The organism is Rossellomorea arthrocnemi (assembly GCF_904424705.1).
GTDB lineage: Bacteria > Bacillota > Bacilli > Bacillales > Bacillaceae_B > Rossellomorea > Rossellomorea arthrocnemi.
Window position 1 is genome coordinate 344551 of record NZ_CAJGBF010000002.1, and the last position, 183168, is coordinate 527718.

Annotated in this window: 179 protein-coding genes, 1 other RNA gene and 4 other annotated features (1 of these 184 only partly in view); of the genes, 21 read left to right on the forward strand and 159 right to left on the reverse strand. The window is 42.8% G+C overall.

What is annotated here, in order from left to right:
• The 7 genes from BAA9072_RS04715 to BAA9072_RS04745 form a co-directional block, all read right to left on the reverse strand.
• Positions 1-411 carry the 5' end (the start) of an acyl-CoA dehydrogenase gene (locus BAA9072_RS04715; protein ID WP_201713524.1) on the reverse strand. It extends 732 nt beyond the left edge of the window, so the window shows 411 of its 1143 coding nt (coding positions 1-411); the start codon lies at positions 409-411; the stop codon falls past the left edge of the window.
• A gap of 166 nt (positions 412-577) precedes the next feature.
• The gene (locus BAA9072_RS04720; RefSeq protein WP_201713525.1) at positions 578-1195 is read right to left on the reverse strand and encodes a hypothetical protein; all 618 of its coding nucleotides are present in this window, start codon (positions 1193-1195) and stop codon (positions 578-580) included.
• 53 nt (positions 1196-1248) lie between these two features.
• On the reverse strand, positions 1249-2379 hold the full coding sequence (gene rpoD / locus BAA9072_RS04725; protein WP_201713526.1) for an RNA polymerase sigma factor RpoD: 1131 nt from the start codon (positions 2377-2379) through the stop codon (positions 1249-1251).
• 33 nt (positions 2380-2412) lie between these two features.
• Positions 2413-4221, reverse strand: a complete 1809-nt coding sequence (gene dnaG, locus BAA9072_RS04730) for a DNA primase (RefSeq protein WP_201713527.1) — start codon at positions 4219-4221, stop codon at positions 2413-2415.
• A 47-nt stretch (positions 4222-4268) separates the two neighbouring features.
• Positions 4269-4733 carry a YaiI/YqxD family protein gene (locus tag BAA9072_RS04735; protein WP_201713703.1) on the reverse strand — a complete coding sequence of 155 codons (465 nt, stop codon included), beginning with the start codon at positions 4731-4733 and terminating at the stop codon, positions 4269-4271.
• Positions 4734-5333: 600 nt separating this feature from the next.
• Complete coding sequence (locus BAA9072_RS04740) at positions 5334-6146, reverse strand: pyruvate, water dikinase regulatory protein (protein WP_201713704.1); 813 nt, start codon at positions 6144-6146, stop codon at positions 5334-5336.
• Between the two features lie 13 nt (positions 6147-6159).
• Positions 6160-6786: a helix-turn-helix transcriptional regulator gene (locus BAA9072_RS04745; protein ID WP_201713705.1), complete on the reverse strand. Its 627-nt coding sequence runs from the start codon at positions 6784-6786 to the stop codon at positions 6160-6162.
• Positions 6787-7249: 463 nt separating this feature from the next.
• Here BAA9072_RS04745 and BAA9072_RS04750 point away from each other — a divergent pair, with 463 nt between their 5' ends.
• Positions 7250-8623: a glycine--tRNA ligase gene (locus BAA9072_RS04750; protein ID WP_201713528.1), complete on the forward strand. Its 1374-nt coding sequence runs from the start codon at positions 7250-7252 to the stop codon at positions 8621-8623.
• Between the two features lie 441 nt (positions 8624-9064).
• Here the strand turns inward: BAA9072_RS04750 and recO are convergent, their stop codons facing one another.
• The 15 genes from recO to rpsU all read right to left on the reverse strand — a co-directional run bounded on the left by recO (position 9065) and on the right by rpsU (position 21002).
• Positions 9065-9817, reverse strand: a complete 753-nt coding sequence (gene recO, locus BAA9072_RS04755; protein WP_201713529.1) for a DNA repair protein RecO — start codon at positions 9815-9817, stop codon at positions 9065-9067.
• 45 nt (positions 9818-9862) lie between these two features.
• Complete coding sequence (locus BAA9072_RS04760; RefSeq protein ID WP_082386398.1) at positions 9863-10006, reverse strand: YqzL family protein; 144 nt, start codon at positions 10004-10006, stop codon at positions 9863-9865.
• A gap of 111 nt (positions 10007-10117) precedes the next feature.
• Positions 10118-11038 (reverse strand): GTPase Era, encoded by a 921-nt coding sequence (gene era / locus BAA9072_RS04765; RefSeq protein WP_201713530.1) that lies wholly within the window; start codon positions 11036-11038, stop codon positions 10118-10120.
• The gene (locus BAA9072_RS04770; RefSeq protein ID WP_201713531.1) at positions 11031-11429 is read right to left on the reverse strand and encodes a cytidine deaminase; all 399 of its coding nucleotides are present in this window, start codon (positions 11427-11429) and stop codon (positions 11031-11033) included. Before BAA9072_RS04770 ends, era begins: the two co-directional genes overlap by 8 nt.
• Before the next feature lie 246 nt (positions 11430-11675).
• Positions 11676-12068, reverse strand: coding sequence for a diacylglycerol kinase (locus tag BAA9072_RS04775; RefSeq protein WP_201713532.1), 393 nt, complete (start codon positions 12066-12068; stop codon positions 11676-11678).
• Positions 12043-12516 carry an rRNA maturation RNase YbeY gene (gene ybeY, locus BAA9072_RS04780; protein WP_201713533.1) on the reverse strand — a complete coding sequence of 158 codons (474 nt, stop codon included), beginning with the start codon at positions 12514-12516 and terminating at the stop codon, positions 12043-12045. The genes BAA9072_RS04775 and ybeY overlap by 26 nt, the downstream gene beginning before the upstream one ends.
• Positions 12513-14678 carry an HD family phosphohydrolase gene (locus BAA9072_RS04785; protein ID WP_201713534.1) on the reverse strand — a complete coding sequence of 722 codons (2166 nt, stop codon included), beginning with the start codon at positions 14676-14678 and terminating at the stop codon, positions 12513-12515. Before BAA9072_RS04785 ends, ybeY begins: the two co-directional genes overlap by 4 nt.
• A 184-nt stretch (positions 14679-14862) precedes the next feature.
• The gene (locus tag BAA9072_RS04790) at positions 14863-15822 is read right to left on the reverse strand and encodes a PhoH family protein (protein ID WP_201713535.1); all 960 of its coding nucleotides are present in this window, start codon (positions 15820-15822) and stop codon (positions 14863-14865) included.
• Between the two features lie 3 nt (positions 15823-15825).
• Entirely contained in the window at positions 15826-17013 is a 1188-nt protein-coding gene (gene yqfD, locus BAA9072_RS04795) for a sporulation protein YqfD (protein ID WP_201713536.1), read from the reverse strand.
• Positions 17014-17024: 11 nt separating this feature from the next.
• Positions 17025-17309, reverse strand: coding sequence for a sporulation protein YqfC (yqfC, locus tag BAA9072_RS04800; RefSeq protein WP_201713537.1), 285 nt, complete (start codon positions 17307-17309; stop codon positions 17025-17027).
• 56 nt (positions 17310-17365) lie between these two features.
• A complete protein-coding gene (locus BAA9072_RS04805) occupies positions 17366-17830 on the reverse strand; it encodes a hypothetical protein (protein WP_201713538.1) in 465 nt (154 codons plus the stop codon).
• 30 nt (positions 17831-17860) lie between these two features.
• Entirely contained in the window at positions 17861-18856 is a 996-nt protein-coding gene (gene floA, locus BAA9072_RS04810; RefSeq protein WP_201713706.1) for a flotillin-like protein FloA, read from the reverse strand.
• Positions 18857-18883: 27 nt separating this feature from the next.
• Positions 18884-20167: an NfeD family protein gene (locus BAA9072_RS04815; RefSeq protein WP_201713707.1), complete on the reverse strand. Its 1284-nt coding sequence runs from the start codon at positions 20165-20167 to the stop codon at positions 18884-18886.
• Between the two features lie 200 nt (positions 20168-20367).
• Positions 20368-20814: a GatB/YqeY domain-containing protein gene (locus BAA9072_RS04820; RefSeq protein WP_201713539.1), complete on the reverse strand. Its 447-nt coding sequence runs from the start codon at positions 20812-20814 to the stop codon at positions 20368-20370.
• A gap of 14 nt (positions 20815-20828) precedes the next feature.
• Positions 20829-21002 (reverse strand): 30S ribosomal protein S21, encoded by a 174-nt coding sequence (gene rpsU, locus BAA9072_RS04825; RefSeq protein ID WP_032087602.1) that lies wholly within the window; start codon positions 21000-21002, stop codon positions 20829-20831.
• A gap of 334 nt (positions 21003-21336) precedes the next feature.
• Here rpsU and BAA9072_RS04830 point away from each other — a divergent pair, with 334 nt between their 5' ends.
• Positions 21337-22269 carry a Na/Pi symporter gene (locus BAA9072_RS04830; protein WP_201713540.1) on the forward strand — a complete coding sequence of 311 codons (933 nt, stop codon included), beginning with the start codon at positions 21337-21339 and terminating at the stop codon, positions 22267-22269.
• Between the two features lie 36 nt (positions 22270-22305).
• On the opposite strand, the gene deoC is transcribed toward BAA9072_RS04830, so the two are convergent.
• The 14 genes from deoC to gpr form a co-directional block, all read right to left on the reverse strand.
• Positions 22306-22977 carry a deoxyribose-phosphate aldolase gene (gene deoC, locus BAA9072_RS04835; RefSeq protein WP_201713541.1) on the reverse strand — a complete coding sequence of 224 codons (672 nt, stop codon included), beginning with the start codon at positions 22975-22977 and terminating at the stop codon, positions 22306-22308.
• 381 nt (positions 22978-23358) lie between these two features.
• Positions 23359-25023 (reverse strand): glycoside hydrolase family 13 protein, encoded by a 1665-nt coding sequence (locus tag BAA9072_RS04840; protein WP_201713542.1) that lies wholly within the window; start codon positions 25021-25023, stop codon positions 23359-23361.
• 511 nt (positions 25024-25534) lie between these two features.
• Positions 25535-26869 (reverse strand): tRNA (N(6)-L-threonylcarbamoyladenosine(37)-C(2))-methylthiotransferase MtaB, encoded by a 1335-nt coding sequence (gene mtaB, locus BAA9072_RS04845; RefSeq protein WP_201713543.1) that lies wholly within the window; start codon positions 26867-26869, stop codon positions 25535-25537.
• Between the two features lie 5 nt (positions 26870-26874).
• Complete coding sequence (locus tag BAA9072_RS04850; protein ID WP_201713544.1) at positions 26875-27621, reverse strand: 16S rRNA (uracil(1498)-N(3))-methyltransferase; 747 nt, start codon at positions 27619-27621, stop codon at positions 26875-26877.
• Positions 27622-27652: 31 nt separating this feature from the next.
• On the reverse strand, positions 27653-28594 hold the full coding sequence (gene prmA, locus BAA9072_RS04855) for a 50S ribosomal protein L11 methyltransferase (RefSeq protein ID WP_201713545.1): 942 nt from the start codon (positions 28592-28594) through the stop codon (positions 27653-27655).
• A 24-nt stretch (positions 28595-28618) separates the two neighbouring features.
• Positions 28619-29749, reverse strand: a complete 1131-nt coding sequence (dnaJ, locus tag BAA9072_RS04860; protein ID WP_201713546.1) for a molecular chaperone DnaJ — start codon at positions 29747-29749, stop codon at positions 28619-28621.
• Between the two features lie 192 nt (positions 29750-29941).
• Positions 29942-31771 (reverse strand): molecular chaperone DnaK, encoded by a 1830-nt coding sequence (gene dnaK, locus BAA9072_RS04865; RefSeq protein WP_201713547.1) that lies wholly within the window; start codon positions 31769-31771, stop codon positions 29942-29944.
• Positions 31772-31810: 39 nt separating this feature from the next.
• On the reverse strand, positions 31811-32371 hold the full coding sequence (gene grpE, locus BAA9072_RS04870; RefSeq protein ID WP_201713548.1) for a nucleotide exchange factor GrpE: 561 nt from the start codon (positions 32369-32371) through the stop codon (positions 31811-31813).
• Positions 32372-32486: 115 nt separating this feature from the next.
• On the reverse strand, positions 32487-33521 hold the full coding sequence (hrcA, locus tag BAA9072_RS04875; RefSeq protein ID WP_201713708.1) for a heat-inducible transcriptional repressor HrcA: 1035 nt from the start codon (positions 33519-33521) through the stop codon (positions 32487-32489).
• 460 nt (positions 33522-33981) lie between these two features.
• Positions 33982-35139, reverse strand: coding sequence for a radical SAM family heme chaperone HemW (gene hemW, locus BAA9072_RS04880; RefSeq protein WP_201713709.1), 1158 nt, complete (start codon positions 35137-35139; stop codon positions 33982-33984).
• Positions 35140-35202: 63 nt separating this feature from the next.
• A complete protein-coding gene (gene lepA, locus BAA9072_RS04885) occupies positions 35203-37035 on the reverse strand; it encodes a translation elongation factor 4 (protein ID WP_408015203.1) in 1833 nt (610 codons plus the stop codon).
• A gap of 184 nt (positions 37036-37219) precedes the next feature.
• Positions 37220-37555 (reverse strand): DUF3679 domain-containing protein, encoded by a 336-nt coding sequence (locus BAA9072_RS04890; protein ID WP_201713549.1) that lies wholly within the window; start codon positions 37553-37555, stop codon positions 37220-37222.
• 19 nt (positions 37556-37574) lie between these two features.
• Positions 37575-38783, reverse strand: a complete 1209-nt coding sequence (gene spoIIP, locus BAA9072_RS04895) for a stage II sporulation protein P (protein ID WP_201713550.1) — start codon at positions 38781-38783, stop codon at positions 37575-37577.
• A 420-nt stretch (positions 38784-39203) separates the two neighbouring features.
• The gene (gene gpr / locus BAA9072_RS04900; protein ID WP_201713551.1) at positions 39204-40313 is read right to left on the reverse strand and encodes a GPR endopeptidase; all 1110 of its coding nucleotides are present in this window, start codon (positions 40311-40313) and stop codon (positions 39204-39206) included.
• Between the two features lie 202 nt (positions 40314-40515).
• Between gpr and rpsT the strand changes: the two genes are divergently transcribed.
• Positions 40516-40767 carry a 30S ribosomal protein S20 gene (gene rpsT, locus BAA9072_RS04905; protein WP_034757447.1) on the forward strand — a complete coding sequence of 84 codons (252 nt, stop codon included), beginning with the start codon at positions 40516-40518 and terminating at the stop codon, positions 40765-40767.
• Between the two features lie 40 nt (positions 40768-40807).
• On the opposite strand, the gene holA is transcribed toward rpsT, so the two are convergent.
• Positions 40808-41836 carry a DNA polymerase III subunit delta gene (gene holA / locus BAA9072_RS04910; protein ID WP_201713552.1) on the reverse strand — a complete coding sequence of 343 codons (1029 nt, stop codon included), beginning with the start codon at positions 41834-41836 and terminating at the stop codon, positions 40808-40810.
• Between the two features lie 293 nt (positions 41837-42129).
• Here holA and BAA9072_RS04915 point away from each other — a divergent pair, with 293 nt between their 5' ends.
• Entirely contained in the window at positions 42130-42264 is a 135-nt protein-coding gene (locus BAA9072_RS04915; protein WP_082386400.1) for a YqzM family protein, read from the forward strand.
• Positions 42265-42415: 151 nt separating this feature from the next.
• Here the strand turns inward: BAA9072_RS04915 and BAA9072_RS04920 are convergent, their stop codons facing one another.
• From BAA9072_RS04920 to BAA9072_RS04930, 3 genes are all read right to left on the reverse strand, one after another.
• Positions 42416-44668 carry a DNA internalization-related competence protein ComEC/Rec2 gene (locus tag BAA9072_RS04920; protein WP_201713553.1) on the reverse strand — a complete coding sequence of 751 codons (2253 nt, stop codon included), beginning with the start codon at positions 44666-44668 and terminating at the stop codon, positions 42416-42418.
• Between the two features lie 16 nt (positions 44669-44684).
• Complete coding sequence (locus BAA9072_RS04925; protein WP_201713554.1) at positions 44685-45248, reverse strand: ComE operon protein 2; 564 nt, start codon at positions 45246-45248, stop codon at positions 44685-44687.
• Positions 45249-45326: 78 nt separating this feature from the next.
• Positions 45327-45938, reverse strand: a complete 612-nt coding sequence (locus BAA9072_RS04930; RefSeq protein ID WP_201713555.1) for a helix-hairpin-helix domain-containing protein — start codon at positions 45936-45938, stop codon at positions 45327-45329.
• An 80-nt stretch (positions 45939-46018) separates the two neighbouring features.
• Here BAA9072_RS04930 and comER point away from each other — a divergent pair, with 80 nt between their 5' ends.
• A complete protein-coding gene (comER, locus tag BAA9072_RS04935) occupies positions 46019-46840 on the forward strand; it encodes a late competence protein ComER (protein WP_201713556.1) in 822 nt (273 codons plus the stop codon).
• Positions 46841-47115: 275 nt separating this feature from the next.
• Here comER and BAA9072_RS04940 read toward each other — a convergent pair whose 3' ends face one another.
• Genes BAA9072_RS04940 through BAA9072_RS04975 form a run of 8 tightly spaced genes read right to left on the reverse strand, consistent with a single transcriptional unit; the run spans position 47116 to position 52118 of the window.
• A complete protein-coding gene (locus BAA9072_RS04940) occupies positions 47116-47862 on the reverse strand; it encodes a class I SAM-dependent DNA methyltransferase (RefSeq protein ID WP_201713557.1) in 747 nt (248 codons plus the stop codon).
• Positions 47863-48216, reverse strand: a complete 354-nt coding sequence (rsfS, locus tag BAA9072_RS04945) for a ribosome silencing factor (RefSeq protein ID WP_201713558.1) — start codon at positions 48214-48216, stop codon at positions 47863-47865.
• A gap of 4 nt (positions 48217-48220) precedes the next feature.
• Positions 48221-48787 (reverse strand): bis(5'-nucleosyl)-tetraphosphatase (symmetrical) YqeK, encoded by a 567-nt coding sequence (yqeK, locus tag BAA9072_RS04950; protein ID WP_201713559.1) that lies wholly within the window; start codon positions 48785-48787, stop codon positions 48221-48223.
• Complete coding sequence (locus BAA9072_RS04955) at positions 48780-49349, reverse strand: nicotinate-nucleotide adenylyltransferase (protein WP_201713711.1); 570 nt, start codon at positions 49347-49349, stop codon at positions 48780-48782. The genes yqeK and BAA9072_RS04955 overlap by 8 nt, the downstream gene beginning before the upstream one ends.
• Positions 49350-49363: 14 nt before the next feature.
• Positions 49364-49657, reverse strand: a complete 294-nt coding sequence (gene yhbY, locus BAA9072_RS04960; RefSeq protein ID WP_201713560.1) for a ribosome assembly RNA-binding protein YhbY — start codon at positions 49655-49657, stop codon at positions 49364-49366.
• A gap of 1 nt (position 49658) precedes the next feature.
• Positions 49659-50489: a shikimate dehydrogenase gene (gene aroE / locus BAA9072_RS04965; protein WP_269139899.1), complete on the reverse strand. Its 831-nt coding sequence runs from the start codon at positions 50487-50489 to the stop codon at positions 49659-49661.
• A gap of 10 nt (positions 50490-50499) precedes the next feature.
• Entirely contained in the window at positions 50500-51600 is a 1101-nt protein-coding gene (yqeH, locus tag BAA9072_RS04970) for a ribosome biogenesis GTPase YqeH (protein WP_201713561.1), read from the reverse strand.
• Complete coding sequence (locus BAA9072_RS04975) at positions 51597-52118, reverse strand: YqeG family HAD IIIA-type phosphatase (protein WP_201713562.1); 522 nt, start codon at positions 52116-52118, stop codon at positions 51597-51599. The genes yqeH and BAA9072_RS04975 overlap by 4 nt, the downstream gene beginning before the upstream one ends.
• A 445-nt stretch (positions 52119-52563) precedes the next feature.
• Between BAA9072_RS04975 and sda the strand changes: the two genes are divergently transcribed.
• Both sda and pssA read left to right on the forward strand, forming a co-directional pair.
• Entirely contained in the window at positions 52564-52704 is a 141-nt protein-coding gene (gene sda / locus BAA9072_RS04980; RefSeq protein WP_044339579.1) for a sporulation histidine kinase inhibitor Sda, read from the forward strand.
• Between the two features lie 359 nt (positions 52705-53063).
• On the forward strand, positions 53064-53603 hold the full coding sequence (pssA, locus tag BAA9072_RS04985) for a CDP-diacylglycerol--serine O-phosphatidyltransferase (protein WP_201713563.1): 540 nt from the start codon (positions 53064-53066) through the stop codon (positions 53601-53603).
• 68 nt (positions 53604-53671) lie between these two features.
• Here pssA and BAA9072_RS04990 read toward each other — a convergent pair whose 3' ends face one another.
• Complete coding sequence (locus BAA9072_RS04990) at positions 53672-53809, reverse strand: hypothetical protein (RefSeq protein ID WP_201713564.1); 138 nt, start codon at positions 53807-53809, stop codon at positions 53672-53674.
• A 190-nt stretch (positions 53810-53999) separates the two neighbouring features.
• Here BAA9072_RS04990 and sigK point away from each other — a divergent pair, with 190 nt between their 5' ends.
• A complete protein-coding gene (gene sigK / locus BAA9072_RS04995; RefSeq protein WP_201713565.1) occupies positions 54000-54716 on the forward strand; it encodes an RNA polymerase sporulation sigma factor SigK in 717 nt (238 codons plus the stop codon).
• Positions 54717-55193: 477 nt separating this feature from the next.
• Here the strand turns inward: sigK and BAA9072_RS05000 are convergent, their stop codons facing one another.
• From BAA9072_RS05000 to BAA9072_RS05030, 7 genes are all read right to left on the reverse strand, one after another.
• Positions 55194-55334 (reverse strand): YrzI family small protein, encoded by a 141-nt coding sequence (locus BAA9072_RS05000; protein ID WP_201713566.1) that lies wholly within the window; start codon positions 55332-55334, stop codon positions 55194-55196.
• A 417-nt stretch (positions 55335-55751) separates the two neighbouring features.
• Positions 55752-56126 carry a hypothetical protein gene (locus tag BAA9072_RS05005; RefSeq protein WP_201713567.1) on the reverse strand — a complete coding sequence of 125 codons (375 nt, stop codon included), beginning with the start codon at positions 56124-56126 and terminating at the stop codon, positions 55752-55754.
• Between the two features lie 74 nt (positions 56127-56200).
• Positions 56201-56434, reverse strand: coding sequence for a YrhC family protein (locus tag BAA9072_RS05010; protein ID WP_201713568.1), 234 nt, complete (start codon positions 56432-56434; stop codon positions 56201-56203).
• A gap of 102 nt (positions 56435-56536) precedes the next feature.
• Complete coding sequence (locus BAA9072_RS05015; protein ID WP_201713569.1) at positions 56537-57673, reverse strand: bifunctional cystathionine gamma-lyase/homocysteine desulfhydrase; 1137 nt, start codon at positions 57671-57673, stop codon at positions 56537-56539.
• 2 nt (positions 57674-57675) lie between these two features.
• The gene (locus BAA9072_RS05020) at positions 57676-58599 is read right to left on the reverse strand and encodes a PLP-dependent cysteine synthase family protein (protein WP_201713570.1); all 924 of its coding nucleotides are present in this window, start codon (positions 58597-58599) and stop codon (positions 57676-57678) included.
• 137 nt (positions 58600-58736) lie between these two features.
• Positions 58737-59429, reverse strand: coding sequence for a 5'-methylthioadenosine/S-adenosylhomocysteine nucleosidase (mtnN, locus tag BAA9072_RS05025; RefSeq protein ID WP_201713571.1), 693 nt, complete (start codon positions 59427-59429; stop codon positions 58737-58739).
• A 15-nt stretch (positions 59430-59444) separates the two neighbouring features.
• Positions 59445-60083, reverse strand: a complete 639-nt coding sequence (locus tag BAA9072_RS05030; RefSeq protein ID WP_201713572.1) for a class I SAM-dependent DNA methyltransferase — start codon at positions 60081-60083, stop codon at positions 59445-59447.
• A gap of 187 nt (positions 60084-60270) precedes the next feature.
• Here BAA9072_RS05030 and BAA9072_RS05035 point away from each other — a divergent pair, with 187 nt between their 5' ends.
• The gene (locus BAA9072_RS05035) at positions 60271-60477 is read left to right on the forward strand and encodes a DUF2536 family protein (RefSeq protein ID WP_201713573.1); all 207 of its coding nucleotides are present in this window, start codon (positions 60271-60273) and stop codon (positions 60475-60477) included.
• Positions 60478-60525: 48 nt separating this feature from the next.
• On the opposite strand, the gene BAA9072_RS05040 is transcribed toward BAA9072_RS05035, so the two are convergent.
• From BAA9072_RS05040 to cymR, 22 genes are all read right to left on the reverse strand, one after another.
• Positions 60526-61236: a YrrS family protein gene (locus BAA9072_RS05040; protein ID WP_201713574.1), complete on the reverse strand. Its 711-nt coding sequence runs from the start codon at positions 61234-61236 to the stop codon at positions 60526-60528.
• Positions 61237-61524: 288 nt separating this feature from the next.
• Positions 61525-63270 carry a peptidoglycan D,D-transpeptidase FtsI family protein gene (locus tag BAA9072_RS05045; protein ID WP_201713575.1) on the reverse strand — a complete coding sequence of 582 codons (1746 nt, stop codon included), beginning with the start codon at positions 63268-63270 and terminating at the stop codon, positions 61525-61527.
• 89 nt (positions 63271-63359) lie between these two features.
• Positions 63360-63836: a transcription elongation factor GreA gene (greA, locus tag BAA9072_RS05050; protein ID WP_201713576.1), complete on the reverse strand. Its 477-nt coding sequence runs from the start codon at positions 63834-63836 to the stop codon at positions 63360-63362.
• 171 nt (positions 63837-64007) lie between these two features.
• Positions 64008-64643: a uridine kinase gene (gene udk / locus BAA9072_RS05055; protein WP_138778042.1), complete on the reverse strand. Its 636-nt coding sequence runs from the start codon at positions 64641-64643 to the stop codon at positions 64008-64010.
• Between the two features lie 5 nt (positions 64644-64648).
• On the reverse strand, positions 64649-65926 hold the full coding sequence (locus BAA9072_RS05060; RefSeq protein WP_201713713.1) for a peptidase U32 family protein: 1278 nt from the start codon (positions 65924-65926) through the stop codon (positions 64649-64651).
• A 37-nt stretch (positions 65927-65963) separates the two neighbouring features.
• Positions 65964-66893, reverse strand: a complete 930-nt coding sequence (locus tag BAA9072_RS05065) for a peptidase U32 family protein (RefSeq protein ID WP_201713577.1) — start codon at positions 66891-66893, stop codon at positions 65964-65966.
• Entirely contained in the window at positions 66890-67537 is a 648-nt protein-coding gene (locus tag BAA9072_RS05070; RefSeq protein WP_201713578.1) for an O-methyltransferase, read from the reverse strand. The genes BAA9072_RS05065 and BAA9072_RS05070 overlap by 4 nt, the downstream gene beginning before the upstream one ends.
• Positions 67538-67728: 191 nt before the next feature.
• Positions 67729-68871: an endolytic transglycosylase MltG gene (gene mltG / locus BAA9072_RS05075; RefSeq protein ID WP_201713579.1), complete on the reverse strand. Its 1143-nt coding sequence runs from the start codon at positions 68869-68871 to the stop codon at positions 67729-67731.
• A gap of 163 nt (positions 68872-69034) precedes the next feature.
• Complete coding sequence (locus BAA9072_RS05080) at positions 69035-69325, reverse strand: DUF1292 domain-containing protein (protein WP_201713580.1); 291 nt, start codon at positions 69323-69325, stop codon at positions 69035-69037.
• A gap of 14 nt (positions 69326-69339) precedes the next feature.
• The gene (ruvX, locus tag BAA9072_RS05085; RefSeq protein WP_201713581.1) at positions 69340-69756 is read right to left on the reverse strand and encodes a Holliday junction resolvase RuvX; all 417 of its coding nucleotides are present in this window, start codon (positions 69754-69756) and stop codon (positions 69340-69342) included.
• A 3-nt stretch (positions 69757-69759) separates the two neighbouring features.
• Positions 69760-70026 (reverse strand): IreB family regulatory phosphoprotein, encoded by a 267-nt coding sequence (locus tag BAA9072_RS05090; protein WP_034757362.1) that lies wholly within the window; start codon positions 70024-70026, stop codon positions 69760-69762.
• 83 nt (positions 70027-70109) lie between these two features.
• On the reverse strand, positions 70110-72743 hold the full coding sequence (alaS, locus tag BAA9072_RS05095; RefSeq protein ID WP_201713582.1) for an alanine--tRNA ligase: 2634 nt from the start codon (positions 72741-72743) through the stop codon (positions 70110-70112).
• Between the two features lie 61 nt (positions 72744-72804).
• Positions 72805-73024 (reverse strand) — a binding site (T-box leader).
• Positions 73025-73075: 51 nt separating this feature from the next.
• The gene (locus BAA9072_RS05100; protein ID WP_330999266.1) at positions 73076-74179 is read right to left on the reverse strand and encodes an AI-2E family transporter; all 1104 of its coding nucleotides are present in this window, start codon (positions 74177-74179) and stop codon (positions 73076-73078) included.
• A 256-nt stretch (positions 74180-74435) separates the two neighbouring features.
• Complete coding sequence (locus tag BAA9072_RS05105) at positions 74436-74567, reverse strand: YrzQ family protein (RefSeq protein ID WP_201713583.1); 132 nt, start codon at positions 74565-74567, stop codon at positions 74436-74438.
• Positions 74568-74582: 15 nt separating this feature from the next.
• A complete protein-coding gene (locus tag BAA9072_RS05110; RefSeq protein WP_201713584.1) occupies positions 74583-74768 on the reverse strand; it encodes a hypothetical protein in 186 nt (61 codons plus the stop codon).
• 196 nt (positions 74769-74964) lie between these two features.
• Entirely contained in the window at positions 74965-75972 is a 1008-nt protein-coding gene (bioB, locus tag BAA9072_RS05115) for a biotin synthase BioB (RefSeq protein WP_201713585.1), read from the reverse strand.
• Positions 75973-75987: 15 nt separating this feature from the next.
• Positions 75988-76584, reverse strand: a complete 597-nt coding sequence (locus BAA9072_RS05120; RefSeq protein ID WP_201713586.1) for a biotin transporter BioY — start codon at positions 76582-76584, stop codon at positions 75988-75990.
• Positions 76585-76743: 159 nt separating this feature from the next.
• Entirely contained in the window at positions 76744-79143 is a 2400-nt protein-coding gene (gene recD2, locus BAA9072_RS05125) for an SF1B family DNA helicase RecD2 (RefSeq protein WP_201713587.1), read from the reverse strand.
• A 17-nt stretch (positions 79144-79160) separates the two neighbouring features.
• On the reverse strand, positions 79161-79832 hold the full coding sequence (locus BAA9072_RS05130; RefSeq protein WP_201713588.1) for a tetratricopeptide repeat protein: 672 nt from the start codon (positions 79830-79832) through the stop codon (positions 79161-79163).
• Between the two features lie 166 nt (positions 79833-79998).
• On the reverse strand, positions 79999-81114 hold the full coding sequence (mnmA, locus tag BAA9072_RS05135) for a tRNA 2-thiouridine(34) synthase MnmA (protein WP_201713589.1): 1116 nt from the start codon (positions 81112-81114) through the stop codon (positions 79999-80001).
• 48 nt (positions 81115-81162) lie between these two features.
• Positions 81163-82305, reverse strand: a complete 1143-nt coding sequence (locus BAA9072_RS05140) for a cysteine desulfurase family protein (RefSeq protein WP_201713590.1) — start codon at positions 82303-82305, stop codon at positions 81163-81165.
• 13 nt (positions 82306-82318) lie between these two features.
• Positions 82319-82738 carry a cysteine metabolism transcriptional regulator CymR gene (gene cymR / locus BAA9072_RS05145; RefSeq protein WP_044339554.1) on the reverse strand — a complete coding sequence of 140 codons (420 nt, stop codon included), beginning with the start codon at positions 82736-82738 and terminating at the stop codon, positions 82319-82321.
• Positions 82739-82945: 207 nt separating this feature from the next.
• On the opposite strand from cymR, the gene BAA9072_RS05150 reads away from it, so the two are divergent.
• Both BAA9072_RS05150 and BAA9072_RS05155 read left to right on the forward strand, forming a co-directional pair.
• The gene (locus BAA9072_RS05150) at positions 82946-84223 is read left to right on the forward strand and encodes a replication-associated recombination protein A (protein WP_230980756.1); all 1278 of its coding nucleotides are present in this window, start codon (positions 82946-82948) and stop codon (positions 84221-84223) included.
• Positions 84224-84943: 720 nt separating this feature from the next.
• Complete coding sequence (locus BAA9072_RS05155) at positions 84944-85663, forward strand: protein-glutamine gamma-glutamyltransferase (protein WP_201713591.1); 720 nt, start codon at positions 84944-84946, stop codon at positions 85661-85663.
• A gap of 168 nt (positions 85664-85831) precedes the next feature.
• Here BAA9072_RS05155 and BAA9072_RS05160 read toward each other — a convergent pair whose 3' ends face one another.
• From BAA9072_RS05160 to BAA9072_RS05205, 10 genes are all read right to left on the reverse strand, one after another.
• Positions 85832-86782: an ABC transporter permease gene (locus BAA9072_RS05160; protein WP_201713592.1), complete on the reverse strand. Its 951-nt coding sequence runs from the start codon at positions 86780-86782 to the stop codon at positions 85832-85834.
• Complete coding sequence (locus tag BAA9072_RS05165; protein WP_201713716.1) at positions 86775-87701, reverse strand: ABC transporter ATP-binding protein; 927 nt, start codon at positions 87699-87701, stop codon at positions 86775-86777. The genes BAA9072_RS05160 and BAA9072_RS05165 overlap by 8 nt, the downstream gene beginning before the upstream one ends.
• Complete coding sequence (locus BAA9072_RS05170) at positions 87701-88411, reverse strand: ABC transporter ATP-binding protein (RefSeq protein ID WP_201713593.1); 711 nt, start codon at positions 88409-88411, stop codon at positions 87701-87703. Before BAA9072_RS05170 ends, BAA9072_RS05165 begins: the two co-directional genes overlap by 1 nt.
• Positions 88412-88413: 2 nt before the next feature.
• Entirely contained in the window at positions 88414-88788 is a 375-nt protein-coding gene (locus BAA9072_RS05175) for a GntR family transcriptional regulator (RefSeq protein ID WP_201713594.1), read from the reverse strand.
• 2 nt (positions 88789-88790) lie between these two features.
• Complete coding sequence (locus tag BAA9072_RS05180) at positions 88791-89570, reverse strand: hypothetical protein (protein WP_201713595.1); 780 nt, start codon at positions 89568-89570, stop codon at positions 88791-88793.
• Positions 89571-89756: 186 nt separating this feature from the next.
• Positions 89757-90521, reverse strand: a complete 765-nt coding sequence (locus tag BAA9072_RS05185; RefSeq protein WP_201713596.1) for a tRNA threonylcarbamoyladenosine dehydratase — start codon at positions 90519-90521, stop codon at positions 89757-89759.
• A gap of 200 nt (positions 90522-90721) precedes the next feature.
• Positions 90722-90910, reverse strand: a non-coding RNA gene (gene ssrS / locus BAA9072_RS05190) — 6S RNA.
• A 70-nt stretch (positions 90911-90980) separates the two neighbouring features.
• Positions 90981-92747 (reverse strand): aspartate--tRNA ligase, encoded by a 1767-nt coding sequence (gene aspS / locus BAA9072_RS05195; protein WP_201713717.1) that lies wholly within the window; start codon positions 92745-92747, stop codon positions 90981-90983.
• A 31-nt stretch (positions 92748-92778) separates the two neighbouring features.
• Entirely contained in the window at positions 92779-94053 is a 1275-nt protein-coding gene (gene hisS / locus BAA9072_RS05200; protein WP_201713597.1) for a histidine--tRNA ligase, read from the reverse strand.
• A gap of 75 nt (positions 94054-94128) precedes the next feature.
• Positions 94129-94359, reverse strand: a binding site (T-box leader).
• Positions 94360-94429: 70 nt separating this feature from the next.
• Positions 94430-94606: an RNA polymerase subunit sigma-70 gene (locus BAA9072_RS05205; protein WP_201713598.1), complete on the reverse strand. Its 177-nt coding sequence runs from the start codon at positions 94604-94606 to the stop codon at positions 94430-94432.
• A 188-nt stretch (positions 94607-94794) separates the two neighbouring features.
• On the opposite strand from BAA9072_RS05205, the gene BAA9072_RS05210 reads away from it, so the two are divergent.
• Entirely contained in the window at positions 94795-96567 is a 1773-nt protein-coding gene (locus BAA9072_RS05210) for an SH3 domain-containing protein (RefSeq protein WP_201713599.1), read from the forward strand.
• Between the two features lie 56 nt (positions 96568-96623).
• Here BAA9072_RS05210 and dtd read toward each other — a convergent pair whose 3' ends face one another.
• From dtd to BAA9072_RS05250, 8 genes are all read right to left on the reverse strand, one after another.
• Complete coding sequence (dtd, locus tag BAA9072_RS05215) at positions 96624-97067, reverse strand: D-aminoacyl-tRNA deacylase (protein WP_201713600.1); 444 nt, start codon at positions 97065-97067, stop codon at positions 96624-96626.
• 13 nt (positions 97068-97080) lie between these two features.
• Positions 97081-99270, reverse strand: a complete 2190-nt coding sequence (locus tag BAA9072_RS05220; RefSeq protein ID WP_201713601.1) for a RelA/SpoT family protein — start codon at positions 99268-99270, stop codon at positions 97081-97083.
• 415 nt (positions 99271-99685) lie between these two features.
• Positions 99686-100198, reverse strand: coding sequence for an adenine phosphoribosyltransferase (locus BAA9072_RS05225; protein WP_060670793.1), 513 nt, complete (start codon positions 100196-100198; stop codon positions 99686-99688).
• Entirely contained in the window at positions 100189-102552 is a 2364-nt protein-coding gene (gene recJ, locus BAA9072_RS05230; RefSeq protein WP_201713602.1) for a single-stranded-DNA-specific exonuclease RecJ, read from the reverse strand. Before recJ ends, BAA9072_RS05225 begins: the two co-directional genes overlap by 10 nt.
• A 338-nt stretch (positions 102553-102890) precedes the next feature.
• Positions 102891-103226 carry a LapA family protein gene (locus BAA9072_RS05235; RefSeq protein WP_201713603.1) on the reverse strand — a complete coding sequence of 112 codons (336 nt, stop codon included), beginning with the start codon at positions 103224-103226 and terminating at the stop codon, positions 102891-102893.
• 14 nt (positions 103227-103240) lie between these two features.
• Positions 103241-104167: a cation diffusion facilitator family transporter gene (locus BAA9072_RS05240; RefSeq protein WP_201713604.1), complete on the reverse strand. Its 927-nt coding sequence runs from the start codon at positions 104165-104167 to the stop codon at positions 103241-103243.
• A 100-nt stretch (positions 104168-104267) separates the two neighbouring features.
• The gene (gene secDF, locus BAA9072_RS05245; RefSeq protein ID WP_201713605.1) at positions 104268-106532 is read right to left on the reverse strand and encodes a protein translocase subunit SecDF; all 2265 of its coding nucleotides are present in this window, start codon (positions 106530-106532) and stop codon (positions 104268-104270) included.
• Positions 106533-106662: 130 nt separating this feature from the next.
• A complete protein-coding gene (locus tag BAA9072_RS05250) occupies positions 106663-106983 on the reverse strand; it encodes a post-transcriptional regulator (RefSeq protein WP_201713606.1) in 321 nt (106 codons plus the stop codon).
• 125 nt (positions 106984-107108) lie between these two features.
• On the opposite strand from BAA9072_RS05250, the gene spoVB reads away from it, so the two are divergent.
• Entirely contained in the window at positions 107109-108659 is a 1551-nt protein-coding gene (gene spoVB / locus BAA9072_RS05255; RefSeq protein WP_201713607.1) for a stage V sporulation protein B, read from the forward strand.
• Positions 108660-108708: 49 nt separating this feature from the next.
• Here spoVB and BAA9072_RS05260 read toward each other — a convergent pair whose 3' ends face one another.
• Entirely contained in the window at positions 108709-109380 is a 672-nt protein-coding gene (locus tag BAA9072_RS05260; RefSeq protein ID WP_201713608.1) for a DUF421 domain-containing protein, read from the reverse strand.
• A gap of 42 nt (positions 109381-109422) precedes the next feature.
• Complete coding sequence (locus tag BAA9072_RS05265; protein WP_201713609.1) at positions 109423-110718, reverse strand: ArsB/NhaD family transporter; 1296 nt, start codon at positions 110716-110718, stop codon at positions 109423-109425.
• 161 nt (positions 110719-110879) lie between these two features.
• Here BAA9072_RS05265 and BAA9072_RS05270 point away from each other — a divergent pair, with 161 nt between their 5' ends.
• The gene (locus BAA9072_RS05270) at positions 110880-111251 is read left to right on the forward strand and encodes a TIGR04086 family membrane protein (RefSeq protein ID WP_201713610.1); all 372 of its coding nucleotides are present in this window, start codon (positions 110880-110882) and stop codon (positions 111249-111251) included.
• A 71-nt stretch (positions 111252-111322) separates the two neighbouring features.
• Here the strand turns inward: BAA9072_RS05270 and yajC are convergent, their stop codons facing one another.
• From yajC to nadB, 13 genes are all read right to left on the reverse strand, one after another.
• On the reverse strand, positions 111323-111592 hold the full coding sequence (gene yajC / locus BAA9072_RS05275) for a preprotein translocase subunit YajC (RefSeq protein ID WP_201713611.1): 270 nt from the start codon (positions 111590-111592) through the stop codon (positions 111323-111325).
• A 42-nt stretch (positions 111593-111634) separates the two neighbouring features.
• A complete protein-coding gene (tgt, locus tag BAA9072_RS05280) occupies positions 111635-112774 on the reverse strand; it encodes a tRNA guanosine(34) transglycosylase Tgt (protein ID WP_230980757.1) in 1140 nt (379 codons plus the stop codon).
• Positions 112775-112814: 40 nt separating this feature from the next.
• Positions 112815-113840, reverse strand: coding sequence for a tRNA preQ1(34) S-adenosylmethionine ribosyltransferase-isomerase QueA (queA, locus tag BAA9072_RS05285; protein ID WP_201713613.1), 1026 nt, complete (start codon positions 113838-113840; stop codon positions 112815-112817).
• A 39-nt stretch (positions 113841-113879) separates the two neighbouring features.
• Positions 113880-114086, reverse strand: coding sequence for a DUF2905 domain-containing protein (locus tag BAA9072_RS05290; protein ID WP_201713614.1), 207 nt, complete (start codon positions 114084-114086; stop codon positions 113880-113882).
• Positions 114083-115084, reverse strand: a complete 1002-nt coding sequence (gene ruvB / locus BAA9072_RS05295) for a Holliday junction branch migration DNA helicase RuvB (protein ID WP_201713615.1) — start codon at positions 115082-115084, stop codon at positions 114083-114085. The genes BAA9072_RS05290 and ruvB overlap by 4 nt, the downstream gene beginning before the upstream one ends.
• A gap of 24 nt (positions 115085-115108) precedes the next feature.
• Positions 115109-115720 carry a Holliday junction branch migration protein RuvA gene (gene ruvA, locus BAA9072_RS05300; RefSeq protein ID WP_201713616.1) on the reverse strand — a complete coding sequence of 204 codons (612 nt, stop codon included), beginning with the start codon at positions 115718-115720 and terminating at the stop codon, positions 115109-115111.
• Positions 115721-116278: 558 nt separating this feature from the next.
• Entirely contained in the window at positions 116279-116827 is a 549-nt protein-coding gene (locus BAA9072_RS05305) for an intercompartmental signaling factor BofC (protein WP_201713617.1), read from the reverse strand.
• 174 nt (positions 116828-117001) lie between these two features.
• Complete coding sequence (locus BAA9072_RS05310; protein WP_201713618.1) at positions 117002-117739, reverse strand: YhcN/YlaJ family sporulation lipoprotein; 738 nt, start codon at positions 117737-117739, stop codon at positions 117002-117004.
• A gap of 103 nt (positions 117740-117842) precedes the next feature.
• On the reverse strand, positions 117843-118820 hold the full coding sequence (locus BAA9072_RS05315; RefSeq protein ID WP_201713619.1) for a phosphotransferase: 978 nt from the start codon (positions 118818-118820) through the stop codon (positions 117843-117845).
• A gap of 1 nt (position 118821) precedes the next feature.
• Positions 118822-120348: a SafA/ExsA family spore coat assembly protein gene (gene safA, locus BAA9072_RS05320; RefSeq protein ID WP_230980758.1), complete on the reverse strand. Its 1527-nt coding sequence runs from the start codon at positions 120346-120348 to the stop codon at positions 118822-118824.
• 158 nt (positions 120349-120506) lie between these two features.
• Entirely contained in the window at positions 120507-121613 is a 1107-nt protein-coding gene (nadA, locus tag BAA9072_RS05325; protein ID WP_201713621.1) for a quinolinate synthase NadA, read from the reverse strand.
• 2 nt (positions 121614-121615) lie between these two features.
• A complete protein-coding gene (gene nadC, locus BAA9072_RS05330; protein WP_201713622.1) occupies positions 121616-122461 on the reverse strand; it encodes a carboxylating nicotinate-nucleotide diphosphorylase in 846 nt (281 codons plus the stop codon).
• Positions 122430-124019 carry an L-aspartate oxidase gene (gene nadB, locus BAA9072_RS05335; RefSeq protein WP_201713623.1) on the reverse strand — a complete coding sequence of 530 codons (1590 nt, stop codon included), beginning with the start codon at positions 124017-124019 and terminating at the stop codon, positions 122430-122432. Before nadB ends, nadC begins: the two co-directional genes overlap by 32 nt.
• A gap of 124 nt (positions 124020-124143) precedes the next feature.
• Between nadB and BAA9072_RS05340 the strand changes: the two genes are divergently transcribed.
• Together BAA9072_RS05340 and BAA9072_RS05345 are read left to right on the forward strand one after the other, a co-directional pair.
• Positions 124144-125280 (forward strand): IscS subfamily cysteine desulfurase, encoded by a 1137-nt coding sequence (locus BAA9072_RS05340; protein WP_201713624.1) that lies wholly within the window; start codon positions 124144-124146, stop codon positions 125278-125280.
• A gap of 58 nt (positions 125281-125338) precedes the next feature.
• The gene (locus BAA9072_RS05345; RefSeq protein ID WP_201713625.1) at positions 125339-125881 is read left to right on the forward strand and encodes a transcription repressor NadR; all 543 of its coding nucleotides are present in this window, start codon (positions 125339-125341) and stop codon (positions 125879-125881) included.
• A gap of 64 nt (positions 125882-125945) precedes the next feature.
• Here the strand turns inward: BAA9072_RS05345 and pheA are convergent, their stop codons facing one another.
• The 30 genes from pheA to BAA9072_RS05495 form a co-directional block, all read right to left on the reverse strand.
• Positions 125946-126818, reverse strand: coding sequence for a prephenate dehydratase (pheA, locus tag BAA9072_RS05350; protein ID WP_201713718.1), 873 nt, complete (start codon positions 126816-126818; stop codon positions 125946-125948).
• 70 nt (positions 126819-126888) lie between these two features.
• On the reverse strand, positions 126889-127344 hold the full coding sequence (locus BAA9072_RS05355; RefSeq protein WP_201713626.1) for an ACT domain-containing protein: 456 nt from the start codon (positions 127342-127344) through the stop codon (positions 126889-126891).
• A 142-nt stretch (positions 127345-127486) separates the two neighbouring features.
• Positions 127487-128773, reverse strand: coding sequence for a GTPase ObgE (gene obgE / locus BAA9072_RS05360; RefSeq protein ID WP_201713627.1), 1287 nt, complete (start codon positions 128771-128773; stop codon positions 127487-127489).
• Positions 128774-128805: 32 nt separating this feature from the next.
• Positions 128806-129339, reverse strand: coding sequence for a Spo0B C-terminal domain-containing protein (locus tag BAA9072_RS05365; RefSeq protein WP_201713628.1), 534 nt, complete (start codon positions 129337-129339; stop codon positions 128806-128808).
• A 367-nt stretch (positions 129340-129706) separates the two neighbouring features.
• Positions 129707-129997 (reverse strand): 50S ribosomal protein L27, encoded by a 291-nt coding sequence (gene rpmA, locus BAA9072_RS05370; protein WP_044339518.1) that lies wholly within the window; start codon positions 129995-129997, stop codon positions 129707-129709.
• Positions 129998-130009: 12 nt separating this feature from the next.
• Positions 130010-130345: a ribosomal-processing cysteine protease Prp gene (locus BAA9072_RS05375; RefSeq protein WP_201713629.1), complete on the reverse strand. Its 336-nt coding sequence runs from the start codon at positions 130343-130345 to the stop codon at positions 130010-130012.
• 11 nt (positions 130346-130356) lie between these two features.
• On the reverse strand, positions 130357-130665 hold the full coding sequence (gene rplU, locus BAA9072_RS05380; protein WP_034757222.1) for a 50S ribosomal protein L21: 309 nt from the start codon (positions 130663-130665) through the stop codon (positions 130357-130359).
• A gap of 12 nt (positions 130666-130677) precedes the next feature.
• Positions 130678-130756, reverse strand: a sequence feature (ribosomal protein L21 leader region).
• Positions 130757-130823: 67 nt separating this feature from the next.
• Positions 130824-132260 carry an Rne/Rng family ribonuclease gene (locus BAA9072_RS05385; RefSeq protein WP_230980773.1) on the reverse strand — a complete coding sequence of 479 codons (1437 nt, stop codon included), beginning with the start codon at positions 132258-132260 and terminating at the stop codon, positions 130824-130826.
• A 117-nt stretch (positions 132261-132377) separates the two neighbouring features.
• Positions 132378-133244 carry a M50 family metallopeptidase gene (locus BAA9072_RS05390; RefSeq protein WP_201713631.1) on the reverse strand — a complete coding sequence of 289 codons (867 nt, stop codon included), beginning with the start codon at positions 133242-133244 and terminating at the stop codon, positions 132378-132380.
• Complete coding sequence (locus tag BAA9072_RS05395; protein WP_201713632.1) at positions 133237-134013, reverse strand: M23 family metallopeptidase; 777 nt, start codon at positions 134011-134013, stop codon at positions 133237-133239. The genes BAA9072_RS05390 and BAA9072_RS05395 overlap by 8 nt, the downstream gene beginning before the upstream one ends.
• A 235-nt stretch (positions 134014-134248) precedes the next feature.
• The gene (gene minD / locus BAA9072_RS05400) at positions 134249-135052 is read right to left on the reverse strand and encodes a septum site-determining protein MinD (protein ID WP_201713633.1); all 804 of its coding nucleotides are present in this window, start codon (positions 135050-135052) and stop codon (positions 134249-134251) included.
• A gap of 1 nt (position 135053) precedes the next feature.
• Positions 135054-135734, reverse strand: a complete 681-nt coding sequence (gene minC / locus BAA9072_RS05405) for a septum site-determining protein MinC (protein ID WP_201713634.1) — start codon at positions 135732-135734, stop codon at positions 135054-135056.
• An 84-nt stretch (positions 135735-135818) separates the two neighbouring features.
• The gene (gene mreD / locus BAA9072_RS05410; RefSeq protein WP_201713635.1) at positions 135819-136340 is read right to left on the reverse strand and encodes a rod shape-determining protein MreD; all 522 of its coding nucleotides are present in this window, start codon (positions 136338-136340) and stop codon (positions 135819-135821) included.
• Positions 136337-137215 (reverse strand): rod shape-determining protein MreC, encoded by an 879-nt coding sequence (mreC, locus tag BAA9072_RS05415; protein ID WP_201713636.1) that lies wholly within the window; start codon positions 137213-137215, stop codon positions 136337-136339. Before mreC ends, mreD begins: the two co-directional genes overlap by 4 nt.
• Before the next feature lie 163 nt (positions 137216-137378).
• A complete protein-coding gene (locus BAA9072_RS05420) occupies positions 137379-138386 on the reverse strand; it encodes a rod shape-determining protein (RefSeq protein ID WP_201713637.1) in 1008 nt (335 codons plus the stop codon).
• A gap of 256 nt (positions 138387-138642) precedes the next feature.
• Positions 138643-139353 carry a RadC family protein gene (gene radC, locus BAA9072_RS05425; protein ID WP_330999267.1) on the reverse strand — a complete coding sequence of 237 codons (711 nt, stop codon included), beginning with the start codon at positions 139351-139353 and terminating at the stop codon, positions 138643-138645.
• 28 nt (positions 139354-139381) lie between these two features.
• Complete coding sequence (locus tag BAA9072_RS05430) at positions 139382-139954, reverse strand: Maf family protein (RefSeq protein ID WP_201713638.1); 573 nt, start codon at positions 139952-139954, stop codon at positions 139382-139384.
• Positions 139955-140131: 177 nt separating this feature from the next.
• Entirely contained in the window at positions 140132-141112 is a 981-nt protein-coding gene (locus tag BAA9072_RS05435) for a hypothetical protein (protein WP_201713639.1), read from the reverse strand.
• Between the two features lie 100 nt (positions 141113-141212).
• Positions 141213-141653 (reverse strand): type II secretion system protein, encoded by a 441-nt coding sequence (locus BAA9072_RS05440; protein WP_201713640.1) that lies wholly within the window; start codon positions 141651-141653, stop codon positions 141213-141215.
• A gap of 11 nt (positions 141654-141664) precedes the next feature.
• On the reverse strand, positions 141665-142441 hold the full coding sequence (locus BAA9072_RS05445; protein WP_201713641.1) for a hypothetical protein: 777 nt from the start codon (positions 142439-142441) through the stop codon (positions 141665-141667).
• On the reverse strand, positions 142438-143064 hold the full coding sequence (locus tag BAA9072_RS05450) for a PilN domain-containing protein (protein ID WP_201713642.1): 627 nt from the start codon (positions 143062-143064) through the stop codon (positions 142438-142440). The genes BAA9072_RS05445 and BAA9072_RS05450 overlap by 4 nt, the downstream gene beginning before the upstream one ends.
• Positions 143064-144026, reverse strand: a complete 963-nt coding sequence (gene pilM, locus BAA9072_RS05455; protein WP_201713643.1) for a type IV pilus biogenesis protein PilM — start codon at positions 144024-144026, stop codon at positions 143064-143066. Before pilM ends, BAA9072_RS05450 begins: the two co-directional genes overlap by 1 nt.
• A 14-nt stretch (positions 144027-144040) precedes the next feature.
• Positions 144041-144784, reverse strand: a complete 744-nt coding sequence (locus BAA9072_RS05460) for a prepilin peptidase (RefSeq protein ID WP_201713644.1) — start codon at positions 144782-144784, stop codon at positions 144041-144043.
• 5 nt (positions 144785-144789) lie between these two features.
• Entirely contained in the window at positions 144790-145254 is a 465-nt protein-coding gene (locus BAA9072_RS05465) for a type II secretion system protein (protein WP_201713645.1), read from the reverse strand.
• Positions 145255-145364: 110 nt separating this feature from the next.
• Complete coding sequence (locus tag BAA9072_RS05470) at positions 145365-146576, reverse strand: type II secretion system F family protein (protein WP_201713646.1); 1212 nt, start codon at positions 146574-146576, stop codon at positions 145365-145367.
• Complete coding sequence (locus BAA9072_RS05475; protein ID WP_201713647.1) at positions 146577-147620, reverse strand: type IV pilus twitching motility protein PilT; 1044 nt, start codon at positions 147618-147620, stop codon at positions 146577-146579.
• Positions 147621-147629: 9 nt separating this feature from the next.
• Complete coding sequence (locus BAA9072_RS05480) at positions 147630-149291, reverse strand: GspE/PulE family protein (protein ID WP_201713648.1); 1662 nt, start codon at positions 149289-149291, stop codon at positions 147630-147632.
• 21 nt (positions 149292-149312) lie between these two features.
• Positions 149313-150668 (reverse strand): VanW family protein, encoded by a 1356-nt coding sequence (locus BAA9072_RS05485; RefSeq protein ID WP_201713649.1) that lies wholly within the window; start codon positions 150666-150668, stop codon positions 149313-149315.
• A 22-nt stretch (positions 150669-150690) separates the two neighbouring features.
• Positions 150691-151428 carry a PRC-barrel domain-containing protein gene (locus BAA9072_RS05490; RefSeq protein ID WP_201713650.1) on the reverse strand — a complete coding sequence of 246 codons (738 nt, stop codon included), beginning with the start codon at positions 151426-151428 and terminating at the stop codon, positions 150691-150693.
• 15 nt (positions 151429-151443) lie between these two features.
• Positions 151444-152652 carry a hypothetical protein gene (locus tag BAA9072_RS05495; RefSeq protein ID WP_201713651.1) on the reverse strand — a complete coding sequence of 403 codons (1209 nt, stop codon included), beginning with the start codon at positions 152650-152652 and terminating at the stop codon, positions 151444-151446.
• A 114-nt stretch (positions 152653-152766) separates the two neighbouring features.
• Between BAA9072_RS05495 and BAA9072_RS05500 the strand changes: the two genes are divergently transcribed.
• Genes BAA9072_RS05500 through BAA9072_RS05510 form a run of 3 tightly spaced genes read left to right on the forward strand, consistent with a single transcriptional unit; the run spans position 152767 to position 155722 of the window.
• Positions 152767-153297 (forward strand): type IV pilus modification PilV family protein, encoded by a 531-nt coding sequence (locus tag BAA9072_RS05500; RefSeq protein ID WP_269139900.1) that lies wholly within the window; start codon positions 152767-152769, stop codon positions 153295-153297.
• Positions 153239-153826, forward strand: coding sequence for a PilW family protein (locus BAA9072_RS05505; protein ID WP_201713653.1), 588 nt, complete (start codon positions 153239-153241; stop codon positions 153824-153826). The genes BAA9072_RS05500 and BAA9072_RS05505 overlap by 59 nt, the downstream gene beginning before the upstream one ends.
• Before the next feature lie 15 nt (positions 153827-153841).
• Entirely contained in the window at positions 153842-155722 is a 1881-nt protein-coding gene (locus tag BAA9072_RS05510; RefSeq protein WP_201713654.1) for a hypothetical protein, read from the forward strand.
• A gap of 40 nt (positions 155723-155762) precedes the next feature.
• Here the strand turns inward: BAA9072_RS05510 and BAA9072_RS05515 are convergent, their stop codons facing one another.
• The 4 genes from BAA9072_RS05515 to BAA9072_RS05530 form a co-directional block, all read right to left on the reverse strand.
• A complete protein-coding gene (locus tag BAA9072_RS05515) occupies positions 155763-158642 on the reverse strand; it encodes a vWA domain-containing protein (RefSeq protein WP_201713655.1) in 2880 nt (959 codons plus the stop codon).
• 125 nt (positions 158643-158767) lie between these two features.
• Positions 158768-160480 (reverse strand): sensor domain-containing diguanylate cyclase, encoded by a 1713-nt coding sequence (locus BAA9072_RS05520; RefSeq protein ID WP_201713656.1) that lies wholly within the window; start codon positions 160478-160480, stop codon positions 158768-158770.
• Positions 160481-160590: 110 nt separating this feature from the next.
• Positions 160591-161904, reverse strand: coding sequence for a bifunctional folylpolyglutamate synthase/dihydrofolate synthase (locus BAA9072_RS05525; RefSeq protein WP_230980759.1), 1314 nt, complete (start codon positions 161902-161904; stop codon positions 160591-160593).
• A 130-nt stretch (positions 161905-162034) separates the two neighbouring features.
• Complete coding sequence (locus tag BAA9072_RS05530) at positions 162035-164686, reverse strand: valine--tRNA ligase (protein WP_201713657.1); 2652 nt, start codon at positions 164684-164686, stop codon at positions 162035-162037.
• Positions 164687-164756: 70 nt separating this feature from the next.
• Positions 164757-164985: a binding site (T-box leader), on the reverse strand.
• Between the two features lie 164 nt (positions 164986-165149).
• On the opposite strand from BAA9072_RS05530, the gene BAA9072_RS05535 reads away from it, so the two are divergent.
• Positions 165150-165338 (forward strand): hypothetical protein, encoded by a 189-nt coding sequence (locus tag BAA9072_RS05535; protein ID WP_034760497.1) that lies wholly within the window; start codon positions 165150-165152, stop codon positions 165336-165338.
• Positions 165339-165437: 99 nt separating this feature from the next.
• Here BAA9072_RS05535 and ysxE read toward each other — a convergent pair whose 3' ends face one another.
• The 8 genes from ysxE to hemA form a co-directional block, all read right to left on the reverse strand.
• On the reverse strand, positions 165438-166466 hold the full coding sequence (ysxE, locus tag BAA9072_RS05540; protein ID WP_201713658.1) for a spore coat protein YsxE: 1029 nt from the start codon (positions 166464-166466) through the stop codon (positions 165438-165440).
• 140 nt (positions 166467-166606) lie between these two features.
• Positions 166607-167830: a stage VI sporulation protein D gene (spoVID, locus tag BAA9072_RS05545; protein ID WP_201713659.1), complete on the reverse strand. Its 1224-nt coding sequence runs from the start codon at positions 167828-167830 to the stop codon at positions 166607-166609.
• 297 nt (positions 167831-168127) lie between these two features.
• Positions 168128-169420 carry a glutamate-1-semialdehyde 2,1-aminomutase gene (gene hemL / locus BAA9072_RS05550; RefSeq protein ID WP_201713660.1) on the reverse strand — a complete coding sequence of 431 codons (1293 nt, stop codon included), beginning with the start codon at positions 169418-169420 and terminating at the stop codon, positions 168128-168130.
• A gap of 55 nt (positions 169421-169475) precedes the next feature.
• The gene (gene hemB / locus BAA9072_RS05555) at positions 169476-170450 is read right to left on the reverse strand and encodes a porphobilinogen synthase (RefSeq protein ID WP_201713661.1); all 975 of its coding nucleotides are present in this window, start codon (positions 170448-170450) and stop codon (positions 169476-169478) included.
• 26 nt (positions 170451-170476) lie between these two features.
• Positions 170477-171259 carry a uroporphyrinogen-III synthase gene (locus BAA9072_RS05560; protein ID WP_201713662.1) on the reverse strand — a complete coding sequence of 261 codons (783 nt, stop codon included), beginning with the start codon at positions 171257-171259 and terminating at the stop codon, positions 170477-170479.
• Positions 171259-172191, reverse strand: a complete 933-nt coding sequence (hemC, locus tag BAA9072_RS05565; RefSeq protein WP_201713663.1) for a hydroxymethylbilane synthase — start codon at positions 172189-172191, stop codon at positions 171259-171261. The genes BAA9072_RS05560 and hemC overlap by 1 nt, the downstream gene beginning before the upstream one ends.
• 17 nt (positions 172192-172208) lie before the next feature.
• Positions 172209-173042, reverse strand: a complete 834-nt coding sequence (ccsA, locus tag BAA9072_RS05570) for a cytochrome c biogenesis protein (protein ID WP_201713664.1) — start codon at positions 173040-173042, stop codon at positions 172209-172211.
• A 15-nt stretch (positions 173043-173057) separates the two neighbouring features.
• The gene (gene hemA / locus BAA9072_RS05575; protein WP_201713721.1) at positions 173058-174410 is read right to left on the reverse strand and encodes a glutamyl-tRNA reductase; all 1353 of its coding nucleotides are present in this window, start codon (positions 174408-174410) and stop codon (positions 173058-173060) included.
• A gap of 395 nt (positions 174411-174805) precedes the next feature.
• Between hemA and BAA9072_RS05580 the strand changes: the two genes are divergently transcribed.
• A complete protein-coding gene (locus BAA9072_RS05580) occupies positions 174806-175291 on the forward strand; it encodes a LiaI-LiaF-like domain-containing protein (RefSeq protein ID WP_201713665.1) in 486 nt (161 codons plus the stop codon).
• A gap of 46 nt (positions 175292-175337) precedes the next feature.
• On the opposite strand, the gene BAA9072_RS05585 is transcribed toward BAA9072_RS05580, so the two are convergent.
• The 6 genes from BAA9072_RS05585 to lonB form a co-directional block, all read right to left on the reverse strand.
• On the reverse strand, positions 175338-176060 hold the full coding sequence (locus tag BAA9072_RS05585) for an amino acid ABC transporter ATP-binding protein (RefSeq protein ID WP_201713722.1): 723 nt from the start codon (positions 176058-176060) through the stop codon (positions 175338-175340).
• 34 nt (positions 176061-176094) lie between these two features.
• A complete protein-coding gene (locus tag BAA9072_RS05590) occupies positions 176095-176742 on the reverse strand; it encodes an amino acid ABC transporter permease (protein WP_201713666.1) in 648 nt (215 codons plus the stop codon).
• Positions 176743-176827: 85 nt separating this feature from the next.
• The gene (locus BAA9072_RS05595) at positions 176828-177610 is read right to left on the reverse strand and encodes a transporter substrate-binding domain-containing protein (protein WP_201713667.1); all 783 of its coding nucleotides are present in this window, start codon (positions 177608-177610) and stop codon (positions 176828-176830) included.
• Between the two features lie 457 nt (positions 177611-178067).
• Positions 178068-178652 (reverse strand): ribosome biogenesis GTP-binding protein YihA/YsxC, encoded by a 585-nt coding sequence (yihA, locus tag BAA9072_RS05600; RefSeq protein ID WP_098354662.1) that lies wholly within the window; start codon positions 178650-178652, stop codon positions 178068-178070.
• Positions 178649-180973: an endopeptidase La gene (gene lon / locus BAA9072_RS05605; protein WP_201713668.1), complete on the reverse strand. Its 2325-nt coding sequence runs from the start codon at positions 180971-180973 to the stop codon at positions 178649-178651. The genes yihA and lon overlap by 4 nt, the downstream gene beginning before the upstream one ends.
• A gap of 172 nt (positions 180974-181145) precedes the next feature.
• Entirely contained in the window at positions 181146-182804 is a 1659-nt protein-coding gene (gene lonB, locus BAA9072_RS05610) for an ATP-dependent protease LonB (protein WP_201713669.1), read from the reverse strand.
• Between the last annotated feature and the right edge of the window lie 364 nt (positions 182805-183168).

The following is a 183168-nucleotide window of genomic DNA, read 5'->3' on the forward strand; positions in this document are numbered from 1 at the left end:
GGTTCCGCCTGCATCTGAACCAGCGTTAGGTTCAGTCAGGCCGAATGCTCCAAATGATTCCCCTGTACATATCGGCGTTAGGTATTCCTGTTTCTGTTCGTGTGTACCAAATAAATTTATCGGGGCCCCTCCCAATGAAATATGGGCAGAATACGTGATCCCCGTAGAGGCACATGCACGGCTAAGCTCTTCTGTTACAATGGCGAAACTTACAGTATCCGCCCCGGCCCCACCATATTCTTCCGGAAAGGGAAGCCCCATCATTCCCAGGTCAGAAAGCTTTTTGAAAATTTCTTTAGGAAATTCCTTTGTGCGGTCCCGGTCCAACGCACCAGGTGCCACCTCTTCTTCAGCGAACTCCCTAATCGTCTTTTTAATCATTGCTTGCTCTTGTGTTAAGTCGAAATTCATCCTTATCCCCCTTGTCTAACTTTGATGACTGAAAGCCCTAGACATCTCGAGTAAATAATAGCGCTTTCAAGCATAGTCACACGACTCTATGAATACGCTCTCATTCCTATTATAAGAGGGAATAGTTAATTTTCTCAACTTTAAAAAACTTTTAAATTTTCAGAAGTTATAGCAGTATACAAATAATAATAAGCATCGCTCCAACCGATCCAGCCAGGGAGAAATAGATCAGCCTCCACTTCAACCCAACACCGACCCAAAGAAAACAGTTCAGAAATAGGGTTATGTATAATTCCAAAGAACTCCCTTTAAATACCTTTTCTGTTATATCTATGGATGAAAGAAGCAGGATGCATGCTGCCGAAGTGTAGTGAAGAAGAGGAGAAAATTGTTTCTTAGTATAATAAATTCCTACACCCAATAATAATCCGACAAAACTTGCCAAAATCGCTGTTTGCAAAACGATTGACAATTCAGTAAAATAAATGACAAATAATGAAATTACCAATATGAATATCACAATAAAAAAGTCTTTAAACAGGATTTTCCTGTGCGAATTCACCGGCTTTCTGTCATCGATTGCTGCTCCACCTGTATATAATGCAAGAAGGTAGTCACAATATTGTTCCGGTAGCAACTTGTTCTTCTTCCAGAATTGAATTTCACTGATGATCATTTCTGTTTTTGAATCCTTTATAAACCTGGTCATTTTTGTCACACCTTCTATAGTTGAATCTTTAGCTGTATTCGGCAGGGCTATTGAAAAACCCTTTAAATTGAACAAAAAAAACCACCCCTATGCACAATAGAGGCAGTTTAAGGCAGTTTAAGGCAGTTCTATTCCAAAAAGTCTTTTAAGCGTTTGCTTCTGCTTGGATGGCGTAGTTTTCTAAGAGCTTTCGCTTCTATCTGACGGATACGTTCCCGGGTAACACCGAACACCTTACCCACTTCTTCAAGTGTACGGGTTCTGCCGTCATCCAGACCAAAGCGTAACCTGAGGACATTCTCTTCACGATCTGTAAGAGTATCCAAAACATCTTCAAGCTGTTCCTTCAACAGTTCATAAGCTGCATGTTCCGAAGGGGATTGAGCTTCTGCATCCTCAATAAAGTCTCCAAGATGAGAATCATCTTCTTCGCCAATTGGCGTTTCAAGAGATACAGGTTCTTGAGCGATCTTGAGTATTTCCCGGACCTTTTCAGGTGTCAAATCCATTTCTTCAGCAATTTCTTCCGGTGCTGGTTCTCGACCCAAATCCTGAAGTAATTGTCTTTGTACCCTAATCAGTTTATTAATGGTTTCAACCATATGAACCGGGATACGAATCGTTCTTGCCTGGTCGGCAATGGCACGGGTGATGGCTTGACGAATCCACCAAGTAGCATACGTACTGAATTTATATCCTTTACGATAATCAAATTTTTCCACTGCTTTAATGAGACCCATGTTTCCTTCTTGAATAAGGTCTAAAAACAGCATACCGCGACCGACATATCGTTTTGCGATACTGACAACAAGTCTCAGGTTCGCTTCGGCAAGACGACGCTTCGCTTCCTCATCGCCATCTTCAATTCGCTTGGCAAGATTAATCTCTTCCTCGGCAGATAAAAGATCGACTCTCCCGATTTCTTTCAAATACATACGAACCGGATCATTTATTTTAACGCCGGGAGGAACGCTTAAATCATTCAGATTAAACTCTTCTTCCTCTTCTTTCTCTAACTCAGTTGCATTTGGATCATCATCTTCATCATTTTCATTCACGATTTCTACACCTTGCTCACCTAAGTGTTCGTAAAATTCATCCATTTGATCGGAATCCAATTCGAACCCTGATAACTTGTCGGCAATATCTTCGTATGTGAGGACTCCTCTTTTCTTACCTTGGTTAACTAAAAATTCTTTCACCTGATCAACTGTTAATTCTGAAGCTATTTGTTTGGAACGCGCTGACTTTTCAGCCATTTGTTCCCCTCCTTCCAACATCCTTACAAAACTTTATAGAGACTTACGCAGCTGTAAGATTTCCATTGCTATTTGTGCTTCTTGTCGATAATCCTTTAATCTTTCCGCTTCTTTTCTTTCCACTTCTTTTTCCTTTATTCTCAACATCTTTTGATGTTTTAACACCTGATTAACATAATCCGCCAATTCCTGATCCGTACTTTCTTCGCTAATAGACATCATTTCGATGTCCGTCACGATCCTTCTAAGCCTTTCATCAGGAAGGTATCCGAGAAACGTACTGGCACTTGGAGGCATACCCTCTTCATAATAACCCAATAAATAAGTAATAATAGCCTGGTGCTCATCAATATTAAGGTTCGTGCCTGCAAGCCATTCCTGAACTTTATAAGCGATATTTGGATCTTTCAGCATGTATGCAATCAATCTTCGTTCAGCGGTTTGGTATGCCGGCAATAATTTTGACTGGGAGTGCCGCTTAAAATTCCCTTGCATGCCGACCTGTTTAGGATTAGATACGCGTTTTTCAGGACCTCCTAATTCAGATAACTGCTGTTGAAGTGCCTCTAAGGATAAATCGAACTCGTCAGCTAAATACCGTAAATAATAGTCCTTTTCAACCGCATTACTCAATTGAGTAATTTCCTTAAGTATGTCTTCTATATACTTAAGCCGATTTCCTTCATCATTTAAATTTTTATTTAGCTTATAGTACCGAAGCTTAAACGCCATGAACGTCAAGCTTGCCCCTATTACATCCTGTTGAAACCTGTCTGCACCAAATTTGGTGATGTAGTCATCAGGGTCTAATTGTTCTGGTATTGTAGCTACGCGGATATCCAACTGATGTTTATGAAGAAGCTTACCGGCCCTGAATGCCGCTTCCACTCCGGCAGAATCACCGTCATAACATATGATAATGGATTCAGTCAGTCGTTTTAACAGGCCAATTTGCTGTTCAGTCAACGAGGTACCCATGGTGGCTACTCCGTTTTCCACACCGGCTCCGCTTGCTGAGATTACGTCGGCAAATCCTTCAAATAATATCGCCTGTTGTTTTCTTCTTATCATTGATCGTGCATCGTGATAATGATATAGAATGCTGCTTTTATTAAAAATCTTTGTTTCAGGACTGTTTAAGTATTTAGGTTCGTCATTCGCATCAATGGTCCTGCCTGAGAAAGCAACGGTGTGACCCTTTGCATCCACTATCGGAAACATGATTCGTCCCCTGAAACGATCGAGGAAGGAATCGTCCCTTTCCCTTCTTACGAGCAGACCTGCTGCCTCCATCAGTTCCAGGGAGTAGCCACGCTTCTCGAGAAACTTAACCGTGAAATCCCAACTTGGGAGCGACCATCCGATCTGGAACTTTGTGATACTCTCAGTTGTAAAGCCCCTTGCTAATAAGTATTCCAGTGCTTCCTGGCCTTCCTTTGTATTTAAAAGGAGATGATGGTAAAATTTACTTAATAGGGAATGGGCTTCCATCATTTGCTTCTCATCCTCTTGAGGAGGAAGCGATTGATCTGATGAAGGAGATTGAATGGAAATTTCCTCGCCTACTTTTGCTCCAAGCTTTTGAGCCGCTTCGAGGAAACTCAGACCATCTACATCCATGAGAAACGTATATGCATTTCCTCCCGCCCCGCATCCAAAGCAGTGAAATATCTGTTTGTCTGGGGAAACAGAAAAAGATGGAGTATTTTCTCCATGGAACGGACACAAACCGAAATAATTTCGTCCCTGCTTTTTCAGCTGTACATAGTCACTGACAACATCCACGATATCGGTTGATGACAAAATTTTGTTTAACGTATCTTCAGGGATTCTTTCAGACATATTTTATCACCTGTTTTTATTAACCCTCTTAATCCATTCTGTACTTATTACGATTCTCCTGCAATTTCCGACAAGATTTTATCGAAGGACGTACAGAATGCTTCTCTGTCTTCATTTGTAAAAGGTTTAGGACCTTTACCATAATTACCTTTCTTGCGTTCTTTTGCTGCAAGATACCGATAATCCAGTGCGGTGACAATACTCTCTTCCCTGTAGGCTTTTCCCCTGGGAGAGATGGCATAAACTTTTTTCGGTAATACCAGACTTGCAAGTCCTATGTCCTGCGTCACCAGTACATCCTTTGCCTTTACGTGGTTCATGATGTACAAATCTGCCGCTTCTTTCGAACTATCCACATATACCCATTCACCTTCGTCAGGCGTATTCTTTCTGTGGGCATTGGATGCAACAAAAATGACCCGGAAACCATAACCTCTTATTATTTTAATGATTTCCTGTTTCACCGGGCAGGCATCTGCATCTACATATACGGTATGGTTATGTTCGCTAATACTAACTATTCTACATCACTCCGTATTATCCTTCTCTCTTTCTTAACTTTCCTAGAGATTTGATTAAAATTGTCGAATTTTAATTCAGACGAGACTTGACATATCACAATAATTAGTTTATTCCTTAAGAGTTTAGTCTAAACCTATTTTAAATATTTTTATCACAATTTTTTATTATAGTATAATCGGACAAGTTTGACCACTATAAAAACTTAATTCCTTCAAGGTTTTTGTTCATGGTGTGAAATTCATGAAACTTTGTTGGAAGATGTAGCGAGTGGTGGTTGATTTCCGCTCCAGGTGCTCGCTTTCCGCGGGGCTGGAAGTGAGCTCCTCGGGCTTTTGCCCTGTGGGGTCTCACCTGTCCAGCGTTTCCCGCAGGAGTCGAGCACCTTCCGCTCCAATCAACTTTCGAAGGATAAGTTTTCACTAAAACTAAAGAGATTGTCAAAACCAACCCATCATTCTCCAGAGGCAGATGATATCGATTTTAAATTTTGCTAAAAGTTCTGGTGTGTGAAAACGGCCTAAATAAAAGATGATTCCTCCGTTTTTCAGGGGGAATCATCTTTTTATGTACACGGTCATTCAATTGACCGATCAATCATTGGATTTTTGGTAAATATTTGTAATAACATTGGCTGTTTCTTCGACGGCTTTGTTGGTTACGTCGATGACGTGACATCCGATGCGGTCCGTGATTTTTTCAAAATACTTCAGTTCATCTTCTATACGTTTTATATTCGCGTAGCTCGCCTGATCATTCAGTCCGAGAGACTTTAATCTTTCCCTACGAATCGTATTCAGCTTTTCAGGGCTGATTTTTAACCCGAAGCATTTCTTGGGTGAAACCATAAATAATTCCTCCGGGGGGTCTACTTCCGGTACAAGTGGTACATTCGCCACTTTGATCCTTTTCAGTGCCAGGTATTGCGACAGAGGCGTTTTTGATGTTCTGGACACTCCGACAAGTACAATATCCGCCCTGAGGATGCCCCGCGGATCACGCCCATCATCATATTTGACGGCAAATTCAATGGCTTCTACTTTCTTGAAGTAGTCGTCATCAAGCTTTCTGACCGTCCCGGGTTCAAACAACGGTTCCCTTTGGTAGGAAGATTGAAATTTGTCCATTAATGGACCGATGATATCAAATGCATAGAGCTCTTCCTTTTCAGATTGTTCTTTAATATACGCGCGCATATCCGGTTTTACAAGGGTGTATACAATCAAACCCTGGTTCAGTTTCGCTAAGGAGATCACTTCATCGATATGTTCAAGATCCTCAACATACGGAAAGCGTTTAATGACCGTATTGGAACCATTGAATTGGCTTATCGCAGCTTTTGTGACTAATTCAGCAGTTTCACCCACCGAGTCGGATACAACATAGATGATCGGTTCTTTCACGATCGTTCACCACCTTCTAATATTCATCTGCCAACGCAACAAATGCCTTTGTGATATTGGTCTTTGTAATTCTGCCTATGACTTCTAAATCGCCGTTTTCAGTCTTTTTGATGACGGGGACAGAGTCAATTTGCTTATGAATCAGGTCTTTCGCTACTCCAATCAACTGGTCATCTTTTTCACAGACTGTAATATTCGGCATTCTCGTCATAATGATATTCACAGGCAACGTACTGAGTTCCTGCTTCCCAATACTTGCTCTAAGAAGATCCTTACGGGAGAGGACCCCCACTAAGTATGTATTGGCATCCACTACAAACAACGTTCCCACATCTTCCAGAAACATCGTCACAATGGCATCATACACAGAAACATTTTCATTTACTACAACGGGAATCGATTGATAATCTTTGACGAATATTTTGTTCAGGTTTTCAGTCAGCAGCTGCGTCCCTGTTTTCCCTGTATAGAAATACCCTACCCTTGGACGTGCATCTAGATATCCTGCCATGGTCAAGATAGCCAGGTCCGGCCTTAGAGTCGCTCTAGTTAAGTTTAATCGATCAGCTATCTGTTCTCCAGTGATAGGTCCATTATCTTTTACAATTTGCAAAATATGTTCTTGACGCTTATTAAGTTCGATTGTTACTCACCACCTAACGGTCAGACAATTTATGTTATACTTTATATTAAATATTATATACTATTTAACCAAAATGAAAAGAGCATATTATCATCCATTTGTGACAACCTATAGTTAAAATTTCACTTTACAAAGAGTATCTTTTTTTTAGCCAAACTTCAAATTTTTCCCCTTACCTTCACCAGTAGTTGTTTTTTATTCTTTATCATGATAAAATGTCTTCATTCTTATAACCAACATTGCTATGAAGGATCAATAAGTACTTGCTGCACGAAAAGCGACTGGGGACAGTGAAAGCCCAGATAGCAGGGAAACGGCAATCCTGAGCTATTAACCGTTAAAAGTGGGTATGCATTTAAGTATACCAACTAGGGTGGAACCGCGAGTATCAAGCTCGTCCCTAGGCCTTTCGCGCCTAAGGACGAGCTTTTTTATTTACATAAAACGAAAAGGAGTGACTGAAATGTCAATGGAACAAGTAGTCAATTTAGCAAAGCACCGGGGGTTTGTCTTTCCTGGTTCTGAAATCTACGGAGGACTTGCCAACACATGGGATTATGGCCCCCTTGGTGTAGAGTTGAAAAACAATATTAAAAAAGCATGGTGGAAAAAATTCGTTCAGGAATCCCCTTATAATGTTGGCCTTGATGCAAGTATTCTGATGAATCCCCAAACATGGGTAGCTTCTGGTCACGTAGGAAATTTCAATGACCCAATGATCGACTGTAAACAATGTAAAACACGCCACCGGGCAGATAAAATCATTGAAAATGCCCTTGAAGAAAAAGGCATTGAAATGATCGTCGACGGTCTTTCATTCGAGAAGATGGAAGAAATTATCAAAGAGCATGATATCGCTTGTCCTGATTGTGGAAGCCATGATTTCACCGATATACGCCAATTTGATCTAATGTTCAAAACCCATCAAGGTGTTACGGAATCTTCTACCAATGAAATTTATTTACGTCCTGAAACAGCTCAAGGAATTTTTGTTAACTTCAAAAATGTACAACGCTCTATGCGTAAAAAAATGCCATTTGGTATTGCTCAAGTCGGAAAAAGCTTTCGAAATGAAATCACCCCTGGTAACTTTACATTCCGCACACGTGAATTCGAACAAATGGAACTGGAATTCTTCTGTAAACCTGGAGAAGACCTGGAGTGGTTCTCTTACTGGCGTGAATTCTGTAAGAATTGGTTATTGAACCTTGGGATGAGCGAAGACAACATGAGATTACGCGATCATGATGAGGATGAATTATCACACTACAGCAATGCAACAACGGATATCGAATACAAATTCCCGTTCGGATGGGGAGAGCTTTGGGGTGTGGCCGATCGTACAGACTTTGACCTGAAGCGTCATATGGAACATTCGAATGAGGACTTCCACTACATGGATCCTCAAACGAACGAAAAATATGTTCCATACTGTATCGAGCCTTCCCTGGGAGCAGACCGTGTAACCCTTGCGTTCCTTTGTGATGCTTTCGAAGAAGAGGAACTTGAAAATGATTCACGCACAGTGTTACGTTTTCACCCGGCTCTTGCTCCGTTTAAAGCGGCCGTTCTTCCACTTTCGAAGAAACTTTCTGACGATGCATTTAAAGTGTATGAAGAGCTTTCTCAAGATCTTATGATCGATTTCGACGAAACGGCATCCATCGGTAAACGTTACCGCCGTCAAGACGAAATCGGGACACCATACTGTATCACATTCGATTTTGATTCTGTAGAAGATGGTCAAGTAACCGTTCGAGACCGTGACACAATGGATCAAGTCAGAATGCCAATCAGTGAAGTTAAAGCGTTCTTGCAAGAGAAAATTAAATTTTAATCACCTAAAGCGCAGGCGGCTCGCCAAGTGGCGACAAGCATAAGACGGCCCTGCCGGAAAGGCGTTCTTTGCCTTTTTGGCAGGGTTGACTTATGACCTCGAGCCTCTAGCTGCCGGAGCTAGCAGACACCTAAAGCGCAGGCGGCTCGCCCAGAGGCGACAAGCATAAGACGGCCCTGCCGGAAAGGCGTTCTTTGCCTTTTTGGCAGGGTTGACTTATGACCTCGAGCCTCTAGCCGCCGGAGCTAGCAGACACCTAAAGCGCAGGCGGCTTGCCAAGTGGCGGCAGTATAAATAGAAATCCCTGAAGGAGTTTTTTATCTTTGGGAATTTTTCACAAAAAAAACTAAACCAATTACCCATCACACAATAGCAGACAAAAAAATGGCCCATTCACACACGTGAATGGGCCATTCTATATCACAAGCAGCATATATAATACTAGAATAAGTCCTTAAGGTTATCCATTTGGTCTAAAAACCGTCTGGATTTTAATGTAAGACCTGAGTTTTCATCGTAATAAGTCCTGATTACCCGCTTTAATTGATGTTTTGTTTCATCTTTTACCGATATATTCCCCAATCGATTGAGATCAAAATAGTAAAATACCCTGAGAAGCTTCACGGTACCTTGCGATATCGGTAAATGATGAGGATCTTCACTTAGACAGCGATGACAGATAAATCCATTTTCTTTAAATGAAAAGGCAAATTCACCATCGGACTCCCCGCAAACCGCACATCCATTCAAAGTAGGATACAACCCTAATACAGGGAGCATCTTCATTTCAAAAATGTGCATAAGAATTTCCGGATCATAGTCTTCATTGAGGTAGTGAAGAGTCTTGTATAGCAATTCGAACAGGAAGGGGTTCGGCTTGCGGTCCTCAGTCGCTTTATCAAGGAGGTCTACGATATATGTGGCATAAGCTGTCTTAAACAAATCTTCCCTCACATGTCTCAGGGACTCAGCCATCTCTCCCTGTTGAAGAGTACCCAGTCCGCTTCCTTTAATAAAAAGGAAATAACCATATGTAAACAATTGTGAAATGGCGGATAGACGGCTATTAGGTTTCTTTGCCCCTCTAGCCATCAATCCAATCTTTCCGAATTCCCTTGAATATATGGTAACAATTTTGTTTGACTCACCGTAATGATTGGTTCGAATGACAATCCCTTCACACTTCTGTAGCATATAGCCACCTCCCGATATCAATCCTTCCGGGTGATGACAAACTTATCACGTTAAAGGAAAATCTACTTCCGCAGTTTCTTCTTCGAAACTGTAAGGATCTTCAAACGTCTCCTTTTCAAGCTCTTTAAAAAGGAGATAGGTGTCTATACTTCCTGTCTGCGAAAAAAATTTCCATGTTAAGTCTAACATAAAAAACCCACCTTTCTGGATTTAAACTAGCAAGACTTCATAAGCTTTCTTGTGATTAGAATGAGCATTTTCTCTCTAAAACATGTGGCCTAAATATTGTTAATTACAGTATCAATATTCGTCGTCGCTGAAGCCGAAGTCTCGAAGGTTGGAAGATCGGTTTCGCCAATCCTTCTGAACCTTCACCCATAGTTCAAGATAAACCTTTGATCCCAATAGGTTCTCGATGTCTACACGGGAGCGCTTTCCAACTTCCTTGAGCATGGATCCCTTCTTACCGATCACAATTCCCTTTTGGGAATCCCTCTCCACAATGATGGTGGCGATTACGTCAATAAGGTCCTTCTCTTCTTTTCTCTCCATCTTATCGATCATGACAGCAATACTGTGCGGAATCTCTTCCCTGGTCAAATGCAGGACCTTTTCACGGATCAGTTCTGAAACGATGAAGCGTTCAGGATGATCGGTAATCTGATCAGCAGGATAAAATTGAGGTCCTTCAGGTAGTTGATCCTTCAGTAACTGCAAGAGTTGGTCCACGTTATTTCCTTCCAGTGCTGAAATCGGAACAGTGGCCGCGAATGGAAAAAGGTCATTATATTGTTGAATCATCGGGAGGAGGGCATCAGGATGGATCTGGTCAATCTTATTTAGAATAAGGTAGACCGGTGTTTTAACACCTTTCAATTTCTCTATGATGAAGTGATCCCCTTTTCCCAATCCTTCTTCGACATTCACCATGAACAATATGACGTCCACTTCTTTTAAAGTGTTCTGAGCAATCTTCATCATGAAGTCTCCCAGTTTATGTTTCGGTTTGTGAATTCCAGGAGTATCGATGAATATCATTTGGGCATCATCTGTTGTGTAAACTCCCTGAACTTTGTTTCGTGTTGTTTGAGGCTTATCACTCATGATGGCGATCTTTTGACCGATGACCCTGTTCAAGAAAGTGGATTTCCCGACGTTCGGTCGTCCGATTATGGAGATAAAGCCTGATTTGTATTCTGTATTACTGCCTATATTACTCATTTAAATCCTCCGGTGAAAAAGCTCCTGGTAACAGTTCTGCTACGGTTAACTCTTCTACATCGCCTTGAAGATTCGTCAGGACGACTTTCATTTCTTTCGGACATAATTCTGAAATGACTTGTCGGCAAGCTCCACATGGTGGAACAGGTCTTGCTGTGTCCGCAACAACCGCAATCATCGAATAGTCTGTATCGCCTTCAGAATAAGCCTTAAATAAAGCGGTCCGTTCAGCACAGTTACACATGCTGTAGGCTGCATTTTCAATGTTACAACCGTGATAAACTTTACCGTCCTTTGACAGAAGAGCCGCTCCCACCTTGAACTTACTATAGGGTACGTATGCTTTTTCTCTCGCTAGTTTGGCCTCTTGTATCAATTGTTCTGCATTCATTAATTGAACTCTCCTTTTAACCCTTACATATTCATTTTACTACAGTTTTCATAAAAGAAAATGGGCTGTTATCATTTTGTAATAAAATAGTTAGATAATTCAAACTATTTATCCATTTTGTTCTTTGCTCCACTTATTCTATACAAGTATAAGAACGTTTTCAAATGAATTAAAGGCTGCAGGAAAGAAATCACTTAATTTCTCCTCTGCAGCCTTAATTTTACTGTATCATAATATCTTTTTAGATCAGAGGATCAAATCCAAAAGCTTTGGAAAAAAGATGATAGTTCCTACTATCGCAGTACAAATTGCGAAGAGGAGCACTGAAGCTGAAGCCAGATCCTTCGCAGCCTTCGCAAGGGGATGATAGTCTTCAGCTGAAAGATCGACTGTCTTTTCAATTGCTGTATTCATCGTTTCAAGAGCAAGGACAGAAAAGACAAGAATGATCAGTATGATCCATTCCATGGCCGATACACTAAGCACACCGGCAAGGAAGAATACGACTATTCCAACACATGAATGAATTCTGAAATTCTGTTCCGTTGCCCAAACAGACTTCATCCCTTCCGTTGCATATCCAAAGGATTTTAAGAACCGGAATAAGCCGAACTTAGTCCCTTTTGAGTCCATATTCATCTAAAATGTCCTTTTGTCTCTTGAACATCCTCTTTTCTTCTTCTTCCTCCATATGGTCATATCCCAATAAATGAAGGAATCCGTGAAGGGCAAGAAATCCAAGCTCACGTGCGATGGAATGATTATATTCTTCCGCCTGTTCTTTCGTCCGATCAATGGAAATGATGATATCTCCAAGGACGCGGGGAATCTCTCCCCCGATTATTTCTATCTCGTCTTCACCAAGTTCTTCAAGGGCAAATGAGATTACATCTGTCGGCTGATCCTTATCACGATATTCCCGGTTAATTTCCCGGATTCGATCATCTGTCACAAAGGTAACGGACACTTCGCTTTCATCCTCTACCCCTTCTTTTTCTGCTGCAAAGTTCAGGATCTTATGAACCAGACTTTTTTGTTCATCGGATAATGTTTCTGTTTCGTCAATAAAGTCGATCAATAATGTCATGCTTCTTCTCCTTTTGCTTGAAGTTCCGGATACTCGATTCTCGGATGGAAGATTCCATTCAACGTCTCACATAGAGATCTTTTCACTGTCTCTAATTGTTTCAAAGATATTTCACATTCGTTGAACTGACCATCCTGCAGGCGGTCCTGTACAATCGAATGGACAAGCTGCTTAATTTCTGTCTGAGTGGGAGATTTCTTCGACCTGACTGCCGCTTCTACGCTATCCGCAATGCTGATAACGGCCGCTTCCCTCGTCTGTGGTTTAGGTCCCGGATAACGATATTCTTCTTCTTTAACATCTTTCCCTTGTTCCTTCGCCTTATAATAGAAAAATTTCAGCAAAGTCGTTCCGTGATGCTGCTCGGCGATGTCTACAATTTCTTTTGGCAGTTTATGTTTCCTGAGCATCTCTGCACCATCTGAAGCATGACTTATAATAACATCCCTGCTTGTTTCAGGCGAGACCCGGTCATGGGGATTTCCCATATTAAGCTGATTTTCGATAAAAAAGTGCGGGCGTCTTGACTTTCCAACATCATGATAATAGCATCCGACCCTTGCCAATAATCCATTTGCCCCTATGGATTCACACGCTGCTTCTGCAAGGTTCGCTACCATTACGCTATGATAGTACGTCCCCGGGGCGTCGGTCAGCAATTTCTTCAACAAGGGCTGTGTAGGACTTGAAAGCTCCACCAGCCTCATAGAGGACAGGATACCGAAACCTGCTTCAAAGAACGGCAGGAAACCAATTGTCAGTATGGAGGAACTAATCCCTGATACGAGGGCAAAAACAATATAATACACATATTCACTATTTGAATATGACGTACCGCTTAATAAAATCAAAAATCCAAGAATCAGGATATTAACGAGTGCAACGTAAATTCCCGCCCTTAAAATATTCGAGCGTTGATTACGGCTCACCAGGAATAGAATCCCTGAAACGCCGCTGAATAATGTGTAAATCGCAATTTCGATATCAATGGATCCAGAGAACCGTTGATGAAATATGATACTCGAACAGGCAGAAAGGATAAATACCATCATCATCGCAATCCGTTCATTCAAGAGGATCCTCAATATCATCCCGGTGAACGCTGCCGGGAATATAAAGGCGATATCATTGATTTCCAGTTGTTCTATCAGCCCTACAATCTTCATGATCAAGAGTGATATCACAAATACAATACTAGTCAAAATCAAATAATTTTGCTTACGTTCCTCTGTTACTTCAAGTGAGTAGAAGAAATAATACAATGAACTGATCACAACAAGAACAAAGAGACCAAGTCCCACATAAGGCCTGAAGGAAAACGTATTTTCCACCATTCCCAAAGACTTCAGGATACTGTATTTTTTAGGGGTGATCAGCTCTCCGTCTTCAACAATGACCCCCCCTTCGATGATTTCTACCTTTTCAACGTTTGCTTCGGCTAGCTTCTTTAACTCATCCGTCTTTTCAGCATCGTAGAATAGTGTAGGCTCTAAGGCCACTTTTCCTAATTTGACGGCAGCAGTGGATAAATCACCTTTAAATGAATAGTTAGTGATCCGTTGTTCTAAATTTAATTTCGCTTCATTTATATCTTCTTCTTTCACACCATTTTCCATGATGATTTTCAACTGTGTGGAAACGATGGTCTCTACCCGTGACAAGTCATCCTCATTCGCCTCCAGAAGCGTCTTTAATATGTCATCACTCAAGCTGTTGGTGACATTATTATTTTTATCCTTTGGCAATTTGGCTTTCAAGAGCTTCAACTGCTCATTACTATCTGGGATTGATGGCGGTTTTAGATCTTCTTCTTCCCCAGGCTGCTGTTTCGACTCATTTTTCACTTCATTTACACTTTCCATCAGAGAGTGCAGCAGTGAATTGGAGTTGTCGATTGCTCCTTCCTTCGGGGTATATACGTTCGCCACTTCTGCCTTTGCTTCTTCCTTCTTCTTGGCAGTGGCCTCCTCATCGACAAATTTCTTTGGAGCCCTTATCGTTGTGGGGGCATCTTCATATAAATTTATATCAAGGGTCTTCGGTTTCACATTTCCATAAAGTACACCGAAAACAATGATGCCAAGCAGCACAAATAAGAGATTGGTAAATAATCGGTAGCTGAGAAAGCTCCTTATCTTGAGTAGAAATGGGTGAGTTTGCATAAAGAACCCCCTGTTATGTATAGACAATTTCAAATGGCATATTCAAAACCTTTTTGTAATTATGTAAAATGATAACAGTTTTTGACTTATTTATCTATGTATAGCCCAATAAAAAAAGATTGATCCAGGCACATGCCGGGTCATGAAATGGCAGCATGTAACGATAGGATCAATCTCTTTTTGTCTATTTTTCAATTGTTTCATAGGCATCGATAATTTTCGCGACCAACGGATGACGGACTACATCAGCCTGGTCGAGATAAATGAATGATACTCCTTTAACATCTTTTAATATACGTTCAGAAGAAATCAATCCCGACTCACTTCCCCTTGGCAAATCCACTTGAGAGCGGTCTCCTGTGATGATCATCTTTGAATCGAAGCCAAGTCTGGTTAAGAACATTTTCATTTGGGCTTTGGTTGTATTTTGAGCCTCATCCAGAATAACAAACGCATCATCCAGTGTACGGCCCCTCATATACGCAAGGGGAGCTATTTCAATGGTACCCCTCTCTATGAGGCGGGCTGTATGCTCAGCTCCCAATACATCATGCAGGGCGTCATAAAGGGGTCGGAGATAAGGATCCACCTTCTCCTTTAAGTCACCAGGCAAAAAACCCAGACTCTCACCTGCTTCAACGGCGGGTCTAGTTAGGATGATCTTCTTGACCTGTCCATTCTTGAGGGCGTGCACCGCCATGACGACGGCTAAATAGGTCTTACCGGTACCCGCTGGTCCAATCCCGAATACCATGTCCTGCTTCTTGATGGATTGGATGTACTGACGCTGTCCAAGGGTTTTCACACGGATCGATTTACCCTTCGCGTTCTTTGTAATTTCTTCATTGTACAACTCTGTAAAATATTCAAGCGTCCCTTGTCTGCCCATTTCAATGGCATAATGGACGTCACGCTGGCCAATGTTGACTCCTTTACGGATTACGGCCACCAGTCGATCAGAAATATCAAGAGCGAGACTTACATCTTCTTCCTTACCTGAAACCAGCAACTCTTCGCCTCTTGTTACAATTGAAACGTGTAATTCCTGTTCTATTAATTTAAGGTGAGAATCTGAAACGCCAAACAAAGCAATGGCCTCATTCGGGTTTTCAAGTTGTAATTTCATTAAGATTTCATCTGACATTCGTTAGTCTCCTTGAATAATTGGTTGTCCCACTGCAATATTTTCTAATACTTTGAAGTGAATGGTTACCCTAACTTTACCATTCTCAACCTTTTCTTGCAAAATTTTTTCCCCTCTAATTTCAGCATCTTCCGGGATGGAGGACTCCAGGTTACTTCTGGCAAGCTTTTTCGCAGCAGTGATAGCTTCGGATTTCGTATAGGTTCTCTCCACGTCTTCTTTTTCTTTCATGCTTCGATCAATATAATAGATTGGCAGTTCCCACTTTAGAAAACGCAGGGGCTTTTTATTTTCCTCCACAACAACATCCTTAAACTCCGATTTACCGAATCCCCAGACCGGTATATCAAATGAACCGATACCCAGATAATGTTTTCTTTTTTCATTTCCACTAAACACTATAAAACGGGACTTTAACGGTATTTCAACTGACGTCTTATACCATGTTTCACCCATTATCTTTGCTTTAGCTGAGACACCTTTAGGCTCTTTCTCGTTTCCGATCAGACCGGATACTAACAGCTGCCCTTTATTGACGTAGTCATTGATGTTCACCTGGGGGTCTCCTTCTTCTACAAACATTTCCGTGATGATGGCTTTCTTTTTGGCGACAATATGCTGCAGGCCGGTGGATTCAGGAGGCACCGGAGCGTTTTTTTCCACCACTTGAAAGTGAAAGGTTGTCCCTTGTAATTCCACTCCTACCCACGTGATGTTATTCATCCTGTAGGATAACTCACGCTGAATGTTTTCTACATCGGGGAGGGAGAACTGCATTTTCCCCTTGGAAACCCCCATCTCCTCCAGTTCCTTCCTTATACTGTGTTCTGTTTGAGGCGTCGCACCCTTAATCTCTATATTCCACACCATATTGGAAAGAAGGAATACGATGACGAAGAAAGCCAGCCCACCAATCATGAACCCGGAATTCTTTAAGGATCTCTTGAACAGGAATGGAACCCCCTGCCCTCTTAGAAATGTCACTTTACACTCTGATGCCCGCACCGCTCTTCTGAAGTTATGTACATCGTCTAAGGATAAGTAAAAGGTGAGGGTCTCCGTGCCCGCTCTCTTTACATTCCAGATCGCGATACCCGCCCGCAGCAATTGATTGATAACACGCTCAACTGATTTTCCTTCTATTTTCACAAATACCTTTCCCCTCAGAAAGGTGAACCATTGATTCTTCAAATCCGTCCCTCCTATTGTTCTAAATAGATCACTTCTACGATCTTCCCCTGCAGGAGAATTTCTTCCGGAAGAATCATCTTGATGACGAATTGTTCTCCTTTTATTAGCAATTGACCCTGCTTTAACAGAAGGCGTACCTCCCGATCTGTGAAGGTCAACAAACCCCGGTGGTTTTCTATATAGATATGAATTTGTCCAATCATTGTGACGCGAGGAAGGTCCATCATGACATCTTCGGGTAAATCCATTTTCTGTGTCATCCATTTACGCATCTCTTGCAAAAAGCTTTTCGCCATAAAAAAGAACCCCCTTTCATCTCATATTTATGAAATGAAAAGGGGTTTCATCACTCTTATTTTTGATGATGGCGTTTTTTTGATCTAGGAGGCCCAAATACCTCTGAAAAAATAAATCCTTTTACGATATCATCTTCATTTTTGAAATCAATAGTGAGGGGATGGCTAGCCTCCCGAATCTTCCTCGCCCGATTGTGATTGGCTTCAACCTTCCTTGAATAACGCTCTTCTTGTTTCTGAAGACTGGAATAGGCTGATTCCGGCTCCCTCTTGTTATCTCCTATCCGGGTTTGAATGGAGAGGGCAGACTCTTTCACAGGATCTTTGTTTGACCTTGGTTCCCTGCGTCTCGTTCTTTCCCTCCCTCCTGCTTCCCTTCCTCTTCTATCAGGTTGGGGAGAAGCCGGAGTGGCCGTTTGAATAGGTTTTTGCCTGACCGGTTTATTGGAAGGAGACTCTTTTACTTTATTGAATATGGTAGTGATGAGTCCGATCAATATGGCAATGATCAATGGTTCCATGGAGAAAACTCCTTTCTAAACAAAGGGAGATTACTTATCACTCTTCGGATCTTTTTTATCCCCTGTCAGCTTTCCGATCGAGTCTCTCATTTCTGTATCTGCATCGATATTCTTCAGGTTCATATAGTCCATCACACCGATGTTTCCTGACCTGAGTGCTTCTGCCATGGCAAGTGGTACTTCTGCTTCCGCTTCCACAACCTTCGCTCTCATTTCCTCTACTCTTGCTTTCATTTCCTGCTCATTTGCAACGGCCATTGCTCTTCTTTCTTCCGCTTTCGCCTGGGCAATGTTTTTGTCAGCTTCTGCCTGTTCTGTTTGCAGTTCAGCTCCGATATTCTTGCCGATATCAACGTCCGCGATATCAATCGAGAGAATTTCAAATGCAGTACCTGCATCCAGACCTTTTGAAAGGACTGTTTGAGAAATCAGATCAGGATTTTCCAGTACCTTCTTGTGATTGTCGGATGAACCGATCGTAGATACAATCCCTTCCCCTACACGGGCAACGATCGTCTCTTCACCGGCACCCCCGACAAGGCGGTCGATATTTGCACGAACCGTAATACGCGCTTTGGCCTTCACTTCAATTCCATCCATTGCAACACCTGCAATAAATGGTGTTTCGATTACTTTTGGGTTAACACTCATTTGAACCGCTTCCAGTACGTCACGACCTGCAAGATCAATGGCGGCACAGCGCTCAAACGTCAATTCAATATTTGCGCGATGAGCAGCAATCAATGCATTAACCACTCTGTCAACGTTACCACCGGCTAAATAGTGACTCTCCAGCTGATTGATCGTGACTGTGATTCCAGCTTTATGAGCTTTAATCAACGGATTGATCACACGACTCGGGATAACACGTCTTAATCTCATCCCCACTAGTGTAAAAATACTTATTCTTACCCCAGCTGCGATCGCTGAAATCCACAGCATGACTGGGACAAATGTAAATAAAACAGCTAAAACGATAATACCCACAACGATTGCAACGAGTAATAAAATTGTACTTGGTCCTATAACCATATTTTCTTACCTCCTGTGTATTTATGAAATGTCTCTTACTACAATTCTTGATCCTTCTACCTTCACAATCTTAACCTTTTCACCTGCTTTGATAAAGCCGCCTTCTGTCACGGCATCGATTCTTTCATCCTCCACGATCACGGTACCGGATGGCCTTAAAGGTGTTTTGGTCACACCTTCTTTACCAATCAAATCCAATCGATTGGCATTTGATACATATCCGCTTTCTGTGCTGGTGGAATCGTTTAAAATGATTTTGTTAAAAAATTTCATTTTTTTACCAAACACCTTTACAAAGATAGTCACTGTCGCAACGGCAATCAATAAAGCAATCATAAGAGATATCCCCATTTGCATCATATCGCCCCCTGCCAACATAATACTTGCAAGGATCGCCCCTATACCAAGTCCTCCTGCTATTCCCCCCGGAAGGAAGAACTCAGCCACTATAAGAATAATACCAATTATGAAAAGAATAATGGTTTCATATCCGGCAAGCCCTGCAACCAAGTGCCCGTAAAAGAATAATACAAGAGAAATCAAGCCGATAGAACCAGCGATTCCAAAACCCGGTGAATACAGTTCCACAATCAATCCCAGGCTCGCAAGGGAAAGAAGAATCGGTACGACGACTGGATTTGTGATGAAACGTGCAAGTTTTTCCGCAAAGGTCTCCTCCACTTGTTTGACCGAGGATTTCTCCACTCCAAGCGTTCCATATAATTCATCCAGGTTCTGAACAGTCCCTTCAGAATATCCGATTTCCTTTGCCTCCTTTGATCCCAGGGTTAATAATTCACCTTTTTCAATCCCAAGCTCTTCTACTACAAGAGATTCATCTGCCATTGCTAATGCATATTGAGGATCTCTACCATTTGATTCAGCAGCACTTTTCATGGCGGAAAGCCAGTAGCTTTGAGCTTTCTTATCCGCCGCATTTCCAGCCTGGTCAATCACAGCCGCAGCACCCATTTGTCCATTCGGGACCATATAAATTTCATCAGCATGAAGGGAAATAAATGCACCCGCCGACAGCGCATGGTTGTTCACAAACGCAATCGTCTTCGCATCGATACCATCCAGGAGCTGACCGATATCGCCGGCTGCATCCACCAATCCACCAGGTGTATCAATATCAAAGATAATCAGTTCAGCGTTGTGATCTTCCGCATCTTTGATTGCTCTTTCCAAAAATGCATGCAGGCCTCTTTCTACCTCTTTTTGAATGGGAATCACGTATACTTTATCCGAATCCCCAGCAGAACTGACAGGCAGTTGCAATAAACTGCCCCCAAGGATCAGCATCAATAATACAAGTATACCTCTTCTCAACTTAACCCCCTCATTTCAGGTAATATTCCTTGATATTCTATGTACGTATGACCTATTAAAAAAGTTTCACTTTTTTCGAAAAATATGCGAGTGAGGGTAGCTTGATCGCAGCATCATTTAAATCCGGTTTTAAAAAAACCGGAAAGCATCGATGCTTTCCGGTTTTTTTAATCTTATGATAGATGTTGAAGAACAAGTTTGTTGACGAGAGCTCCATCGGCTTTCCCTTTTAATTTAGGCATGATTGCTCCCATCACTTTGCCCATGTCGGCTTTAGAAGTAGCACCTACCTCCGCTACCGTTTGTTGGACAATAGCAGAGACTTCTTCCTCTGAAAGCTGTGTAGGCATATATATTTCGACGTAAGTCAGTTCTGTTTGAATTTTTTCAACGAGGTCTTGTCGACCGGCGTTTTGAAATTCCTGGAGGGAGTCTTTCCGTTGCTTCACTTCTCGAGAAAGGACAGTCAACTCTTCGTCTTCAGAGAGATCCTGTTTCCCGTGTTTTATGGCTTCATTTTGAAGTGAAGCCTTTAACATGCGGATAACAGAAAGCTTCTCTTTTTCTTTATTCTTCATCGCTTGTTTCATATCATCATTTAAACGATTGAGAAGACTCATACTTACACCCTCTCTTAGAACTTACGCTTTCTTGCAGCTTCTGATTTCTTTTTGCGTTTTACGCTTGGCTTTTCATAAAATTCGCGCTTTCTAAACTCTTGTAAAGTTCCTGTTTTAGAAACTGAGCGTTTGAAGCGACGAAGAGCATCTTCAAGCGATTCGTTTTTACGAACAACTGTTTTTGACATCTCTCTTTCCCTCCCTCCGAACACACTACACTTACATGTTCAAGTCAAGAAATGGTTTGTACCAATTTCTTAAGACGCAGAGTTACCTGACGCCCTTTACTTCACCAATAGGTTATGGCTTTGCCCTTGCCTTATTGTCACAAGGGGACAGAAAGTGTATGTCTTTCTTGGATGAATTTCTTCATATTATAAAGAAATCCATGTACTTTGCCATTATAATATATGATATGTGTTAGGTCAACAATTTATAATAAAACACTCATATAAATAGGCATGTCTCATTGATTTTCTCCATACATTTGTATTAATCGTGGTGGTTTACAGGAGGAATTCAATGATTTTACAAGTGGTTGCCTTTATTTTTTTCATCTTATGTTTTTTATTCGGTATGACCTGGCTTAGAACGGGTCTATTTAATATTGCGAATCAGAAGATTAAGACATGGCTTCATTATCTCACTAGCACGCCATTTAAGGGTGTTATGACAGGAACGGTTGTCACCGCATTTATTCATAGCAGTTCTGCTGTTATGGTCCTCACGGTAGGACTTGCTTCCTCCGGGTTGATCCCTTTCCGTCAAACCATCGGCATCATGCTTGGATCGAATATCGGTACCACTTTCACTCTTGAGATGTTCACACTGGATATGAATTATCTCATTGTTCCATCCATCATCATCGGGTGTGTTTTATATTTTTTCCGGTCACCTCAAATCAGGAGCACCGGTATGATTTTTGTCGGGTTCGGATTGATTTTCACATCCATCCGGGCCATCCAATGGCTCGCAACACCCTTGACGACACACGAATCATTGCGCGCTTACATGATTCAGGTGAATGAACATATCATCCTTTCATTACTGATTGGATGCGTGTTAACTGCCATCATTCAATCCAGTACAGTCGTTACCGGTGTGACGATGGGGTTTCTCGCTGCAGGTTCCATTGATCTTCATGCAGGGATAGCCATTATGCTCGGTGCAAATGTCGGCACATGCATCACTGCTTTTATCGCAAGCATCGGGGGTGGGACACAGGCAAAGCTGACAGCTTACGCTCATATCTGGCTGAATGTGATTGGCGTTGCTCTTTTCATACCTTGTATCCCTTTACTGGGTATGGCCGTACGAACGCTTGCAGGTTCCCCGGATTTACAATTGGCCCACGCCAGTGTCATATTTAACCTTTTATGTTCCATCCTTGTTCTTCCATTCGCCAACCGCTTTGCCCTCTTGATCGAAAACCTTCATCTTCCAAAAAAAAGCTGAACAGGTACAATGTACTCCGTTCAGCTTTTTTCTTTATTAATAATCTGAATCGCTTGTTAAACCTTGTACAATTTTCACACCTGAGCTTGCTCCTAACCGAGTAGCTCCTGCTTCGATCAATGCTTGTGCATCTTCAAGAGAGCGCACACCACCGGAAGCCTTCACGCCGATATCAGGTCCAACCGTTTTTCTCATCAGGGCGATATCCGCAACTGTTGCGCCACCTGTCGAGAAGCCGGTAGATGTTTTCACATAGTCAGCTCCTGCTTCTACAGCAAGTTGACACGCTTTTACTTTTTCTTCTTCAGTCAGAAGACACGTTTCAATGATGACTTTAGATAGTGCTTTTCCTTTTGAAGCTGCCACAACAGCTTCAATGTCACGCTTCACAAGATCAAGGTCCCCGCTTTTTAAGGCACCGATATTGATAACAATATCGACTTCTGTTGCTCCTTTTACGATTGCATCTTTCGTCTCGAATGCTTTCGTTTCAGGTGTAGATGCTCCGAGTGGAAACCCGATTACCGTACATACTTTCACTTCGGTACCGCTTAATAATTCACTTGAATAGTGTACCCAAGTCGGGTTTACGCACACGGAAGCAAATTTGAATTCTTTAGCTTCCTGGCAAAGCACTTCCACTTGGTCTTTGGTTGATTCTGGTTTAAGTAAAGTATGATCGATCATACTTGCAATGTTCATAGTCATTGATTATCTCTCCTTTAACAGTTGTCCGTACCTCTCTTATCATATCAAAACAAAGAGAAAAAGACGAGTACTTTATAGTATCTCCCAAAATAAAGAAAACCTTTTCATTTCATTAGTAAATTTGGTGTTTCTGAATAAGCCTGTACTAGTTGATTCCAAGCGGAATTGCCTGTGGGGTCTTAAAGCTTTCCCGCAGTAGTCGAGAATCTGACGTTCCAATCAACGGATTTAAGATGTATTCTTAAATGATCATACACAAAAATAGTGGGTTTATAGTGAAAGTTGCATGATTAATCCTTAGATGACCCAAACTATGCATTCATGCTGAGATAAATATAGCTGAAACACCCCCGGCCAATTTTGACCGGGGGTGTTTTGGGATTAATTTAATCGATATACTCTTGCCTCGTATGGTTTGAGGGTCAGCTTGTTCGATTCATCATGACTGTCTACTTCATAGTTGTTCAAGAGAAGGTTTGATGAGGATACTTCTAATTCACCAAGGTCACAAACGGCATTCTTCGTGGAAAGGTTTGTAATGACAACCATGGATCGATCTTCTCCAGTACGGGTATACGCATAAATTTGTTTATCATTTTCAAGTAATAGATCATAGATGCCGTACGTAAAGACAGTTTCCTCTTTCTTTAATTGAATCATTTTTTTGTAGAAGTTCAGAATTGAATTTTCATCCCTCTCCTGTGACTCTACGTTAATTGTTTTATAGTTTGGATTCACTTTCATCCATGGAGTTCCATTCGTAAACCCACTATTTCTTTCGTCTGACCATTGCATCGGTGTTCTGCTGTTATCACGGGAGGAAGCCCAGATGATTTCCATGATGTCTTGATGAGGTACCCCTTCTTCCCGTTTAAGACGGTATAGATTTTTAACGGCTACATCATCATAATCTTCAATGGAAGGAAATTGAACATTGGTCATGCCGATTTCCTGTCCCTGGTAGATGAATGGGGTTCCCTGCATTAAGAAGTACATGGCTGCCATCGCTGTAGCACTTTCTTTCCAGTATTCTTTGTCGTTCCCCCAAGTGGATACAACGCGGGGCTTATCATGATTTTCGATGAATAGAGCGTTCCAGCCGTTACCTTCAAGACCTTTTTGCCAACGAGAAAGAACTTTCTTTAGTTCCACGATGTCAAGGTCCGGGTTCGTTTCCGCATCCCATAACCCAAGATGTTCGAACTGAAAGATCATATCCATCTTTCCATTTTCTTTTCCGACCCATAACTCAGCTTCATCGGCTTTCACACCGTTTGCTTCTCCAACCGACATCACATCATAGTTGGCATACGTTCGATCCTTGAATTCCTGCAGGAACGTATGGATTCCTTTTTGATTCATATGCATGTCAAAAGATGAAACGTATTTTTCATTCTTCGGATTCGGCATATCAGGTAGACCCGGACGCTTCTTTATATGACTGATGGCATCGATTCTAAAGCCATCAATTCCTTTATCAAGCCACCAATTGACCGTGTCATACAGCGCATCACGGACTTTCACATTTTCCCAATTAAGATCAGGCTGTTTCGTCGAGAAAACATGGAGGAAATATTGATCTGTTGCTTTGTCATACTCCCACGCGGATCCCCCGAAGATACTTTCCCAGTTATTCGGCTCCCGGCCATTTACACCATCCCGCCAAATATACCAATCCCGCTTGGAGCTTTCTTTTGAACTTTTTGACTCAATGAACCAAGGATGCTCATCACTGGTATGATTCAGTACAAGATCAATGATCAATTTCATATCCCGTCTATGAACTTCTTTCAGTAATTGATCGAAATCTTCCATCGTTCCGAAGTCTTCCATGATATCCTGATAATCTGAAATATCATACCCATTATCATCATTAGGGGATTTGTACATGGGACAAATCCAAATCACATCGATTCCCAATTTTTTAATATAATCCAACCGCTGAATGACTCCCTGAAGATCCCCGATTCCGTCACCGTTGGAATCCTGGAAACTCCTCGGATAGATTTGGTATCCCACTGCCTCTTTACGCCATGCCTTTTTCATTGTAACACCTCGTCTAAGTATAGTAAGATACAAACGCTTACATTTAATGCAATCGTTTGCATTGAAAGTTTTAAAAAAAGACCCTTTTCTTATATTTGATTAACAATAATAGTTTACAACCTTATTCTGCACTAATCAATAGATAATTTGATTCTAAAAAAAAGAAAGTGGTTAAAAAGTATTATTCTGCAAAAACAAATGACGCTTTTGAAAAGGATCACGAAAGAGCCTGGACATAACTAAATCGATCCAATCTAAAGACGAACCATTCATATAAAATAGTCTATAGAACTACTTGTTACACCGCTGCCCGATTCTGCGGGGTCTCACCTATTCCGAGGAGTCTTCGTCTTGCACTCCAATCAACAGCTAGAACCGGCTGTATACACTAAGCATGCTTTATTAAAAAGATAAAAAAATCCGAACGATTTCGATATTCGTAAAAGAATTTAGAGTGATCGTTCGGATTTTTTCTTTGACTAAAACACTTTTGTCTCAGCCACTTCATTTATTAAATTGCTGCTTTCTCCTCTTCCTCTTCAAGTACACGTACGAATTGGCCTTCGTTTAGAGGATAACCTGCTTTTGTGAGTTTCACTTTCACAAGCTTCCCAACCATGTCTTCCGTTGCAGGGAAGACGACTTTCAAGTAATTATCCGTGTATCCTACATAGAGATCATCCTGGTAGATCTCTTCAGGGATGACTTCCAGCACTTCGTTCTCAAACTGAGAAGAGTATTCCTTTGCTAATTGATTCGAAAGCTCAATTAGGCGGTGAACACGTTCGTTCTTGATATCTTCATCGATCTGATCATCCATTCTGGCTGCAGGCGTACCTGTCCGTTTGGAGTATGGGAAGACATGAAGTTCAGAAAATTTATGCTCATTAATGAAGTTATAGGTTTCCATAAATTCATCTTCTGTCTCACCGGGAAAACCGACAATGACATCTGATGTAACCGCAAGTCCTGGTAAAGCTTTCTTAAGCTTTTCCAAACGTTCGGCAAAGAATTCCATCGTATACTTTCTACGCATTCTCTTAAGGACCGTGTTGGACCCTGATTGAAGTGGAATATGCAAATGCCTTACTACGATCTTGGATTGATCAATCACTTCAATGACTTCGTCCGTCAATTGACTCGCTTCGATGGATGAGATACGAATTCTCTTCAACCCCTTCACTTTTTGCTCTAAATCTTTAAGGAGCATGGCAAGGTTGTAGTCTTTCATATCTTCACCGTATCCGCCGGTATGGATTCCTGTCAAAACGATCTCTTTGTATCCAGCATCAACGAGCTGCTGCGCCTGATGAATGACTTCTTCGGGATCACGGGATCTCATCAGTCCCCGTGCCCAAGGAATGATACAGAACGTACAGAAATTGTTGCAGCCTTCCTGGATTTTAAGAGAGGCACGAGTACGATCCGTGAATGCAGGGACATCCAACTCTTCATAGACCCGGTTCTTCATGATGTTCGTGACACCATTGATTGGTTGACGTTCTTGTTTGTATTCTTCAATATACGTGAGCATTTTCCTACGATCCTGCGTACCTACCACGACATCGACGCCGGGGATGGCCATGATTTCTGCAGGGGAAGTTTGAGCGTAGCATCCTGTTACACAGATGACCCCATCAGGATTCTTTCGGATGGCACGGCGAATGACCTGCCTGCTCTTCTTGTCTCCTGTATTAGTTACGGTACATGTGTTGATGACATACACATCTGCGATGGAATCATATTCTACACGTTCATATCCTTCTTCTTTAAATAGTTGCCAGATGGCTTCTGTTTCGTAGTGGTTCACTTTACACCCTAGAGTGTGAAACGCTACTGATGGCATTGCAATCACCTCATAAGTTCTAATTGATAGCTGATGGCTGAAAGAACATATAATGGGGCCGTCTCCGTCCGCAGGATCCTTGGACCAAGGCCGCATGTTAGAAAGCCCTCGTTCTTCAGCAGTTCTATTTCTTTTTCCGATAATCCACCCTCAGGACCGAATACGACCAGGACACTTTGTCCCTGACGAATCGAGGATAACACCTTTGAAAGATTCCCTTTTTCCCCGGCCCTTGCTTCTTCTTCATATGCGACCAGTTTGTAATCGAATTGTGCCTGAATCAATTGTTTTATTGAAACGGGGGCAGATACATCCGGGACTAGAAGTCGATGCGACTGTTCAGCCGCTTCCTTTACAATCTTCTCCCAACGATCTACTTTCTTCTTTGCTTTCTTATCGTCCCACTTCACAATGGAGCGATCCGCATTAAAAGGGATAAATTGAGTGGCTCCAAGCTCTGTACCCTTTTGGAAAATCAACTCCAATTTATCCCCTTTCGGCAGTCCGCTCGCAATGGTTACTTTAATTGGTAATTCTTTCGTCGATGTTTCCCATTGTACTATTGATAGCTCGACTGCGTCACTGGAAATCGTTTCAATACGGGTGATCGCTGATGCTTGATCCTTGAAGACAGCAAAGACTTCATCCTGTTCCTTCATTCTCATGACACGAACGATATGATGATAGTCGTCCCCTGTAATCAAAATCGGATCGTTTTCTCGATATAGGTCATTAATAAAATATCGCTGCATACAGTTTCAACTCCACCGTTTTTACTTTTCCTTACACAGGCTTATATGCGATGATCGCAACCCAGTCTTCCATTACCATGATTTCTTCTATCTTAAATCCGGCTGCTTCCAATGAGTCACGAACCTCTTGTTTCTTAGGCTGAATGATCCCCGAGGTGATAAAATATCCACCCGGTTTCACTAGCTCGTAGGCATCCTCAGTAAATCGCAGGATGATCTCAGCAAGGATATTCGCCACAATCACATCTGACTGTCCGGAAACACCATTCAACAGGTTATTAGCATCCACCGACACCGTTTTCTGGACTTTGTTTAGCTTTACATTCAGTCTTGCTGATCGAACAGCCACTTCATCCAGATCATACGCCCTTACATTATCTGCAGCTAATAGTGCTGACGCAATGGATAATACTCCTGAACCTGTCCCAACATCAATGACCGAATCGTTTTCTTTTACGATTCGCTCAAGAGCTTGTATGCACATAACGGTTGTAGGATGAGTTCCTGTTCCAAACGCCATGCCTGGATCCAGCTCAATGATGAGTTCGTCACTATGAACCGGTGTATAGTCTTCCCAGGTAGGAACAATCGTGAACTTATCCGAAATTTTCACAGGATGGTAGTATTTCTTCCAGGCCGTGGCCCATTCTTCTTCATTTACCTCAGAAATCTCCACTTTGTTTTCACCAATGTCGATATCATAGGTAACAAGATTCGTTATCCCCTGCTTGATTTCGTCAACGGTTTCCCCAAGGAAACTATTGACGGGCAAATAGGCTTTGACCAGGACGCCATCTGCAGGGTAATCATCAGGGTTGAGTTGGTAGATCTCTCCAAACATATCTTCTCTTTCCTTAAGTAATTCGGCAGGGTCCTCAATGACCACACCGCTTGCCCCTGATTCATGAAGAATGTTTGAAATCGGCTCAATCGCTTCATTCGTTGTAAGAATACTGATTTCTGACCATTTCATTGATCTACCAACTCCGCTCTTTAGTTATTCGCCTTTAAAGGCCTTTTTTACTTTATCAAAGAAACTTTCATGCTGTTCATCAGGAATCTGACCGCTAATGTCAGCAAATTCTCTCAATAATTGCTTCTGCTTATCCGTCAGCTTGGATGGAGTGACTACCTTTACCTGTACATGCTGATCTCCAGTTCCGAATCCCCGCACGTTCGGTACACCTTTGCCTTTCAAACGGAATCTTGTACTCGTTTGTGTTCCCGCAGGCACTTTCAGCTTAACTTTACCGTGTAAGGTAGGTACTTCAATCTCATCCCCTAATGCCGCTTGGGCAAATGTTACAGGCATTTCACAATAAATGTCGTCTCCGTTACGTTCGAAGAAATCATGTGAGCGGACGTGGAAGACAACATATAAGTCACCGGCAGGTCCGCCATTTATTCCCGGCTCCCCTTGACCTGTCACACGCAACTGCTGCCCATCATCGATGCCGGCAGGGATCTTAACAGCAATCTTACGGCGTTTCTGTACTTTACCCGCACCGCCACATGTTGAACATTTTTCCTTGATTTGTTTCCCTGTACCGTTACAGTAGTGACAAACCCTTCTGTTCACAATGCGGCCAAATGGTGTATTCTGCTCGACATTCAATTGACCGGATCCATTACAGTGAGAGCATGTATTGACCTTTGTCCCAGGCTTTGCACCTGAACCATGGCAGGTGTCACATTCTTCTTCTCTCGGAATCTCGATTTCTGTTTCTTTTCCGAATACCGCTTCTTCAAATGTCAAAGACATCGTGTACTGAAGATCGGCGCCTTGTCTAGGGGCATTCGGGTCTCGTCTGCGACCACCACCGCCTCCTCCGAAGAATGTATTGAAGATGTCTTCGAAACCACCGAAACCGCCGCCGCCAAAGTCTCCGCCGCCGCCGAATCCCTGGTTAGGGTCTGTGTGACCGAAACGATCATATTGAGCACGCTTCTGATCATCACTCAATACTTCGTAGGCTTCCGATATTTCTTTGAACTTCTCATCCGCATCCGCTTCTTTATTAATATCCGGATGATATTTTTTGGAGAGCTTGCGGTAAGCTTTTTTCATTTCATCTTTTGAGGCATCTTTTCCAACCCCAAGAACCTCATAATAGTCCCGTTTACTCATTAAAACACCACTCCCGAATCCTTTGCATAAAGGTTATTTTAACATTGAGCTTCGACTATTATCAATAAAAACTCAACATTCCTTACAATAGTTTGTGTCTGTTGATTGAATGAAGCATCTCTCTTTCTTTCAATCATAGAAAAAGTCAAAGCCAAGAACCGCCCTGACTTTGACTTTTTCGTTCATACCTGATTATTTCTTGTCATCGTTAACTTCTTCATATTCAGCATCCACTACATCATCATCTTTTGAAGCTTCGCCTTCTGCGCCTTGAGCAGCTTGTGCTTCCGCTTGAGCCTGCTCATAAAGCTTCATCGTTAAGCTTTGAACGATTTCCTGCAATGCATCTTTCTTTTCGCGGATAAGGTCCAGATCATCTTTCTCGATCGCTTCTTTTAGCTCAGCTTTCGCATCTTCCGCTTTTTTCACTTCATCTTCTTCTACTTTGCCTTCAAGATCTTTTAACGTTTTTTCTGTTTGGAATACAAGTTGGTCGGCTTCGTTACGAAGTTCGACTTCCTCTTTACGTTGTTTATCTGCTTCGGCATTTTCTTCTGCTTCTTTCACCATGCGTTCTACTTCATCATCTGATAAGCCCGTAGAAGACTTGATTGTGATGTTTTGCTCTTTACCTGTTCCAAGGTCCTTCGCACTTACATTTACGATACCGTTCTTATCAATATCGAATTTCACTTCGATCTGTGGCACTCCACGCGGTGCCGGCGGAATATCCGACAGTTGGAAGCGTCCAAGTGTTTTGTTATCAGCAGCCATTGGGCGCTCACCTTGTAACACATGGATATCAACAGCAGTTTGATTATCAGCTGCAGTTGAGAACGTCTGTGATTTAGACGTTGGAATCGTTGTATTACGTTCAATCAGCTTTGTTGATACTCCACCCATTGTTTCAATTCCAAGAGATAGTGGTGTAACGTCAAGTAATACGACATCCTTCACGTCTCCAGTAAGGACTCCACCTTGAATCGCTGCACCCATTGCTACAACTTCGTCAGGGTTAACGCCTTTAGATGGCTCTTTGCCTGTTTCTTTTCTGATCGCTTCTTGTACAGCAGGAATACGAGTTGATCCACCAACAAGGATGATCTTATCGATTTCACTTGCAGAAAGACCAGCATCTTTCATTGCTTGTCGAGTTGGTCCCATTGTACGCTCTACAAGGTCTGAAGAGATTTCATCGAATTTCGCTCTTGAAAGTGTCACTTCTAAGTGAAGAGGACCTGCTTCTCCAGCCGTGATAAAAGGAAGTGAGATTTGAGTTGAAGTCACTCCTGAAAGATCTTTTTTCGCTTTCTCTGCTGCGTCTTTTAGACGTTGAAGAGCCATTTTATCTTTGGAAAGGTCAATTCCGTTTTCTTTTTTGAATTCAGCTACAAGGTAATCTATGATTACTTGGTCAAAATCGTCTCCACCAAGACGGTTGTCACCGGCAGTTGAACGTACTTCGAAAACACCGTCACCAAGTTCAAGGATCGATACGTCGAACGTACCGCCACCAAGGTCGTAAACAAGGATCGTTTGGTCTTGATCCATCTTATCTAACCCGTAGGCAAGTGCAGCAGCCGTTGGTTCGTTGATGATACGCTCAACTTCAAGACCGGCGATTTTACCAGCGTCCTTTGTTGCTTGACGTTCTGCATCATTGAAGTAAGCAGGTACTGTGATAACAGCTTTTTCAACTTTTTCCCCAAGATAGTCTTCTGCATATGATTTTAGGTGTTGAAGAATCATAGCTGAAATTTCTTGTGGAGTGTATTCTTTTCCTTCAGCTTCAACTTTGTGGTCAGTCCCCATGTGACGTTTGACTGAAATGATTGTATTAGGGTTAGTAATTGCTTGACGCTTTGCTACTTCCCCTACTTGTTTTTCTCCATTTTTGAACGCAACAACCGAAGGAGTTGTGCGGTTTCCTTCTGCATTTGCAATGACCTTTGGTTCTCCACCTTCAAGTACTGATACACATGAGTTTGTTGTACCTAAGTCAATACCGATAATTTTACTCATAGTAAGAAACCTCCCTATATTGTATATGTAATGTCTTTATTATTGACTGACCTTCACCATAGAAGGACGGATTACTCTATCTTTCAGCTTGTATCCCTTTTGGAATTCCTCGACAACGACATTGCTCTCGAAGTTTTCGTCTTCCACTTGCATGACAGCTTGATGCAGATGAGGGTCAAACTCCTGACCTACCGCTTCAATTGGTTCAACCCCCTCTTTTTTCAGGGCTTCAACAAGACTTCTGTGAACCATTTCCATTCCTTGAAGCAATTGTTTGGTTTGCTCATTATCAGCTTCTATATTCAAAGCACGCTCGAAATTATCAAGTGCCGGCAATAGTTCAGTGATCAGTCCTTGAGCACGGTATTTTTCTTTTGATTCATTTTCCACGTTAACCCGACGGCGGAAATTATCAAAATCGGCTCTTAAACGAAGATAACGATTTTCAGACTCGTTCAGCTTTTCCTCTAATTGTGAAAGCTCATCTGATTCTTGCTCTGCTAGTTCTTCAGCTTGAGGTTCTTCAGCAAACACTTCTTCCACAGTTTCGCCGTTTTCCTCTTTCGCTTCCTGCTGCTCTTGTTTTGTTTCTTCAGACATACCATTCACCTCCTTAAAAATGTGATTCTGTCACTTCATTACGTTCATATGAAGGCGCCGAAATCTCGGTAAAAACAGTTTCCGGAGCCTTATTTTCCTTTATACAATATGTCCACTAATCCCCACTTTGATACAGCTTTGTCAGAACCTTGGACATATCGTTTGAAAAGAAATTAAGTAAACTGACGACACGGGAATACTCCATCCGGGTTGGCCCAATAATCGCAATGGATCCTAATTGTTCTTTCCCAATAGAATAAGTAGCGGTTATGAGACTGCAATTCTCCATAGCGAGGTGATCATTCTCTTTCCCAATCTTGATGTTCACCCCTGTAGCGGATGGACGGATCAGGTTATAGATGCTTTCTTCCTGCTCTATCATTTCAAGAAGCATACGAACCTTTTGTACATCATTGAACTCGGGTTGATTAAGGATATTGGTCTTTCCTCCAAAGAACAGCTTATCCGTGACCGATGGATTAAAGGAATCCGTAATGGAGTGAAGGATAAAATCATAATTCTGAATATGCTCTTTAAGTAAAAGAGCGACTTCTTTAAAGATTTTATCGTTCAACTCACTGATCGGCACCCCGGTCAAGCGGTCATTCAAAATGTGTACGAGCTTTTCAAGCTCAGCTGCATCCATTGTCGGTGGTATATGGAACAGTTTATTTTCCACATGTCCGTTATCCGTAACGATAATGGCGATGGCCGTATCTTTGTTAAGAGGAATGAGTTGGATTTTTTTCAACTTGTTTTCCTTTAAATCTGGTCCTAGTACAATTGTTGTATAATTGGTCAGCTCTGAAAGAATCTTAGCCGATTTCTGAACCACTTTCTCCAATTCATACATGCGCTCTGTAAAAATGGAGCGGAGTGCATGGACATCATTCTTTTTTAGTTTTTGTGGAGAAAGCAAATGATCCACATAGTATCGATACCCTTTTTCTGACGGAACGCGTCCTGAGGATGTATGAGTTTTTTCAATGAAACCCAAATCCTCCAGATCAGCCATTTCATTTCGGATTGTAGCTGAACTGAAAGAAATCTCGTCTTTTTTTGACAGACTTCTGGAGCCGACAGGCTGGGCAGAAAGAATAAAATCATCAATGATTACTTGAAGAATTAGAAGTTGTCGATCTGTTAACAACATTCATCACCCCTGTTAGCACTCTACTAAGATGAGTGCTAAATCTAATTAATAAATTATCAAATCAGTAAAGGGATGTCAATATATTAGATTGGCTCTTTTGGATGAGCCTTTTGACTGACCTTTTGAAAAAGCGAGTGGTGGTTGATTTCCGCTGCAGGTGCTCGCTTTCCGCGGGGCTGGCGGTGAGTCTCCTCAGGCTTCGCCTTCCGGGCTCTCAAGATCCAGCTCTGGCGGCAAGCCCCTCGAGGTCATAAGCTAAATGGTCCAAGAAGGCAAAAGAACGCCTTCTTAGCCCATTCATCTTATGCTTGTCGGGTCTGAACGAGTCGCATCCGCTTTTCGTACTTTCCAGTGTTTCCCGCAGGAGTCGAGCACCTTCCGCTTCAATCAACTCTCTGAGTATGAGTTGTTTACTACAAGACTAAATAAACACCCCTACTCTAAAAGATTGGACCAATTAGATTACCCCGAGGAATGATTGAAAAACCTCATTCCCTAAAAAGCGCCCTTGTTTTGTAAGTGCCACCAGTTCTTCGTTTACTGAGAGCAGTTTGCGCTTTTCCATTTCTTCGATGGATGGGCCAAATACGGATTCTATGGTTGAACCGAATTTTTGTTGGAATATGGATTTACTTACGCCCTCTACCTTGCGAAGTCCCAGGAACATTTCTTCTTCCATCATTTCGGCTTTGGTGACTTGATGCTCCTGGATTGTCGGAAGGGAGCCTTCTGAAATTGGATCCATGTATTTCTTGAGCGGTCCGTAGTTGGAATAACGTACTCCGTTTATATAACCGTGTGCGCCTGCTCCTAAACCATAATATTCATTATTGTCCCAGTACACGAGATTGTGTTTGCTTTCAAATCCCGGTTTGGCAAAGTTACTGATTTCATATTGATTGATCCCATACTTTTCCATCGTTCCGATTAGAATCTCGTACATGGCTGCTTCCTGGTCCTGCGATGGAAGTGACAACTTACCCTTTCTCATCAGGTTATAAAAAACCGTTTTCGGCTCTACGATAAGTGAATATGCCGAGTAATGAGGAAGGTCAAGATCAAGTGCTTTCGTTAATGTATCCCGGAAATCTTCTTCTGTCTGTCGGGGTAGACTATAAATCAGATCAATGCTAATATTCGTAAATCCTACTTTTTGTGCGTTTTCTATTGATGTATAAACGTCTTTGCTTTTGTGCGTACGGCCGATTCCCTTCAGAAGATCATCATTGAAAGACTGTACACCGAAACTTAACCGATTCACACCGTGGTCTTTCAACACGCGAAGTTTATCTTCGGTTAAATCACCAGGATTCGCTTCAAAGGTGAATTCACCCTGTTCAAAAGGCAAATGAGTCGTGATGGATTCACATAAAACATCCAACTGTTTTGCATCCAGGGATGTAGGTGTTCCCCCTCCTACAAAAATGGTATCGAGCTTATCATGGGAGAAAACTCTTTGCTCCATTTCATTTCCTAATCTGTTTAAGTATTCATTTACGGGCTGACCTTCCAAAAAGACTTTATTGAAGTCACAATAATGACAAATATGTTCACAGAAAGGAATGTGTATATATGCTGACTTTACCAAGTATTTCCCTCCCTTATTGGCATTCATAGAGAAAAGGGGGTAAGCAATGCTTGTAAAACAAGCCACTTTCCCCCTTTATCATCTTGACTGTTATTTTTTATCCGTATCGTCCATTTTCAGGACGGCCATGAAGGCTTCTTGCGGAACTTCAACATTCCCTACGGATTTCATGCGTTTTTTACCTTCTTTTTGTTTATCAAGAAGTTTACGTTTACGAGAAATATCCCCACCGTAACATTTTGCCAGTACGTTCTTACGGATGGCTTTAATAGTGGATCTTGCGACGATCTTCTGTCCGATTGCAGCCTGGACCGGTACTTCGAATTGCTGTCTCGGAATTAATTCCTTCAATTTCTCAACAATTAATTTCCCGCGTTCATAAGCGAAATCGCGGTGAACGATAAAGCTGAGGGCATCAACATTTTCAGCATTCAATAGAATATCCATTTTCACAAGCTTGGATTCCTTGTATCCGATAAGCTCATAATCAAAGGAAGCGTATCCTTTTGTATTTGACTTCAGTTGATCGAAGAAATCATACACGATTTCAGCAAGAGGTATTTCATACACAATATTCACACGCGTATCATCCATATACTGCATGTCGATGAAATTCCCGCGCTTTCCTTGACAAAGCTCCATGACGGCACCTACGTAATCGTTCGGAACCATGATTGTGGCTTTTACGTAAGGCTCCTCCACATGATCCACCTTTTGCGGATCAGGCATCATGGAGGGGTTGTCCACTTTCACTTCATCTCCGTCCGTCAATTTCACATGGTAGATAACGCTTGGTGCAGTTGTGATCAGGTCAATTTTGAATTCCCGTTCGATTCGCTCCTGGATAATCTCCATATGAAGAAGCCCAAGGAATCCACAACGGAATCCGAATCCTAGCGCCTGTGAAGTTTCAGGCTCATATTGCAGGGCTGAATCATTCAATTCAAGTCTCTCCAGTGCTTCCCTTAAATCGTTATAACGATTGGAATCAATCGGGTATAAACCACAATAGACCATCGGATTTAAGCGGCGGTATCCTGGTAAAGCTTCTTGAGCAGGATTTTTGGCCTGGGTGATAGTATCCCCGACACGGGTATCCCCGACATTCTTGATTGCTGCCGTTAAGTATCCAACATCCCCGACCGTCAATTCTTTTTGACCTGTCGGTTTCGGGGTGAAAACACCTATCTCTGTCACTTCAAACTCTTTACCCGTTGCCATCATACGAACCTTATCTCCAACTTTGACACTACCTTCCATCACACGGATGTAGGCTACGACTCCTCTATAGGAATCATACAGAGAATCAAAGATCAAGGCTTTTAATGGTGCATCGGGATCTCCTTGTGGTGCAGGAACCTTCTCAACCACCTGCTCGAGGATTTCTTCAATCCCGATGCCGGCTTTGGCTGATGCAAGTACTGCTTCAGATGCATCCAGACCGATGACATCTTCCACTTCCTGACGAACCCTTTCAGGATCAGCTGCAGGTAAATCGATTTTATTGATGACCGGAAGGATTTCCAAGTTATTATCCAAGGCAAGATATACATTTGCCAAAGTTTGAGCTTCAATCCCCTGAGCAGCATCCACTACAAGGACAGCCCCTTCACAAGCAGCTAAACTACGGGATACTTCGTATGTAAAGTCTACATGCCCCGGTGTATCAATCAGATGAAAAATGTATTCTTCCCCATCCTTCGCCTGATACTTTAATTGCACAGAATTTAATTTAATGGTAATTCCACGTTCTCTCTCAAGGTCCATGGAATCTAGTAATTGCTCTTTCATTTCACGCGCCGTCAGTGCTTTTGTTTTCTCTAAAATACGGTCGGCCAGGGTAGATTTCCCATGATCTATATGAGCAATAATTGAAAAGTTTCTAATTCTTGATTGTCTTTCTAATTTCTCTTCACGATTCATTATATCTTCAACTCCTGTAATATCCACACATGTACACTATTTTGAATTATAGCAGTAGACTATCTATTATTCAATGTAAACTAAAAGGGCTATATGGGAATTGTCTGTTTTCCTTGTTTTCCACGCAACCGCCGCCAGGCAAAACATGAACAAGAGAAGGCTCCATAATTCGCCTTCTCTACTTCTAAATAAGGGAAGCAATTACATCCACTATTTTATTGGTGATACTTTCAATGGTATTCGCTATAACCTTTCCGATAGAAGAAAACACATTAAAGGCTTTCATTTCTTCTAACTTCTCTTTCTTTTCACTCAGGGTTCTGGAGTCTACCTCGTTCCCGAGGAAGGATGCTTCAACATTCCCTTCCCCATTCTGATTGACCCCGACAGGAGATGTGAAATTCTGTTGTTCATGCCCCTTCATTTCCACGATTCCCTGATTGGCATATTGCATTCCGATTAGGACACCGATAAATAATGCAGCTATGAGTAATGAACATTTAATAAAGAATTTTGTCATGATTTCATCCATCCTTTTATTACTGACTTATTGCAGGAGTAATGGGTGCATGATCCACCTTTTCTGCCTGCCAGTAGTAATCAGCGAATACGTCAGAGAAAGCCTCCGCTGTTCTCTCAAGTTCCTCAAACGTGTTGTCCACACCGCCAAACTCAATGAGCATGGCGTTTCCGGAAAGATCTTGGTTGAATTTTCCGTTTGTGCCGCTTCCTTTTTTCGCTATGACACCACGTGAAATCCCTTTATATTTTGACTCCAGTCGCCTATGAAGCTCTGTTGCCACTTTCAGGTTTTGTTCATAATTCGGATGCTCTTCCCCCACAACAAACGCAAGCTTTGCGTAGGACTTCCCATTAATCGTACCCGTGGTCACATCTCTTCTTTGTGAATCCCGATGAATATCAACAAGATACAGTAAATCTTTATTAGTGGTCATGGCTGCCTGTATAAGGGGCCTTGACTCCTGATAAGCAGCCCAATAATTGAGCCCCTTATTGTTTAAGTTCTGTATCACATCGGTCTTATCGATGCTTGTCCCGATCCCCAGGTCCTCTAAATCCTGCTTCACCATGTCCCCTACCTTGGTCACATTGATCTTTGAATGCATGGCTGAATCGGGATTGGTCACTCCCTCAAGATAAGGAAGATAGGATTCCCTTGTATGAGTGAAGTATAGAAGGACCGTCTTTTTATTACCTGTGGATAATGGTGGTGCCACGTCACCGCCCTTTTGCTCTGTTTTTTTTAGATCTCCCACATTTTTGAGCGTTGCTTCATTCCCTGCCTCCAGAGCTTCCGGAGGCGGGACCGATTCAATCGGCATATTCGTGAAGTCTGTTCCCTCTCCTGCCACCAGGATATCTCCATCGAAAATCGAGAACCCGGGCAATTCACGACCCAGGAAGCTCCGTGGATCTTCGAAGCTTACATTTGCAGCCACCTGGAAAAAGATTGAAGACAAACTGGGGATAGCCTGCTCTTCATCCGCCAATATATGGTTAAATGCCCGGTTTTCCAGTGCTAAGATCTTATATAATGCTTCCCCCTTCACATTGGAAGCCGCTTGATTCAAAGAATTCGACGTAATTCTATACTCTGGGTTCAAAGAAGTGAGGATCCCTGTGATCGAAAAAACCGAGAGCAAACTCACAACGAAGATCAGCGTCCCTTTCAGTATCGTTGACATATTTATCGCGATGACATAGTTAGAGGTTTTATATGATCTCATTCTCCCACCCTTTCTTTTCTCTACTCTAGTACAACCTATGACATTACTAGAGATAGTAGAACTGTACTTAGTAGTCATTATGAGATGAATGATGGAAAGTTAAACGGGGAAGTCTATTATTTTTCATGATTGGCGTTTTGGAGAACGTTCTGTCAAAAATAGTGGTGCTGGGCAATTTATTATGGGAAGGGGTTAAATGGTAAGACTGTTTTTTCAGCCTCCATTTATATGGTTGGGGATATTGAGCAAGGGTATCAGCGGAAATTTCATTTTATCAGCGAAAACTAGATTTTATTAGCGACTTTCCAGATTTATAAGCGAAACGCCTTACCCTGCTACCAGAACAACCTCATCACACTTCATGAAAACAAAAACGCCTCAAGGATGTTACCTCCCTCAAGGCGTTTTGGTATTTCCCGATCATCTTGTCTGATACCCTGTATTTTCCTGGTCAACCGCATCATGCAGCGCCGCGTTGAGTCCGCTTGCAATGAGGTTGGCCATGTCCTCCATAAATACATCCACTTCTTTAGGAGTAACCATCAGGTTATGACCGATGGGCGAGAGCACCTCATGAATCAATTTTCGTTTTTCGTGATCCGGCAGTGTTCCGACAATTCCCATGAAGGTTTGGCGGTGCTGTTCTTCTGGAAGATCTTCCTCCGTTAATGTTCTTCTTTCACCGAAGCTTAATCCTGCCGGTGCCAGTGACCTTGATGGACGGTCTCCTTCTCTCATTTCTTTACCGAAATGTTTTAAAAGGAAATCCACCGTATCGCTGACGATTGTCACAGCATCCAGTACGGTCGGAACACCGATAGCGATGACCGGAACTCCTAACGTTTCCTGATCCAATCCTTTTCGTTTATTCCCAACCCCGGATCCCGGATGGATGCCGGTGTCTGATATCTGGATCGTCGCATTGACACGTTCAATCGAACGGGATGCCAAGGCGTCGATGGCGATGATAAAGTCAGGCTTGGATTTCTCCACCACACCGAAAATAATATCGCTCGTTTCGATACCTGTCAGTCCCATTACACCTGGAACGAGGGCACTTACCGGTCGATATCCCTCTTCCACCGATTCAGGTTGAAGTTCAAAAAGATGCCTCGTGACAATAATATCCTCACATACACGTGGGCCCAGTGAATCCGGCGTCACATTCCAGTTTCCAAGCCCAACAATTAAGCAACTTGCATTTTTACTGATTTTGTTACTAATCAGAAATTGATTAAATTCATTGGCAAATACTTTTTCCACCCTTTGCTGAAGCTCTGTATTTTCCTCGCGGATACCGTGAGCCTCAATGGTTAGATAGTTTCCCGGTTTCTTTCCTATTTTTTCTTCCCCTTCAGGTGTAACTGTGACCAGTGAAACTTTGACGCCATCCTCTTCTCTTTCTTTTATCATGACACCTTGAATGGACGACGTATCTTCCCCTTTATCACTGACCACCATTTCTCTTGCTTCAACAGCAAGATCGGTACGAATGGAATATTTACTAAGATCGATTTCTTCTTTTTTCATTTCGACTCTACCTCCAGGCTTGGGATATTATCCAGTATTTTTTTATGTTTACCTTTTTGGCGAGTGTTCATTCACTTGTTTAATTTCACTCCATAGTATTGCAATATCACTGTTCGTTTGATAAAATATCATTTGTTCTTATTGTTTAGGAATTTAAATCGAGTCACATAGAATCTCGATCCTTTTATAGGAGGTGACAGGAATGCCAAATATCAAATCAGCTATCAAACGCGTAAAAACTAGCAACGAGCGTAACGCTCAAAACGCTGCAGTAAAATCTACAATGCGTACTGCTATTAAGAAAGCAGAAGCAGCAGCAACTAACAGCGCTGATAACGCGAAAGATCTAGTAACTGAAGCGGTACGTCAATTAGACAAAGCAGCTCAAAAAGGTCTTATCCACAAAAACGCTGCAGATCGACAAAAGTCTCGCCTAATGAAAAAAGCGAACTAATTGAAAGAAACCACCCGGTCAATTAACCGGGTGGTTTTTTTTACGTAAAACTTTGATCATGAAGTTTAAACAGAAACATTTCAATCATCAGTTCTTTTTTGATCCTGCCTGTTTTGATTTCATAATCTCCCTCTGAGAGGGTATCGATGATAAGGGCCAGCTGCTTATCATTGAAATGCTTCGCCTGTCCCGCTGCAAGTTTCACCCTGAACGGGTGCACCTTCAAGGTGGAAGCGATTTTCTGCTGACCATACCCTCTTCGTGACAGCTCCTTGACGCCGTAAATCAGGCGGAATTGCCCCGCCAGGATCGCCAGGATTTTTAACGGTTCTTCGTTTTGTTTGAGTAGGTCATAGTAGATCCTTAATGCTTCATCGATTCTTCTGTGTACGACCTTGTCCACTAATGTGAAAATATTCTGTTCCAGCGATCTTGCCGTTAAACGTTCAACTACTTCAATATCAATCCGATTGGTGTCACTTGCATATAGTGAGAGCTTATCCAATTCCTGAGTAAGCATCATCAGGTTTGTTCCTGCAAGCGTGAGCAATAATTCAACGGCATCTTCATCGATCTGAACATTATTCCCGGATGCCCGTTCTCTCACCCAGGATTTCAGTTCATGCTCATTCAATTTTTTGGCTTCCACTACTTCCGCGAGCTTCTTTAAGGACTTGGTGACTTTTTTACGCTCGTCCAATTTCTCGTAATTCGCGGTGATCACAAGTATCGTGTATGGTGCAGGGGTTTGTATGTATTGTTCGAAACGCTTGATATTATGCTCAACCTTTTCTTTTGTTTTTTCAGCAGTCAAGAAAACGGGATTTTGCAGAATAACTACTCTTTTCTCTCCCATAAACGGAAACGTTTCTGCATCTTCAATCGCAACCTCTATCGGTGTTTCTTCCAGGTCATAGCTGGAAAAATTAAAATCCATTTCTTCTTCTGAAATGGCACTTGAGACAATCTTTTGTTTCGTTTCATTAATAATAAATGACTCATTTCCGTAAACTAAATATATAGCGGCAAATTGAGATTTCTCTATTTTTTTCCATGTATCGATAACCAAGTCAGCACTCTCCATTAAGTCTTTTCTCTACTCTATGGTAAAAAAGCTTTTTGGTTTTGGCAAGGGGTAAAGGGGACATCCCTCATATAGGACACCCCCTATATCTATATTAACGTTAACGGAGAAGACCTAGGAACCTTTTCCGTCAACGGTATTTCCTTTGTAGTAATAGTGTCACCCCATGCTGTTAAAGTTATGGGTGACAACTCTTGTCAGTAAAGGAAAAAGTAAATGGAAGTATAGATTTTTCAGTTGCATTGTTCTATACTAGAATAGAAATAGGAGGGGTAGTTGTGAACCAATTTGAAAAGAATGTACAATCAAAAAGAAATGATGCGGTAGATTCTGGCGTTGGCTTCGGTGTTTCTTTTGGGTTCTTTGCCGTAATGTTCATTATTGCAACAGTTATCAAGATGATTGGCTCTTAATGAAAAATAGGAGGCAGGCCTTAAAGATTTCGGTTACTTCAATTTCCATAAATGGTACTTTTGGTATCATAAAGATGTGTTGAAGGCACCTGACTCTTTATCGATAGGTCTGCCTTTTTTCATTTGCGCTTAATTTGTTTTGTTCTACATCCTATGGCAGGTGGGCTGAAAACGTTCCTTTTTTATCCCAAAAACGATAGGTGATAGCCCCATTCATTGCAGTATTATATATCGTCAGTCCCCTTGTTTTCAATCTCTCTACCACTTCAGGGTGAGGATGACCGAATCGATTGGATTCTCCCGCAGAGATCACTGCGACTGAAGGATTCGTTTCATTGAGGAACTCTTCCGTTGTACTTGTATTACTGCCATGATGCCCGACTTTCAATACGTCTACCGGCAAATCGAATGTTTGAATGAATTGTCTTTCCCCGTCTTCCTCCATGTCTCCTGTAAATAACCATTTCTTTGCTCCGATTTCACCATACAACACAATGGAATCATTATTTCCTTCATATACATCATCAAGGGGGGAAACGATATGCAACCCAGCCTTACCTCCACGCCAATGGGTTTGAAACATTGCTTCTTTAACAGGAATTCTTTTTTTCTTAGCCGTTTTAATAATTTCCTCCACTTCGATTTTCTCGCTGCTTCCGGGACTGATCAATATCTCCCTCACCTCCACCTCTTCTAAAACAGCTTGTGCTCCACCGATATGATCGAGATCTCCATGAGTTAAGATCAATGTATCAATGGAAGTAATTCCTTTGCTTTTTAAAAAAGGCACGACAATGTCTTCGCCTACAGAAAAGCGGTCATTTTTCTCCTCCCATTTTTCTATTGGGAATTGCACCTCCCCTCCTGCATCAATTAAATATGTGCCACGGTTATATGGTAAATCGATCAAGGTCGCATCTCCCTGCCCAACATCGATGAAGACAATTTCTCCATAAGCATGGAAATTGTTCAAGAAAAGGTGAAGGACTGCAAAGAAGAAAAGCAGCCCACCCGACAGGTATTTCCTCTTTTCTATTCCAACAAATACAAAATAGATAAGAATAAGATAACCCAGTAGAAAAAGAAAGGCCGGTCTCCCCATTACCAAGGCGCTGAAAGGAAAAGAAGAAATGGTGTTGGATAACCATTGAATACTTTCCAACAGAATTTGATAAATGGCCATGGACCATCCTGACGATACTATAAATGTTAAGAGATAGACGGCGATAGCCATCGGAAGGATTAAAATAGAAAAAAGGGGTACATAGAGGAGATTAGTCAGAAAACCGATTAACGAGAATTCATAGAAATGGTAGATCACGACAGGAAAAGATGATAATTGGGCGACCATCGTTACGGTGAACATTTGTTTGAAAGTAGAGGATGCCTGTAAAATAGAAGCTGAAGAAATAACGAGGGAAAAACTGACTATAAATGAGAGCTGGAAACCAACATTGAATACCAAGAAAGGTTCGTATATAACAATGAAAAGAAAAACAATTGACAGGCTTTCCAACACACTTAGTTTCCCCCTTGCTTTCTTACTCAGGATTAGGACGATCAGCATGGAGGATGCCCGGACTACAGAAGGTGAGCCGCCGGTTAGTACAATATAACAAAGCAGAAAGACAATCCCTATCCATGATGAAGCTTCCCTGGTTATACCCATCTTTAATAAAAAATAGTGAAGAAACGCAAACAATAGACCCACATGAAGGCCCGAGATGGCCAGTAAATGAACGACACCGAGCTCCCTGAAGGACTTCATGGTGTCCTTATTCATTTCCCCTGTCTCTCCGAATAGTAATGCCTGTGTGATACCGACAGTTGAAGGCGGGAAATTCTGTTCAATTCTTTTTAATCCTTTAAACCTGAGCTGTGTCAGGAAATGTTTCCAGGTGCTGAAATCTTCACATCCCTCGAATGCCTGTACTTCTAGGAACCAATAAATCCCCTGACGATACAGATAGTCTTTATAGTCGAATAAATTCGGATTTTTATTAGGTTTTGGCTCAGTGAGCTCCCCCTTAACTTTGCATACATAACCAGGTTTCATTTCTTTAAATTTTTTCTTTTCCTCCTCTGAAGAAAAGGAATATTTGATCAGTACTGTTTCATCCTCTATTCTTGCCAAGGAGATTAATGAGCTGCCGTCTATGGAGGGAATGTCATCTATAGACACTTTAAAGAAAGCAGGTTCGTGTTGTGGAGAAAGAACGGATTTCTGATGGTTTTGTTGTAAATGAGTGTTGAAGTAAGATATAACCACAAAAAGGATCGAAAGAATGAGGATCGAATAGGGCATTTTTCTGAGGTAAAGAGAAAGCAGGAGAAGAACAAGGAGGAAAGCACCCCAGTGTATCTGAAGTGCCAGCAATGTCCCTGATAGAACCGACAACGCCAAGTAAAGACAAATCCCTCTACCCATTAAACAGCTTTATGTATGCTTGTTCATAATAGTCAAGCTTTTCTTCAGATACCCCGAGTTGCCTAAGGTCTTTGATTAATTGTATCATCAACTCTGCTTTTTCCTTATGCTTAACATCGATGCTGCTTTCTTCAAAAGGTACTTTTTCCACATGGACGTCTGCCTTTTCAAATAGTTCAATGGCGTAAGGATGATTTTTGTAATCCTTTGCATAATAAACCGTTTTGATTCCCGCCTGGATCAGCGCCTTACAGCATTGAAGGCAAGGAAAGTGAGTCACGTATATGTCAGCATTCTCTGTTCCTACACCGAATTTCGAACATTGCAGAAGGGCATTCATTTCAGCATGAATGGTCCTCACACAGTGATTGTCAATGACATAGCACCCTTCATCTATACAATGATCTCCACCGGCTATGGAGCCATTATAGCCGCCTGCAATAATTCGCTTATCCCTGACGATGGTTGCTCCAACTGCCAGTCTCGTACACGTACTGCGGAGGGCAAGCAGTTGACTTTGAGCCATGAAATATTGATGCCAAGCTATTCTTTCCATCTCCATTCTCCCTTCTGTTTTATACGAATATGTTTGATGCTTGTTTAAGTGTATAAAGATTTGCCACGTTTCGTCAATTCATTGGACATAAATATGTTCTTTTAATTTCTCAAATGTCTTTTCTCCAATTCCTGTAATGTTGGTAATCTCTTCAATAGCTGTAAACGGTCCATTTTCTTCACGATATTGAACAAAGGTCGCCGCTTTGGATGGCCCGATTCCGGGAAGTGTTTCAAATTCCTGCTGAGAGGCTGTATTAATATTGAGTTTGTCCTTTTTTTGATCTGTCCCGGAGGCAGAAGAAGGCACAATCTCCGGCGTTACTTCCATTTCACCTATTTTCGGGACATAGATCATCATCTCGTCCGTTACCTTGACTGCCAGATTCATCAGTTTTTCATCTGCATTTTTAGTGAAGCCGCCTGCTCTGTCAATCACGAATTTCAATCTTTCCCCTGTACTTACTTCATAAAGTCCGGGATTTACTACTTCTCCTTTCAGGTCCACGTAAACTTTTTCTGGACTCTTCACTGTTTGAGGTTTCTCTTTCTTTTCCACATGTGTTGCAGTCAAGGAAGGTTCTTCTATTGGAGGGTGGGAAGCATTTTTCAATATATACGCTATCAGGAAAACAGCAAAAATCACAAGAAGCACAAGGAGGGTTCTGTACTTTTCTATTATGGAATGCACGTGAAATCACCTCTTATGGAATATTCATTGCAAGGAGTTCATAAGTTTTAGGAGAGAGTGTGATAGAAGGAGGGCTGAACATGAAAGTAGGAATCATCGGGACGGGAAACATGGGGAAAATCATAATTGAAGCTCTCATTGAATCAAAGGCAATTGCTCCTTCGCATCTTCATATTACGAATCGTTCATTAAAAAAAGCCGAGGATTTAAAAGAGAAATTCAACAAAGTGAATGTAGATCATTCAAATGAAGAAGTGATTTCTTCGTCTGATTTAATCTTCATCTGTGTTAAACCGCATGATGTGTATGATGTGATTCAGGAGAATAAGAATAGCTTCTCGAAGGAAAAATGTGTTGTTTCCATCACAAGTCCGGTAAGTGTTGGCCAGTTGGAGTCATTATTATCCTGCTCTTGTGCACGATTCATTCCAAGCATCACAAATCGTGCATTGAGCGGTGTGTCTCTTTTAACGTATGGAAGTCATTGTTCAGATAAATGGAGGCGGGATTTAACAAAGCTTGCCCGGCATATCTCTACACCCGTCGTGATTGATGAAAATGTCACACGGGTTGCTTCTGATATTGTCAGCTGCGGACCTGCATTTTTCAGTTATGTTACTCAAAGGTTCATTAACGCTGCAGTGGAGGTAACGGAAATTGATCGTGAAACGGCGACCGTGCTTGCGTCTGAGATGCTGGTTGGTCTTGGAGACTTGTTAAAGAAGAATATCTATACGTTACCGACGCTTCAAGAGAAAGTTTGCGTAAAAGGAGGGGTGACCGGGATAGGCATATCTGTGATGGAAAGGGAATTGGGAGAAGTTTTCGAGAAATTATTCGAAGCCACACAAGAAAAATTCGTGGACGATATTGAGGGAACTAAATCACAATTTGGGGTCTAAAAAAGACTCCTTTTTATATTTCGACATAAAGTGGTTTTTTCCTTCTTTTTTCTAAGTTTTTTCAAATCTTTTTTCTCTGATACTGTTGTTTCAAGAACTGCATCTGCCAAACCTAAAGATACATCAACTACAACATACTTATCAAAGATAGCAACAAAACTTATGAAAAGAGCCATTAAAAATAATAAAAATCCGAACGATTTCGAATTTCTTAAAAAAATTTGAATGATCGTTCGGATTTTTCTTTGACTAAAACAACTTTGTCTCAGCCTTTTTTATTTCTTTTTACACGTAAAGAAGATTCTCTCACTCTGATCTGTGGGAGATTCTTCTGTAAAGTCGGCAGTGATTTTCAACACATCAAACCCAATGTTGGATAACCACTCCTTTAACATAAGGGAGGGGTAGGTACGCTGCTTGTGCAACTCTTCCACTCTCTCGTACTGTCCTGTTTTCTCGTCCTGCACAAAGAAAGTCAGTTCATGTTCTACACTATTTGGAACTTCCCCGGGAAAGCAATCCCAGATATAGGAAACGTGCTCATCTGTACAAGTAAAGGTCTGGTTCATGAATATTTGGGTCATCTTGAATATGGAATGGACATCAAAAAGAAATAACCCGTCCTGCTTCAAGTGGGCATGGACACACTTAAATGTATTTTCCACGTCAATCTCGTCTTCCAGGTAATTCAATGAATCACAAAAAATCGTAATCATATCGTATTCACCAAGTGATTCAAGCTTTGACATATCCTGTTGGAACAGATGAATTTGAATCTTTTGCGCCGAGGCCTTTTCCTGTGCGATGGTGAGCATGTCCTGAGATAAGTCGACACCAGTCACATCGTACCCATCCCCAGCTAACCTGAGGGATAATTCCCCTGTTCCACAGGCGATATCAAGAATTCTTTTCCCTTGGATTGAATAGTATTCTGCCTGATTATTGACATACTCCAGCCAGCCGTCGTATGGTACGTCCTGCATTAAATAATCGTATACGTAAGCAAAACGCTCATAGCTCATTTAAAGGTTCTCACCTTGTCCGACCTCGACGAATGATGCGTCTCCCCATAAACGTTCAAGATTATAGTAACCTCGCTCATCTTTATGGAATACGTGAGCGACTACATCGCCTAAGTCAACCAGGATCCAGCGTGCCTGATCGAATCCTTCAAGTCGTTTGACTGTGTACCCCTTTTCTTCTGCTGCGTCTTTCAATTCACGAGCGATCGCTTGTACCTGTTTGTCTGAGTTTCCGTGGCAGATCAGGAAATAATCCGCAATCAATGAAACACCTTTCATATCCAATACAACAATATCCTCAGCACGTTTATCATCAGCAGCTTTAAATGCTAATTCTACTAAATTTTGTTCCATTCCTTCATCTCCTCTGATTTAATGTTAATTCATTGTAAAAGCGAAATGTATCCGGGTAGATCGCTTGATTTTTTTTCATCAAAAACGTGATTGTATTCTGCAGAGCTCTAATGAGTGCCAGGTCCAATGATTCCTTGGCAAGCTCCCTTACTTCTTCCACCCCTGGGAACCTGCGATTCGGCTCAATATAATCAGCTAAATAAATCACCTTGTCGAGTATGGTCATCCCCTCTTTCCCGGAAGTATGGAAGCGGATGGCATTCAAGATGTCCTCGTCTTCTATCCCGATCTCACGTTCCACCAGTACAGCTCCTACAGGCGCATGCCATAACTCGCTATTATAAAGCAACAGATCCTTCGAGAGATTCTCACTTTCAATGATCCCCTGCATTTCCTGTTTATCCCGAAACTTTGCATAGTCATGAAAGATCGCGGCTGTTTCGGCCTTTTTCTCATCGGCTCCATACCGCTTTGCAAGCTCAATGCTTGTTTCCATGACACCACATGTATGAATGTAGCGATGTTCAGTCAAATGCTTTTCAACCATCTTGAGTGCTTTTTCCCTATTCATATAACTTCTCCTCCTTGATAAATCGATACACGTCATCCGGAACCAAATAGCGAACCGATTGTCCCTTATTTACTGTGTCGCGAATGTAAGAAGAAGAAAGATCGATAGCCGGCACTTGGATCAATTCTACGTTAAAGGATGTCTCATGGGTATAATCCGGACGATTGACCCCGATGAACTTCACCATATTCTGAAGCTCATCGATTTTATACCATTTGGGGAGATACTCGATCATATCCCCGCCAATGATAAACGAAAATTCGGTGTTCTCTTCTCTTTCCATCAAAAGCTTGATGGTATCATATGTGTAGGAGGCACCCTGTCGTTCCAGCTCGATCCGTTCAATGGAAAAACGGGGATGACCTTTGATTGCTGCCTGTAGCATGTGAAGCCGCTGATCCACCGATACACGTTCATCCGCCTGTTTGTGAGGCGGCACATGGTTAGGAAGAAAACGAATTTCATCTAATTGTGCTTTTTCCAACACTTGCTCTGCAATGACCAAGTGACCCATATGGGGAGGATTGAATGTCCCTCCCAGAAGTCCAACCTTTTTTTTCATCATCGCATCGATCCTTATCTTGGCAGAGTTAATTGCTTGTTTTCTTTCGATTCTTTGTAGAGGACAATGGTATTTCCGATGATCTGGACAATGTCTGCCCCTACACCTTCCGATAGCTCTTCGGCAACCTCCGTCTTATCCATATCACAATTTTGAAGGATGCTGATTTTCATCAATTCCCTTGTTTCAATTGCTTCTCCAATCGTTTTGATCATATTATCGTTGACTCCGCCTTTTCCTACTTGAAAAACCGGATTTAAGTGATGTGCTTCTGAACGTAAAAATCTTTTTTGTTTACCTGTTAACATGTTAACCTCCTAGTTGTTGTAAAACGGTATCCCTCATAATGGAATAGGACGGAAAGATTCCTGTCCATTTCTTAAACGAGAGTGCTCCCTGATAAACGAACATATCGAGTCCGTTTTGAGTCAGGGCACCTTTTTGTTTCGCCTGCTTCAGTAATGATGTTTCTAATGGATTATAAATAATATCCGAGACTATGCTTCCCTGCTTTAATCTATTGACCTTTATAGGACTGTCTTCAATATACGGAAACATGCCGATAGACGTCGTCTGGATAATGACATCATAGTGGTGCAAGATGTTTTCAGCAGCTTCAAGGGTAAGAAACGAAGAGTCTAACGGAAACGGACATGTTTCCATCATCTTCTCTGCTCTACCAGGCGTCCGGTTGGTTACATCTATTTTCTTCACTCCCAATGAGGCAAGTGTATAATAAATGGCCTTTGCTGCACCACCGGCACCAATCATTAGCATCGATTTATTTTCAAGACGATCACCGGCTATGTTCTTCAAGCCTTCGACAAACCCAAGTCCGTCAGTATTATAACCGATGAGCTTTCCTTTTTCACTCACAATCGTATTGACAGCACCAATGGCTTCAGCCAATGGATCAATCCCATCGAGGAGAGGCATGACATGTTCCTTATGTGGAACGGTCACATTTACACCCTGAATTCCCAGGGCTTTGATTCCACGAATAGCCTCGGGAAGCTGCTCTTTCTTCACATGAAACCGGACATATTCAGCGTTTATTCCGTTATCTTTAAACGCGCTATTATGCATCAGGGGAGACATTGAGTGAGCAATCGGGTCCCCTATCACACCATAAAGAGCCACAGTATCCCTCCTAGATCAAAGATTTTCTTAAGAAGACGCTGACACCTTTCGGAACATGAGCGGCAATGGTTGCTCCAGCGTCATTGACGGTGATCCATCCCAATCCCGAGAAAACGATATCCGTTTTGGCTTCTTTGATCCTGAACTCATGCCTCACGAGTGGAGGAAACGTATCCATGTCATCTTTTCTAGGTGGCTGCAACAGTTCTCCCGCATGATTTTTATAGAGTTCATCAGCCTTTTCGATCTTCGTGCGATGAATGGACAACTCATTTGAGAAATAGCATGTAAACGGCTGACGCTCGCCAGCCATGAAATCAAAGCGGGCCAAACCGCCGAAGAACAATGTTTGTTCCGGGTTCAGCTGGAACGTCCTTGGCTTGATTTCTTTTTTAGGTGTAATGATTTTCAAATCCTGCTTATCTACAAAATGGGCCATCTGATGGTGATTAATGATCCCAGGTGTATCAATCAGTGATTCTTCATCATCCAATGGAATTTGAATCATATCGAGAGTCGTTCCAGGGAAGTGGGAAGTCGTAATGACATCCTGTTCTCCTGAGACATGTTTGATGATGCGATTAATGAACGTGGATTTTCCTACGTTCGTACACCCTACCACATAGACATCTTTACCATTACGATATTCTTCGATTGCTTCGATTGCTTCGGCAATTCCCTGACCCTTCGCAGCACTTACCAATTGAACATCAATTGGTTTTAATCCCAGTTGGCTCGCTTCATGCTTCATCCAATGAATCAGCTTGGAGTGCTTAACCGATTTTGGTAGCAGATCTACCTTATTTCCAATCAAAAGGATCGGGTTAGATCCAACGAAACGATGCAGTCCCGGTAGCCAGCTTCCATTAAAGTCAAAGATATCAACGACTTTGACAATCAGCCCTTCAGAGTCACCGAGTTCATTTAATATTTTCAAGAAGTCATCATCTGTCAACGGGACATCCTGGACTTCATTATAATGCTTTAATCTGAAACAGCGTTGACAAATGATTTCTTCCTTTTGAAGAGCAGAAGGTGGCGCATATCCCATACCTTCTTTATTTTCCGTCTGGATTTCAACGCCACAACCTATACATACAACTTGACTCACTTTTTATCCTCCCACTCAAGCATGCCTTTACGCTTGAAAAACTTCATGATTTTACGTTCTACTTGACGATTGAACTTAGTAAAGAAACCATCTGATTGAGCCACAGGAACGACCAGTATGGTGTGGAAACCACCGCGATTTCCGCCTAATACGTCCGTTAACAGCTGATCGCCAATGACAACCGCCTCTTCCTTTTTCACTCCCATTTGCTCAATCGCTTTCTTGAAAGCCCGCCCCATGGGTTTTCTTGCCTGGAATATAAATGGAACACCCAAAGGCTCGGCAAATGCCCCGACCCGATTTTTATTATTATTGGATACAATTGTCACAAGGATCCCCTGCTCCTGCATCTCTTTAAACCACTGAATTAACTTAGGAGTGGCGTTTGGTCTGTCCCATTCCACCAGCGTATTATCCAAGTCGGTAATGATTGCCTTAATCCCTTTTTCCTTAAGATGCCCTGGGCTGATACTAAAAATATCCTGGACCTGTTCATTGGGTAAAAACTGCTTGATCACATGCTACACCTCAAATTTCTTTATCGATATCAATAACTGCTTTCGATTCTACTTTAGTATAACGTTCCCTTGGAATGAAGGAACGATTTCTATATTATACCTTTAACCTATAACAGATTAATGATAACCAATTTTACATACAGATTCAAAATAAATCATATATATTCCTGACTTTCCAAATATATTCCCTTGAAAAATAAATATTTTTCGACAAAATTCTAATTTCTTTCATAGTTGTGGATAACCTTATTCACATTATACAGAACTCAAACATCGCTTATTTACCAGTTATATACAAGTTAGTCACAACTTATCCACTGTAAACTGTGGATAAAGGAACGCTTGTTCTAAAAAAATAAATTTGGTAAAGTTTAATTACTACTAAAAAACGTACTTACATTAAATTTGGAGATACAAAAGATAATGATTATTGGAGGTGGCATTAATGAGGAAATTATCGGACGAACTGTTGATTGATTCTTATTTCAAAGCGTTGGAGTTGAAACTCAATACAGAATTCATTCGCCTCATCGAAATGGAAATTCACCGTCGATCTCTTACAAATAAAATAAAAGCTACTTCGTAGAATATTAACATGAAATGGGACGGTTTTGTTTAAAATCCGTCCTCTTTTTTATTAGAGGCAATCTTCAATGCTTCTTTCCACCGTTCGTCACATTTCAGACTGCTTTATTGACTGTATGTTCATCCTCAACCGCCTGACTCTGAGCATTCAATCCATGAATTCAAAAAAACGGGTAACTTTAACAGTTTAATAAGTATATAATAAAATATTATTATATACTATATTTATAAGTATCTTTTTTCACTGTGTCAGGCAACAATCCTTGTAAACCTGATTGAACAAGGATTCGTTAAGTTATATTTTAGCCACGCATCATGTTCAACAGTGAGCAAACTTAATGATAAGGAGTTGAGTGATGTTTGTTTCTCTCCGGCTTCGTCGATCAAACGTTCAAAAAGCTTAAAACTCAAACAGCCAACCTGATCACCATTTCGAATTTATCATTAGGTGGTTTTGCTATTATTTCCATTCTTCATAATCAATTACATTTAAGTCTGATCCTCATTTTCGTTGCTGCATTAACTGACCGGTTCGATGGAATGGTGGCAAGAAAATTAAACATTGAGTCAGAATTAGGAAAGCAGCTCGATTCCATGAGTGACATCATTTCCTTCGGCATTGCCCCGGCATTGCTTCTGTATACGGCAGCTCTCAGCCAGTTTGATTTTCCAGGCATGTTTTTCACCATTTTCTATTTAGCCTGTGGTGCTTATCGATTGGCCCGTTTCAACATTTCGGAAAATGACGGCTATTTTACCGGATTGCCCATTACCGCAGCCGGCTGTTTTCTTACCTTGTTCTATTTGGCTATTCCGTTTGTATCAGATGTGCTGATTTTATGTATGACCATCACACTATCTGTATTAATGGTCAGCCCTTTTACATTGAAGAAGATGTAAAGCCTATAACAGAGCCCTGTTCAATTTTTGAACAGGGCTCTGTTTGATAGTATGTTGTATTTGACAGACTAACAGTAATTACAGTACCACCATCCACCAAATAGGAAAAGCAAGATTAGTAATACAACGACTAATGCAAAGTAGAATCCGCCTCCCCCATAGCAGCCTGGATAGACCGGCCCGTAACAAGGATATCCATAAGGCATGACCATACCTCCTCACTTTTATTATCATTATATGTACATAGGGAAAGAGCGTATAGGCAGATTTCATCTATATTTTTGATTTCACAAAGAAAAAATGTTCCATTTCCCGATTACTTTCACCGGACATGCAAGGACACACCATCCTTATCATATGAATGAATATAGGCTAAAGTCCTCGGGAGGTGTCAATATGCCTGGAGTTCTAACAGCACTTGGGTATTTTTTTAAAGAGTTAATTTTCCTCGTTTCTTACGTTAAGAATAATGCCTTTCCTCAGCCACTATCCGCTGCAGATGAACGAAAATATTTAAGGCTGATGGCGGAAGGTGATGAGCACGCACGGAACATGCTCATCGAACATAATCTCAGGCTGGTTGCGCACATCGTCAAGAAATTCGAAAACACGGGAGAAGATCCAGAAGATTTGATTTCCATCGGAACCATTGGATTGATCAAAGCGATTGAAAGTTATTCAGAAGGAAAAGGAACAAAGCTTGCTACCTATGCGGCCCGTTGTATCGAGAATGAAATACTAATGCACCTGCGCGCCCTTAAGAAAACAAAGAAAGATGTCTCCCTCCACGATCCCATCGGTCAGGATAAAGAAGGAAATGAAATCAGCTTAATCGATATTCTAAAATCTGAAAGCGATGATGTCATTGATACAATCCAATTGAGCATGGAGCTTGAAAAGGTCAGAAAATATATTTGTGTACTGGACGAGAGGGAAAAGGAAGTCATCGTAGGGCGGTTCGGTCTGGACTTAAAAGAAGAGAAAACACAAAGAGAAATTGCTAAGGAACTGGGAATCTCGAGGAGCTATGTATCACGAATCGAAAAAAGGGCTCTCATGAAGATGTTTCATGAATTTTATCGTGAAGAAAAAGAAAAACGAAATAAATCCTAAAAAAGAAAAGCGGTCCAGTGGCCGCTTTTCTTTTCATTTTCTCTACTCTACACTGACTTCAGCAGAAATGATCAAACCAATCACAGATGTCAGGACAAGACCCATGATCATTGAAAACATCGTCATCCATCTCCCTTATTAAACTACACTTCTTACTATTAATGTATCACGAAAAAATGATATTTCCCCTCCCATTCGTGAACAACTTATTACTGAAAATTGACAGATGTGTGACTTGTAACTAAACTCAGAAACGAAAGGAGGATACCCTCACCTAAAGGTATCCTCCTCCATTGTTTATTTCCTGACCGGCTTCTTTTTATGGAAGAAAGCCGTCCAAAATACAATATTTAAAAACATCTTTCCACCACCTTCTGCTTCGTTAGGCAGTATCCTTCTCCACCCATAGCGCATTCAGCATTTTCTCCTGTATATAAATCATCTTTCATTCTCCTCTCCATTAGTTGATCCTAAAGCTTAAAACAATTGCGACATGTATTGCTGCTTTGTTTTCGTTTCTTCATAGCTTTTTGTAACTGTTTCGTTGTGAGAAGCTTCTTCAAACGTTTCTTGTTTCTTATTGAAGGTTACGGTTATAAATAAAAGATTCAGTGTCATACGTATCACCCCTTTCTAAGTGCCTGCATGCCTGCAGGGCAAAGTAAAAAGCCACAAAGAGACCGATCCTTGTGGCACAAAAAAGCCACAGGGAACTACATTCTCCCTGTGGCTATCATTTAATGGATTACAAATTAAGCGCAGAACATCCCACAAGTGGTCGAATGATGAAAACAATATGAAATTGTGTTGTTACTTCCAATAAGCAAGAACATTTTCTTCGACCTCCCCGTTTTGTGTTTTTTTCTTACATTGGTTAGTATATCCAATTCTTACAACAAAGTAAACTCTTTTCTTCAATATATTTTCTACAAATTTCCACATTTTCAATACTAAAAAAGCAGGTCCCCATGAGAACCCGCTTTTCTTCTGATCCAGCTGCGCCGGCTTGGCCCTCGAGGTCATAAGCTAATTCGATCAAAAAGGCAAAATACGGCTTTCCGATCGATTCATCTTATGCTTGTCGGGCCAGTGTGAGCCGCCTCCGCTTTTCTTTTGTCCAGCTACGCCGGCTTGGCCCTCGAGGTCATAACTGAAAAATCCCATAAGGCCAAGTACGCCTTTTGGGATTTTCCTGTTATGCTTGTCGGGCCAGTGCGAGCCGCCTCCGCTTTTCTTTTGTCCAGCTGCGGCGGCTTGGCCCTCGAGGTCATAACTGAAAAATCCCATAAGGCCAAGTACGCCTTTTGGGATTTTCCTGTTATGCTTGTCGGGCCAGTGCGAGCCGCCTCCACTTTTCTTTTGTCCAGCTATGGCGGCTTGGCCCTCGAGGTCATAACTGAAAAATCCCATAAGGCCAAGTACGCCTTTTGGGATTTTCCTGTTATGCTTGTCGGGCCAGTGCGAGCCGCCTCCGCTTTTCTGATCTATTCGTCTGCTGATTGCAGATCTTTTTTATATTTGATTGCTTTTGTGAAAAAGAACAGTGACATTCCCAGTAAAATAACAGTTCCTGTCATGAGGGTGATTATTTTGCCGGGTGTGACCGTTTCTGTTGGGATGATAACACCTAAATACATAAAGACACTAAGTGCTAGTAATGTAAATCCAAATCGTTTGAAGTCAACGATCTTTTGTTGAATGGTCTTTTTGTTTTCCACGTGCATTCACCTACTTTAGAACTAGTAAACTCTCATTCTATGGTAACATACGAATGCATGCAGCCTACCATGTAATTGATACCAGTTCTGCCACAGGTTCACTTACTTGGAAAGTGCGTTATCAATATCTTCAATCAGGTCTTCTGCATCTTCAAGACCTACAGAGATTCGAACAAGGCCGTCTGTGATTCCAAGTTCGTTCCGACGATCTGCCGGAATGGACGCATGAGTCATTCGGGCAGGGACGGAAATTAAGCTTTCCACAGCGCCGAGGCTTTCAGCCAATGTGAAATATTTTGTATTGGTTAACAGACGGTCTGCGTTTTCTTCGCTGCCTACATCAAATGAAACCATACCACCAAAGCCTGATGCCTGTTTCTTGGCAATGGCGTGATTCGGATGAGTTTCTAATCCAGGATAGTAAACCTTTGAGACCTTAGGATGTGCAGTAAGGAATTCGACGATTTTCTTGGTGTTTTGTTCGTGCTCTTCCATTCGCAGTCCCAAGGTTTTGATACCACGAATCAATAACCATGAATCCTGGGGTCCAAGAACCCCTCCTGTAGAATTCTGTACAAAGAATAACTCTTCAGCCAGTTCTTCGGAGTTCACAACAACCAGCCCCGCAACCACGTCACTGTGCCCTCCAATATATTTCGTTGCACTGTGGAGGACAATGTCTGCTCCTAAGCTGATCGGATTTTGCCAATATGGCGTGCTGAATGTATTATCAACGATTGTCAGCAGTTTATGTTTCTTAGCCAAGGAAGATGCCGCTTCGATATCTGTGATTTTCAATAATGGATTCGTAGGCGTTTCAATGTATATAGCCTTTGTATTTGGCTGAATCGCACGTTCAATAGTAGGAATATCACTTGTATCAACGAATGTAGATTCGATGCCAATTCGATTCAACACCTTGGTCATGACCCGGTACGTCCCGCCGTACACGTCATCTGTCATCACGATATGATCCCCGCTGTTGAACATCATCATGACCGCCGTGATGGCCGCCATCCCAGAACCGAAGGCAAAGCCTTTTTCACCGCCTTCAAGATCTTTTATCAACTCTTCAAGAGCGTGACGGGTAGGGTTTCCTGAACGTGAATATTCGAATCCTTTGTGCTTCCCTACTTCATCCTGCTTATACGTACTCACCTGGTAAATGGGAGTGGATACGGCACCTGTTTGAGGATCTGTCGGGATACCTCCGTGGATTAATTGTGTTTTCTTTTTCATGATTAGATTCCTCCTTGATAAATTTTTTTACTTAAATATCGTTCACTTGAATCCGGGAAAATGGTTATGATATGACTTCCCGCTTCAGCATTTTCTGCCTCCAGGAGTGCTGCGTGGAGGGCTGCACCGGAAGAACTGCCGACCAGCAGGCCTTCCAGGGTTGCAAGGTCTTTTACTCTTCTGAATGCATCATTGTCTGTAACGGTATGAATGCTGTCAAAATAATCTGGATCCATATAATCGGGAAGAAACTCCATCCCGATGCCTTCTGTTTTGTGAGGTCCTGATTTTCCCCCATTCAAGATGGATCCTTCGGGTTCAACGATCACTGATTTAATGGTTCCTTTCTTTTCCTTGAGATATCGGGCTGTCCCCATGAAGGTTCCCCCAGTGCCTGCACCGGCTACAAATGTATGAATCTGCCCATCCATCTGATTCCAGATTTCTGGTCCCAATGTTTTGTAATAGGTATCCGGGTTGGCTTTATTTCCAAATTGCTGAGGTGAATATGAGTTCGGGATCTCATTCACCAGTTCAGCTGCCCTAGCAATGGCTCCCCTCATCCCTTCTTCAGTAGGGGTATGGACAATTTCCGCTCCCAAAGCTTTCATCAGTTCCTGTTTTTCCATGCTGAATTTTTCGGGAATACAGAATATCACTTTATATCCTGAGTTTACGGCAGCTAAAGCCAGCCCGATTCCCGTATTTCCTGCAGTCGGTTCGATCAGGGTCCCCCCTGGCTTTATCTTATCTTTGACAACCGCGTCTTTTAATAGCTCAAGTCCCAATCGATCCTTCACGCTGCCTCCGGGGTTAAAAAATTCCAGCTTGGCAAAAAGGCGGACACCATCCTTCAGCGGGAAGTGTGTCAATTCAACAATCGGTGTATTCCCTATCAGGTCATGTACACTCTTATATACGTCCATATATTCAATCCCCCTTTAAAACAAAAACTGACCCATCTACCAATCCGCTCTCATATTTCATGAATGAACTGTTCACAGAACAAGTCGGGTCCCATGAGAGGGAAAGATGGCTGGGTCAGCTATATTCAGTTTGTATGTTAAGCAGATTTCACGATATTCATGACCATTTTAGCTGAATGAAGCGCAGCCTTATCCAAATATTGATCAAAGGACACATCCGATTCCTTACCGGCGATGTCCGAAAGAGATCGGATGATGACAAAAGGTACATGAAATTGATGCGCTACTTGTGCTATGGCTGCCGCTTCCATTTCCACTGCCTGCAAGTCTGTGAATTTATCACGGATTGCCTCCACCCGCACGGGATCATTCATGAATGAATCTCCAGTGGCTATCAATCCGGAAACCACCTGTGTGTCTCCAAGCTCTTTAACACTTTCGATGGCAATTTGTTTCAATTTCTCATCTGCCACAAATGCGGCTGGAAGCTGTGGGACTTGACCGTATTCATATCCAAAAGCTGTTACATCCACATCATGATGTCTTACTTCAGTTGAAATGACGACATCCCCAACATTTAGAGAAGGATCGAATCCTCCCGCTGACCCAGTGTTGATGATGCAATCCGGTTTGAAGTGTTGCAATAGTACGGCAGTCGACATGGCTGCATTCACTTTTCCAATTCCTGATCGGAGTAAAATCACTTCTTTATCACTCATAGTACCGCTTGTATATTCACACCCTGCGATCGTTTCCACTGTAGGGTTTGAAATATTCTCTCTAAGTAAGGTTACTTCTTCTTCCATTGCTCCGATGATGGCGATTTTCATTGCTTAAACCTCTTTCTACTGTTTAGTCGCCTCCATGATCCACACAAACGTATTCACTTGCTGAAACATTACAGAAAACCCATTCTCACGTAATCGGTCTTTTAATACATCAAGAGTTGTGTAATATTCCCGTTTAAGGTCTCTAGCAAGATTATAATACTCTTTCTTTATTGCAAGGGATATGGCGGCATGATAATGCTGCTCTGTTTCAAACATCGTATCAGCAAATACTATTTTACCACCTTGTACTAGAAGCTTTCCATAGATGCCGAAAGCTTTTCCCTTCTCTTCATCGGTTAAATGATGAAATGCATAAGAACTTACAATGGAATCGGCTCTTTCTTCGAGAGAGAAGTCCAGAAAATCACCGTCTCTGAAGGTGACCAGTTCCCCAAGTTTCTGCATTCCAACCGTTCTCATTTCAGGAGAAGGTTCAAAAGGGATGACTTCAAATCCCGCATCCAGCAACTTTTTTGTAAGATTTCCTGTACCGGGTCCAAACTCCACGACTCTCCCCTTTGCACGGGAGGCCACTTCGTCAAGAATCGATTCATAGTGTTCGAATACCGCTTGATATTCCACATCTTTTCCTGTCACTGTATCATCATAAGAATCTGCCCAATCCTGGAACAAATCCAAAAATTCTCTACCCATGGTTTAGCACCTCAGCTGCATTAAGTTTATAATTCCTATAAACATACTATGAATTAAAATTAAAACTGTTATTAAATTATCATATTCTCCTGACTTATTCAACAAATATTATTTGTCAAAAGAGGGAAGGAACTCTAAAATAAAGGGGACAACTCTATTCAGATCATGCATTAGTAGGAGGTTTATCATGAATATTTCATTCGAGTTAATAGAAGATAAAGTGGAGTTTTTTGAAGCCGACAGTTTGCGGACATTGGAGAAGAAGATAGACGAACAAATCCAGCATAATAAAGCCATCATGCTGAGCGTCCATCATGTAGATCATGCCGTTTCCATCGATGAGAACGGCAGAAGATTGTACAGTGCCGCGGTTCATTTCAAAGTGAAAAAATGATTCAAAAAAGGCTCTCCCAGTAATTGGGAGAGCCTTTTTCATCACAAATTAATCTTTATCATTTTCTTTTAATTCCTGTACTTTTGTTGGCTGCCATCCTTTGCCGTCAACCCATTGCAGATACACCCTGTATGGAGTTTGTGTATCTTTAGCCGTTACGGTTGCCATGGACTTCTGAGGACCGCCATTCCCTTCCATCCACCAAACAGTCATGTTGGCTTCTGGAATACCCGTTGCATAAGACGTTGCCTTAATTTTTTCCTGCCAGTCGGCAGTCCCTTCATCATAAGATGATACATGTTCACCGGTCTGCTCGGTACCGATAGGCTTCCAGTCAGGATGAACCATGGTTTTCTTCACATTGGGTTCGGTGCTTTCCTTCACTTCAAGCTTGCTATCGTCTTCCCCATCTAATGAGACACGATCTTGATTATCATCAGAGGATTCGTCCTGCTTTTGTTCATCCTCTTTTTTCTTTTCTTCCTCATTTTGTTCATTGTCCGCTTTATCCTTAGAATCGTCTTTCTCATCCATGGAAACGGAGTTATCTTTCTCTTTCGTCCCCTTGTCACTGCTGTTAGCATCCTTGGTTTCTGTATTCTTCGCCTCGTCCGTCGTTACTTTTTCGCCGCCACCGCCAAATACGATGGTGCCTCCTACAACAACAATCAATAGTAGTACGACTGCAATCATTATGTTTAACATTTTATTTGTATTCTTTTTAGATCGTTTGTCTAATCGAGATTGGTATTTCGCCATTGTGTTCCCTCCCTATTATCCTAAACAGTTTAACATGATAAGAGGAAAAGAATAAAGCGAAACATCACTCAACATGGGGTGATTCTGCTATAAAGGGAGAAAGGACACAGGACTATTGTATAGCCATAGTTTGATGTTTAGAAACGTAGTGAAATAATATGGAACTTCCTTTCTGCACCAGTCACAAGTGGGTAGGAAGTCGAGCCTCCTTATTGAGTCTATAGGGTCTCGACCTTTCTTCTATTTCTTGCAGGGGCCAGGGACCTTTCGCTGCAAACTACAAAGTGATTATTGATTTTCGAGATTATAGATGGCATCGACGCTGTCCTTAAAGATAGGGTAGATGCCTCCTTCATCGATGGTTACATCCATGTTGACGGCAACCAGGGCGTATTTGGGCTTTTCGAAGGGAAAATAGCCTGCGAACCACTTATTATATAATTCTTTTTCCCCCCGGAAGCTTCCTGTCTGTGCCGTCCCCGTTTTTCCTGCAATCGTATAGGCGGCGGTTTGTAAGTAGGGGGCCGTTCCTTCCGGTGAGTTTACCACACCTCTTAAGTACTGCTGGAGCTTCATGGCCGTGAACGGGGTAATCGTCTCCCCCTCAATTTTCTGTTTAGGGAAGGCAAACATATTCGTTCCATTTTGATATTGTACTGAAGACACGGCACTCACCTGAAATTTTTCTCCCCCCCTGGCAACCGTGGCCATCATATTGGCGATGCCAAGTGGTGTGACACGGACCTCCCTTTGCCCAATCCCTGTTTGGGAAACGTAATTCGGATCTTTTCTTTCTTCGTCTGATACGAAAATCCTCCCTTCGCTCACTTGAAGCTGTGGAAAGCTTTCGTAATGAAAGACGTTCCCCTTCCAGGCAATCTCCCCAAGCAACCCGATCTTCTCAGCATATTCATCCAGGAGATGATCATCCTTCTCCGTGAGTTCTTTTGCAAGGTCAGCAAACGTCCGGTTACAGCTGACTGCAATACTTGTCTTAATATTAATGTTTCCATGCGGCTTTTCAGCCGCATCTCCACGGATGTCTTCATCACATGGGAAAATTCTGCGTTCGTCCACTAGCCCCTCATCCATGGCTGCAGCCGCCACTACTGTCTTAAATACAGAACCCGGGATAAGCGCTTTCAGCATGTAATTTGTCGCTCCTCCATTAAAGGGATCACGGCTTTTCATGTAAGGTCTTGAAACGCTTGCAAGTATTTCACTTTTTTCAATATCAAGAAGCAGCAGTCCTCCCTTTTGAATATGATACGTATCCGCCACTTCTTCTAAAGCAAGCTGCATCCCTGCATCGATGGTGGTTTTCACATTCAAGGGGTAAAAGGGATTGGCTGGTGCCAGATACTTTACATCGACACCGAATAATGGGCCACCCATTGCATCCACATGATAAATCAGTTTTGCTTGTTCTTCAGCAACCAACCACTCATCAAAGTTTTCTTGAAGTCCTGAAACCCCAATTTTTTGGTTAGCTCCCTTTACTCTGTCAGGGTATCGCCGGTGAAATTCCTCTGTATTTTCCCCTGTCACCCCAATCAACTGTGAAGCAGGGACCTCACTGCTTTTGAACTTTTTCGCAAGGGCGAATACTCCCTGGATTTCAAGTGAATTAATCTCCCTCATCTGGTCTTCCGAAAGTCTTAAGGGCTCTTTCCCACCGAAAATGATCGGCCCTTTTGCTTCCTCCACTTTCGTTTTAATCGTTTGCGGAGGAATATGGAGAATATTTGCCACTTCTTCTACTGGCCATTCCATTTGTTTGAGGAAGGGAAACAGTACCAGGACATTTTTTTCTGTAAACGTAAGGGGATCACCGTTTCGATCGAGAAACTCCCCCCGGCCTTCATCAATCACCAACTGCTGCGTCCTTTGTGCGACACTTTCTTCAAGAAGATTGATCTTATGTTCGGAATAGGATTCAGTTTGAAATAATTGCAACTGCATCAACCTCCCTGAAAGAGCACAGAGAGCAAGTAATAAGACGATACTGAAAAGCCTGACTCGTTTCCGTTTCATTTTGTCACCTCGTCCCCATTGTTGACGAGTTTTCTGCGAATTAATCATAAAAAAAGAAGAGGCTCAATTTCGAGCCCCTTCCAAGATAATCAGTTTACTTCTACAATCTTAACGCTCATTTCCCCACCTGGAGTCTGAACATTCACTTCAGCGCCAATTTTATGTCCCAGAAGGCTTTTAGCAATCGGTGAATCATTTGAAATCTTTCCTTCGAATGGATCAGCTTCTGCACTACCGACGATGGTGTATGTTTCTTTGTCTCCATCCGGTAATTCTACGAATGTTACTTTTTTACCTAATTGTACTGTATCTGAGTTCATGTCGTCTTCTTGTATGATTTTCGCATTGCGAATCATGTTTTCCAGAGTGGAAATACGACCTTCAACGAATGCTTGTTCATCCTTTGCTGCGTCGTATTCAGAGTTCTCGGATAAGTCTCCAAAGCTGCGGGCGATTTTAATACGCTCAACCACTTCTTTACGTTTAACCGTTTTCAAATTCTCCAGTTCTTTTTCTAACTTCTCTTTACCTTCTGCTGTCATCGGAAATACTTTTTCTGTACTCATGACCCTCTTCACTCCTTTTCTATCTAAGAGCTTCCCCATGCTCTCTATGTAAATGTGCTACGTATGTAAAGGGAGGGAATGGAGGGAGAATATCTTCTCACTCCATTCCCTGCTTCTTTACAATGTGGGAAAATGTAATCTCGCTTATATGTCTTTATCTATGCTATCGTATTACAAAAATGACTTTTGTTCAAGAATTGTTTGAATTTTTGTTACCATTAAATCGATTGCCACATGATTATGGCCACCTTCAGGGATGATCACATCGGCATATCGCTTCGTCGGTTCAATGAACTGGTTATGCATAGGACGGACAACTGTGATGTATTGATCAATCACGGAATCGATGGAGCGGCCGCGCTCTTTAATATCTCGAAGCATTCTTCTGATAATCCGGAGATCGGCGTCTGTATCGACATATAACTTAATATCCATTAAGTTACGCAATCTTTCATCTTCTAATACTAAAATTCCTTCTAAAATAATGACATCTTTCGGTTCAACGAGAATCGTATCCTCAGAACGGGTGTGCATTTTATAATCATATACCGGTTTATTAACAGCCTGATGATCTAAAAGACCGTGCAAATGTTGGATCAATAGATCGTTATCAAAGGCTAACGGATGATCATAGTTGGTTTTCAAACGTTCTTCAAAAGGTAGATTCGATTGATCTTTATAGTAATAATCCTGTTGCAGCATTAAAATCGAATGTCCTTGAAATTGCTCATAAATGGCTTTGGTTACACTCGTTTTACCAGAGCCTGATCCTCCTGCTACACCAATCACAACGGGTTTATGCTTCATAAGTATTAGGTGTTCTCCTTTCGCATCATGTTATCAGGATAGACTCGCTGATGAACCTTGAATTTCACAATTTGTAACGGGTGACGGGCAACATCAAGCTCATTTCCCCGCTCATCCCACATCGTCTCTACTACTTGTGTAAAGTTTTGGATTTCTGGACCGAAGAATTCCACTTCCTGTCCCGTCTTAAAATGGTTCCGCTGCTGCAGGGTGACCAGTTGAGTTTCTTCGTCATAGTCCAATACAAGACCGACAAATTCATAATTTGTATTTTTCTTGTTATGAACGCCGAACATCTGCTCTTTGAATCCCGGTACCCCTTCAAAAAATGCGGGGGCAGTGTCACGATTCGCGCACTTCTCCAATTCGTCCAGCCATTCCTGCTGAATCTTGAAGTTGTCTGGATCTTTACAGTATTCATCCATCACTTTTCGGTATACACTTACGACAGTGGCCACGTAGTGAATGGACTTCATTCGTCCTTCAATCTTCAAGCTGTCGATACCCAATTCAATCATTCCCGGAATCGATTCGACGAGCTTAAGATCTTTCGGACTCATGGCAAAAGGAGCATCATTCTGATTGAAAAGAGGATTTTCCTCCCCTTGGTTCACTTCATATAAATCATAATCCCATCGGCATGACTGACAGCAGCCGCCTCGGTTTGAATCCCTGGCTGTCATATGGTTACTTAATGTACAACGCCCGGAGTATGCAATGCACATCGCTCCATGTATAAAGGTCTCAATCTCAATATCCACTTTTTCTTTCATTTCCTGGATTTCTCTGCCGCTTGCTTCACGGGCCAACACGACTCGATCAAGTCCTTCTTCTTTCCAGAACTGGACAGCTTTCCAGTTTGAAAGGGATTGCTGTGTGCTCAGATGTACCTCGACATTCGGTGCCACCCTCCTGCATGTCTCAATGATAAGGGGGTCTGCCACAATGATTCCTGCTACCCCTGCTTCCTCTAGACCGCGAAGATATTCTTCCAGTCCATCCATATTCTCATTATGAGCGTAGATATTCGTCGTCACATAAATCTTCGCACCATATTGCCTTGCAAACTCCACGCCTTCTTTCATATCTTCAAAGGTGAAATTACCGGCATTTGAACGCAGACCATATTCCTGTCCGCCGATATAGACGGCATCTGCACCATAATGGACAGCAATCTTCAACTTTTCCAGATTACCAGCAGGAGCGAGTAATTCAGGTTTCTTCACAATGACACGCTTTCCGTCCACAAGCTTCGATATCGGTTTTTTCACAACCGTGGTCATCATAATTCCTCCGTTCTGATCAATCTACATGTTGTTCTTAGTACACGGTTTCTTTAAAGAAGAACCCTGTATCCAAAGGACGATTATCCGGCTGCAGACTTTTCGCTTCCTCTAGAAGATCGTCTTTCTGTTCTTCGTATCGATCTTCGTCAGCCGCACATAGATCAATGGCCATACGATAAAGTTTCGTCGCTTTTAGGATATAGTCAAAGGATTTCAACACTCCATCAATTTTGAAAGAGTCTACACCCGCTTCCATCATTTCCCCAAGCTCATCAATGATGCACATATCATTCGGGCTCATGATATGCGTGCCGTTGCTGTCTTCAAAGATGGGATACTTGTTATGACGCTCCTCATCGTGTAAAAACATATTTCGTTGTTCTTTCCGGTTCTCAATCTCCATCACTTTACCCTGATATTCAAAATAATTTCCGAGTAATGAGCGTTTTGATTGGAACATGCAGGTCATCCCATGTACCTGGACCTCGATTTCCACCTCGGCATTTTCTTTCATTTCCACAATAGCATCCATGCTCAATTCACGTGCCAGTACTGCACGTTTTGCCCCTTTTCTGCCCCAATAATTACACGTGTACCAATTCGTTGCCGTCGTTTCTGTATTCCAGTGAAGCTTCATCTCCGGCGCCACTTCACGTGCAGCCATCAGTACAGCGGGATCACCGAATACAACGGAATCCGCATCCGTATCTTTAAGAAATGCAATATAATCATCCAACTCAGCAATTTTGTCGTTATGAAAGAGTGCATTCATTGCCACATATACTTTCTTATTGTATTTGTGAGCCAATCTAATGGATTCTCTTACGTCTTCCTTCGAGAACTCCCCTGCAAGCCTCAGGCCGTATCGCTGTTCACCAATCATGAAGGCATCCGCTCCGGCTGATGCCAACGGCTCTATGTCGTTTACACAAGTAGGGGTAACGAGTAATTCCGGCTTTTTCATCGTTGCTCACCTCTTTTTTTACTGATGGCGATCCCGTCACCTACAGGTAAAATACTTGTGTCGAACTCTTCATGATTCATCAGCCATGCATTATAATTCTGCAGCTTCTTAACCATGTTCCGAATTCTTTTCTGTTCCACCTGCTCCTCTGCAACCAGACCTTTGAAAAGGACATTATCCGAGTAGACGACGCCGTTTTCCGAAAGCATACTGGAGTATAGCTCAAAGAATTTAAGGTACTGCCCTTTGGCAGCATCAATGAAGATGGCATCATATGGTCCGTGTTTTTCCACTTCTACTGCGACTTCCAGTGCATCACCGAAAATCGATACAACCCTCTTTCCATCTGGAGAGCGGGAAAGGAATCCTTGTGCAGCTTCAAACCTTCCTTCGTCCCGTTCAAGTGTGACGACTGTCGCCTTTGGGAGCACTTCAGCCATACGCAGGGCTGAATATCCGATTGCCGTACCAATTTCCAGAATACGTTTCGGCTGTTGGATCCGTAACATTCCCAACAGTGCTTCAATTCCGACCAGTTCCATAATGGGTACACTGTGAACCACTGCATATTGTTCCATCTCAGTAATTAAGGCCGGCCTTATTTTCACAATTGATTCTATATAGCCAATCACTTGTTCGTTCATATATAAGCCTCACGATCATGTTCATAAATGGTTTCGGGTAACGCATCTTTCTTCACATGAAAAGAAGAAAGCTACAATGAGCTTTCTACTTCACACGCCTCTCAAAATAACGCAGGTATATAAAAATAACTTGTACTATTTTACCACACAGAGAAGGGGAAAGCTAATTTTTCTTTCCTCTTCTCATCAGGTTAATCTTTTTTGTTGGTAATGTATTTTGCCTTTTTCTCGTTATGCTCATCCAGCGTTTCTGAGTAATAAACCGACCCATTGGAAGCAGCCAGGAAATAATAATACTCTGTATCCTCAGGCTGCAAGGCTGCTTCAATTGAAGACACACCTGCGTTCGCAATCGGACCCGGCGGCAATCCCTTCACTTGATACGTGTTATAAGGTGAGTCCACTTTTAAATCTTTGTAAACGGTCTTTTCCTTATGTTTTCCTAAGGCATATAACACCGTAGGATCTGTCTGAAGAGGCATTCCTTCTTCCATACGATTATAGAAGACGCTTGAAATTTTCCCTCTGTCAGCCTTTTCCGTCGCTTCTTCCTCAATTAGGGAAGAAAGGGTAAGAAGCTCATGAGGAGTATAACCGTTTGCCGCCATGGCTTCCTGATATTGAGCCAGTACTTCATCCGTTTGCGCAATCATTTTCTTTAGAATACTGTCTAAAGATGGGTGCTTTTCATAAAAAGGGTACGTCGCAGGATAGAGATATCCTTCCAGCGGCCGTTTGATTTCTTTCTTTAAAATTTCGTCTGTAATCAGTTCCGGATATTCCTTTTTTAATTGCTCGAGCCATTTCTTATCGTTAAGTTTCTTTTCTACCTCATCTTTTTTATATGGGGACTTTTCAGCAATGATTTCTGCGATTTGATCTAATTGCAATCCCTCTGGAATAGTAATCTTAAACTCTGCTTTTCTCATGACCTTACCAGTCTTTAAGCTGTTCACAATTTCATTCAAGGTCATGGAAGGCGTCAAATCATACGATCCCGCCTGGAATCCTGCTTCATTATTAAATTTCACATAATATTTAAAGACCGTTGAATTCTTCACGATCCCTTTGTCCTCCAGGATATTTCCAATACTCGTCACCCCGGAGCCAATGGGTATTTCCACTTTTACCGGATCCGTATTATCTGGATCCACCGGTTTCAAGGCGGAATTCACATAGAGGTATCCGCCAATCGCCGTCCCCCCAATGAGAATGACAAGACACAGAATGACAAGTCCTACTATTTTTCTAATGACCTTGGCCTCCTCTTGTCTCTCTAGTAATTTCTTCATGAGTGTGTCTTTTATCTTTTTCTTTTCTTCCAAAGCTTTCATTTCCCCCTTTCGAGCAAAAAAGCGGGCTATCCGTTATACGTAATTCGACATCATCTCCACTATTATACAATATTTTGCACAAAGTGAAACAGGGACCTGCAGAAAGGGTGAATTTTTTGTCCCTTTTTGCGGTCCCTGTTTCATATGATACTATAATTTCTGTTTATTCAGCGTCTTCTTCTTCGTCAAGGAAAGTGTTTAACATTTCTTCGATCATATCCCACTCTTCTTCTGTTTCAATCGGCTTTAATTCGCCTTCTTGACCTTCGTCACCAGGCATGAAAGCAGATGCATGAATTTCAATTTCTTCTTCATCGTTCTCATCTGCTCCCAGTGGATAGTATAAAACATAAGACTTTCCGAATTTATCTGATTCAAATGTGAAAAGGACCTCGCATAATTGCTCATTTCCTTGTTCATCTACTACTGTAATTTGCTTTTCTCCGTGTTCCATGAACATTCACCTCATTATTTTTGGCTGTCAAGGTATCCTTGAAGGATCATCATCGCAGCCATTTTGTCTATCACTTTTTTACGTTTCTTCCTGCTTACATCGGCTTCTAAAAGCACTCTCTCAGCAGCCATTGTGCTCAGTCTTTCGTCCCAATATTTAATGGGAAGGGATAACTCCTGTTGAATCAACTCTCCATAAGCTTTAGACGCTTCCCCACGTGGACCGATTGTGTTGTTCATGTTTTTAGGCATTCCCACTACAACGGTATCCACCTGGTATTCATCGGCAAGTTCCTTTATTCGATCCATCCGGAACACACCATGATCTTCGTCGATCTTAATTGTTTCAATTCCTTGAGCTGTCCAGCCAAGCTCATCGCTGATTGCGACTCCGACTGTTTTAGAACCAACGTCTAAACCCATTACACGCATCTATTATCCCTCTTTGTGCTGTTTCAAATACGATTTGACTAATTCTTCGATGATTTCATCACGTTCTAAACGGCGGATGATATTTCTGGCATCTTGATGTCTGGGAATGTAAGCCGGATCTCCAGATAATAAGTATCCTACGATTTGATTGATCGGATTGTATCCTTTTTCCTGCAGAGCATCATGAACCTGTAAGAGCACTTCCTTCACATCATGTTCGAAAGGCTCCTCTGAAAAATCAAACCGCATCGTTTTGTCAAAAGAACTCATTTTTAGCACCTCTCTTTAGGCTTGTCTTTTTGACAACCGAATTGTTAATCGTTACCTACATTGTACACCACTTTGACAAGGAGTTAAATGGATTTGACCCATTCTTCTACAAAATGAAGGGCTTCTTCCACTTTTTCAGGATTTTTTCCGCCTGCCTGCGCCATATCCGGACGGCCGCCGCCGCCTCCACCACAGCGTGAAGCGACTTCTTTTACCAATTTCCCGGCATGATATCCTTTTTCGACTAAATCCTTCGTAACTCCTGCAATGATGGTCACTTTGTCCTCTCCAGTTGTTGCCAGTACAATAACAGCGGATCCAAGTTTCTGCTTAAGATCATCCATCATCGTGCGCAAACCACTGCTATCACCCACTGCCACTTTCGCAGTCAGCACATTCACTCCATCAATGACCTTCACTTGATCCGTTAAGCTTCCTGCTTCTATGTTAGACAACTTTCCTGCTAATGATTCATTTTCCCGCTGAAGCTCTCTCATCTCCCCTAATAATGCGTCTACACGATTGACCACTTCTTTAGGATTCGATTTAAGTTTGCCAGCCACTTCTTTGAGCAGGGAGACTTGATCTTTTAATACTTTATACGCATTCTCTGCTGTAACAGCTTCTATCCTTCTTGTACCTGCACCGATCCCGCTTTCAGATAGGATCTTAAATAACCCGATCTCAGAAGTATTGGACACATGACAGCCACCGCAAAGCTCAAGGCTGTAATCTCCAATTGAAACGACACGAACTTCAGCACCATACTTTTCCCCGAATAGAGCCATAGCACCCATCGCTTTCGCCTCAGATAATGATTTTTGGGCCGTGTTCACAGATACCGCCTTCCAAACCTTCTCATTGACGATGGTTTCGATCTGTTCCATCTCTTCTAGTGTCACAGATCCGAAATGGGAGAAGTCAAAGCGCAGACGATCAGGTTCAACGAGTGAACCTGCCTGGTTCACATGATCTCCCAGAACATCTTTCAATGCTTGATGAAGGATGTGAGTCGCAGTATGGTTTTTCTCGATCCTGCTTCTTGATTCACGGGATACCTTTGCAAGCACCTCTGCACTTTGTTCCAAAGTACCCTCTTCTACAACGCCTGTATGAAGGTTTTGTCCATTAGGTGCTTTTTTAACATTCGTTACGAAAACTTTTACCCCTTCGGCTTCAATATATCCTTCATCACCAATTTGTCCGCCGCTTTCAGCATAGAACGGAGTCTCGTTGAGGATGAATTGACATTCCTGTCCTTTACTCACTTTCGGCTGGCGTTCATTATCCACCAATAATTCAAGGACAGTCGAAGTGCTTTCGAGTGTGTCATATCCGACAAAGCGGCTTTCCACCGCTATATCACTCAGGACTCCTCCTTGCACCTGCATACTGCCTACATCCTGCCGGGCAGCTCGCGCTCTTTCACGCTGACCTTCCATCTCTCTTTCAAAACCGTCGTGATCAACCGTTAATCCTTCTTCCTCTGCATACTCTTCCGTTAATTCGACAGGGAATCCGTACGTATCATAAAGACGGAACACATCCTCACCAGGGATCACCTTACTCCCGGCAGACTTTTGAACCTTTATGATGGATGAAAGAATAGCCAGACCTTCGTTCAATGTTTCATGGAAGCGGTCTTCTTCATTTTTCACTACCTTTTGGATGAATTCCGCTTTTTGTTTCACTTCCGGATAGAAATCAACCATGATTTCAGATACAACGGGAACCAACTCATACATAAATGGACGGTTGATTTCGATCTGCTTTGCAAATCGTACAGCCCGTCGAAGGAGCCTTCTTAATACATACCCGCGTCCTTCGTTCGATGGCAGTGCCCCATCACCAATGGCAAAGGATACCGTTCTGATGTGATCGGCAATCACTTTGAAAGCTACGTCAGTTTCATTATCCTTTCCATATGATTTCCCTGAGATTTCTTCCGTTGCCGCAATGATCGGCATAAATAAATCTGTATCAAAGTTGGTTGGTACTTCCTGAACGACACACGCCATCCGCTCCAGGCCCATACCTGTATCGATGTTCTTCTTTGGAAGCGGAGTATACGTTCCGTCAGGATTGTGATTGAATTGTGAGAACACGAGATTCCATACTTCAAGGTAGCGGTCATTTTCCCCGCCAGGATATAATTCAGGATCTTCCGGGTTGTCACCGTATTCAGGTCCACGATCGTAGAAGATTTCTGTATTCGGACCACTTGGACCTTCACCGATATCCCAGAAGTTCCCTTCGATGCGGATGATGCGTTCTGCCGGTACACCAACTTTCTTGTTCCATATATCAAATGCTTCATGATCTTCCGGATGAATAGTAACAGATAATTTTTCTGGATCAAACCCAACCCATTTCGCATCCGTAAGGAACTCCCAAGCCCATTCGATCGCTTCTACTTTAAAATAATCACCGATGGAGAAGTTCCCGAGCATTTCGAAAAATGTATGATGACGGGCTGTTTTCCCTACATTCTCGATGTCATTTGTACGAATCGATTTTTGAGCATTCACAATCCTTGGATTTTGTGGGATCACCCGTCCATCAAAATATTTCTTTAAAGTAGCTACTCCACTATTGATCCATAAAAGGGACGGATCCTCATGTGGAACCAGTGATGCACTTGGTTCTATTCCGTGTCCTTTTTCCTGAAAGAAATCTAAAAACTTCTGACGAATTTCTGCACCTGTTAATTTGTTCATGTAAAGCTTCCTCCTTTATATGTATGGTTAAAAAAGAATACAAAAAAGCCCTCATCCCTAAAACAGGGACGAGAGCTGTTTCTCGCGGTACCACCCTGGTTATGAATAAACGCGATGGCGTTTATTCATCCCTCAATACACCTTAACGCGGCTGGACGGCAGGTTTTACCTGCACTCAGGATTAGCATTCGGTTATCCTTCATCTGAAATCCCTTACAGCCAAGGGGGATTTCTCTCTGGAAGATGGACTATAACGTACTCGGGTCCTTCATAGCGTTCATTTTATACGAATACTTGTATATGTTGGATTATAGAAATATTCAAGGTATTTGTCAATCATCATTCCCATTTTTCCATTCATCTTCCTTCTTGGTATGAAGAAAATGGGTACGTCCGTGTAAAATGGCTACCTTTATGACCGCAACAAAGGGCACTGCTACAATCATACCGATCACACCACCCACTTCTCCTCCGAGGATCAGCGCTCCCATGATGAAAAGAGGATGCATATGAAGACTTTTCCCCACAATGAGAGGTGATAAGATGTTTCCCTCCAGAAACTGCAGAATCACCACCAGAATAACAACATACATTACCATATTAGGGGAGATGGTGCTGGCAACTATGGCTGCAGGTACCGCCCCGATGATCGGGCCAAAATAAGGGATCACATTGGTGACACCAATGATCAGGCCAAGAATAAGGGGATACTTCATGCCGATCAACCATAAGGTGACCGCAGAAATACCACCGATGATCAAACAAACCAGGAGCTGGCCCCTAATATAACCACCAAGGGATTCATCCACGTCCCTTGTGAAGGAAATGACACTCTTCCTCCATTTTTGGGGAGTGAGCTGCCACAAGAATGCCTTTACCTTTGTGATATCTTTTAAAAGGTAGAAAGAGACGAAGGGAATGATGGCAACGATGAGCAGGCTGTTCATGAACTTCATGACAGTTGCCAGGACAACCGCGACAAGACCCGTCACCCAGGCTTCAAGCCCATCGATTCGCTTCTCGAGCTGGGACTGAATCCCGTCCGGCCATGTTGCAGTTTCACTCTGAACAACCTTGAGCCAACCCTGATACTGCTTCGTGAAAATGGGTGCATTCTCCGATAAATCCCTTAGCTGATGAATGATGGCAGGGGTCCCTTTGTAAATGGCATAGCCCAATCCCCCAAAGAACAGAAGGTAGATCAACAGGATGGCTATTCCACGATGGATACCAGCTTCATGCAGTTTTTCCACTACCGGGTGAAGCAGGTAGGCAATAAAACCGCCTATGACGAAAGGGAGAAGGGAGAAGAAAAAAACCTCTAATACAGGATGCCATACTGGCTTTAATAAATAGAGAACATATAGAAATAATGCAAGAATAAGGGCCATTGAAAGCCTGTATATCCATTTGGCATAGGGTCTCTTCTCCATCATCACTGGCACCTCCTCTTTTCTTCTCTAGTGTTTGAAAATAGGAGGTAGTTTTATTCATGACTTGTATGTCTCTGGAATTGTACGTTTTGATTATGTTGGATCGTTTGAATAAGGCCAATGATTCTTTTAAGGGATAGAGGATGGATTTACATCGTACTGGAATTTATTCAAGTCAAAATCAGGTGTGATTGTGTCGTTTTTTCATTTTTAGGAAAAAAAAGAGACTGACCCACAACGGTCAGCCTCTTTCTGCTGTTTAGAAAAGTTTCTTTACTTGTTTACGGATTCGTTTCATTTGTCTCTGACTCATCATATTGGACCTTTGTGAATAGATAGAAGCCGCAATTCCTGCTCCAAAACCAACGATGGATGCAAATGTTTTACTCAAGAAAGACACCTCTTCCTAGCTTAGTCGGCGTTCTTCCTCATCAAACAAGTCATCTAAGGAGCTTAGTGATCCATCCTCTTCCACTTGGTGAGTATGAATGACTCCCTTCGATAAGGAAAGTTCTATATAGCAGCCCCAACAGTAATATTGGTTGATGCCGATCTTTCCAATATCTTTACTCTGACAATTTGGACAATTCATCGGTACGTTCACCTCGAGCTTACACCAGAAATGGTGATTATTCCCTACCATCATGGCCAAGCAGAGCATGTTTTATACTTGTTTAATGAGAAGCGACGCACAAACGTTGAAAAAAAAGCAACGTTATTATATAGTGTGGGAAAATTTCCTGATTTCATAAGGAGTAACCTTTTCCATAGCACCCATTGAATTTTTTCTACTGAATAGTAATGGACTTTCCGCTTTCTTCTTTCACATAATCAATTTCGAATCCTAAATCTTCAAGCATTTTATGATCAGCTGTCCCTTCCTGCCCGGCGGTCGTCAAGTAATCCCCGACAAAGATCGAGTTTGCCGGGTAGAGGCCAAGTGGCTGTAAACTGCGCAGGTTCACTTCACGTCCACCTGAAACCCGGATCTCTTTTGTCGGATTGATGAAACGCATCAAGCAAAGGACCTTTAAGCAATATCTTGGATTCAATTCATCTGTTCCCTCAAGTGGGGTTCCGTCGATGGCATGAAGGAAATTGACCGGAATCGAGTCGGCATCCAATACCTTCAGGCTGTGTGCCATGTCCACAACGTCCTGAAGCCCTTCTTTCATACCCACTATGATTCCCGAACATGGGGAAATGCCTTGTTCCTTTGCCTGTTTTACAGTATTTATTCTGTCTTCGTATGTATGGGAAGTGGTGATGTTTTCATGGTGGTTCTCTGATGTATTGATGTTGTGGTTATAACGATCCACACCTGCTTCCTTTAACCGTTTTGCTTGATCACCTTTTAATAATCCCAGACAAGCGCATATCTTCAAGTTATACTGCTCCTTGATCTCTTTAACCGCTGATACAACGTGATCCACTTCCCGATTGCTCGGACCGCGTCCACTGGCCACAATGCAGTAGGTACCGACATTTAGTTGATGAGCATTTTTTGCCCCCTTTAGGATCGAATCTTTATCAACCATACGATACTTCTCGATCGGTGCGTCAGACACAATCGATTGAGAACAGTATCCACAATTTTCAGGGCATAGACCTGATTTTGTATTAATGATCATATTCAATTTAACCTTATTTCCATAATAATGTTTTCGGATCAAGTACGCGCTATGCAACAATTCTAAAAGCTCATCATCGGGACATTGTAAAATGGATAAAGCTTCCTCATTCGTTATTTCTGTTCCGTCAATGACCTCTTTGGCAAGTTCCTTCCACGGTTTCAATGCTTATTTCCCCCTTTAAGCTGCTCGATTCAAGTTTCTAAATGTGCTCTTCGAAATTACCGATTTCTCTAAGCGATAAGCCATGACACCTGCACAGACGGCTAAAATGATGTCTTTAGGCATTGGAACGACCATCCAAGCCCATGCAAGTTTATAGGTGAATCCTTCCGGTGCTGCAGCCCAGAACTTATATGCTGCATACATCCAGTTCGTACCGACCAAATAATTGACCACCATCCCGACTAGTGCCGCGAAAATGTAGACCTTGATTCCTCTATGTTTTTCTAAAATTTTACCAGTAATGTAAGCGGTGAAAATAAACGAAACGATAAATCCGAATGTAGGACTCACAATTGAAGATAACCCTGCTCCAAATCGTGCAAATACAGGAACGCCCACTAATCCCACCAGTGCGTACACTGTCATGGAAATCGCCCCGACCCTGCTACCAAGGATCGCTCCTGCTAAAATGGCAAAGAACGTTTGTAACGTAATGGGAACACCGCCCACTACCATAAAAGGTACGAATGTAGTGATGTTGGCACCAATCGCCATAAGTGCCACAAACATTCCGGCCAGTGTAAGATCAATCGTCCTTAATTTTCTGTTCATCTGTCTTCCCCCATCTGTCATTTTTTCTACAAGATAAGAATATCCCTTTTGCTGAATATATGTCAACCTAAACATAAATATAGTTAACAAAAGACATTGAAATCAAAAAAAGGTTGACGAATGAATGATTTCCCCAATGGAAACATTCATTCGTCAACCTTATGCTTTCATGAAATCGTAAGGACTAATGCCTTCCATTCCAATCAACGGATCTTCATTTAATAGAAATTCCTCAATGGGGAGCTCCCCATTTGATGTATCCTCTTCCATCTTACCATCCTGATTAAGTAAGCTTTTCAGTTTCTCACTCAAAGTCGTCTTTCTGAGAAAATCATCTTCCCTCTCCACTCCAAGTGTGAATGCATCCAGTTCTCCGCAAAGAATGAGGAATTGTTTGCTTCTTGTAATGGCCGTATATAGAAGATTTCTCCTTAACATCCGGTAATAGCTCTTCACGACAGGCAAAATGACAATGGGAAACTCGCTTCCCTGGGACTTATGGATCGAGCAGCAATATGCATGGGTAATCTGCATGAGGTCCTGTCTTGTATACGTGACCTCATTCCCTTCGTATGAAACGATGATCATATCCTGCTTCTCGGTGTTTTCCTTTGCATAGAAAATCGAAACAATTTCCCCGATGTCCCCATTAAAGACATTGTTTTCAGGCTGATTGACAAGCTGAAGAACCTTATCTCCTATCCTGTATTTTACATCCCCGAAGGCGAGTTCTTTCCGGGTTCCATCGTTGGAATTGAAAATTTCCTGGAGAAGTTCATTCAAGCGATCGATTCCTGCCGGGCCTCTGTACATAGGAGCAAGTACCTGTATATCTTTTGGTGAGTAGCCTTTTTTCTTTGCATTCTCCACCACTTTTTGAACGACCTCAGATATCTGATTCGTTCTGCACGGAAAGAACGATCGATCTTTTTGCTGTTTTGTCAAATCTGCCGGAACCTTTCCCCTTTTCATATAGTGAGCAAGCTCAATGATCGAGGAACCCTCTTCCTGTCTGTAAATATCCGTCAACCGGACTGTCGGGACCGCTTCCGATTTTAATAAATCCTTTAAAACCTGACCTGGACCGACAGATGGCAATTGATCTTCATCCCCGACGAATATCACTTGGATATCCTCAGGCAGAGCCTTCAGCAGCTGATGGGCAAGCCAAGTGTCGACCATGGACACCTCGTCCACGATCAGAAGTTTGCCTTCAATGGAACGTTCCTCATCGCTCTGGAACCCTTCCTGACCATTCCATCCCAGTAGTCGATGGATCGTCATGGCGGGCAAACCGGTCGATTCTGTCATCCGTTTCGCCGCCCTGCCTGTTGGGGCCGTTAACAATACTGGAAACGGTTCATCTTTGTATTCCTTTGGATCCAGCGAACAGCCGTGCAGATCAGCAAACAGTTCGACGATCCCCTGAATGACGGTCGTCTTTCCTGTACCAGGTCCCCCGGTTAACAGGAGCATGGGGGACATCAATGCGGTTTCGATTGCCGTTTTTTGGGAAGGTGCGTACTGCACTCCCAATCTGTCCTCGAGTGCTCCCAGTGACAAAAGGAATTCCGATTGTGGAAATTGATCCTTATACTGGGTTTGAGACAAGATCTTTTCAATATTTGTCACAATTCCTTTTTCAGAAAAATAAAGGGAAGGAACATACACCTTTGTACCTTCCCCAATGACTTTACCTTCTTCCTCCAGTGAAACTAATTGACTGGATATGTCGGTGTAGTCGATTTTTTCCGGCTGACTTTTCTCAAGGAGTTCCTTGACAGTGACAATGAGCTCTTCCGCTTCAAGAAACACATGACCCTGCTTGACACACGTTTGTTCCAGGGTATATAAACAGCCTGCTTTGATCCGATCTGGATGACTGCCTCTCAATCCAAGCTTCGACCCTAATTCATCTGCACGGGTAAAGCCGATCCCTTCAATATCTTCTACAAGCTTATATGGATTTTTTTGAATGATTTCAAGTGCCTGTTCTTTATAGGCTTGGTAGACTTTCATAGAAATCTGGGGGCCGAAACCCAAGTCATTTAGCATGATCATGACCCGCTCCAAGCCCTGGTGCTCGGAAAGCGTGTCATAAATACTCTTCGCTTTTTCCTTTGGAAGTTTTGGAATTTCATCCAGGAGACCCGGATTTTCGAGTATTTTACTGATGGCATTTTCCCCGATATGTTCCACAATCTTCTCAGCTGTTTTCTTCCCGATTCCTTTAAATAGATCACTTGATAAATAATGGACGACACCTTGTGTGGTCTGTGGGATTTCTTTCTTGAAATGCTTTGCATGAAACTGCATGCCGAACCTTGGGTGCTCTTGAAACCTCCCATAAAATACATACGTCTCGTCCTCATGAATCTTAGGGAAATTCCCGGTTACGACCGCTTCTTTGTCTTCGTAAGAATCGTTCGTTTCGTCCACCCGGATTCTGACTACGGTATAGAGATTGTCCTCATTATGAAAAATGGTGACCAGGTGCCTTCCCTTAATATAGATTTCTTCTTCCTCACCAAACAGCTTTAAAGAGTCTTGCTGGCTCAAGGCAGTGAACCCCCTAACTATTCACTTTGTTCATTTTTCAGCTTTTCGATCATCTTGATGCCATATCCTGAAAGCATATGATCCGGTTGAACTTCGATAGCTTTGTTGAAATACATCAGTGCCGTATCTGCATCATCCTTATGACCAGCATACGCAACCCCTAAGTTGTAGTAAGCATCTGCATGCTCAGGATCCTTTTTCACTACTTGGGATAATTGAGTGATCGCTTCTTCATATGCTTCAACCTTAGCAAGACATAGTCCCAATTGGAAGCGTGCTTCCACGTCATCTTCGTTCAACTCGACACTTCGTTGTAAGTACGGTAATGCAAGTCTCGGCTGCTCTAACTGGAACAGACTGATTCCAAGCATAAAGTAAACGTCTGCATTCTCCATACCTTTTGAAATCGCCTTTTCAAATTGATCCTTTGCTTCGTCAAAGTGATTTTCATTAAAGTACAGGTTTCCCAATGAGTAATAAGCTGCCCCTGCGTTCTCGTCAATAGAGATTGCCCGTTCGAAGAACTTTTTCGCCTTTTCATTGTCTCCAACCGACATAAGGACATTACCGAAATTAATATATCCAACAGGATCTTTAGGACTTTCTTCGATTGCTTCGGTAAAAAGTTTAACCGCCTCTTCAACTTTTCCTTCTTGTAATAACTCAATTCCTTTTAAATTCTTATCCAATTAAAACACCTCTATATTGTCATTATTTATGTATGCACGTTGAACTCCCACTTATCGTTACTAGTATAACATAAGGGACACCTGAAAACGGAATCGATCCACAATGAAAAAAGGACTGAGAGAAGAGAATACAAACCTCCTTTTCTCAGTCCTTTTTCATTTGGTTCTACCCGACATATGTCAGTTTTTTCTCATCTTTAAAGATTGTATCGATCGTCCCTCCACCGAGGCATTCATCTCCGTTGTAGAAAACAACTGCCTGTCCCGGTGTAACCGCTCGAATAGGTACATCAAAGATGACTTTCACCTTGCCATCTCCCAAAGGCACCACCGTGACTTTATTATCATCCTGACGGTACCGGAATTTTGCCGTACACGCAAACTCAGAATGTTTGTCTTTATGCGATGTCCAGTGAACATCCGTCGCAAGGATGGAATCGGAATAGAGGGCAGGATGCTCAAAGCTTTGGCCGACATAAAGAACATTTCTTTCAAGATCTTTACCTATGGCGAACCATGGTTCACCAGCTCCACCGATACCCAGTCCGTGACGCTGACCGATGGTATAATACATCAATCCATCATGTTTCCCCATAACTTTTCCATCCAGGGTTTCCATTTTTCCAGGTTGAGCCGGAAGATAGTTACTTAAGAAATCTTTAAAATTGCGTTCACCGATGAAACAGATCCCCGTACTGTCTTTCTTGGTCGCCGTAGCAAGACCGGCTTCCTTTGCAATTTCCCGTACCTTTTTCTTATCGATGCCTCCAAGGGGGAACATCACTTTTTCAAGCTGCTCCTGCCCTAACTGATTGAGGAAGTATGTTTGATCTTTATTATGATCGACGCCGCGAAGCATCTTGTACTCCCCATCACGGTATTCGACTTGTGCATAGTGACCCGTTGCCAGGTAGTCCGCACCTAACTTCAATGCATGGTCAAGAAATGCCTTGAACTTGATTTCTTTATTGCACATGACATCAGGGTTCGGTGTTCTTCCGGCTTTATATTCATCCAGGAAATAAGTAAACACTTTATCCCAGTATTGTTTCTCAAAATTCACAGCGTAGTAAGGAATTCCAATTTGGTTACACACACGAATCACATCGTTGTAGTCTTCGGTTGCCGTACACACTCCATTTTCATCGGTATCATCCCAGTTCTTCATGAAAATCCCGATAACCTCGTATCCCTGCTGTTTTAATAATAATGCAGCTACTGAAGAGTCCACTCCACCGGACATTCCAACGACCACTCTCGTATCCTTTGGTTCTTTATTCACTGACGCCACCTCCTTATTCCGTTCATTCGTCCGAATCAGACGACATTCTTAAGTTGTTAATCGCTTCACAATTTTTGCGACTTCATGAGCAGCCCGGGTAACCTGTTCCTCCGTATTCCCCTGACCAAAGCTGAATCGGATGGAGTTCCTTGAATTACCGGACTGTTCACCAAACATCGCAACTAGTACATGTGATGGTTCTATTGATCCAGCCGTACAAGCAGAACCGCTTGATACGGCAATACCAGACATATCCAAATTCACCAACATGGATTCAACATCCGTACCGGGAAAGCTTAAGTTTAGCACATGGGATAATCCATGCTCAAGGGATCCGTTCTGTTCAAATTCAATGCCTGCACCGGCTAAAGTTTCTTTCAATAAAACCTTAAAACCTGAATACTTGGCATTCTTCTCTTCACACGATTGTTGGGACAGTTCAACCGCTTTGCCAAGCCCTACAATTGCCGGCACGTTCTCTGTTCCGGCACGGCGCTTTCGTTCCTGCTCCCCTCCGTATAATCCCGGTTGAAGGTCCACACGTTTATGGGAATAAAGAAATCCGATTCCTTTAGGGCCATTGATCTTATGTCCTGAAACGGAAAGCAGATCGACTCCAAGCTTCTTTACATCGATTTGAGTTAATCCGAAAGCCTGTACAGCATCCGTATGAAAATAAGCCTGATGGTCCTTTAATCGTTCACTGATCTCAGTAATCGGCTGAATTGTACCCACTTCATTATTCCCGTACATGATCGTCACGAGGATGGTTTCATCACGAAGTTCTTTTTCAAGCTCCCGAACGGATATTCTTCCAGTCTTGTCCACAGGCAGATAGGTCACCTCGAACCCTTTCGATTCAAGGAATTCACATGCATGCAAAACGGCATGATGCTCCGTTTGTGTTGTAATGATGTGGTTACCCTTTTCTTTATTGGCTTCGGCCGTTCCGATAATCGCTAAATTATCCGCTTCCGTTCCCCCACTTGTAAAAATGATTTCATTGTAATCTGCATGAATGTTCTCTGCAATGATAGTCCGTGCATGATCCACAAGGTGACGCGAAGCACGTCCAAATGAATGAATGCTCGATGGATTACCAAAGGTCTCCTTCATCACTGCCGTCATTTCATGAATCACTTCAGGATGCATGGGTGACGTTGCAGCATGATCCAGATACACTCTTTCCATTGATCGTTACCTCCTAAATATAGAACATGTACGCATCTGATTCCCCGTCATCAGAATGACTGGCCAAATCTTCTATCGTTGTATTATCGAGTACTTCTTTTACCGCATCCCGAATCCGGATCCATAATTCACGTTTTGCCGGTTCTTCATCCTCGATCCCTTCAACAGGGCTGATCGGCCCTTCAAGGATTCTGATAATATCCCCTGCTGTAATTTCAGATGGCTCATGTCCTAATACATAACCACCGTAAGCCCCCCGTATACTTCTTACAAGACCGCCATTACGAAGCGGAGCAACAAGTTGTTCAAGATAATGTTCGGACAGCTCATGCTGCTGTGCGATGGTTTTCAGTGAAGTCGGCCCCTCACCATGACGTTTTGCCAATTCAATCATAATCGTCAAACCGTATCGGCCTTTAGTTGATATTTTCATGTCCAGCACCTCTACTATATTTAATAACCTCACATTTATTAGACGGATATAAGTATTCTTCTGTATTAACTTTTGTTATTATAGCATATCCGCCCTCACACTGTGAAAGGGTGGGCTTTATTCTCCCATTCAGCCGCAATATTTCCTTAATAGTAGCGCCTGTGATAAAGTGAATGTAACTAGAACGTCAGTTTGGAGAGATGTTTCATGTCGATAAAACCACTTGCCTTCAAGATGAGACCAAGGACCATTGAAGAAATTATCGGTCAGCAGCATTTAGTCGGAGAAGGAAAAATCATAGACCGGATGGTGAAGGCGAAACAGCTTTCATCCATGATCCTGTACGGACCACCCGGCATTGGAAAAACATCTATCGCAAGCGCCATTGCCGGAAGTACAAAGTACCGGTTTAAAACCCTAAACGCCGTGACGAATAATAAAAAAGATATTCAGATCGTGGCAGAAGAAGCGAAGATGTCTGGTAAGGTGATCCTCCTATTGGATGAAGTCCATAGACTGGATAAAGGAAAGCAGGATTTCCTCCTTCCGTACTTAGAGAACGGGATGATCACGTTGATCGGTGCAACAACTAGCAATCCCTATCATGCCATCAACCCGGCCATACGAAGCAGATGTCAAATATTTGAATTAAAGCCTCTTTCAATAGAAGAAATGAAAATTGCCCTTACACGTGCCATTGAAGATGCAGAACGTGGATTAGGAGAATATTCTCTCGATGTAACAGACGAAGCGATTGAACATTTTGCCGGCAGCAGCTTCGGAGATGTGAGAAGCTCTCTGAATGCCTTAGAATTGGCTGTACTGTCCACTTCACCGGGTGAGGACGGTGTGATCCATATAGATGTCACGATCGCAGAAGAGTGCCTTCAAAAGAAAAGCTTCTCCCACGATAAAGACGGAGACGCCCATTATGATGTTGTAAGCGCCTTTCAGAAATCGATTCGCGGGAGTGATGTGAACGCAGCACTCCACTATCTCGGAAGACTCGTTGAAGCAGGAGATCTGCCGAGTATCTCCCGCAGATTATTGGTGATCGCCTATGAAGATGTCGGACTTGCCAATCCCCAGGCGGGACCACGTACACTCGCAGCAGTGGAAACAGCTGAGAAGATCGGATTTCCAGAAGCGAGGATACCGTTAGCCAACGCAATCATCGAACTTTGTCTTTCACCAAAATCAAACTCGGCGATCTCGGCCATTGACTTTGCACTAGCTGACATCCGGAAGGGAAAAAGCGGCGATGTGCCGGATCATCTGAAAGATGCTCACTATCAAGGTGCCAAGGAATTGGGAAGAGGGATCGAATACAAGTACCCGCACAGCTATGAATCAGGATGGGTGCCACAGACCTACCTGCCTGATAAACTGAAGAATGCTCAATACTACACCCCTAAATCGACAGGGAAATTCGAACAGGCCATAGCACAGGTTTATGACAAAATTAATAAGCAGATGAAAAACTAAAGCGGAGGCGGCACAGGTAGCTCCGAAAAGCATCAGTCGCTACATCAGAAAGGCTTTTTTTGCTTTTTGGGTGCCTTGACTTATGGCCTCGAGGGGCTTAGTGTCGGAGCTGGATAGTTCAAAAAAACGGAGTTGCCACGGGTAGCTCCTCTTATAAGTATCAGGACCCATTTAAAAATGACTGTGTTACTGTGACTAATTTCAGGGATTTTGCAATGAAATCTTATGTACTCCGTATCAAATATCCATTCTCCTCCACATTCCCCTTCCCCCGCCGGCAAGCAGATGGATTGTTCCTTAAACAGCCTTTCACTCGTTTTTTGGTCATGTTTTTACTCGTAAACAGCTTTGGATTGACTGTTTGTGAGCATATGCGTGGATTTTAGTACGAAGAAGAGGCTGTATCGATTCATGAATACAACCTCATACTGAAATCAAGCGGGAATTAAATGGAATCATGCAGGTTATTAGATAATCGTGCGAGATATTGAATTTTCATGCGAGATTGTACCTTTTCATGCCTTATTCAAAATAATCATGCCTTATTGTCGAATTTTCTTTACCTCGTTCCAAATCTGCCATTCCCCTGTAAACAAACATTCCTTCCAAGCTAACGGGTTTACACTCCATTCAGCATCTCCTGTTATTCTTTTTTACTGTAATAATGCCACATTCCCACCCCAAAACATACAGTAGTAAAAAGGCCTGGAGGTGTCTGGATTGATCATCATCGAGAATGAATCAACCCCTAAGGATTTACCAAACCTGTCACCTGTTGAGGAAAACATCTTTACTTCCCTTAAGGAAAGCCCTACAGATTATCGCTATCGCAACCTTACAGAGCTCAAATATGAGTTGAAACTAAGGGAAAGAATCATTGCGAATGCAAAAAGTATGAATGAAAGTGATGCCACTTTTTCTGCGTTTGAACACTCAAAGTTCAACCCGATTTATTGGACCAAGACCCCCTACGGCTATCAGCTCAAGGAATCCAAGCTTCCTTCAGACGCCATTGATGATATATTCACCAACAGCTCTGCTTACAGTTTCGAATGTGTCACAAGTATTGTTCTGATTTACTATAAATCCATCCTTGATACGATCAAAACCTCTTATTTCAACGAACGATACACGCCACTCCTTGTGTGGGGTCACAACTATGATGACGATCTCCCGATGGTCACATACGAAGGCCTGGATTACATCCCCGGGGATGTCTATTACTTCTATAATCCAGATTTCGAGGATCCGATCTGGATGGGGGAAAACTCAGTCTTTATAAAAGAAGACCAGTATTTCGGTCATGGCGTGGGCCTCATGACGCACGACGAAATGATTGAAGCTCTGAATACACTTCGGAAAAAGGAGGCAACGAAGTCCGCTTATCTACTAGAACAGGTCACACGCCTTAAAGTTTCTGATTTGTATCGATACACATAAAAAGTGACGGACTATGATGAAGTCCGTCACTTTTTTGTTTGCTTTTTATTGTCCAGCTACGGCGGCTTGGCCCTCGAGGTCATAACGGATAAATCCCATAAGGCAAAGTACGCCTTTTGGGATTTTCCTGTTATGCTTGTCGGGCCAGTGCGAGCCGCCTCCGCTTTTCTATGCCGCTACATCTCTTTTGTTGAATACGAGGAAGGCAAGCACTTGGAAAATGGCGAAATAAATAATGAGCATGGTGATGGAGAAGCCCATGGTCATCCCGTCCACCAGTGGAGGAGAAAAACCTGTGTATTGAGTCAGGTCAGTGTTGGCGAACAGACTATATTTCGCCCAATCGAATTTCAGGGCAAGTAGACTTGTTGCATTCCCACCAACAAATAAAAGGAATAAGGAAATTCCGATCGCCAGTGAGCTGCTTCTGAACACAGCTGAAATCATGAAGGCCATTGTAGCCATCATCACAATATTTACGGTTTGTAATAAGTACGTCTTGATCAGGTATCCAACGATATTCTGCTCGACTACCTTCCCATCAACAAATGCCAGGTGTGTGGACTGATCTGTTCCGCCGAACAATAGAAGTCCAAGAAGAAGGGAAACGACGAATAATAATAGCAGCATGCTCATGCCATATAAAATGACAGTAAAGTATTTAGAAAGCAGGATTTTGGTTCGTGATATAGGACGGATGAGCAATAGCTTAATGGTTCCCCAGCTAAATTCACTTGCGACAATACCCGCTGCTACGATGATGGCAAACAGCCCGACAACCAGAACGATATTGGCGTTCGTTTCGACAAAGGTCCAAGCCGTTTCTTTCACTTTTGGTTCGATATCGTTTTCAATGCGATACTCGTTTATCGCGATTCTTCGTTCCGTGTCATTTTTAATAAACTTATTCAAATCGGGACTTTCAGCTAACATTTGTTTATCTGATTCCACCTGCGCTGAAAGTTCCTGTTTCCAGCTGTCCATTTCTTTCGCTTTCATGTCACTATACTTTGTAAATGCACCTGTCACCCCAATAATGAGAATCAACAGTCCAAGCATGACATACGTTCCGACCCGCTTGAAGATTTTGGTCCATTCATTTCTAATAAGACTAAGCATGCACGACCTCTCCTTTATCATTTGTTATTTCCAGGAATCTGTCTTCCAATGTTTTGGCTATTGGCATGACGCTGTAAATTTGCACACCGGCTTCTACCAGAGCACGGATGACATCCGGTACTTGTTCTTTTGTCAGTGCCACCTGAACTTGTGACCCTTGAGCTTCATACTTGATGCCTGAATCGAATGCGTTCAGAACGGCTTTGATTTTATCTACATCATTGATTTCGAAATGATATACCTGTTCAGCCCCTTCTACAAAGTCCCTTACTTGTTGCACATCGACAAGCTTACCGGACTGGATGATTCCGATTCGGTCACACATCATTTCCATTTCCGATAATAAGTGGCTCGATACGATGACCGCCATTCCCTCTTCCTGGGCAAGCTTTCTGATATAAGCACGGATTTCTCGGATTCCCGCTGGATCCAGACCATTTGTCGGCTCATCAAGAATGAGCAGCTTCGGTTTATGAAGAAGACATTGGGCAAGCCCCAGACGTTGTCTCATCCCAAGAGAGTACGTTTTCACCTTATCATTGATGCGATCTGTTAGACCGACCAGTTCGATGACTTCTTTCATTCGTTCATCAGTTATTCCTTTTTGCATACGGGCGAAGTGCTTTAAGTTCTGATATCCTGACATGAACTTATAGAGCTCAGGATTTTCAACGATTGCTCCAACATCCTTAATCGCGCCTTCAAAGTCTTTCTTGATGCTTTTTCCTGAGATGAGGACGTCTCCTTTTGAAATATTCATCAGTCCTACGATCATACGGATTGTCGTCGTTTTCCCTGCTCCATTTGGTCCAAGGAAACCGAAGACCTCTCCCTCATATACGTCAAACGTTAAATTATCAATGATGGTCTTGCCTTTGATGACCTTGGTAACACTTTGTAGTTGCACAACCGTCTTCATCATTTCAACTTCCCTTCTGATTTTGTTGTCTTCTTTAACCACTGCAGGACGGATAACCCTTCTACTTCTCTCAGCTCCTCCACTTGGCAATGGCTTTTTATCTCTCCATCCCAGATGATATATGCTTCATCCAGGATCGCTTCTATCTCGTCGATCTCATGGGTGGCAATGATTACGGTCTGATGTCCGAAATCAATATAGGAGAGGAGTCCTTTCACAATCGTATCCCTCACCATTGGATCCAGCCCTGAGAATGGTTCATCGAGAAGCAGCACTTCAGTGTTACGGGACAGTGCTAAAACGAGTTTCAGTCTTCCCCGTTTCCCTTTGGATAAGTGTTTGATTTTCTTTCCGTTATCGAGCTCCATGAATTCCACCAGTTCATTCGCTCTCTCAGTATCAAAATCAGGAAATTGAGAGGCGTAAAACCGAATCATCCCCTCAACGGTGAAGGCTTCATAAAACATATCCAGTTCCGTCAAATAGGCGACTTCACTGGCGATTTTCCTCGTAACGACCTTCCCGTTCATGGTAACTGACCCTGTGTTTGGCAGCACAAGCCCTGCAATCATTTTCAAAGTCGTGGATTTCCCGCTGCCGTTCGGACCAAGGAGGCCATATATTTTCCCCTTTTCAAATTGAAAGGAGGTATCGTTTAACGCAATTTCATTCCCGTACTTTTTTGTCACGCCATCAAAGTTTACAACCATCTCTATTCCTCCCCTCTTTGACCAAGGTATTTCTCAATTCCCTGGATCATTTGATCTTTTGTCAGACCCAGATCTTTCATGTTTCGGATAAAGGACTCAATCACTTCCCTCTGTACCTTTTCATTCAGTACCGTCAGAATCTCTTCCCTATCCGTCACAAATGTCCCCTGCCCTCTCCTCGTCTCCACAATGTCCATCCTTTCTAATTCACTGTACGTTCGTTGAATGGTATTCGGATTCACCCCGGATTGAACAGCCATTTCTCTGACAGAAGGCAGTTTCTCACCAGGTAATAACTCTTTTCTTACTATTTCACGGATAATGCGATCAGCAATTTGCAGGTATATGGGCTTGGAGGCTGAATATTCTTCTGTCATAATTACACCTCAACCTTGCGATCTAATAGCCGACAGGAAATAATAAAGACAATGATCATGATCATTCCTTCAAACAGGAATGGCATTAGTGGAAGTGGAAGCATCTCAGGATCAAAACCGGCATTTGCCTCATTCGCTCCAACAGAGAAAAAGAAACCAGTACTTACGTTCACGGTCATGCTCTTGAAGAAAAACTCCTCCATCCATTTAATGCTCATCAGAAAGGCAACTACACTTTGATAGACAATGATGAACCCCGCTATAAATATCCAGCGTATATTCTTAAGTGAGGGATATTTTGAAAGTGAATGGTAGAGTGTCCACAAGAATATCGTCCATCCGGAGAAGTAGAGGCCGACAATCGTTACTCCCAGATTAATAAGAAAGCCTTCTTTGATCGGCCAATACGAGAATAGTGAATCCTCCTGAAAGACGGCCATGGTCAGAATCCCCAATCCATCCACTAAAAGTAATGACAATGTCGAGTAAATAAAGGCTATGATGATTTTCGATAACAGGAGTTTAAACCCGCTATGGGGACTATGGAGCCACAGCTGTGTTTTTCCTTCTACCCGTAGCATGGAACAGACGATTCCAGGAAGAAAGGCAAAGTGGAATACTCCAATCATAATTAAAAATATTTGAGAAACGCTCGGCTCATTGACATAATTGCCAATCACCAATCCTATGATAAAGATCAGAAAAATAATGGCTATCCATCCATAAAACCAAATGCTGGAGGTTTTGAAGTCTTTCCAGAGAAGACCTTTAAATGCATTCATGGTTACACTCCTCCGTACGCGTGTTTTAGTGTTCTAGTTAGATAGTACACCATAACACGTATGATCGTCAATCCTTTTTTTGCCTAATTAATGGAAATTTTCTCAAAAGGGAATCAAAGTGTCATTTAAAAGGGAAACAACAAAAGGACTGAATCCACCTTTGGATTCAGTCCTTTTCGAGGGCCATTATTTATCTTTCACCCTTTTTATTTCGATGTCTTTTAACAATTGATTCATGACATGACTCGCTGCAATCAGCCCTGCCACTGAAGGAACGAATGCATTGGAAGACGGGGGAAGCTGTGCTTTACGGATCTTAGCATCCTCTTTCCCTACTTCTTTCCGAATCTCTTCACGGATGACAATCGGACTTTCATCAGAGAAGACAACCGTCACCCCTTTTTTAATGCCTTCTTTTTTGAGACGGGTTCGGATCACCTTAGCAATTGGATCTGTATGCGTCTTGCTGATATCAGCAATTTTAAAGCGGGTCGGATCAGTTTTATTCGCGGCTCCCATGCTCGCGATCAATGGAATCTCCCTTTTCAGACATTCCTTCATTAAATGAATTTTATAGGAAATCGTATCAGAGGCATCAATGACGTAATCTAATCCCTGATCGAAGAATTCCTCGTACGTTTCTTCCGTGTAAAACATCTTAAGAGCAATGACTTCACAGTCAGGATTAATATCCTTGATGCGATCCCTCATTAGATCAACCTTTGGCTGACCCACTGTAGAGAGCAATGCATGAACTTGACGATTCACGTTGGTGATATCCACATCATCTTTATCCACTAATACTAGACGGCCAACACCTGATCTGGCTAATGCCTCAGCAGCAAAGGATCCAACTCCTCCGATTCCCAATACTGCCACCGTGCTATTTTTAAGGGTTTGAAGACCTTCTTTGCCGATCGCTAGTTCATTTCGTGAAAACTGGTGTAGCAAAATAATCAACTCCATTATAAGTATTCAACTAGGTTTATACTGAATTAGAATAAAGGATAGGGGACCGAAAATCAATATGAAATGTTGTCCTTCTCTTTCGTTTACCCTATTAAGAGAAGATTTAGTCCAAGCAAAAAAGTCAGGCTGCTAATCAGCCTGACTCTCCATTCTATAAAATCTTCATTATCATATTTGTTTGGACGAGTCCCGATCGTGCCGTCGCTATCATTTCCTGCGTTTTGAACCCGCTCTCGGCAGGTGGGTGCTTTATTCCACTATTTGTTAGTCCCCGGCAAGGGGCATGAACGCCTAGGGGAAAATCAAGCTCCCAAAGTTTGAATTGTTCGGTCAAAACTGTTAGGTAAAAACGTCGCACACATCAGGACTCGTTTGTGATTGTTTAAATAATATCATATCACCATGATGATTTCAACGAATGACACCCGGTATTTAACTACATTATTCTACATCGAGCGACAACGATAGCTCTTTTAATTGAGCTTCACTTACCCCACCAGGAGCGTCTGTCAGCACGCAGCTTGCACTAGCCGTTTTTGGGAAGGCAATCGTATCACGAAGGTTCGTACGACCTGCAAGGAGCATCACTAAGCGGTCAAGACCAAGGGCGATTCCGCCATGTGGAGGTGTACCGTATTCAAATGCCTCTAATAGGAATCCGAATTGTTCTTCCGCCTCTTCTTTCGAGAATCCAAGGACCTGAAACATTTTTTCCTGGATGTCGCGTTCGTAAATCCGGAGTGATCCTCCACCAAGTTCATACCCGTTCAAAACAAGGTCATATGCTTCGGCTCGAACAGATGCCGGGTCCGTTTCAAAGAGTTCGAGATCTCCCTTCACTGGCATCGTAAATGGATGATGGGCAGCATAGAAACGGTTCTCCCCTTCGTCAAACTCAAGAAGCGGCCAGTCTGTCACCCATAGGAAGTTAAATTTAGATTCATCAATCAACTTCAAGTCTTTTCCTAATTTCAAACGGAGGGCACCAAGGGCATCTGCCACGACTGATTTCTTATCCGCTACAAATAATAACAAATCTCCTGCTTCTGCATTGGCTGAAGTAGAAATTCCGGAAGCATCTTCTTCAGTCACAAACTTGGAGATCGGTCCTTTTAAGCCCTCCTCCTCTACCTTCAACCAGGCCAGCCCTTTTGCTCCATAACGGGAAACATACTCCGTCAGTCCATCAATGTCTTTACGGGAATACTGGGATGCCCCGCCTTTAACATTGATCAACTTCACTTGTCCTCCGTTTCCGACAGCACCTGCGAATACTTTGAAGCCTGAATCCTTCACGATTTCTGAAACATCGGTAAGCTCCATACCAAAGCGGGTGTCCGGTTTGTCAGAACCAAAACGGCTCATGGCATCATCATATGTCATTCTTGGGATAGGTAATGAAACATTCACTTCTTTCACATCATTCATCAGCTTTTTCATCATATCTTCAACAAGTGCGATGATCTGTTCTTTATCCATGAAGCTCATTTCCATGTCGATCTGTGTAAATTCCGGTTGTCGGTCTGCACGAAGGTCTTCATCACGGAAGCAACGCGCAATTTGATAATAACGGTCGAATCCGGATACCATCAGGAGCTGCTTGAAGATCTGTGGCGACTGGGGAAGTGCATAAAATTCACCTTTATGAACACGGCTCGGTACAAGGTAATCCCGTGCCCCTTCTGGCGTACTCTTCGTTAATATCGGTGTTTCTACATCCAGGAAACCGTTATCGTTCAAGAAATTACGAAATGATGTCGTTACATTATGACGCATTTTGAAGGTTTCCATCATCGCGGGACGACGAAGGTCTACATAACGATATTTCAAGCGGACATCTTCTGACACTTCCATCTGATCGTCAATCATAAATGGGGGTGTTTTGGCTTCATTGATGATTTGAACCTCTTCTGCGTGGATTTCCACTTTTCCCGTCTTAAGATTCGGGTTTACCGTTCCTTCTCCCCTTGCCACGACCGTACCTGTTACGCTAAGGACATATTCATTACGTATTTTCTCTGCAAGGGAAAGAGCTTCTCCTGATAAATCCGGATTAAACACGACCTGGACAATTCCCTCTCTGTCACGAAGGTCGATGAAAATCAAGCCTCCCAGATCCCTTCTCTTTTGCACCCAGCCTTTGATCGTGATTTTCTCTCCGATATACGATTCTGTTATGTCTCCACAATATGCTGTTCTTTTTGTCATCATGTTCTCCTCCTTATCAAATCAACGCGTTCTATTTAACAAGCTTACTTTTTAGATTTTCAACAAAGTGATCCAGAATCACTTCTTCCTGTTCACCTGTAGACATATCTTTCAGATTGATTTTATTTTCTTGTAATTCGTCATCACCGATAACCGCTACATATTTCGCTTCATAACGGTCAGCCGCTTTGAATTGACCTTTCACTTTCCGATTCAGATAATCTTTCTCTGAAGAAATACCTGCCCCTCTTAAATCATGAAGAAGTTTTACAGCATAATCTTTCGCATCTTCCCCTAATGATACGATAAAGCACTCCACTCCCTGTTCGATCGGTAGCTCGACTTTTTCTGCTTCTAATGCAGCAAGCAATCTTTCAATACTAAAGGCAAAGCCGATTCCCGGGGTTTCAGGACCACCGATCATTTCAACCAGGCCGTTGTAACGTCCCCCTCCGCAGAGAGTCGTAATGGCGCCAAAGCCTTCTGCATCGCTCATGATTTCGAAGGCAGTGTGGTTATAATAATCAAGCCCCCGTACCAATGTGGGATCAACCATGAATTCCACATCCATGTCCGAAAGATGAGTTTGTACTTTTTCAAAATACTGCTTCGATTCATGATTTAAGTAGTCAAGAATCGATGGTGCTGTAGTCATCAATTCATGGTCGCGGTCTTTCTTGCAATCAAGAATACGTAATGGATTCTTTTCTAAACGATTTTGACAATCACCACAGAATTCCTCAATTCTCGGCTTGAAGTGATTGATCAATGCCTCTCTGTGTGCATTTCTGCTTCCGGCATCACCAAGACTATTAATGACAAGCTTTAATTGAGTCAGTCCTAATTTCTTGTAAATTCCCATTGCGAGGGAAATCACTTCTGCATCGATTGCAGGATCTTCACTCCCCAAAGCCTCGACTCCAAATTGGACAAATTGACGGTACCTGCCGGCTTGTGGCCGCTCATAACGGAACATCGGACCTGAGTAGAACAACTTCGTCGGCTGATTCGGGTGACCGAACATTTTATTCCCGACAAAGGAACGGACGACAGAAGCGGTTCCTTCCGGGCGAAGAGCAAGGCTTCTGCCTCCACGGTCTTCAAACATATACATTTCTTTTTGTACGATATCCGTCGTATCTCCTACTCCACGCGTGAACAATTCACTCGCTTCAAAAACAGGAGTGCGGATTTCTTTATACTGATAATTGTGACAAAGGGTCTTTGCCGCTTCCTCTACATACTGCCACTTTTCCACATCACCAGGCAGGATGTCCTGCGTACCTCTTGGAATCTGAATGGACAAGTTGATTTCCTCCTTTAATCGTGCACGTTGATCTTTTATGTAAATAAAAAAAGCCCTCAATCCCTTGTATATCATACAAGGGACGAGAGCTGTTATTCCCGTGGTGCCACCCTAATTGAAGTCTTTTAAAGACCTCCACTTAGCCAGTTAACGCCTGGTACGTTCATCTCCTACTAACGAAATGTTTTCAGAGAGAAACCTCCTGAGTGTTCATTCACTAAGTCACATTGTAGAAATGCTCTCAGCCAAGGCATTTCCTCTCTTTACATGGGGGGTTTAGCTACTATGCTCGATCAACGGTTTTTGTAAATGTTATTTTATTTCTATAATGATACGGATGCCGCAAGTCCATGTCAAGAGATTAAATAAATTTTCGTCAGGATCTTTCCAGTTTCTTTTTTAACAACTTCACTTCACGTAGCGACAATCCGAATTCGGAAGCGAGTTCCACATTCAATGCATCTTTTTCACGTTCTAAAAAATGATGAAAGTCAACTCCAAACAACTGGTTATCACCATTTGCGTTCATAAACCCTTTTTCACTCGACCTCAAATCCAATCATCCTTTCAAAAACATTCATATCTTTATCATTTCCAATTACCTATTTTTATTTCGTTTTAGAGGAATTTTATTTTTTATCTCGTATTAAAAACCATAGGGATTTTTTTAACACTAAATGACTTCCAAGAAATTTATCGTTCATGGTGTTCAACACTTGAGGAAGAAGATCCGATATTACTATGGGTGTTTGTAATATTAAACTGGAGGTGACGAAGATTAAGAAAGTTATAGCATCAATTTTGATTGTACTCATGATGTTCCCGTTTCAGCCCGGCATGAATAATGTCCATGCGGAATCCGGAAAGGTCACGATCAGTGTTTCGACCCTGAACGTCCGGACAGGACCGGGATTGAGCTTCCCGGTTCTCTCGAAGGTACATAAAGGCGAAGAGTACAAGATAGTAGACACACAAAAGGATTGGTATAAAGTTGAGACGAATAGCGGCGAAGGCTGGGTGGCGGATTGGCTCGTCTCAGTGGAATCTTCCGTATCAGGAGACTCTCCAGCCCGAGAAGGTAAGGTGAACACAAATGGACTGCGGGTCAGAAAAGGTCCCAGCACATCCGACGGGGTTTTGACCGTTTTACAAAATGGGGATTCTGTAACCGTGACTGATGAAGACGGGGATTGGCTTTTGGTTGAATCAGAAAGCACCCGGGGATGGGTCCACCGTGAATACATATCGGGAACAGAGACCACTCCGGCAAAAAAAAGTGAGAGCAAACAAGGAATCATCACGGATAATACCTTGAATGTCCGGACGTCCCCCTCTCTACAAAGTACTGTTCTTGGCGTATTGAATAAGGGTGATGTTGTAGAGGTCACTGGGAGTGTTTCTGGATGGTACGAGATTCGATTCGGTGGTGTTCAAGCATGGGTCAGTGAATCGTACTTAGAATTCTCTACGGATGGGGATGAGTCCAGTACGGAGGAAGAGGAGGAAACATCTTCTCCTGAGGAAATGGTTGGAATTATTACGGTTCACGGCCTGAATGTCCGAGATGAAACCTCTCTGAACGGCCGCATCGTCGGTAAAGTATCGAAGGGCGAAAAATACACCCTGTTGAATGAGAAAAACAACTGGTACCAAATCAAGCTCTCCAGTGGGAGTAAAGGTTGGATCGCCGGGTGGTATGTCCAAAAAACGGTGACTGCCGCTGCCCATGAGAGTAATAGTTCAAATGAAAACATTACGGTTTTATACAATGGAACAAACATCCGAAGCGAAGCAAATACTCAGGCAAGCGTCATCAAACGGGCCGCAAGTGGAGAGTCCTTCCCCGTCAAAAATAAGGAAGGGGACTGGTATGAAATAGAGTTAGCTGACGGCAGTGCAGGATATGTTGCAGGCTGGGTCGTTTCAATCCGCTCTGCTGAAGGTGAAAATACCACACCACGCAAAAGAAGCGGAGGTCTACAAGATAAAGTGATCGTCATCGATCCCGGACATGGAGGGAGAGACAGTGGTACCACAGGGGCGAGTGGCACACTGGAAAAGCTGCTTACCATGAAAACAGGGGAACTCCTCGCTGAGAAGTTAAAAAGTGCAGGGGCGAAGGTCATTTTAACCAGAAAAACCGATGAGTATTTAGCGTTACCATCAAGGGTATCATTATCACATTATTATCAGGCTGATGCCTTCATCAGTATTCATTTTGACAGCATTTTGGATTCTTCCATCACCGGGCATACGACCTACTACTATCAAAACCAGCAGAAGGCACTGGCAGAAGATATACATAGAAGCCTTTCGGATCGATTGCCTACCGTCGATCGCGGAGTCCGAATCGGTGATTACCACGTCATTAGGGAAAACAATCGGCCCGCTGTCCTTTTGGAATTAGGGTTCCTCAGTAACCCAACAGAAGAAGCCAACGTAAATACTCAGTATTTTCAAGATCTGGCTGCGACAGCGATCTACCATGGGTTAGGTGATTATTTTTCAGAGTGATGAACGATGCATGCAAACAAAAAGGCTGATCCCGGACTAAGGGGATCAGCCTTTTATTAGGTTTTACTCTCGATCACGATTGTAACAGGACCATCATTCGTCAAATTCACATCCATCATGGCACCGAATACGCCTGTTTCCACCTTGATCCCTTTATCTTTGAGTACAGCATTAAAGTAGTCATAGATGGATAATGCATGTTCGGGCTTGGCTGCATTCATGAAATTCGGCCTTCTTCCTTTACGCACGTCGCCATACAGGGTGAATTGGGAAATGGAGAGAATCTCTCCCCCTACATCCAGCAAGGAATGATTCATTTTCCCCTCTTCATCTTCAAAAATACGCAAATGGACAATCTTGTCAGCCACATAACGTGCTTCTTCTTTTGTATCTTCATGGGTGATCCCCACAAGCAGTACAGCACCTGAGCGGATTTCTCCCTTAACTTCTCCATCAACAGTGACGGAGGCTTCTTTACTTCTTTGCAGTACAACTTTCATAAAGAAATCTCCTTTAGTTCATGATTCTTCTTACCGCATATATATCTGAAATCTGTTTAATTCTCTCAACCACTTTGTGTAAATGGGAAATGTTTTGAATCGATATCGACATATTGATGGTGGCCACTTTGTTCCTGTCCGATTTTCCACTTACAGCTGATATATTTGTCTTCGTTTCATTCACTGCCTGTAGTACTTCATTCAAAAGACCTCTGCGATCATAACCGGATATTTCAATATCGACATTGTATTCTTTCCGGTCATTCCCATCACTTTCCCACGATACAGGAATGAGTCTCTGCTCCACTTCGTCTGCCATGACGTTTGTACAATCAGCACGATGCACAGAAACACCACGCCCTTTCGTAATAAAGCCGACGATTTCATCCCCTGGAACCGGGCTGCAACAGCGGGAAAGGCGGATAAGGAGGTTATCGATGCCTTCCACCTGTACACCTGCATCCTTTTTACGTTTGACAGGTTGAGCATTCAGTTCCTTCATTGTTTCTTCCAGGTTGTCTTCCTGTTCACGCTTTTTTCGGTGTTTTTCCGTTAAACGGTTGGCAATTTGAGCTGCTGTAATGCCGTTATATCCAACAGCTGCATACATATCCTCCTCGTTGGAGAAATTAAATTTCTCTGATACACGCTTTATATTTTCAGGATTCAGGATTTCCTTCACATCGAAATCCTGATTCTTGATTTCTTTTTCTACCAATTCCCGGCCTTTTTCAATATTTTCTTCCCTGCGCTGTTTCTTGAAGAACTGTTTGATTTTGTTCTTCGCCTGGGAGGTCTGGGCAAGCTTCAGCCAATCCTGGCTCGGTCCATACGAATGTTTAGACGTGAGAATCTCGATGATATCCCCGGTTTTCAGCTTGTAATCAAGGGTGACCATCTTCCCATTGACCTTGGCACCGATCGTTTTGTTACCGATCTCAGAATGAATCCGGTAAGAAAAATCAATGGGGACAGAACCTGATGGCAATTCCAACACGTCCCCTTTAGGCGTAAAAACAAAAACCATATCGGAAAACAGATCAATTTTAAGAGATTCCATGAATTCTTCTGCATTGGCAGACTCATTCTGAAACTCTAATATCTCTCTGAACCAGGACAGCTTCTTCTCGAATGAAACAGGTTCATTGGCTTCTTTTCCTTCTTTATACGCCCAGTGGGCCGCTACACCGTACTCAGCGATCTGGTGCATCTCAAGGGTTCTGATCTGTACTTCCAGAGGATCACCTTTAGGACCGATGACTGTCGTATGAAGGGACTGATACATATTCGGTTTCGGCATGGCGATGTAATCCTTGAACCTGCCGGGCATGGGCTTCCAGCACGTATGGACGATTCCCAATACTGCATAACAATCCTTGATGCTGTCTACTACCACACGAACAGCGAGCAAGTCATAAATTTCATTGAATTGCTTATTTTGAAGAGCCATTTTACGGTAGATACTGTAAATATGCTTTGGACGTCCAGAGATTTCTGCTACAATTTTCACATCGCCTAACTTGTCTTTAACCTCATTAACGACTTCATCTAAATATTCTTCTCGTTCCGCACGCTTCTTCTTCATCAAATTGACGATACGATAATACTGTTGAGGATTTAAATACCTGAGTGACGTATCCTCCAGTTCCCACTTGATTTTTGAGATCCCTAAACGGTGCGCCAAAGGAGCGAAGATTTCAAGTGTTTCATTCGCAATTCTCCGCTGTTTCTCCTGTGGTAAATGTTTCAAGGTTCTCATATTATGTAGGCGGTCTGCCAGTTTAATCAGGATGACTCGGATATCCTGAGCCATTGCCACAAACATTTTCCGGTGATTTTCAGCCTGCTGCTCTTCATGGGACTTGTATTTAATCTTTCCAAGCTTTGTCACCCCGTCAACGAGCATAGCCACTTCAGCATTAAACGCTTCTTCAATTTCACCAAGGGAAATACCCGTATCCTCCACTACATCATGAAGAAACCCTGCAGCAACGGTTGCCGGATCCATTTCTAAATCCGCCAATATCCCTGCCACCTGGATGGGATGAATAATGTAGGGCTCACCAGACTTACGGTATTGCTCACTATGGGCATCCCTTGCATACTCATATGCCTTCTGGACCATTTCTACATGCTCATCGTTTAGATATGCTCTTGTTTTATCAATAACCTGTTCCGGGGTTAGTACTTGATCTTTAGCCATGATCAAAATCACCTTTGTATTTTAATATAGTTCACGATTGTTCGATTTTAATGATTGTTACTATTATCAAAAAAAAAAGAGGTTCTGTAAAGTGTTTAGCGAAAAATTCTCAGAATTCATCTGAATTTGTCGATTAATGTCGATTAATAAATCAAAGAACTCTTTTCGTAAAGATTGCTGATTACCCCCCGGTACACTCTACCCTGTAAACCAGAGTTGAGGGGGGAACAGTTCTAGCCTAAGGCCGAGCGTCCACTCCCTGTAATCAACTACTATTGATAGCTTCATTAAGTTGTCACCAAGCTTTACGAAAACAGTCCATTAAAAAAATAAGGGCTGACACTTTAACCAGTTGTCAGTCCCTTATTTCAGTATATCACAAAATTTATATATTTATCAGATTAGATAAACGAAATTAGTATTGCATTAATGTCATGATATCATAGTTTTCGAGCTTGTCCCGGCCGTCAAGGTACGTTAATTCGATTAAGAAAGCAGTACCCGCAACAATTCCGCCTAATTCTTCTACAAGCTTGATCGTTGCTTCGATCGTTCCACCGGTAGCCAGTAAGTCGTCGGTAATCAATACACGCTGGCCGGGCTTGATGGCATCTTTATGAATCGTCAATGCATCTTTACCGTACTCCAGACCGTATTCCTTCTGGATCGTTTCACGTGGTAACTTACCAGGTTTACGAACAGGAGCAAAGCCTACACCCAAGGCATAAGCGACTGGGCAGCCGATGATGAATCCACGGGCTTCCGGTCCTACAACCAGGTCAATTTGTTTTTCTTTCGCATACTCTACAATTTGGTCCGTAGCATATCTATAAGCATCACCATTATCCATCAGGGTTGTGATGTCTTTAAACTTAATACCTTCTTTTGGCCAATTCTCAACGATTGTAACATATTGTTTTAAGTCCATGCTTTTACTTCCTCCTCAATTGTAACAGACTCTTCTATCCTTTCATTAAACCAAGTCTTCAACTCTTGATAGGAAGAATATAACAATTCGTTTTCAAGCTCGTATTGTTGTTGTTTCTTCTGATATGTTCGAGATTCAGAAAGATCTTTCTTGGTTTTCTCAGGATTAAGAGAAATAAATCCATTGTCTATTGTAACAAACTTCAAATCAAAAAACACCTGTGACATGAAATCGATTGTTTCTTTTGACCAGCCTTTATACTTTGCAAGGTCATCCCCATGTTTATTCAAATCAAATGTTCCCCGTTTTGTGAGAAAGCCGTAGTACCATTTAAAATGGTCCCGGGTAGGCATCGTACTGAAGAAATGATCTTCTTCCTGGAAGAAATGGGCATAGATCCGGTCCGGACGTCCCTTCTTCAAAAGATCTTCAAGTATCGGCTTGGAAGTTGGCAAATCTAAAAGCACAAGACTTGCATTTTCGGTAGATAGATTTTCAAATGTCGAGCTCTCCTCCAATAGCATCACTTCCTCTTTGGGCAGATTCAGTTTGTCCAATGTGGAGGGATGAAAGCAAATCATTGACTTATTTTCTGCAGGAATGAGCTCATTCCATTTATGGACTTGTTTGATTCCCCGCACATCAAATAATTGCCAATGATCGATTTTCACATCATGCAAAAACACCTGGGGCTTTTTGCGGTTATTCCATTCATTTATGGATAATTCACCAATCACAGAAGCGTTTGAAAAAGGTGTCATGTGGTCAGCCAGTTCACCGAGGCCAAAGCCTACGCCGTCTAATTGGACACCATTGCCTTCTAAAACAAGCTTAAGATGATTTTGTGCAGATCCGATTTTTTTATAATGCTCGATGCTCACATTGTCAATAATCCATTTGGGCTTTGGATTCTTCATACCAAAAGGTGCCAGAAGCTGTAGCTTTTCAATCGACTCCACTGAGATTTCGTCCATGGTCACGGGAGCATCGAGTTGTGTGACAGGAATGAAGTCCTCTGCGGTCAGTTCAGTCTCTGCCAGCTCATTCAACCGATTTCTCAAGTGTGTTACATCGTCTAATTGTAAAGTCATTCCTGCAGCCATCGGATGTCCTCCGAAGTGCGGAAGGATATCCCGGCAGGTGGAAAGATTCTGGAATAGATCAAATCCGGCGATGCTTCTCGCCGACCCCTTCGCCGTCCCCTTTTCAGAGACGTAGCTGAGCACGATGGTCGGACGATAAAACTTATCCACCAGGCGTGAAGCAACAATTCCGACTACTCCGGGATTCCAGCCTTCTTTTCCGATGACGAGTACATGGTTATCTTTCAGTGGGAATTCTCTCTCCACCATCTCCACGGCTTCCTCGGTCATTTTAGCTACAATCGCCTGTCTTTCTTTATTTAAATCGTCAATTTCTTCCGCAAGTGCCTTTGCTTCTTCTGCATCTTCAGTCAGCATAAGATCTACTGCAGGATCGGCATCACCCAGACGACCGACGGCATTAATCCGTGGAGCAATCATAAAGCCGACGGTCTCTTCAGATATTTCATGCTGCTTAGCATTGGCAATTTTGCATAAAGCTTTGATTCCCAATCGGTTTGAAGTCCGGAGCTGTGAGAGACCACGCTTTGCCAGAAGTCGATTTTCCCCTCTTAAGGGAACAAGATCGGCAATGGTCCCAATCGCTGCAAGATCCAGTAAATGGGTTGGCAGTTCACCATAAAGGGCATGTGCCAATTTAAATGCCACACCTACTCCTGCAAGTTCTCCAAAGGGATATGCCACTTCTCCCGTTTTTGGATGTAAGAGAGCATACGCTTCCGGTAATTCGGGACCAGGTTCATGGTGGTCTGTAATGATCAAGTCCATCCCAAGCTCTTTAGCGAGTTTAGCTTCACTCACGGCAGAGATTCCTGTATCGACCGTGATGATGAGCGAAAATTCTTCATCCTTAGCCCAGCGGAACGCCCCTTCATTCGGTCCATATCCTTCACTGAACCTGTTGGGGATATAGAATTCAACCATGGCTCCCAGATCTCTCAGTACTGTCATCATGACCGACGTACTGCTTATTCCATCTGCATCATAGTCACCATAAACGAGAATTCTTTCCCCGTTTTCAATGGCTTTATGGATTCGTTCCGTTGCTTTTGTCATATCTTCAAATAAAAATGGATCGTGAAATGAGTCACCTGAATCAAATAAAAAATTCCGGGCTTCTTCTACATCACCCAAGTCCCGGTTTATCAATAATTTCGCTACAAGCGAAGGTACTTTTAGTTCATTAGCAAGTTCTGCTATTTTATGTTCATCTGATTCTGTCAATATCCAACGTGTTTTTGAGTTTAACATACGTTCACCCCTCAGCCTTACTCATTATACAAAAGTGAAGGGGTTGTTTCAATCTTATTAACAGACTGATTAAAAGATGGAGACGTACGGTGAGTCCGATTACCGGTCCTGACTTTGGGATTCAGCTTGGGGAAATCGAGGCATAATCGTGATAATCCGGCGATGATTGGAGGTAATCCAGGCGGTATGTACCATAATCAGGCCGTTTCCTCCATTCATAATCCAACCAAATTCAAGCCAATTTGCAATTTCACCCAAAAAAACAACCGACACTCCAATATGACCAATTCACTATGAATACAAAAAAACAGCCTGGTGACAAAAGCCACCAAGCTTGTTTACTCCCCTACTTCTCCAACTGAGTCAGGGGCACGTTTTTTTAACGGAATGTCTTCGGTCTTTTCCTTGTGCATCCCTTCTGCCTGTTCCCTGAGAAGCAAATTTTCTTTTTCCAGGGATTTTACTTTCCGCTGCACGACGAATAATCGAAACAGTCCAACAGAGCCGATGATAATGCCGCCCATCAAGACAGATCCAAGTATAACTAAAATAAGAGGCCAGTCGGATTCACCGAATAAATAATTGACGGTGACGGGATCGACGTTGATAACAGCGAAAATCGATACGACTAACGCAAAGAAAATACCTAATAATAAGGTCCATTGAAATTTCATGAGATTTCCCTCCCTTAAGATAAGTCTATTTGGTCATCATTTTCTTCAGAAGCAGGATTGAATGGATTGATATGAATAAACACATCATTAACATTGGATTCTTCCAAAAGATTCTCCTTGACTCTTTTCCCCACACGATGACCTTCCTCTACCGTCATATAAGGATCTACACTGATCTTCAAATCAATGATGACGTAGTGCCCATGCTCCCTTGCATGAAGCTCGTTGATTTCTTTCACTTCAGGGACGGACTCTACAATTTTTCGAAAAGGCAGGATATCTTCCTCATGCATGACGTGATCGAGTGTCGTATGTATGGATTCCGACCCTAAATGCCAGGCCATTCTGAGGACTAGCAGGGAAACGAATATACCCGCGACAGGATCCGCATAAACCAGCCAGCCGATATCAAACTTCCCTCCAAGAATGGAAGCTGATATTCCCACAAGAGCTGCAATGGAAGAAAACACATCCGAACGATGCTCGTATGCATTCACAATCAATGCATCACTCTTTATCCTTTTACCCAAACGATATTTATATTGAAACATCGCCTCTTTCACAATGATGGAGAAGATGACGGCGTAAATCGCAATCGCTGTCGGAGGAGTGAGGGGGTGAAAGAATGATTCAATCGATGATTTCCCAATTTCTATCCCTACCAGGAACAGGAGGACAGCCACGATGATTGCTGCGATGGACTCCGCCTTACCGTGTCCATATGGGTGATCCTGATCCGGCGGCTGCTTGGCGGCACGCAACCCGATAAAGACCGCAAGGGAACCCGCTACATCCGAGGCTGAATGGACTGCATCTGCAATCAGCGCCCTACTATTCCCTAAAATACCGGCACCCCACTTAATAATGGCAAGCACAATATTCCCTACCACACCTACCATGGCGGCAAATTCCGCTTTCTTAAAACGATCCTCATGATTCATTCGTCTCGCCTCCCTTAGAACTCCTATTATTGTAACCCAATGCCGTAAAAAATAAAAAAAGACAGGTCCGGGAAGAAAGACTTCCCGGACCTCTTATATATTACACTTGCGGTTCATCCGACCACGTTTTCTTTTCTTTGACGGTTTTGATGGTTCCCTTTTTCTTCAGCTCTTTCTTTTTCATCACAAGCCATACTTGGGACGCGATGAATACGGAAGAATAAGTACCTGAAATTAACCCTACCAATAAAGCAATAGAGAAGTTACGGATGGACTCACTTCCAAAGATCATGAGTGCAATGACCGTGAATACAACGGTTAACACAGTATTGACTGAACGTCCCATCGTTTGTCTGATACTTTGATTCACCACTTCTTCAATGTCTTTATCCGTCTTCAAGCGACGTTTCTTGTGCAGGTTCTCACGGAGCCTGTCGAAGGTGACGATCGTATCATTGATCGAATAACCGACGATTGTCAGGACCGCTGCAATGAACGTGATATCCACTTCAAGTCTTGTCAAACTGAAGAAGGCAATGATAAAGAATGCATCATGGAGGAGGGCAAGGATTGCTCCCAAAGCCATTCTCCATTCGAAACGGACAGTAACATATATAATGATCCCGATAGAAGCAATCGCCACGGCGATCATGGCATTCTGTGCGAGTTCCTTCCCGATTACAGGAGATACGGTACTGATACTCGGCTCAGCCCCATAAAGCTTGTTAAAGTGATCTTTCAATTTGGCAATATCATCTTTACTCAGGTCATCCGTATAGCGGACGACGGCAATATTATCTTTATCCCCTGAGATGACTACATCATCTGAAGGCAGTTTGATTTCCTTCAATTCATCCTGGACTTGTTCCGTCTTCAAGCTTTGATCTGCCAGGACTTCCATACGGGAACCACTGACAAAGTCAATACCAAGATTCAGTCTGAAGACAGCCAGAATGATGATCCCCGCTGTGATAAGTACAGCTGACAAGGTAAAGAATTTCTTCCGTTGCGCTGCGAAATCAAAGCGGTCGAAGCGGGTAGGCAGATCAAGTGTATCGTAGTTCTCCGCCAAATCCTTGATTTCGGACTTTTTGACACCGAACCAGCCCGGCTTTTTATTAAAGATGCGGCTGTTAACCCAAAGGCCAAGCAATAGGCGTGAACCCCATACCGCGGTGATGAAGCTGGTCAGGATACTGACAATCAACATCGTAGCGAATCCTCTGACAGAACTTGTTCCATAGAAGAAGAGAACAGCCGCTGCAAGGATTGTGGTTACGTTGGCATCCAATATCGTTAAGAAAGACGATTTATTACCGGCCTGGAACGCAGAACGGATCGGTTTTCCAACCCGCATCTCTTCTTTGATCCGTTCGTAGGTAATGATATTCGCATCGACGGCCATCCCGACACCGAGGATGAGCGCGGCGATTCCCGGCAGGGTCAGAACCCCATTCATCATATCGAAAATCAGTAGAATGAGGTAGATATAAACAGAAAGGGTGATCGTTGCGATCAGTCCAGGGAAACGGTAATATGCAATCATGAATAAGAAAATGATGGCAATTCCGATAATCCCCGCTGTCACTGTTTTATCCAGTGCCTGCTGACCGAATTGGGCCCCAACAGATGTGGAATACTTTTCATCCAGTTTGACCGGAAGTGCCCCGGCATTCAGTAAGGACGCCAGATTCTGGGCACGCTCAACCGTGAAGTTCCCTTCAATGATGACTTCATCCGAGTTAATCGGTTTATTCACTGCCGGGTCGGATAAGAATTTCGGGTCTTCTTTTCCTGCCTCAGCTTTGTATGAATCTTTTCCTTCCTCGAAATCCAACCAGATCACGAGTTGATTCTGTGGAGCCATTGCATAAATATCTTTCGTTAATTCGTAAAATTTCGAGCGATCCTTCAATTTTAAGGAAACGATCGGATTGTTCTTGTCATCAAACGTTTGTTTCGCAGAACCGGATGCAAGATCCGATCCGTCCAGACGGACTTTATCGTTCACGTCACGGAACGTCAGATTGGCTTGAGTGGAGAGGATTTCCCTTGCTTCGTTCTGGTCCTCCACCCCGGCGAGTTGAACACGGATTCTATTTCCGTCTTCAATTTGAATATTAGGCTCACTGACACCTAATACGTTAATACGCTTGTCCAATGCATCGGCTGTATTGGCAACGGTTTCTTTTGTGATTTCCTGACCTTTTTTGATTGGCTGAACTTCATAAAGAACTTCAAACCCGCCCTGCAGGTCCAATCCCAGTTTAATGTTATCAACAATACTCTTCGTCGTTCCTCCCATAGTACCTGCAAGTAATACCACAAGTATAAAGAAGGCGATTATTCGGCCACGCTTTACCATTATGTATAGATCCTCCTTGCCGTTTTAAAAACCATACGAACTATGTGCTTCAAAAAGTAATATAATTCCTGAATTCTTCGGGCATTCTCATTATCTACGAGAAAGAAAAGAGTGTCAATTTCTTTTCGGACTATTTTCCATTCTTATTCGGGCGAAGAAGCTCATTCAACTCGTCTTCATTCACTTCGGTAAACCAATTGGGAGACCTGTACGCTTCGATCGTTTCAAAGCTCATATACTCCCCGGGCTTGACCGTTAACACATCACTCACTAACTGAAAGACCTTTACATCTGTTTCTGGTTTCTTCCATTTTTTCTTCGTTAAGTAGGACCATAGCCGGTCAGCGTTTGCCTTGCCGTATCCAAGAATTTCAAATTCTTCTACTTTGCTTACAAGCGCTGGTACTAATGATTCATAAAAACGATCGTAAGGATGCTGATTATTCTTCATTACCCGTCCACCCCATTTGGGCTATATTTAGCCGGAATTGTTCACTACTTGTCATGCTTTGTCCACCATTGTGCATATACATCATTGTAAACGATAATACCAATTTTGAGAAGGCAGGGAATTTTATGTCAAAATTTCTGAAAGGCACCATGATCTTAATGATGGCCGCCTTTATAACTAGAATATTAGGGTTCGTAAACCGGATCGTCGTAGCCAGATTCATCGGAGAAGAAGGTGTCGGCCTGTTTATGATGGCCTTCCCTACCCTCATACTCGTCATTACCATCACTCAACTGGGACTCCCTGTAGCCATCTCCAAAAATGTAGCTGAAGCGGAATCAAAGGGAGACATACGGAAAGTCAAAAAAATATTGGTGGTCTCTTTATCCATCACCATGGGGCTATCTCTCATCTTCACGCCTGCACTCATCCTCCTCGCTCCCTATTTAACAGACGTTTTATTTACGGATGATCGAATCTATTATCCTTTGGTTGCCATCGCTCCTATAATCCCAATCGTAGCGATTTCTTCTGTCATCAGAGGTTATTTCCAAGGCAGGCAGAACATGAAGCCCTCTGCCTATTCCCAGGTCATTGAGCAGGTGGTCCGCATTACGCTGATCGCATTATTGACCAAAACCTTTCTTCCTTACGGTATCGAATATGCCGCAGCCGCTGCTATGGTGGCGTCGGTGCTTGGGGAACTCGCTTCCCTGCTTTATCTGTTTGCAAGTTTCAAGATTAAGAAAAAGTTTAAGATCAGACACAATTTCTTCACCTCGATCCGCAATGGTCGGGAAACGTTTAACGAACTCATGAGTGTGGCCCTGCCGGCTACGGGGAGTAGAATGATTGGATCGATCGCATGGTTTTTTGAACCGATTGTGGTTGCTAACAGCCTTGCCCTTGCCGGGGTGGCCGCGGGAATGGCAACGAAACAATATGGGTCCCTGACAGGATATGCCCTTCCCCTCCTGTTCCTTCCATCATTCGTGACCCTTTCATTATCTCAATCTCTTGTCCCTGCCATCAGCGAAGCCAATTCTCAAAAAAATTTCACATTAATCGAACACAGGCTGCAGCAGGCCCTCAGATTCTGTTTAATCACAGGTGGGATTTCCGTCGTCATCCTTTACGTATACGCAAAGCCTCTCATGCAGGTCATGTATGGGAATGAAAACGGTGCCGGGTTCTTGATGATCATGGCCCCTTTCTTTTTATTTTATTACTATCAGGGGCCGCTGCAGGCAGTACTGCAGGCATTGAATCTGGCAAGAGCCGCCATGATCAACAGCTTGATTGGTGCTGTGCTCAAAACCGGTGTCATCTTTGTTCTCGCTTCCCAGCCTGCTTTCGGTATAAATGGTGCCGCTCTCGGAATCGTGACGGGTTTCTTGCTCGTAACCCTGCTTCATTTCATGACCATCCTGAAATATATACCGATGACGATCTATGCCCGGGATTACGTAAAAACGGTATTTGTCTTATTGATTACAGGTGTATGGGGCCACTACTCTTATCTTCATTTATTTGAAGATCAGTCCGTCATATTCCGCTTACTGTTCGGGGTCCTCACTTCCACGATCATATACACCCTGCTCTCCATCACCCTTAAACTTATCGTGAAGAACGACCTTGCACGAATTCCTTTCATCCGGCGCTTCATCACTCCATAGTCTTTCCAATAAAAAAGACTCCTTAACAATTGTTATGGAGTATTTTTTATTACTGGTTTTTTTCGTCAATATAAAACTGCCCGTTTTGAAAGCTGCAGAAGGAGATTTCCTGTAAGTTTTTGAATCCCCGCTCCCTCAGTTCTTTCCGCAGCCAGAACGACGTTTTTCCGATCATATCCAGATGGGTGGTTTGGACCTGTCCATCCAGAATCAGGGGCAGCGTCAGGGAATGAGGAGTCTTTTTATCTTTCTTTAACACTGAGAGTTTCCCGGACGGCTCTAAAATCGCAAATTCTACATCTGCAAGATTAAAAATATCTTTTTCCCTTAATTGAAGAAGTAAATCATCATAATTGTATCGCTGTTTTTTCATGGCTTTATCGTCAATTTTCCCATTATGAATAATGACGGAAGGCTTTCCGTCTAACAACTCCCGAAAGGATTTAGAGCGCAGGGAGAACCATGCAAACAGGATCTGAATGATCACGATGACTCCCATGGGGAGCACCGTATGAACGATGGGGTCATCCGGCTGTTCAATAGCCATGACCGCCATCTCTGCGATCATCATGAATACCACAAGATCCAGGATGCTTAATTCCCCAATTTCCCTTTTCCCCATGATTCTAAAAATAAAAATGATCAAAAAATAAAGAAAAAGAGTGCGTAAAATGATGATGAAATATTCTTCCACTACTCTTCCCTCCCATACACACGTCATTATGTAGTATCGACAGAAGGTGAAAATAAATCGGAGGAATATTTATCCACCCAGAAATGGACGAATGTATTTAAAATATACGTAAAATGAGGAAACGGCAAGGGAAATGACGGTAACGGGAACACCAATAAGTAAATATTGATAAAATTTGATATGTACATTTTCCTTCGAAGCAAGTCCTGCGATGACCAGATTGGAAGAAGAGCCCAGAAGGGTACCATTCCCGCCCAGGCAGGCACCAAGAGCTAATGACCACCACAAAGGATCCATATTGACCATCCCAAACTCACCGAATTCCTGGATTACGGGAATCATTGCGGCAACAAACGGGATATTATCCACCACAGCAGAGAGTAAACCTGTCCCCCATAAAATCACAAATGCCGTTTTCTTCATATCCCCATCCGTCGCACGGAGAATTTCACGTGCAACCTCATCAATGAATCCTGCTTCCTCAATCCCCCCGACCAGCAAGAATAAACCCATAAAGAAAAAGAGTGTCCCCCATTCAACTTCCCGCAAAATTTTTTCAGGAGGATAAATTTTCTCTAAGAGCAGCATGAGCAGGACGGCACCAGCAAGAGATACAGTAGTCACATCTAAATGAAACACCGGATACACGGAAAAGCCCACCAGCACCAATGCAAGTACAAAAATAGACTGAAACAGACCTCTGTTTTTCTTTATATACTCATTGGGATTGATCCCTTTCAGCAGCAGCTTCCTGTCCTCTTTCACATGAAGTACTTCCCTGTACAGAACACACATGATTAAGAGCGTCACTGCGTAAACCATCAACACGACGGGTAACAAATTTTCAAGGAAAGCATTGAATGTAAAATGCTTCACTGCCTGACCAATCATCATGTTAGGAGGGTCACCAATCAAGGTTGCCGTCCCGCCTATGTTACAGGCTAAAATCGTCATGATCAGAAACGGGATGGGAGGAAGTTCAAGAAGCCTGGTCAATTTAAACAATATTGGAACCAACAACATAGCGATTGTGACGTTTGCCAAAAAAGCAGACCCAACTGCTGCGAGTAAAGAAAACAGAATCAAGAGTGCGAGGCCGTTCCCGTTCACCCATTGGGCAATCCGAATGGCAATATACTCGAATACTCCTGTTTTACTCGTGATCGTGACGATCAGCATCATAGAAAACAGAAGTGTGATGGTTTTCCAATCGATATAAGTAAATAACGCCTTCTCAATGGGAAAAGCTCCAATCAGGAGCATGGCGACCCCACCGGCCATAGCAGCCAAAACACGATTCCACTTCTCAGTCATTAATAGGATGTATACAGATACAAACACGATCAATACCAACATCGGAGACATGGTCACTTACTCCTCCTTCTCCAGGAAGTTTCATACTAGTCTATGAGGCTTGACCACGGAAAATATCTAGTCTTTTTTTATATAGCGGTGAATATGCTTGTACTAATACGGAATAAAATTATTGAGATAGAAGGGAGAGGACCGTCATCGAAGCGAAAAAAATGGGTGGTGCCGTCCTTTACGGAACGACCACCATATTTGTCATAGCGATTGCAGCAAGCTTATTATTCTCTTTACTGCTCCGGTTTACCGATTTGACTGAAAGCTCCATCACATTATTTGTTACGATTATCTCGTTTCTTTCACTATTTGTTGGGGGATTTATGTCAGGAGGAAAGGGAAAAACAAAAGGATGGGTCCTGGGAGGGTCAACCGGACTTATTTACACCCTCATCATTTTCTTATTTCAATACCTTGGATATGATAGCCTGTTTTCAATGGAACAGCTCGTTTATCACGGTTGCTACATCCTCACGGCCATGATGGGTGGAGTACTTGGTGTAAATATGAGTGGGGGCCCAAGAGAGAGCTGATCAAAACTTCGCCATATAAAAAGGGTCCTCATCCTTGCGCCAAGGCACATGGATGAGGTACCCTTTTTATATTATACCTGCTCTGCTCTGATGACTTCCCTGATCGCGTTACGATCATATGTAAGACGGCTTCCGTCACCACACAGGATGACTATTTTACCTTCTTCAATAGCATCGATCGATCCGTGTAAACCGCCAATCGTGATGATTCTATCACCTTTCGCAAGCTCATTTTGCATTTTAGAGACCGCTTTTTGACGCTTTTGCTGAGGACGGATCAGTAAAAAGTAAAACAGAACGAACATTAATATCAAAGGTAGTATTGTTCCTAAACTTCCCATTCTTTTTCCCCTCCTTTCAATCATTTGTTTATAGCATGCTTATTAGAAGTTTTTCGCATCAGGACGGTTGAATCCGTATTGTTCGAAAAATTCTTCCCTAAAGTCTCCTAGACGATCTTCACGAATCGCTTGTCTGACTTGCTCCATTAATTTTAACAGAAAATGAAGATTATGATAAGTGGTAAGGCGAATTCCGAACGTTTCGTCACATTTGATCAAGTGGCGGATATAAGCACGGCTATAATTTTTACATGTATAGCAGTCGCAATTCTCATCGATCGGTCTGAAATCCCTGGCAAATTTAGCGTTTTTCACGACGAGACGTCCTTCACTTGTCATGAGAGTACCATTACGGGCGATACGGGTAGGCAAAACACAATCAAACATGTCAATTCCGCGCATTGAACCATCGATCAGTGAGTCAGGAGATCCTACTCCCATCAGGTATCGGGGTTTATCCGACGGAAGATGAGGGGTCGTGAAATCAAGTACCCGGTTCATGACGTCCTTCGGCTCGCCGACAGAAAGGCCACCAACAGCATAGCCGGGAAAATCCATGGATACAAGGTCACGGGCACTCTGCTTTCGAAGCTCCTCGTACTCTCCACCTTGGACGATCCCGAACAATCCTTGATCCTGCGGACGCTCGTGAGCTTTTAGACAGCGTTCTGCCCAACGTGTCGTACGCTCTACAGAACTCTTCATATAATCGTATTCAGCAGGATATGGTGGACATTCATCGAAAGCCATCATGATATCAGAGCCTAATGCGTTTTGAATTTCCATCGCTTTCTCAGGACTGAGGAAGAGCTTATCCCCATTCAGATGATGACGGAAGTGGACTCCTTCTTCTTCAATCTGGCGAAGCTTACTCAAACTGAACACTTGGAAGCCGCCTGAATCGGTAAGGATCGCACGGTCCCAGTTCATGAATTTATGAAGGCCGCCAGCTTCCCTGATGATTTCATGACCCGGACGTAACCATAGATGATAGGTATTGCTAAGAATGATGCCTGACTCCATGGATTTCAAGTCCTCAGGTGACATGGTTTTTACAGTGGCCATGGTCCCTACAGGCATGAAGGCTGGTGTTTCAAATGAACCGTGTGGTGTATGGACGCGGCCAAGTCTTGCACCGGTTTGTTTACATGTTTTAATCAATTCATATTTTATTGCAGTCAACTTAGGAATTCTCCTTCCAATTTCCATTGGGTTTCAATTATTATTTTATCAACATCGCATCTCCAAAACTGAAGAAGCGGTACTCCTCTTGCACGGCTGTTTCATAGGCATGCATGACGTTATCCTGCCCCGCAAAGGCACTGACAAGCATGATCAGGGTCGACTTCGGTAAGTGAAAATTAGTGATAAGACCATCGATCCCTTTAAACTCGTATCCTGGGTAAATGAAAATATTCGTCCAGCCATTCTCTTCCACGAAAGTCCCGTGCTTTGAGGCAATGGTTTCCAGAGTACGGGTGGATGTGGTTCCGACTGTTATGATGCGGCCACCATTTGCCCTTACTTCATTCAATAGGCGGGCGGTCCCTTCGGATACCTGATAGAATTCAGCATGCATATCATGATCCTCGATAGTCTCCACTGAAACCGGTCTGAACGTCCCCAGTCCCACATGAAGGGTAATGAATGCAATATGTACACCCTTTTCCCTCAATTCATCCAACAGTTCTTCCGTAAAGTGAAGACCTGCAGTCGGAGCTGCCGCTGAACCTCTTTCTCTGGCAAATACCGTCTGGTAGCGGTCTTGTTCTTCCAAACGTTCACGGATATATGGGGGTAATGGCATTTCTCCCAATTCATCCAACACTTCGTAGAAAATCCCCTCATATTGAAATTCAAGAATTCTCCCGCCATGATCTTTCAAATCGACACAGGTTGCTTTTAACTTCCCATCCCCGAACACGATCTCCGTTCCGACACGAATCCGTTTCGCAGGTTTCACCAGCGTCTCCCAACGATCACCGTCTTCCTGTTTGAGAAGGAGCACTTCAATGTTGGCACCTGTATCTTCTTTTTGCCCAAAAAGACGTGCCGGCAGTACTCTTGTATCATTCAGGACAAGGCAATCCCCTTCTTCAAGGTACTCGACGATATGTTTAAAACGGAGGTGATCCATGGAACCATCTTCTTTATCCAACACCATCAATCTACTCTCGGAACGGTTCTCAAGAGGAGTCTGGGCAATCAGTTCTTCAGGTAAATAAAAATCAAAATCTTCTACTTTCACTGTTCGTCACCTAGCTTATGTAAATCTCACTTATGAACCCTATTTAAATCTCCCGATAAAATAAAAGACAACGGAAAGTATAACACTTAAAAGAATAGAAGTCATAAGTGGAAAATAAAATGTCGCATTTTCTTTTTTGATGATAATATCGCCCGGAAGCTTCCCTATTTTAATAAATTGCATAAGAAAGCCGATCACAAGAATGATTCCACCGATGATCATGACTAATTTGGGTAATCCCGTCAATTGTTCGGCACCTCCAGCTTGAAATGATCATATACGAGTTGAGTGACGATCCTTCCTCTTGGCGTCCGCTGGATGAATCCGATCTGCAAAAGGTAAGGCTCGTATACATCTTCAATCGTATGGGACTCCTCCCCGATACTTGCTGAGATGGTGTCGAGACCCACAGGGCCTCCCCTGAAGCGCTCGATGATCCCTTTGAGGAGCTTATGATCGATATGATCAAGACCGAGTCTGTCGACTTGAAGAAGTTCAAGGGCCTCCCTTGAAAGAGTGGTGGTGATATCACCGTTCCCCTTCACCTGGGCAAAATCCCTCACCCTTCTGAGCAATCGATTGGCGATACGTGGTGTCCCTCTTGATCTGCGCGCCAATTCTTCAGCAGCCTTCGCTTCGATCTTCGTGTTTAAAATAGCGGAGGTACGCTGGACAATTTCATTTAACTGCTCTTCATTATAATATTCCAACCGGCATAAAACACCAAATCGATCCCGAAGCGGAGCTGATAATGCACCGGCGCGGGTCGTCGCCCCAACGAGTGTGAAAGGCGGAAGATCCAAGCGGACAGACCGTGCACTCGGACCATTTCCGATGACAATATCCAGACAAAAGTCTTCCATGGCCGGATAAAGAACCTCTTCGATGGCCCGTGGGAGCCGGTGGATTTCATCGATGAACAATACGTCACCAGGTTCGAGTGCCGTAAGCACTGCGGCAAGGTCCCCCGGTCTCTCGATGGCAGGTCCAGAAGTGGTCCGTAAGTTCACGCCCATCTCATTGGCAATGACAGCGGCCAGAGTCGTTTTCCCCAACCCTGGCGGACCATAAAGCAGGACATGATCCAGGGTTTCTTCTCGCATTTTTGCCGCTTCGATGAAGACCTCCAGATTATGCTTCACCTTATCTTGCCCAATATATTGTTTAATTGTCTGAGGACGCAAGGAATATTCAAAGGAATCTTCATTTAATTCTGATTCGCCTGATACGATTCTGTCTTCCATTTAGACTTCCTCCTTTCATGGGCTTTATTTCAATAGAAGTTGAAGGGCTTTCCTGATGATTTCGTCTGACGAATGCCCTTCGCCCTTCAGTTTTGGAGTGACTTTCTTTATTTCCCGTTCAGAGTAACCAAGGGCTTTAAGGGCAAGAATCGCTTCATCAAATGCCTCGTCTTTCCCATGTGATACCTCCATTGCCTCGGGATCTGAGAAGAGGCTTGGGAAATAATCAGGCACTACATCCTGGAGCTTTCCTTTTAAATCAAGAATCATCTGCCGGGCTGTCTTCTTCCCTACACCGGGAAATTTCGTCAGGAAGCCTTCATTCTCTTCCTCTATTGCCGTGATCACTTGCTGCGGGGCACCTGATGCTAAAATCGCCAAGGCTCCCTTCGGACCGATTCCTGAAACATTTAATAGTTTCATAAAGAGCAGTTTCTCTTCAATGGCAAGGAACCCGTAGAGGGCGATCAAATCTTCCCGCACATGCTGATATGTAAAAATCTGAATCTCTTGATTTTGATATTTTGAATAAACGAATGGATTCGCCGTATACAGTTGATACCCGATCCCATTATTCTCCACCACTACATACTCGGGACCTACTTGACTGACCGTCCCTTTAATATATTCATACATTTCATTCTCTCCCCATATATACCACTACTTGATCTTTCATCTATCATCCATGTTCAAAAGACTTATTTGGCAAAGATTGTTGCGCTTGATCATAAGGTCTGCCTGTGCTCTGTCAATTAGAGTCTGCTGGATGGTGGGGTGAACTGCTTCGCTTTCCGCGGACGAACGGCCGAGCCTCCTCAGCTTCGCTTCCGGGGTCTCGGCACGCCCGTTTTTCCGCAGGAGTCTGCGCAGTTCCCCTCACCATCTTTCAAGAAATTTTTTCCTTCTTGGACCATTTAGCTTATGACCTCGAGAGACTAATCCCACAAGGCAAAAGCGAGCCTGCTGGAGCGAAAGTCAACGACTACTTACTTCTCTATGATATCAACAAACTTTACGAAAAGAGCCTAATCAAAAGACATACAAAATCTATTGTATCATATCACTATTTGAAGGGATGGGAAAGGAAGACCAAAGAGAAACACTTGTTCTAATTTTATCAAATAATGAGAAGAATGGGCAGAGGAAAATTCAACAATAAAAATAACCAGTGGTATGTGCACTGGTTATTCAGTCTTATTTAGGAACGGAGTAGGGTTTATATTGTTCGAGTACCTCTTCATACTCCTGCTTCGATTTAATGGGGATGCCCTTGACGAGATCATCATGCCTCTTACTCTCCAGCTTCTCTACATCAATTTGAAAAAAGGATTGTATAATCTCCGCCTGTCCCGGTTTCCCGTTGAAAATGGAGAGTACCCCATTATCGGATATACCGAAATATCCATTTGTCTTAAGAAGAGGAGAAATATCATCCATCTGCTTTTGGAACACGATTTGTTCTTCCGTCATATCCATCAGCTGCCAGTCTTCATATGCAGCCCAAAAGTCTTCCATGCTCCAGATGGTTTCCTGCACAATTTCTTCACTCACTTCTCCATCCAGATATACGCGCTCCAATATAACCGTTACCGTATGGGCGGAAGCGACTTCAGCAGGCGTTTCATTCAGCATCTCCAGGGAAGTGCCATCAGCTGCCTGCTTCTCCTCGGTATAAAAGAATGTGAAGTAAAATGCACCGATTAACAACATCACCATAAACACGATTCGAACCTTCATCGTCATCGTGATCACCTCGAACTTGATTTATGTAACACTCTATCCATAGTCTTGCCAAAGCCTGTTAGGAATATCCAACCTCACTCAAACTTTTTAGGGACACCTCTCTCCTAAGGAGGATGCATCCCAAAGAAAAAAAGACTCTTCAAGAGAGTGAACTCTTGAAGTAGTCTTTTTTCATTATCGGTTGATTCGGTCCTTCACAGATCGGAACATATCATGCATATCGAAATTGATTGTGTCTCTTGGACCACCATCACGTAAATCATTGTCAATGTTTCTAACCCGGCTGAAGGTCCCCTCATCTGTTACTACCGAAACCGTTCTTCCGTTCAGGTAAGGCTGCACCGCTTCTTTCACACGGGCTTTTGTTTCCTCGATTTTACTATGATCATCAAGTTCAATAGCGATGAGGACATCCGATCCATAGGCGACAGCTCGAACATCACTGACGTTCTCGACTTTTCCTGTTACATCACCTATCTTCTCGGCAAGGTCACCTTCGTACGCTGTGTAATAGGATCGTCTTGCATCACGGGTATTATCATCAAGATGACCGTGATAGTTTGCATCCCCGTGGCTTGCACGGCCGTCACGGGCTAAGAAATTCTCATCATAATTGGCAAGTGGTCGCGATGGGTTTTTCGGATTTCCATTCTCATCCTTCACTTGAAGGAACTGGCGTTTCTGTTGACGGATATCCTGCCCTTCTTTCCCGACAGAGTGATCATACATTTCCGTCAGAGGTCCGTCCCTCTCGTCCCGGTTATCTCCACCGTGTCCATCGTTGGAGTAGAATCCAAGCGGCTCGTAGGAGTCTGAATAACGATCTTGAGCATTTTCTTCTCCGCTGTTACATGCTGCAAGACCCAGGGTCATGACGGCTGTTAATGGTACCATGAATAAACGTTTATTCAATGGTGATTCCTCCTTCAACCCGATACTTGAGCATTATTTCTGCTCCCCATTAGGTTGTGATAGGAGCTTCCATTTCATTCGGGTCAAAGTCTGGAGACATCCCCTACAATTGGGTATTGATGATCCTGTTCACTTCTCCATGCAGCTCTTGATTAAATTGCATCCTCCTGGGGAATTGTTGTATCGTCAAATTCGTTAAATATCCCCACACACGCTGTTTATAATATTGATCTTCCCTTATGAATCGATTCCACTCTCGGAACACATCAGAAGGATACATCAATCCCAGGTAAAAGATAAGGTGATCACGATAGGAATGGAAGGGTTTCATCTCTTTGATTTCATTGAGGGACCAATCTAAATAGGGTAAAATCCGGTTGCAGTATTGCAAATCGTCCGTTATTTCCGTTGAGAGTGACATGAGGTCAAAGTCAATCAAGTACACCATTCCGTTTTTTCCCCTTAAGAAATTATGATGTGCTACATCACCATGAGTGATGCAATCACCATACTCTCGAATGCCGATTGATTTCAGTTCCTTTAATGACCATTTTCCCCACTCTAAATAAGTATATAAATAATAAGGCTGAATGAATGCTTGCAAATAGGGGAGATTATATTGAAACTGCATCATTCGCTTTTTCCATTTTTTCATCCATTTATAATGTGGAATTTCTTCTGTCCATGAACCTTGAATTCTTTTTGCAACGTCATGGAATTTTTTCAATACCTTCAATGCATCTTCCCTGTCTTTCCGTCGATCATAACTAATGGGCCCAGAGGTTTCCAGCCACACCGTAATACCAATGGGAAACCCTTCAAATAATAAGATTTCCTCCTCATGAATGGGATGAAACGGCAGGACATGATAAAACTTCTCTCTTATCAGTGTTGAAATCATTCTTTCCTGGAGCAGGAACTTCAGCTGATTGGGAAATCGTTTCACGAACCATTTTCTACCATTGCTTTTCAGCACCCATTTTCCTTCTTTAATACTTTTCAGGGATGCACCGGGATCCTGTAACTTATATTGCAAAAAAGAAAGGAGACGATGTGAATAATCGTCCCCTCGTGCAAGCATGTTATCCCTCAAAATCATCGTCATTGAAATTCGGCATGGCAAATGCTCTTGGACCAAACATTCCTGGTGATCCCATTTGCATTCCCTGACCCTGTGGTCCCATCGGCATCCCTTGACCCTGTGGTCCCATCGGCATCATTCCCTGACCTTGAGGTCCCATCGGCATTCCCTGACCAGGCATTCCCTGCCCCATCATTCCAGGTCCGTAGCCGTATGGCTGTTGCTGCATTCCTTGGGGCATTTGCTGATGCATCATTGGGCCAAATTGAGGACCACCACATCCGCAATCCCCCTGATCACTTGCTCCCATTACATTAGAAGGCTGACCCATTGGCATTTGAGCTCCCATCACATTGGAAGGCTGACCCATCGGCATTTGATATCCATTCATAGAAGGAGACTCATCAGACATCGCTCCCTGCACCTGACCACCAGGACCCATCGGATATCCACCCGGCATTCCTCCCTGGTGGAATCCAGGTCCGGGCATGACAGGTGAGACAGGATAACAGTTCTGTGGATACGGCATATATGGAGCCTGTTGCTGCGGCATTTGAGCCGACGGGTAGTTTTCATCAGATGCACCCATTACTCCGGACGGCTGCTGCATGGGCATTTGCATCGGTTGCTGCATATGCATCGGCATCTGCATCGGCTGTTGCATTGGCTGTTGCATTGGCTGTTGCATCGGCTGTTGCATTGGCATTTGAGCATGAGGCATGTATGGCATAACCGAAGAGGACTCTTCATCATACCCCATTTGTGGCATCATTGGCATGTTCTGCATTCCAGGCATCATTGAAGCACCTTGAACTTGACTTCCAGGTCCCATTCCTTGCCCCATCGGCATCCCATAACCTGCTCCTGGATGCATTCCTCCATGTGGAGGACAGAAACCGGACCCTGGCATGACAGGTGATACAGGTACACAATTATTCGGGTTATAATACATAGGCTGAGTGTTCCCTCCTTGTGGTTGTGATGGCATTTGTAGACTTTCTTCTTCTTGAACCCCTTTTACAGGTTCTTGTTTTGGTTTTGGCTGTTCTTTCGCTTTAGGGAGTACATTGGTCGGCTTAGGCGGCGATTGGGGTTTGGGCATTTGCTTAGGCTTTGCTTGCTGTTTTGGCTGCTGTACTTGCATATTCGCCATATTCATCATGTAGTAGTTGTTGATATCAATTTCAGGGACGACTGGTTGAGGCATTTTAGGCGTAAATGGCTTTTGTACTTCTTTCGGCATTTCTTTCTTTGGTTCTTGAACCGGCATGGCCATAGGCTTTTGCTCTTTGAATGGATGCTCTGCTTTTGGCATCTCCTTCATTGGCATTTCCTTGGATCCGTATTTGATTTGTGTCTCTTTTTTTACGGTTCCGCCTGTAGTCGGCACTTTAATTTTCATGCCGGGCATGATCATATCGGGATTTGAAAGCTGGGCATTCATCTGTTTTAATTCTTCGAAATTCACGCCGTACTTCTTGGCGATCTTCCAAAGAGTATCTCCTTTTTGAACAATATGGATTTTCACTCTTTTTCCCTCCTCAGGCATAAGTCTATATATCCTATGACAAGATAGGCAAATTGCTAATCATCTACATAAAAACTTATGAGATATACAAAAAAAATATACCGTCCCTGGGATTGGGACGGTATTTTTCAGCTTGCTCATTTATTCATTCATTTGCATTAAGCACGGGTCAACATGCGCTCTAATGCGAAAATTGCATTCTTTGAGACCTCTTTATCCACTTTGATGATATTTTCAGGATTTGCTTCCATAATTTTTTCCAATGACCATAGAAGATGGGGTAAATCAATGCGATTCATCGTCAAGCATGGACACATGTATGGGTTCAGTGAGACAATTTTCTTATCCGGGTGCTGGTTGATCAGCCGTTTTACAAGATTCATTTCAGTACCGATGGCAAAGGACGATCCCGGGGGAGATTGTTCAATTGTTTCAATAATATATTTGGTGCTGCCATTCAGATCGGACTTCTCGACCACTTCACGACGACATTCGGGATGGACGATGATCATCATGTCAGGATGGTTGTTCCGGATATCTTCAATATTTTTCTCCGTGAAATTTTCATGAACCGAACAGTGTCCCTTCCAGAGAATCACCTTCACGCAGTCCATGTTACCATCATAAATAAGTTCATTTCGGATAGGGTCCCATACGGCCATTTCACTTAAGGAAACACCAAGATCAGCTGCAGTATTTCGACCTAAATGCTGATCAGGCAGGAAGAGGATTCGCTGTTTCTCTCCCAAAGCCCATTCCACCATCTTGTGGGCATTGGATGACGTAACCGTTGCCCCCCCATTTTTTCCGACAAAGCTTTTAATGGCTGCAGTCGAATTCACATAAGTAAGGGGAATGATACTTTCATCGAAAATCTCCATGAGCTTCTCCCACGCTTTTTCCGTCTGATAAATATCTGCCATATCTGCCATGGAACATCCCGCCCTCATGTCCGGTAAAATGACAGCTTGATTATCATCCGTTAAGATATCTGCCGTTTCAGCCATAAAATGAACACCGCAAAACACAATGTACTCTGCGTCTTTATTGTCGGCGGATACCTGGGCAAGCTGTAGGGAGTCTCCAACGGCATCAGCAAATTGGATCACTTCGTCTTTTTGATAATGATGCCCGGGAATAAAAAGCTTCTTTCCTAATTGAAGTTTGATTTCCCTCACTCTGCTTTCCATTTCTTCCGTCGTGAGGCTAGTAATCGTTTCAGGTAATACACCCGTTTCTTTCGTCAATTCATCCAGAATCCCCATCTTCATACCCCTTTCGCTATTCTTACTCTTGCGCTGATATCTATTGATTTCACTGAATGTGTCAAGTACCCGAGGGAGATATAATGAACACCGGTCTCCGCATAAGCACGAAGACTTTCCCTTGTGATCCCTCCTGATGCTTCTGTCACGATATGAGAAGGCACAAGGGAGAGCCACTCCCGGATTGTATCCGGTGTGCAGTTATCAAACATGATGACATCGGCCCCGCCATCAATCGCTTCCAATAATTGATCTTTCGTTTCAATTTCCACTTCCACCTTGACCATATGACCGATCTGACTTTTCACCTGCTTTAAGGCCTCGGTGATTGATCCGGCAAAGGAAATATGATTATCCTTCAGCATGACCGCATCATAGAGACCATTCCTATGGTTGAATCCGCCCCCGCTCCTTACAGAATACTTCTCTAGCATCCGGAGGCCCGGCGTCGTTTTCCGTGTATCACACAACCGGACACCACTGCCTTTCACCTGTTCAACGGCACGGTAAGTTTCCGTTGCAATCCCGCTCATACGCTGAATCAGATTAAGTACAACCCGTTCCGCCTGAAGGAGATCCCCCATCGGACCTTTGATTTCAGCAACCTTTTTTCCTTCCTTCACCCATTCCCCATCCTCAACACACATCTGCACTTTTACTGAAGGACTGAATAGGGTGAATCCGATTTCCACCACATCTCTCCCGCAAAAAATACCGTTTTCTTTCATATGAAAGGAAAAGGAGCCTTCATCACCATTCCTGAACAAGATTTCAGATGACAAATCACCATCTCCCAGGTCTTCCTGGTAAAACGCTTCAAGCATAGATTTTAGTTTCATTTTGTTCATGATATTCCACCCTCAATCGTCCCTCTTTGTTTTGTAGAATCATTTTTCGTTTCAACCAACTATCATTATCTTCATTGGGGAAGTCTGACCTGATGTGACCTCCCCTGCTTTCCGTTCTTAATAAAGCAGATTCTGTAACAAGCAGGCTTACGATCCACATAAAATACGTGTGAATTTCTTCACGTGAATTAAAATCGATAAGCTCATGGAATGTAAGCGGCTGTTCTTTTAACCATCTTAATTGTGTGAGCAAGCCTTCTTCGTTCCGGATAATCCCAACATAATCCATCATTCCTTTTTTTAAAGCATGAGGCTGAAAGGAAATAGATAAGGGCTCCCCCTCTTTTAAGCTGGGGCAGGAAGAATGGATATGAGAGGAATGGCTGACACCATTATGAATCAAATATTCCCCCAGGCGCTCGCCGTACACTAATCCTTCCAGTAATGAATTACTCGCCAGGCGATTCGCACCGTGAATGCCGCTGCATGCAACCTCTCCAATGGCATACAGCCCTGGAATATTGGTCCGCCCCACTCGATCTGTCACGATTCCTCCCATCATAAAATGACATCCAGGGGAAACTGGGATCCTCCCTTCCCCGATGGAAATTTGATGGTTAAAACAAAGCGTGGAAATCGAAGGGAATTTCTCTTGGAAATCTTTTATTCTACTAATATCCAGGTACACGTTTCTTCCCTTTTGACGTTCCTTATAAATGCATTCTGCCACAATATGACGGGGGGCAAGTTCCATTAAGGGATCAACTCCCTCCATGATCCTTTCTCCAAGGTCGTTCAGGAGAAGGGCACCTTCCCCTCTTACCGCCTCTGAAATGAGACCGCATGTTTTCCCGTTCGACCAAAGCAGTGTCGGATGAAACTGAATGAATTCCATATCTGAAAGCTTAGCCCCTGCAAGAAAAGCAAGAGCCATCCCATCTCCCGTCACCGCAGGATGATTGGATGTAGACGGATATAACCCACCGATTCCACCCGTGGCGAGAACCACATGGGGAGCATAGTAATAGCGGATTGCATCATCTTTATCCTTTGTTTTCACCCCGCAGCAACGGCCCATCTCATCCTTTACAAGCTCATAAACCATTTCCCCCTGAACGAATGCTACCTTATCCCCTGAAAGGGATTTCAATAAATGCTTCACTAAATATTTTCCCGTCTGATCTCCACCACTATGAAGGATACGATGTTCACAATGTGCACCCTCCATCCCGAGTGAAAGACTTCCATCCTTATTTCGATCAAAAGGTGCCCCCTCATCCACAAGGGTCTCCACGATCCTTTTGCCATCCACTATGAGTTGCTTCACACTATCTTCATCCTGGTGATAGCGCCCTGCTTCCAATGTATCTTTCAAATGAGCACGGACAGAATCCTTCCGTCCTAAAGGTGCTGCAATCCCGCCTTGAGCGAGGTAAGAGTTACCACTTTCAATTTTGTCCTTTGTGATAATCATCACATAGAATTGATCTTGAAGTCGGCGTGCCAATTGCAAGGCGGCAACGCCACTTCCAACGATGATTATTTCGGTTTTTTTCATCAAAAACCCTCCTGATTATTTACAGGTGTCTTGACACATATATTTACACATATTTAAACTAATGACAAGAGTTTTTTACAAGACTCATATATTCAGACAATTCCCAATAAAGGCAGGTTATATAATGAATTATTTTGATTATGCTGCTACAACCCCAGTAGACCCGGAGAGTTTACACGTCTTTCGGACCGTAAGTGAAGAGTTCTGGGGCAATCCGAGCAGCCTTCACGATATTGGAGGGAAAGCACAACAACTCCTTACAAAGTGCAGAGAAAAATTGGCTGCCATGCTTGGTGTCCCTTCTAAAGGCATCTACTTCACCTCAGGAGGAACGGAAGGGAACCATTTGGCTCTCTTTACACTTGCCTTAAGCAGACAGACAAAAGGAAAACACATTATCATCGGAGGTGCCGAGCATTCTTCCCTGCATTCCTCTGCCGATTTCCTTCAACTGCTGGGCTTTACAGTTACGAAAATCACTTTGAATTCTCAAGGGCAAATCGATCTTCAAATGTTAAAAGAATCCCTTTCCGAACAAACGACCGTCGTGAGCATCGGACACGTCAATGGAGAAATTGGATCGATCCAGCCACTTCATTCCATTAAGAATCTACTGAGCAACCGTGATATCCTGCTTCACAGTGATATGGTTCAATCCTTTGGGAAAACAGACATTAAGGAATACACTACCGTGGTCGACAGCTTCACCCTTTCATCTCATAAAATCTACGGTCCCAAAGGGGTCGGAGCTCTTTATATCAACCCGGCACTCGATATTAATCCGATGATACCGGGACAGACTCATGAAGATGGATTCAGGGGGGGAACGGTGAATCTTCCCGGAATAGCAGGATTTGTAACAGCTGCCGATCGTTGTCAACAATCCTTTGCACCAACCCATTATATGGACCTGAGAGCACATTTTTTATCACAATTGGAAGTACATCTGCCCGGTCAATACACCATTTATCAAGGTCCGGAGGATGCACAACTGCCACATGTCATTGGTCTTGGTATTCACGGACTGGAGGGGCAATGGCTCATGCTTGAATGCAACAGGCAGGGAATCAGCATCTCCACCGGCAGTGCTTGCAGTGCAGGGTTACAGGGCATGTCTAAAACACTTGCAAGTATGGGAGTCAATCAAAGGGCAGGGAAGGAATTTATCCGGATTTCGTTTGGAAGGGATACACGGGAAGAACAGGCCGGGGCTTTGGCTAATACCTTGCACAACATACATTCCGCTCATATATATCCTTAACTTGAATAGCAGGTTGTGGTATGATTTCCTATATCAATTGGGGACGGAGGAGATACCTTTGACAGGAAAAAAAATCCTTGGGGATGAAAGAAGAAAGTGGATCCTCGATAAACTAATGACGGAACTTGCCCCGATCACAGGGGGAGAGCTCGCCAAGCAGACCAATGTCAGCAGGCAGGTGATCGTAAGTGATATCACCCTTCTGAAAGCGAAAGGGGAACCCATCATTGCGACGAGTCAGGGCTACTTGTATATGCCTGCCTCGAATCAGGATATGATGGTTGAACGGACGGTTGCTTGCCAGCATACACCTGATCGGTCAGAAGAAGAACTCTTCTTACTTGTCGATCACGGCGTGACCGTTAAAGATGTAAAGATCGAACACGGTGTTTACGGCGATCTAACGGCTTCGATCATGGTTTCAAACCGTAAAGAGGTAGAACAATTCATGCACAAAATCGAAGAGACTGGCGCTTCCTTTCTATCCGAGCTAACAGATGGTGTTCATTTACATACATTAATGGCCCAAACGGAACAGACCCTTGATAAGGCAGAAAAAGCCCTCGAAGATGCGGGATTCCTTATCCAATCTTTTAACTGAAAAGCCCCTCCAAGCACCTAAAAGGAAAGGCAGATTCCACGATTGGAATCTGCCTTTTTCATTTTCAATTATCCAAAAAATAAGAAGAATACGTTCCAATCATTTTCACCTTGCATCCGAGGGCTTCCATTTCACTGATCGCTCCCGGAAGAAGGACGTCATCCATTTCGTGAGCCACATCAATCAGGAAGAAATAATCTCCTAACCCAGTTTTCAGCGGCCTTGATTCAATTTTACTCAAATTCAGTTGTCTCCAGGCAAAGGTGGATAATACCTGGTGGAGTGCCCCCGAGCGATCTTTTGGAAGAGTGACCATCAAAGTCGTCTTCTCCATCCTTTTTTCCTGGGTTAGGGACAATGGATCGGCGGATTTATGCAAGACGATGAATCTAGTATGATTATAGGCAAAATCATGTATGTTTTCATGTAGGATATTCAATCCGTATCTTTCAGCTGCCAGTTCGTTTCCTATTGCCCCCAGGAACATGTCAGGATTCTCACTCACGAATTTAGCCGCTGCAGCCGTACTCGTCGTCTGTTCCAGTGGTACCCCACGAAACTGTTTATGTAAAAACTTATGACACTGGGCCAACGCGTGGGAATGGGAAAGGACTTTCCCGATTGATTCTTTATTGTCACTCCAAGCAGGATGTACCATTAAGTGCTGCTGAATTGCGGACGTCAATTCAGCTACAATCGCTAAATTGGCTTCATGAAATAAATAATCCACCGTAATATGTACTGAGCCTTCCAGGGCATTCTCTAAAGGTACAACGGCATAATCTACTTCATTCTCTATCACCGCTTCGATGCAATCGGGAATCGTCACATATGAAACGGTATCTTCTTCCGGGAAAGCCCGCTTGACGGCTAAATCTGTAAAGGAAGCCTCGGGTCCTAAATATGCAATCTTCACTCTGATCTTCCTCTCGTTCATATGAAATTTATTGAACATTCTAACACGGATATGATCAAAGGGGAAGATTTTTCTGATAAAAAAAGAAGCATCAGGCTCCAGAACCTAATACTTCTACTTTCTCCACAAATTCTAAACGACGGAGCTTTGAGAGTAAATCTTCCAATCCAATCGTGAGGTCTGTCACATTTATGGAGAGTGTGACATTTGCTCTTCCCTGTAACGGTATCGTCTGGTGGATCGTCAATATATTGCAGCCATGCTTAGCTGTTTCACTTAATAAATGAGACAAGGTCCCTGACCGGTCCTCCAAATGAAAGAACAGCGTGATGATTCGTTCCTTCACCACGGTGTGGAAAGGAAACACTGTATCCCGGTATTTATAAAAGGCACTTCGGCTTAAATCCACCCGATGAACCGCTTCCCAGACCGAATCCGCTTTACCTCTCTCGATCAATTCTTTTGCATCCAGGGTTTTCTTCATCGCTTCCGGCAGTACGTCTTCACGTACTAAATAAAACTTGCCTTCTTGAAATTTTTTCCCCAATGACTTTTCCTCCAATTGTCTAGCTGAAGAGGTCAGGCAAAACGCCACGCCTGAAAACCGCTTTCACTTTCTATTGTAGAACAGGTGGCAGCCGATATCAGCCGCCACCTGCTTTTTCGTCTGAATAGATACAGGATGAAACTTAATCTACAAATTCAAATTCATATTTCAACAAGCGGATCGTGTCACCGTTTTCGGCTCCTCGTTCACGAAGGGCTTCATCCACACCGTAAGAGCGAAGCTGTCTCGCAAAACGTCTTGTCGAATCTTCCCGGGAGAAGTCCGTCATCTTGAACAATCTCTCAATTTTCGCACCGCTCACCACGAATGTACCATCAGGATCACGCGTGATTTCGAATTCTCTTTCTTCCTCTTCATGCTTGTAAAGAACACGGTGAATACCTGTCTCTTCTTCTTCATGGATCGGGAATTCAGAAGTTGTTTCCACTTTATCCGCCACGGCATACAATAACTCAGCTAGACCTTGTCTGGTTACCGCCGAGATTGGGAAGACAGGATAATCTTCCTGCATCTTCTCTTTGAAGATCTTCAGATTCTCTTCTGCATCCGGCATGTCCATCTTATTCGCTACAATGATTTGTGGCCTTTCCGTTAAACGGAGATTGTACTGCTTAAGCTCTTCATTAATCGTCAGATAATCCTCGTACGGATCTCTTCCTTCCATGCCGCTCATATCGATCACATGAACAATAACACGAGTCCGTTCAATATGGCGCAGGAATTGGTGACCAAGTCCAACACCTTCATGGGCTCCTTCAATTAACCCCGGCAGGTCGGCCATGACAAAGCTTCTTCCATCCCCTGTTTCCACCATTCCAAGATTCGGAACAATGGTTGTGAAATGGTAGGAAGCAATCTTCGGCTTGGCTGCTGAAACAACGGAAAGCAATGTGGATTTCCCAACACTCGGGAATCCTACCAAACCAACATCAGCCAGTAGTTTTAATTCCATGACGATATATCGCTCTTGACCCGGCTCCCCTTTTTCCGATAGCTCAGGTGCTGGATTGGCTGGTGTTGCAAATCGGGAATTCCCCCGTCCTCCACGCCCGCCTTTTGTAATCACGGCACGTTGACCATGTTGTACCAGGTCTGCAATCGTTTCACCCGTATCATCATCTTTCACAACTGTCCCGGGTGGAACCTTTACAACCATATCCTCAGCATTGCGTCCATGCTGATTCTTACTCATTCCATGCTCACCACGAGGTGCTTTGAAATGACGTTGATAGCGGAAATCCATCAAGGTTCTTAACCCTTCGTCCACTTCGAAAATAACGTCAGCTCCGTGGCCGCCATCTCCTCCGGCGGGACCACCTTTCGGTACATATTTCTCACGACGGAAGGCGACCATACCGTTTCCGCCGTCACCGCCCTTTGTATAAACCTTGACCTGATCTATAAACATACTTTCACTCCTAACTTATCCGTGCAATCGCCTTATCGGGCAACTACATGAATGACAAGAACCTCTTCTTGAAGTTGTTCTATTTCTATATTTTCTCCGTTTGATCTTTGATTCTTAATCCAGTCTTTTACCACGCATGTACTCTTTAGTATACCTGTGAAATCAAATATAAAACGGGAATGTTCTTTTGTAATGTCCAGTAAGATGGATAATTGATTTTCTACATTGTTCATTACATTTGATTCAAGGAATTCCAGAAACTCCTTGCACCAGTCGTAAAGTCTCCGATCTTCAAGCCCGTGTGCCGACTCCGATTGAAGTACTTCAAAATCCAGCTTAATCAAATGTCTTGACCAATTATAGGTTAGGATCCATTCTGCCAATAGCGGAAGCCTTAAGTTCGATAACTTCGACTCATTTTGTGCGACAAGGACCATTTCCTCGATCACCTGCTTTGCCCGCTCCACACGGTCAAGATCCAGATTCCCTTTAATTAATTGCAAGTCGTTCATCCAGTCGTGGCGAGCATGCCTTAACGCCTCGACTACACCCCAATTTTTGCTCATAATCTAACTCCTATACTTTAAGTGCTACATGTAAGTATATCAAAGATGGGAGTGATGCGTATATTGTTTCTGTAAAATTGGTGTGGTGGAGGAAAAACGGTTGGGAGGATGGATATTCTATGGAATTAAAAATAAATCCTTTGTTTTGAAAATAAAGGGGCAAAGTTGAAAATAAATCGCTTTGAACAACTGCTTTTCCTTCAATTACTCCTTATTTCTAAAATTATCTCCAATTCAGTAAAACCAACCCAAAATTCTATATAAATCCCGCCTAAAGACTCATCAAAATCCGAACCGACACACATACCCCTGATAAAAATAAAACTCTAACCGAAAGTCGGTTAGAGTTTTCGTTAAAGATATGCGATTAAGCTTCATTCGCAACTGGGTATACGCTCACTTTTTTCTTGTCACGACCCATGCGTTCGAAACGAACAACACCGTCGGTTTTAGCGAAAAGTGTATCGTCGCCGCCACGGCCGACGTTTAGGCCTGGATAAATTTTCGTACCGCGTTGACGGTAAAGAATTGATCCACCAGTAACCATTTGACCGTCTGCACGCTTAGCACCAAGGCGCTTTGAGATAGAGTCACGACCATTCTTAGTCGAACCTACTCCTTTTTTGGACGCAAAAAACTGAAGGTCTAATCTTAACATCTGTTCCACCTCCTACTTTTTGAAGGTTATTTTAATAAAATCACTATAGTCTCTTTCAATCGTTTGGAGGCTGATAAGCATGCTGTTTAAAAGCAGCTGTATCTTGCTCTCTGTTTCTTCCGGAAGATCATCAGGAATGACGCAGCGCAGGAATCCACCATCAGAGGATTGCTCGATGGCCGGTTCTACACCGGTTAAGGCCATGATGGCATTTATACTGCCGAATGAAACAGCAGAAGCACCTGCACAAACAATGTCTTGCCCATTTTCGGCAAAATCAGCATGTCCATCCATGGAGAAAGAACGAATTCTTTTCATGGGGGAACGCTCTACGTAAACGTTAATCATGTCATCACGCCTTACGCGTTGATTTCGTCAATGACAACTTTAGTGTAAGGTTGACGGTGACCTTGCTTACGACGGTAGTTCTTTTTCGCTTTGTATTTGAATACTACAAGCTTTTTCGCGCGGCCTTGTTTTTCAACTTTCGCTGTTACAGTAGCTCCATCCACTAAAGGACTTCCTACTTTCACATCGTCACCACCAACGAATAGAACTTTGTCAAAAGTTACCGTATCGCCTTGCTCAGCGTTTAGCTTTTCGATGTAGATTGCTTGACCAGCTTCTACACGGATTTGCTTACCACCTGTTTCGATAATTGCGTACATAATCGCACCTCCTTATAAACTCAGACTCGCCAATGACAGGTGTTGGATCGCTCCACACTTTTGTACCTGTAATGAGCGGTTGTAGCACGGGTGCTACAATCAATAACATTAGAATCCTATCATATAATTCAATGTACTGTCAATAACATTCAAGAAATTCATATAATCTTCGTTACCCGGTAATAAGGATGATTGTGGATGACTTCCTGTATAATGATCTTTTTATTTAATACGTTTTGGAGCCTATGAAGATGAATGCTCTGTTTCCCTGCAAACACATCCGCGACTTCCCGTGTGGCTTCCACTTCAATTCGAGAACCGTCGATTCCTTCAGATTCCCACAGCTCCCGTTCAAGTTGAAAGGCCATCGTTTCCGGACTCATTTCTTTCCCGGTACCATGACATACCGAGCACGGTCGTGTCAAGGATGCTGCGAGGGGCTGACGGGTCCTCTTACGTGTTATTTCCAGGATTCCAAGATTTGTGAACCCAACGATCGTTGTGCGCTGTCTATCAGAGACAAGTGCTTCAGCAAGTACATCCGTCACTTCCAGGCGCTGGCTCTCCTCCTTCATATCAATGAAATCGATCAGGATCATCCCGCTTAGGTTTCGGATGGTCAGCTGTTTCGCCATTTCCTTTGCCGCAAGTTTATTCGTCTGCAGGATAGTTTGTTCCAAATTGTAAATTCCTGTGAATTTGCCGGAATTGACATCCACAACCGTCATGGCTTCTGTTGATTCGATAACAAGAAACGCCCCGTTCGAAAGCCACACAATATTTTTTAATGCATCTTCCCATGCAGAAAAAACGTGATAATATTTAAAAATATTCTCGTAACCTTGATAAAGCTCGAAATCCCACTTTTCTCTGATTCCCGTTCCGCACATTCCTTCCACCTGAAGAAGGCTGTCATAATCATCAAAGACTATTCTCCCTCCCTCACCTTTTTTCAGATATTCATGGAGCTCTTCATAAAAGGTTTCCTGGCGGGATAAGAGGGACGGACACTTTGCCCTCAGGGAAACTTTCTCTAGACGTTCATAAAGGGAACGCAAGTGGGTCAGCTCCTCCTGTAACACGTCTTCCTTCACACCTGCCGCGTTGGTCCGCATCACGATGCCTTCTTCCGGACCTTTCCAATCATTCCCTAATCGTCTTAATACTCTTCGATTCTCATCATCCACTTTTTTGGATACCGCGACATAGGACCCTTTCGGCATATACACCATATGTTCGCCTTTCACTTCAATGACTGCCGTCAGCCTGGCACCCTTCGTCCCCATCTCATCCTTCATGACCTGAACGATGATTTTTTGCCCTTCATGGACACAATTTCCAATCGGCTTTGGATCGCTCCCCTCATGATAGGCTTTTACATTTTGCGGAAAATCCTTTTCGTGGAGATAGCCATTCTTCCCTTGCCCGAAATCAATAAAGGCCGCACCTAGCCCCTTTTGGACCTTGACGACTCTTCCTAAGTAAAGATTGCCCGTTAAGCTTTCCTCTTCAGGCGGGTATGTATATAAACCGATGATTTCATTATGTGAACGGTGTACCCACCGTTTTTCCCTGCTTTTACCGTGTACAATCATTTCTTCCAAACCGGAACCCTCATTTCTATAATGGATGCCTCAACCAATAGAAAAAAGGGTTGGATTCAACCCTTTTTTCACAGTATGTCCTTACTTTATACAGTTCGTCTCCATTCGTCAATAAAGGTAAAGAAGATCTTTCGTTTTCGCCGATGTCATCTTTTCTGCAAAGAAAGCATGGAGAAGCTCATTCTCATCGAGCTTGCCCACTTCGACTCCTTTTTCAAATACCACGAGGGGATGTTTCACCCCCCGCTGAAACCGTTCCACTACCGTAATAATGGAATCTTCGCTTTCGATTGGTAAAGGACGTAATTGAACAAATTGATGACTCTTCCCATAATATCTCTCTAATAAAAACTTCATAAACGCATACCGCCTCTGCTTCCAGTCCACCCAAAGGGAGAAATAGAGGAAAGAAAGAACGATCCACAAATTCAGGTGGAGGGGAGCGGTTACGAGTACAATCAGATGGAACAGCAATAATAATCCAAACGAAAAGAGGAGCGTGTATTCATACGCTCTCAAATAATTAAATTTCGTGGCAAGCAGGAGAGAAATCATCTTCCCTCCGTCCAGTGGCCAGATCGGTAGGAGGTTAAACAATAACACCATCATATTCAACTGAAAAAAAAGTGAAAAAGAAGCCTGACTGATCACTCCCATCTCCATGAGGCCCCACCCCAGCGCAGTAAGCCAAATGTGCTGTAGCGGACCAGCCGCAACGACCCAGAACTCTTCTTTTAACGAACGGTTACCGTGCTCATCCATCTCAGCAACCCCTCCAAACGGTAACAAAGCGATCTTCTTCACCCTCCAGGAAAAGGACTGCGCCATTAATCCATGCCCCAATTCATGGATGGTGATGATGAAGAGAAGCAGGACCAGTTCAAAAAAATGGGCCGTCAAAATAGCAATCCCGATCACAAGCCATAGCAAAGGATGTACGTAAAACTTCTTCAATAGTGAAATGATATTAGTCAAATGACATCACCTGTATCGGGTCGATGAATTCACCACCCATTTTAATTGCGAAATAAAACTCTCCTGAAGCATCGTCTTGACTGCTGGAGGAAACCTTTCCAACAAGAGAACCTTTTTCTATTGATTCATACTGCTTTACATCGACGGACTCCAAATTACCGTACCAGGATTCTGATTGATCTGCGTGTTGAATGACCACAGTATTTCCAAGCTCTTCCTTTTTCCCTGCAAAAATGATCAAACCTCCCTTCATAGCTGTCACATCCTCTCCAAGAACCGTCTGAAGCATGATGCCCTGACCGTTTGTCTTGAAATTTTCAACGACTTTCCCGGAAGCTGGCCGCGCATATTCAGCCCCTTGTGCGGAAGTGGATTCTTTGTCCGCATTACTTGCAGGCAATAAGGCAAGTGGTTTACCGAACTGATCTTCATACCAGGTGGAAATGGCGGCGAATTGGAACTCCGTATCCATCGTTTTCATGACAACGGACTTGGCATCATTGAATACCGGAGAAGGACTTTTGAACATGATGGCCGTCACCAATACCATGATCCCGGCACCAAGAACCTTCAGCATAAAGGTTTCTTTCTTAAAAAGAGGATGACCCCCTTCCGGCGGTGGCCCGCCTTCAAAGCTTGTCTGGCGCTCCAATCCATAGCGCTCCTCATCCGTCGGCAGGAAGTAAGAAGGATGCTCAGCGGGCCCGGAACTCCCCATTTTTTTTCGTTTTGCTATTCGTTTACGTATTTCATCCGCTCGATTCCCCATGTACACCATTCCTTTTTATAAGGTATTGTTTTATAACCAATCATTGATTCTCTTCACTCTGCAAGAGGGGCTGGGTCTATTCCTGAAGGTGGGCAAGTGGGTGTCAGATCCATACCTGGATTCCATTACACATGTTTTGCTACAATGTATGACTTGTCCCGGGAGAATATTCATGGAGTACATAAAAAAGTCCCGGCAAAACGCATCATGCGTCCTACCGGGACCGGGGTAATCTTTAGGCTTTCACACCGAATAACTTTTTAATTTTCATAAAGACTCCTGTTCTTTCTTCTTCCAAGGATTGAAGCGGGACCGATTCACCCAGGATCCGTCTCGCAATATTCCGGTAAGAAATGGAAGCTTTACTTGTCGAATCAAGAGCGATTGGTTCACCTTTATTGGATGATCTAATCACATTTTCGTCGTCGGCCACGATTCCAAGAAGATCGATGGAAAGATGTGTTGTGATTTCATCCACATCCAGCATTTCACCGTTCTTCATCATATGGTTCCGGATACGGTTAATCACGAGCTTTGGTGGCTCGATATTCTCCTTCTCCAGTAAACCGATGATCCGGTCCGCGTCCCGTACAGCCGAAATTTCAGGAGTGGTCACGACAATTGCGCGATCTGCACCTGCTACGGCATTCTTGTATCCCTGTTCAATTCCTGCAGGACAGTCAATAATGATATAATCATAGTCTTGCTTTAAATCTAGTACCAGCTTTTTCATTTGTTCAGGATTTACAGCGGATTTATCACTGGTCTGTGCAGCCGGCAGTAAAAAAAGTTTGTCTTCGAAACGCTTGTCCTTCACCAGGGCTTGATGGATTTTACATCTTCCCTCTACCACGTCCACTAGATCATAAATGATCCGGTTTTCGAGTCCCATCACCACGTCCAGGTTTCTGAGGCCGATATCCGTATCAATCAAACAAACCTTTTTGCCTTGTAGAGCTAATGCTGTACCAACATTGGCAGAAGTAGTCGTCTTTCCCACTCCACCTTTACCTGAAGTAACAACTATGGCTTCACCCACATTAGCTTCCTCCTTTAAAACTAGTAATATTTGGTCTAAGATGCTTCAAAACTTGTAATCGGTCGACAACAATCTGTCCACTTTCATCCACATACGCACATTCCATTTCCCGGTCATCCTCTTCCTCCACCCGATCAGGTGCACGGTTCAGGGAATCTGCAATCCGGAGCTGGGATGGAACCATTTTCGATGCCACGATGACAGACTCCTGATTTCCTTTGCAGCCGGCATGAGCAATCCCCTTTAATGAACCCAATATGTAAATATTACCTCCAGCGAGGACCTTCCCCCCGGGATTGACATCTCCCACAATGAGGATGTCGCCGGATACATCCACGACCTGTCCCGAACGGATCACCCCTGTAAGGGTTTCGATATTTCGTTCATCTATGAGTTTCTCTGCATCATTCTTTGTAATCACATTACTCCATACTTCATTTACAACTAAATTGCGTTTTTGTCTTACAATATCCATTAACTCTTCTACTTGATCTTCTGCTAGATAACGATTACCTGTTTGAATATTGACCGTTAAGAGGGGAGTACCTTCTGTTTCCCGGTATTGGGCAGACAGCTTATCGTCCAGCTCCTTCTTTAACTCGTGAAACGAGCATTGATCGTTGAGATGAAGAGTCAGTCCTTCTTTTGTTCCTTTTATCATCACATTTGGCTTCTTATTCATGTCGCAATTTTTCACCTCAGTCGTCTATAAATTCGACATAAGCAGTGTCATTTCCTCTTTTTATGAAAAAATGACTAATTGAATTTATTCATCCAACCACTCTTTCCGTTTCGTCAGAAGGTAGTTTCTAAATGGAAATGCAAGAATGAAATAAAACAGGACATTCAGGACCAACGTCGGCCACAAACGCCAATCCACAAATTGCATGAACGTCAAATCTGTTCTTTTGATAATCAGATTGATCTGGTAGACCAGGAACTCTAAAACAGAAATATTCACAAGGGAAATGATCCCTAAAACAAAGAGGTTATTATGTAACACTTTCATCATCTGGTGTGATAAAAAGATGACAAACGGGAATAACACGAGGTAAATCCCGTTGATTTCAGTGTAATAAATATCAAATAAGAAGCCAAAGATGAATCCGTAAATAAGCGCGGTGCGGTATTGATAAAACGCACAAATAAAGAACAGCACTATAATCAGGAAATGTGGAACGATGATTTTCTGATCAAACCATTCTTCACTGGGAAAGAGATGTACAAATAAGCTTTCACTGTAGAAGAAAAGCACGGTCATGAAAGGAAGAAGGAACCTGCTGATCATTGCCCTTCCTCCTCAACCGCGTCTTTTTCCGTTACGCCTTGTATATCACGATCAATGACCATGACATGCTCCAAATGATAGAAATCTGCGGCAGGCTTCACGTATGCCGTTTGTGTCAATCCATATTGATCCGGCTTGACTTCCTTCACTTCCCCAATGACCAATCCTTTAGGAAACACTCCGCCGAGTCCTGAGGTCATTACTTTAGATCCTTTTTCAACCTTCATATCGTTGGAAATCCGCTTCACTAAAATTTCTTCTTTCTTGCTGTCGTACCCTTCAATCCAGCCATTTATATCCTGTTCTTTGCTTTGGATAACAGTGGAAATCCGGTTTTTGGTATTATTGGTCGAAATTAATTCGACCGTAGATGAAAATTCATTGACACTTTTAATCTTTCCGATCAATCCCGCTGAAGAGATCACGGCCATATCAGATTGGATCCCGTTCACTTCACCCTTATCGATGGTAATGAGTTCCTGCCACTGTTCGGGATTTCTTGCAATGACAGTTGCCTGAACCGTATTATAAGCACGAAGATTTTCCTTTTTATCCAGGACCGCCCGTAATTCATCGTTATCCTGTTTCAGGTCTTTCACCTTTGTTTCAAGCTTGATTAACTCATCCAAACGCGTTTTCAGCTTTTCGTTTTCCGTATATGTATTTTGAAGATCTTGAATATTATCAACAACTCCGGCTACATAGTTGACAGGTTTTGAAACCAAAGACTGTCCGAATCCTACCATATCTTTCACAAACTGCTCAGGCCAGCTGATACTATCCCGGTCACGCAATGAAAATCCGATTAATCCCACTAGGACAATGACACTGACGAGCAGAATGATCAAACGTTTATTCAGGAAGAATTGTGGCATGATGTACACCTCAACCTTTTCTCATTCTAGTAAATACTATATCAAAAATCGTTTATTTTTGATATCATTCGTCAAAATATTCATGGTTCTTCGAAAAAAGATGGGGCCGGCCTTAAGGCTGCACTTGCATCCATAAGGAAACGCCCCCTATTGCTATCGATTATTATTTTCCTCTTGTTTTGAATAGGTGAATGTGGTCAAGGGCTTTCCCAGTCCCGATTGCCACGCAATCCAGTGGTTCTTCTGCGATAAGCACAGGCATCTTCGTTTCATCACTGATCACTTTGTCCAAGTTGCGAAGAAGCGCTCCGCCTCCTGTCAGCACAATCCCTCTATCCATAATGTCTGCTGCGAGTTCCGGAGGTGTCTTCTCAAGCGTACTCTTAACGGCATCGACAATCGTGTATACGGTGTCATGAAGGGCAGATGCAATTTCAACAGCCGTTACTTCAATCGTTTTCGGCAGTCCTGTCAGAAGGTCGCGTCCGCGGATCTCCATTGATTCAATACCTTCAGAGTCCCCTGCAGATCCTACTTCCATCTTAATCGTTTCTGCTGTACGGTCCCCTATCATCAGGTTATACGTTTTCCGGATATAGTTAATGATGGCATCGTCCATTTCATCTCCTGCAACGCGGATTGACTGACTAGTCACGATTCCGCCTAAAGAGATGATGGCAACTTCCGTCGTTCCTCCACCAATATCCACAACCATACTTCCTGTCGGCTCCCATACTGGAAGATTTGCTCCGATTGCTGCTGCGAAAGGCTCCTCGATGGTATAGGCATCACGGGCACCTGCTTGCCTTGTAGCATCGATAACCGCTCTTTCTTCCACCCCGGTAATGCCTGAAGGTACACAAACCATGACATAAGGCTTTCGTGAAAACGCTCCCTTGTTTCGAGTCGCCTGTTTTATGTAATACTTCATCATCGTGGCGGTGGTTTCATAGTCAGCGATGACTCCATCTTTCATAGGACGGAGAGCTACGACATTTCCCGGTGTTCTTCCGATCATATTCTTCGCATCATTTCCGACTGCAACGATCTGCTTATTATCTGTTTGAAGTGCCACAACAGATGGTTCGCGAACGACAATCCCCTTGCCTTTCACGTACACCAATGTGTTAGCAGTTCCTAAATCAATCCCTAAATCTTTCGTTCCAAACATGGATGGTATCTCCCTTTCTGATACAAATTGGCTGGTTTTTTAATAAGGTTTATGTGTTTTCATAGGAGAGTTGTCCAATCACTCTCTATCTTCGTAATTTTCGTCACAATAATGGTTCGTTCACGCATAACGAAAAGACTCATTCCCTTGTAGAATGACTCTCTTATTTCAGTAAGCTCACGTTATATTGAATCACGATATTGTTTGTAAAAATCATAAACTTTATTATATCGCATCCAGGATAAAAATCATAGTGTCATAAATACCCTTTTTCCTTTAAACTGATAAACTTCTTCTCCCCTATTATAAGGTGATCGAGTATATCAATACCAATGATTCGACCACATTCCACTAATCTTTTTGTCACTTCTATGTCTTCCCTGCTCGGAGTCGGATCTCCCGATGGATGGTTATGGATGCAAATGATGGATGCGGCGGAGCGGCGAAAGGCTTCTTTAAAAACTTCCCTTGGGTGTACTATGGAGGCATTGAGGCTTCCGATAAAGATGGTTTGCTTGTGGAGAACTTGATTCTTGGTGTTGAGGTATAAACAGACAAAATGCTCCTGGGACAAAAACCTCATATCATTCATGACATAGTTGGCCCCGTCTTCAGGGGAACGAATCGAGTATCTGTCATCAAAGGCGAGATTGCTGATGCGCCGGCCCAATTCCACGGCAGCCATGATCTGGACAGCCTTGGCAAGACCGATGCCTTTCGTTTTTGTGATCTCTTCAAGGGAAGCATCCTTCAATAGATTCAATCCATCAAATTGATTTAAGAGCCGGTTGGATAATTGAAGAACTGATTCGGACTTTGTTCCCGTACGGAGTAAAATAGCGAGCAGTTCCTGATTGGATAAACTTGCTGCTCCGCTTTGGATCATTCTTTCCCTCGGTCTCTCATCCTGTGGAAAATCCCTGATCATCAGTCTGTTTTCTTCCTGTTGGTGCATTGTTTTTACCATAGGTTCCTCCTATTCTTACGTGAAGGAGTCATTCTGATTGAAGGTAACCCATTTCGATTAAAACACGATTCACACGTGAGATCGGCAGTCCGACGACGGAAAAATAATCGCCCTTGATTTCTTTGACGAATTTCGCCCCAATTCCCTGGATCCCATATGACCCGGCTTTATCAAAGGGTTCTTCAGATGCAATATACTCATCGATTTCTTTAGAGGTCAACTCCCAAAACGTAACATCCGTTTTTTCATAAAAGAGTTTCTCATCCTCACCATGCAGGATCGCAACACCTGTAAATACCTCATGGTCTGAACCGGAGAGCATCCTGAGCATGTCTTTCGCATCTTCTTTGGACCCTGGCTTTCCAAGGATCTTTCCGTTCATTGTCACGATAGTGTCTGAACCGATCACAAAGTGAGCGGGATATTGATTCGATATTTCTTTGGCTTTTTTCCTGGCGAGGTACATTACAACTTCATATGGCATTAAATCAGACGAAAAGGTTTCATCCACACTGGAGCCCATTACGGTAAAAGAGAGTTGAATTTGTTGCAGAAGTTCTTTTCTACGGGGAGATTGTGAAGCGAGTATGAGGTTGGACACACCATACCAATCCTTTCAGAATAGAAATTGGGAGATACAAAAATATTCTACCAAATCCCCTCATAGTAAACAAGTAATAATAGAGCTGCCCTCGGAACGCGACCAGGGAAGAACCCGGCGTTACGAAGGCAGCTCTCAACAAATTATTTCCTAGAAAATAGTCAAAATCAGTCGAAATTATAATCCGCTATAAAATTGAAGATAAGATAATAACTCCCCTTGTATTTTTTGTGCATCCTCCGGGTTTTTCATCTGAGCCGCCATATCCCCAGCTTCTACCAATGAGGTTTTCATAGAGGAAATAGACTCCTGACCAACCTTGATCCCTTCCAATTCCTTTAATCCGGATTGGATAGTTTTGATTGTTGCATCATCCGGAGAGCCTCCGACCATTCCTCTGCTGCTTACCTGGGCGATTGCACTGTAGAGGGCATTCCCTTTTTCAAGGAAAGTTTTTTCTTCTTTTGAGGCGTTGATCCCCTTTGATCCAAGAACAAAATCCTTTGCATACACCTCCACTCCTTTATCCTTGAAGGATGCTCCAAGGGTTTTGGCCGTTTCCAGATCTCCCGAAACTCCGATAAATAAAAAGAATTGCCCGTCTTTCTCCACGCTCGCATTAGAGAAACCTTTTTCTGTCAAACTATCCTTCATGGCATTCAGTTGTTCCTTGGTCGAATACACGCCACCCTGAACGATTGAGATGGAGAAATCCTTTAATTCAACGGCTGAAACAGACTGCTGACCATCCGTTTTCCCTGTCGCTGTGCTATCCTGCAACGTAGCCGCCGGTGCAGCAGGACCGTCCGTTGTCGTGATCACCTTAAGGGTCCCGAAACCAAGAACCGCCCCTACGACAATTGCCCCTATTAAAGACATGATCAGATTAACAGAATTCTGAAAAGGATTTTTAAAAGACTTTTTCTTCTTGTTACTTCCCGTTACATAGTTGATCTTTTTATATTCCTGTGGAGGCTTTGCTTCTTCTTCGTCTGGAAGGATCCAGTCAAACCCATCATCCTTTGCTTCTTCACCGGCAGCTGCCTCCGACTCCCCCAACTTCCAATCATATACAAGAAGATCTTCGTCGAACTTTGTTTTTTCCCCATTGATTTTAATAGAAATCGTTTTGTCTTTGTCGTTTCGTTTATCCATCATCGCCACCCTCCTTCATCTATTTTTTTCCATGCTATCACATCCCATAAAAAAAAGAACAAGACTTTTGTCGTCTTGTCCTAATAGGTTTTCGTCAAATTTCTCAGTTTTTCTTCAGAGATTGAATTGATAGAGTTGAAAAGGGTATCTCTGCTTTCTCACCACTATCATTTGTACAAAGATTGTACTCATCTCCCAATAAACAGATCGACAGCACCTTTTCCCCTTCTGCAAGTACATAGGAGGTATCTTCCGGAGCCATGACTGTTTTGGAGTGTGGGTCCAAGATGGGCTCTATCAGTTGAGCTTCCAGCAATTCTTTATACGTAATCTTATTCGTACCCTTTTCCTGAAGCATGGCATCCTTCGCATAATATTGCGCTGAACTTTTCATGGTAAGGGCGTTGGCAACAAACGCTTGTTTCCTCGATTTTTCAATAATATTGTTTATCGCCAAGACGGCGATGACAGCTATAATTCCGAGTATGACAACCACAGCCAGTAATTCTACAAGCGTGTAGCCTCTTTCATTTTCAGTCATCATTCATCAAACCTTTAATTGGTATCTTGTTTTTGTGACTTTTGTTCAGGAAACTGCTGAAAAGGGTTCTTTTTGTTAGACGGAAGGGGTGCATTCAGCTTTGGCAGCTCCTTTTCAAGTTCTACTAAACCTGGTAAATAAAAGGCGGACACGACTATATTCATTTGGATATTTTCTGATGCATCTTGATATTGGTGTAACTCTGCAGGTCCACTGAAAGAAATTTGCTCCACCTCTACGATACGATGCAGCTCTTCTAATTTATTGATGAATTTCTCAATCTCAAAATAGCTTTCTGCTTCAACAGACATAGTGGCAGTCAGCTTTTGAATGCCTTGTGGAAGGGACTCAGCAGACGATACCTCGACTTCAGGGCTGTTCAGTGATCCCGCCTCCGCCGTTTCAGTGGTACCCTCAACAGAAGTTCCTGCTGCTTCACCTGTTACAGGCAGGTCCACAGCACCCTCTGTAAACTCGATATTTGTAATAAAGCTGTTCGATACAATTTCAGCCTTTTCCAGGTCAATAAGCAGCTGCTGAGTCAGAGGTTTAACCGGAACTTTCTGCTGGAGAGAACTCGAATTTTCAAATGAATCCTGTTTGATGGATGCAATGTTAGCATCCAATGCTTCTATCAGTTTTTTTTCCGTTTTGATTTCATTCAGTAAACTTTCATGTTGATCTTTTACTGGTAAATAGAAGAACCAAATTCCTCCAAGAATAAGAAACGTTCCAATCAGTAGGGAGGCACCAATCAGCACCCATTCTTTTTTATCGAATTGTATGTTCATTCCGAATCGCCCCCCTGCTTATCGGAGCTTTCTTCTGTTTCCATTTTTTTAATCTCATTTCTATTTAACGTGATTTCAAACTGACCTAAGTACCTGGGCAGTATGGTTTCCGTGTTCACAGCAGATTGAGAATCATTTTCCGAGATCGATTCTGTAGCAAGGGATGATAATGTGGCATCCTGAATATATTTAGATTCTTTCAAGTGAGTTAAATAGTAGGCAGCTTCACTGCTTGTATCAAACTGAATCGATAGTTGGCTCCGTCCATCTTCAGCATATGTAAACTCCTTCAAGAACCCCCGCTCCGGAAGTAATTCCACAAGATGTTCCAAAACCGGTACGGTATCGATGGGGTAGCTTTCTGCCCAGCTGACCGCACTCTCTAGTTGTACCCAGGCGTCCGATGATTCAAAATCCGAAATGCTTTGTTCTTTTTCCGCTCTTAACTGCTTAGTACTTTGTAATTCCGCCGTCAGGACATCCACATCTTTTCCAATAGTGCCCGCAAGAATAAGAAGAATCATAACAGCAAGGATCCCCACGGACAGCACACCGATCACCACGTACAGCCACCGTCTGCTTCTCTTTTCATTTTGAGGTAATAAATTGATATCGACGAGCACTATATCACCTCTTTTAATCCCAAACCAATGGCGAGCATAAATTCACTCGACAGTTCTTCATTGGTGTAGGCGTCCAGTGCTACAGAAGGCACATTGGTGATGTCAATCTCAAATCGTTCTGATAACAGGGTGTGGATTTCCCCTACCATGGGATGGTCGCCGGCTATGTAGACTTTATTAATGACGGCTTCATCATTTGTAAGGGTATATCGGTAAAAGCTGATCACTTTGTCGATTTCTTTCATCACGTCATCAAATTGAAGGGATTGAAAATTGTTCTGATATGCCCGTTCATCCATCAATTCCCGATCCTCACCTAAACCAATCGGCCTGAAAAATACGGGCTGATGATCATGAAAGATGGAGACGGTCACATTTGCCTGATTGAAGTAAAGAAGCATTTCATGATTTTCTCTATGAGTTAAATCCAATGTGTGTACATAGCGATAAAAAGCAAGTGGGCTAATGTCCGCCACAACGGGATTTAGATGGGCATCAGTCAGCATCTGCTGATATTCCATGACAATGTCTTCTGGTGCCGCCACGAGGATGATTTCTTTCTTATCCCCTTTATTTCCAACGACCACTACATCAAAAACCGGATTCTCAAAAGGAAGGTGTATACTCGTCCCGATTTCAAGGAACAAGTGACTCTTCACTTCATCATCCTCAATATCAGAAGATATCGCCATTTTCCTGATGATCATTTGGGTATTCGGAACGATGAATTGGACTTCCCTCTTTTTGATTCCCCAATCCAGGACACACTCATCCAAAAAGGCCTGGAAAGCTTCTTTTTCAATGATTTTGCCATCAGAGATCATCCCGTCCGCAATGCGCTTCTCTCCAAAATGGTGTACATGTAATGGAGAAACAGATTTCAATTCCACAAATCGAATCCATTGATCACTGATGACGATATTGATTTTATTTTTATTCTTATTGAAGAGACGTGTTAACATCGTGAATGACCCCTTTAGCTATATAAAGAAAAATACCAATTCAAAATTGGCTGGTGAAAGAAGTATGCTGCGAGTGTTCCTAATACGATATACGGTCCGAAGGGAATGGGCTGCCCTTTTTTGAAAACGCCAAACAGCAAACCTGTTACTCCGGCCACTGCTCCAAACAGCGTGGCGAGGAAAAAGGAAAACATCATCACTTTGACCCCTACAACCAAGCCAATGACAGCGAATAATTTAATATCGCCACCGCCCATTCCCCCCTTGCTGATAATGGCGATCAGGAGTAGCAGACAAAAACCGGTAATGGCACCAGCAATGCTGTCCCACCAAGGGTTTAACGGGATGAATAAGCGTTCTATAATGAAAAGCACCGAAAAAAACAATAGCACTTTATCGGGAATGACCATATATTTCAGGTCACTGACCGTGATGATCATGAACAGGGAGACGAGTGTAAGAGCGATAATCAACTCCGGCTGTAAGCCTAATATCGTATAAGAAAGTAAGAATAGTAGTCCTGTGGAAAATTCCATTAAAGGATAAAGAGGAGAAATGCGCCCTTTACACTGAGCGCATTTTCCTCCCTGAATGATATAAGATACTACCGGGATCAGTTCCCTGGCCGTCAGCGTGTGCCGGCAGTATGGACAGGCTGACCTTGGTTTGACGATTGATTTTTTGAGCGGTATCCGTAATCCTACTACGTTGTAGAAGGAGCCTAGGAGGAGACCGTAGAGAGTAATTAAGACCACCATGTTTTTTAGTCAGAGTCTCCTGCTGCATCAGGCTTTAAAGTCACTCCAGAACGTTTAATATCATCAGGATCTCCATTTAAATGTTGACCACCATTGCTACCTATTAATTTTACTGAATAAGAATAGTTTCCTGTTGTAGAACTCTTAGTAATTGTTACAACACTCTTTGTTTTATCGTAGCCACTGTCATCTGAAGGGTTATCAAATTCCTCAATGTAACCATTTGAGATTAAACTGTCCATGGTGATATTACCGGTTGTACTTGAATCAGCTGTCACTGCCAACCTAGCCCCACTCACCATCTGCTGAGCATTCGCAATATGTGCATCCTTCTTCGAGTTATTAATCAATCCACCAATACTAGGAATCGCAATCGCAGCGATAATCCCTAAAATAACGACAACAGCCAGTAATTCGATTAGCGTTAATCCACGCTCATTTTTCAATCTTTGATCCAGTTTCTTTAACATGGTAATTCCTCCTGTTTATATATCTATTACTAATAACTAGTAATCTAGTACTAGTATACAACAACCAATCGACAAAAAAATCATATATTTTGTAAAATACTAGGTATTTTTTAATAGTTCTGAACACTATTGAAGATTTCAAACATCGGGACTAAAATTGAGGTCACAATGGTCCCGACCAAACCTGCAAGCATAACGATCATGAGTGGTTCGATCAATGATTTCAGACGGTCCGTTGCACTTTCCACTTCTTTTTCGTAGAAGTCCGCAACCTTTGCAAGCATCGAGTCAAGTGAACCCGTCTCTTCCCCTATTGCGATCATTTGCGTCACCAATGGGGGAAAGGCCCAATGCCGCTTCATCGGATCCGTAAGGGATGTCCCTTTCTCCAATGATCTCCGGGATTCGCCAATCACACGTGCCACTACTTCATTTTCCACGACTTTTTCCACGATGGCTAATGCCTGCAAAATGGGGACGGAGCTTGAAAATAAGGAGCTTAATGTTCTCGTCATTCTCGCGAGGACTGCTTTTTGAAGCATTTTACCGAAAATTGGAATCCTCAGGATGGCATAATCCAGATAATACTTAGTGCGCTTGTCCTTTCTTAACATGGCCAGGGCGACAGAGATGAATACAAAGAACAAAATGATAATGTACCAGAATTTTTGCATGAATTCACTTGAAGCAATAACGAACTTGGTGATGGCTGGCAGTTCACCGCCAAAATCCGTCAGCATATTCACAAATGTCGGCACCACTGCAGCCAGAAGGAAGATCACGACCCCAATGGCGATGACGCCGACAACCATTGGGTAAGCGAGGGCAGAAATGATTTTCTGTTTCGTGATATGTTGCTTTTCATAATGGGTAGCGAGCCCTTCCAGTGTCTCGTCCAGACTGCCTGACGCTTCCCCTGCCTTCAGCATGTTGATCAAAAGGGGCTCAAAGATTTTCTTATGACGGGAGAAGGCTTCCGACAATGGATTTCCGTCCCTGAGTTCATCCTCGATTTCTTTTAAGGCTTTCCCCAATGCCTTGCTTTCTGTCTGCTCCGACAGAATATGAGTGGAATCAACGACCGTAACGCCGGCTTGAAGGAGTGTCGCAAACTGGCGTAAAAAAATGACAAGATGCTGTAATTTCACGGGATTACCGATCGATATATCTTTGGTCATGAGAGTTTCAGGCATTTCCAGGATGTCAATGACCCTTACTTCCTGCTTTTTCAACTGAATGAGTGCATCCTTCTTTGTTGATGCAGTGATAATTCCCGATTTCTTTCCTTTTTGGTCCCTGCCTGTGTACTTATAACGTCCCATCTATTGAGGAATCTCCTCTCTGCTGTAAGGAAATGCCATTTCCTTTGATATGATGCCACTTTCGTACAGTCTCATCACACTATCGCTCATAATGTGCATGCCTGATGTTTTAGACGTCTGCATGACATTTTGAATTTGATGGACTTTTTCAGACCGGATCAAATTGGCGATTGCCGCATTATTCATCAGGAGCTCTGTTGCGGCCCTTCTCCCTTTTTTATCCACTGTGGCAAACAATCTTTGTGAAAGAATCCCTACAAGGACTGATGCCAATTGAACGCGGATTTGTGATTGCTGTTCCGGGGGGAAAACATCAACAATCCGCTCAATGGTGGCAGGTGCACTTGATGTATGCAGGGTCGCCAGCACAAGATGACCGGTTTCAGCTGCCGTGATGGCAGTATGGATGGTCTCCAGGTCCCTCATCTCCCCTACAAGGATGATGTCAGGATCCTGCCTCAAGGCACTTCTCAGCCCTTTTGAAAATGACCTTGTATCAAACCCCACTTCCCGTTGATCGATGATGGATGCACCATGTTTGTGAAGATATTCGATGGGATCTTCCAGGGTGATGATATGCTTCCTCATCTTCCGGTTCATATAATCCACGATGGATGCGAGTGTTGTCGACTTGCCACTCCCAGTAGGTCCAGTAACCAGGAAAAGCCCCTGGGGTTTCTCTGCAATCGACTTCAATGCATGTGGAAGAAATAAATCTTCCATTGTAGGGATCGAAGTCGGGATGACACGTATAGCCAGAGATACACAAGAACGTTGTTTGAATGCATTCACCCTAAACCTAGAAACGCCCGGGATTCCATAGGAAAAGTCCAATTCACCCACTTCTTCAAAAGCAGGATACATAGACTCAGAGATGATGGCCCTGGCCATTAATTCCGTGTTATCGGGCAATAAATTCTCCTTACCGAATCTTTTCAAGTCTCCGTGAATGCGGAAGATAGGAGGTGACCCCACTGTAAGGTGGATATCGGACGCACCAAGTTCGTAAGCAGACTTTAGGAGATAATCAACTTTTTCTTTCATTTCATTCACCTACTCTGAAATTGCTACACGTAATACTTCTTCAGTCGTAGTCAATCCCTGTTTCACTTTCAACAGACCGTCATCGACCAGGAAGATTGTTTTATTCCGGACAGCGTGCTCCCTTAACTTGGAAAAAGGTTCATTGTTCAGGATGACCTTCTTCATTTCATCATTCATGACGAGGACCTCATGAATGGCGATTCGGCCTTTATACCCTGTCATATTACACGAGGAACAGCCTCTCCCCCTCGTGATGGTTTCGATTTTCATTCCTCTTTTGGCGAATATCTCAATTTCTCTTTTTGTAGCAGGCATCTCCTGCTTACAATCACGGCAAACCTTCCTGATCAAGCGTTGAGCGACGACTCCACTTAATGAAGAGGCCACTAAAAACGGCTCCACACCCATATCCAACAGTCTCGTCACCGTACTGATAGAGTCGTTGGTATGAATGGTACTCAGGACAAGATGTCCGGTTAATGAAGCACGGATGGATACTTCGACGGTTTCCCTGTCCCGAATTTCTCCGACCATGATGATATTCGGATCTTGACGTAAAATGGCTCGAAGCCCCTTCGCAAAGGTCAATCCGACATTCTGATTCACACCGATCTGATTGATTCCCTCCAGTTGATACTCAACTGGATCCTCAATCGTAATGATGTTCACTTCTTCACTATTCAGGTGATTTAAAGCTGCATACAGAGTAGAAGATTTCCCTGAACCGGTTGGTCCTGTTATGAGGACAATTCCAGTCGGCTGCTGGATCATTTTCATGAATCTCTGTTGATTCACCTTGTTGAAGCCTAATTTCGCAAGGTCATTCAGACTGGAACCTAAATCCAGAATCCTCAATACAATTTTTTCTCCGAAGACAGTCGGTAAAGTCGATACACGCAGATCGATCGGATGAAAGTCGATATTCACCTTGATACGTCCGTCCTGAGGTACTCTAAATTCGGTTATGTCCAGATTCGCCATGATTTTAAGCCTGGCTATCAACATACTTTGCATATGCTTCGGCAGATTTCTTTCGGTTCTCAGAATGCCATCCACCCTGTAACGAATGATGACTTTTGTTTCCTGGGGATCAATATGTATGTCACTCGCTTTTTGAGCCACTGCATTCGACAGGATACCGTTCACTAATCGAACGATAGGTGAATCGGAATCCACCACCGTATCTTCCTCTACTCTGTTTTGATTCTTATTTTCTTGAAAAAGATCTTCAAAACCATCTTCTAAATCATAGAACTTATTAATGACTTTCAGGATATCATCCTTCGTCGCAATCGCTGTTTCAATTTGGAAGCCTGTTGCTAAACGAAGGTCTTCAATGGCGTAAAAGTCCAACGGATCACTCATCGCCACAAAAAGCCTATCCCCTTCCTTCTTGAGTGGAATCATCAAGTTCCGCTTCGCTGATTCTTTAGGAATCAGGTGGAATAAGTTCGTTTCAAAGGGGTATCGATATAAGCTGACATGTGGAATCCCCAATTGGAATTCCAACACTTCAATCAACTGTTGTTCCGTAATATATCCTCTTTGAAGCAGGGCATCCCCTAACTTTTGCCCCTTGGCCTTATCTTTCAAGGTATCTTGTAGCTGCGATTCCGATATGATCCCTGCATCAACCAGCAGGTCTCCAAGCCTTTTTCTAATGGTGGTCACCTTATCACCTGCTTTTATGACTTATTTAAAATCTTTTTTCTTTTGTTTTTCTTTATCGACTGATGCATCTGTAGAATCTTGTTGGGGGGAATCTCCACTTTCCTGCCCCTTAGTAGCGCTCTCTTCTTTCTCTACTGAAGAAGTTTCCTCTTCTTCCCCAACATTTGTCGTTTCTCCCTCATTCTCTCCGTTTGGTACATTATCAAATGTTTCACTCGGTGATTCCTGTAATTCCTGCAATGGATATACCGCAATCTTATGCTGAGGGGCATAAAAATCTTCATTGATCATTTCTTCTGACAGGATTTCACCTGAATTGCTCAGTTTTTGCTTATAGACCCTGATCAAGACACCGTCTTTTCCTTGCTGTTGAATATCGACACTACCTTTATCAACGAACGGGCTGAACTGCTTAATCATCCGTGGAGGAAATGATTCTTTTTCAGACAATCGGACGTTATACGAATTCGGAAAAGGAATCCCCTGCAACTGCGCCTTAATTCTATTATCCTGGATGGCAAGCTTCAGCTCATAAACCGTTGAATTGGGATTGGTAATGACAAAGTCCTGATTATTCATAGGATTGAATTTCGCTTCAAAGCCCAAGACCGCATTATCAGGAAGCTCTTTACTGATGTTTCGTTCAATGATGGAAAAATTGGAATGTAAGGTAATTTGATAAAACAATGATGCAACCGGACTTAAATCAGCCTGTGATTCAACTACAAATCCTTCTGTTTCCAGAAAGTTCGAAAAAGAAAACTGGGAATTCGGTTCAATAAGAATGGAGGGATGATTGGCTATGAAGCTTTTGATCGTCGGAGTAACCTCTAATTCATTCGATACTGCCTCGTATATGACTTGTGTAGTCTCATTACTTGCAAAGTAGGTGGATACGTTTATCGTTTTCTCTTTGGTAAGGCTTCCTGCCAAGGAAAGGATGTATTCCTTTAAAGAAGTCAGGTTTATATCTTCACTCCGGTAGGAAGGAAAATGATCCGATAGAAATGAATCGAAAGCTTTTTCATCCATAGTCACATTTAAACTCGTATTTTCATTATCATGAAGGTTTTCTATGCTTTCTTCCAGATGGAATTGAAAGAGTGTAGAATCAATCCTTGCACTCTCTCCATCCAATTCAAGCATGATGTTTTGCTTCCCATTCCACTCTATTATACTTTCATCCAGTATCTTCACTGCTTCTTCTTTGTTTGCTCCACCCAAATTAATAGATGCAACAGCTGCATGTTTCGAGAGATTGAGTGACTTAACAAAGAACGATTCATAAGCAAAAACGCCTAAATGGGAAAACCCGTATAGAAAAAAAGTGGATAAGAACAAAACGGTCATTAATTTTACAAACAGACCTCTTTTCAAATCAGGCGCTCCTTCCTTCTTCCTACTTTATATTCATTGTTAAATCAACAAAGACAGACGGTCCGGCTTCCTGTGCAGCTTGGATATCAGATTCTGTCAGGGATGAACCCTTTGCAATCAGTAAGTTCCCCTCTAAATTATAGATATCTTCTATTACATGTTTACCCGTCAATAATTCTGTCTGTTTCAATTTGATTGTTTCTAAACCATACTGTTGAGATTGGATAGCTTCAACCTCTTCTTCAGTCTGAGGTTGGGGAGCTGTGAGTTGTTCGAACGTATCTTTAAAGTATTCTGCAGCGTCTTCATTGACGATGATGATATCTTTTCCAAAGGTTAATACATGTTCTGTTCCAAGGAAATATGTACTGTCCTTGGTATGTAACTCCAACGAAACGATAGCCCCTGTTTCATCATCCACGTAAAATTCTTGAATATTTCCGATCATCTGTCCTTTTCGGGTCATGACACGGGTATCATTGATTTTAATTTTCTTATTTACCAGCTGGTTTGCAATCGGAATTTCGTTCAAGTCGATAACCGCATTCTCATTTTCTACGGTAACGGCATATTCCCCGATTCCTACTACCTTTTTAAAGGGAATCGCTTTGACACTAACCTGCCAATCTTCATGCTCGATGGTCAAAAAGTCGACGGAGCCTTTCTCCGGATTAATTACCAGGGATTTGACTCTCCCTATTTCACTTCCATCGTAAATACTGATAATCGGTAAAGCCTTCATTTCTGCACTTTTCTTCATGTCATCTCACCTATTCTATCGATTTAATTTTGTATCATTTCGTGTGGCGATTTCCTTGGTCTGTTCTATGTCCATTGTGATATATGGATACTCTTTGAATCTTTCTTCGATCCCTTTAATGAACGTAACAAGATCTTCATATTGCTCTGTTGCCATGTAATGATCCATTAATATTCTTGCAAATGTATAGTAATCTTGATCGTGTAGACTGGGGTGCAGGTAATGCTTAATCATGTTTTCCATCTGATCAGAGGTTAACAGACTGCGAGAAAGCGAGATTTGTTCCATCATGGTCTTCATTACTTCTCTCATAATCCTGGTGCTCTTTGGAAGTTCGTCTACATAGGCATCATCTTCTGTAAGAAACGTTTCATTATTCTCGAAAATCGTCTCTTCTTTCGCTTCTGGTGCATCCTCAAGATTAACTTTCCCCTCTGCTTGCACACCTTCCTCTTTCTGGTGTTGAGAATCTGGATCATCGCTGTCTTCTATCATTTCCTCCATTATGTCCATGAATACGCCTGGCTCTTCTGTTTTCATCTCAGCAATTTCTTCCGGGTTATTGATCATACTTTCGATTTCACTCAAGTCCCCTTCAACCAACTCATTTTTCTCTTCAGCCGTATCTGGTACTTCATTCTTCTCGTTCGTATTTTCAATAAACCATTCACTTTCATCTTCCTGAGCCTGTAATGATTCAGTTTCAGAAACAGTCAGAACATGTTCAACCGTTATTTCGTCCGAAGCCTGCAAGGATTCTATTTCCGGAATAGAATCCGGTGTCCCTTCCCCATCCTTTATGTCCGCATCATCATCAGCTTCTAATCGTTTAATCACATCTTCAACCAGAACCATTTCTTCTTCAGCTTTCACTTCCGTTATTTCATCCAGACTTTCATCATTATGTATTTCAGCTTTAATATCCTCAGGATTATGTCTTACGTGCCGCTGCTCCTCTTTGACATCCGGGGCAGGTACGGCAGCCACTACCATAAGCCCGGCAAAACGCTGTTCCATCAAATATGAAAATACTCCCAGTAAAGCAAGTAACATCAGTCCGATTACCCACACCGGGTATAGGGTTGATGCGACTATTCCCAAAAGCGTTAAACAAAATGATACGCCTGCAATCAAACACTTTCCCTTATTGGTAATGCCGATTGGAATAAAATATAAAATAGGTAGCAACAGAATAAGTGCCAGTAATGAAAATAGGTAAATCATCTTACATTCAGCTCCTCCCTATGATATATTTCTTATAAATTAGACTTTTTTTAACAAGTTTCGACTACTAGATATTGTATAATAAAGTTAGGTATTTTGAAAGCAGGTGTTGGGTTGAAACTGATAAAAACATTAAAAAATAATAGAGGTCTCACTTTGATTGAACTTTTGGTTTCCATTACCATCCTGGGAATCGTCCTGCTGAGTTTCATGAATTTTTTCCTTCAATCCAGCACCTATACAAATGTCAACCAAAAGAAGACGGTAGGGGTCAATGTAGCCAGGAATGTGCTGATGTTCATGGAGAAACAGAACTTTCTCGAGGTCAGAAACTATTTTCATGATGTGAATAACGGGAGCAAGCCTTCAGAATCTGACTATCTCACATTATTCATTTGCGAAGCGAAGTATAAAACGTTCTCTAATTCCTCTACTGAATCAGAATTAAATCAAACCTGCCCTAACAAAAAGAATATTACGATAAATGGATTAGAATATGAAGCCAGCATTTATTCCGGGGAAGTACTGAATCCTGATGAAATGGATTACTATATTCCTATTACAATTAAAGTGAGGTGGAATATAAATGATAGAGAATACAGCACGGTTGTTGATGGAAAAATTAAAAGTGAAGATACTCGATAATAAAGGAATCACCTTGATTGAGCTATTAGTTACTCTTACTATATCGGCGATTCTTTTGCCAGTTACATATGGAGCTTTGATAACAGGATATAAAGTCTATGAAAAAGTTTCGATTGATGCCCAATTAAGGGAAGATGCAGATTATGTATCCGCCATGGTGATGAAAAATTTATATTCCTATCCCTTTGACAGCATCGAAGAATGTACCCCTCATCAAACAAGTTGCATTAAATTTGTTAATAATACTGGAAAAAATGTAACACCCTACTCGGGAAAATCTTTCTATGAGGTTGAAAATGAAAACATTCCTAATGACGAACAGACACTGGAACTGATTAACGTCGACGGGAAAGAGCAATGGAGCTTTAACGGTGAGATCCTTGCTACTCCATCTGATTTTTCCGGGTCCACGATCTCTACCAGCTGTGTATCTGATCCATGCCAGGACGCGATGATTCAATTGACATATAAAGTGACCCATGCACAATTCAATAAAACACTTCAATTAGAGAGCCGATTCGGATTCTAGAAGGGAGGGAATCGCTTGTTTATAAATCAAAAAGGGAATGCGTTACTGACTGTTTTGATCACTTCGCTTGTCATGGTGACGATTGGTATGGCCATCATGAGTTCTACGATAGGGGGAGCCAAGCGAACAGAAGTCAGGGAAACGGATATCGATATTACATACGAAGGCTTAAAAGCGGTTGAAGAAATCTCTGCGAAGCTTGTTTTCCAATTACAGCCCACTAAACAAATGGAGATTACTCAGTTAACCCCTGTAAACATTAACTCGAAAGTGACCGACTTCATTCAATCTGAAATCATCCCATCCTACCAATCATCTGATACCATTAAATGTATTACGATCGTTGATGTAAGTGGTGATCAAGCCTCTAACCTTCTGGGAGATCACTGCGGGAAAGCCAATACTCTTCACTACCACACTTTCGGATTACGTTTTCTCGACACGAATCTTACAAGAGTGTATGAGATTATCGTCCATACAAAAAACCCTGATTCCGAAGACGGCAAAGTTGAAAAAGTGGTTCGAAAGAGAATTATTTTATCACCAATCCCAAGCTTCCTGAAATATACACTGGGCTCTCGTGAACAGTTGACATTGAACGGTTCACCTCACCTGGTAGGAAATGTATATGCTCATTCACTCGATATCAGTGAGGATGCAAACTATCAGTTATCCAATCATACCGATAAGAAAGTGAGTGCCCCATTTCCATCCATTATCGGAGATTTGTACACCAGATATGACAAAGTCAATTATAACCATATGAAATCCCTGATAGATACAAAACAATTTTACCCTGTTGTCTCTCCACCAGGCATAAAACAGGACAGCCAATTTACGGACATCTCCTTTGACCAAACTTACGAAGATGAAGTTGGCAAAGTGTTAGACTCACTTGATCTATCACTTGACCATAATTTGACTCAAACAAATCTAACAAATACGATTACCAATAACTTTCTTTTAAACAGCCCCCTTTTTTATCCTCTGGTAAAGGGCGTACTGAACGAAAATGTACAAGGTGTGGTAAAGGCTGATCGAAGTATCACCGTAAAGGGGCTCCAACACAGCGGAGTGGATCTTATCGTCAAAGGGGACGTAAACATTCTCGCCAACTCCGCAATGAATATCGGAAACATCATCTCTACTGGAAATGTGACTATTTCAAATGTAGCAGGGGATATGACAATCGGAAATATTGTCGCATCCGGAAAGGTTTCAATTGAAGCAAATGCACCAGTAAGACTGAAAGAAAATATCATCAGTTTCGACAGTATTTCGATCCAATCTCAAAATTCAACGTCCATTATTGAAGGAAACATCTTTTCCGGCAGAAACTTAACGATCCAAGGGGATGCCAATGATCCGAATAGAGAGAATGATGAGATTGAATTCGATTCAGTCATTTATGCCAAAGGTAAAACAAGTATATCGAACCTGAATATCACAGGCGTCAAACGCCCGGCGAGTACAGGTCCATCTGGTCAGTTGATTTTACTTTCTAAAGGCGAACTGCTGGTGACGAGGATGAATGAATTTCAATACTATACGGATGAAAAAGAAAAGAATGAGACCGACCTTTTACCTGATCCATCAGAGAAAATCAAACCGTTACAGGCTTTCCTATATACCGATAGCAATGCCACGTTATATGGCGTGGGATCTCTGTTTTATGTGAATGGCGGCGTCTTTTCAAAAGGAAACCTCATAGTTAATGCCGTTCGTGGTGATGTAGACAATATGGATAGCATAGAAAGTGATCTTTTTTCCAATCAGGAAAAGAAATTGTCACGATTTATTGTTCACTATAATAGGGACGTACTTCTCTCAAAGCTGGATGCACTACCGCGGGTCGAAGCCCTTTCCCTTATTAGTGATGAAATAATTGTAGAGTAAAAAAGCGAGGCTATGATTGCTCATAGCCTCGCTTTTTACATTACCACCTGCCATCGATGCTTCCATCTTCTGTATCCGGATTTTCACTTTCTTCCGATACCACTTCGAAAATCGCCATGGCTTTAATATCAGGATTCTCATCTGAAATAACAGTGATGGTCGTAACTCCACTATTCTCCGGGATTACTTTCCACTCCCCGCCTTCGCGAATGATGTCCACGACCCCATTTCCTGTATCTGTAATACTTTTTATCTTTTGATTTGTCGCATTTTCAGGATTGAATAGTAAATGTGATAGGACGTCAAAATCTTCTCCCTCAAGAAGCAAGGTATACTTAGTTTTATTAAAGTCCAAACTTTCCAGTTTGACGACTCTGGACTTCACGATTACTTGAATTGTTTTTTTGTACTTCCCATTTTTGGTCTCTACCTCAACCACATCCACCCCTGGGGATAAACCGGTCATTTTATTCTCCTTGGATGAATTGACTTGTGTGTAGGAAGAGTTAATCAACTCATCATCACCCTTAAGAACCTTGACATTATAGTTATTATTAGGCTTTCCAAAAGGGTATATATCGATATCGAATGACTTCGTTTCCCCTACATATAATTCGATCACGGAAGGAACACGTATTAAATCGTCACCTTCTATCCAAATCGTTTTCCCAATCATGTAGTCATCGACCGCAAATCCACCATTCGCTTTAAGCTGGATTTCATTCTTGCCAAACATGTCGAGAGTCTTCAATTCCTGCAGCTTTATGCCTTCCCAGCCCTCTATTGGTTCATCCTCATTCAGAATTCGATACTCATACGTTACATCATTGCCTGGAACCCCGGCTGATAGCTGAAATTCTGCCTCATTCGAAATAGAAGCTCCATCCTCCAGTACAGTCTTCGTCAAGGCATTCTGTACTGTCAAGGCAGGAATAAACGATAGAACAGCCGTTGATCCATCCTTATACGTAATCATTAATTTAGTAGGTGCAGCCGTAAGTGCCCACACAGCGTTATTTGGGAAATCGTTATTCATCCCGGCTTCGAGTACCGATACGGTGGTCTCAGTTTGCCCTTGAATTCGAATCTTTTTGATGGTTCCGTTAGAAAAGCCGTCATAAGCATAATCTTTAAGGTTATGGAACTGTCTGGTTCGTACTTTTGCACTGATCTCATTTTGATCCGGGTTCAGGTTGCTGCTTACTTTTTGACCATATCTTGAATCAATGTAATATACTTTCGCCTGGGGCATCTTGACATTATTCACAGCCCAGACTGTCTTCATCTTTAAAGTCATCTCCAGTTTCGGTTGGGAAAATGTTCCATTTTCAAAGTTCGCCTTTTGATTCACTTTAATGATAGCGGTTCTCTGACCACCTGCATTTTCAATGGAGACCCCTTTACTTTCCACCATGTCTACACCTTCAGGTAAAGGCTGGTGAATGGTGATTTCACTCAGGTTCCCCTTGGCATTTGGATTCACCAGGCCACCAAATTCCAGATGATACTGACCTGAAAATGAATTTGTATCGTTTCCTTCTTCAATAATTAAATTGAATAACTCTTGATTGATCTTATTCAAATCAAGCTTTCCTGTTACGGATGCAGGTGCGTCATCTTTCACCTGGATTGTCACCGATTTTTTATCGGTATATCTCCATGCAGTCTCTTCTGCCGTTTTATACTGTATTTTCAAATCTTTAAATGTATACGAGCCCCTGGACGTAAATTCGACGGGCAATGATAGTGTAATAGGCGAAGGAGCTCCTTGACCTGCTTCATACACACTTGAAAATGGTAAAAAGACGGAATGATTGACCACTTTATACTTATTCCGGTCCACCGTCACATTCTCCGGCAGTGGTACGACAATTTCCCCATCCAATTTGACTGAATTTAATTTGTTCGCCAATTTTTCAAATGCATCGGAGACACTTCCTTCACTTGCTTTGATGAAGCTGCCCGACGTTTGTTGGGCCAGCATTTCAAGATACCGGTCGTCCAAATCTCCTTCTCCATATCCAAGTGTGTGCATCGTGATTTTCTCGTTGTATATCTCCTTGGAGACTTCAAGGCCTTTTTGTTTAATCACCCCCTGCATTTGCTGACTATTTGTTTCCAAATCACCTGGATTGTACCATCCTGAATGAAATGAAGTACCGTCCATTGAAAATGAAGGTATGTATAATGACTTCAACTTACTATTATCAGGAGAATATATTTTATGCAGCCACCGATTGTAACTGTATCGATTTTGGAAGTCGTATATTACCTGTTGGTCACTCTCGACGACACCTGTTTCGCTGCAAAATACGAGCCAATACTTTGTGCATACTTCTTTTTTTACTTTTTCGACAGCAGTTGCAATCATGGGCTGTCCATCCGTTAAAAATACAATATATTTTTCATTAGGAGAATCTTTCAACATGTTTTTCGCAGCACGTAAAGGATCTGTATAGTTTGTGCCTCCATTAGCGGTGGTATGTAACATAGAAGTTTTAATGGCATCGAGGTCATTACTTAATGGAAGAATCGTTTCTATCTCTGAAGAAAAGGTAATGAGAGAAAAGCGGTCATTTTTTTGTTTGTTTTTCTCAAAGAATTGGACCGCATTAGTCAGTCCATTCTTTGCCTTTTGCATTTTATCTTGCGTGCTATTCATCGAACCTGATTTATCAAAAACAAAGACTACATCAATCGGGGGACGGTTGGACTCCTTCACTTCACCTGACGGGATAATATTAAAGTCCAGTGAAGCCTTAGCGTTCCCTTCCACCGGCTTAACAATCACTTCTTGTGACGGCGTTACATTAAAATTAATACTCAAATCTGCATTTCCCTTGGCATAGGCATGGGTTGATTGAACAATTAGTGTAAGAAAAAGGATGAATAAAAACGGAAATTTCGGTTGAATTCTCATAATATCCCTCATTTGGTTATCCTATAATACATTTATTATAACAATCTACAAACTATTTTAATAGGACTTAATGCTCAACGATCATTAAAAAAGGATGTCAATGGGTACATTAGACATCCTTTTCATCATTTCACATACTGAGCCACCCGATTCCGTCCCGCCTGCTTTGCTCCAGTATAAAGGGCACGGTCGGCATGACGAATCAGTGCCAGAGTATCATCTGCATCTTCAGGTGCGGTCGATACCCCGATACTCGCTGTGATCCTGACCATCATCTGTTTGTTGGACTCGTCCAGGCTGTCATGGAGAGTGAACGGCTGATTGGCAATTGTACTCCTGACCTGTTCTGCGATTAGGAGTGCTTCTTTCCGTTCCGTGTCGGGAAGGAGGACCACAAATTCTTCCCCCCCGTATCGCGCAACCGTTCCTTTTGAACCAATCAGTGTCAGAAGACGGTCGGCAAGTTCTATCAGGATTTCGTTGCCGCTCTGATGACCGTAGTTGTCATTTATCACTTTAAAATGGTCCAGGTCCAGCATGATGAGTGACAGATTCCTTCTTTTACCAGCCTCGAGATTGTTATATTCCATTGAAAGAAGGTCTTCGAAGTACCGGTAATTGTAGAGGCCTGTGAGGGCACATCGCTCACTGTTTTTCTTCGTTCGTTCATGGTGCCTTGCATTGGCGATGGCAACTCCGAAATAAGAACATAATATATCGACGATCATCAATTGGAACTTCTCATAGGCTTTCTTTTTGGAAGAAGCAAGAAGCAGGATTCCCCTCACCTTCTGGCTTCTGACGATGGGCACGCATAATACGCTTTCAACACCTTCCGGCATATAGCCTTCCGCGATGTCGGTCCATTCAGACCGGGAAGTATATAGGACGGATCTGCCCGTTTCCCACACCACACCGCTGATCCCCTGGTTTTTCTTTAGAGGGCGCAAATTGGTCGATTTCATTTCTCCATTTTCAACACGTCTAAGCAGTACTAACTCTTCTTCATGACAATCAAGAATATACGCATATTCAACGGGCAGGGTTTCGATGATCTTTTCGATAAATATATCAAGGACTTCCGTGACTTTCAGGCTCTCCGTAAGTTGGTGACCGATTTCCCCGGCTTTCTGGAGATATTCATTGATCTTTTCTGAAGAGTTATAAAGCTTCAAAATGATTGAGAGACTGACAAAAGGTACACCGATCAGTAACGAAGCGATGGCTCCGAGTTCAAATGTTAAATAATAGAGTGATAGAGAAAGAGGGAACATGATCATATTTGCGGTAAAGTCCCATACGAAATCCTTACTGTAAAAACGCACATCGTTATTGGCCACGTAATGATGATAGATTAGGAGGAGTATCTGATTGATCATAATAGATACGACCTGATAGCACAGGATTGGGAAGATCAATTGACTGAGTTCCCGTTCAGCGATTTCCCCTCCCAGCATAAAATAGATTAAACCACTGATGCATGAAACCAAAAAAAACATCAATGAATTTAAAGGGATTCTGTGCCAGTCATTTTTCGTCACCCTAAGCCTTATTAGTAACGGAATGATTGAGAACTGCATGAGGACGATTTCAATAAATAGTCCATACTTGATGAAACCGACGAGGGTTACCCACTGGATGAAGAATATGGTCGCCCCGTTGATCACGATGGGCATGAGAGGGATAAAAGTAGCAAATGCCACTAATGTAATAAACTCCAACTCATTTCCTGCAATATTTTCAGGGGGATAATATTGATATGTAAAATACAACCCTGCCGGTACAACAGCCAGCCACGCCAGCAATATGTACAGCTTTCTCTTTAACGGTAACGTCATATCTATCCCCCATAGGTTTTTTTATAAACTTAATATAGTCTGATCATACTATACTAGTTAAATAGTCACAAGTTTAAGAATATTTTATCAAAGCACCAGAATAAAGTCACTTACTTTTTTCTGTTCTTTCCGATTAAAGGAAGTAAATATGGTTTTACTTCGGATAAAAAGTATAAAGAGCCTGTAATGAGCAGGACTTCATCTTCCTGCATGGACGAAATTTTATTCTCAAGGTAATCTTTCCAATTATGAACTTCAGCCTTATTAGGGTGGGAAGATACTTCATATAACTCTTCGACGGATGCAACTCTCGGAAAGTCAAAGCTCGTGAAACCTATTGAATCCACTGCCTCTTCCAATTGAGTGATCATTGGTTTCAATTCTTTGTCATGCAGCGCCGAGAAAAGAACGGTTACTCTTTTATGAAGGAAGCGATCCTTAATCGTTTTCACCAGGGCAGCTACACCTTCGGGATTATGGGCACCATCGATGTAAATCTCCCGAATGTCTGATAAAGCTTCCATTCTCCCCGGCCAGGAGGCTCTTTTCAATCCAGCTTTGATATGTTCCGGTGCTATTTTCATCTCCTGATTTTTCACAAGGAGATCGATCGCCTTGATGGCAATGGCTGCATTATTGATTTGATGGTTTCCAATCATGGAGAGCTCAAACGTATCATGTTGCAGAAGAGATATGTACTCGAATCTCTCCCCCTTCTCTAGTAAGGCAATACGTTTTACTGAGAAATCCTGTCCAAGTTGAAATAAATCACTCTTCATTTCAAGAGCTGTTTCCTCAATTACCTTTACTGCTTCCGGTTGATGGACCCCTGAAATGACCGGAACATTAGGTTTGATGATCCCTGCTTTCTCAAAGGCGATATCTTCCATTCTATTTCCAAGAAACTGCATATGATCCATTCCGATACTCGTAATCACGGAAAGCATTGGGGTGATGACATTGGTGGAATCAAGTCTTCCCCCAAGTCCGACCTCATAAAGGACCAGATCAACGGGTTTCAGTTCGGCAAAATAATAAAAGCTCATGGCTGTAATGACTTCAAATTCAGAGGGTCCCCCCCATTCCGATTGCTCCATACTCTCGGCAATGGGCTTAATCTTATCTACAAGCAGTGTTAAGTCCTCATCGCTAACAGGCTCTCCGTTGATGCTGATTCGTTCATTGAATCGTTCAAAATAGGGAGAGGTAAACGTTCCAACTGTGTAACCTGCTTCCTGCAACACATTCCTCAGATAGGTAACGGTGGACCCTTTTCCATTCGTTCCACCGATGTGAACCGTTTTACGTTTTTGATGGGGGTTCCCGAGTTTCTCCAAGAGGTGATTCATCCGCATCAGCCCTGGCTTGATTCCAAGTCTGAGCCTTGAGTGTATCCATTCGACGGCTTGTTCATAATTCAACAATTCTTTCACTCCCACTTAGGTTTCATTAGAAAAAGGGCCCCAATCCGGCCTGACTGTTGGAGGATTCACCACCCTATCAATCAGACCTGATTCAAAAGCCCTCTTCTCACCCTCTATTCAATCAATGGCACTAAACGGATTTAAGCTCTTCGATTCTGGCTTTCACAGTCGCTTGCTTCTCTAAATAATCTTTTTCTTTCTCTTTTTCCTCATCTACTACTTTCTGAGGGGCTTTGCTTACAAACTTTTCGTTGTTAAGCTTACCTTGAACACGGGAAACTTCCTTCGTCCATTTCTCCAGTTCTTTTTGAAGTCGTGCGATTTCTTCTTCAATATTGATCAGCCCCTCCAATGGAAGGTACAGATCCACGCCTGTCACAACGGCCGTCATCGCTTTTTCAGGTGCTTCTAAATCTGTGCCCATTTCAAGCCTCTCCGGGTTACAGAATTTCTCGATATACGATTTGTTCTTTTCGATTATTGTTAAGGTATGTGCATCTTTTGCTTTCAGCATTAAGTTGATTTGTTTGCTCATTGGCGTGTTCACCTCAGCACGTACATTTCGCACTGCACGGATGATGTCAACAAGAAGCTTCATTTCTTCTGCAGCCGCTTGATCCGTAAGCTCTGTTTGAACCTCCGGCCATGCTGCAACTGTAATTGATTCGCCTTGATGCGGCAAGTTCTGCCATATTTCCTCGGTAATAAACGGCATGAATGGGTGTAAGAGTCTCATGGTGTTGTCAAGAACATAAGCAAGAATCGAACGGGTCGTCTTCTTCGCTGCTTCGTCTTCACCATATAGAGGGAGTTTCGCCATTTCGATATACCAATCACAGAAATCATCCCAGATGAAATTGTAAAGTATGCGTCCCACTTCACCGAATTCATATCGTTCAGCTAACCGTGTCACTGTCTCAATTGTTTCGTTTAATCGGGTAAGGATCCACTTGTCCGCAACGGATTTTTCACCTGATAAATCGATTTCGTCATATGACATACCATCCATATTCATCAGGGCAAAACGGGATGCATTCCAAATCTTGTTCGCAAAGTTCCAAACAGACTCCACTTTTTCAAATGAGAAACGAAGATCCTGACCCGGTGAGCTTCCCGTCGTCAGGAAGTAGCGAAGTGAATCGGACCCGTATTTTTCGATGACGTCCATCGGGTCTACACCATTACCTAGTGATTTACTCATCTTACGTCCATCGGCATCCCGGACTAATCCATGAATAAGAACGTCTTTGAATGGTCTTTCACCAGTAAACTCTAATCCTTGGAAAATCATTCGGGATACCCAGAATCCGATAATATCGTATCCTGTCACTAGTGTATTGGTTGGATAGTAACGCTTAAAGTCTTCTGCACTGACATCCGGCCACCCCATTGTTGAGAATGGCCATAGTGCTGAACTAAACCAAGTATCTAATACATCTTCTTCTTGTGTCCAATTTTCAATGTCTTTTGGAGCTTCCTTCCCTACATACACTTCACCGGTTTCATTGTGGTACCATGCCGGTATTCTGTGTCCCCACCAAAGTTGACGTGAAATACACCAGTCACGGGTGTTTTCCATCCAGCGTAGGTAAGAAGTTTCAAAACGATCAGGAACAAAATTAACCTTGTTTTCAGCTTCTTGAAGCTTAACTGCTTCTTTAGCTAATGGGTCCATTTTGACGAACCATTGAGTAGAAAGATACGGCTCAACTACAGCCCCACTTCGCTCCGAATGCCCAACCGAATGCATATGCTCTTCAATCTTGAACAATACCCCGGAGTCTTGAAGGTCCTTCACAATTTGCTTTCTGCAGACAAAACGGTCCATACCATTATATTTGTCTGCTTTCTCATTCATCGTGCCATCTTCGTTCATCACAAGAATACGTTCCAGATTGTGACGATTACCGATTTCGAAGTCATTCGGATCATGGGCAGGTGTGATTTTCACAGCACCTGAACCAAATTCCATATCCACATAATCATCCCCGACGATCGGGATTTCACGCCCTACGATTGGAAGGATAACGGTTTTACCGATTAAGTGCTTGTAGCGATCATCTTCAGGATGTACGGCAACGGCAGAGTCTCCAAGCATCGTTTCAGGTCGGGTTGTCGCAATTTCAATGTGTCCGCTTCCGTCTGTTAATGGATATCTCATATGATAGAATGCACCTTGAACATCCTTATGAATAACTTCGATATCCGATAAGGCTGTTTTCGTCGCAGGGTCCCAGTTGATGATGTACTCCCCGCGATAGATCAAGCCCTTATTATAAAGATCGATAAATACCTTCTGAACGGCATCCGATAACCCCTCATCAAGAGTGAAACGTTCACGGCTGTAATCAAGGCCCAATCCCACCTTAGCCCATTGCTGACGAATGTGCTCGGCATATTCTTCCTTCCATTTCCACGTTTCTTCCACGAATTTCTCACGGCCGAGGTCATAGCGTGAAATCCCCTGGCTGCGCAGTTTTTCATCTACTTTCGCCTGTGTAGCAATTCCTGCATGGTCCATTCCCGGTAACCAAAGTACATCGTATCCTTGCATCCGTTTCATTCTGGTCAGGATATCCTGCAACGCTGTATCCCATGCGTGACCAAGGTGAAGCTTCCCTGTTACGTTCGGCGGAGGGATGACGATGGTGTAAGGCTCTTTCTCCTTATCATTTGTCGCTTCAAAGTACTTCCCTTCGAGCCACCATTTGTATCTGCCCTGCTCAATGGCATTCGGATCATATTTAGTCGGCATTGATAATTGTTGATCTTGAGTTTCCATGTGATTTCCTCCTATATCATCGTGTGAATAAGTAAACTTTTCAAAAAAATAAAAAAATCCCCCGTCCTATGAAAAGGACGAAGGATTCCATTCGCGGTACCACCTTTTTTCTCAGGAGAAAAATAAACCTCCTGAACTCTCGACGGATATAACGGCTTTTAACCGGTTTCTACTACTGAATTTCATAGAAACAGCTCTTCAGGCGACCTTCCACTGACTTAACCTAGAAAATCTCTCAGCAAACGATTTTCTTCTCTGAAAGTAAGGATCAATGTACTCTTCCTGTTCATTGCTTTTCATTATTATTTATTTACTCATTATAGTATAGGATAAGATAAACTTTCGTCAATCATTATTAGCCAATTCATTAAAAAATATTCATTTCGCCTATACGTAGGCACAATTCCATCCTGGTTTCATAAGATAAAGTAGTGACTATACCCAGGAAAGTGAGTGGACGATTATGAAAAAAATCAATCAGTACACCCTGCAGAAATGGATGGGGAACGCCCGGTTAATATGTAAGCAATTCATTATACCTTTTACGATTTTTCAAGGGATCCGCACCATTTTGCTCCCAACCACTTTTGACGTCCTTCTGTTAACCCTGTTTATCGGTATTGGCCTCGCCATTTACTTTGATTGGATTTAAAGAACTGACGAAAGATGGATTCGTCAGTTCTTTTTTTGGCTCTTAACACAAAAATTGTTTTATTCATAACTTTTAAAGCGTAAAGAAAAACAGCCATTTTTAATCCGTTTTAGCTGCCTGTTCCTGTTTCTGCTTTTCCATTTCATCCAGACGCATAACCACGTATTCGGTATTTTTCAGCAACCAGTAGTGACGTTGCAGCTTTTTAAGGGACTTCCGTTCATTTCGCTTATCCTTTGGAGTATGAAAGTATTTTTCCACTACGGCAATGACGGAGCTCGGATATGCCAGGTAGCTCATGAATAGGAGCCTTTCTTCATTCCGTACGGTAAAGTGTTGAAAGTAAGTGGTCAGCCATTCAATACATTCCTCATAATATTTTGGATAGGTTTTCAATGTTCTCGACAAAAATGGTAAGAGATCATGAAACGGGGACGCCATCTTTGAATTCTCAAAGTTATGGAAATATCCCAACCCCCTTTCATCGAATAAAAAATGTTCCGTAGATACCTTTCCATGAGTAATGACGGTCCTGACCTTTTCCAGCTCCTTCGTATCCTCATACCATTCATCAAGCATTCTGCGGGAAAATTTCAGTGCTTGAGAGGCGTCTTTATAATACATGCAGAAATGCCATTGAAAAGGGGACATGTATGTGGTTTTTTCACACGTTTCCACGTATTCATCAAGGAATTCCTGCTCTTTATCCCATCGTGATGTCAACTGCTCGTAATGGGATTCTCTTTCTTCCTTATCTATCTTCACTTCGTTGGAGGAAAGAGTATGGAGCCTCGCCAACTCCCTGAACATTTTTTGATGCTTTTCAAACTGGTCCTCTCTTTCCTGATTCAAAAGCCAGGGCATGACATAGTATAAATTCCCCTCATTCCACACGGCATAACGTCCATCCAGAGTAGGATAAATCGGAACAATCCGGTTATATCCCCGTTGAAACAACATCTGCACATTCCGGACGAAGTCTACTCCATTTTGGGCAGGAAGCTGTTTTACTGCCAGGGTGCCTTTATTTGAAAATACTTTTGAAATCTTTCCATGGCTTTCAACAAAATGAGGTTCGACCCCATAAGGTTGTAAGACAGGCTTCAATCCCTCCAGCGTTTGTGCCATTCCTCTCACCTTCTAAGATTACTTTTCTAAAAAAAACGGACCAACTCCAATGAATTTGGTGTCAGTCCCGTCGTTTGTTCTCTATAGTACATGTCTCTCTATCTTTGGTCCTCGGATGGGAGTGACCTTGCTATTTGCCTTTATCCCTTGAACACAAACTCACTGTTCGGGATATAAAGAACTTGACCTGCATACACATCCTGATTGGCTTCGAGTTGATTCACCCTTAATAGCTGTGGAATGGTCAGATCATATTTTTCAGCAATATAATCCAGGTTTTCTCCCTCCTGGACGATACAAACCCGAAGAGTTGCTCCCTTTTCCTCTTCTTTCCTGGCAAAGAAATCTGTTAATGAAATGGATTCGTACTTCTTTTTGCTCTTCGTCTTTTTCTTGTCTTCCTGTTCTTCCCCGCTTTCTTCCATTTCGGCTTCCACAGCAGATGGTGAGGACGAGGATTCTTCTTCTTCCATCTCCTGTTTCTTGTATGTTGGATGAGGTGGCGGTGTATAGGCGGCTTTCGGTTCAGCTTGCTGCTCCTCAGACGACTCACTCAGTTCATGCTGAGGAAGCTCAAATACATTTTCTTTCCGGTAGTCTACTTCCTCGTAGGAAGGAGGAGGCTGGATATCGTACTGAATTTGAACAGGTATTTCATCCTCCTGTTCAGCTGGAGGAGTCCTTCCTTCCAGGTTAAAAGGCTGGTATTCGTCAGATGAGTCATCATCTTCTTCGACTACCTCAACATCCTTTGTGATTTCTTCCTCATCATAGTTTTCATATTCGTACACTTCTTCTCTTTCTTCCTCTTCTTCCGTTTCCACTTCTTCTTCTGCTTCCACTTCCTCTGTTTCAGCAACGGCACTTGACCGGTAAAGGGGCTCGAATTCCTCTTCTCTGCTGTATTCAGCTTCAAGAGGAGTGTGAGCCTGCTGTTCACCGTATATACCGGTGATGGTCAAATCAGCGTTCAGCTTTAAACATGCATTTTCAGGCACGATATAGTCAAAGGACTCGACATACACATCGATATCGCCTAAATTTGCAATCCGGTTTTTGGGAATCGTGACATCCACGGGGAATCGATGAACAAATTCATATTCACCCTTCTCCCTCTTTTCCACTGTTTGCACGAACTTCCCACTTGATTCAAACTCATCATCCTCTTCTTCCCTCGCTGCGGTTGGTAGATATTCACCGGTTAAATCGAGGCTACCTCTAATAAGTACGTATTGCTCTTGTTCTTGTATCGTTATATGAGGATCTAAGGAGATAGATAGCAATTCTTCAACTTCCTGTCCTTTTTTGAACCAAATTGATTCTTCCAAAGAAAATCGTAAACACGATTGTTGTTCTTGTGACAAAGAAATTCCTCCTTTCAAGTTCCAAACAAAGAAATAGTAAACAATGCCATTATCACTTTATGAAACGAAAAGAAGGAATATGATAGGAAAAAGAAAAGTTGTCATGTGATTAGGGATTTTCACACGTTAAAAACCGGGTGGTGTTTCGGAATGGTGGGGTTCCTATCTAATTGATCAACTGGCTTGGGGATTACCATCGTTGAGTATCGATTTTTCACCCATTTTTTAAGATGCCGAATCTCTCACCATCTCAAAACCATAAAAAAACCGATCCCTCGAAAAGGATCGGTTCCGTCATTACTTCTTACTAATCTTTTCAAACGCTTTTTCTGCAGCCTGAAGGGTTTTTTCAATATCGTCATCCGTATGGGCTGTCGATAAGAAGAGTCCTTCAAACTGGGAAGGCGGCAGGAAGACACCTGAGTGGGCCATTTCGCGATAGTAATCGGCAAACATTTCAAGATCCGAAGACTTGGCACCTTCGTAATTGGATACTTCTTCATTTGTGAAGAAAATTCCGATCATGGATCCCGCCCGGTTAATTCTATGAGGAATGTTGTACTTTTCTGCCGCTTTCTTTAAGCCTTCTTCCAACAGATCTGCTTTGCGGGCAAAGTCAATATAGGTTTCAGGAGTCAGCTGGCTAAGTGTTTCGTATCCAGCCGTCATGGCTAACGGGTTCCCAGACAGGGTTCCAGCTTGATAAATCGGACCGCTTGGAGCGATTCTTTCCATGATTTCCGCTTTTCCACCGTATGCGCCGACAGGAAGTCCTCCACCAATGACTTTTCCTAAACAGGTTAAATCAGGTATTACATCGTAAAAGCCTTGGGCACAGCCATACCCGACACGGAAACCTGTCATGACTTCATCAAAAATCAGAAGTGAGCCATATTTCTCCGTGACCTCTCGCAGGCCTTCCAGGAAGCCTGGTTGTGGAGGTACAACACCCATGTTTCCGGCAACAGGCTCGACAATCACACCGGCAATGTCATCACCGAACTGTTCAAATGCATAGCGGATGCTTTCTAAATCATTGTATGGAACCGTGATCGTATTCTTTGCCACTCCTTCAGGAACACCAGGACTGTCAGGTAAACCAAGGGTGGCTACCCCGGATCCCGCTTTAATTAATAAAGAGTCTCCATGACCATGGTAACAACCTTCAAATTTGATGATTTTATTTCGGCCTGTGTATCCACGTGCTAAACGTAGAGCGCTCATCGTCGCTTCCGTACCCGAAGACACCATGCGAACGACTTCGATGCTTGGTACCCGGTCAATTACCAATTGAGCCAGTTTATTTTCAATTTCCGTCGGAGCACCAAAGCTTGTACCGTTTTCGGCTACTTTTTTAATGGACTCTACCACACGGTCATTGCTGTGTCCGAGAATCAGCGGTCCCCAGGACAGGACGTAGTCGATGTACTCATTTCCATCTATATCATAAATTTTCGAACCTTTTCCTCTTTCCATGAAAATTGGATCCATCTTGACGGATTTGAATGCCCGAACCGGACTGTTCACTCCGCCGGGCATCAGGTTTACTGCTTCTTTGAACGCTTGCTTCGATTTCTCATATGAACGCAATATGGGTTCCTCCTTTAGTGATCTTTCAGTCATCCTTACAGGAACTTTCCACCAATTAGGATAACCAGTTCGCTACATCTTTTGCGAAATACGTTATGATAAGGTCTGCTCCGGCACGCTTCATACTGGTCAGTTTCTCCATTACGATTTCCTGTTCGTTTACCCAGCCGTTTTGAGCTGCAGCCTTGACCATGCTGTATTCCCCGCTTACGTTATAAGCGACAACCGGAGCATTAAAACGGTCTTTCACTTCACGCATAATATCCAAATAAGAAAGAGCTGGTTTCACGATGAGGAAATCTGCACCTTCCTCCATATCAGACTGAGCTTCTCTTAAGGCTTCCAAACGATTCGCAGGGTCCATTTGATACGTTCTGCGATCCCCGAATTGCGGAGTTGAATGAGCCGCATCACGGAATGGTCCATAAAAACTTGATGAATATTTTACTGCGTAGGACATAATCGGCACATCATGGTAGCCAGCCTCGTCCAGACCATGACGGATGGCTGCCACGAACCCATCCATCATGTTGGAAGGTGCAATGATGTCGGCACCTGCTTCAGCCTGGCTGACTGCTGTTTTCGCCAAAAGATCGAGTGTTTCATCATTCAGTACTTTTCCATCTTTGACGATTCCACAATGACCGTGACTTGTATACTGACATAAACAAGTATCAGCTATAACAACCAGCTCCGGATATTGTTCCTTCACAAATCGGGTTGCCTCCTGTACGATTCCATGATCATGATAGGCCTGTTTTCCCCATTCATCTTTTTCAGCAGGTACCCCGAATAAGAGGATGGATTTGATCCCTAATGAAACCACTTCATCCATTTCCGCTTTTAAATTGTCCAGAGAAATATGATAAACACCCGGCATGGACGGAACGACTTTCTTGATGTTTTCTCCTTCCACAACAAATAACGGGTAAATTAAGTCTTCTTTTCTTAGGTGAGTTTCTCTAACCAGCGAACGCATCGTTTCCGATTGACGCAAGCGGCGGTGACGGTTAAATTGCAGGTCTTTCATAGTAAAAGCCTCCTATTGTTTTATAGCTAGCGGGCAGAGATGAAGATTTTCATCTCATTCACCATTTCATTTACAGTATAAACGCTTGGACAGATTTTTACATGCAAACCGTATTGTTCAGCGGTATTTTTTGTAATCGGTCCGATACATGCGATGGGAGTGTCACGGATATGATCATAAAGTGAATATTCACGAATGACTTTCATAAAATGATGGACCGTTGATGAACTCGTGAATGTAATGATATCCACTTGTTCTTTCTCGATGATTCCTTTCAGCTCCTCGATGCTCTCTGCAGGGAGGACCGTTTCATAAACGACCCATTCCTGACAGGTCACTCCTGATGAAGCCAGTGCAGATGCTATCACATTCCTTGCCAGATTCCCTTTTGGAATCAAGACCTGCCCAGTAGGCTTCACTTGTGAAATGAACTCCACGGCAAAGTCATCACCGGTGAAATTCTCCGGAACAAAGGAAACCGGGATCCCGTATTTATAGCAGTACTGCTCTGTTTTACTTCCGACGGCCGCGAATTTGCCCTTATAAGAATTTAAAGGGATACTCCTTCTTTCTAATGCCTCCAGAAAGAACTTCACGCCATTTTTACTGGTGAAAATAATCCAATCGTACGTATGTATTGCAGTGTGGAGTGTTTTCTCCAATGGGTCTTCATGCGATTGAAAATGAAGGAGAGGCACCAATATGGCTACCCCTCCCTCGTTTTCTATAAGGGACCCCGTTTCACTGGCACCCTCATTGCCACGAGTAATCAAAACCTTTACTTGTTCTAAAGGCCCTTTCCCCTTCATTATTGATCGAGCTCCTCTTTCACCTGATCAATCAAGGCTTTCGCACCTTGCTTTGTTAAACTTTCAGCCACTTTTTCTCCAACTTCTTTTGGATCCCGGCCTGCCATGTATTCTTTGTAGATCGTTTTACCATCAGGGGAAGCGACAAGCCCCGTTAAGGCAATGTCACCATTGTCTTTCAGCTCGGCAAATCCTGCAATCGGTATCTGACAGCCACCTTCCATTTTATGGAGGAATGCTCTTTCTGCAGTGACCGTACTCGTTGTTTCTTCACATGCGAATTTCTCAAGAAGGTCTAGAACTTCCTTGTCATCAGCCCTGCACTCGATCGATAAAGCTCCTTGACCAACTGCTGGTAAGCAAAGGTCCGGATCCAGGAATTCCGTTACAACATCCGACGTCCATCCCATGCGTGATAGTCCCGCTGCTGCAAGGATGATGGCGTCATAATCCTCGTTCTGGAGCTTAGAGAGGCGTGTATCGATGTTGCCGCGGATCCATTTGATTTCAAGGTCAGGTCGGACAGACAAAATCTGAGCCCCTCTGCGCAGACTGCTCGTTCCGACAACCGCACCACCCGGCAGATCTTTAAGCGCCACATGGTTTTTACTAATAAACGCATCACGGTGGTCCTCACGTTCCGGGATACTTCCGATAGTCAGTCCCTGTGGTAAAATGGCCGGCATATCCTTCATACTGTGAACAGCCATGTCGATTTCTTTGTCAAGCATCGCCTGCTCGATTTCTTTTACGAACAAGCCTTTACCACCCACTTTGGATAGGGTGACATCAAGGATCTGGTCCCCCTTTGTGACAATTTCCTTCACTTCGAAATCGTAAGAAGGGTCCAGGGTTTTTAACTGATCGATCACCCAATTGGTTTGGGTAAGGGCTAATTTACTTCGTCTTGATCCTACAATGATTTTTCTCATAATGACCTCCTGAAAACTTATGAATACCAGAAATGAAATGAAGACAACCGACTAGCTAAGAAAAAGTTGATTAAGATAATCAAGAAGGCTGCAACATTAAGAAAAGCTAATGATTTACCAAAGACATTCTTTTTAATGCGAAGGTATAAATAGCTGCTATATAAAATTAATAGAATGAATGATCCTACGATTTTCGGATCATACCACAGAAATTCCGGCAGTTTGATATATGCCCATTGCAGCCCCAGTATTAAGCTCAACAGGAGCATGGCAACACCGATTGAATTAGAAATATAAGATATCTTCTCAAGTTTCGACAAATCACTGATCCTCCATAACCTCTGTCCCCACTTTTTCTCCTTTAATAATTTAAATTGGAGAAGATAGAGAAGGGAAAACACAAAGGATAAACTGAAGGCCCCGTAAGATAGGATGGCCATCGTAATGTGAATCAATAATAATTCGGATACCATTTGTTCTGCCATCGCCTGGGACTCTACCTGTACGGGTGCAAATGTATGAATCGCCATGATGATGAAACCGAGCACATTCGTAAAGAATACCGTGAAATCCACTCGTAACAATCGGTTGATGACAAGGGACAGGGTGATGAGGACCCAGGCATAAAAATAAAGTCCCTCAAAGATGGTGAGGACCGGAAACCTGCCTGTATTGATCATGTATAGAAATAAAAAGATTGTTTGAAGGACCCAAACAATCGCAAGTAACCAGAAGGCAAACAGGTTCGCCTTCCGGTTTTTGTTTAAGAAATCTATAAAATAAAAGAGAATACTAATAGCATACAGAACAATCATAAGTTCGTGCAGCCTAGTCATCGTTTGTTCAAACATCGACAATAACCTCACTTATGCTTGAAAAGAGGGTTGTGGTGTAAAGCTATGATCGCTCTCATTCTTTTCGTTGGCTGCTTTCACTTGTTTCTGCTCTAACACTTGTTGTTCAATGTTAAAAATATTGATGAATAAATCCAATTTATCGTCAGCGTCCGGGAGCCCTGCGAATTCTTTCGCCTGGAGGATCGGATCTTTTAATAGCTGATTGATGATGCTCTTCGTGTGCTTATTCAATACTTTGCGTTCACGACTGGTTAAATCAGGCATTTTACGCTCGATGCTTTCCATCGTTTCTGCTTGAATGGAAAGGGCTTTCTGTCTGAGGGCTGAAATAACCGGAACGACTCCCAACATATTTAACCACTCTTTAAATGCTACGATTTCTGCTTCAATCATGATCTCGATCTGCTCAGCTGCTTTTTTGCGTTCAGCCAGATTCGCCTGAACGATGCCTTCCAAATCATCGATATCATAAAGGAATACACTTTCGAGCTGCCCTATGGCCGGATCTAAATCCCTCGGTACCGCAATGTCCACCATGAATAGAGGACGACCCTTCCTCATACTTTCCACATGGGACATCATTTCTTTCGTAATGACAAAATCCTTAGCACCTGTAGAACTGATCATAATATCCGCTTCCACAAGAGCACATTGAAGCTCCTGCATGGTTTTAGCACTTCCCCTGAAACGCTCGGCCAGGGTTTGAGCTTTCTCATATGTGCGATTGATCACGGTCACCTTAGTGGCTCCGTTGCCATGGAGATTTTGGATGGCAAGTTCACCCATTTTACCCGCTCCAAGAATGAGGACATGCTTTTTTTCAAGGCTGCCAAAAACCTTTTTAGCCAATTCCACCGCAGCATAGCTGACAGATACAGCGTTCGAACCAATTTCTGTTTCGGAATGACCCTTTTTCGCAACAGTCACAGCCTGTTTAAACAAGTGATTAAACACCGTACCGGTAGCTCCAGACTCCTGGGCATTCAGAAAGCTTGAGCGTATTTGACCAAGGATTTGAGTTTCCCCGAGTACCATGGAGTTCAATCCACAAGCAACTTTAAAAAGGTGTTCAACGGCTCCTTCTTGTTCATAAATGAACAGATAAGGCGTGAACTCCTCTTTATCTATATCAAACCATTGAGATAAAAAATCTTTAATATAATAACGACCTGTATGAAGCTGATCTACTACCGCATAAACTTCCGTTCTATTACATGTAGAAACAATTACATTTTCAAGGATGCTTTTCTTTTCCTTCAATGTTTTCATCGCTAAAGGAAGATCAGTTTCGTTGAAAGATAAACGCTCACGAATCTCTACAGGGGCCGTTTTATAATTTAAACCAACGACTATTGTATACATGCTATGCACTACACCCCCAAGTAAAATCTTTACTGTCATTATAACATGTCCAAATAAGTCCCTGACCTCGAAATGTGAACAGAAATTGAAACATATGCTACATTTAAAGGGGTAGAACCTAATGTTTCTTCTGGGACTTGCTAAACATTCATTTCATCATTACATTTAAGATGAAGAAAGAAAAAGATTGAAAGCATTTTCAATTCTCCATAAATCTTTTAATTTTCGACATTACCTACTAATGTAGAGTACCAAAACAAGCCTAAAGAATCAAGTAATGGAAAGGTTTCTCACTATTAAACGAACATAAAGATGTATTTTTCTTATTATGTGTCATTTACCCTAAAAAAATTTGATTTAAAACCCTACTATTACTAATTTTCAGGAGGAAGAGTATGAAACAGCAGCGAATATTCCCCGGGATCATCTTAATAGGCTTTGGGGCTTACTTTTACTTACAGCAGGCAAACATTGTATTGTTTCAGGAATTCTTCACATGGCCCACTCTCCTTATCATTGTCGGACTTGCATTTCTCGGGCAGGGTTATGGAGGAAAGGATTATGAAGCCATCCTGCCCGGTACGATCCTTGTTGGATTCGGCATGCATTTTCACGTAGTCAATAAACTCGATGTATGGCCGGATCACATGGGAACCTTCATTCTTATCATTGCACTTGGTTTTCTGCTCAGATACCAGAAAACACGGGCAGGCTTATTTCAAGGAATTCTCTTTCTGACGCTTTCCATCATTCTTCTTTTTTCTGATAAAGCGGGACGATGGTTTGGTTTCATTGAGGGGAGCGTAGGCACGGCATGGGAACTCTGGCCCATTCTCATTATCGGTATTGGTGTCTATTTATTGTTTATAAGAAAAAGATAGACCAAATGAAAAAGCCCGGGAAGGTACCCGGGCTTTTCTGCATTTATTAGAGAACCGAATCCAAAAACTCTCTCGTCCGCTGTTCTTTTGGAGAATTAAACAATTCCTGTGGTGGTCCCACTTCCACGATTCGGCCATCATGCATATATACGACCCAATCAGCTACTTCACGGGCAAACCCCATTTCATGGGTCACGACGACCATCGTCATCCCTTCTAAAGCAAGCTCCTTCATAGTAGAGAGTACCTCACCAACCAATTCAGGGTCCAGGGCTGAGGTAGGTTCATCGAACAGCATGATTTCAGGTTTCATGGCAAGTGCTCTCGCGATGGCAACCCGCTGCTTCTGGCCCCCTGAAAGCTTGGATGGATAAACATTTTCTTTATCCCCAAGTCCAACTTTCTTTAAAAGTTCCTTTGCATCCTTCCGGGCATCCGCTTTTGATACACCCTTTACGTACACCGGTGCTTCCATCACGTTTTCCAATACGGTTTTGTGAGGGAAGAGATAGAAATGCTGGAATACCATTCCTACCTTCTGACGGATTTTATTCAAATCATGGGTTTCCTGGTTGACTTCATCCCCTTCAATGACAACCTTCCCATTGTCCTTCAGTTCCAGGAAGTTTAAGCAGCGAAGCAACGTACTCTTCCCTGATCCACTGGCTCCAATGAGGCAAACCACGTCACTTTCCTTTACGCTGATATCAATGTCCTTTAATACATGTAAATCACCAAAGGATTTATTTAATTTTTCTACTTTTATCATTTCCTGACTCACACTCATCCCTCCTCCTTCTTTCTTAATCACTGACAGACATGCGTTTTTCGATAATATTGACAATCGTCGAGAATACCAAGACAAGAACCAGGTAATAGATCGCTACGACGAGAAGATACGTCATATAATCAAAGTTATTCGATCCGAGTGTCGTTGCCACGCTGAACAATTCAAACATCCCGATAAAGGAAGCAAGGGACGAATCCTTCAATGCAATGATGAATTGGTTTCCAAGGGGAGGCAGGGCACGTCTGAATGCCTGTGGAAGGATGATCCTTCTCATAGACAACCCAAGTGACATCCCAAGGGAACGCCCGGCTTCCATTTGGCCTTTATCGATGGATTGAATGGCTCCGCGGAAGATCTCCGCAATATAAGCCCCATTATGGAAAGCAAGACCCATGACGACAGACCAGAAGCCTGAAATATTCAATGATGTCAAGCCGAAATAGAAAATGAAGATTTGAACGATTAAAGGTGTACCCCTTACAACGAAAATGTATAAATCCGCAAGTAATGACAATGGCTTGATTCCTGATATCTTAAGAAAAGCGAAAAACAAACCAATCACAATCGCAATCAGTACGGAAACAAAGGTTAATTGGAATGTTAATAACATCCCTTTAAGAAATACATCATATGTACCGGCAAAGGTTTCTAAAAAGTGCATAAACTTCCCCCCGTTCTACTCTTTTCCCCATTAAGACAAAAAGCGAATGCGCATAGAAGCACATTCGCTCTGTGTCATGCTGCTCTTACTCTTTCTCTGGATCCGATGTTATGTCTGTTTTGAAATATTTTTCACTGATTTTCTTTAATGTACCGTCTTTTCTTAATGTTTCAAGTGCATTATTCACTTCTTCGAGCAGGGCTTCATTGTCTTTACTAACGGCAATAGCCTGCTCACTGCGGCCGATCAGCTCACGCGCTTCAATATCGAGTCCCGAAGCAATCGCTTCTTTACCCGTGATAAAATCTGTGATGACGGCATCATGTTTGCCTTTATTTAACGCCTCAAGAGCGACAACGTCACTATCATATGCCTGAATTTTATCCGTAACTTCTTTGGCTGTATCTGCGTACGTTGATCCTTTGGATACGGCAATTTCCATATCTTTCAAATCATCCAGCGTTTCAACCGTGCTGTCTTTACGAACGAAAATCTGTGGTCCGGAATAGTAATAAGGAGTTGAGAAGTCTACTTCCTTGAGACGGTCCTCCGTAATCGTATGACTGGCAACCGCTACATCAAAACGTCCGGATTTCACCCCTTCTACAATTCCTGCAAATTTAAATTTCTTCTGCTCTGGTTCAAGACCCATTTCTTTTGCAACTGCTTCTGCCACTTCAATATCGAAACCTGACATGGTTCCATCATTATTCGTCACACTGAATGGCTTGAATTCACCTGAAGCTGCATAAACGAATTTGCCTTTCTCCACTAACTTCGCTCCATTTTCCGTTGTGGCTTTGTCGCCGCAAGCTGATAGAAGCAGCACAGAAATGACTAACAAGATTAGGCTTTTCCAATTCTTCACTGGCTAGAGTCCCCCTTATGTAGCTTGTAATATTTTTAATCTTTCATAATTTTATCAACAAAAGAGAAAATTCTCAAAATTCAAATATAGCTTCCACAGCTTATAATTATCCATTTTAGTGGATGAAAGGAATTTAGCACGATTACAGATACATATGCGTCTTCATCCTTTCATTTCCTTTTATATGCTTTGGCTTCATAGGTCAATAAACCTTATACGGACTTCGGTAGACCCTCTTTTCTACTACTTTTATGCTATAGGAACATTGTCATTATTTTGTTATGGTACTAAGCGAGTAGAGGTTGAGTGGAACGTAGGGTTGCTCGCTTTCCGCATGGCGGGCGTTGAGCAGCCTTCCGTCCCAATCAACTTCCAAGCCAGCATTATCAAATTAGAGTAACAAAAAAAAAGAACCGATTCTCTGCTCTAAGCATGTGAATCGATTCTTTTTATTAAGTTATTTATAGTATGACTTAATCGCATCCCAGGCTTTGTCTTTTCCAAGGCCTGTTTCGGAGGAGAACATGATCAGGTCGTCTTCACTGTCCATGTTCAATGTTTCTCTTGTGACTTTCAGGTGCTTCTGCCATTTGCCTTTCGGGATTTTATCCGCTTTGGTGGCAATGACAATGCATGGCAGCTCATGATGCTTGAGGAAGTCATACATCATGACATCATCATTTGTTGGTGCATGACGCAGGTCCACAATCAGGATGACCGCTCTCAGCTGTTCACGGGATGTGATGTAGGTTTCAATCATCTTTCCCCATGCTTCCCGTTCTGTTTTAGATACTTTGGCAAAACCGTAACCGGGTACGTCCACATAATAGAGGGTTTCTTCTATTTTATAAAAGTTCAGTGTCTGGGTTTTACCTGGCTTGGATGAAATCCTCGCCATGCTCTTGCGACCGATCATTTTATTGATGAATGAGGATTTCCCAACATTTGAGCGTCCCGCTAAGGCAAACTCCGGAAGAAAATCGCCAGGATATTGTTCAGGCCTGACCGCACTGATGACTAGCTCAACTTGATTTACTTTCACTTCTTTTCACCTACTAATGCTTTCTCTAAGACTTCATCTATATAGGATACAAGGATGAACGTTAGTTCTCCCCTAACACTTTCAGGAATATCATCTATATCCTTTTCATTATCTTTCGGAAGGATAATCGTTTTAATTCCGGCACGATGAGCGCTTAATGTTTTTTCTTTCACCCCACCGATTGGAAGCACTCTTCCTCTCAGGGTCATTTCACCAGTCATTCCGACTTCACGGTTTACGTATTTTCCTGTCAAGGCTGATACAAGGGCTGTCGTAATCGTGATCCCAGCCGATGGACCGTCTTTCGGCACTGCACCTTCAGGCACATGGATATGAATATCATGTTTCTCGTGAAATGACTCGTCGATCCCGAGCACACCCGCCTTCGAACGAACGTAACTGAAGGCTGTCTGGGCCGATTCTTTCATGACATCTCCTAATTTCCCGGTCAGGACAAGCTTCCCTTTACCTGGTGCGAGGGATACCTCTATTTGCAGGGTATCTCCGCCGACAGTGGTGTAGGCAAGACCGGTTGATACTCCAATCTGATTTTCAACTTCTGCTTGGCCGTAACGGAATTTTTTCTTCCCAAGGAACTCTTCAATATTGCTTGAGGTGATCACGACGCGTTTCTTTTCCCCTGAAACGATGATCTTCGCCGTTTTTCTGCAAAGGGCCGCAAGCTGGCGCTCCAAGCTCCTTACACCTGCTTCCCTTGTGTAATAGCGGACGATATCAACGATCGCTTCGTCTCTCACTTGAAGCTTGGATTTGGTTAAACCGTGATCTTTGACCTGTTTTTCAAGTAAATGATGCTTCGCGATATTTAACTTTTCAAGCTCTGTATAACCGGCAATCGTAATGATTTCCATTCTATCCCGGAGCGGGCCGGGAATGGTGGATAAATCATTTGCCGTGGCGATGAACATGACTTTTGATAAGTCGTAGGTCTCTTCAATATAGTGATCACTGAAGTTTGAATTCTGCTCGGGATCCAGTACCTCAAGCATTGCAGAGGAAGGATCCCCCCTGAAGTCACTGGACATTTTATCAATTTCATCGAGAAGGAAAACAGGATTGATGGTGCCTGCTTTTTTCATCCCGCGAATGATTCTTCCAGGCATGGCACCCACATACGTACGTCGGTGACCTCGGATTTCGGACTCATCGCGAACGCCACCCAGGGAGATTCGGACGAAATTCCGCCCCAGTGATTCAGCCACGGATCGGGCTAAGCTCGTTTTCCCTACTCCCGGAGGTCCGGCGAGACACAGGATTGGCCCCTTAAGGGACTGAGTCAGCTGCTGAACGGCCAGATATTCAAGAACTCTTTCCTTGACCTTTTCAAGACCATAATGATCCCGGTTTAATATTTGTTCAGATCGCTTGATGTCCAATTGATCTTCAGTTTCAGTGGACCATGGCAGGGAAACAAGCCATTCAATGTAGTTGCGGATGACAGAACTTTCTGCCGAGCTCGAAGGGACTTTCTCATAGCGGGCTAGTTCCTTTAATGCCGTGTGTTCCACATCTTCCGGCATATTGGCTTGCTCGATCTTTACCGTTAAATCTTCAATTTCACCCGTTTTCCCTTCTTTGTCTCCCAACTCTTTTTGGATAGCTTTCATTTGCTCCCGAAGATAATATTCTTTTTGCGTTCTTTCCATGGAACGTTTTACGCGTTGACCGATCTTTTTCTCTAAGCTTAGCACTTCTTTTTCATTGTTGATCGTTTCAATCACCATTTGAAGTCGCTTTTTAATATCCAGTGTTTCAAGAACGTTTTGCTTTTCCTTCATTTTCAGGGGCAGGTGGGAAGCCACAATATCCGCAAGCCTGCCTGGTTCTTCGATATCTGAAACAGTCGAATACGTTTCGGCCGAGACTTTTTTTGATAACTTTATGTATTGTTCAAAATAGTTCAATAACGTCCTCATTAAAGCGTCTGTTTCTGATTCTTTCACTTCAGAATCATGAAATTCCTTCACCGTTACTTCATAGAAGTCTTTTTGCTCAGTGAATGAAGTAATCGACGCCCGGTTCATTCCCTCGACCAGCACTCTGATGGTCCCATTAGGGAGTTTAAGCATCTGTTTAACCTTTGTAAGGGTGCCCATTTCGTAAAAATCTTCCTGTGCTGGCTCATCTATATTCATATCTCTTTGAGTCGTTAAGAAAATTAAATGATCATCCATCATGGCTTTTTCTAAAGCTTGCACGGAGCGCTCACGTCCAACATCTAAATGTAGTACCATCGTTGGATACACAAGTAAGCCTCTTAATGGAAGGAGGGGAACCGTTAAATTATTTTGTTTTGCCACATATAACACCTCCGAATTTTGCTCATGAGTCTTTGTACAATTCTAACTTATTTACTAAGTAGTGTCTATTAAATAGGTATTTACAACTTTATTCAGTCAGGATCTGGCATATTCTTGTTACCATCTTATTCAAAAACAAACCGATTCGGACAGACCCGAATCGGTCAACAGTCTATACACTTTTCTTATTTTGTTCGGGGACAAGCTCAGTTTGAGGGAGGGGTTCTTTCATAAGAGCCAGGTCCAGTACTTCCTTGAGCTGTTTAACCGGAACAACTTCGATTCCTTCTATTTCACTTAACATCGCCTGTTGATTTTCGTAAGGGATGATGGCCATTGTCGCCCCGGCAAGTTTTGCCCCTTTCACTTTAGGATATACCCCGCCGACTGGCTTAACAGACCCATGGATACTGATTTCCCCTGTCACAGCAATAGTGTGCTTGATAGGGATTTTGTAAATGGCTGAATAGATCCCGAGGGCCATGGCAATCCCTGCAGAAGGACCGTCAACGGGCACCCCACCCGGGAAGTTTACATGAATGTCATATTGATCGGCAGGAACTCCCATGGAACGAAGGACCGTGATCACATTTTCAATCGAGCCTTTTGCCATACTTTTTCGTCTGATCGATTTACTCCGATCCCCAATACTTTCTTCTTCCACAATTCCTGTCACGTTGATGGTACCTTTATCCGTTGCGGGAATGACATTCACTTCAATTTCAAGTAAAGACCCGGTATTCGGTCCTGTCACTGCTAACCCATTGACCAGACCGATCGTTGCTTCTTCATTAATTTTTTTCTGATAGCGCGGGGACAGCTGGCTGGATTGAATGATCCATTCAAGCTCATGATCATAGATTTCTTTTCTATTTTCCGTGATGGCGACCCCGGCTGCAATCTGCACCATATTGACGGCTTCACGTCCATTACGGGCATAAGATGCAAGGGTTTCGAGACCTTTTTCACTGATGGTCATCTCTACCTTGTCAACGGCTCCTTCCGCTACTTTTTTCACTTCATCGTGCTCTAACTCCCTGAAGAAAACCTCCATACATCTTGAGCGGATGGCGGGAGGGAGTTCACTCGGTGTGCGGGTCGTAGCACCGATCAAGCGGAAATCTGCCGGAAGGCCGTTTTTGAAAATATCATGTATATGGGTGGGAATTTGATGATTTTCTTCATTATAGTAGGCACTCTCAAGAAACACCCTGCGATCTTCTAAAACTTTTAAGAGCTTATTCAATTGAATGGGATGCAGTTCCCCGATCTCATCTATGAATAATACTCCTCCATGGGCATTCGTCACAGCACCCTGTTTTGGTTGAGGGATTCCTGCCTGTCCCATGGCTCCTGCCCCTTGATAAATGGGGTCATGTACGGAGCCAATCAACGGATCGGCAATCCCCCGTTCATCAAATCGTGCCGTTGTCGCATCCAGTTCAACAAAAACAGCCGAAGGTTTAAAAGGCGATTTCCTATTTTTCTTGGCTTCTTCCAGAACCAATCGGGCAGCTGCCGTTTTACCGACACCTGGAGGTCCATAGATGATGACGTGTTGAGGATTCGGACTGCATAATGCTGCTTTCAATGCCTTGATTCCATCTTCTTGACCGACAATATCTTCAAAACTTGCGGGTCTTACTTTTTCGGCAAGGGGTTCGGTTAATGAAATGGATCTCATCTTTCGGAGTTCTTCCATCTCTTTTTTTGATTCACGGTCAATGGAAACTTTTTGAGTTCGCTGGTTTTTTAACAAGTTCCAGAAATACAATCCAATGATGATTCCAAAGAACAATTGGATAAATAAAGCGATGCTAGTAAAGCTCATTCGTCTCCCTCCAAGTAGATACAAGTTGTTATCGGTTAGTATCTCCTTGACCTTTAGGGAATAAACAAAAAAATTCGGTAACTGAATGGTTTAAAAAGGGATTAAGAAGAGAAATATGTAGCGACTTTAGATGGCAACTGAGCGTGTGATGGTTGATTTCCGCTCCAGGTGCTCGCTTTCCACAGGGCGGGCGGTGAGCCTCCTCAGCTTCGCTTCCGGGGTCTCACCTGTCTTACTTTTCCCGCAGGAGCTATTCCTGTGAGATGAGAATTCATCTATTGCATAAAAAAAGACCCTCCGTTATGATGCAGGTGCTAACCAATCGCTCATAACTAAGGAGGATCTTCACATGCATGATAATCGA

Excerpts from the sequence above, each read along its gene's own strand:
- rpoD (WP_201713526.1), bottom strand. The coding sequence starts at position 2,379 with ATGGCTGAAAAGTCAGCGCGTTCCAAACAAATAGCTTCAGAATTAACA.
- dnaG (WP_201713527.1), bottom strand. The coding sequence starts at position 4,221 with ATGTCTGAAAGAATCCCTGAAGATACGTTAAACAAAATTTTGTCATCA.
- BAA9072_RS04750 (WP_201713528.1), top strand. The coding sequence starts at position 7,250 with ATGTCAATGGAACAAGTAGTCAATTTAGCAAAGCACCGGGGGTTTGTC.
- recO (WP_201713529.1), bottom strand. The coding sequence starts at position 9,817 with ATGCTACAGAAGTGTGAAGGGATTGTCATTCGAACCAATCATTACGGT.
- BAA9072_RS04760 (WP_082386398.1), bottom strand. The coding sequence starts at position 10,006 with ATGTTAGACTTAACATGGAAATTTTTTTCGCAGACAGGAAGTATAGAC.
- era (WP_201713530.1), bottom strand. The coding sequence starts at position 11,038 with ATGAGTAATATAGGCAGTAATACAGAATACAAATCAGGCTTTATCTCC.
- BAA9072_RS04770 (WP_201713531.1), bottom strand. The coding sequence starts at position 11,429 with ATGAATGCAGAACAATTGATACAAGAGGCCAAACTAGCGAGAGAAAAA.
- BAA9072_RS04775 (WP_201713532.1), bottom strand. The coding sequence starts at position 12,068 with ATGAATATGGACTCAAAAGGGACTAAGTTCGGCTTATTCCGGTTCTTA.
- ybeY (WP_201713533.1), bottom strand. The coding sequence starts at position 12,516 with ATGACATTATTGATCGACTTTATTGACGAAACAGAAACATTATCCGAT.
- BAA9072_RS04785 (WP_201713534.1), bottom strand. The coding sequence starts at position 14,678 with ATGCAAACTCACCCATTTCTACTCAAGATAAGGAGCTTTCTCAGCTAC.
- BAA9072_RS04790 (WP_201713535.1), bottom strand. The coding sequence starts at position 15,822 with ATGTCAGATGAAATCTTAATGAAATTACAACTTGAAAACCCGAATGAG.
- yqfC (WP_201713537.1), bottom strand. The coding sequence starts at position 17,309 with ATGGCGAAAAGCTTTTTGCAAGAGATGCGTAAATGGATGACACAGAAA.
- BAA9072_RS04805 (WP_201713538.1), bottom strand. The coding sequence starts at position 17,830 with ATGGAACCATTGATCATTGCCATATTGATCGGACTCATCACTACCATA.
- BAA9072_RS04815 (WP_201713707.1), bottom strand. The coding sequence starts at position 20,167 with ATGCTGATCCTTGGGGGCAGTTTATTGCAACTGCCTGTCAGTTCTGCT.
- BAA9072_RS04820 (WP_201713539.1), bottom strand. The coding sequence starts at position 20,814 with ATGAGTCTTCTCAATCGTTTAAATGATGATATGAAACAAGCGATGAAG.
- rpsU (WP_032087602.1), bottom strand. The coding sequence starts at position 21,002 with ATGTCAAAAACAGTTGTTCGTAAAAACGAATCGCTTGAAGATGCTCTT.
- BAA9072_RS04830 (WP_201713540.1), top strand. The coding sequence starts at position 21,337 with ATGATTTTACAAGTGGTTGCCTTTATTTTTTTCATCTTATGTTTTTTA.
- deoC (WP_201713541.1), bottom strand. The coding sequence starts at position 22,977 with ATGACTATGAACATTGCAAGTATGATCGATCATACTTTACTTAAACCA.
- BAA9072_RS04840 (WP_201713542.1), bottom strand. The coding sequence starts at position 25,023 with ATGAAAAAGGCATGGCGTAAAGAGGCAGTGGGATACCAAATCTATCCG.
- mtaB (WP_201713543.1), bottom strand. The coding sequence starts at position 26,869 with ATGCCATCAGTAGCGTTTCACACTCTAGGGTGTAAAGTGAACCACTAC.
- BAA9072_RS04850 (WP_201713544.1), bottom strand. The coding sequence starts at position 27,621 with ATGCAGCGATATTTTATTAATGACCTATATCGAGAAAACGATCCGATT.
- prmA (WP_201713545.1), bottom strand. The coding sequence starts at position 28,594 with ATGAAATGGTCAGAAATCAGTATTCTTACAACGAATGAAGCGATTGAG.
- dnaJ (WP_201713546.1), bottom strand. The coding sequence starts at position 29,749 with ATGAGTAAACGGGACTATTATGAGGTTCTTGGGGTTGGAAAAGATGCC.
- dnaK (WP_201713547.1), bottom strand. The coding sequence starts at position 31,771 with ATGAGTAAAATTATCGGTATTGACTTAGGTACAACAAACTCATGTGTA.
- grpE (WP_201713548.1), bottom strand. The coding sequence starts at position 32,371 with ATGTCTGAAGAAACAAAACAAGAGCAGCAGGAAGCGAAAGAGGAAAAC.
- hemW (WP_201713709.1), bottom strand. The coding sequence starts at position 35,139 with ATGAATGCCAATAAGGGAGGGAAATACTTGGTAAAGTCAGCATATATA.
- lepA (WP_408015203.1), bottom strand. The coding sequence starts at position 37,035 with ATGAATCGTGAAGAGAAATTAGAAAGACAATCAAGAATTAGAAACTTT.
- BAA9072_RS04890 (WP_201713549.1), bottom strand. The coding sequence starts at position 37,555 with ATGACAAAATTCTTTATTAAATGTTCATTACTCATAGCTGCATTATTT.
- spoIIP (WP_201713550.1), bottom strand. The coding sequence starts at position 38,783 with ATGAGATCATATAAAACCTCTAACTATGTCATCGCGATAAATATGTCA.
- gpr (WP_201713551.1), bottom strand. The coding sequence starts at position 40,313 with ATGAAAAAAGAAGAAATCGATCTTAGTAAATATTCCATTCGTACCGAT.
- rpsT (WP_034757447.1), top strand. The coding sequence starts at position 40,516 with ATGCCAAATATCAAATCAGCTATCAAACGCGTAAAAACTAGCAACGAG.
- BAA9072_RS04925 (WP_201713554.1), bottom strand. The coding sequence starts at position 45,248 with ATGGAAAGAATAGCTTGGCATCAATATTTCATGGCTCAAAGTCAACTG.
- comER (WP_201713556.1), top strand. The coding sequence starts at position 46,019 with ATGAAAGTAGGAATCATCGGGACGGGAAACATGGGGAAAATCATAATT.
- BAA9072_RS04940 (WP_201713557.1), bottom strand. The coding sequence starts at position 47,862 with ATGAGCTATGAGCGTTTTGCTTACGTATACGATTATTTAATGCAGGAC.
- rsfS (WP_201713558.1), bottom strand. The coding sequence starts at position 48,216 with ATGGAACAAAATTTAGTAGAATTAGCATTTAAAGCTGCTGATGATAAA.
- yqeK (WP_201713559.1), bottom strand. The coding sequence starts at position 48,787 with ATGAATAGGGAAAAAGCACTCAAGATGGTTGAAAAGCATTTGACTGAA.
- BAA9072_RS04955 (WP_201713711.1), bottom strand. The coding sequence starts at position 49,349 with ATGAAAAAAAAGGTTGGACTTCTGGGAGGGACATTCAATCCTCCCCAT.
- yhbY (WP_201713560.1), bottom strand. The coding sequence starts at position 49,657 with ATGTTAACAGGTAAACAAAAAAGATTTTTACGTTCAGAAGCACATCAC.
- sda (WP_044339579.1), top strand. The coding sequence starts at position 52,564 with ATGAGGAAATTATCGGACGAACTGTTGATTGATTCTTATTTCAAAGCG.
- BAA9072_RS04990 (WP_201713564.1), bottom strand. The coding sequence starts at position 53,809 with ATGCCTTATGGATATCCTTGTTACGGGCCGGTCTATCCAGGCTGCTAT.
- sigK (WP_201713565.1), top strand. The coding sequence starts at position 54,000 with ATGCCTGGAGTTCTAACAGCACTTGGGTATTTTTTTAAAGAGTTAATT.
- BAA9072_RS05000 (WP_201713566.1), bottom strand. The coding sequence starts at position 55,334 with ATGACACTGAATCTTTTATTTATAACCGTAACCTTCAATAAGAAACAA.
- BAA9072_RS05005 (WP_201713567.1), bottom strand. The coding sequence starts at position 56,126 with ATGGGATTTTTCAGTTATGACCTCGAGGGCCAAGCCGCCATAGCTGGA.
- BAA9072_RS05015 (WP_201713569.1), bottom strand. The coding sequence starts at position 57,673 with ATGAAAAAGAAAACACAATTAATCCACGGAGGTATCCCGACAGATCCT.
- BAA9072_RS05020 (WP_201713570.1), bottom strand. The coding sequence starts at position 58,599 with ATGGACGTATATAAGAGTGTACATGACCTGATAGGGAATACACCGATT.
- mtnN (WP_201713571.1), bottom strand. The coding sequence starts at position 59,429 with ATGAAAATCGCCATCATCGGAGCAATGGAAGAAGAAGTAACCTTACTT.
- BAA9072_RS05030 (WP_201713572.1), bottom strand. The coding sequence starts at position 60,083 with ATGGGTAGAGAATTTTTGGATTTGTTCCAGGATTGGGCAGATTCTTAT.
- BAA9072_RS05035 (WP_201713573.1), top strand. The coding sequence starts at position 60,271 with ATGAATATTTCATTCGAGTTAATAGAAGATAAAGTGGAGTTTTTTGAA.
- BAA9072_RS05040 (WP_201713574.1), bottom strand. The coding sequence starts at position 61,236 with ATGGCGAAATACCAATCTCGATTAGACAAACGATCTAAAAAGAATACA.
- BAA9072_RS05045 (WP_201713575.1), bottom strand. The coding sequence starts at position 63,270 with ATGAAACGGAAACGAGTCAGGCTTTTCAGTATCGTCTTATTACTTGCT.
- greA (WP_201713576.1), bottom strand. The coding sequence starts at position 63,836 with ATGAGTACAGAAAAAGTATTTCCGATGACAGCAGAAGGTAAAGAGAAG.
- udk (WP_138778042.1), bottom strand. The coding sequence starts at position 64,643 with ATGAAGCATAAACCCGTTGTGATTGGTGTAGCAGGAGGATCAGGCTCT.
- BAA9072_RS05060 (WP_201713713.1), bottom strand. The coding sequence starts at position 65,926 with ATGACCACGGTTGTGAAAAAACCGATATCGAAGCTTGTGGACGGAAAG.
- BAA9072_RS05065 (WP_201713577.1), bottom strand. The coding sequence starts at position 66,893 with ATGAAAAAGCCGGAATTACTCGTTACCCCTACTTGTGTAAACGACATA.
- BAA9072_RS05070 (WP_201713578.1), bottom strand. The coding sequence starts at position 67,537 with ATGAACGAACAAGTGATTGGCTATATAGAATCAATTGTGAAAATAAGG.
- mltG (WP_201713579.1), bottom strand. The coding sequence starts at position 68,871 with ATGAAAGCTTTGGAAGAAAAGAAAAAGATAAAAGACACACTCATGAAG.
- BAA9072_RS05080 (WP_201713580.1), bottom strand. The coding sequence starts at position 69,325 with ATGGAACACGGAGAAAAGCAAATTACAGTAGTAGATGAACAAGGAAAT.
- ruvX (WP_201713581.1), bottom strand. The coding sequence starts at position 69,756 with ATGCGTGTAATGGGTTTAGACGTTGGTTCTAAAACAGTCGGAGTCGCA.
- BAA9072_RS05090 (WP_034757362.1), bottom strand. The coding sequence starts at position 70,026 with ATGAGTTCTTTTGACAAAACGATGCGGTTTGATTTTTCAGAGGAGCCT.
- alaS (WP_201713582.1), bottom strand. The coding sequence starts at position 72,743 with ATGAACAAATTAACAGGTGCAGAAATTCGTCAGAAGTTTTTAGATTTC.
- BAA9072_RS05100 (WP_330999266.1), bottom strand. The coding sequence starts at position 74,179 with ATGATGGAGAAGAGACCCTATGCCAAATGGATATACAGGCTTTCAATG.
- BAA9072_RS05110 (WP_201713584.1), bottom strand. The coding sequence starts at position 74,768 with ATGAATTGTCCAAATTGTCAGAGTAAAGATATTGGAAAGATCGGCATC.
- BAA9072_RS05120 (WP_201713586.1), bottom strand. The coding sequence starts at position 76,584 with ATGAACAGAAAATTAAGGACGATTGATCTTACACTGGCCGGAATGTTT.
- BAA9072_RS05140 (WP_201713590.1), bottom strand. The coding sequence starts at position 82,305 with ATGGAAAGAGTGTATCTGGATCATGCTGCAACGTCACCCATGCATCCT.
- cymR (WP_044339554.1), bottom strand. The coding sequence starts at position 82,738 with ATGAAAATATCAACTAAAGGCCGATACGGTTTGACGATTATGATTGAA.
- BAA9072_RS05150 (WP_230980756.1), top strand. The coding sequence starts at position 82,946 with ATGTCGATAAAACCACTTGCCTTCAAGATGAGACCAAGGACCATTGAA.
- BAA9072_RS05160 (WP_201713592.1), bottom strand. The coding sequence starts at position 86,782 with ATGCTTAGTCTTATTAGAAATGAATGGACCAAAATCTTCAAGCGGGTC.
- BAA9072_RS05165 (WP_201713716.1), bottom strand. The coding sequence starts at position 87,701 with ATGAAGACGGTTGTGCAACTACAAAGTGTTACCAAGGTCATCAAAGGC.
- BAA9072_RS05170 (WP_201713593.1), bottom strand. The coding sequence starts at position 88,411 with ATGGTTGTAAACTTTGATGGCGTGACAAAAAAGTACGGGAATGAAATT.
- BAA9072_RS05175 (WP_201713594.1), bottom strand. The coding sequence starts at position 88,788 with ATGACAGAAGAATATTCAGCCTCCAAGCCCATATACCTGCAAATTGCT.
- BAA9072_RS05180 (WP_201713595.1), bottom strand. The coding sequence starts at position 89,570 with ATGAATGCATTTAAAGGTCTTCTCTGGAAAGACTTCAAAACCTCCAGC.
- aspS (WP_201713717.1), bottom strand. The coding sequence starts at position 92,747 with ATGACAAAAAGAACAGCATATTGTGGAGACATAACAGAATCGTATATC.
- BAA9072_RS05210 (WP_201713599.1), top strand. The coding sequence starts at position 94,795 with ATGGGTGTTTGTAATATTAAACTGGAGGTGACGAAGATTAAGAAAGTT.
- dtd (WP_201713600.1), bottom strand. The coding sequence starts at position 97,067 with ATGAAAGTTGTACTGCAAAGAAGTAAAGAAGCCTCCGTCACTGTTGAT.
- BAA9072_RS05220 (WP_201713601.1), bottom strand. The coding sequence starts at position 99,270 with ATGGCTAAAGATCAAGTACTAACCCCGGAACAGGTTATTGATAAAACA.
- BAA9072_RS05225 (WP_060670793.1), bottom strand. The coding sequence starts at position 100,198 with ATGGACTTAAAACAATATGTTACAATCGTTGAGAATTGGCCAAAAGAA.
- recJ (WP_201713602.1), bottom strand. The coding sequence starts at position 102,552 with ATGTTAAACTCAAAAACACGTTGGATATTGACAGAATCAGATGAACAT.
- BAA9072_RS05235 (WP_201713603.1), bottom strand. The coding sequence starts at position 103,226 with ATGAAATTTCAATGGACCTTATTATTAGGTATTTTCTTTGCGTTAGTC.
- BAA9072_RS05240 (WP_201713604.1), bottom strand. The coding sequence starts at position 104,167 with ATGAATCATGAGGATCGTTTTAAGAAAGCGGAATTTGCCGCCATGGTA.
- secDF (WP_201713605.1), bottom strand. The coding sequence starts at position 106,532 with ATGGTAAAGCGTGGCCGAATAATCGCCTTCTTTATACTTGTGGTATTA.
- BAA9072_RS05250 (WP_201713606.1), bottom strand. The coding sequence starts at position 106,983 with ATGAAGAATAATCAGCATCCTTACGATCGTTTTTATGAATCATTAGTA.
- spoVB (WP_201713607.1), top strand. The coding sequence starts at position 107,109 with ATGTCAAAATTTCTGAAAGGCACCATGATCTTAATGATGGCCGCCTTT.
- BAA9072_RS05260 (WP_201713608.1), bottom strand. The coding sequence starts at position 109,380 with ATGACGTGTGTATGGGAGGGAAGAGTAGTGGAAGAATATTTCATCATC.
- BAA9072_RS05265 (WP_201713609.1), bottom strand. The coding sequence starts at position 110,718 with ATGTCTCCGATGTTGGTATTGATCGTGTTTGTATCTGTATACATCCTA.
- BAA9072_RS05270 (WP_201713610.1), top strand. The coding sequence starts at position 110,880 with ATGGGTGGTGCCGTCCTTTACGGAACGACCACCATATTTGTCATAGCG.
- yajC (WP_201713611.1), bottom strand. The coding sequence starts at position 111,592 with ATGGGAAGTTTAGGAACAATACTACCTTTGATATTAATGTTCGTTCTG.
- ruvB (WP_201713615.1), bottom strand. The coding sequence starts at position 115,084 with ATGGAAGACAGAATCGTATCAGGCGAATCAGAATTAAATGAAGATTCC.
- ruvA (WP_201713616.1), bottom strand. The coding sequence starts at position 115,720 with ATGTATGAATATATTAAAGGGACGGTCAGTCAAGTAGGTCCCGAGTAT.
- BAA9072_RS05305 (WP_201713617.1), bottom strand. The coding sequence starts at position 116,827 with ATGACGATGAAGGTTCGAATCGTGTTTATGGTGATGTTGTTAATCGGT.
- BAA9072_RS05315 (WP_201713619.1), bottom strand. The coding sequence starts at position 118,820 with ATGCTTGCACGAGGGGACGATTATTCACATCGTCTCCTTTCTTTTTTG.
- nadA (WP_201713621.1), bottom strand. The coding sequence starts at position 121,613 with ATGGGGATTCTGGATGAATTGACGAAAGAAACGGGTGTATTACCTGAA.
- nadC (WP_201713622.1), bottom strand. The coding sequence starts at position 122,461 with ATGAACAAAATGAAACTAAAATCTATGCTTGAAGCGTTTTACCAGGAA.
- nadB (WP_201713623.1), bottom strand. The coding sequence starts at position 124,019 with ATGAAAAAAACCGAAATAATCATCGTTGGAAGTGGCGTTGCCGCCTTG.
- BAA9072_RS05340 (WP_201713624.1), top strand. The coding sequence starts at position 124,144 with ATGAATTATTTTGATTATGCTGCTACAACCCCAGTAGACCCGGAGAGT.
- pheA (WP_201713718.1), bottom strand. The coding sequence starts at position 126,818 with ATGAACGAGAGGAAGATCAGAGTGAAGATTGCATATTTAGGACCCGAG.
- obgE (WP_201713627.1), bottom strand. The coding sequence starts at position 128,773 with ATGTTTATAGATCAGGTCAAGGTTTATACAAAGGGCGGTGACGGCGGA.
- BAA9072_RS05365 (WP_201713628.1), bottom strand. The coding sequence starts at position 129,339 with ATGAGCAAAAATTGGGGTGTAGTCGAGGCGTTAAGGCATGCTCGCCAC.
- rpmA (WP_044339518.1), bottom strand. The coding sequence starts at position 129,997 with ATGTTAAGATTAGACCTTCAGTTTTTTGCGTCCAAAAAAGGAGTAGGT.
- BAA9072_RS05375 (WP_201713629.1), bottom strand. The coding sequence starts at position 130,345 with ATGATTAACGTTTACGTAGAGCGTTCCCCCATGAAAAGAATTCGTTCT.
- rplU (WP_034757222.1), bottom strand. The coding sequence starts at position 130,665 with ATGTACGCAATTATCGAAACAGGTGGTAAGCAAATCCGTGTAGAAGCT.
- BAA9072_RS05385 (WP_230980773.1), bottom strand. The coding sequence starts at position 132,260 with ATGATTGTACACGGTAAAAGCAGGGAAAAACGGTGGGTACACCGTTCA.
- BAA9072_RS05395 (WP_201713632.1), bottom strand. The coding sequence starts at position 134,013 with ATGGGGAATCGAGCGGATGAAATACGTAAACGAATAGCAAAACGAAAA.
- minC (WP_201713634.1), bottom strand. The coding sequence starts at position 135,734 with ATGAATAAGAAGCCAAATGTGATGATAAAAGGAACAAAAGAAGGACTG.
- mreD (WP_201713635.1), bottom strand. The coding sequence starts at position 136,340 with ATGATCAGCAGGTTCCTTCTTCCTTTCATGACCGTGCTTTTCTTCTAC.
- mreC (WP_201713636.1), bottom strand. The coding sequence starts at position 137,215 with ATGCCACAATTCTTCCTGAATAAACGTTTGATCATTCTGCTCGTCAGT.
- BAA9072_RS05420 (WP_201713637.1), bottom strand. The coding sequence starts at position 138,386 with ATGTTTGGAACGAAAGATTTAGGGATTGATTTAGGAACTGCTAACACA.
- radC (WP_330999267.1), bottom strand. The coding sequence starts at position 139,353 with ATGGTAAAAACAATGCACCAACAGGAAGAAAACAGACTGATGATCAGG.
- BAA9072_RS05435 (WP_201713639.1), bottom strand. The coding sequence starts at position 141,112 with ATGATGGATAAACGAAACGACAAAGACAAAACGATTTCTATTAAAATC.
- BAA9072_RS05440 (WP_201713640.1), bottom strand. The coding sequence starts at position 141,653 with ATGATGACTGAAAATGAAAGAGGCTACACGCTTGTAGAATTACTGGCT.
- BAA9072_RS05445 (WP_201713641.1), bottom strand. The coding sequence starts at position 142,441 with ATGAACATACAATTCGATAAAAAAGAATGGGTGCTGATTGGTGCCTCC.
- pilM (WP_201713643.1), bottom strand. The coding sequence starts at position 144,026 with ATGTTAACACGTCTCTTCAATAAGAATAAAAATAAAATCAATATCGTC.
- BAA9072_RS05460 (WP_201713644.1), bottom strand. The coding sequence starts at position 144,784 with ATGGTGGTCTTAATTACTCTCTACGGTCTCCTCCTAGGCTCCTTCTAC.
- BAA9072_RS05465 (WP_201713645.1), bottom strand. The coding sequence starts at position 145,254 with ATGTTAAAGAAACTGGATCAAAGATTGAAAAATGAGCGTGGATTAACG.
- BAA9072_RS05470 (WP_201713646.1), bottom strand. The coding sequence starts at position 146,576 with ATGGGACGTTATAAGTACACAGGCAGGGACCAAAAAGGAAAGAAATCG.
- BAA9072_RS05475 (WP_201713647.1), bottom strand. The coding sequence starts at position 147,620 with ATGAAAGAAAAAGTTGATTATCTCCTAAAGTCTGCTTACGAACTTGGT.
- BAA9072_RS05490 (WP_201713650.1), bottom strand. The coding sequence starts at position 151,428 with ATGAAGAAAAGTGCAGAAATGAAGGCTTTACCGATTATCAGTATTTAC.
- BAA9072_RS05495 (WP_201713651.1), bottom strand. The coding sequence starts at position 152,652 with ATGATTTACCTATTTTCATTACTGGCACTTATTCTGTTGCTACCTATT.
- BAA9072_RS05505 (WP_201713653.1), top strand. The coding sequence starts at position 153,239 with ATGATAGAGAATACAGCACGGTTGTTGATGGAAAAATTAAAAGTGAAG.
- BAA9072_RS05515 (WP_201713655.1), bottom strand. The coding sequence starts at position 158,642 with ATGAGAATTCAACCGAAATTTCCGTTTTTATTCATCCTTTTTCTTACA.
- BAA9072_RS05520 (WP_201713656.1), bottom strand. The coding sequence starts at position 160,480 with ATGACGTTACCGTTAAAGAGAAAGCTGTACATATTGCTGGCGTGGCTG.
- BAA9072_RS05530 (WP_201713657.1), bottom strand. The coding sequence starts at position 164,686 with ATGGAAACTCAAGATCAACAATTATCAATGCCGACTAAATATGATCCG.
- BAA9072_RS05535 (WP_034760497.1), top strand. The coding sequence starts at position 165,150 with ATGAAAAAAATCAATCAGTACACCCTGCAGAAATGGATGGGGAACGCC.
- ysxE (WP_201713658.1), bottom strand. The coding sequence starts at position 166,466 with ATGGCACAAACGCTGGAGGGATTGAAGCCTGTCTTACAACCTTATGGG.
- hemB (WP_201713661.1), bottom strand. The coding sequence starts at position 170,450 with ATGAAAGACCTGCAATTTAACCGTCACCGCCGCTTGCGTCAATCGGAA.
- BAA9072_RS05560 (WP_201713662.1), bottom strand. The coding sequence starts at position 171,259 with ATGAAGGGGAAAGGGCCTTTAGAACAAGTAAAGGTTTTGATTACTCGT.
- hemC (WP_201713663.1), bottom strand. The coding sequence starts at position 172,191 with ATGAGAAAAATCATTGTAGGATCAAGACGAAGTAAATTAGCCCTTACC.
- ccsA (WP_201713664.1), bottom strand. The coding sequence starts at position 173,042 with ATGTTTGAACAAACGATGACTAGGCTGCACGAACTTATGATTGTTCTG.
- hemA (WP_201713721.1), bottom strand. The coding sequence starts at position 174,410 with ATGTATACAATAGTCGTTGGTTTAAATTATAAAACGGCCCCTGTAGAG.
- BAA9072_RS05580 (WP_201713665.1), top strand. The coding sequence starts at position 174,806 with ATGAAACAGCAGCGAATATTCCCCGGGATCATCTTAATAGGCTTTGGG.
- BAA9072_RS05585 (WP_201713722.1), bottom strand. The coding sequence starts at position 176,060 with ATGATAAAAGTAGAAAAATTAAATAAATCCTTTGGTGATTTACATGTA.
- BAA9072_RS05590 (WP_201713666.1), bottom strand. The coding sequence starts at position 176,742 with ATGCACTTTTTAGAAACCTTTGCCGGTACATATGATGTATTTCTTAAA.
- lonB (WP_201713669.1), bottom strand. The coding sequence starts at position 182,804 with ATGAGCTTTACTAGCATCGCTTTATTTATCCAATTGTTCTTTGGAATC.